The organism is Achromobacter deleyi (assembly GCF_016127315.1).
Taxonomy (GTDB): Bacteria; Pseudomonadota; Gammaproteobacteria; order Burkholderiales; family Burkholderiaceae_B; genus Achromobacter; species Achromobacter insuavis_A.
Window position 1 is genome coordinate 114,051 of the sequence record NZ_CP065997.1, and the last position, 230,686, is coordinate 344,736.

At 67.5% G+C, this 230,686-nt stretch carries 195 protein-coding genes, 7 tRNA genes and 1 riboswitch (1 of these 203 running past the window's edge); of the genes, 89 read left to right on the top strand and 113 right to left on the bottom strand.

Going from position 1 to position 230,686, the window contains the following annotated elements:
* A protein-coding gene (ytfE, locus tag I6I07_RS00460) for an iron-sulfur cluster repair protein YtfE (protein ID WP_198485309.1) crosses the window boundary here: on the bottom strand, positions 1–217 show its 5' portion. Its footprint begins 464 nt before the window's first position; the window shows 217 of its 681 coding nt (coding positions 1–217); it begins with the start codon at positions 215–217; its stop codon lies beyond the left edge, outside the window.
* 150 nt (positions 218–367) lie between these two features.
* On the opposite strand from ytfE, the gene norR reads away from it, so the two are divergent.
* Positions 368–1,888, top strand: a complete 1,521-nt coding sequence (gene norR, locus I6I07_RS00465; protein ID WP_198485311.1) for a nitric oxide reductase transcriptional regulator NorR — start codon at positions 368–370, stop codon at positions 1,886–1,888.
* 13 nt (positions 1,889–1,901) lie between these two features.
* Here norR and I6I07_RS00470 read toward each other — a convergent pair whose 3' ends face one another.
* Positions 1,902–2,255 carry a gamma-glutamylcyclotransferase family protein gene (locus I6I07_RS00470; protein WP_061072224.1) on the bottom strand — a complete coding sequence of 118 codons (354 nt, stop codon included), beginning with the start codon at positions 2,253–2,255 and terminating at the stop codon, positions 1,902–1,904.
* A gap of 172 nt (positions 2,256–2,427) precedes the next feature.
* On the opposite strand from I6I07_RS00470, the gene I6I07_RS00475 reads away from it, so the two are divergent.
* The 4 genes from I6I07_RS00475 to I6I07_RS00490 all read left to right on the top strand — a co-directional run bounded on the left by I6I07_RS00475 (position 2,428) and on the right by I6I07_RS00490 (position 17,244).
* Positions 2,428–3,099, top strand: coding sequence for an STN domain-containing protein (locus tag I6I07_RS00475; RefSeq protein WP_198485313.1), 672 nt, complete (start codon positions 2,428–2,430; stop codon positions 3,097–3,099).
* On the top strand, positions 3,096–3,611 hold the full coding sequence (locus tag I6I07_RS00480; RefSeq protein ID WP_198485315.1) for an RNA polymerase sigma factor: 516 nt from the start codon (positions 3,096–3,098) through the stop codon (positions 3,609–3,611). The genes I6I07_RS00475 and I6I07_RS00480 overlap by 4 nt, the downstream gene beginning before the upstream one ends.
* A gap of 79 nt (positions 3,612–3,690) precedes the next feature.
* Positions 3,691–4,698 (top strand): FecR family protein, encoded by a 1,008-nt coding sequence (locus tag I6I07_RS00485; protein WP_232625843.1) that lies wholly within the window; start codon positions 3,691–3,693, stop codon positions 4,696–4,698.
* 150 nt (positions 4,699–4,848) lie between these two features.
* Positions 4,849–17,244: a filamentous haemagglutinin family protein gene (locus I6I07_RS00490; protein WP_198485317.1), complete on the top strand. Its 12,396-nt coding sequence runs from the start codon at positions 4,849–4,851 to the stop codon at positions 17,242–17,244.
* A 64-nt stretch (positions 17,245–17,308) separates the two neighbouring features.
* Here the strand turns inward: I6I07_RS00490 and I6I07_RS00495 are convergent, their stop codons facing one another.
* Positions 17,309–17,668: a hypothetical protein gene (locus tag I6I07_RS00495; protein WP_232625844.1), complete on the bottom strand. Its 360-nt coding sequence runs from the start codon at positions 17,666–17,668 to the stop codon at positions 17,309–17,311.
* A gap of 221 nt (positions 17,669–17,889) precedes the next feature.
* On the opposite strand from I6I07_RS00495, the gene I6I07_RS00500 reads away from it, so the two are divergent.
* Positions 17,890–18,654 carry an SDR family oxidoreductase gene (locus I6I07_RS00500; RefSeq protein ID WP_198485319.1) on the top strand — a complete coding sequence of 255 codons (765 nt, stop codon included), beginning with the start codon at positions 17,890–17,892 and terminating at the stop codon, positions 18,652–18,654.
* Positions 18,655–18,665: 11 nt separating this feature from the next.
* Here the strand turns inward: I6I07_RS00500 and phbB are convergent, their stop codons facing one another.
* Both phbB and I6I07_RS00510 read right to left on the bottom strand, forming a co-directional pair.
* Positions 18,666–19,406 (bottom strand): acetoacetyl-CoA reductase, encoded by a 741-nt coding sequence (phbB, locus tag I6I07_RS00505; protein WP_198485321.1) that lies wholly within the window; start codon positions 19,404–19,406, stop codon positions 18,666–18,668.
* 39 nt (positions 19,407–19,445) lie between these two features.
* Positions 19,446–20,786: a CitMHS family transporter gene (locus I6I07_RS00510; protein WP_198485323.1), complete on the bottom strand. Its 1,341-nt coding sequence runs from the start codon at positions 20,784–20,786 to the stop codon at positions 19,446–19,448.
* A 540-nt stretch (positions 20,787–21,326) separates the two neighbouring features.
* On the opposite strand from I6I07_RS00510, the gene I6I07_RS00515 reads away from it, so the two are divergent.
* The 3 genes from I6I07_RS00515 to I6I07_RS00525 are packed head-to-tail and all read left to right on the top strand — an operon-like array spanning position 21,327 to position 24,508.
* The gene (locus tag I6I07_RS00515) at positions 21,327–22,025 is read left to right on the top strand and encodes a response regulator transcription factor (RefSeq protein WP_198485325.1); all 699 of its coding nucleotides are present in this window, start codon (positions 21,327–21,329) and stop codon (positions 22,023–22,025) included.
* A 4-nt stretch (positions 22,026–22,029) separates the two neighbouring features.
* On the top strand, positions 22,030–23,436 hold the full coding sequence (locus tag I6I07_RS00520) for a sensor histidine kinase (protein WP_198485326.1): 1,407 nt from the start codon (positions 22,030–22,032) through the stop codon (positions 23,434–23,436).
* Complete coding sequence (locus I6I07_RS00525) at positions 23,426–24,508, top strand: ABC transporter substrate-binding protein (RefSeq protein WP_198485327.1); 1,083 nt, start codon at positions 23,426–23,428, stop codon at positions 24,506–24,508. The genes I6I07_RS00520 and I6I07_RS00525 overlap by 11 nt, the downstream gene beginning before the upstream one ends.
* Positions 24,509–24,639: 131 nt before the next feature.
* On the opposite strand, the gene I6I07_RS00530 is transcribed toward I6I07_RS00525, so the two are convergent.
* The 9 genes from I6I07_RS00530 to I6I07_RS00570 form a co-directional block, all read right to left on the bottom strand.
* The gene (locus I6I07_RS00530) at positions 24,640–25,263 is read right to left on the bottom strand and encodes a response regulator transcription factor (RefSeq protein ID WP_198485328.1); all 624 of its coding nucleotides are present in this window, start codon (positions 25,261–25,263) and stop codon (positions 24,640–24,642) included.
* Positions 25,260–26,339 carry a sensor histidine kinase gene (locus tag I6I07_RS00535; protein WP_198485329.1) on the bottom strand — a complete coding sequence of 360 codons (1,080 nt, stop codon included), beginning with the start codon at positions 26,337–26,339 and terminating at the stop codon, positions 25,260–25,262. Before I6I07_RS00535 ends, I6I07_RS00530 begins: the two co-directional genes overlap by 4 nt.
* A gap of 389 nt (positions 26,340–26,728) precedes the next feature.
* Positions 26,729–26,923 carry a hypothetical protein gene (locus tag I6I07_RS00540; RefSeq protein ID WP_061072232.1) on the bottom strand — a complete coding sequence of 65 codons (195 nt, stop codon included), beginning with the start codon at positions 26,921–26,923 and terminating at the stop codon, positions 26,729–26,731.
* Positions 26,924–26,941: 18 nt separating this feature from the next.
* Positions 26,942–29,713: a magnesium-translocating P-type ATPase gene (gene mgtA / locus I6I07_RS00545; RefSeq protein ID WP_198485330.1), complete on the bottom strand. Its 2,772-nt coding sequence runs from the start codon at positions 29,711–29,713 to the stop codon at positions 26,942–26,944.
* Positions 29,714–29,829: 116 nt separating this feature from the next.
* Positions 29,830–30,171: a hypothetical protein gene (locus tag I6I07_RS00550; RefSeq protein ID WP_198485331.1), complete on the bottom strand. Its 342-nt coding sequence runs from the start codon at positions 30,169–30,171 to the stop codon at positions 29,830–29,832.
* A 314-nt stretch (positions 30,172–30,485) separates the two neighbouring features.
* Entirely contained in the window at positions 30,486–33,419 is a 2,934-nt protein-coding gene (locus I6I07_RS00555) for a TonB-dependent receptor (protein WP_198485332.1), read from the bottom strand.
* A gap of 120 nt (positions 33,420–33,539) precedes the next feature.
* Entirely contained in the window at positions 33,540–34,559 is a 1,020-nt protein-coding gene (locus I6I07_RS00560; protein WP_198485333.1) for a FecR family protein, read from the bottom strand.
* 40 nt (positions 34,560–34,599) lie between these two features.
* Positions 34,600–35,115, bottom strand: a complete 516-nt coding sequence (locus I6I07_RS00565) for a sigma-70 family RNA polymerase sigma factor (protein ID WP_332840425.1) — start codon at positions 35,113–35,115, stop codon at positions 34,600–34,602.
* A gap of 177 nt (positions 35,116–35,292) precedes the next feature.
* Positions 35,293–36,348 (bottom strand): hypothetical protein, encoded by a 1,056-nt coding sequence (locus tag I6I07_RS00570; protein ID WP_198485334.1) that lies wholly within the window; start codon positions 36,346–36,348, stop codon positions 35,293–35,295.
* Between the two features lie 33 nt (positions 36,349–36,381).
* On the opposite strand from I6I07_RS00570, the gene I6I07_RS00575 reads away from it, so the two are divergent.
* Positions 36,382–36,627 carry a DUF4262 domain-containing protein gene (locus tag I6I07_RS00575; RefSeq protein WP_198485335.1) on the top strand — a complete coding sequence of 82 codons (246 nt, stop codon included), beginning with the start codon at positions 36,382–36,384 and terminating at the stop codon, positions 36,625–36,627.
* Here the strand turns inward: I6I07_RS00575 and I6I07_RS00580 are convergent.
* From I6I07_RS00580 to I6I07_RS00630, 11 genes are all read right to left on the bottom strand, one after another.
* The gene (locus I6I07_RS00580) at positions 36,593–39,040 is read right to left on the bottom strand and encodes a TonB-dependent siderophore receptor (protein ID WP_198485336.1); all 2,448 of its coding nucleotides are present in this window, start codon (positions 39,038–39,040) and stop codon (positions 36,593–36,595) included. The two genes, I6I07_RS00575 and I6I07_RS00580, sit on opposite strands and share 35 nt — an antisense overlap.
* 86 nt (positions 39,041–39,126) lie before the next feature.
* Positions 39,127–40,077, bottom strand: coding sequence for a FecR domain-containing protein (locus I6I07_RS00585; RefSeq protein WP_198485337.1), 951 nt, complete (start codon positions 40,075–40,077; stop codon positions 39,127–39,129).
* Between the two features lie 6 nt (positions 40,078–40,083).
* Positions 40,084–40,611 carry a sigma-70 family RNA polymerase sigma factor gene (locus I6I07_RS00590; protein WP_061072238.1) on the bottom strand — a complete coding sequence of 176 codons (528 nt, stop codon included), beginning with the start codon at positions 40,609–40,611 and terminating at the stop codon, positions 40,084–40,086.
* Positions 40,612–40,748: 137 nt separating this feature from the next.
* A complete protein-coding gene (locus I6I07_RS00595; protein WP_198485338.1) occupies positions 40,749–43,178 on the bottom strand; it encodes a TonB-dependent siderophore receptor in 2,430 nt (809 codons plus the stop codon).
* Positions 43,179–43,246: 68 nt separating this feature from the next.
* Positions 43,247–44,236, bottom strand: coding sequence for a FecR domain-containing protein (locus I6I07_RS00600; protein ID WP_198485339.1), 990 nt, complete (start codon positions 44,234–44,236; stop codon positions 43,247–43,249).
* Positions 44,233–44,739, bottom strand: a complete 507-nt coding sequence (locus I6I07_RS00605; RefSeq protein ID WP_198485340.1) for a sigma-70 family RNA polymerase sigma factor — start codon at positions 44,737–44,739, stop codon at positions 44,233–44,235. The genes I6I07_RS00600 and I6I07_RS00605 overlap by 4 nt, the downstream gene beginning before the upstream one ends.
* 138 nt (positions 44,740–44,877) lie before the next feature.
* Positions 44,878–45,321: a CopD family copper resistance protein gene (locus I6I07_RS00610; protein WP_198485341.1), complete on the bottom strand. Its 444-nt coding sequence runs from the start codon at positions 45,319–45,321 to the stop codon at positions 44,878–44,880.
* A gap of 20 nt (positions 45,322–45,341) precedes the next feature.
* Positions 45,342–47,471 (bottom strand): TonB-dependent receptor family protein, encoded by a 2,130-nt coding sequence (locus tag I6I07_RS00615; RefSeq protein WP_198485342.1) that lies wholly within the window; start codon positions 47,469–47,471, stop codon positions 45,342–45,344.
* 89 nt (positions 47,472–47,560) lie between these two features.
* Entirely contained in the window at positions 47,561–48,244 is a 684-nt protein-coding gene (locus I6I07_RS00620; RefSeq protein ID WP_198485343.1) for an ABC transporter ATP-binding protein, read from the bottom strand.
* Complete coding sequence (locus I6I07_RS00625) at positions 48,237–49,031, bottom strand: ABC transporter permease (RefSeq protein ID WP_198485344.1); 795 nt, start codon at positions 49,029–49,031, stop codon at positions 48,237–48,239. Before I6I07_RS00625 ends, I6I07_RS00620 begins: the two co-directional genes overlap by 8 nt.
* Positions 49,028–50,023, bottom strand: a complete 996-nt coding sequence (locus I6I07_RS00630; RefSeq protein ID WP_198485345.1) for an ABC transporter substrate-binding protein — start codon at positions 50,021–50,023, stop codon at positions 49,028–49,030. The genes I6I07_RS00625 and I6I07_RS00630 overlap by 4 nt, the downstream gene beginning before the upstream one ends.
* A 61-nt stretch (positions 50,024–50,084) precedes the next feature.
* Here I6I07_RS00630 and I6I07_RS00635 point away from each other — a divergent pair, with 61 nt between their 5' ends.
* Complete coding sequence (locus tag I6I07_RS00635) at positions 50,085–50,804, top strand: Crp/Fnr family transcriptional regulator (protein WP_198485346.1); 720 nt, start codon at positions 50,085–50,087, stop codon at positions 50,802–50,804.
* Positions 50,805–50,904: 100 nt separating this feature from the next.
* Positions 50,905–51,651: a DUF1971 domain-containing protein gene (locus I6I07_RS00640; RefSeq protein WP_198485347.1), complete on the top strand. Its 747-nt coding sequence runs from the start codon at positions 50,905–50,907 to the stop codon at positions 51,649–51,651.
* 30 nt (positions 51,652–51,681) lie between these two features.
* Here I6I07_RS00640 and I6I07_RS00645 read toward each other — a convergent pair whose 3' ends face one another.
* Both I6I07_RS00645 and I6I07_RS00650 read right to left on the bottom strand, forming a co-directional pair.
* Positions 51,682–52,497: an META and DUF4377 domain-containing protein gene (locus I6I07_RS00645; RefSeq protein WP_198485348.1), complete on the bottom strand. Its 816-nt coding sequence runs from the start codon at positions 52,495–52,497 to the stop codon at positions 51,682–51,684.
* 249 nt (positions 52,498–52,746) lie between these two features.
* Entirely contained in the window at positions 52,747–58,749 is a 6,003-nt protein-coding gene (locus I6I07_RS00650; protein WP_198485349.1) for a DUF3320 domain-containing protein, read from the bottom strand.
* 418 nt (positions 58,750–59,167) lie between these two features.
* On the opposite strand from I6I07_RS00650, the gene I6I07_RS00655 reads away from it, so the two are divergent.
* Both I6I07_RS00655 and I6I07_RS00660 read left to right on the top strand, forming a co-directional pair.
* Positions 59,168–59,953 (top strand): extracellular solute-binding protein, encoded by a 786-nt coding sequence (locus I6I07_RS00655; protein ID WP_198485350.1) that lies wholly within the window; start codon positions 59,168–59,170, stop codon positions 59,951–59,953.
* Positions 59,954–60,032: 79 nt separating this feature from the next.
* On the top strand, positions 60,033–60,965 hold the full coding sequence (locus I6I07_RS00660; RefSeq protein WP_198485351.1) for a hypothetical protein: 933 nt from the start codon (positions 60,033–60,035) through the stop codon (positions 60,963–60,965).
* Positions 60,966–60,970: 5 nt separating this feature from the next.
* On the opposite strand, the gene I6I07_RS00665 is transcribed toward I6I07_RS00660, so the two are convergent.
* Together I6I07_RS00665 and I6I07_RS00670 are read right to left on the bottom strand one after the other, a co-directional pair.
* Complete coding sequence (locus I6I07_RS00665) at positions 60,971–61,585, bottom strand: hypothetical protein (RefSeq protein ID WP_198485352.1); 615 nt, start codon at positions 61,583–61,585, stop codon at positions 60,971–60,973.
* Positions 61,586–61,784: 199 nt separating this feature from the next.
* Positions 61,785–62,384 carry a nitroreductase family protein gene (locus tag I6I07_RS00670; protein WP_198485353.1) on the bottom strand — a complete coding sequence of 200 codons (600 nt, stop codon included), beginning with the start codon at positions 62,382–62,384 and terminating at the stop codon, positions 61,785–61,787.
* 372 nt (positions 62,385–62,756) lie between these two features.
* On the opposite strand from I6I07_RS00670, the gene I6I07_RS00675 reads away from it, so the two are divergent.
* Entirely contained in the window at positions 62,757–63,572 is an 816-nt protein-coding gene (locus I6I07_RS00675; protein ID WP_198485354.1) for an aminotransferase class IV family protein, read from the top strand.
* Positions 63,573–63,622: 50 nt separating this feature from the next.
* Here the strand turns inward: I6I07_RS00675 and I6I07_RS00680 are convergent, their stop codons facing one another.
* Complete coding sequence (locus I6I07_RS00680; protein ID WP_198485355.1) at positions 63,623–65,266, bottom strand: methyl-accepting chemotaxis protein; 1,644 nt, start codon at positions 65,264–65,266, stop codon at positions 63,623–63,625.
* Positions 65,267–65,568: 302 nt separating this feature from the next.
* On the opposite strand from I6I07_RS00680, the gene I6I07_RS00685 reads away from it, so the two are divergent.
* Positions 65,569–65,874: a hypothetical protein gene (locus tag I6I07_RS00685; protein ID WP_198485356.1), complete on the top strand. Its 306-nt coding sequence runs from the start codon at positions 65,569–65,571 to the stop codon at positions 65,872–65,874.
* A gap of 147 nt (positions 65,875–66,021) precedes the next feature.
* Here I6I07_RS00685 and I6I07_RS00690 read toward each other — a convergent pair whose 3' ends face one another.
* From I6I07_RS00690 to I6I07_RS00750, 13 genes are all read right to left on the bottom strand, one after another.
* Complete coding sequence (locus I6I07_RS00690; protein ID WP_198485357.1) at positions 66,022–68,121, bottom strand: PhoX family protein; 2,100 nt, start codon at positions 68,119–68,121, stop codon at positions 66,022–66,024.
* Positions 68,122–68,312: 191 nt separating this feature from the next.
* A complete protein-coding gene (locus I6I07_RS00695) occupies positions 68,313–69,539 on the bottom strand; it encodes a hypothetical protein (RefSeq protein ID WP_198485358.1) in 1,227 nt (408 codons plus the stop codon).
* 48 nt (positions 69,540–69,587) lie between these two features.
* Complete coding sequence (locus I6I07_RS00700) at positions 69,588–70,079, bottom strand: hypothetical protein (protein WP_198485359.1); 492 nt, start codon at positions 70,077–70,079, stop codon at positions 69,588–69,590.
* A gap of 8 nt (positions 70,080–70,087) precedes the next feature.
* Positions 70,088–70,828 carry a hypothetical protein gene (locus tag I6I07_RS00705; RefSeq protein ID WP_198485360.1) on the bottom strand — a complete coding sequence of 247 codons (741 nt, stop codon included), beginning with the start codon at positions 70,826–70,828 and terminating at the stop codon, positions 70,088–70,090.
* A gap of 13 nt (positions 70,829–70,841) precedes the next feature.
* Positions 70,842–72,449: a formylglycine-generating enzyme family protein gene (locus I6I07_RS00710; protein ID WP_198485361.1), complete on the bottom strand. Its 1,608-nt coding sequence runs from the start codon at positions 72,447–72,449 to the stop codon at positions 70,842–70,844.
* Complete coding sequence (locus I6I07_RS00715) at positions 72,439–73,653, bottom strand: ABC transporter permease (RefSeq protein ID WP_198485362.1); 1,215 nt, start codon at positions 73,651–73,653, stop codon at positions 72,439–72,441. The genes I6I07_RS00710 and I6I07_RS00715 overlap by 11 nt, the downstream gene beginning before the upstream one ends.
* Positions 73,650–74,351, bottom strand: coding sequence for an ABC transporter ATP-binding protein (locus I6I07_RS00720; RefSeq protein WP_198485363.1), 702 nt, complete (start codon positions 74,349–74,351; stop codon positions 73,650–73,652). Before I6I07_RS00720 ends, I6I07_RS00715 begins: the two co-directional genes overlap by 4 nt.
* 6 nt (positions 74,352–74,357) lie before the next feature.
* On the bottom strand, positions 74,358–76,322 hold the full coding sequence (locus I6I07_RS00725) for a vWA domain-containing protein (protein ID WP_198485364.1): 1,965 nt from the start codon (positions 76,320–76,322) through the stop codon (positions 74,358–74,360).
* Complete coding sequence (locus I6I07_RS00730) at positions 76,319–77,305, bottom strand: hypothetical protein (protein WP_198485365.1); 987 nt, start codon at positions 77,303–77,305, stop codon at positions 76,319–76,321. Before I6I07_RS00730 ends, I6I07_RS00725 begins: the two co-directional genes overlap by 4 nt.
* Positions 77,306–77,308: 3 nt before the next feature.
* On the bottom strand, positions 77,309–80,005 hold the full coding sequence (locus tag I6I07_RS00735; RefSeq protein ID WP_198485366.1) for a virulence factor SrfC family protein: 2,697 nt from the start codon (positions 80,003–80,005) through the stop codon (positions 77,309–77,311).
* A gap of 18 nt (positions 80,006–80,023) precedes the next feature.
* On the bottom strand, positions 80,024–83,185 hold the full coding sequence (locus I6I07_RS00740; RefSeq protein WP_198485367.1) for a virulence factor SrfB: 3,162 nt from the start codon (positions 83,183–83,185) through the stop codon (positions 80,024–80,026).
* Between the two features lie 19 nt (positions 83,186–83,204).
* A complete protein-coding gene (locus I6I07_RS00745; protein ID WP_198485368.1) occupies positions 83,205–84,587 on the bottom strand; it encodes an SrfA family protein in 1,383 nt (460 codons plus the stop codon).
* A gap of 728 nt (positions 84,588–85,315) precedes the next feature.
* Positions 85,316–85,400 (bottom strand) — tRNA-Leu (locus I6I07_RS00750).
* Positions 85,401–85,743: 343 nt separating this feature from the next.
* On the opposite strand from I6I07_RS00750, the gene I6I07_RS00755 reads away from it, so the two are divergent.
* Positions 85,744–85,923, top strand: coding sequence for a hypothetical protein (locus I6I07_RS00755; RefSeq protein ID WP_006393307.1), 180 nt, complete (start codon positions 85,744–85,746; stop codon positions 85,921–85,923).
* Between the two features lie 91 nt (positions 85,924–86,014).
* Here the strand turns inward: I6I07_RS00755 and secG are convergent, their stop codons facing one another.
* From secG to I6I07_RS00770, 3 genes are all read right to left on the bottom strand, one after another.
* Entirely contained in the window at positions 86,015–86,497 is a 483-nt protein-coding gene (gene secG, locus I6I07_RS00760; protein WP_198485369.1) for a preprotein translocase subunit SecG, read from the bottom strand.
* Positions 86,498–86,518: 21 nt separating this feature from the next.
* Positions 86,519–87,265 carry a triose-phosphate isomerase gene (gene tpiA / locus I6I07_RS00765; protein WP_198485370.1) on the bottom strand — a complete coding sequence of 249 codons (747 nt, stop codon included), beginning with the start codon at positions 87,263–87,265 and terminating at the stop codon, positions 86,519–86,521.
* Positions 87,266–87,393: 128 nt separating this feature from the next.
* A complete protein-coding gene (locus I6I07_RS00770; protein WP_198485371.1) occupies positions 87,394–88,371 on the bottom strand; it encodes an NAD(P)H-quinone oxidoreductase in 978 nt (325 codons plus the stop codon).
* Between the two features lie 121 nt (positions 88,372–88,492).
* On the opposite strand from I6I07_RS00770, the gene I6I07_RS00775 reads away from it, so the two are divergent.
* Positions 88,493–88,582: transfer RNA gene (locus I6I07_RS00775), tRNA-Ser, on the top strand.
* 166 nt (positions 88,583–88,748) lie between these two features.
* On the opposite strand, the gene I6I07_RS00780 is transcribed toward I6I07_RS00775, so the two are convergent.
* The 5 genes from I6I07_RS00780 to I6I07_RS00800 all read right to left on the bottom strand — a co-directional run bounded on the left by I6I07_RS00780 (position 88,749) and on the right by I6I07_RS00800 (position 94,400).
* Positions 88,749–90,011: a hypothetical protein gene (locus I6I07_RS00780; RefSeq protein ID WP_198485372.1), complete on the bottom strand. Its 1,263-nt coding sequence runs from the start codon at positions 90,009–90,011 to the stop codon at positions 88,749–88,751.
* An 80-nt stretch (positions 90,012–90,091) separates the two neighbouring features.
* Positions 90,092–91,018 (bottom strand): hydroxymethylglutaryl-CoA lyase, encoded by a 927-nt coding sequence (locus I6I07_RS00785; RefSeq protein WP_198485373.1) that lies wholly within the window; start codon positions 91,016–91,018, stop codon positions 90,092–90,094.
* Between the two features lie 29 nt (positions 91,019–91,047).
* Complete coding sequence (locus I6I07_RS00790) at positions 91,048–92,007, bottom strand: Bug family tripartite tricarboxylate transporter substrate binding protein (protein ID WP_061072265.1); 960 nt, start codon at positions 92,005–92,007, stop codon at positions 91,048–91,050.
* 73 nt (positions 92,008–92,080) lie between these two features.
* Positions 92,081–93,304 carry a CaiB/BaiF CoA transferase family protein gene (locus I6I07_RS00795; protein WP_198485374.1) on the bottom strand — a complete coding sequence of 408 codons (1,224 nt, stop codon included), beginning with the start codon at positions 93,302–93,304 and terminating at the stop codon, positions 92,081–92,083.
* A gap of 181 nt (positions 93,305–93,485) precedes the next feature.
* Complete coding sequence (locus I6I07_RS00800) at positions 93,486–94,400, bottom strand: LysR family transcriptional regulator (RefSeq protein ID WP_198485375.1); 915 nt, start codon at positions 94,398–94,400, stop codon at positions 93,486–93,488.
* A 159-nt stretch (positions 94,401–94,559) separates the two neighbouring features.
* On the opposite strand from I6I07_RS00800, the gene I6I07_RS00805 reads away from it, so the two are divergent.
* Together I6I07_RS00805 and I6I07_RS00810 are read left to right on the top strand one after the other, a co-directional pair.
* Positions 94,560–95,609, top strand: a complete 1,050-nt coding sequence (locus I6I07_RS00805; protein ID WP_232625845.1) for an RDD family protein — start codon at positions 94,560–94,562, stop codon at positions 95,607–95,609.
* Positions 95,610–95,636: 27 nt separating this feature from the next.
* Positions 95,637–97,172 (top strand): tetratricopeptide repeat protein, encoded by a 1,536-nt coding sequence (locus tag I6I07_RS00810; protein ID WP_198485376.1) that lies wholly within the window; start codon positions 95,637–95,639, stop codon positions 97,170–97,172.
* Between the two features lie 70 nt (positions 97,173–97,242).
* Here the strand turns inward: I6I07_RS00810 and I6I07_RS00815 are convergent, their stop codons facing one another.
* A complete protein-coding gene (locus I6I07_RS00815; protein WP_198485377.1) occupies positions 97,243–98,187 on the bottom strand; it encodes a LysR substrate-binding domain-containing protein in 945 nt (314 codons plus the stop codon).
* 91 nt (positions 98,188–98,278) lie between these two features.
* Here I6I07_RS00815 and I6I07_RS00820 point away from each other — a divergent pair, with 91 nt between their 5' ends.
* From I6I07_RS00820 to I6I07_RS00830, 3 genes are all read left to right on the top strand, one after another.
* Positions 98,279–99,202 (top strand): carbon-nitrogen hydrolase family protein, encoded by a 924-nt coding sequence (locus tag I6I07_RS00820; RefSeq protein WP_198485378.1) that lies wholly within the window; start codon positions 98,279–98,281, stop codon positions 99,200–99,202.
* 472 nt (positions 99,203–99,674) lie between these two features.
* Entirely contained in the window at positions 99,675–100,607 is a 933-nt protein-coding gene (locus tag I6I07_RS00825; RefSeq protein ID WP_232625846.1) for an alpha/beta hydrolase, read from the top strand.
* Positions 100,608–100,670: 63 nt separating this feature from the next.
* On the top strand, positions 100,671–101,231 hold the full coding sequence (locus tag I6I07_RS00830) for a PIN domain-containing protein (protein ID WP_232626152.1): 561 nt from the start codon (positions 100,671–100,673) through the stop codon (positions 101,229–101,231).
* A gap of 1 nt (position 101,232) precedes the next feature.
* Here the strand turns inward: I6I07_RS00830 and I6I07_RS00835 are convergent, their stop codons facing one another.
* The 4 genes from I6I07_RS00835 to rpsO all read right to left on the bottom strand — a co-directional run bounded on the left by I6I07_RS00835 (position 101,233) and on the right by rpsO (position 105,911).
* Positions 101,233–102,450 (bottom strand): threonine ammonia-lyase, encoded by a 1,218-nt coding sequence (locus tag I6I07_RS00835; protein WP_198485380.1) that lies wholly within the window; start codon positions 102,448–102,450, stop codon positions 101,233–101,235.
* Between the two features lie 13 nt (positions 102,451–102,463).
* A complete protein-coding gene (locus I6I07_RS00840; RefSeq protein ID WP_198485381.1) occupies positions 102,464–103,189 on the bottom strand; it encodes a hypothetical protein in 726 nt (241 codons plus the stop codon).
* 205 nt (positions 103,190–103,394) lie between these two features.
* On the bottom strand, positions 103,395–105,551 hold the full coding sequence (pnp, locus tag I6I07_RS00845) for a polyribonucleotide nucleotidyltransferase (protein WP_198485382.1): 2,157 nt from the start codon (positions 105,549–105,551) through the stop codon (positions 103,395–103,397).
* A 90-nt stretch (positions 105,552–105,641) separates the two neighbouring features.
* Entirely contained in the window at positions 105,642–105,911 is a 270-nt protein-coding gene (rpsO, locus tag I6I07_RS00850; RefSeq protein ID WP_006223612.1) for a 30S ribosomal protein S15, read from the bottom strand.
* A 316-nt stretch (positions 105,912–106,227) separates the two neighbouring features.
* On the opposite strand from rpsO, the gene I6I07_RS00855 reads away from it, so the two are divergent.
* A complete protein-coding gene (locus I6I07_RS00855) occupies positions 106,228–106,746 on the top strand; it encodes a hypothetical protein (RefSeq protein ID WP_198485383.1) in 519 nt (172 codons plus the stop codon).
* A 63-nt stretch (positions 106,747–106,809) separates the two neighbouring features.
* On the opposite strand, the gene pssA is transcribed toward I6I07_RS00855, so the two are convergent.
* From pssA to I6I07_RS00875, 4 genes are all read right to left on the bottom strand, one after another.
* Positions 106,810–107,583: a CDP-diacylglycerol--serine O-phosphatidyltransferase gene (gene pssA, locus I6I07_RS00860; RefSeq protein ID WP_006389119.1), complete on the bottom strand. Its 774-nt coding sequence runs from the start codon at positions 107,581–107,583 to the stop codon at positions 106,810–106,812.
* A gap of 233 nt (positions 107,584–107,816) precedes the next feature.
* Positions 107,817–108,833 carry a ketol-acid reductoisomerase gene (gene ilvC, locus I6I07_RS00865; RefSeq protein WP_198485384.1) on the bottom strand — a complete coding sequence of 339 codons (1,017 nt, stop codon included), beginning with the start codon at positions 108,831–108,833 and terminating at the stop codon, positions 107,817–107,819.
* Between the two features lie 68 nt (positions 108,834–108,901).
* Positions 108,902–109,393 carry an acetolactate synthase small subunit gene (gene ilvN / locus I6I07_RS00870; RefSeq protein ID WP_006217868.1) on the bottom strand — a complete coding sequence of 164 codons (492 nt, stop codon included), beginning with the start codon at positions 109,391–109,393 and terminating at the stop codon, positions 108,902–108,904.
* 10 nt (positions 109,394–109,403) lie between these two features.
* Positions 109,404–111,119 (bottom strand): acetolactate synthase 3 catalytic subunit, encoded by a 1,716-nt coding sequence (locus I6I07_RS00875; protein WP_006393280.1) that lies wholly within the window; start codon positions 111,117–111,119, stop codon positions 109,404–109,406.
* A 494-nt stretch (positions 111,120–111,613) separates the two neighbouring features.
* Here I6I07_RS00875 and I6I07_RS00880 point away from each other — a divergent pair, with 494 nt between their 5' ends.
* Positions 111,614–113,836 (top strand): FUSC family protein, encoded by a 2,223-nt coding sequence (locus tag I6I07_RS00880; protein ID WP_198485385.1) that lies wholly within the window; start codon positions 111,614–111,616, stop codon positions 113,834–113,836.
* Positions 113,837–113,915: 79 nt separating this feature from the next.
* On the opposite strand, the gene yaaA is transcribed toward I6I07_RS00880, so the two are convergent.
* From yaaA to I6I07_RS00895, 3 genes are all read right to left on the bottom strand, one after another.
* The gene (gene yaaA, locus I6I07_RS00885; protein WP_198485386.1) at positions 113,916–114,686 is read right to left on the bottom strand and encodes a peroxide stress protein YaaA; all 771 of its coding nucleotides are present in this window, start codon (positions 114,684–114,686) and stop codon (positions 113,916–113,918) included.
* A 16-nt stretch (positions 114,687–114,702) separates the two neighbouring features.
* Positions 114,703–115,485 carry a 3-hydroxybutyrate dehydrogenase gene (locus I6I07_RS00890; RefSeq protein WP_198485387.1) on the bottom strand — a complete coding sequence of 261 codons (783 nt, stop codon included), beginning with the start codon at positions 115,483–115,485 and terminating at the stop codon, positions 114,703–114,705.
* A gap of 154 nt (positions 115,486–115,639) precedes the next feature.
* Positions 115,640–116,890 (bottom strand): cation:proton antiporter, encoded by a 1,251-nt coding sequence (locus tag I6I07_RS00895; protein WP_198485388.1) that lies wholly within the window; start codon positions 116,888–116,890, stop codon positions 115,640–115,642.
* A gap of 257 nt (positions 116,891–117,147) precedes the next feature.
* On the opposite strand from I6I07_RS00895, the gene I6I07_RS00900 reads away from it, so the two are divergent.
* The 4 genes from I6I07_RS00900 (at position 117,148) to I6I07_RS00915 (ending at position 120,058) form a co-directional block, all read left to right on the top strand.
* A tRNA-Ser gene (locus I6I07_RS00900) sits at positions 117,148–117,238 on the top strand.
* 76 nt (positions 117,239–117,314) lie between these two features.
* Positions 117,315–118,571, top strand: a complete 1,257-nt coding sequence (locus tag I6I07_RS00905) for a site-specific integrase (RefSeq protein ID WP_198485389.1) — start codon at positions 117,315–117,317, stop codon at positions 118,569–118,571.
* 259 nt (positions 118,572–118,830) lie between these two features.
* Positions 118,831–119,874, top strand: coding sequence for a MobV family relaxase (gene mobV, locus I6I07_RS00910; RefSeq protein WP_198485390.1), 1,044 nt, complete (start codon positions 118,831–118,833; stop codon positions 119,872–119,874).
* Positions 119,858–120,058: a hypothetical protein gene (locus I6I07_RS00915; RefSeq protein ID WP_198485391.1), complete on the top strand. Its 201-nt coding sequence runs from the start codon at positions 119,858–119,860 to the stop codon at positions 120,056–120,058. Before mobV ends, I6I07_RS00915 begins: the two co-directional genes overlap by 17 nt.
* Before the next feature lie 415 nt (positions 120,059–120,473).
* On the opposite strand, the gene I6I07_RS00920 is transcribed toward I6I07_RS00915, so the two are convergent.
* From I6I07_RS00920 to I6I07_RS00930, 3 genes are all read right to left on the bottom strand, one after another.
* Positions 120,474–121,454 carry a Bug family tripartite tricarboxylate transporter substrate binding protein gene (locus I6I07_RS00920; RefSeq protein WP_198485392.1) on the bottom strand — a complete coding sequence of 327 codons (981 nt, stop codon included), beginning with the start codon at positions 121,452–121,454 and terminating at the stop codon, positions 120,474–120,476.
* A 103-nt stretch (positions 121,455–121,557) separates the two neighbouring features.
* Positions 121,558–122,466 carry a dihydrodipicolinate synthase family protein gene (locus I6I07_RS00925; RefSeq protein ID WP_198485393.1) on the bottom strand — a complete coding sequence of 303 codons (909 nt, stop codon included), beginning with the start codon at positions 122,464–122,466 and terminating at the stop codon, positions 121,558–121,560.
* Positions 122,467–122,479: 13 nt separating this feature from the next.
* On the bottom strand, positions 122,480–123,607 hold the full coding sequence (locus tag I6I07_RS00930; protein ID WP_198485394.1) for a mandelate racemase/muconate lactonizing enzyme family protein: 1,128 nt from the start codon (positions 123,605–123,607) through the stop codon (positions 122,480–122,482).
* Between the two features lie 158 nt (positions 123,608–123,765).
* On the opposite strand from I6I07_RS00930, the gene I6I07_RS00935 reads away from it, so the two are divergent.
* Positions 123,766–124,644: a LysR family transcriptional regulator gene (locus I6I07_RS00935; protein ID WP_198485395.1), complete on the top strand. Its 879-nt coding sequence runs from the start codon at positions 123,766–123,768 to the stop codon at positions 124,642–124,644.
* A 61-nt stretch (positions 124,645–124,705) separates the two neighbouring features.
* Here the strand turns inward: I6I07_RS00935 and I6I07_RS00940 are convergent, their stop codons facing one another.
* Both I6I07_RS00940 and I6I07_RS00945 read right to left on the bottom strand, forming a co-directional pair.
* The gene (locus I6I07_RS00940; protein ID WP_198485396.1) at positions 124,706–125,905 is read right to left on the bottom strand and encodes an amidohydrolase family protein; all 1,200 of its coding nucleotides are present in this window, start codon (positions 125,903–125,905) and stop codon (positions 124,706–124,708) included.
* A 55-nt stretch (positions 125,906–125,960) separates the two neighbouring features.
* Positions 125,961–126,161: a hypothetical protein gene (locus I6I07_RS00945; protein ID WP_006393270.1), complete on the bottom strand. Its 201-nt coding sequence runs from the start codon at positions 126,159–126,161 to the stop codon at positions 125,961–125,963.
* 190 nt (positions 126,162–126,351) lie between these two features.
* Between I6I07_RS00945 and I6I07_RS00950 the strand changes: the two genes are divergently transcribed.
* Both I6I07_RS00950 and I6I07_RS00955 read left to right on the top strand, forming a co-directional pair.
* Entirely contained in the window at positions 126,352–126,855 is a 504-nt protein-coding gene (locus I6I07_RS00950) for an ASCH domain-containing protein (RefSeq protein WP_198485397.1), read from the top strand.
* Between the two features lie 264 nt (positions 126,856–127,119).
* Positions 127,120–127,458 (top strand): virulence factor, encoded by a 339-nt coding sequence (locus I6I07_RS00955; RefSeq protein WP_198485398.1) that lies wholly within the window; start codon positions 127,120–127,122, stop codon positions 127,456–127,458.
* 253 nt (positions 127,459–127,711) lie between these two features.
* On the opposite strand, the gene I6I07_RS00960 is transcribed toward I6I07_RS00955, so the two are convergent.
* The 4 genes from I6I07_RS00960 to I6I07_RS00975 form a co-directional block, all read right to left on the bottom strand.
* Positions 127,712–127,960, bottom strand: a complete 249-nt coding sequence (locus I6I07_RS00960) for a hypothetical protein (protein WP_198487395.1) — start codon at positions 127,958–127,960, stop codon at positions 127,712–127,714.
* A 300-nt stretch (positions 127,961–128,260) separates the two neighbouring features.
* The gene (gene serS, locus I6I07_RS00965; protein WP_198485399.1) at positions 128,261–129,616 is read right to left on the bottom strand and encodes a serine--tRNA ligase; all 1,356 of its coding nucleotides are present in this window, start codon (positions 129,614–129,616) and stop codon (positions 128,261–128,263) included.
* A 42-nt stretch (positions 129,617–129,658) separates the two neighbouring features.
* Positions 129,659–130,999, bottom strand: a complete 1,341-nt coding sequence (locus I6I07_RS00970) for a replication-associated recombination protein A (protein ID WP_061072278.1) — start codon at positions 130,997–130,999, stop codon at positions 129,659–129,661.
* Between the two features lie 135 nt (positions 131,000–131,134).
* Positions 131,135–131,926, bottom strand: a complete 792-nt coding sequence (locus I6I07_RS00975) for a deaminated glutathione amidase (protein WP_081105068.1) — start codon at positions 131,924–131,926, stop codon at positions 131,135–131,137.
* A gap of 230 nt (positions 131,927–132,156) precedes the next feature.
* Here I6I07_RS00975 and I6I07_RS00980 point away from each other — a divergent pair, with 230 nt between their 5' ends.
* The 9 genes from I6I07_RS00980 to I6I07_RS01020 all read left to right on the top strand — a co-directional run bounded on the left by I6I07_RS00980 (position 132,157) and on the right by I6I07_RS01020 (position 141,973).
* Entirely contained in the window at positions 132,157–133,428 is a 1,272-nt protein-coding gene (locus I6I07_RS00980) for an amino acid deaminase (protein WP_198485400.1), read from the top strand.
* Positions 133,429–133,571: 143 nt separating this feature from the next.
* Positions 133,572–135,131: an ABC transporter substrate-binding protein gene (locus I6I07_RS00985; protein WP_198485401.1), complete on the top strand. Its 1,560-nt coding sequence runs from the start codon at positions 133,572–133,574 to the stop codon at positions 135,129–135,131.
* Positions 135,132–135,215: 84 nt separating this feature from the next.
* Positions 135,216–136,157 (top strand): ABC transporter permease, encoded by a 942-nt coding sequence (locus I6I07_RS00990; RefSeq protein ID WP_006393261.1) that lies wholly within the window; start codon positions 135,216–135,218, stop codon positions 136,155–136,157.
* Between the two features lie 120 nt (positions 136,158–136,277).
* A complete protein-coding gene (locus tag I6I07_RS00995; RefSeq protein ID WP_198485402.1) occupies positions 136,278–137,147 on the top strand; it encodes an ABC transporter permease in 870 nt (289 codons plus the stop codon).
* Between the two features lie 2 nt (positions 137,148–137,149).
* Positions 137,150–138,157, top strand: a complete 1,008-nt coding sequence (locus tag I6I07_RS01000) for an ABC transporter ATP-binding protein (RefSeq protein ID WP_006393259.1) — start codon at positions 137,150–137,152, stop codon at positions 138,155–138,157.
* Positions 138,154–139,155 (top strand): ABC transporter ATP-binding protein, encoded by a 1,002-nt coding sequence (locus I6I07_RS01005; RefSeq protein WP_198485403.1) that lies wholly within the window; start codon positions 138,154–138,156, stop codon positions 139,153–139,155. The genes I6I07_RS01000 and I6I07_RS01005 overlap by 4 nt, the downstream gene beginning before the upstream one ends.
* A 31-nt stretch (positions 139,156–139,186) precedes the next feature.
* Positions 139,187–140,059 (top strand): MurR/RpiR family transcriptional regulator, encoded by an 873-nt coding sequence (locus I6I07_RS01010; protein ID WP_006393257.1) that lies wholly within the window; start codon positions 139,187–139,189, stop codon positions 140,057–140,059.
* Positions 140,060–140,073: 14 nt separating this feature from the next.
* Positions 140,074–141,555 carry an N-acyl-D-amino-acid deacylase family protein gene (locus tag I6I07_RS01015; protein WP_198485404.1) on the top strand — a complete coding sequence of 494 codons (1,482 nt, stop codon included), beginning with the start codon at positions 140,074–140,076 and terminating at the stop codon, positions 141,553–141,555.
* Position 141,556: 1 nt separating this feature from the next.
* Entirely contained in the window at positions 141,557–141,973 is a 417-nt protein-coding gene (locus I6I07_RS01020) for a RidA family protein (RefSeq protein WP_198485405.1), read from the top strand.
* A gap of 400 nt (positions 141,974–142,373) precedes the next feature.
* Here the strand turns inward: I6I07_RS01020 and lolA are convergent, their stop codons facing one another.
* The gene (gene lolA / locus I6I07_RS01025; protein ID WP_198487396.1) at positions 142,374–143,009 is read right to left on the bottom strand and encodes an outer membrane lipoprotein chaperone LolA; all 636 of its coding nucleotides are present in this window, start codon (positions 143,007–143,009) and stop codon (positions 142,374–142,376) included.
* Positions 143,009–145,387 carry a DNA translocase FtsK gene (locus I6I07_RS01030; protein ID WP_006393253.1) on the bottom strand — a complete coding sequence of 793 codons (2,379 nt, stop codon included), beginning with the start codon at positions 145,385–145,387 and terminating at the stop codon, positions 143,009–143,011. The genes lolA and I6I07_RS01030 overlap by 1 nt, the downstream gene beginning before the upstream one ends.
* A 42-nt stretch (positions 145,388–145,429) precedes the next feature.
* Between I6I07_RS01030 and trxB the strand changes: the two genes are divergently transcribed.
* From trxB to I6I07_RS01045, 3 genes are read left to right on the top strand one after another with little or no spacing between them, the layout of a single operon-like run.
* Entirely contained in the window at positions 145,430–146,389 is a 960-nt protein-coding gene (gene trxB / locus I6I07_RS01035) for a thioredoxin-disulfide reductase (protein WP_054433026.1), read from the top strand.
* Entirely contained in the window at positions 146,376–147,062 is a 687-nt protein-coding gene (locus tag I6I07_RS01040; protein WP_198485406.1) for a Smr/MutS family protein, read from the top strand. The genes trxB and I6I07_RS01040 overlap by 14 nt, the downstream gene beginning before the upstream one ends.
* Positions 147,059–147,388 carry a DMT family transporter gene (locus tag I6I07_RS01045; protein ID WP_061072288.1) on the top strand — a complete coding sequence of 110 codons (330 nt, stop codon included), beginning with the start codon at positions 147,059–147,061 and terminating at the stop codon, positions 147,386–147,388. The genes I6I07_RS01040 and I6I07_RS01045 overlap by 4 nt, the downstream gene beginning before the upstream one ends.
* Positions 147,389–147,460: 72 nt before the next feature.
* Here I6I07_RS01045 and I6I07_RS01050 read toward each other — a convergent pair whose 3' ends face one another.
* Both I6I07_RS01050 and I6I07_RS01055 read right to left on the bottom strand, forming a co-directional pair.
* Positions 147,461–149,554: a sodium:solute symporter family protein gene (locus I6I07_RS01050; RefSeq protein ID WP_198485407.1), complete on the bottom strand. Its 2,094-nt coding sequence runs from the start codon at positions 149,552–149,554 to the stop codon at positions 147,461–147,463.
* Entirely contained in the window at positions 149,554–149,829 is a 276-nt protein-coding gene (locus I6I07_RS01055) for a DUF4212 domain-containing protein (RefSeq protein WP_035360037.1), read from the bottom strand. Before I6I07_RS01055 ends, I6I07_RS01050 begins: the two co-directional genes overlap by 1 nt.
* 739 nt (positions 149,830–150,568) lie before the next feature.
* On the opposite strand from I6I07_RS01055, the gene kdpF reads away from it, so the two are divergent.
* From kdpF to dapA, 9 genes are all read left to right on the top strand, one after another.
* Positions 150,569–150,658 (top strand): K(+)-transporting ATPase subunit F, encoded by a 90-nt coding sequence (gene kdpF, locus I6I07_RS01060; RefSeq protein WP_035360036.1) that lies wholly within the window; start codon positions 150,569–150,571, stop codon positions 150,656–150,658.
* On the top strand, positions 150,658–152,454 hold the full coding sequence (gene kdpA / locus I6I07_RS01065) for a potassium-transporting ATPase subunit KdpA (RefSeq protein WP_198485408.1): 1,797 nt from the start codon (positions 150,658–150,660) through the stop codon (positions 152,452–152,454). Before kdpF ends, kdpA begins: the two co-directional genes overlap by 1 nt.
* A 22-nt stretch (positions 152,455–152,476) precedes the next feature.
* Positions 152,477–154,636, top strand: a complete 2,160-nt coding sequence (gene kdpB, locus I6I07_RS01070; RefSeq protein WP_198485409.1) for a potassium-transporting ATPase subunit KdpB — start codon at positions 152,477–152,479, stop codon at positions 154,634–154,636.
* A gap of 30 nt (positions 154,637–154,666) precedes the next feature.
* Positions 154,667–155,275 (top strand): potassium-transporting ATPase subunit KdpC, encoded by a 609-nt coding sequence (kdpC, locus tag I6I07_RS01075; RefSeq protein ID WP_232625848.1) that lies wholly within the window; start codon positions 154,667–154,669, stop codon positions 155,273–155,275.
* A gap of 51 nt (positions 155,276–155,326) precedes the next feature.
* Positions 155,327–158,113 carry a sensor histidine kinase gene (locus I6I07_RS01080; RefSeq protein WP_198485410.1) on the top strand — a complete coding sequence of 929 codons (2,787 nt, stop codon included), beginning with the start codon at positions 155,327–155,329 and terminating at the stop codon, positions 158,111–158,113.
* 9 nt (positions 158,114–158,122) lie between these two features.
* Positions 158,123–158,815 (top strand): two-component system response regulator KdpE, encoded by a 693-nt coding sequence (gene kdpE / locus I6I07_RS01085; protein WP_198485411.1) that lies wholly within the window; start codon positions 158,123–158,125, stop codon positions 158,813–158,815.
* Between the two features lie 118 nt (positions 158,816–158,933).
* On the top strand, positions 158,934–159,695 hold the full coding sequence (locus tag I6I07_RS01090) for a TorF family putative porin (protein ID WP_198485412.1): 762 nt from the start codon (positions 158,934–158,936) through the stop codon (positions 159,693–159,695).
* Between the two features lie 142 nt (positions 159,696–159,837).
* Positions 159,838–160,161 (top strand): hypothetical protein, encoded by a 324-nt coding sequence (locus I6I07_RS01095; RefSeq protein ID WP_232625849.1) that lies wholly within the window; start codon positions 159,838–159,840, stop codon positions 160,159–160,161.
* A 3-nt stretch (positions 160,162–160,164) separates the two neighbouring features.
* The gene (gene dapA, locus I6I07_RS01100; RefSeq protein WP_180187445.1) at positions 160,165–161,064 is read left to right on the top strand and encodes a 4-hydroxy-tetrahydrodipicolinate synthase; all 900 of its coding nucleotides are present in this window, start codon (positions 160,165–160,167) and stop codon (positions 161,062–161,064) included.
* Here the strand turns inward: dapA and I6I07_RS01105 are convergent.
* Both I6I07_RS01105 and icd read right to left on the bottom strand, forming a co-directional pair.
* The gene (locus I6I07_RS01105) at positions 161,042–162,586 is read right to left on the bottom strand and encodes a methyl-accepting chemotaxis protein (protein ID WP_198485413.1); all 1,545 of its coding nucleotides are present in this window, start codon (positions 162,584–162,586) and stop codon (positions 161,042–161,044) included. The two genes, dapA and I6I07_RS01105, sit on opposite strands and share 23 nt — an antisense overlap.
* A gap of 239 nt (positions 162,587–162,825) precedes the next feature.
* On the bottom strand, positions 162,826–164,082 hold the full coding sequence (icd, locus tag I6I07_RS01110; protein WP_006393232.1) for an NADP-dependent isocitrate dehydrogenase: 1,257 nt from the start codon (positions 164,080–164,082) through the stop codon (positions 162,826–162,828).
* A gap of 205 nt (positions 164,083–164,287) precedes the next feature.
* Between icd and I6I07_RS01115 the strand changes: the two genes are divergently transcribed.
* Positions 164,288–164,713: a DUF1841 family protein gene (locus I6I07_RS01115; protein WP_198485414.1), complete on the top strand. Its 426-nt coding sequence runs from the start codon at positions 164,288–164,290 to the stop codon at positions 164,711–164,713.
* A gap of 75 nt (positions 164,714–164,788) precedes the next feature.
* Here I6I07_RS01115 and I6I07_RS01120 read toward each other — a convergent pair whose 3' ends face one another.
* Positions 164,789–165,151: a c-type cytochrome gene (locus I6I07_RS01120; RefSeq protein ID WP_198485415.1), complete on the bottom strand. Its 363-nt coding sequence runs from the start codon at positions 165,149–165,151 to the stop codon at positions 164,789–164,791.
* 14 nt (positions 165,152–165,165) lie between these two features.
* On the bottom strand, positions 165,166–165,519 hold the full coding sequence (locus I6I07_RS01125) for a c-type cytochrome (RefSeq protein WP_035360031.1): 354 nt from the start codon (positions 165,517–165,519) through the stop codon (positions 165,166–165,168).
* 178 nt (positions 165,520–165,697) lie between these two features.
* Between I6I07_RS01125 and I6I07_RS01130 the strand changes: the two genes are divergently transcribed.
* Together I6I07_RS01130 and I6I07_RS01135 are read left to right on the top strand one after the other, a co-directional pair.
* Positions 165,698–166,579, top strand: coding sequence for an AAA family ATPase (locus I6I07_RS01130; protein WP_180187442.1), 882 nt, complete (start codon positions 165,698–165,700; stop codon positions 166,577–166,579).
* 22 nt (positions 166,580–166,601) lie between these two features.
* A complete protein-coding gene (locus I6I07_RS01135; RefSeq protein ID WP_198485416.1) occupies positions 166,602–167,774 on the top strand; it encodes a vWA domain-containing protein in 1,173 nt (390 codons plus the stop codon).
* Between the two features lie 47 nt (positions 167,775–167,821).
* On the opposite strand, the gene I6I07_RS01140 is transcribed toward I6I07_RS01135, so the two are convergent.
* From I6I07_RS01140 to I6I07_RS01150, 3 genes are all read right to left on the bottom strand, one after another.
* Positions 167,822–168,379, bottom strand: a complete 558-nt coding sequence (locus I6I07_RS01140; protein WP_198485417.1) for a GNAT family N-acetyltransferase — start codon at positions 168,377–168,379, stop codon at positions 167,822–167,824.
* A gap of 92 nt (positions 168,380–168,471) precedes the next feature.
* On the bottom strand, positions 168,472–168,852 hold the full coding sequence (locus I6I07_RS01145) for a hypothetical protein (RefSeq protein ID WP_198485418.1): 381 nt from the start codon (positions 168,850–168,852) through the stop codon (positions 168,472–168,474).
* Between the two features lie 294 nt (positions 168,853–169,146).
* Positions 169,147–169,746, bottom strand: coding sequence for a GNAT family N-acetyltransferase (locus tag I6I07_RS01150; RefSeq protein ID WP_198485419.1), 600 nt, complete (start codon positions 169,744–169,746; stop codon positions 169,147–169,149).
* 110 nt (positions 169,747–169,856) lie between these two features.
* On the opposite strand from I6I07_RS01150, the gene I6I07_RS01155 reads away from it, so the two are divergent.
* Both I6I07_RS01155 and I6I07_RS01160 read left to right on the top strand, forming a co-directional pair.
* Positions 169,857–172,610, top strand: coding sequence for a M16 family metallopeptidase (locus I6I07_RS01155; protein WP_198485420.1), 2,754 nt, complete (start codon positions 169,857–169,859; stop codon positions 172,608–172,610).
* A gap of 292 nt (positions 172,611–172,902) precedes the next feature.
* A complete protein-coding gene (locus tag I6I07_RS01160) occupies positions 172,903–173,289 on the top strand; it encodes a DUF4148 domain-containing protein (protein WP_061072298.1) in 387 nt (128 codons plus the stop codon).
* Between the two features lie 323 nt (positions 173,290–173,612).
* On the opposite strand, the gene dnaJ is transcribed toward I6I07_RS01160, so the two are convergent.
* From dnaJ to hrcA, 7 genes are all read right to left on the bottom strand, one after another.
* A complete protein-coding gene (gene dnaJ, locus I6I07_RS01165) occupies positions 173,613–174,743 on the bottom strand; it encodes a molecular chaperone DnaJ (protein WP_006393221.1) in 1,131 nt (376 codons plus the stop codon).
* 109 nt (positions 174,744–174,852) lie between these two features.
* Positions 174,853–176,778, bottom strand: a complete 1,926-nt coding sequence (gene dnaK / locus I6I07_RS01170) for a molecular chaperone DnaK (protein WP_006393220.1) — start codon at positions 176,776–176,778, stop codon at positions 174,853–174,855.
* An 81-nt stretch (positions 176,779–176,859) separates the two neighbouring features.
* Positions 176,860–177,264, bottom strand: a complete 405-nt coding sequence (locus I6I07_RS01175; RefSeq protein ID WP_198485421.1) for a thioredoxin family protein — start codon at positions 177,262–177,264, stop codon at positions 176,860–176,862.
* Positions 177,265–177,278: 14 nt separating this feature from the next.
* A complete protein-coding gene (gene grpE, locus I6I07_RS01180; RefSeq protein ID WP_054432973.1) occupies positions 177,279–177,836 on the bottom strand; it encodes a nucleotide exchange factor GrpE in 558 nt (185 codons plus the stop codon).
* Positions 177,837–178,053: 217 nt separating this feature from the next.
* Positions 178,054–178,287, bottom strand: a complete 234-nt coding sequence (locus I6I07_RS01185; RefSeq protein ID WP_198485422.1) for a hypothetical protein — start codon at positions 178,285–178,287, stop codon at positions 178,054–178,056.
* 12 nt (positions 178,288–178,299) lie between these two features.
* On the bottom strand, positions 178,300–179,391 hold the full coding sequence (gene hemH / locus I6I07_RS01190; protein WP_198485423.1) for a ferrochelatase: 1,092 nt from the start codon (positions 179,389–179,391) through the stop codon (positions 178,300–178,302).
* 45 nt (positions 179,392–179,436) lie between these two features.
* Positions 179,437–180,441, bottom strand: coding sequence for a heat-inducible transcriptional repressor HrcA (hrcA, locus tag I6I07_RS01195; RefSeq protein ID WP_006393215.1), 1,005 nt, complete (start codon positions 180,439–180,441; stop codon positions 179,437–179,439).
* A 130-nt stretch (positions 180,442–180,571) separates the two neighbouring features.
* Here hrcA and I6I07_RS01200 point away from each other — a divergent pair, with 130 nt between their 5' ends.
* Positions 180,572–181,471 carry an NAD kinase gene (locus I6I07_RS01200; protein WP_054432966.1) on the top strand — a complete coding sequence of 300 codons (900 nt, stop codon included), beginning with the start codon at positions 180,572–180,574 and terminating at the stop codon, positions 181,469–181,471.
* Between the two features lie 13 nt (positions 181,472–181,484).
* A complete protein-coding gene (recN, locus tag I6I07_RS01205) occupies positions 181,485–183,146 on the top strand; it encodes a DNA repair protein RecN (protein WP_198485424.1) in 1,662 nt (553 codons plus the stop codon).
* 213 nt (positions 183,147–183,359) lie between these two features.
* On the opposite strand, the gene fur is transcribed toward recN, so the two are convergent.
* Positions 183,360–183,779 (bottom strand): ferric iron uptake transcriptional regulator, encoded by a 420-nt coding sequence (gene fur, locus I6I07_RS01210; RefSeq protein WP_006223539.1) that lies wholly within the window; start codon positions 183,777–183,779, stop codon positions 183,360–183,362.
* Between the two features lie 156 nt (positions 183,780–183,935).
* Here fur and I6I07_RS01215 point away from each other — a divergent pair, with 156 nt between their 5' ends.
* Positions 183,936–184,472: an outer membrane protein assembly factor BamE gene (locus I6I07_RS01215; RefSeq protein ID WP_035360029.1), complete on the top strand. Its 537-nt coding sequence runs from the start codon at positions 183,936–183,938 to the stop codon at positions 184,470–184,472.
* Between the two features lie 17 nt (positions 184,473–184,489).
* Positions 184,490–185,281: a 4-hydroxy-tetrahydrodipicolinate reductase gene (gene dapB, locus I6I07_RS01220; RefSeq protein ID WP_006393211.1), complete on the top strand. Its 792-nt coding sequence runs from the start codon at positions 184,490–184,492 to the stop codon at positions 185,279–185,281.
* A gap of 56 nt (positions 185,282–185,337) precedes the next feature.
* Here the strand turns inward: dapB and murB are convergent, their stop codons facing one another.
* Entirely contained in the window at positions 185,338–186,372 is a 1,035-nt protein-coding gene (murB, locus tag I6I07_RS01225; RefSeq protein WP_198485425.1) for a UDP-N-acetylmuramate dehydrogenase, read from the bottom strand.
* Positions 186,373–186,656: 284 nt separating this feature from the next.
* Between murB and I6I07_RS01230 the strand changes: the two genes are divergently transcribed.
* Positions 186,657–186,732: transfer RNA gene (locus tag I6I07_RS01230), tRNA-Gly, on the top strand.
* Between the two features lie 173 nt (positions 186,733–186,905).
* The gene (locus I6I07_RS01235) at positions 186,906–187,184 is read left to right on the top strand and encodes a hypothetical protein (protein ID WP_198485426.1); all 279 of its coding nucleotides are present in this window, start codon (positions 186,906–186,908) and stop codon (positions 187,182–187,184) included.
* A 37-nt stretch (positions 187,185–187,221) separates the two neighbouring features.
* Here the strand turns inward: I6I07_RS01235 and I6I07_RS01240 are convergent, their stop codons facing one another.
* Positions 187,222–187,860 (bottom strand): FMN-dependent NADH-azoreductase, encoded by a 639-nt coding sequence (locus tag I6I07_RS01240; protein ID WP_198485427.1) that lies wholly within the window; start codon positions 187,858–187,860, stop codon positions 187,222–187,224.
* The gene (locus I6I07_RS01245) at positions 187,857–188,303 is read right to left on the bottom strand and encodes a GNAT family N-acetyltransferase (RefSeq protein ID WP_198485428.1); all 447 of its coding nucleotides are present in this window, start codon (positions 188,301–188,303) and stop codon (positions 187,857–187,859) included. The genes I6I07_RS01240 and I6I07_RS01245 overlap by 4 nt, the downstream gene beginning before the upstream one ends.
* A gap of 110 nt (positions 188,304–188,413) precedes the next feature.
* Between I6I07_RS01245 and I6I07_RS01250 the strand changes: the two genes are divergently transcribed.
* Entirely contained in the window at positions 188,414–189,829 is a 1,416-nt protein-coding gene (locus I6I07_RS01250) for a PLP-dependent aminotransferase family protein (protein WP_198485429.1), read from the top strand.
* A 57-nt stretch (positions 189,830–189,886) separates the two neighbouring features.
* On the opposite strand, the gene I6I07_RS01255 is transcribed toward I6I07_RS01250, so the two are convergent.
* Positions 189,887–190,366, bottom strand: a complete 480-nt coding sequence (locus I6I07_RS01255) for a carboxymuconolactone decarboxylase family protein (protein ID WP_198485430.1) — start codon at positions 190,364–190,366, stop codon at positions 189,887–189,889.
* 191 nt (positions 190,367–190,557) lie between these two features.
* Between I6I07_RS01255 and I6I07_RS01260 the strand changes: the two genes are divergently transcribed.
* The 5 genes from I6I07_RS01260 (at position 190,558) to I6I07_RS01280 (ending at position 192,254) form a co-directional block, all read left to right on the top strand.
* A tRNA-Gly gene (locus I6I07_RS01260) sits at positions 190,558–190,633 on the top strand.
* Positions 190,634–191,031: 398 nt separating this feature from the next.
* A tRNA-Gly gene (locus tag I6I07_RS01265) sits at positions 191,032–191,107 on the top strand.
* A gap of 54 nt (positions 191,108–191,161) precedes the next feature.
* Positions 191,162–191,235, top strand: a tRNA-Cys gene (locus I6I07_RS01270).
* Positions 191,236–191,328: 93 nt separating this feature from the next.
* The gene (locus I6I07_RS01275; RefSeq protein ID WP_198485431.1) at positions 191,329–191,661 is read left to right on the top strand and encodes a hypothetical protein; all 333 of its coding nucleotides are present in this window, start codon (positions 191,329–191,331) and stop codon (positions 191,659–191,661) included.
* Between the two features lie 2 nt (positions 191,662–191,663).
* Positions 191,664–192,254 carry a DUF2946 family protein gene (locus I6I07_RS01280; RefSeq protein ID WP_198485432.1) on the top strand — a complete coding sequence of 197 codons (591 nt, stop codon included), beginning with the start codon at positions 191,664–191,666 and terminating at the stop codon, positions 192,252–192,254.
* 47 nt (positions 192,255–192,301) lie between these two features.
* Here I6I07_RS01280 and I6I07_RS01285 read toward each other — a convergent pair whose 3' ends face one another.
* Both I6I07_RS01285 and I6I07_RS01290 read right to left on the bottom strand, forming a co-directional pair.
* Complete coding sequence (locus I6I07_RS01285) at positions 192,302–192,754, bottom strand: nuclear transport factor 2 family protein (RefSeq protein WP_198485433.1); 453 nt, start codon at positions 192,752–192,754, stop codon at positions 192,302–192,304.
* 97 nt (positions 192,755–192,851) lie between these two features.
* The gene (locus I6I07_RS01290) at positions 192,852–193,253 is read right to left on the bottom strand and encodes a DoxX family protein (protein WP_198485434.1); all 402 of its coding nucleotides are present in this window, start codon (positions 193,251–193,253) and stop codon (positions 192,852–192,854) included.
* A 123-nt stretch (positions 193,254–193,376) separates the two neighbouring features.
* On the opposite strand from I6I07_RS01290, the gene I6I07_RS01295 reads away from it, so the two are divergent.
* The 5 genes from I6I07_RS01295 to I6I07_RS01315 all read left to right on the top strand — a co-directional run bounded on the left by I6I07_RS01295 (position 193,377) and on the right by I6I07_RS01315 (position 197,624).
* On the top strand, positions 193,377–194,309 hold the full coding sequence (locus I6I07_RS01295; RefSeq protein WP_198485435.1) for a LysR family transcriptional regulator: 933 nt from the start codon (positions 193,377–193,379) through the stop codon (positions 194,307–194,309).
* A gap of 10 nt (positions 194,310–194,319) precedes the next feature.
* Entirely contained in the window at positions 194,320–194,901 is a 582-nt protein-coding gene (locus tag I6I07_RS01300; RefSeq protein ID WP_006393199.1) for an NUDIX hydrolase, read from the top strand.
* Positions 194,898–195,656 (top strand): leucyl/phenylalanyl-tRNA--protein transferase, encoded by a 759-nt coding sequence (gene aat, locus I6I07_RS01305; RefSeq protein WP_198485436.1) that lies wholly within the window; start codon positions 194,898–194,900, stop codon positions 195,654–195,656. Before I6I07_RS01300 ends, aat begins: the two co-directional genes overlap by 4 nt.
* A gap of 114 nt (positions 195,657–195,770) precedes the next feature.
* Positions 195,771–196,523, top strand: coding sequence for an arginyltransferase (locus I6I07_RS01310; RefSeq protein WP_006393197.1), 753 nt, complete (start codon positions 195,771–195,773; stop codon positions 196,521–196,523).
* 54 nt (positions 196,524–196,577) lie between these two features.
* Positions 196,578–197,624 carry a quinone-dependent dihydroorotate dehydrogenase gene (locus tag I6I07_RS01315; RefSeq protein ID WP_198485437.1) on the top strand — a complete coding sequence of 349 codons (1,047 nt, stop codon included), beginning with the start codon at positions 196,578–196,580 and terminating at the stop codon, positions 197,622–197,624.
* Between the two features lie 206 nt (positions 197,625–197,830).
* Here the strand turns inward: I6I07_RS01315 and phaP are convergent, their stop codons facing one another.
* A complete protein-coding gene (gene phaP, locus I6I07_RS01320) occupies positions 197,831–198,409 on the bottom strand; it encodes a TIGR01841 family phasin (RefSeq protein ID WP_006393195.1) in 579 nt (192 codons plus the stop codon).
* Positions 198,410–198,791: 382 nt separating this feature from the next.
* On the opposite strand from phaP, the gene I6I07_RS01325 reads away from it, so the two are divergent.
* Positions 198,792–199,769, top strand: coding sequence for a tripartite tricarboxylate transporter substrate binding protein BugD (locus I6I07_RS01325; RefSeq protein ID WP_006393194.1), 978 nt, complete (start codon positions 198,792–198,794; stop codon positions 199,767–199,769).
* Between the two features lie 132 nt (positions 199,770–199,901).
* On the opposite strand, the gene I6I07_RS01330 is transcribed toward I6I07_RS01325, so the two are convergent.
* The 3 genes from I6I07_RS01330 to I6I07_RS01340 form a co-directional block, all read right to left on the bottom strand.
* Positions 199,902–200,765 carry an IclR family transcriptional regulator gene (locus I6I07_RS01330; RefSeq protein WP_198485438.1) on the bottom strand — a complete coding sequence of 288 codons (864 nt, stop codon included), beginning with the start codon at positions 200,763–200,765 and terminating at the stop codon, positions 199,902–199,904.
* 158 nt (positions 200,766–200,923) lie between these two features.
* On the bottom strand, positions 200,924–201,736 hold the full coding sequence (locus I6I07_RS01335) for a competence/damage-inducible protein A (RefSeq protein ID WP_198485439.1): 813 nt from the start codon (positions 201,734–201,736) through the stop codon (positions 200,924–200,926).
* A 49-nt stretch (positions 201,737–201,785) separates the two neighbouring features.
* Positions 201,786–202,589 (bottom strand): EI24 domain-containing protein, encoded by an 804-nt coding sequence (locus I6I07_RS01340; RefSeq protein ID WP_198485440.1) that lies wholly within the window; start codon positions 202,587–202,589, stop codon positions 201,786–201,788.
* Between the two features lie 63 nt (positions 202,590–202,652).
* On the opposite strand from I6I07_RS01340, the gene I6I07_RS01345 reads away from it, so the two are divergent.
* Positions 202,653–203,036, top strand: coding sequence for a thioredoxin family protein (locus tag I6I07_RS01345; protein WP_198485441.1), 384 nt, complete (start codon positions 202,653–202,655; stop codon positions 203,034–203,036).
* A gap of 55 nt (positions 203,037–203,091) precedes the next feature.
* Here the strand turns inward: I6I07_RS01345 and I6I07_RS01350 are convergent, their stop codons facing one another.
* Complete coding sequence (locus I6I07_RS01350) at positions 203,092–203,868, bottom strand: IclR family transcriptional regulator (protein WP_198485442.1); 777 nt, start codon at positions 203,866–203,868, stop codon at positions 203,092–203,094.
* 174 nt (positions 203,869–204,042) lie between these two features.
* Between I6I07_RS01350 and I6I07_RS01355 the strand changes: the two genes are divergently transcribed.
* From I6I07_RS01355 to I6I07_RS01365, 3 genes are read left to right on the top strand one after another with little or no spacing between them, the layout of a single operon-like run.
* Positions 204,043–204,948, top strand: coding sequence for a polysaccharide deacetylase family protein (locus I6I07_RS01355; RefSeq protein ID WP_232625850.1), 906 nt, complete (start codon positions 204,043–204,045; stop codon positions 204,946–204,948).
* A gap of 13 nt (positions 204,949–204,961) precedes the next feature.
* Positions 204,962–205,960, top strand: a complete 999-nt coding sequence (locus I6I07_RS01360; protein WP_198485443.1) for an asparaginase — start codon at positions 204,962–204,964, stop codon at positions 205,958–205,960.
* Positions 205,961–205,988: 28 nt separating this feature from the next.
* Complete coding sequence (locus tag I6I07_RS01365) at positions 205,989–207,209, top strand: MFS transporter (RefSeq protein ID WP_232625852.1); 1,221 nt, start codon at positions 205,989–205,991, stop codon at positions 207,207–207,209.
* Positions 207,210–207,308: 99 nt separating this feature from the next.
* Here the strand turns inward: I6I07_RS01365 and I6I07_RS01370 are convergent, their stop codons facing one another.
* The gene (locus tag I6I07_RS01370) at positions 207,309–208,772 is read right to left on the bottom strand and encodes a DEAD/DEAH box helicase (RefSeq protein WP_198485444.1); all 1,464 of its coding nucleotides are present in this window, start codon (positions 208,770–208,772) and stop codon (positions 207,309–207,311) included.
* 243 nt (positions 208,773–209,015) lie between these two features.
* Positions 209,016–209,990: a helix-turn-helix transcriptional regulator gene (locus I6I07_RS01375; RefSeq protein WP_232625854.1), complete on the bottom strand. Its 975-nt coding sequence runs from the start codon at positions 209,988–209,990 to the stop codon at positions 209,016–209,018.
* A gap of 107 nt (positions 209,991–210,097) precedes the next feature.
* On the opposite strand from I6I07_RS01375, the gene I6I07_RS01380 reads away from it, so the two are divergent.
* Genes I6I07_RS01380 through I6I07_RS01390 form a run of 3 tightly spaced genes read left to right on the top strand, consistent with a single transcriptional unit; the run spans position 210,098 to position 214,622 of the window.
* Positions 210,098–212,185, top strand: coding sequence for a TonB-dependent receptor (locus I6I07_RS01380; protein WP_198485445.1), 2,088 nt, complete (start codon positions 210,098–210,100; stop codon positions 212,183–212,185).
* A gap of 17 nt (positions 212,186–212,202) precedes the next feature.
* On the top strand, positions 212,203–213,453 hold the full coding sequence (locus tag I6I07_RS01385; protein ID WP_198485446.1) for an MFS transporter: 1,251 nt from the start codon (positions 212,203–212,205) through the stop codon (positions 213,451–213,453).
* A gap of 2 nt (positions 213,454–213,455) precedes the next feature.
* The gene (locus tag I6I07_RS01390) at positions 213,456–214,622 is read left to right on the top strand and encodes an FAD-dependent oxidoreductase (protein ID WP_232625856.1); all 1,167 of its coding nucleotides are present in this window, start codon (positions 213,456–213,458) and stop codon (positions 214,620–214,622) included.
* Positions 214,623–214,628: 6 nt separating this feature from the next.
* Here I6I07_RS01390 and I6I07_RS01395 read toward each other — a convergent pair whose 3' ends face one another.
* The gene (locus tag I6I07_RS01395) at positions 214,629–214,964 is read right to left on the bottom strand and encodes an AzlD domain-containing protein (RefSeq protein WP_054432916.1); all 336 of its coding nucleotides are present in this window, start codon (positions 214,962–214,964) and stop codon (positions 214,629–214,631) included.
* Entirely contained in the window at positions 214,961–215,710 is a 750-nt protein-coding gene (locus I6I07_RS01400) for an AzlC family ABC transporter permease (RefSeq protein WP_198485448.1), read from the bottom strand. The genes I6I07_RS01395 and I6I07_RS01400 overlap by 4 nt, the downstream gene beginning before the upstream one ends.
* 185 nt (positions 215,711–215,895) lie before the next feature.
* On the opposite strand from I6I07_RS01400, the gene I6I07_RS01405 reads away from it, so the two are divergent.
* From I6I07_RS01405 to I6I07_RS01420, 4 genes are all read left to right on the top strand, one after another.
* Positions 215,896–216,816 (top strand): branched-chain amino acid transaminase, encoded by a 921-nt coding sequence (locus I6I07_RS01405; RefSeq protein WP_198485449.1) that lies wholly within the window; start codon positions 215,896–215,898, stop codon positions 216,814–216,816.
* Between the two features lie 79 nt (positions 216,817–216,895).
* Positions 216,896–217,108, top strand: coding sequence for a zinc-finger domain-containing protein (locus I6I07_RS01410; RefSeq protein WP_054432911.1), 213 nt, complete (start codon positions 216,896–216,898; stop codon positions 217,106–217,108).
* Between the two features lie 34 nt (positions 217,109–217,142).
* A complete protein-coding gene (locus I6I07_RS01415) occupies positions 217,143–217,565 on the top strand; it encodes a YybH family protein (protein ID WP_006393176.1) in 423 nt (140 codons plus the stop codon).
* Positions 217,566–217,577: 12 nt separating this feature from the next.
* Positions 217,578–218,678 (top strand): YheT family hydrolase, encoded by a 1,101-nt coding sequence (locus I6I07_RS01420; RefSeq protein ID WP_006393175.1) that lies wholly within the window; start codon positions 217,578–217,580, stop codon positions 218,676–218,678.
* 22 nt (positions 218,679–218,700) lie between these two features.
* Here the strand turns inward: I6I07_RS01420 and I6I07_RS01425 are convergent, their stop codons facing one another.
* Positions 218,701–220,224 (bottom strand): M48 family metalloprotease, encoded by a 1,524-nt coding sequence (locus tag I6I07_RS01425; RefSeq protein ID WP_198485450.1) that lies wholly within the window; start codon positions 220,222–220,224, stop codon positions 218,701–218,703.
* A gap of 58 nt (positions 220,225–220,282) precedes the next feature.
* Between I6I07_RS01425 and galU the strand changes: the two genes are divergently transcribed.
* Complete coding sequence (gene galU, locus I6I07_RS01430) at positions 220,283–221,134, top strand: UTP--glucose-1-phosphate uridylyltransferase GalU (RefSeq protein ID WP_198485451.1); 852 nt, start codon at positions 220,283–220,285, stop codon at positions 221,132–221,134.
* A 72-nt stretch (positions 221,135–221,206) separates the two neighbouring features.
* Here the strand turns inward: galU and I6I07_RS01435 are convergent, their stop codons facing one another.
* The 5 genes from I6I07_RS01435 to I6I07_RS01455 all read right to left on the bottom strand — a co-directional run bounded on the left by I6I07_RS01435 (position 221,207) and on the right by I6I07_RS01455 (position 228,401).
* Positions 221,207–222,079, bottom strand: a complete 873-nt coding sequence (locus I6I07_RS01435; RefSeq protein ID WP_198485452.1) for a cytochrome c oxidase assembly protein — start codon at positions 222,077–222,079, stop codon at positions 221,207–221,209.
* Positions 222,080–222,180: 101 nt separating this feature from the next.
* On the bottom strand, positions 222,181–223,287 hold the full coding sequence (locus tag I6I07_RS01440; RefSeq protein WP_198485453.1) for a porin: 1,107 nt from the start codon (positions 223,285–223,287) through the stop codon (positions 222,181–222,183).
* 92 nt (positions 223,288–223,379) lie between these two features.
* On the bottom strand, positions 223,380–226,187 hold the full coding sequence (gene mgtA, locus I6I07_RS01445) for a magnesium-translocating P-type ATPase (protein ID WP_198485454.1): 2,808 nt from the start codon (positions 226,185–226,187) through the stop codon (positions 223,380–223,382).
* Between the two features lie 421 nt (positions 226,188–226,608).
* Positions 226,609–226,941 carry a hypothetical protein gene (locus tag I6I07_RS01450; protein ID WP_006393168.1) on the bottom strand — a complete coding sequence of 111 codons (333 nt, stop codon included), beginning with the start codon at positions 226,939–226,941 and terminating at the stop codon, positions 226,609–226,611.
* Positions 226,942–227,396: 455 nt separating this feature from the next.
* Positions 227,397–228,401: a sodium:calcium antiporter gene (locus I6I07_RS01455; RefSeq protein ID WP_198485455.1), complete on the bottom strand. Its 1,005-nt coding sequence runs from the start codon at positions 228,399–228,401 to the stop codon at positions 227,397–227,399.
* A 79-nt stretch (positions 228,402–228,480) separates the two neighbouring features.
* Positions 228,481–228,635: riboswitch (yybP-ykoY riboswitch) on the bottom strand.
* A 142-nt stretch (positions 228,636–228,777) separates the two neighbouring features.
* Here I6I07_RS01455 and I6I07_RS01460 point away from each other — a divergent pair.
* Positions 228,778–230,121: an aminopeptidase P N-terminal domain-containing protein gene (locus I6I07_RS01460; RefSeq protein ID WP_198485456.1), complete on the top strand. Its 1,344-nt coding sequence runs from the start codon at positions 228,778–228,780 to the stop codon at positions 230,119–230,121.
* A gap of 58 nt (positions 230,122–230,179) precedes the next feature.
* Here the strand turns inward: I6I07_RS01460 and I6I07_RS01465 are convergent, their stop codons facing one another.
* Positions 230,180–230,644 carry a TM2 domain-containing protein gene (locus I6I07_RS01465; RefSeq protein ID WP_006393165.1) on the bottom strand — a complete coding sequence of 155 codons (465 nt, stop codon included), beginning with the start codon at positions 230,642–230,644 and terminating at the stop codon, positions 230,180–230,182.
* Between the last annotated feature and the right edge of the window lie 42 nt (positions 230,645–230,686).

Below are 230,686 nucleotides of genomic sequence, written 5' to 3' on the forward strand. Positions count from 1 at the left end.
GGCTGGCCTGGCCCCAGTCGCGCTCGTCCGGCGCCGCGCCCGCCAGGGCCTGCAGGCGCGCCTCGATCTGGGCCGCGTCCAGCGAGCGCTGCGCCGCCGCCTCGGCCAGGCTTTTCTTGCCGCCACAGCAGAAGTCCAGCTGGTACTCGTGGAACACCTGGGTGGCGCCGGGAATGCTGCGGGCCAACTGGCCCAGGGATTGCTCAACCATGCTCATTGCGTTTCTCCATGCTTCATGAGGGTGCTATGGCAGTAGCGAGATCCGTGCCAGGAAAAGCTTGCGCCAAATCAAGGGTTTGCAAATTAAAGGGTAAAAACCACCCGGCGCCGGTACGGTATTAATGACCCGCAAGGGTACGATCAACCCATGCAAAACCTGTTGCTTACCGACCTCGTCGTGGACCTGCCCGCCGCCGTGCGATTGCAACGGCTGGCGGCCGGGCTGCGCGCCCATTTCCGCTGCGGCGCCGTCGCCCTGCTGCAGCTGGAGGCCGACCACCTGCGTCCGATCGCCGTGGATGGCCTGACCCAGGACGCGCTCGGCCGCCGTTTCGCGGTCCAGCAGCACCCGCGGCTGGCGGCCATCCTGGCGCGCCGTGGCGTCACCTGTTTCCACCATGACAGCACCCTGCCCGATCCGTACGACGGCCTGATCAACGGCATGGCGGGCGAGCCGCTGCCGGTGCACGACTGCATGGGCACCAGCCTGCACATCGAGGGCCAGCCCTGGGGCGTGCTGACGCTGGACGCGCTGGAGGTCGGCACCTTCGATGCCGAGGCGCAGTCGGACCTGCGCGAGATGATCGTGCTGGTCGAAGCCGCCTTGCGCGTGACGCGCCTGGAGGCCGAAACGCGCGCCCTGCGGCTGGCGCGCGGCGCGGCGCCGACGGACAGCGCGGTGGCCGACGACAGCGACATCCTCGGCCAGAGCGAGGCCATCGGCCGGCTGCTGCACGAGATCGAGGTGGTGGCGGATTCCGAGCTGCCGATCCTGCTGCTGGGCGAGACCGGCGTCGGCAAGGAATTGTTCGCGCATCGCGTGCATCGCCAATCGCGCCGCCGCGGCAAGCCGCTGGTGCACGTGAACTGCGCGGCGCTGCCGGAATCGCTGGCGGAAAGCGAACTGTTCGGCCATGCCAAGGGCGCGTTCTCGGGCGCGATAACCGAGCGGCCCGGGCGTTTCGAGGCCGCCAACGGCGGCACGCTGTTCCTGGACGAGGTGGGCGAGTTGCCGCTGGCGGTGCAGGCCAAGCTGCTGCGCACGCTGCAGAACGGCGAAATCCAGCGGCTCGGCGACGACCGCCCGCGCACCGTGGACGTGCGCATCGTCGCCGCCAGCAATCGCGACCTGCGTGCTCTGGTGCGCCAGGGCGACTTCCGCGCCGACCTGTATCACCGGCTGTCGGTCTATCCGGTGCCGATCCCGCCGCTGCGCGAACGCGGCCGCGACGTGCTGCTGCTGGCCGGCCGCTACCTGGAACTGAACCGCGCCCGCCTGGGGCTGCGCAGCCTGCGGCTGTCGCCCGAGGCCGAGGACATGCTGAGCCGCTACCGCTGGCCCGGCAACGTGCGCGAGCTGGAACACGTCATCAGCCGCGCCGCCATCAAGGCCGTCAGCCACGGCGCCCCGCGCAACGAGATCGTCACCCTGGGCGCCGGCCTGCTGGACCTGGAGGACGGCGCCCTGCCCGCCGCCCCGCCCGAGGAGCCGGCGCTGCCAGCGGGCGCCACGCAGACGCTGCGCGGCGCGGTCGACGCCTGCCAGCGCCAGGCGATCCGCCGCGCGCTGGACGCGCACCAGGGCAGCTGGGCCGGCGCCGCGCGCGCGCTCGAGATCGACGCCAGCAACCTGCACAAGCTGGCCCGACGGCTGGGTTTGAAGGGCTGAGGCGCGGGCCCGTTCAGGCCTTGACGTACACCCAGGCCTGCGCGCCGGACTTGAGCCGCACCGAGACCCGTTTGTAGTCGGACACTTCGTAGCGGTCGGCGGCCTCGAGTTCCTGCGCCGTGATCTCGAACACCATGCCCGGCACCTCGTCTTGCGGGTCGTCGCTGGCGCTGACGATGGGATGGCGCGCCAGGCCGCTGGTCTTGATGACCTCGGGATCGGTGATCTCGACCCAGCGCTGCACGTAGCCGGTCATGGCATCCGCCCTGCCGTTGAGTTCGCGGCCGAAATTGGCGCGCTGCACGGCCTTGTCCTGCAGGGTTCCGTAGGAGAAAAGCAGAACCCCGGTTTCGTTCGAGTCAGGCACCTTTGTGTCCTTTAGGAAAATTTGTACACCTGACTGTACACCGGCGCGGTCATGGCAGTGCAACCAAAAGGTCACAATCAGGCCATACGATGTCGGCTTCCGGCCGCCTCGCGGCGGTAAGCGTTCGACTCCCCGCGCGTATGCCCTCCTTCGCCGCTCCCCTCAACCCGCCTTGCCAGCCGCCGATGTGCGCCCTGGCCTGAAGCGCTTGCAGGCGATGCTGACCTCGATGGCCGCCGGCGCCACCCTGGCCGCATCGGCCGCCGCGGCCGATGGCGCGGCGGCCGAATACCGTTTCGACTGGCCGCGCCAGCCACTGCACAACGCGCTGCAGCAGTACAGCCAGTTGACGGGCGACTCGCTGCTGTACGACAGCACGCAGACCGCCAACCGCAGCGCCCCGGCCATCGCCGGCCGCTATTCCGCGCGCGATGCGCTGGCGCGGCTGCTGGCCGAGACCGATCTGCAAGCGCACTACACCGCGCCGCACGCGTTGATGCTGATGCCGCGCGTGCGCACGCCGCCGGCGCCGGTGCCGCGGGCCTCGCAGGCCGAACGCCAGCAGTATTACGGCCGCCTGCAGACCCGTGTGCTGGACGCCCTGTGCGCCCGCCCCGAACTGCACATCGGCGACTACCGCGTCGCCTTGCGCCTGCCGCTGGACGCGGCCCACGCCATCCACGACGCGCAGGTCCACGCCACCGGCCGCCCCGACTTGGCGCCGCGCCTGCGGGAGGCCCTGGAGGGCCTGCCCATCGGCGCGCCGCCGGCCGGCTTCGGCCTGCCGGCCACGCTGCTGATCACGCCCGAGGCGGCGCAACGCTATGGCGGTTGCCGGCGATGAGCGGCCAGGGACTGGCCACCCTGCGCCGCCTGGTGGCCGAGCGCTACGACGCGCTGCGGCGGCAGGTCGCGCGGCGCCTGGGCGGCGCCTCGGACCTGGCCGGCGACGCGCTGCACGACGCCTACCTGCGCCTGTCGGCGCGCGACGACCTGGACGCCGTGCGCCATCCGCAGACCTATCTGGTCAACACCGCCGTGCACGTGGCCATCGACCGCATCCGCCAGGACGTGCGCCTGCTGAGCGAGAGCGAGGTCGGCGAGTTCTTCGACATCGAGGACAGCGTGCCCGGACCGGAAAACGTGGCCGAATCGCGCTCGGACATGGACCACATGCTCAAGGCCCTGGACACGCTGACGCCGCGTCAGCGCGACATCCTGATCGCGGCGCGGGTCGAGGGCCTGTCGCGGCCCGACCTGGCCAAGCGCTGGGGTATTTCGGTGCGGCTGGTCGGCCGCGAATTGCAGACGGCGCACGAGCATTGCGTCCAGGCGATGCGGCGCGGGCGGGATTGAAAGTGAAAGAAAGTGTATTTTTTGCGCGATTCCGGTTCCGTTTTGGCCGTCCTGAATCGTCTAAGTGTGAGAGCGGCGAATGACTACCGCCCAGCCAGCGATTCCCATGAGCCCGCAACCGTCCTCCGGCCCCCCTTCCGACTCCGCCATCGAGCGCGAGGCGCATGCCTGGGCGCGCGCCCTGGCGACGGGGGCTCCCACCACCGAGGACGGCGCCGCCTTCAAGGCCTGGCGCGCGCAAAGCCCGGCGCATGAGCGCGCCTGGGTCGACGCGGTACGGGCCTGGCGCGAACTCGGGCGGGCCGCCCAGGCCTATGCCAGCACCCGCCCCGCCGCCGCGCGGCGCGGGGCCGCCGAACCCGACCGCCGGCGCCGCTGGCTGCTGGCGGGCGGCGCCGGCGCCTTCGCCAGCCTGGCGGTCGCCGGCATGCTGCGGCCGCCGCTGGGCCTGTGGCCCTCGTGGTCGGAATTCAATTCCGACTACCGCACCGCCACCGGCGAACAGCGCCGCGTCGCGCTGGACGGCCAGCAGCTGACGCTGGCCCTGAACACGCAGACCAGCATCAACGTCTCGACCCGGGACGGCGCGCCCGAGATCGAACTGGTGTCGGGCGAAGCCGCCATCCTCGCCACCCGCAGCCAGCCCTGCGCGATCCTGGCGGGCGCGGCCCGCATTGCGCTGGCCAACGGCGACATCGAACTGCGCCGGCTCGACCGCGGCGAGGTGCGCCTGCGCTGCAACGCCGGCCAGGTCGAGCTGCAACACCCCGGCGGCAAGCTGGCGCTGCGGACCGGCCAGCAGGTGCGCTACACGGCCGACACCCTGCAGGCGCCGTCCGCCCTGGCGCAGGACGCGTCGGACTGGCGCGCCGGCATCGTCAGCTTCCACGACCTGCCGCTGGCCCAGGCAATCGAGGAAATCAACCGCTACCGCCCGGGACGGGTGGTGCTGATGAACGACGCGCTGGCCCGCCACCGGCTGAGCGCGCGCTACGAGGTCAAGGACCTGGACCAGGCGATCGTCCAGATCCAGCAGTTGTACGGCGCCAGCGTGCGCCGCGTGGGCGACGTGGTCTTCCTGAGCTGACCCCGCCCGCCGGCGCCGCCGTGGCGCGTTTGTCATAAAAAATTCATGCGGTTCGCTATGCCGACTGGACGAGCGTCATTCGACTAGATGAGTAAGCGGGCACGGTGGCCATGCCACTGGCGCCCTTCATCGACATTCCTGAATCACGCCATGTCCTCGTCCACGTCCGTCCCGCCTGCCGTCCGCGCCACGTCCTCGCTCGTCCCGCCGTCCTCCCGTCCGTTACGCGCCGCCAGGCGCCGCGCCCTCGGCGCGCGCAGCGGCTGGCGCCTGCGGCCGCTGTCGCAGGCGCTGGCCGTGCTGGCCCTGGCTGGCGGCTGGAGCGGCGCGGCGCACGCCCAGGCGCGCGCCTTCAGCTCAAGCTGGTTCGCTGACAAGAACGCAGTGCAGTCCACCGCGCAACGCACCGGCCGCATGCCCGACGGCAGCCTCGCCGGCATCGGCACCAGCGCGCGCCAGCAGGCCGAAGCGCGCCAGCAATTGCGGCATTCGCTCGACAACCTGAACCGCACCGCGGCCGCGGTGGCCGCGCAGCAGGCGGCGCAGGCCGCCGCCCGCGCCGCCGCGGCCAATGGCGGCGGCGTGCCCGACGGCCTGGTCGAAGGCGGGCTGTGGGAGGCCCGCGGCGCCCTGGCCAAATGGGAAGGCGCCAAGGCCGCCAAGCCCGGCACCGAGGACGGACGCCAGATCGTCACCATCGAGCAGACGCAATCGCGCGCGATTCTGAACTGGGACACCTTCAACGTCGGCCGCAACACCACCCTGCGGTTCCAGCAGAACAGCGGCGACGCCGTGCTCAACCGCGTGGTCGGCGCGTCCGCCCGGCCCAGCGAGATCCATGGCGCCATCAAGGCCGACGGCACCGTGCTGGTAGTGAACCAGAACGGCGTGATCTTCACCGGCACCAGCCAGGTGAACGTGCGCAACCTGGTGGCGGCCGCCGCCACCATCACCGACACGCAGTTCCGCGACAAGGGCCTGTACGCCGACGCCGACGGCACCCAGCCGACCTTCAAGGACGCGCTGGGCCAGGTGCGGGTGCTGGCCGGCGCCCGCATCGAGACCGCCGCGCCCGCCTCGGCCACGCAGGGCGGCGGCTACGTGCTGCTGCTGGGCAGCGAGGTGCACAACGCCGGCGCGATCCACACGCCGCGCGGCCAGGCCGCGCTGGCCGCCGGCGACGACTTCTATATCCGCAAGGGCTACGGCACCGACGTCAACCTGCGCTCGACCACCCAGGGCAACGAAATCTCCACCGCGATCAAGGCCGGCAGCAGCGCCGGCCTGGTCAGCAACACCGGCCTGATCACCGCGCCGACCGGCGACATCACCCTCACCGGCCGCACCGTGCGCCAGGACGGCGTGCTGCTGACCACCACCGACATCGGCGCGCGCGGCGCCATCCACCTGCTGAACCGCGCCGGCGACGCCAATGGCAGCATCACGCTGGGCGCGAGCGGCGTGACCGCCGTGCTGCTGGAGGCATCCGCCGTCACCGGCCTGGACGGCCAGCGCGACGCGGCCATCAAGGCGCTGGACGGCGGCATCGTCAACAAGACCGGCGGCGTGTTCGACAACCTCAGCACCGTGCGCGACCGCAGCGACCTGTCGCGCATCGAGATCGTGACGGGCAACCTGGCCACCTTCGCGGGCGGCTCCACCACGGTCGCCACCGGCGGCCAGATCGCCGTGTCGGCCAAGACCCGCAGCGTGCTGGAAAGCGGCGCGGAGCTGGACGTGGCCGGCGCCATCGGCGTGCGCGTGGCGATGGAAGCCAACAACCTGGCCATCAACATCCAGGGCAACGAACAGCGCGACGCCCCGGCCAACCGCGACAGCAAGCTGCTCAACAGCAACGACGTCTGGGTCGACCGCCGCACCCTGGTGCGCGTGGCCGCGGGCAACGGCTACACCTCCGACCGCTGGTACACCGCCGGCGGCCTGCTGGAGGTGAGCGGCTACCTGGCCACCAGCGGCCGCAGCGCCGCGGAATGGCTGGCGCAGGGCGGCACCGCCACTTTCACCGGCGGCGAACTGACGACGCTGGCCGGCTCCAACATCAACCTGTCGGGCGGCACGCTCGACGTGCAGGACGGCTTCATCCGCCAGATCTGGCTGCGCGGCGCCGACGGCCGACTTTACGACGTCTCGCGCGCGCCCGGCGACCTGCTCTACACCGGCCTGTACAAGGGCTTCGAGCAAACGCATGCGCGCTGGGGCGAGAAGGCCACGCGCACGTTCTACAACCCGTTGATCGCGCCGCGCGAGCGGTTTGAAAACGGCTATACCGTGGGCCGCGACGCCGGCCAGCTGATCGTCTCGACCAACCGCGCCAACCTGGCCGGCGCGCTGACAGGCGAGGTCTACCAGGGCTCGCGCCAGACCGAGGCGCCGCAGGCCGACATGGACGGCTACTACCAGTCGCAGGCCGCCGTGGCGCGCCGGGGCCGGCTGGTGGTGGGTTCCTACCTGCCGCAGTTCGACACCGCGTCGAACATGCTGGCCTGGCGCCTGACCGGGCAGGCCGCGCGGGTCACGGTCGGCACGGGCGCGGCGGGCGCCGACGAGATCCGGCTGGACGACGCCTGGCTCAACGCCGCCGACCTGGGCGGCCTCAGGCTGGCCGGCAAGGAGGCGGTGACGATCGACGCGGCGCTGCAGTTCGCCATGGGCGGCAACGTGCAGTTCTACGCGCCGCAAGTGGCCATCAATGCCGGCATCACGGCGGCCGGCGGCCGCATCGAGGCGGGCAACATCACCCGACAGATCAGCGGCAACAACCGCGTCGAGGACGACGCCGTCAATCCGCCCGCCGGCCAGCGCGCCGGCGTGTCGCTGGCGCCAGGCGCGGTGCTGGATGTGTCGGGCCGGTGGACCAACCTGTCGATCGACCCGTCCGACTCGGCCGCCCTGGCCTACCGCAACGGCGGCACGGTGGTGCTGCGCAGCACCGGCGACGTCGCGCTGGCCGCCGGCAGCCGCATCGACGTGTCCGGCGGCGCCGGGCTGCTGGCCAATGGCAAGACCCGCAATGGCCGCGGCGGCGATCTCACGCTGGTGGCGTCGGCCGCCTCCAGCGGCGGCCGGCTGCTGCTCGACGGCGAGCTCGCCGGCTACGGCGTGGAGGGCGGCGGCAAGCTGACGCTGCAGGCCGAGCGCGTGCGCATCGTCACGCGCAAGCAGCCCGGCAACGCCGGCGCGGCCACCGAGACGGTCCTGGCTGGCGCCGATTTTTCGCAGGGTTTCTCGCAATACGAAGTCATCGGCGCGCTCGGCGTGGAAGTGGAACCGGGCGCGGAACTGGCCGTGTCAATGCCGGTGCTGCGCTACGACGGCAATGCCCGCGCCACCCTCGACAAGGCGGTGGCCCTGCCGGTCTGGACGCCGGCGCTGTACCAGGAAGACCCCGTCAAGAGCGTGTTGACCCAGCGCAAGGGCGCCAGCCTGACGCTGCAGGCCGGCACCCCGCAGATCGCGCTGGCCGACGTGCCGCGCGCCGCGCTGCGGATCGGCGAAGGCGCGCGGGTCCAGGTCGACCCGGGCCAGAAGATCGACCTGCTGGGCGCGGGCCAGATCACGGTGAACGGCGTGCTGTCCGCCTGGGGCGGCCGCATCAGCGCCAACCAGCTCACCTTCGGCGTCTCGGAGCCGCTGGCCGGCGGTGGCCACGATCTGTCGATCTGGATCGGTGAACAGGGCGTGCTCGATGTGGCGGCGCGCGCCGCCACCGCCATCAACCGGCGCGGCGAAACCTACGGCAGGCTGCAGGACGGCGGCGCCATCGTGCTGGGCGGCCCGGTGGACCTGGCCAAGGGCCTGGTGACCGCGCCCGACCTGTTCGTGGTGTTGCGCCCCGGCAGCCGCCTCGACGCCTCGGGCGCCGCCGCCAATCTGCTGGTCAACGGCACGCCCACCGAACTGGCCAGCGCCGGCGGCGCCATCTCCATCTCGTCGGGCAACGGCTTGTACCTGGACGGCCAGCTCAGCGCCCGCGCCGGCGGCGCGGGCGCCGCGGCGGGCGCGTTGACGATCGGCCTGGATTCCCCCAACTACCTGAACCGCGTCACCCGGCCGCGCGTGCTGGCGCCGCGCGACTTCGTCCTGTCGGCGCAACAGGCGGCCGATGCCCTCGACGGCGCCACCGATCCGGCGACGCTGGCGAACAAGCTCGCCTATGGCCGCGGCGCGTTCAGCGTGGCGCAGCTCCAGCAGGGCGGCTTCGGAGACCTGACCCTGCTCAGCAACGGCCTGCTGACGTTCGACGGCGACGTGAACCTGCGCATGAACCAGAGCCTGCGCCTCATCGGCACCGAAATGGCGCTGTCGGAGCGCAGCGCGGCGCAGGCCAGGGTCAGCCTCGCCGCCCCCTACGTATTGCTGGCGGGCAGCGGCGTGCGCGGCGCGCCGGACGGTTACGTGCGCGCCCCGCTCAGCGCCTTGCCGAGCACCCGCGCCAGCGCCTCGGTGTTCCGCGTGGACGCCGGCTTCATCGATCTGCGCGACGGCGTCGTGCTCGGCGGCCTGCGCTCGCAACGCGCCAGCCCCGGCGCCGCGGCCACGTTCACCGGGCGCGGCTTCAGCCGCGCCGAACTGGTCAGCCAGGGCGACATCCGCCTGCTGGCCGGGGCCGGCAGCGTGCTGGTCGATCCGCGCAGCCCCTATACGACGCAGCTCTCCGTGCCGGGCGATCTGTTCCTGAGCGCCGCGCAGATCTACCCCGCCACCGGCGCCGCCGCCCAGATCGTCGCCGGCCAGGCGAGCGACGGCAGCGGCCGCAGCCTGTTCGACCCCGGCAGCCGCATCACCATCGCGCGCAGCACCGCCGTCGCGCCGGATGCCCCCTACAGCGTTTTTGGCCGCCTGCGCCTGGGCGCCGACATCATCGAGCAGGGCGGCGTGCTGCGCGCCCCGCTGGGCCTGATCGAACTGGGCATCGACGGCAACGAGAAAGGCGCCACGTCGCTGCTCAAGCTGCTGCCCGGCAGCATCACCTCGTCCAGCGCGCGCGGCCTCGTCATGCCCTACGGCGGCACCATCGACGGCATCAACTACAAGTACGTGGGCAACGACGTCACGCTGGTCGGCGTCGGCGCCAGCCGGGACAGCGGTGAACTGGGCATGGGCGTCGCGCTGGCGGGCAAGTCGGTATCGGTGCAGGCATCCGCGCTCATCGACCTGTCCGGTGGCGGCGACTTGCGGGGCGCGGGCTTCGTATCCGGCCGCGGCGGCTCCACCGACGCGCGCTTCAACCCGCTGGTGCAGATCAACGCGCAGGGCGGCGGCTTCACGCTGCCGGGCCTGGCCACCAACCCGGTCTACGCGCTGGTGCCCGGCAACCAGGCCGCCGTGGCGCCCTATGCGCCCGACGCCGGCGCCAGCCAGCCGCTGGCCGGCCAGCGCGTCACCATCGGCGCGGGCGTGCCGGGCCTGCCGGCCGGCACCTATACGCTGATGCCGTCCACCTATGCCCTGCTGCCCGGCGCCTTCCGGGTGGAAATCAACGGCGCGGCGGCCGGCAATCCCGCCGCCGGCGCCCAGGCGCTGCGCAACGGCTCCTGGGCCATCGCAGGCAGCCTCGGCATCAATGGCACCGACGTGGCCAGCGCCATTGCCAGGCAGCTCATCGTCACGTCGGGCCAGACCCTGCGGCAGTATTCGCAGTACAACGAGATGGACTACGCCGCTTTCGTGCGCGCCGACGCCGCGCGCCGCGGCCTGCCGCGCGCGCTGTTGCCGGCCGACGCGTCCACCCTGAAGCTGCTGCTGGCGAGGGACGCGCCCGGGCAGCCCTTCAGTTTCAATGGCCGGGCCGACTTCAGCCCCGCCACCGGCGGCTATGGCGGTACCTTCGCGGTGGTGCCCAGCACCTCCAGCAACGCCCCGCTCGAGATCACCGCGCCGGGCGCCGGCCGCACGCCGGGCTTCACCGGCCTGTCGATCGACGGCGCGCAGCTGAACGCCGTGAACGCGCCGCGCCTGTCGGTGGGCGCGACGCCGTTCGTGGACTACAAGAGTTCAGGCACCAGCGTCGGCTTCGGTTATGCCTACACCCGCTTCGGCAGCATCACGGTGCGCAGCGGCGCCGCCCTGTCGGCGGCGGAAATCTTCCTGACCACGAACACCCTCACCGGCGGGATCGACATCGAGCGCGGCGCCACGCTGAACACCATCGGCCGCGGCCGCGCGCCCTACGACTCCCGCGATGGCTATAGCTACGGCGCCGGCACGGCCAGCCTGCTGGCCGTCTCGAACGGCTGGCTCGACGTGCTGCCGCCCGCGGCCGACCAGGGCGCCAACGCCGGCGCGGGCCCGATCCGCATCGGCACCTGCGGCCCCGCTGCCTGCGCCGGGGAGGCCCTGATCTATACGGAAGGCACCCTGGCCGCGGCCACCAACAAGGCGTTCGACCTGGGCGTCGACGTCGGCTACGGCGCCCGCTACCTGACGCTGGCGGTGGGCGCCATCAACGCCGGCACGCAGGCCTCGCTGGCCGCCGCGGCCGCGCGCGGCGTCCTGGGCAGCGGCCTGAGCCTGGACCAGTCGCTGCTGAACCGCCTGCTGGCCGGCGATGCCCGCTTCGGCGCGCCCGCCCTGGAAATGCTGACGCTGTCGGTGGCCGACGCCTTCAATTTCTATGGCACCGTGACCCTGGACGCGCTCGATCCGGCCACCGGCAAGCCGCGCCTGAAGACGCTGGCGCTGACCGCCCCCGCCCTTTACGGCGACGGCCAGGCGGGCGACGTCGCCACCCTGCGCGCCGGCGAACTGGTGTGGAACGGCTCGACCCGGGCCGCGCCCGGCCTGAGCGCCAACGGTGCGGGCACCGGCCGCGGCACGCTGAACCTGGAGGCCTCCCGCATCGAGTTCGGCTACGGCGCCTACACCCAGCCGCAGAACGCGCTCGACAACGCGCGCCTGGCGCTGGGCTTCGGCACCGTCAACCTGGTCGCCAGCGACCGCATCAGCGCCAACAACCAGGGCAGCCTGGGCGTCTACGAATCCCGCGGCGCCTATGACGCCAAGACCGGCTGGCAGTACCTGGGCGGCAACCTCAACCTGGTGACGCCGCTGCTGACCGGCGAGTCGGGCTCGGTCAACCGCCTGCGCGCCGGCGGCCGCCTCACGCTGAGCCAGCCCGCGGCCATGCCCACGGCCGCGCCAACGACGCGCGGCCTGGGCGCGGAGCTGTCGCTGGAAGCCGGCGACCTGCGCATCGACGGCCGCATCGCCCTGCCGACCGGCAAGCTGACGCTGCGCGCCGACGGCAACGTCGCGCTCGGCGCCAACGCGGTGCTGGACCTGGCCGGCCGTCCGGTGCCGTTCGACGACGTCACCAAGTACAGCTGGGGCGGCGACGCCATCATCGAAAGCCGCCACGGCAACGTCACGCAGGCCGCCGGCGGCGTCATCGACCTGTCGGCGCGCTACAACCGCGCCGGCCGGCTGACGGTCACCGCGCTCGACGCCAACGCCGGCGTGGTGGACCTGCAGGGCCGCATCCTGGGCTCGGCCTCGGGCGACTATGACGCCGGCGGCACCTATGTGCCCTACGCCTATGGCGCGGCCGACATCCGCGCCCGCGTGATGGACTTCGCCGGACTGAACCGGCGCCTGAATGAAGGCGAAGTGTTCGGCGGCCGCAGTTTCCGCCTGGCCCAGGGCGACCTGGTGATCGGCGACGAACTGCGCGCCCGCGAGATCAACGTCTCGGTCGACAACGGCAGCCTCACGGTCACCGGCCGCATCGACGCCAGCGGCGCCGCGGCCGGCAGCATTCGCCTGGCGGCCGCCAATGGCCTGCGGCTGGCCTCCAACGCCGTGCTCGACACGCATGGCACGCTGCTGCGCGTGGACAGCTACGGCAAGATCATCGACGCGCCCAACCGCGCCGTCATCGAGCTCAATGCCGGCAACGGCACGCTGCGGCTGGACGCCGGCGCGCGCATGGACCTGCGCGCCGGCACGGACTCGGCCGCCAACGACGGCCGGCCGCGCGGCACGGTGGAACTGAACGCGCCGCGCCTGGGCGGCGCCACCGGCGGCGACATCGACATCGACGCGCGCGGCCCGCTCGACATCCACGGCGCGCGCAGCATCGCGGTCAACGGCGTCTGGGTCTACAAGGACGCCCCCGCCGGCACCGAAGTGAATGCCGGCGACAAACCCTACCAGGTCATCGACCAGGCCTATCTGGAACGCCTGCACGGCGACAGCCGCGACTTCATCACCCACGCGCTGGCCAACGGCAACCTGCTGGACGTCAAGCTGGCCGGCCTGCGCGCCTACGCCGACGCGCTGCATCTGCGGCCCGGCGTGGAAATCCGCAGCACCACGGCGGACGGCGACCTGGTGGTGCAGGGCGATATCGACCTGTCCCGCTACCGCTATGCCAGCATCAACCCGCACACCCCGTTCACTGCCGTGTACGGCTCGGGCGAAGTGGCCAACCTGGTGATCCGCGCTGGTGGCGATCTGCAGATCCACGGCAGCATCAACGATGGCTTCGCGCCACCACCGTCGGTGGTGGCGGACGCCAATGGCTGGCGCCTGCTACCGGGCGTCGATTTCACCGGCGGCAACCTGATCACGCCGCATGCCGGCGTCAAGCTGGAGGCCGGCACCAAGCTGCCAGGCGGCGTCACCCTGAACTACGATGTGCCGCTGGCCGGCCTGTTCATCGGCCAGGGCACCGTGGTGCCGGTGGAAGTCGCGCTGGCGCAACCCCTGACGATTCCCGCGGGCACGGTGCTGTCGGCGGCGATCCTCAACCCGGACGGCAGTGTCGCCCATGCCGCCGGCACCATCCTGCGGCAGGACCTGACGCTGGCCGCCAACATGAAACTCGCGCCTGGTGCGCTGTTGCCGGTCGCCATCAGAACCGCGGCCCTGATCTGGCCGGCGGGTGTCCCCCTGCCCGGCTCGCTCGACCCGGCGACCAGCGCGCTGGCCAACATGGTGACGTTGAGCGGCGCCGTCACGCTGCCGCGCGGCGCGCTGATTCCGTCGGGCTCCAACGTGGTGTTGGCCGCCGGCGTGGAATACGTGGATCTGCGGCCGCGGGACAACGGCATGCAGGGCCTGCCCTGGGCGCTGGCGCCGATGCTGGCGGAAGGATCGCAGTCGTGGTCGCTGCGCCTGGTCGGTGGCGCCGACCTGGGCGCCGCCGACACGCGCACGACCCAGCTGGGCGAGGCGCGCGGCAACCTGGTGCTGGCCGACAGCCACTACGGCATGTTCGGCTACGACAAGCCGGGCAACTATCGCTGGACGCAGCAGGCGGCGGACGATTTCGGCATGCCCGAACTGGTCGACACCGTCATCGACGAGGATTTCGTGCGCGATATGGTCGGCTATCCGGATTCCGGCAGCCTGTGCCTGGAAATCCCTTCCTACTGCCAGCCCAACGACGTCAGGACCTACGACTACCGCCCCGCCACCGCCCGCTTCAGCGTGCTGCGCACCGGCACCGGCGACCTCGATCTGCTGGCCGGCGGCAACCTCGACATGCGTTCGCTCTACGGCGTCTACACGGCTGGCGCGTCCTCCGTCGCCACCCAGGCCGGCGATCCCTACAACCGGCCGCGCGTGGTCGGCGTGAAGGGCAAGGTCACGCTGGACGGCTCCGAGTCCTTCGAACCCTACGTCGACGGCGGTTCGCAAAGCGTGTACCGCGCCTGGTATCCGGACGGGGGTGGCAACCTGACCCTGCGGGTCGGCGGCAACCTGACCGGCGATGTGATGCGCACCTCCGAGGCGACCTACGGCCGCCCGCTACAGCTCTCGCAAGGCTACAACAGCGAAGAGGCCGCCAACTGGCTGTGGCGCCAGGGCACCGGCGCCGCCCCGGTCGGCGAGGCCGTGCCCACCGCCTGGTGGATCAACTTCGGCACCTATGCGACGCGCGGCAGCGGTGGCGCCGACGAGTTGCTGGGCTTCACCGGCTTCGGCACGCTCGGCGGCGGCAACCTGAGCGTCGGCGTCGATGGCGACGCGGGCATCCTGCAATCCCAGACCATGGCGTTCAGCCTGCGTCATCTCAACGCGCGCAGCCAGGCGCTTACGCTGGCCATCGGCAGCACCGGCCGCGTGCTCGCCGACGGCACCCTGGCGCTGACCGGCGGCGGCGACCTGGACTTGCGGGTGGGAGGGCGCCTCAATCCCATCGAAGCCCGCTATGGGGTCGAATCCGGCGGCGCGATCACCAACCTGCGCGGCCAGACCCAATTGCAGGCGCTGTCCATCGGCCATCTGGAGATGCTCTACAACCTGAACGCCGAGCGCGATACCCGCGCCGTGGACCGCTACAAACCCGCCCTCGCCGTCGGTTCGGGCGGCCTGACGCTGGCGCCGGGCGACAGCGCCATGCAGATCCTGTCACTGGGCGACCTGTCGATCGAGCGGATCTCGGATCCGGGCCGCGGGGAGGCCGTGAGATCGGCCTTTCGCCAGGCCGACGGCACGCTCAGTCCGTTCGGCGGCTCGTCCTGGTTCTCGCTGTGGACGGCGGCCAGCGCGATCGACCTGTTCAGCGCGGGCGGCAATCTGCTTCCGTTCAGGAACCAGCGCGTCGATAACGACGGCCTGATGGTGTTGCCGTCGCAACTGGGCGCGGTGGCCGCCGGCGGCAACATCTACTACCAGGGCGACGCAGTCCTGGCGCCGGGCGCGCGTGGCAGGCTGGACCTGCTGGCCGTCGACTCGATCTACGGCGGCGGCAAGCAGATCAGCCGCAGCGGCGCCGCGCCCTCCGCGATCGCGTCCCTCTACCAGCCGGGCTTCCTGGGCTGGATTCCGAACGAATACGACCTGCCGAAGGAAGGCCCCACCTCGCTGTCGCCGGACGGCTCGCAGGGTGAAGGCGTGCTGTTCGCGTTCGGCCCCGGCAGCACCGCGATTGCGGGCACGACCTCGCCGTCACGCTTCTACGCCATGGAAGGCGACCTGGTCGGCCTGAGCAGCGGCCGGCAGATCCGTTTCGGCACCGACATTTCCCCCACCGGCCGCCAATGGCAGATCGGCCATGGCCCGGTGCGCATGCTGGCCGGGCGCGACATCGTCGGCAGCGGCAGCCTGCTCGGCTCCGTCAACAGCTTCAGCGGCGCGGTCCCTTACACCTACACCGATAACCTGTTCCTGCACGGCGATGCGCACGACGTCTCCACCGTCAGGGCCGGGCGCGACATCCTCTACGGCAATTTCACCGTCGGCGGCCCCGGCACGCTGGAGATCTCCGCCGGCCGCAACATCCTGATGGAAGGCCAGGCCGCCGTCATCAGCCTGGGACCCATCCTGGCCGGCGACGCCCGGCCCGGCGCCAGCATCGTCATGCAGGCGGGCCTGGGCGCGGCCGGCGCGGACTACGCCGGCTTCCTCAAGCGCTACCTGGACGGCAGCCGCGTCGCCGATCCGGCCCGCCCGCTGACCGACCAGGGCATGCCGTTCAAGACCTATGAAGCCGAATTGCTGTTGTGGCTGACGCAGGCCTACGGCTTCGCCGGCAGCACCGCCGACGCGCGCGCCTATTTCGACGCCCTGCCGCCGGAGCAGCAGCGCATCTTCGCGCGCCAGGTCTATTTCGCCGAGCTGCGCGCCGGCGGCCGCGAGTATGGCGACAAGGCCAGCCCGCGCGTCGGCAGCTACCTGCGCGGCCGCCAGGCCATCGCCGCGCTGTTCCCGGGACAGGACGCGCCGTACCAGGGCGCCATCACTCTCTACGGCGCCGGCGGCATCCAGAGCCGCAATGGCGGCGACATCCAGGTGCTGACGCCGGGCGGCGCGCAGGTCTACGGCGTCGAAGGCGTGGCGCCCCCGGCCTCGGCCGGCGTCGTCACCCAGGGCAGCGGCAACATCCAGCTGTACGCGCAGGACAGCATCCTGCTGGGCCAGAGCCGCATCATGACGACCTTTGGCGGCGACATCCTGGCCTGGTCGGCGCAGGGCGACATCAACGCCGGCCGCGGCGCCAAGACCACCGTGGTCTACACACCGCCGCGGCGCGTGTACGACGCGGTCGGCAACATCAGCCTGTCGCCCGCCGCCCCCGGCACCGGCGCCGGCATCGCCACCCTGGCGACCCTGGCCGAAGTGCCGGCCGGCGACGTCGACCTGTACGCGCCGCTGGGCACCATCGACGCGGGCGAAGCCGGTATCCGCGTCTCCGGCAACGTCAACATCGCCGCCCAGAACGTGCTCAACGCCGCCAACATCAAGGCCAAGGGCGACAGCGTCGGCATCCCGGTCACCGCCACCGTCAACACCGGCGCGCTGACCTCGGCCAGCGCCGCCGCCAGCTCGGCCGTCAGCGCGGCGCAGGACTCGGCGCAGCGCAGCCAGAACCAGGCGCGGCAGAACCAGCCGTCCATCATCAACGTGCAGATCCTCGGGTACGGCGCGGAACCGGTGGCGGGCGCGACCGCGCCCGCCACGCCGCAGGAGGTGTCGTCCTACCGCCCCAACAACATGGTGCAGGTGGTGGGCGACGGCGCGCTGACGCCAGCGCAGCTGGCGCGGCTCAGCCAGGAGGAAAAGCAGGCGTTCGGCCTGTAGGCGGCCTACCGGCACGCACAGACGGCGAAACCGCCCCGGACCCCAGGGTCCGGAGCGGCGGCATTCAGAAGCCCGGGATCTTCTTCAGGCAGACATCGACCACGGCCATCACCTGCGCGCCCAGCCGTTCGCGCTCGGCGTTGTTGGCATTGGTCGCCAGCAGTTCGTCGTAGCGCAGGAAGTCCTTCACCGGCACCTTGGACTGCAGGCCGTCCATCACGCACTGGCAATAGCCCTTGGCCTTGGCGTCCACGTCGCTGGCGGCGATGGCGGGCGGCGCCTTGGCCTTGAAGCCTTCCAGGCAGGAACCGTAGGTGGCGCGTTGCACCTCGGGCGGATATTCCGTCTTCTTGCCGCAAGCGGCCAACAGCAGCAAAGCCATTGCGCCCGCGCCCAGGGCGGCGCGGCGGGACCGGACTGTCATGGCGTTCCTCGGTATTCGATCGACCAGCGCTGATTGTGGCATGGCCGTGGCGGCGCCGCATCCCGGCTCGGGAGCCGGACCCGGCCAGCCTGGCGTGGTCCTTACGGGCGCGCGCCCCGCCGGACCGTCCCGCCCAGGGAAAGGGGCGCAAGAAGCGGATAGACCGGCCGGCCCGGCATGCCTATCGTCGGGGATCACTCCCCCAACGGAAAGAAACGATCATGCAGCAACTGACCGGCAAAGTCGCGATCATCACCGGCGCCAGCTCGGGCATCGGCTACGAGGCGGCAAGACTGTTCGCCCGCGAAGGCGCCCGCCTCGTGGTGGTGGCGCGGCGCCAGGCCGAACTGGAACACCTGGTCGCGGCCATCGAGGCCGATGGCGGCCAGGCCGTGCCACTGGCCGGCGACGTGCGCGACGAGGCCGTGGCCGAGGCCGCCGTCACCCTCGCCGAACGCCGCTTCGGTGGACTGGACATCGCCTTCAACAACGCCGGCATGACCGGCGACGCCCTGCCCCTGCACCAGATTCCACCCGACGCGTGGCGCCAGATCCTGGACACCAACCTGAGCAGCGCCTTCCTCGGCGCGCGCCACCAGATCCCGGCGATGCTGCGGCGCGGCGGCGGTTCGCTGGTCTTCACGTCCACCTTCGTCGGCCACACGGCGGGCTTTCCCGGCATGGGCGCCTATGCCGCCAGCAAGGCCGGCCTGATCGGCCTGACCCAGGCGATCGCCGCCGAATATGGCGCCCAGGGCATCCGCGCCAACGCCCTGCTGCCGGGCGGCACCGACACGCCGATGGGCCGCGCCTCGATGGACTCGCCCGAGGCGCGCCGCTACGTCGAGAGCCTGCATGCGCTCAAGCGCCTGGCCAGCCCCGCCGAGATCGCGCGCTCGGCCCTGTACCTGGCGTCGGACGCGTCCAGCTTCACCACCGGCACGGCATTGCTGGTGGATGGCGGGGTGTCGATCAATCGGGGGTAATGGCGCCCCGCTCAACTCATATACACGCCGCCATTGATCGCATAGTTCGCGCCGGTCACGAACGCCGCCTCGTCAGAAGCCAGCCAGGCGCACAGCCCGGCCAGGTCCTTGGCGGTGCCCAGGCGGCCCACCGGCACGCTTTCGATGATGCGGTCCAGCAGCGCCGGCGGGAACGCCTTGACAGTGTCGTCGGCGATGAAGCCCGGCGACACCAGGTTGACGGTGACGCCGCGCGCGGCCACTTCCTGCGCCAGCGAGCGCGTGAAGCCGATGACCGCGCCCTTGGCGGTGGCGTAGTTGATCTGGCCGATCTGGCCTTTCTCGGCGGCGACCGAGCCGATGTTGATGATGCGGCCCCAGCCGCGCTCGGCCATGCCCTCGACCACCTGCTTGGTGCTGTTGAACAGCGTGTCCAGGTTGCTGCGCAGCACCGCCGACCAGTCGGCGTGGCTCATCTGGCGAAAGCGCATGTCGAGCATGGCGCCGGCGTTGTTGACCAGCACGTCGATCTCGCCGACCTCGCGCCGCACCTTGGCGAAGGCGGCCTCGGTCGAGGCCCAGTCGGTGGCGTCGCCTTCCGAGGCGCTGAAGTCGTAGCCCAGCGACTTCTGTTCCTTCAGCCAGTGGTCCTTGCGCGACGAGCGCGGCCCGCAGCCGGCGATGACGCGGTGGCCCGCGTGGTGCAGCGCCTGGCAGATCGCGGTGCCCGTGTGGCCCATCCCGCTGGTGACGTAAGCAATGCGCAAAGCCATGAACGTTGTCCTTTCAAGAAACGTGGGAAGGCGCCGCCGTCAGGCGACGGAACCGACCAGGGGGAACAGGCCGAACGCCAGCGCGGCCGCCAGCATCACCAGGCACACCATCGTGGCCCACTTGAGCGAATAGCGCTGGTGGTCGCCGAACTCGACGCCCGCCAGGCCCACCAGCAGGTAGGTCGACGGCACCAGCGGACTGAGCAGGTGCACCGGCTGGCCGATCAGCGAGGCGCGCGCCATTTCCACCGGCGAGATGCCGTAGCCCTGCGCGGCCTCGCTCAGGATCGGCAGCACGCCGAAGTAGAAGGCGTCGTTCGACATGAAGAAGGTGAACGGCAGGCTGACCAGCGCGGTGATGCCGGCCAGGTACGGCCCGAGCGCGTCGGGGATCACTGCCAGCAGGCTGCGCGACATGGCTTCCACCATGCCGGTGCCCGACAGGATGCCGGTGAAGATGCCCGCCGCGAAGATCAGCGACACCACCGACAGCACGTTGCCGGCGTGTTGCGCCACGCGGCGGCGCTGCTCGGCCAGGTTCGGGTAGTTGATGATCAGCGCGATCGCGAAGGCGATCATGAACAGCACCGGCAGCGGCAGCACGCCCATCACCAGGCTCACCATCAGCGCCAGCGTCAGGCCGGCGTTGACCCACAGCAGCCTGGGGCGGCGCAGGTCGTGGTCGACCTCGATCTCGGGCAGGTTCTTGGGGCCGTCCTCGTCATAGCCGGCGTGCAGCGAGGCGCCGTCGGGCAGCGACAGCACGCCCAGGCGGCGGCGTTCGCGCAGGCCCAGGAAGAAGGCCAGCATCAGGATCGCGACGATGGCCACGCCCATCACGGGAACCAGCGGCACGAAGATGTCGCCGGCGTCCACGTGCAGGGCGCTGGCGGCGCGCGCGGTCGGCCCGCCCCACGGCGTCAGGTTCATGACGCCGCTGGCCAGCATTGCCAGACAGGTCATGGACAGCGCGTTCATCTTCAGGCGGCGGTACAGCGGCAGCATCGACGCGACCACGATCATGTAGGTGGTGGAGCCATCGCCGTCCAGCGAGATCACCAGTGCCAGCACGGTGGTGCCGACCACGATCTTGAGCGGGTCGCCCTTCACGGCGCGCAGGATGCGGCCGACGATGGGGTCGAACAGGCCGGCGTCGATCATGACGCCGAAATAGAGGATGGCGAACATCAGCATGACGCCGGTGGGCGCGATCTTGCGGATGCCGTCGAGCATCATCTTGTCGATGCCGGCGCCGAAGCCGCCGAGCAGGGCGAAGATGATGGGGACGAGGATCAGCGCCACCAGGGGCGACAGGCGCTTGGTCATGATCAGCGTCATGAACGTGATCACCATGCCGAAGCCAAGCAGGGTCAAAAGCATGAGGGGTATCTCCGGACTCGTTGTTATTTGCACGCCGGGGGGGCGCTGGGGGGGAAGACTAGGAAGAAAAGCTGTCTGGAACCTGTCGTTTTTTTTGAGGGGCGGGGTCGGGTGGGGAGTCAGCGACAAGAGAGATGTAGGCCGTCCGGGGTGGGGCGGGTGTCGCGGAGCGCGCCTGCGATTGCGGTCCGGAGCGTCCGCTCCGGACTGCCCCTTCCTCATCCTCGTCCTCGCCTGCGGCGACTCCTTCGGATTCCGTCGGGCGCATCTGACGGCGCGCTCCGCGACACCCGCCCCACCCCGGACTACCGGTGTCTTGGTTTGGTGCGTTGCTGGACCTCGGCGGCATGGGAGCGGTTTGTGGGGCCCGCCTTTTTGGGCCGCGCGGGCGGCCCAAACGGCTTACGCGGTGGGGGATGGCGTGAGGGTGTTCGCTGCGCGTTGATGGGGAATCTGGGAGCTATGACAGGGCGTTACAGGGGGACGGATGTCGTCGCTGGGTGCGCGGGTGGCGTGGGGTGCTATGCGACAATCTCGCGCATGCGGATTCTGGTGATTGAAGATGATGAGGACCTGGCCGACGCGCTCGTACGGCGACTGCGTCGTCTTGGGCATGCCGTCGATTGCCAGAGGGATGGGTTGAACGCGGACGGGGTGTTGCAGTACGAGACCTTTGACCTGGTGATATTGGATATCGGGCTGCCACGCATGTCGGGGTTCGAGATCCTGCATCGGTTGCGGGATCGGGGCAGCAAGACGCCGGTGCTGGCGTTGACGGCGCGGATCGATATCGAGGATCGGGTGCATGCGCTGGATACGGGGGCCGATGATTACCTGGCCAAGCCGTTCGACTTTCGCGAGCTGGAGGCGCGTTGCCGGGCGTTGTTGCGCAGGCCCAGCGTGCAGGCGGCGGGGGTGTTGCGGTTTGGCGAGCTGGTGATCGACAGCGCGGCGCGGCAGGTCAGCCTGGCGGGGCAGCGCATCGACCTGCCCAAGCGCGAGTACAGCCTGCTCGAGATCCTGCTGGCCGGCATGAACCGCGCGGTCAGCAAGGCCGAGATCGCCAACAAGCTGTTCGCGTTCGACGACGACGCCGCGCCCAACGCCATCGAGGTCTACATCGCGCGGTTGCGCAAGAAACTGGAAGGCTCGCCGCTGCGCATCGAGACGCAGCGCGGCACGGGTTATCTGCTGAGCGTCGTCGATGACGCCGGCGCCGACCCGGCGCCGCGGGACTGACGCGGTGGCGCCCCGCCGCATTTCCGTGCGCCGGCGCCTGCTGGCGATGCTGCTGGCGCTGTTCGTGGCGGGGCTGGGCGCGCTGTACCTGCTGGTGCGCGGCTATGCGCAGCAGACCGCCGACACCACCTATGATCAACTGCTGCGCGCCTCGGTGCTGTCGATGGCCGACAGCCTGCAGCTGGTGCAGGGCGAATGGCAGATGGACATGCCCTACGCCGCCCTGGCGCTGCTGGAACAGGCGCCGCGCGACCGCGTGTTCTACCGCGTGGCGGCCGCCGACGGCGCGCTGATCTCCGGCTACGCCGACCTGGCCGCCCCGCCCGGCCACGGCGCCGACGCCGGCGCCGCGCCGCAACTGTTCACCACCGACTACCAGGGCCAGCCCGTGCGCGTGGCCTGGATGGAACGCAAGATCGCCGGCCCGCGCGCCACCGAGACCGCGCGGATCCAGGTGGCGCAGACGCGCGAGGCGCGCAACGCGCTGGCCGAGAGCATCCTGTGGCAGGGCACGCTGACGCTGATCGGCTTCACCGCCGCGGCGCTGGCGCTGGCCTACTGGGGCCTGCAGCGCTCGCTCTCGCCGATCCAGCGCATCGAGCGCGAACTGGCCGCGCGCAGCGCCGCCGACCTGCATCCGATCGCCGCGCCCGTGCCCGAGGAACTGGACACGCTGGTGCATTCGCTCGACGGCTTCATGGCGCGGCTGTCCGAGAACCTCGATACCCTGCGCCTGTTCATCGCCGAGGCCGCGCACCAGCTGCGCACGCCGCTGGCCGCGCTGCACGCGCAGATGGAAGTGGCGCTGGACGAGGAAGACCCGGCCGAACAGCGCCGCAGCCTGCTGGCGGTGCTGCGCAATGCCGAGAAGCTGTCGCGGCTGGTGAACCAGCTGCTCAGCGACGCCAGCGTCATCCACCGCAGCAACGTGCGCAAGTTCGGCCCGGTGGACCTGGCCGAACTGCTGTCGCAGGCCGTCTACGACACCGTGCCGCAGGCCGACCCGCAGCCCGACGTGCGGCTGCGCCTGCCCGACGCGGAAGATGGCGCGCCGCCCCGCATCGCGGGCGACAGCCTGATGCTGCGCGAGGCCTTCAAGAACCTGATCGACAACGCCCTGCGCCATGGCGCCTCGGCCGATGGCCACATCGACGTCCGGCTCGAGCGCCAGGACGCCGGCTGGCGCATCACCGTGGCCGACCAGGGGCCGGGCATCCCGCCCGCGCTGGCGCAAAGCGCCTTCGAGCGCTTCTCGCGCGGCCCCAATCCGCGCACGCCCGGCGCCGGTCTTGGGCTGTCCATCATCAAGCGCGTGGTCGACATCCACCAGGGCCGCCTCAGTCTCCGCAACCGCCCCGGCGGCGGCCTCGAAGCCTCCGTCCTCCTGCCCGCCAACGCCCATGACGCCTAGACTTGCGCTGCTCTCACGCCTGGCCGCGGCCGGCGCCGCCCTGCTGCTCGCCAGCGCCGACCTCGCCGCCGAGACCAGCGCCGACGGCCTGTCGCTGGGTCCGGCGGACAGCAGGAACGTGCTGGTGCTGCACGCGTCCAACAGCGTGCAGGTGTTTCGCGGCGTGCTCGAAGACTTCAGCCAGCTCAATCCCGGCGTGCGCCTCGAATACACCGAGCTGTCGACCCAGGCGCTATATGCCGAAGTGGCGGCCCGCGCCGCGCAGGCGCCGGGCGAGAAGGCCGGGCCCGACCTGGTCATCAGTAGCGCCATGGACCTGCAGACCAAGCTGGTCAACGACGGCCACGCGCAACCGCATGTGTCGCCGGACACCCGCGCCCTGCCCGCCTGGGCCAATTGGCGCGACGAGGTCTTCAGCATCGGCACCGACCCCATCGTGATGGTCTACGACACCCGCAAGCTCGACGCCGCGCGCGCGCCGCGCACCCGCCGCGAGCTGCTGGCGTTGCTGCAGGCGCCCGACCAGCCGCTGGCCGGCCGGATCTCGACCTACGACGTCGAAGGCAGCGGCATCGGCTACCTGGCCGCCACCCAGGACGCGCGCCTGGACAGCCTGGCCGGCGCGCTGCTGGCCGCCTTCGGCCGCAACGGCGTCAGCGTGCACGAATCGACCGAGCACGCGCTCGACAAGCTGCAGCGCGGCGACACCACGCTGGCCTACAACCTGCTGGAATCCTATACCCGCCACCGCATCGACCAGGGCGCGCCGCTGGCCATTATCTACCCGCAGGACTACACCCTGATGCTGTCGCGCTCGGCCATCATTCCACGGCAGGCGCCGCGCGCCGACCTGGGCGCGCGCTTTCTCGACTACCTGCTGTCGCCGCGCGGCCAGGACATGCTCGCGCGCCAATCCGGCATGCGGCCGGTCGGCGCCTCGGTGGTGCCGGCGGCGGGGGTGCGGCCGGTGGCGCTGGGCGTGGGCTTGCTGGTGTACCTGGATCCGCTGAAGAAGCGCCACTTCCTCGACCTGTGGCGCGCGGCGGCGCAACCGCCCGGCAAGGCGGACTGACAAGGTCGACTGACAAGACGGGCCCGCGCCGCGACGTCAGCGGTCCGTCAAGGCGGATTGAGGCCGCCTGTACACGGCGGCGACGGCCTGCCAGCCGCGACCGGAGGCTGGCCGTTCCATGGCCAGGGACGCTAGCCGCCCAACTGCCCGCCCGCGCGCACCAGGTCCGCCAGCGTGCGCACCTGCATCTTGCGCATGACGCGCCCGCGCCGCACCTTGACCGTGATCTCGCTGACATTGAGCTCGGCCGCGATCTGCTTGTTCAGCATGCCGCGCACCACCCGCTCCATCACCGCCTTCTCGCCGTCGGTCAAGGTGTCCCAGCGGGCCTGGACCTCGTCCGAGCCCGACGCGTTGACCAGTTGCGCTCGATCCTTTTCCACCGCGGCATGGATCGTGTCCAGCAGGTCCTGGTCGCGAAACGGCTTGGTCAGGAAATCCACCGCGCCCAGCTTCATCGCCGCGACCGACATGGGGATGTCGCCGTGGCCGGTGATCATCACCACCGGCATGCGCCGCCGCGCCTGCTGCAGGCGGCGCAGCAGGTCCATGCCGCTCTGCCCCGGCAGGCGCACATCCAGCACCAGGCAGGCGGGGCCGGCGCCCGGGTCGGCGTCCAGGAATTCCTGCGCCGAGCCGTAGCCGCGCACCGGCAGGCCGACCGAATGCATCAGGTCTTCCAGCGACTCGCGCAGCGAGGCGTCGTCATCGACGATGTGGATGGTGGCCGGCTCGGGCCGCGTGCTTGCGATCATGAAGACTCATCCTCGGCCGCCGCCGGCAGCATGAAACAGAACACCGCGCCCTCGCGCGCGGCGGGCTCGGCCCACAACCTGCCGCCGTGGCTCTCGATGATGCCGCGGCTGATGGTCAGGCCCAGGCCGGTGCCCTCCGGCTTGGTGCTCCAGAAAGTATCGAACAGGCGTTCGCGCGCCTGCGGCGTCAGGCCCGGACCGGTGTCGGTCAACGAACACTGCACCTGCCCCGGCTCCTGGCACGACAGGCGCAGCGTCAGCTGGCGCGCGCCGGCCGGCGTCTGCTGCATCGCCTCGATGGCGTTGAGCACCAGGTTGACGAGCACCTGCCCCAGCTGCACGCGGTCGCCCAGCACCGCCGGCACGCGCTCCTGGATGCGGGTCGACACCACCACTTCGTTGCTCGCCAGCTCGCCGCCGGCCAGTTCCAGCACCTCGCCGATGACCTCGGCCAGGTCCAGCCGCTCGCGTTGCGGCGCGGCATTGCGCGCATCGCGGCGGATGCGCGCCACCACCTCGCTGGCGCGGTGCACGTCGCCGGTCATGCGCTGCAGGGCGCGCAAGGCCCGTTCGATGTTGGGCGGATCGTGCTCCAGCCAGCGCTGGCAGGCGCTGCCGCTGGTGGCGATGGCCGCCAGCGGCTGGTTGATCTCGTGGGCGATCGAGGCGGTCAGCTCGCCCAGGCTGTGGATGCGCGCCATGCGCGCCAGCTGCGTGCGCGCCTCGAACGCCGCGTCCTCGGCCGCCGCCCGCTTGAGCGCCAGGTAGGTGGTCACGCCGATGGCGGCGATGCTGATGAGCGCATTGATCAGCCCCAGCTCGCGCAGCACGCCGCCGTTGGGCGTGAGGTACAGGCTGAGCAGCGTCAATGCCGCGCACGCCACCGCGACGATAGTGACGCCGCGTCGCGGCAGGAAGCTCAACGCCGCCAGGATCACGGCCACGTAGAACACCGCCACGGCGATTTCCAGGCGGGTGAAGGTATCCGCCAGGAATATCACGGCCATCAGCGCCACCAGCAGCGCGACGCCCGCGCCGGGACGCTGCTTCAGATACCTGGCCGGCTTTAGGAACATGGCGCTGCGACCCCGCTGAATGGACACCGGCGCCGGGCCCCGATGGCCGCGCGCCGCGAGATGCCATTGTAGAGACAGGCGCGGGCCGCGGCGCACCTTGGGAGAGCCGGCATATACCAAGGTATATGCCCGCCATCCCAACGGCGTCTCGCCCGCGCGGGGGCCGATTCCTATAATTTTCGGGTCCCCCCAAGGCGCGTCCCCAGGCCGCGCCGCCCCGCCAACGCCTACCGGCAACCTCCCCATGAAACCGTCCATCAAGACCCTCTGGATCGTCCGCGGCGCCGTGCTCGTCGGCATCTGGATCGCGCTCGGCGTGATCCAGGCGCTGCACGGCATCGCCTGACGCAATCGGGCGGCGCCCGGCCGCCCGATTCTCCGTTGCGTCGTCAGGGCAGGAAACACAGGATCCCGCCCACGCCCAGCGTCCACGCCAACAGCATCGGCAGCAGCAGCCGCAGCGGGATCAGCGGGCCATCCGGCAGGTCCGGCGCCTGCCCCGACTGGCGGAAGGCGGCCCGTTCGATCTCGTAGGCGTGCATGTCACGCGAGAACTTGCGCATTTCCTCGAAAGCCTTTTCCATGTCGTCTCTCCCGGCATGTCAGTACCACCGGCCGTAGCGGCGGATGTAGAGGGTCTTGACCTGCTGCGTCAGCGCGATATAGGCCAGGATGGTCAGCGCCAGCCAGCCGAAGTAGATGGGCGGCAAGGCCACGAACCCGATGGACTCGGCGATCGGCGAGAACGGCAGCCAGCACGCCAGCGCGATCGCGGCGGTGGTCGACAACAGCACCGGCAGCGACGCCGTGCTCTGCAGGAACGGGATCTTGCGGGTACGCAGCATGTGCACCACGAACGTCTGCGACACCAGCCCCTCGATGAACCAGCCCGAATTCATGATGGTCTGGCCGCCGTCGCCGCCATGCAGGGCATAGGCCGCGCCCGCGCCGAACACCGTCCACATCAGGAAATACGTGGTGATGTCGAACACCGACGAGGTTGGCCCCAGCCACAGCATGAAGCGCTGGATGTTGCCCGCTTCCCACTTGCGCGGCTTCTTCAGGAACTCGTCGTCCATGCGGTCCCACGGCAGCGTCAGCTGGGAGATGTCGTACACCAGGTTCTGGATCAGCAATTGCAGCGACAGCATCGGCTCCCACGGCAGCCAGGCCGACGCCACCAGCACCGAGAACACGTTGCCGAAGTTCGAGCTGGCGGTCATGTTCAGGTACTTGAGGATGTTGCCGAAGGTCTCGCGGCCCTTGATGACGCCCTGCTCCAGCACCATCAGGTCCTTTTCCAGCAGCACGATGTCGGCGGTTTCCTTGGCGATGTCGGCGCCGCTGTCCACCGAGATGCCGACGTCGGCGTCGCGCAGCGCGGGGGCATCGTTGATGCCGTCGCCCAGGAAGCCCACGGTGTGGCCGTTGGCCTGCAGCGCCTTGACCACCCGCGACTTCTGCAGCGGCGTCAACTTGGCGAACAGCACCGCGGTCTCGGCGCGGCGGCACAGCGTCACGTCGTCCATCTGCTCGATGTCGGCGCCCAGCAGCACCCGCGCATCGTCGTCGCCCAAATCCAGGCCCACCTCGCGGCAGACCTTGGCCGCCACGATGGGGTTGTCGCCGGTCAGCACCTTCACCGCCACGCCGTAGTCATTGAGCGCGCGGATCGCGGCCCGCGCCGAATCCTTGGGCGGATCCAGGAACGTCAGGAAGCCGCGCACCACCAGCCCGCTTTCATCGCTGGCCTGGAACTGCGTGCGGCCGGTGTCCTCGAGGCGACGCGACGCCACTACCAGCACCCGGAAGCCGTCGCGGTTGTAGGCCTCGGCGCTGCGCAGCAGGCGCTTGCGCATGGCGGCGTCCAGCGGGCGCTCCTGCCCGTCGATCATCACGCCCGAGCTCACCGCCAGCATTTCCTCGACCGCGCCCTTGGTGATCATCCCCAGGCCGCCGTCGACGCTGCGCACCACCACCGACAGACGCCGGCGCACGAAGTCGAACGGGATCTCGTCGACCTTCTCGTGATGCGCGCTGCGGTCCCAGCCGCGCAGCTCGCGCGCCCGGGCCAGGATGGCGCGGTCCATCAGGTTGCGCTGGCCGCTCTGGTTGGCGCTGTTCAGCCAACCCAGGCGCAGCACCTGGTCGTCGATGTCGCCGTCGACGTTGAAGTGGTGCTCCAGGATGATGCGGTCCTGCGTCAGCGTGCCGGTCTTGTCGGTGCACAGCACATCCATCGCGCCGAAGTTCTGCACCGAGTTGAGCCGCTTGACCACCACCTTGCGCCGCGCCATCGCCACCGCGCCCTTGGCCAGGTTGGCCGAGACGATCATCGGCAGCATCTCCGGCGTCAGCCCCACCGCCACCGCCAGCGCGAAGGTCAGCGCGGTGACCCAGTCGCCCTTGGTGACGCCGTTGATGACGAACACGATCGGCACCATCACCAGCATGAACTTGATGAGCAGCCACGACACGCTGTTGACGCCGCGGTCGAAGCTGGTCTCGACCCGCTTGGTCGACACCACGTTCTTGGCCAGCGAGCCAAAGTACGTATTCGGCCCGATGCCCACCACCACCGCGGTGGCGGTGCCGCTGACCACGTTGGTGCCCATGAAGCAGATATTGGCCAGGTCCAGCAGGTCGGCATTCTCGCCCGCCAGCGCCTCGGCGCGCTTGGCGCTGACGCTGCCGAGCGTGTCGTACTTCTCGACCGGCAGCGCTTCGCCCGTCAGGATGGCCTGGCTGATGAACAGGTCGCGCGATTGCAGCAGGCGGATGTCGGCCGGGATCATGTCGCCGGCCTGCAGTTCGACGATGTCGCCCGGCACCAGTTCGTTCATCGGCAGTTCGCGCCGCACCGGCTCGCTGGAGTGGCTGTCGCGGCGGACCACCGTGGCGGTGCTGCGCACCATCGACTTGAGTTTCTCGGCGGCGCGGCCCGAGCGGTATTCCTGGATGAAGCGCAGCAGGCCGCTGATCGTCACCATCGTCAGCATGATGGTGATGCCGGTCCAGTCGCGGTCGGCGGGCGCGGCGAACTGGATGTCGGTGAAGTACGACACCGCGGCCAGGCCCAGCAGCACCAGGATGAAGGGATTGCGGAAGGCGCGCAGCAACTGCAGCCAGGCCGGCGCGGGCTTGTCGTGCGCGACCTCGTTAAAACCGTCGACGGCGCGGCGCGCGGCGACCTCGGCGTCGCTCAGGCCGGCGCGCTGCGTCTGCAGCGTCTGCAGGCTTTCGTGCACCGACAGGCCGGCATGGCGCGCCACCGGCATCGCGCGGTTCTTGCCCGGCGCGGCGCCGGCCGCGGCGGTCTTCTCGCTGCGTGGCCCGCGCGGGGCCGGCAACGAGGCTTCTTGGACTTGCTTCATGTTCGCTGCTCCCACCCGCGCACCGCCGGCGGAAGCCCGCCGTTTTCAAGGCGCGAGCGTCCCCCGTCCACGGCCCGCGCGGGCTTGGTGGATATTGAGAATCGGGTAAGGCGGGATCAATGCGGGACGGGAACGGCCGGCGCCTGCGCGCGCGGCGCCGGCGCCACGCCGACACGCAGCGTATGCACACCGAGCTCGCGGCAAAGGTCGCTGAGCCAGGTGATCACGGGCCAGGGGTTGCCGGTGTCGCTGCGCAGGCTGATGGCGGTGCAGGCCTGTTCGCCGTCGGTCGAATAACGCACGTCGGCCACGGTTTCCGACCGCTGCCGCAGTTCCTCGTAGAGGCGCTTGCGGATCAGGGCCAGCACCGCGGGGCTGCCGTAGAACGTCAGGTTGATGAAGGCCGGCGCGGGGGCCGCGCGGCGCACGGGGTTGGGGGACAGGATATGGGACAGCATGCGCGTCTCCTGGAAACAGGCGATTTCGCCCGCTAGGGGTTCAGGTGGCGCATGCAAGCCGTCGCGGCTCCGGGTCGATCCCGGTGGGCGTAGCGGCTGGCAGAAAAAAGACGTGCAGACCCGCTATGCCCGGCATGCGCCGTAGGTTCTGGTACTTCCGTCGTCTTCCACGGCGGGCTCCTTAGGGTTGCAACAGGCGGCAGTGTAGGTCCGGGGCGGCGTTCCGAACAGGTCATCGGGCGTATACCTTGGTATAGATGTCGGCCCGGGCAGGCATCGCATGCCAGCTGCCCGCCCACGGACGCCGCGCAAGCTCAGAAGCGCGTCTGCATGCCGATCCGCACCGTCCGGGCCGGCGCCGGCATGAAACTCTGCGCCAGCGGATCCAGGTAGTAACGGTTCGTCAGGTTCTGCACCGAGATGCTCACCACCATCTGTTCGCGCAGCCGGTAGGTCATGAACAGGTCAAACAGCGTCACGGGGTGGTACACGAGCTGCTTCGTCGTGGGCGTTTCCTGCCACGGCAGGTCGGTCTTGACCGTGGGGCCCGAGGTGTAGGTCATACGGCCACCCAGCGTCAGCGTTTCGTTGAAGAAGCGCAGGCCGGCGGTCAGGCTCAAGGCCAGCCTGGGCGGATTCTGGGTGTTGGTATACGAACCCATGAAACTGCCCGGCGTGCACGTCGGCGTGTTTTCCGTATGCCGGGAAGCGCTGGGGTTGTCACGCAAGTGCTGCGCGAAGGCCGCGTCGCAAGTCTCGGTCTTCAGGTAATACGTGGCCGCCAGATCCGCGAACACCCTCCCGGCGTCATAGTGCGACTGGAATTCCAATCCGCTGGTCTTGTAGCGATCGGTGTTCCTCATCTGCAACGCCTTTTCGGTCAGCGCCTCCACGCCGTCATAGTCGTAGTAGCGCACGATGTAATTCTCGATGTTGTTGTTGAAATAGACCACCTTGGCGGCGACCGTGTCGCCATCGGTCAACAGGTTGCCACGCACCGTGCTGGCGCCGAATTCCCAACTGTTGGAGCGTTCGGGCTTGAGGCCCCTGCCCGGTGAGAGGCTCATCGTGCCAAGGCTGGTCTCGAACAGCGATGGCAACCGCAGCCCCTGGGTGTACGAGGCATAGACGAAGGTGTCCGGCACCAGTTCCAGGTTCAGGCCCAACGACGGGGCAAAGCCGCCGCCGCGGCTGCGCAGCCTGGGGGCATGCGCATAGCCGGCGACGACCTCTTTCACATCTTCGTCATAGACGCGGGTCGAGCCCGCGCCGAAGTCGTCGTACGGCACGCCGACCTCGGGGCGGTTACTGTCCTGGAACACGATGCCGTTATGCAGGCGCGGATCGGTGGCGTCGGTGTACTGGCCTTTCTCGTCCGGCCACCACGTCTGGTAGCCGAAGTTGCCCGGCCACCACCACTCGCCCGGCTTTTTCACCATGATGGCGCGATAGGGGCGCAGTTCGCGGATGGCGGTGGAATACACGCCGCGGTCCCTGACGTCGTAATGGCTGTAGCGGCCACCTCCCCACAGCGTCAGCGACGCCACCGGCCGGTATTCCAGCTTGCCGTTCAAGCTGAATTCCCGGCGCGAGGCATCGCGCAGCACGCGGTTGCCGTCGATGTCCTGCTGCGTCGTCACCACGCCGCGCTGCGGCCGGATATCCTCGACCTGGAATGAGCCGCCCAGGTTGAGGCTGACATCGCCGTGCGCCGTGCGCCACCGCGAGGTGTTGGCCAGATCGCCGCCGATGCGGCGGTCGGCCTGCCGAGTCCATCTGCGGTCCGTCACGTAGGCCTGCGACGCGGGCGCCCACACCGAGGTCAACTGGCTGGTCCTGGCATCCGTCATCCACAGGTTCGCCCCCAGGTCCACCAGCGGATTGTCCGCCGGCTGGAACTGGTAGCGCGCCGTGTAGGTGTCGATGCCGGTTTCGCCCAGCGGATACTGCGTGATGCCCGCCGTGCCGGAACGGATGATGTCCGACGGCAGGATTTCGCCGATTTTCCCGTCGTAGCGGCGGTAGCCAAGTTCCAGCGTATGGCCTGCGGCGGGTCGCAGCGTCAGTTTCAACAGCGTCGACTCGGTTTCGGCCGACGAATTCAACACTTCTTCGCCTGGGTTGTAGGCCTTGGCCACGCTGTTCATCTCGTAGCGACCACCCGGGTAATACATGCGATAGCGCTCCCGCCCCTTCTTGCCCGAGAAGTAGTTGCCCTGGTTGCGGTGCGCGTAGGCCGCCACGAAGTCGAGGCGGTCGTTGGTATAGGCAAACGCCAGGCTGCCCGACTTGGCGCGCGAGCCGAACAGGCTGCCATGGCTATCATGCGGAACGGCTCTCAGATCATTCGCCGAGGGCTCTCCTGTGGACGACGACGGCGGATTGACGCCGCGATGCGGCGGCGCCATGCCGTTGTTCCATATGTCCCCCTTCAGGCGCAGGCCGATCTGCCTGCCTTCCGTCAGGATGTCCCGCACGCCCAGCGTGCGCATTTCCACCGAACCACCGATGGCGCCGGACGTCACGGAGGGACCTTTGTTGACGGTCACGTCGCTGATCAGGTCCGGGTCGATGTAGCTGCGCTGGGCCGTGCCCGCGTAGCCCCGGTACACGTCCAGCGCCTGCTCGGAGCCATCGACCCGCACCGCCACCCGGCTCTGCCCCTGGATGCCACGGATGTTGACGTCCAGCGCGCCGCCATTGCGGCTGTCGCCGACCTGCACGCCCGGTATGCCGGCCAGCAGGTCGCCGACCGACACCCGGCCGAACCGGTCGAGATCCTGGCTGGACAGATGCACGGATGAACGTGGCGCGGCATAGACTTCTTTCCCGGCAACCGCGTCACCCTCGATCTCGACCGGCGCCAGGGTCACGGCTCCCGGCGACGCCACCAGCACATAGCCCGACGCGCCGCGCCGGGCCTGCAGGCCGGTACCGCGCAACAGCGCCGCGAAGCCTTCTTCCACGGCGTAGCGGCCATGCAGCCCGGGACTCTGGCGACCGGCCACCTGCCCGGCGAGCAGGGACAACGCGATGTCGGACTGCTGCGCATAACGGCTCAAGACATCCGCCAGCGAGCCAGCGGGAATGTCGTACTGCCTGTCGACGCGCTGCGCCTGGGCAACCAGCGCGACCGAGGCGCCCAACCCGGCCAGCACCAGGCGGACAGCGGGGGACAGGCCGCGGGGCGCCCGCAGCGGCGAGAATCGGAAACGGCGGCGTGGGCCTGCCGGGTGGAGCTTGTGCATGATCGTGGTCCTCAGCTCGGGCGCCGGGACCTATCGATACGCCCCGGATCATCGCCATTCAGAAGACATGACGCGCCAAGCTCCAAGACACGAACCCGCCATCGCAGGGATTTTTCCGGACTAGCGGGCCGCGTCGCCTCCGGTCCGGCCCACCCACACGAAATAGGGCGAGGCGAACCGCAACGTCAGGCCGGGTACGCTTTCGGCCAGCAATCGCAACGCCCGGCCGGTATCGTCCAGTGGCAACACCACCGTCATGCGAATCCCCGCCAATGCGGCCTCGTCATAGAAGATCCGGCCGGACCGATGCCGATTCAGCTCGTCCAGCACGTCGGCCAGCGGCTGGTCCCGCACCGCCAACTGGTGGAATTTCCAGGCATCCTCCACCTGGCCGGGATCGACCGCCGCAATCGGCCCGACGCCCCGTGCAGAAACCGCCACGCGCTGCCCGGCCCGCACCACCAGCGCTTGCGTCGGTGCCGGGCCGGCTGCCTCTACCCGCACGCGCGATTCGATCATTGCCAGCTTCGTCACGCCGTCATGCCGTTCCACCGCGAAGCGGGTACCCAGCGCGGTCAGCCGCGCCTCGCGCGTACGCAGCACGAAGGGACGCAGCGCGTCCTTCGCCACCTCGATCAGCACCTGTCCCTGCACCAATTCCAATTCCCGACGCTGGCGGTCGAATCGCAGGTTTACGGCACTGCCGCCGGCCAGCGTGACGCGCGAGCCGTCCTCCAGCAACTGGACGCGCCACTCGCCGGTCAGACTGCGCACATCCGCCATCAGATAGGCCGCGGGATAGACCTGCAATGTCATCCAGCCCGCCGCGGCCACGAGCAACGCCGCGCCGATCGCGAACAGCATCCGGCTCGCGCGCCGCTTGCCCACATGGGCAAACGCCGCTTCGAATCCTGCCCGCGCCGGTGCCGCCGCTTGCGCCGCTGAGCCACGCAGATCTTGCATCCGGTCCACCACCCGTCGCATGCCCCACACCGCAGCCTCGTGCGCGGGACTCTGCCGCATCCAGGCCTCCAGTTCGCGCTGCACGACCTCGCGCTCGGCCGCGTCGTCAGAACTCAGACGAACGACCCAACGGGCGGCCTGTTCGGCAATGGCTTCGGGGATCGGCATGCGCTTCATGTAGCGGCTTCCGGCTGGCAACCGGATTGCCCGGCGATCATCAGGTCAGCACCTGGTGACAACGCAGGAGCCCCTGCGCCAGATACTTCTGTACCATCCGCACGGAGATTCCGAGACGTTCAGCCACCACCGGCTGGCTGTGGTCTTCCAGGTAATGCAACAGGAACGCCTCGCGCCCTTTCGGCGCGAGCGCCGCCAGCGCGGCTGCCAGTTGCTCCACCATCTGTACCGCGCTCATCAGCGCCTCGGGCGATGGCGCCCCTTGTGGCAATACATCCGCCGCCAGCGCCATGGCTTCGAGATAGGCCTTTTCGACGCGCTGGCGCCGCAGGCGGTCGAGCATCAGCCGACGCGCTGCCGTGGTCAGCCAGGCCCGCGGCTCGGCCAGCTCGGCGGGCGGAACCTTGGCCGTCAGCAGCCGCAGGAAAGTGTCATGGGCCAGATCCGCCGCCTGCTCCGGACATCCCAACCGGCGGCGCAGCCAGGAAGTGAGCCAACCGTGATGGTCGACGTAGAGCGCCTTGACGGCCGATACCAGGGGATGGGCTGCAGTCACGATCCATTTCAGTCAGACGCGTCTTGCGGAACAGCGTCTTGATGAACCCAGATAAAAAATGAGTCCCGATACTAGGTCGGCTGAAATGGCCAGGCAATACAAGAGAAACATTCGAGGCTCATCTGTTGCATCGCATGCCCGGCTCACCGCCGTTCGCGCGGTTCGGCCTCGCTGGCGTCACGCCAGGAACGCCGCCACCTCGTCCGCCGTCAGGTAGCGCGTGAACGTCATCGACGGCTGCTGCGCATCATGGATCGCGCCGTTGAAGCCCGACCAGTTGCGCTTCATGCCCTCGTCGCCTTCCAGCGCGATCAGCACCCGCTTGCCGCCCTTGGCGTGGTTGTCGCGCAGCGCCGCCTCGCCCCACGACAGGCGCATGCCGTTCAGCAGCTTGCCGCCAGCGTACGCGTCGGCCTGCAGCCACTGGAAATCCGCGCTGTCGCGCTCGGCGTCGGGTTCGCGCGCGGCGATCTCGCGCCGCACGCCCAGGGCCTGCGCGTGCTCGCGCATCAGGTTCTGCAGCAGCGTGAAGGCATGGAAGTTGTTGTTGATGCCATGCGCCCGCGCCACGAACCCCGTGCCCGACGTCGGCAGCACCACCACCAGCTCGTCCTCGTAGCTGATGCGCGACGCCAGCCACAGGTAGTGCAGTTGCTCGAACGGCACGCTGTCATTGAGCGTCGTCATGGCGTAGAGCAGGTCCATCAGTTCGGCATCGGCGACGAACGCCTGATGATTGCGCGGGTCGCGCATCAGCATCGCCATCATCGGCAGCACCAGCGTGTCGATGGCCGCGACCTGCGCATCGAACGCCCAGCGCTGGTCCGCGGGAATGGCTTCGAGCCGCGCCACCGCATCGTTCCAGGCCTGGCGGTCGGCCTGCTCCACCTCGGCGTCGTCTTCCTCGACCTCCAGCGCGCAGCAGGGCCGCAGCGCTTGCAGCCAGGGGCGCAGCAGCGCCTGCAGCGTGGGGAAAAGGATGACGGGATCGGCGCCGTCTTCCACCAGCGAACCGCACATCAGCGCCAGCGCCGATGCGCGGCTGGGATGCAGGGACGGCAACAGCTCGGCGCAAAACCGCAGGCTGGCTTCGGTATGCGCCGGGTCCTCGGCATCCTGGTAGAACGCGCGCACCTCGGGGCGCTGGAAGAACGCCTCGAGGGTTTCCACGTCCTCGGCGGAGGTGACCGGGGAGCGGAGCGCGGCGGCAAGCGTGGCGTGGGAGGTCGGCATCGGCAGGCAGAAAAGGAGTCCGGGGTTGACACTATGGCACAGGCGAAGCCTGCTCCGAAATTACATTACCCCGAGCACCTGGGCTGGAACCGCTGGTTCCACGGCGGCGATGACTTCCCTTGCGTGCAGCTGTTCTGGCCGGACAAGTCCGGCCGCTTTCCGGGCCAGGCCGGCGCGCAGGCGGCGTTCCAGGCGCTGCAACCGGATCTGTCGGCCAGCGACTGGAACTGGCCGGCCGCCTCACTCAATAGCGGTAATTCACCCCCAGCATCGCACTGAACGGCGCCCCGTAGTAGTTGCTGTAGACGTTGGTGCTGGCGTAGTACTTCTTGTCCAGCACGTTGTTCAGGTTCAGCGTGGCCGACCACTGGCGGTTGAACTGGTAGCGCGCCATCAGGTCCAGCAGGGCATAGCTGCCCTGCGACGACTCGAACTGCTGGCCGCCCGGGCCGCGGCTGGTGAAGCCGCTGGCGCTTTCCCAGCGCACCCCGCCGCCCACCGTCAGGGCGCTCCAGTCGCCGGGCAGGCGATAGGTGGTGTAGAGCTTGGCGATGTGGCGCGGCAAGCCGACCTGGGTCGTGAAGCCCGTCGGCAGGCGGCGATCCACGTACACATACGACAGCTGCATCTGCCAGCCGGGCATGAGTTCGCCGCTGAGCTCGGCTTCCACCCCGCGCAGCACCGCGCCGTTGGCGGCGACGTAGGCGCTGTCGCCATTGGGCGCGAGATTGTCGCCGTCCAGCATGGCGTAGTTGTCCTGGCGGGTGCGGAACAGCGCCAGCGCGCCGTTCAGGCGCCCATCCAGCCAGGCGGATTTCAGGCCGATCTCGTAGGTATTGCCCTTGATCGGCGCGATGCCGCTGCCCGACACGGTCTGCGCCTGCTGCGGCAGGAAGATGCTGGTGTAGCTGGCGTAGGCGGACAGCGTCGGCGTCAGGTCATAGACCACGCCGGCATACGGGGTGTACACGCCCTGCTCGCGCATGTTGTCCGGATAGGCCGAACCGTCGGTGTAGGTATAGGACGCCTGCTGGTCCCACCAGGTGACGCGCGAGCCCAGCACCACCGACAGCGCATCGGTCGGGCGCAGGCGCAGCGCGCCATAGATCGCGCTCTGCTTCTCGGTGTAGTAGCGCTTGCCGTTGACCTGCCACTGCGGTTCCGGCATGTCGCCATCCCAGGCGCGGATGTCCGGAATGACCGGGTCGTAGCCCGGCGCGGTCCACAGCCGGTAGGTGTCGTAGTCGGCCTTGGTGCGGGAAAGGCTCACGCCCAGCACCACGTCATGGCGGCGGCCCAGCGCGTCGAAGGCGCCGCTCAGGCTGGCGTCGAGCGCATTCTGGGTCTTCGGGATCGGCCACTTGGCGACCCACACGGACGCCCCCTGCCCGGTCTGCGGATTGGCCCAGCCGTTGCTGCTGAACCAGCCATAGGTGCGGTCGTTGTCGTCGCCGGTGCGTGATAGCGTCAGCGACCCTTTCCATGATGACGAGAATTCATGGTCGAGCGTGGCGAAGACGTTGTAGCGCGTGCGCTCCTGGCGGCTCCAGTTGGTGGCGGAATTGAAGCGCTGGCGGAAATCGGTCTGGGAGCCGTCGGCGTAGTAGGCGGGAAAACCGAAGTACGAGCACGCCGTGCATTTCTTGCGCTGGTATTCCGCGCCCAGCGTCAGCAGGGTGCGTTCGGTCAGGTCCGCCTCGACGACGCCATAGAGCAATTGCGAATCCTGCTTGACGCGGTCGATGAAGGATCCGCCCTCCTGCCAGGCGCCCACCAGCCGCCCGCGCAGTTTGCCCGCTTCGTCCAGCGGACTGCCCAGGTCGAACTCGGTGCGCCGGTAGTCCCACGATCCCACGCTGGCGCCGACGCCGGCTTCGAATTCGCGGGTCGGCCGCTTGCGCACCAGGTTGATGGAGGCGGCGGGATTGCCCGCCCCGCTGAGCAGGCCGGTGGAGCCGCGCACCACCTCGATGCGGTCATACAGCGCGGTATCCAGCCCCAGGGCGTTGAAATCCTTGTGGGTCGGCACGCCGTCGACCTGCATGTTGGTGATTTCCATGCCGCGGGCATACAGGCCCTTTTCGTTGTCGTCGGCCGAGCCCTTCTTCTTGAAGATCAGGCCCGGTGTATTGACGATGGCATCCTCCAGGGTGTTCAGGCCCTGGTCGGTGAGGCGCTGGCGCGTCATCACCGAGACCGACTGCGGCGTCTCGCGCAGCGTCATCGGCAACCGCGTGGCGCTGGTCGAAACGCCCACCGTGTAGGAATCCGTGCCCTCGCTGGGCGCCGGTTCGCGCGCGCCCAGCACCTCCACCGGCGCCAGTGTCTGGGTATTGGCGCTGCGCAGGCCGTAGCGGTTGCCGCCCTGGCTGACGGCCTCCAAGCCGGTGCCGGCCAGCATCGCCGCCAGGCCCGGCGCCACGCCGTAATCGCCTTGCAGGCCGGCGCTCTGCCTGCCCTGGGTAAGCTTGGCGTCGAACGACAACACCACCCCCGCCTGGGCGGCGAAGCGGCCCAGGGCCAGTCCCAGCGGGCCGGGCGGCACATCGTAGCGGCGAGTGGATTGGGTGGCCGCGGCGTCCTGGGCCAGTGCGGGCGGGACGGCGCTGATGGCCGTCAATGCGATGAAGACGGCGCGCGCCAGGGGCGCGACCAGGGGAAGATGGCGGTGAGGCAAAGAAGAAGAAGGCATGGACTCAGGTTTCCGTGAAGCAGATCCGACGTAATCCCTGCTAAGTCGGATGAGCGCGGAAAAAGGACAATGCCGGGAAAAAAAAATCAGTCGCGGGCGACGACTCGGACGTAATAACGGGTAAAGCGCGAGACACGCACCGGCAAGGCGCGTGCCACCGCGGCCAGGGCTTCGTCGGTCTCGTCGAGGGGAAACGCGCCCGACAGACGCAATGCGGCCACGGCGTCATCACATCGCAACAGCCCGGGCCGGTAGCGGTCGAGCCGGGCAATGAAATCGTCCAGCCGCCAGTTGTCCACCACCAGCAGTCCGCGGGTCCAGGCGTCCGGCTCGCCGGTAAAGGCGCCCGCCACATGCGCCCCCGAAGGCGCCAGCGTGCCCTCCTCGCCCGCGTTCAGGATTACCGTGGGGCCGCCCGCTGCCGGCTCCAGCGCCACGGCATGGCGCAGCACCACCACGCGCGTCAGGTCGTCCTGGCGGGTCACGGTGAAGCGCGTGCCCAGCGGCCGCACCGTGCCATGCGAGGTGACTACGCGCAGCGGCGGCAAGCCAGGCCTGGCGCCCGCGGTGTCGACCAGGATTTCACCGGTGTGCACGAAGATGCGCCGTTCCCCCGCGCTGACGTTGACGTCCACCGCGCTGGCGCTGTCGAGCCAGAGCAGCGTGCCATCCGCCAGCCGCAGTTCGCGGCGGTCGCCCGCGCCGGTGCGATAGTCCGCCAGCATCCGGTCCAGCGGCATGCCGCGCCAGGCGACCAACCCGCCGGCGCCCAGCAGCGCCACCGCGCCCAGCCCGTTGCGCAGCGCGGCGCGGCGGCGCGCGAAATGCTGGTCGGCGCGGCTGAGGGTGTCGGCGGCCAGGCGCGCCGGCGCCGCTCCCAACGTGCCGCGCAGATTCTCGACCTGGCGCCAGATGCGCGCGTGTTCCGGATCGGCCGCCAGCCAGCGGCCATGCGCCGCCACGTCGGCCGCGCTGACGTCGTCCGCACAGAGCCGCGCGTACCACTGCGCCGCCGCGGAGATGGTCTTGTCCGCCATGGCCGCCTACTGCCTGGCCAGCGCGTACACCAGGCAATGCTCGGTGGCGCGCGCCATGTACTTCTTGACGGAACTGACCGTCACGCCCAGGCGGGCGGCGATCTCGGCGTAGCTGGCCCCTTCCAGCTGGGACATCAGGAAAGCGCGCCGCACCTTGTCGCCCAGGCCATGCAGCATGGCGTCGATCTCGCGGATGGTCTCGAGCAGGATGGCCTGCGTCTCGGGCGAAATGGCGCTGGCCTCGGGCTGCTGCGCCAGGGTCTCGAGCCAGGCGCGTTCCAGCACCTGGCGGCGGATGTGGTCGACCAGCGTGCGCTGCGCCACCGTCGCCAGGAAGCTGCGCGGCTGCCGCACGCCCTGAAGTTGCGCCATGGAAGCGGGCGACGCCAGCAGCCGCAGGAACGTGTCCTGGGCCAGGTCGGCCGCCTCGGCCGGCACGTTCAGGCGCCGCAGCAGCCAGCCTCGCAGCCAGCCGTGGTGGTCGCGATACAGCCTGCCGAGCTCGCGGTGCTCCAGGGATTCCGTGGACGACATGGCCGTGACGAATGCGTTTTGAGGATTTCGGGAATGGGAATTGTAATCATTATTGATGGAGGCGTTAAATCCCCTCTTTCCCGTCCTCACTGCGCGGGGCCGGCCACACCCTTGCGGCCGGCCCCTGGCCGAGCCACCTAGAACTTGTAGCTGACCTTCATCCAGACGTTGCGCGGCGTCCCATAGTTGTAGCCGTTGTAGCCCCCCAGCCCGCTGTAGTAGCGTTTGTCGGTCAGGTTGTCGATATTGATCGACGCCGTCACCTGCTTGCTGAACTCATACCGCGCCATCAAGCCCAGCAGCGTCACGCCGCCTTGCGACGCACGGCCCAGGCCGCTGGACTCGTCGTAGTAGATGCCGCTCTGGTAATTGACGCTGCCGCCGACCGTCAGCTTGTTCCACGCCCCCGGCAGCCGATAGCTGGCCGCCAGCCGGAACAGGCGCTCCGGATAATTGGGCAACAGCAAGGCGCCCTCGTTGTCGCGCTTGGCGAAGTAGGTATAGCCGCCCATCACCTGCAGGCCGCGCGCCACCTCGCCCGCCACCGTCACCTCGAAGCCCTTGCTGCGCGCGCCGGCCACCGACCGGTACGGCGTGCTGCCATCGGGCAGCGGCGGCGCGCTGGGGTCCTCGACCGGCACGTTCGCTTCCTGCGTGCGAAAGAGGGCGAAGCTGGTGTTGAGCTTGCCGTCCAGGTGTTCGCCCTTCAGGCCCAGCTCGTAGTTCTTGCCGGTCTGCGGCGCCAACAGCGCGTTCGACGAATCGCGTTCCGATCGCGGAATGAAGATGCGGGTGTAGCTCGCATAGGCCGAGAAATTGTCGTTCAGGTCCACCACCGTGCCGGCATACGGCGTGAATTCGCCGTTGACCTTGGCGGTGGGGTTGGTGGTCCAGAGATTGGCGGGGCCGTTGTAGGACGAGGACTTTTCCTCGTACCAGGTGGCGCGCCCGCCCAGCACCAGCGACACCGGCTCGGCCAGTTTCAGGCGGGTGGAACCGTAGACGGCGGTTTCCTTGGCGTCCAGGAAAGTATTGAAGTACGTGTAGTAGCGGCTTGGCTTCGGGAAATTCTGCAGCTGGTAGAAATTCAGCGGACGCCGGTCCCAGCCGTTCGGATTGGCCGAATTCAGGTTCAGCTCGCTGGTGTAGTCATTGACGCTGACGCCCAGCGCCGCCTGGTGCTCCATGCCAAAGGCCTGGAACGGGCCGGTGGCGTACAGGTCGAACGACTTGTTGGTGGAGGTGGCCGGGTTCTGGCGGATCTCGATGGTCGAATCGCCATTCTGCTCGACCGGGAAATACTCGAACAGGTAGCCCCAGAGGGCCTTGCGTTCGTTCTTGAGCCGGCTGGCATCCATCTTGACGCGCCAGCCGTTGGCGAAACGGTGGTCCAGCGTGACGAAGATCTTGTCGCTGTACATGTCCCACTGGCTCCACGGCGTGCCAGGGTTGAACGAGCGCGAGAAATGGGTGCGGCTGCCGTCGCTGTAGAACAGCGGCGCCTGGCCGAAGTTGGCGCCGTCGATGGCGGTCTTCTGGTGTTCGAAGCCCAGGCTCAGCGTGGTGTTGGACGTGATATCCGCTTCCAGGATGCCGTAGAAGACATCGTCGGAACGCTTCTTGTCGTCGATGAAACTGTCGCCCGCGGTGCGCGAGCCGATGACGCGCCCGCGCAGGCTGCCGCTGGTGTTCAACGGACCGCCGACGTCCAGTTCCAGGTTGTAGTTGTTCCAGCGCCCCACGCCCGCGGTGGCATGGCCGGCGAAGTCGGCGGTGGGCCGCTTGCGCACCAGGTTGACCGAGCCGCCCGGCTCGCCCACGCCGTTGAGCAGCCCGGCCGCGCCGCGCACCACCTCGATGCGATCGTAGATCACGGTGTTGATCATGCCGATCTCGGCCGCCGGGGTCTTGAACGCGAACGTCGGCACGCCGTCGATCATCGTGCTCAACGCAAAGCCACGCGAAGTGAAGGTGACGCGCTCGTCGAGCTTGTCGGCGACCACGCCGGGCGTCTGCCGCAGCACGTCGTCAAGCGTCACGAGATTCTGGTCGTCCATCTGCTGGCGCGTGACGACGCTGACCGATTGCGGGGTTTCGCGCAGGGACAGGTCCATGCGCGTGGCGGAGGTGGCCACGCGGGTGGTGTACGAGCCCGTGCCTTCGCTCGGCGCGTCGCCATCGCGGCTGCCGGTCACTGTGACGGCCGGCAGCGCGGTCACGTCCGCCGCCGGCATGCGCCGCAGCGTGTAGCCGCCATCCGCGCGCCGCACGGGTTCCAGGCCGCTGCCCTGGAGCAGCTGGCGCAAGCCCTCTTCAAACCCGTAGCTGCCGCTCAGGCCCTGGGTGGTCAGGTCCCGCGTCAGCGCCGGATCGAACGACAGCAACACGCCGGCGCGCGCGGCATAGGCCGACAACGCGGCGCTGAGCGGGCCGGGCGCGATGGCCACGGCGGAGGTCTGCGCCTGCAGGGGCGCGGCCAGGGCGGCCACCGGCAACGCGAACAGGCGGGCGCCGCGCAGGACGCGGCGGGATGCGCTTGCGCGCAGGCGGGGGAAACGCGGGGGCATGACGGGGTAACTCCTCACGGTGGGTCTTACCCTCGTAGCCAGTCGAGACGCGAAAAGTGCTAATCGCGTTACAAATTCGTTCCACTGGCGCCGCGCGGCAGCACCGATACCCAGTAGCGCGTGCGGTAACGCAGGCGCAGCGGCAGCGTGTCGGCCACCGTGGCCAGGACACGGTCGGGGTCGTCCAGCGGAAAGGCGCCGGAGATCGGCAGGTGCGCCACTTCCGGCGCGCAGTCGATCCAGCCGCTACGATAGCGCTGCAATTCCGCCAGGAAAGTCCGCAGCGGCATGCCGTCCACCTGCAGCATGCCGCGCTGCCAGGCCGACGGGTCGCCGGACACCGGTTCGAGGCCGGCGCCGATGCCGGCGCCGAAACTCAGGCGCATCCCGGCCGGCACCTGACGCGCGCCATCGGCCGCCGCCCCGCTCGGCAGCACCCGGACCGCGCCTTCCAGCACCTGCACGGTCGACACGCCATCGTCGCGCCGCACCACGAAACGCGTGCCCAGCGCAGTGATGCTGCCTTCGCGGGTGCGCACGATGAAGGGCCGCACGATCCGCTCGGGATCGGGCGCGGTCTCGACCAGGATCTCGCCGGCATGCAGCGCGATCAGGCGCTGATGGGCGTCGAACAACACGTCCATCGCGGTGGCGGCATTGAGCACCACGCGGCTGTGATCGGCCAGCACCACTTCGCGGCGCGCGCCGGACGGCGTGCGGTATTGCGCCACCCAGCCGCGCCAGGCCTCGTCGCGGCAGGCCAGCCAGCCCGCGCCCCCGGCGCTGGCCAGCAGCGCCAGCTTGCCCAGCGCGCGCCGGCGGCTCGCCGAGCGCGGCCGCTCCAGCACCGGCAACACCCCCTTGGGCAGCGCCTCGAAGCGTCGGGTCAGGGCTTCAGTGCGCAGCCAGGCGCGTTCGTGTTCGGGATCGGCCCGCCGCCAGGCCTGCCAGGCCTCGTGGTCGGCCGCGCTGGCGGTGCCCGAGGTCAGCCGCAGGAACCACTCCACCGCGCCGTCCAGCGCGCGCGGATCGATGCCCCCCGCCCCGCCGGCGCTCACGGCGCCAGTTCCAGGCACTGGCGCAACGCGCGCGCGATATACAGCCGCACCGACCCCACGGAGACCCGCAGCGTGCTGGCGATCTCGGCATGCGTCATGCCCTCGAGCTGGCACAGCAGGAACGCGCGCCGCGCCGCCACCGGCAAGCCATCGAGCATGGTGTCGATCTCGACCAGGGCCTCCAGCGCCAGCGCGCGCGCCTCGGGAGACGGCGCCAAGGGTTCAGGCAATTGCGCCAGCGTTTCCAGGTAGGCGCGCTCCAGGTCCTTGCGCCGCAGGTGATTCACCATCAGCCCATGGGCGATGGTGGCCAGATAGGGACGGGGCTCGCGGATCTCGCCGGGCTCGCGCTGGCTCAGTACCCGCAGGTAGGTGTCGTGCACCAGATCGGCGGCATCCAGCGCGCACCCCAGTTTCTTGCGCAGCCAGCCTTGCAGCCACCCCTGGTGATCCTGGTAAAGCGCATGCAAGGGATGCTGCGGAGAGGGGTCGGAGGCAGCCATGGGGGTCGCGCGGGCAGAGATGAGAATGACTACAATTTACAATACTGCGCCCTTGCGTGGGGAAATCCGGCCACCACCGTGGTATCCGCGCCGCACCCGCCAGGCCTCTTCCTGGGCGTCGACGGCGTCGCCCTCCCCTCACCACGTCACATAGAACATCGCCTTGGCCAGCACCACGATGCCGACCATGTGACAGAAGACACTGATATGTATGCGCCGCTGCAACGCCGGCGCCAGCCGCCGCTTGCGGGCCAGCACCAGCGCCGAGACGACATGGAGCGCCACGCTCACGGCCAGCGCGATCTTGACCGACAGCAGGATGCCCAGCGGCGAGCCGGCCGGATGCGCCAGCACGCCGCGGTATTGCCACGCCAGGCCCAGGCCGGCCAGATACAGCACCAGCACCGCCCACGGCACCGTCCCGCGCACGCGCGGGCCGAGCTGCGCGCCAAGCGCCTTGCGCACCTCGGGCGGCAGGCGCCGGTGCACCGGCTCCAGGAACAGCACCTCGAAGGTCACCGTGCCGACGAAGACGAAGGCGGCCAGCAGGTGCAGGATCAACAGCAGGGGATAGGTGTTCATGGCGGTGCCCGGATAAGTCATCAGAACCGGTAGGTCACGCCCGCGCTGAACGCCCGGCCGTTGCCCGGCAGGAAAATCGGCATGGCCGCCGTCGCGCTGTTGCGGATGGCGTAGCTGCTGGCGTAGGTCTTGTCGGTCAGGTTGTCGGCCTGTGCGTAGGCGCTCCAATGCGCATCGTGTTCGTAGGCGATCTTGAAACCCAGCAGCGCGTAGGCATTTTGCTGCGTGCCCGGCGCGTTGGCGTGGTTGGTCTCAGTGTCGCTCATCAGCCAGCGCAGGTTGGGCCCCACTCGCCAACCGCCTTTGCGGTACATCAACTCGGCGCTCAGCAGATGGCGCGGCACGCCGGCGATGCGATTGCCCTGGAACTCGCCCTCGCGGAAGCGGAAATCGCTGAAGGTGTAGGCAACGCGGTAGTCCAGCAGGCCGTCGCCCGGCGCCGGCAGGCTGCCTGACAAGCCGGCCTCGATGCCCTGGTGGCGGGTGCGGCCGCGGTAGTTGTAGGTGCCGGCCGGCGTGCCGTTGGCATTGGTGACGGACATGAGTTCATCCTCCACCCGGCTGCGATAGATCGACACGGCCCAGCGCAGGTCGCGGCCGGCCACATCGAAAGTGCCGTCGCCGCCGATCTCATAGGTCAATGCGCGTTGCAGGTCGAGCTTGCTCATCGAGGTTACGGCGGTGGCCGGGTTCATGGGCGCGGGCACCTCGCCGTTGACAATCTCCCAGAAGGTCGGCGCCTCGTTGCTGCGGCTGACGTTGGCGTACCAGCGCTGCGTCTGCGCCGGCTGCCAGACGATGCCCAGGCGCGGGGTGGCGTAGTTCCAGTCCTGGTCCAGGGTCTTGCCGCTGCCGCGCTCGCGCGCATCGCGCACGGCCTGGGTGTACTTCAGGTCGCCGACCAGGCTGAGCTGCCCGGTGAGATGCCAATCCAGGCCGACCAGCGCGCTGCGGTTCTCGGCCGTCAAGGCATAGTTGCCGAAGCGTTGCAGGCGGCGGCCATCGGCTGGACGGATGGCGTAGAGGTCGCGGTCCATGTTGCTGCGTTGCCAGTCCAGCGCCACGCGGTAGTCGACGCTGCCGGCCTTGCCGGCCAGTTGCCACGCCAGGCCGTAGGTATCGCCGTCGGTGACATTGGCGACCTGCGGGTTGGTGAAGTCGTCGTTGGTGCGCTGCCAATAGAGGCCGGCGGTCTGGTTCAGGTCATCGCTGCCCCAATAACTGCGGTTGGCGATGCGGAACTGGCTGGTGTCGCGGTGCGGATCACGGTTGTAGACGTTGTTGGCCAGGTCCTGCGGCGAATTGCCGTCGCCCAGCACGCCGCGCGGATCCGCGTACATGCGGGCCTTGGGCACCGGCTGGGGAATGTCGAACTTGAGGTCGGTGTATGACAGATAGGTGCGGTTCTCGAAGGTCCCGCGACGAAAGCCCAGGTTGCCCTGGAAGCTGGAGCGCTCGGACGCCGAGTGATGGCGGTAGCCATCCGACTTGTCGTAGCCAAAGCTGAAGCGGCCATCCAGGCGCTCGTCCTCGAAGCCCTTGGACAGCGTGACCGAACGCGTGCCGAAGCTGCCCGTGCCGAGCCGGACCAGGTCGCTCTGGGTGCCCGTGAGCGACTGGAAGTCGACCTCGCCGCCCAGCGTCGTGGCCCCGGGAGACAGCGCGTTGGCGCCGCGCCGCACGGCGACCAGGCCTGCATTGCGGGGTTCGAGCAGGCTGATGACGAAGGAGCCGTCGGCATCGTTCAGCGGCAGGCCGTCCTGCATCAACAGGATGCCGCGGCTGAGCGGATTGCTCTGGATGCCGGAACCGCGGATATTCAGCCGCGGCTGGTCCAGTCCGCCAAAGAATTCCTGCACCACCACGCCCGGCTGGTAGTCGAGCGCGTCGCGCAGCGTGACCAGGCGCACCTCCTGTTGCGGCAGGATCAGGTTGGTGCCGCCCGGCACGGCCTGCTGTTCGGCCTGGACCCGCTGGGGACCGGGATCGAGCCCGCGCGTGGCGGACTCGCCGGACACGACCACCGGCGACAGCGAGGGCACGGCCCGGTCGGCCGTGGCGGGAGGCAGCGATTGGGCATGGGCCGCGGACAGGCCGAGCACACCCAGGGTAAGGCTGGACGCCAACTGGCGCAGGAGGGGGGACGTCATGCGAATACTTCCACGTGGCAAGGAAAGAAAACGTTCATGGCAAGGCCGGCGAACGGGGGAAAAGGCGGGAAACCTTGGGAACATCCGTGTCAGGGTGCGGCGCCGGCCTCCAGCAGCAGCGCGCGCAGGCGAGCGGCGGACAAGGCGCCGCTGGCATCCGGTTCGATCGGGATGACCTGTCCCTGCCGCACCAGCACGCAGCGGTCGACCAGGCCCAGCAGTTCCTCGGGATCGTGGCTGATGCACAGCAGCGCCGCACCGCTGCGCGCCAATTCCTCGCGGCAGCAAGCGGCCAGTTGCCGGCGCAGCGCCGGATCGAGCGCGCTGAAGGGTTCGTCCAGCATCAACAGGTCGGGTCCCGGCGCCAGGGCGCGGGCCAGGGCCACGCGCTGCGCCATGCCGCCCGACAGCTCGCCGGGCCACGACTGCATCGCCGCATCCAGGCCCACCCGGCCCAGCCATTGCGCCGCCCGCGCCCGCGCCCTGGCAGGCGCGTGGCCGGCCGCGCGCAGCGGCAACGCCACGTTGTCCAGCGCATGGCGCCAAGGCAGCAGCCGCGGCTCCTGGAACATCAGCACGGCGTGACGGAAATCGTTGCGCAAGAGGCCGGCGCTGGGCCGCGCCAGGCCGGCGGCCAGGCGCAACAGGCTGCTCTTGCCGGCGCCGCTGGGGCCGATCAGCCCCAGCCGCTCGCCCGGCCGCAGGCGCAGGTCGACATCGCGCAGCACGGATTGCGCGCCGTAGCGCAGGGACAGGCCGCGCAACTCAAGCATGGCTCGGCTCCATCCAGCGCCCCAGGCGCCGCTGCAGGGGTTGCAGGAACACGAATTCCAGCAAGGCCACCAGGCCCAGGATCAACAGCACCCAGGCGTACAGCTCGGCCGTGTCGAAGGTGCTGCGGGCATTGGCCAGCGCATAGCCCACGCCGTTCTCGGCGCCCAGCACTTCGGCCATGACCACCAGCCGCACGCCGCCGCAGGCGGCGATCAGCAGGGCCGCCAGCAACGGCGCGCTGAGCGCGGGCAGGTACAGGTGCCGCAGGCGCAGCCACGGGCCATAGCGGTAGACCTGCGTCATCTCGATCAGCTTGCGGTCCACGTGCAGCATGCCCTTGACGGTGTTGACGTACATGCCGGGCGCCATCATCAGCGTGGTGATGAAGATCACCATCGACGAGCCCAGGCCGAACCACAGCATCGCCAGCACCACCACGACCACCGGCGGCATCGCCATCAGCAGCCAGCGCAACGGCTCGATCAGGCCACGCAAGCGGGCGCTGTGGCCGGCCAGCATGCCCAGCGCGAAGCCCAGCGACGCGCCGGCCAGCACGCCCACGCCGATGCGCATCAGGCTGACGCCGGCATTGGCGAAGAACTGCGGACTGCTCACCAGCGGACCGATGGCGCGCAGCGCGTCCCAAGGCGTCGCCATGAGCAGCGGCCCAAGCTGGCGGGCGGCCAGGTGCCAAGCCAGCAACAGCAGCAGCACGCCGGCCACGCTCCAGGCGCGCGAGGTGCGCAGGACAGGCGCGCCCAGGCGCGCAGAGGATGGGCCGCTCATGGTCCGTAGAAGCCGGCGGGCGGCAGGCCGCCGCCGATGGCTTGGGGATAGCGGTTGGCCAGCAACTGGTACAGGGCTTCGAGGTCGGGCCGCGCTTCACGCGCGCTGCGGCTCTGCAGGCGCGTCTGGCGGATGGCGGCTTCGAGCGCGGCCTGCGGCATGTGCGGCAGATGCTCCCGCACCAGCGCCGCGCATTCGGCGGGGTGATCCATGCACCAGCGCGCCGAGGCGGCGTAGGCGCTGTCCACCGCCTGGCACAGCGCCGCGTCGTCGGCCACGCCGACAGCGGCCATGATGCCCGCCTGCGGCAGGGAGGGCTGGGCGGGAAACGCGGCGCGCCAGGCCTGCTCCAGGCTGGGGCCGCGATGCAGCGCGGGCGCGCCGGCCTGCTGCCGTGCCCGCCACAGCAGCAGCGACGCCATGGGTTCCACCAGCAGCGCGTGTTCCGCCTGGCCGTCGAGCATCAGCGCGATCGCGTCCTGGCCGTCGCGTGTGCGGCGCAGCTTGACGGGCGCCAGGCCGCGCGCGGCCTGGGCCTCGAGCAGCGTGTCCAGCAGCACCGCCGGCAGGTCGCGCTGGAACGGCACCGCCAGCTCGCGGCCGGCCAGGTCCTCGAACGACTGGATGGCCGGATCGCGGCTGACCAGCCAGAGGATGCCCCAGACCGAGATATTCAACAGCCGCACCGGCAAGCCGCGGTTGCGCAGCAACGCCGGCAGCGTGCTGGGCGTGGCGCTGAAGTCGACATCGCCGTTCACCAGCAGCGCGCGCAACTGGTCGGCGCTTTGCCACAGGCGGAAGCGCACGCTGTCCGCCTGCCCGGCCAGGGCGCCGGTCGCGGCCATGTGCATCAATGGGTAGCTGACCACGGCGCCAGGCCCGGCCAGTGTCAGCGTGGCGCGAGGGCGGGCACGGGCCACGCCCCAGCCTGGCAGCAGCGCCGCCGCGGTCATCGCGGCGCAGAATCGGCGGCGCGTCGGGGGATTCTTCATGGAATTTCAAATGGGAATTGTTATCGTTTAAAATTTTCCCATTCACGCGGAAAGACCCAGAATGACAAATATCAATCTGCCCGATCCGGTCGCGGCGGACCTGCTCGCCCGCCATGCGCTGCTACGCGGCCTGCCGCCGCTGGCCGCCGCCGAAGTCGCGGCGTACCTGGTGGGCGACGCCGTGCCGCTGCGCGCCGAGGCCGGGCAGACCCTGTTCGGCGAAGGCGACGTCGCGCGCCACTACCTGCTGGTCGGCCAGGGCCAGGCCGAGGTCATGCGCTATGGCTTCAACGGCGACGAACGTGTCTTTCGCGTGTTCGAGCCGGGCACGCTGATCGCCCATGCCGCCATGTTCATGCCGCACGGCCGTTATCCGATGCAGGCGCGGGCGCGCACCGCCTTCCAGGGGTGGCGGCTGTGCCGGCGCCGGCTGCATGAGGCCTGCCGCCAATGGCCCGACCTGGCGCTGGCGTTGCTGGCGGGACTGAGCAAGAACCTGTATGACCAGGTCAACAAGGTCGACTGGATGACGTCCAGCTCGGCGCCGGAACGACTGGCCAACTACCTGATGGGGCTGCGCGAACGCCAGGGCGACGTGGTGACGCTGCCGCTGAACCAGCGCCAGCTGGCCGCGCATCTGGGCATCCGCGCCGAAACCCTGAGCCGGTTGTTGAACGATTGGCAGACGCAGGGCCACGTCAGCGGCAAGCGCCGCGAATGGGTACTGCACACGCCGGCCTACCTGGAAAAACTGGCGACGACGGCAAAACGGCCGTTCTGACGGGCCGGCCCATCACGCCCATAACGGCGCTCGGGCCACGATGCGGCGGCCGCCAATGACATTCGTCATCGGCGCGGCCCTCCGTCGCGGGGACAATGGGATGGATCCTTTTCCTCCCCTCCGTCATGCCCCCCACCCCCCCGACCTGCCCGACGCCCCGATCAGCGAGCACGACATCCATCGCCTGGTGCACCGGTTCTACGCCCGCGTGCGCCAGGACGCCACGCTCGGCCCGATCTTCGAGGCGCGCGTGACCGACTGGGATGCCCACCTGGCCATGCTGTGCGACTTCTGGTCCGCGCTGCTGCTTGGCACGCGCCGCTTCAAGGGCGCGCCGATTCCGGCGCACGCGCGTATCCCTGATCTGTCATGGCCGTTGTTCCAGCACTGGCTGGCGCTGTTCCATCAGGTCACCGCGGAACTCGGGCCGCCGGCATTGCAGGCGCAGGCCGACGCCATGGCCGAACGCATCGCCGCCAAGCTGTGGCATGTCTGGCAGCACCGGCAGACCGCGCCCAGCCTGCCGGACACCCTGCCCGCGGGCGTGCGGCCCTACCGGGACAGCCCGATGTTCACGCCCGACAACCTGCCGGCCGCGCTGCGCGCCGCACATACGACCAAGGCGGGAACCTGGGGATTGTTGACCGTGCACAGCGGCGTGCTGCGCTACGCACTGGACGATCCACCGCACACCGAGGTGGTGCTGGCCGCCGGACAGCGCGTGTTGATCGCGCCGCAAGTGCGGCACCACGTCGCCTTCGAACTGCCGGGGAGTTTCCAGATCACGTTCTGCCGGGCGGAGCCGGGGGACGGGAACGGCCCGGCGGAGAACCCGCCGGCCGCATGACGCGTCGCGCCCGCCCGGGGCGCGACCGCCCTACTTCTTCTTGCCCGAGGCGTCCTGCTCGACCACCAGGTCCAGCACGTACACCTTCGACGGCGCATCGGCGGGCGGGTTCTTCCAGTCGTAGCGCTTCACACGCAGCACGGTACGCACGCCGTCGCGATGATCGTAGCCTTCGATCGACTGGTACAGCGGATGCCAATCCTCCTGCGGCGGCAATTGCACGCCGGCGTCGTTGTAGCGGCGCTCGCGCACCATCAGGCACTGGTAGCGCGGAATCATGGGGTGGCTGCAATCGGCGCGCTTGGGCGCCACTTCCAGGAACATGGTTTCGCCGGCGCTGCCATACAGGGTTTCCGGCGTCGGCTCGCCAACGAACTTCAGCACGCTGCCATCCTGCGCCACCAGTTCCAGGGCCGGTTCGGTGGACTCGCCGCTGAGCGTGGCGCGCAGGTCGCCCTTCAGGCGCTGGCCGATCTCGGCGTCCAGTTTCATCAAGCCGGGCTCGCACGCCTTCATCGTCGAGGCGAGGTTGGCGACGCGCAGCACGCCGTCCTTGTAGGTGTAGCCGCCGAACTGCGTGTTGCAGCCGCCACGGATATTCATGCCGTCAGCCGAGAACGACAGGCGCAGCGGTTGCTCGATGCCCCTCTGCAGCGCGGGAATGGCCTTGCCCGAGGCATCGGTGGCCGCCGCCAGGCGCCAGTAATAGGCCGGCAGGCTCAGGGCGGACCGGGACGACGACGCGGTGGTGGACATGGTGGATGATCCTTCGCCAGGAGAGGAAACCGGCGCGCAAGCCTGCAGCAGCGCGGCGCAGACGGACGCCAGGAGAATTGTTTTTTTCATGGTGGGTTCCTATCAGCCGTGTGGCACTGATGAAAACCCGGATTTTACGTCCGCGCCATGGACGAAAAAGGCGGATCGCGCCCTGGGACGTATCCAAATCTTGCCACGCGGCTGAACGCAGGCTGACATCGGCAATGGCGCCCAGGCCCCTCATGCCGCAGGGACGCCGCCCGAATCGCGGCACGCGCCACGCGCGGATCACGGCCGCAGCCCGATTACAGTCTGACACTCACGCGCGCCGGGCCGGCCTCACGCCGCGCGCAACAGGCCCGCGTCTTCTTGCACCCGGCCTTGCGCCAGCAGAGCCGCCACCGCCAATCCCAGCCGCGCCTCGGCATCCGCCAGCGTGCGCGACAGCCCGAGCATGCGGCATACCGACTTGATCACGTCCGCCCGGGGCGCGCTACCGGTCATGGCCAGCACCTGCAGGATGCCATTGGCCAGTTCTTCCAGGCAGACATCGTCCAGCCGGCGGCGGGTGGCCTCGTCTTCGGCCGCGCCGCGGAACCCGGTCCAGGCCGCCGGGCGCACGCCAGCCGGCCAATAGAACGTGACCTCGTCTTCCTGCGTGCGGCCCGAGCCGGCGGGCGCCAGCATGCGCAATCGTTCGACAATGCGCACGCCGGTACGCTCCAACCCCCAGGCGCGCGCCACGCGGCGGTGCAATACCGTCTCGGGCAGCGGGCCTTCGGTCTCGATCACCTGCCGCAGCGCCTCGGCCAGCGGCGCATTGCTGGCGCGGTCGTGGAACGCCGCGGCATCGCCGCGCGGCAGGTCGGCGACCCGGTACGTGGAGAAACCATCCGCCAGGCCCGCCGCGACGCCGGCGGCCGCGTCAGTCGCCGGCTCCCCCTCTTGCGTGACGATCGTGAAGGTGACCTCATCCTCGGCGTGCGCGGAGGCGTCCTCGGCAGCCGGCTGCGCCGCCGGGGTGTCCTCCTCCCGCGCCAGTTCCGCCTCCAGGCGGACCAGCAGCTTTTCGACTTCGCGCTCGGGGTTGATCCACCAATCGGTCGACCAGATCCGGTGCAGGCGCCATCCCAGGCCTTCCAGCACCACCTGGCGCAGGCGGTCGCGGTCGCGCGCCGTCGCGCCGGAGTGATAGGCGCGGCCGTCGCATTCGATGCCCAGCAGGTATCGGCCCGGCGCGCGCGGATCGACCACGCCCATGTCGATGCGGTAGCCCGAGCAGCCGACCTGCGGATGCACCACCCAGCCCCTTTCGCGCAGCACCTTGATGACCTGCGTCTCGAACGGACTGTCGGGCTCACGCCCGGTCGGCAGCGACTGCTCGACCAGCGCGCGCGGCCCCTTCAGGGCGAATTCCAGGTAATGCTTCAGATCGCGGACGCCGGCGGCGCGCACGCGCGACAGGTCGATCTGCTCCGGCGCCAGGGTGCTGTAGATCACCACGCCCTCGCGGGCCCGCGAGATCGCCACGTTGAGCCGGCGGTGCCCGCCTTCGCCGTTGAGCGGACCGAAGTTCATCGTCATCTTGCCGGCGGCGTCCGGCCCGTAGGTAATCGAGAAATAGATCACGTCGCGCTCGTCGCCCTGCACGTTCTCCAGGTTCTTGATGAACAGCGGCTCGCGCGACTGCGCCGAAATGGCCTTGTCCAGATCGGCGTTGGCCCGGCGCCGCGCATCCAGCAGCGTCTCGATGAGCGACTGCTGCGGCTGATTGAACGTCACCACGCCCAGGCTCTGGCGGCGGCGCGCAGGATCCAGGTAATGCTGCTCGATGCCCCTGACGATGGCGTCGGCCTCGGCGCGATTGCTGCGGCTGCCGCCGCGGTCGTAGACGCCCGCCACGCGCTCCAGCCGCACCGCGACGTCATCGGTGACCGGCGACGGGAAGGTGATGAGCTGCGAATCGTAGTAGGTCACGTTGCTGAACGTGATCAGGCTTTCATGCCGGCTGCGGTAGTGCCATTGCAGGCGCAGGCGGTTCATGTCGGCGCCCAGGCATTCGTCCAGGATGCTCTCCAGGTCTTCGACCTGGCCGTCGTCGCCGGCGCCGTCATCGTCGTTGGCGGACTTGCTGAAAAAGCTGGTGGGCGGCAACTGCCTGGTGTCGCCCACCACCACCAGTTGCTGCCCACGGGCGATGGCGCCGACCGAATCCCATACCGGAATCTGCGAGGCTTCGTCGAACACCACCACGTCGAACTGCGAATGGCCCGCGTCCAGGTATTGCGCGACCGACAACGGCGACATCAGCAGGCATGGCTTGAGCTTGGGCAGCAGCGAGGGCAGGCGCTGCATCAGCTGGCGCACCGGCACGTGGCGGGTCTTCTTCTGCAATTCACGGCGCAGCAGGCCCAGTTCGCTGTCGGGGCTGACCAGGATGGCGTTGCTGGCCGGCACCTTGCCCGCCAACAACGCGCCGATATAGGCCGAAGTCAGTTGCTGGAAGCGGTCATCGGCCTGGCGGAACTCGCGGATCTTGCGCTCATGGTCGGCGCTGGAGAATGATCGCAGCAACGGCGAACGGTCGATGACCTTCTTGACCCACCAGTTGCGATAACTGAAATCGAAATGGGCCTCGACCTGGGCCAGCGGCACACGGCCTTGTTCCAGCGAGGCCACCAGCCCCTGTAACTGCATGCCAATGGCCTGCTCGCGCGCCTGGCGCCAGACGCACCACGGCATCAGGCTCTGCTTGTGGCCGCGCCACTCGGCCAGCACCCCCTGGATGCGCGCCAGCGCGCCGGCCTCGTCGTCCTGGCCATGCAACGGCGCGGTGGGCCGGGCCTGCGCGTCGACGGCGGCAAGCCGGTCGCGCAGCGCTCGCCAGGCATCGCGCGTCTCCAGCAAGCGCTTGCCCAACGTGGCGCCAGGCGACAGGAAGGCGCGATTCTCGGCCACCAGCGGTTGCAAGTGCGTGCGCAGCGCGATCGCCGCGGCGGGGTCGCCGGCCATCAGCGTGACTGCCTCGGCGAAACGCCCGGCCCATTCTTCATGGCGCCCGACCTGATCCCAGTCGGTATCCAGGCCGGCATAATCGTTCAACAGCAAACGCTGGGCGTCGGCCTTCAAGGCAGCCAGCTCGCGGTCCTCGGCGTTGACCCGCGCCAGCGGCGCCAGCATGGCGGCAACGGCCGCCTCGCCTGGACGCGCGCCATCGACGCGGAATGCGGCCAGCCGCTTGCGCAGGCCGCGCTTGGCGAAGACGGCCTTGGGCCACCAGGTGGCGCAGGCGGCCTGCCACTCGACCGTCAACGCCGTCGCGTCCAGGTCCGCCAGCCGCGCCTGCCAGGACGGGCCGACATCGGCCCAGTGCGCGTTGCGCGCCAGGCCATGGCGCGCCATGGCCTGCACCTGTTGCCGCGCGGCCGGATCGTGCGCCTGCGCGGCCAGACCCGCCGGCACCTGCGGCGCCGCCAGCAACACGTCGAGCAGCGCGTCCAGCCGGGCATACGCCGGCAGGCTCAGCCCGTCGACCGGCAGGCCCAGCCCCTCGCCCGCCGCGCCGGCGCATTGCTTGAAGACGTCCACCGCCTGGTCCAGCGCCTGCGCCGCCGCCAGCAGCGCGTCCTGCCAGCTCGGGCTCCATTCGGTCATGCCGATGTGCGCCAGCGGGTGGCCGTGCAACCTGCCAAGTTCGGCGGACAGCGTCGACATGCGCCGCGCCGTCTCGCGCAGTTGCGCCAGTGCCTTTTCGCCATGGGCCTGGGCATCGGGCCAGAACATGGGCGACGGCTCCTGGCCGGCATGCTGGATGCTGGTGCCGATGGCGTCATAGACCGTCAGGCCATTGTCATGCCGCTGGTGCAGGGCTTCGACCAGTCCGTTCAATTCCTGGCGCAGCACGCCCAGCCGCTCGGCCTCGCGGTTCCATTCCTCGCCGGTGCGCTGGCTGCCGAGCTCCAGCGCCTTGCCCAGCTGTTGCAACACCTCGGATTTACGCGCCTTGGAGGAATGCAGTTCCAGGCAGAACGGCCCCAGGCCGATGCTGGCCAGGCGGCGATGCACCACCTCCAGCGCGGCCATTTTCTCCGAGACGAACAGCACCGTCTTGCCGCGCGCCAGCAGATGCGCGATCAGGTTGGTGATGGTCTGGCTCTTGCCGGTGCCCGGCGGCCCTTCCAGCACCAGGTCGCGGCCCGCATCGACGGCGCAGATCGCCTTCAATTGCGACGAATCGGACAACAGCGGCGTCAGCAGGTCCTCCGGCCGGTAGTGCTCGTCCAACCGATCGAAGCGGGGATCCCAGGGCGCTTGCGCGAAGGCCTGGCCCGGATGGTCGATCAGGTGCTGCACGACGCGGTTGGCCTTGAGCTGGCCGGTGCGGTCCTGCAGGTCCTTCCACATCAGGTATTTGGTGAACGAGAAGATGCCCAGGTGCACCTGCTCCAGCACTTCCCAACCGGGGATCTCGCGCACCGCCAGGCGGAACGCCTGCAACACCCGCGCCACGTCCACGCCCTTGTCGTCGGTGGGCAGCACGTCCAGGCCGGGAATGCGCAACTCGTAGTTGTTGCGCAGCATCTGCAGCAAGGTCGGATTGATGATGGTTTCGTCGTCGTGACGCACCAGCCGGAAGCCGCTGCGCACGGATTGGCGCTGCAGCGATACGGGCATCAGGATCAGCGGCGCCAGGTGCGCGCTTTCGGCGGTGGGGTGCTCGGTCCAGCGCAGCATGCCCATGGCCAGGTACAGCGTGTTGGCGCCGCCCTCCTCCAGGCCGGTGCGCGCGGCGCCGAAGATCGCCAGCAGGTTCGCGTCCAGCGCCTCCTGCGGCACGCGGGCGATCAGTTCCTGGTTGGCCAGCGCTTCCAGCGCCATGTCGTCCAACGGCGCGCGGCCGCCCCGGTCGACATGCACCTGCGCCACGCGCGGGTCGCTGCCTTCCATCAGCGCCGCCGGCAAGGGGCGGACGCGGAACTCGCTGCCGTCGGCAATCGCGTCTTCCAGCCGGCCCAGGTCCGGCACCACCAGCGGCAACGTCGATTTGGTGTTCTTGAAATTCAGCAGGCGGTTGCGCAGCGTCAGGTCCAGCAGGCGCGACTTCCATTTGGCCAGCCGGCCTTCGGGGGTATCGTCGGCCGGTTCCAGGCTGATGACGAACTCGGGATCCAGCGGCGGCAGCGCGGGCGTCGGCTCGATCGCGGCCGGCGCTTCGGTGGCGTCGGCCTCTGCGGGCGCCATGCCGACGGCGCGCGAGGGCAAGGGCTTGATCTGCAATTCGCGCGCGCGGTGCACGTCGATGGCATAACGGAACGATCCCTCTTCGCGCAGGTGCGCCGCGCCCTGCTCCAGTGCCAGCCGCAGCGACGGACGGAAATTCGGATGCTGGGCAATGCCGGTGGTTTCAAACGCCAGGAACTCGCCACTGTCCACGCGCTTGCGCACGGCCTGCACGTCATCGGTCAGCGGATCCGCGAAACAGGCCGAATGCAGCCATACCCCGACCCATGCATGGCCCTCCTTCATCAGGATCACGGGGCGCAACCCGGCCTGCTCCAGGCACGAAGAGAACAGCATGGCGAGATCGAGGCAGGTCGCCACGCGGGCGTCCAGGATGCGATCGGGCGTGCGGATCTTCTGGCCGTCCACGCCGAACGAGGCGGGCGGCTCGGCGTAGTGCAGCGTTTCGGCCGCCAGCGTGCTGTAAATGGCCGATACCTGCTTCCAGACCGCGTCGCGGCTCTTGGACTGGTAGCCGTTCATCGTCAGGTCGCTGTGCTGGCCGCGCAGCAGCCGGGCCGCCTTGCCGATCAGCGCGTCCACGGCGGGATTGTTGGGCATCGAGAAAGCGGCCAGCAATTCCGGCAGCGCGCGCGTGCCGGCCCACTGGTCGTAGGCCAGCACCGACACGGGCCGCGAGGCGCGTCCCGCTTCCTGGCCGGCGGCCAGCGCCGTCACGTCGATCGTGGCGCGCTGCGATTCCTGCAGCTCGGCCAGATAGGCATGGTCGGGGGTCAGGTCCAGCGGCGCGATCCGGCGGATCTCGCCCGGCACCAACGCGTCGAACCGCAACCGGACGCCCTGCGCGAAGGCCGGATTGCAGCGGATGTGGACCTCGACGTTCTCGAACGTGCGCGACGAGCGGTTGGTCAGCCGCAACGACCGCACGATCGGCACCGCGTTCTGGATGGAGGCGTAGCCCAGGGTCGGGTCGGCTTCGATGTCGATGGCGATGGCGATGGCGATGGCGTCGGGCGCCTCCGGCGCCGGACCGGCGGTCGCGCCGGCATGCGCCGCGCCCTCCTGGATGGCCGGGGGTTCCAGGTCTTGTCGCTTATCCATCGCTCTCTCTCCGTTCGGTTCATCGCCCGCCGGCCCCGGCGGCGCACGATGGGCGGCCATGCAGGCCGCGCAGGCGCCGGGCCCGGGGAGCCGTCGGGCGGGCAGTCTACGCGTTGCGCGGGCGTTGTGGAACAAGCCGCGGCGGCAACGGGTTTCGCCCAGCGACTATAGACTGAAATATCGCCTTCTCCGGGCGGGCGGCGGCTTTTTTCAGGGCCCGGACGGCCGCGCGCCAGCGAATCATGTCGCACTTGCGCCCGGCGTCCGGAGCCGGCATCCCCCGCGATGGAATATTCGCGCCGGCCGCGGTGTCTACAGCCAGGAGGACTCGCGCCCCCCAAGGCGCCGGGTCCCGCTCGCCCCATCGCCTGTCGGTGCGCCGTCCGCGCGCCGACAGGCCTTACCGGAGAACCCCGATATGCAGTCGCATCCGCTGAAGTTGATCCCGCGTGTCGCCAGCGCCCTGCTGGCGCTTGCGTGCCTGGCCTCGCCCGCCGCCTGGTCCGCGCAGGACCTGAACGTCTACGGTCCGGGCGGCCCCGCCCCCGCCATGAAGGAAGCCGCCGAAGCGTTCGGCAAGCAGCACGGCATCCAGGTCAAGGTCACCGCCGGCCCCACGCCGGCCTGGGCCGAACAGGCCAAACAGAACGCCGACGTGCTGTTCAGCGGCGCCGAGAACATGATGAGCGGCTTCGCCACCACCCTGCCCGGCGTGTTCGACCTGCGCGATGCGCGCACCCTCTACCTGCGACCGTCGGCGATCCTGGTGCGGCCGGGCAACCCCAAGGGCATCCAGGGCTTCAAGGATCTGCTCAAGCCCGGCATCAAGGTGATGGCGGTATCCGGCGCCGGCCAGACCGGCCTGTGGGAAGACGTGGCCGGCCGCCTTGGCGACATCGAGACCGTGCGCGCCTTCCGCGCCAACCTGGTGCTGCCCGAGGCCGGCAACAGCGCGCAGGCGCGCAGCCAGTGGACTGAGGACAAGGGCATCGACGCGTGGCTGATCTGGAACATCTGGCAGGTGTCCAACCCGACGCTGGCCGACGTGGTGCCGGTGGAAGAGCCCTACCGCATCTACCGCGACGCGGGCGCGGTCGTGACCCGGCATGGCAAATCCAATCCGCAGGCGCAGGCCTTTGTCGATTTCCTGGCCTCGGCCGACGGCCGCGCGATCTTCAAGAAGTGGGGCTGGAAGACGGACTGACCCGACGGGAACGCGTCAGCGGCGTTCAGCGATAATCAGGCAACTCCACTACCGCCTGGTTCATCGCCAGGCCACGCCGATGCGTATCCGCGCCGCTTTGCTGCTTTGCCCGCTGGTCCTCGCCCTGCACGCGCCGGCCGCCCTGGCCGACACCCGGGTGCAATCGCTGGACCAGGTTCCCGGCGCCATCAAGACGCAGGACGCCCGCAAGATGTACGACAGCCAGATGAGCGGCGCGCCCCGGCCCGACGGCCTGGGCACGCAGTTGCCGGCCGGCTTCAGCAGCGACTTCCTGCTCCAGCAACTGGCTCCCGGCCAGAACCCCAAGCGCCTGCTGGTGGCCGGCGCCAAGGCCTGGCCGCAGCGCCCCGGCGCCTACGTGGCGCTGGTGTGCCTGGCGGCCAGCGCCGAGCGCGCCGAACGGCTCAAGAAGTTCGGCGACGGCGACTGCAGCAGCCTGTCGCACGACGAGGACCGGACCGACGTCTGGGTCGGCGTCTTCGACTCGGCGCCCGGCGCCGCGCCCAGGCTGGTGGCGCGCACCGAATCTCCCGTGACCACGCCGACCGATTGGAGCGACACCGACATCGACCCGCCGATCGACCTGGCGATGCAGGATGCCGGCGCCCCGATGCTGTCCACCCCGGCCAGCTGGAAACGCTTCGACCTGGCGTCCTACAGGATTGCGCCCGACAACACCGCGTTCGGCCTGCGCGCCGGCTGGAGCGAGGGCTACTCGGGCGGCGGCGCCGACTTCGAGGCCCTGTATCTGTTCCGCATCGAGGGCGCGACGCTGGAAGTGGTGTTCGCCCGGCCCATGTCGTTCGTCAAATCCATCGCCGGCGACTGGAACCCCGATGGCACGCGCGAGCATGACGAATCCGACGCCAGCAATTCGCTGGTGATCCTGCCGGGCAAGACCGGCGGCTATTTCGACATCCAGCTGCGCCAGCAGGGTGGCAAGTGGAAGCGCACGTTCAAGTGGTCGGCGCAGAAGCAGGCCTACGAATAGGCGTCTCAGGCCGCATCCACATAATTCGGTTTGCCGCCCAGGAACTTCAGCAATTCCTCGGGCTGGCTGACCTGCGCCAGCGGAATGAAATACACCTCGTCCGGCACATCCTGGCGTTGCACCGGAATGATCTGCAGATAATCCGGCGTCAGCGCCATCAGTTCGATCTTGTCGTTTTCATATTCGGACTCGAAATGGCTGCCATTCTGGTCCAGCACGAAACGGTCCGGATAGAAGCGCGCCGATCCCTTCAGGCTCGCGGCGCCCTTGAAAATGGTCTTGCGGATCATGCGCTTGAGCACCCACTTCGGCGTCGGCTGGCCATTGCCCAGGCCCTTGACGATGCGGCGGGTCTTGGCGGCGGCGATGAAGCTCAGCGCCATCAGCAGCATCACGCTGGCGAAGACCGCCGTGTGCGCGCCGACCTTGCCGGTGGTCAGCTTCTCGATGCCGACGATGACGATGGACGCCAGGAACGACCCGTGGCGTATCCAGGTCCAGGTGCGCGTGGCCGCGTTGACCACGTCGGCGGCGCGCTGGCGCTGCGCCAGCAGATGGGCTTCCAGCGTCTCGAGGGGCAGGTCGTAGTCGGCTTGGCTGATGGGTACGGCGTCGGTCACGGCAGGGCCTTTCTTGGATACGGACAAAACCCCGGATTATGCCTGCCCGCCGTGCGCCCGGCCCCTGGCCCTGCCCGCGCACCCACGGCCCACGGGTTTTCCCGCCCCGTGCCAGGGGGATACTAGCCATGAAAAAACCCGCAGGTCCCATGACGGGGACGTGCGGGTTTTTCGATCCGGGCGCCAGGCGCCCGCCGGATCAACCGATCACGCGGAAGCGTTCGGCGTCGTCCATGAAGCCCTTGTCGCCGAAGCCGTTTTCGTTCGAGCCGAACGGCATCTGCGCGCGCAGCTTCCAGCTGGCGGGGATGTTCCACTCACGCGCCACGGCGGCGTCGATCAGCGGGTTGTAGTGCTGCAGGCTGGCGCCCACGCCGGCGTTGGCCAGCGCGGTCCAGACCGACAGCTGGGCCATGCCGCCCGCCTGCTCCGACCACACGGGGAAGTTGTCGGCGTACAGCGCGAATTTCTCTTGCAGGCTGCGCACCACGTCCTGGTCTTCGAAGAACAGCACGGTGCCGACGCCGGCGGCAAAGCTCTTGAGCTTGGCTTCGGTCTTGTCGAAACCTTCGGCCGGGGCGACCTTGCGCACTTCCTCGATGGCCAGGTTCCACAGCTTGTCGCTTTCGGCGCCAAACAGGACCACGGCACGCGAGCTCTGCGAATTGAACGACGAGGGGCTGTGCTTGATCGCTTCCTGGATCAGGGACGCCAGTTCCTCTTTCGAGGCGGACAGGTTGCGGCCCAGCGAATATTGCGTACGGCGCTTCTTCAGTGCGTCGAGGTATGCGTTGCTCATGAGGATATGCCTTTCGACTGGTAGATAGAGGGTAAGGAGTGAGCAAATTCTACTGGCCGATGCCGCGAGCGGCCACCTTTCCGGGCCATAAAACGGCGCTTTTTCCCGGAACAAACTGTTCCAGTTTTGTAGCGAATGGCACTCGACGCAGAGGATGGCGCACCGATTCGCCTGGCGTGCCCCGCGCCCTCGGCCCCCTCCCCGATCGCGTCGATCTTCAAGTCCTGCTTGAAGATCGGTTGAAAATCATTCGTTTCCCAGGCCCGCCGCGAACGGGGATAGTGCCCGCACCGGACAGGCCTTGCGCCTCGATCCCGATCCTTCGCCCCCGCCGGCAATCCGCGGCGCGGCGGCCTTTCCTGGAGACTTCCCATGCCGGCAGACGCCGATTCCTTTGTCGTTCAACTCGACGGCCAGGCCGCCACCCAGGCGGACCTGGCGCCGCTGGCGTTCGCCGGCTACGCGCACTTCACGGCGCTGCAGGTGCGCGATCGCCGCGTGCGTGGCCTGGACCTGCACCTGCGGCGGTTGCGGACCGCCTCGCAAGCCCTCTTCGGCCAGGCCTTGCCGGACGAGGAGATCCGCGCCCGCCTGCGCGCGGCGATCCAGGCAGGACCGGCCGACCAGTCGCTGACCGCCACGCTCTATTCGCCCGCGGGCGAATTCACCGTGGCCGGCCCGGACGCGCGGCCGCGGGTATTGGTGCGCACCGGTCCGCCCGCTGGCGGGCCGGCCGGTCCGCTGGCGCTGGCCACGGTCGCGCACGAACGCCTGGTGCCGGCGGTCAAGCACGTCGGCGAAGCCGCCAAGACCTATTACCTGCGGCAGGCCGCCGGGGCCGGCTACGACGATGTCGCGTTCGTCGACCGCCAGGGCCGCCTGAGCGAGGCGTCGATCTGGAACCTGGCGTTCTGGGATGGCGAAGCGGTGGTGTGGCCCGAGGCCGACATGCTCATCGGCACCACCATGGGCATGGTGCAACGGCAGTTGGCGCGGATGGGCGTGCCACAGCGAACCCGCCCGATCGCTCCCGCCGACGTCGCCGGGCTGCAAGGCGCGGCGGTCATGAACTCGTGGACGCCGGGCATCGCGGTCAGCCGGGTGGCCGACATCGCCCTGCCTCCGGCGCACGCCTTCATCGAACGGTTGCACCGCGCCTACCAGGCCGAGCCGCTGGCAGACGTGTAGCGCGCCCGGCCATGCATCGTTGCCGCCACGCGCCGGCGGCGGCGATGCAATCAGGCCGGCAACAGCCGTCCGTTGCCCGCGGGCGCGATACGCCCAACCGCCATGACGCCCGCGCCACCGACGCGGAACGCCGAGACCGCCTGCCGCAGGTCCGCGGCCTGCTCGCGCAGCGCTTCGGCGCCGGCCGAGGCTTCCTCGACGCGTTGCGCGTTCTTCTGCGTGTCCTCGTCCAGTTGCGCGATGACCCGCGCCACGTGCTCGATGCGCCCGGTCTGCTCGACCGAGGCCTGCACGATGCCGTGCATGGTCGCCGTGGTCTGGGTGATCGAGTCCAGGATCAGGTCCATGGTCTGCCCCGCGGCGCCGACGCGCTCGACGCCCTGGCGCACGGTGTCGGCCGACTGGCTGATCAGCGTGTTGATCTCCTTGGCCGCGGTGGCCGAGCGCTGCGCCAGCGAGCGCACTTCGCTGGCGACCACGGCGAAGCCCTTGCCCTGCTCGCCCGCCCGCGCCGCCTCGACCGCGGCGTTCAACGCCAGGATGTTGGTCTGGAACGCGATGCCTTCGATCACCGACGTGATCTCGGAAATCTGCGCCGATGCCTTCGACAGGTGCTCCATGGTGTCGACCACGGCATGCATGGTCTGGCTGCCCTGGCGCGCGGCGTCCATGGCCTGGCCCGCCATCACGCCGGCCTCTTGCGCCTCGTGTGCGTTGCGCTTGACCGCGCCAGTCAGTTCTTCCATCGAGTCGGCCGTCTGGCGCAGGGCGCGGGCCTCGTCGCTGGTGCGGGCCGACAGGTCGGCATTGCCTTCGGCCAGCTGCACGCTCACCACCGACACCGCGTCGGCATGCTGGCGCACCCCGCCGACCACCGAGGCCAGGTTGCGCTGCATCCCCGCCAGCGTTGCCAGGATGCTGCTGTCGTCACCCGGCTTGACCGCGATCGGGCTGGCCAGGTCGCCGGCGCTGACCGATTGCGCGATGCGCTTGAGCGCCGCCGGTTCCGCACCCAGCGCGCGGGTGATGCGGCGGGCGATCAGCCAGGCCAGGCCCGCGCCCAACAGGATGGCCACGCCGGTCAAGGCCAGCATCAGTTGCTGGAAGTCGATCCCCACGCGCCGCGCCATGTCGCTCTGGTCCTTCATCAGGCGCTCTTCCAGGTCGATCATGCGGTTGATGGCCGCCAGCCACTGCACGAACAACGGCCGGGCCTGATCCAGCAAGGGCCGCGCCTGCGCCGCGTCGCCCCGTTCCAGCGCCGCCAGCAGACGCTGCACCACGGGCAACGTGCGCGTCTCGACGTCCTTGATGCCGGCCAGCGTCTCGCGTTCCTGGTCCGACACCTCGGCGCCCTGGACGAACAGGGCATCCATCGGCACGGCCGCCTCGTCGTACTGGCGCTTCAGGCGCTCGATGTCGGCCGCCAGCGCGCGCAGCTCGGCGGGATTGGCCAGCACGGCGTCGCGCAGCGCGATGGAACGGTCATGGACGCTGCCGCGGAAGGTGATGGCGTAGCGCTGCTTGACGCCATGGACGTCGTTGATCGCGCTGAGCGCGCCATTCATGCGGTTCACCTGGGTAATGCCAACCACGGTCAACAGCACCATCAGGCAGAGAACCACGGTGAATCCGAGCATGATCAGGCCGCCCGTGCTGCGCAGGGTGCGTGAGGGGGAATGGGAGTCCTGCATGAAACCTCCTGCGGCAGCCGGCCGGGCCGGGCAATGCCTATTTGATTAATTAAATATAACTATTAAATACGTATAGTTAATTATATATAACTATTGTTGCAAGAAAAAGCCTCGTCCATGGCGTGAACGCCCTTGCTGGCCGGCGGTGTACGTGCAGGGTGGACGAAGCAGATGGGGCGGATATTCCCGCCGGCGCGCTCGGCGAGCCCGCGAAGGCCAACACCTTCGGTGCGGGACAGGCAGGTTCCGGACCCGGCGCATCGATGTCAGACTAGACGCGTGCCCACCCGGAGACTCCCCCGATGCTGAAAGACCGACGATTCCAGATATGGCTTGCCGTGTTCATCGTGATCACGGGCTGGCACGTCGCCCTGCTCTGGCCCAGGAGCGCCGAGTATCCGTCCATCGGCGGCGGCGGCTACGATCTCTCGAACTTCGTCTACACCCTGACCTTGCTGGCGTTCACGGGGCTATGGTCGCTGATCGCGGTGCTGATCGGCATGGCGCGGCGCGATGCCCTGGCGGCCAGGCGCGCGAACGGGCTGGCGGCGGTGGGCGCGATCACCTTCGTCGTGGCCGCCATCGCCTTCGGCGGCCATCTGCGATAGCGGCCGCCCGCGCTCGCGCGCCGTCCCCGCCCAATGGCGGGCATGATGCGCGCGCAAGAAAAAGCCGGCGCACAAGGCGCCGGCCGAAACTTCACCAGGCATGCCGGCGGCCACGGGACAGGCCCGGGTCCGCCGACTCATGCGGCATCAGGTGCCGACCGCGGTCCCGTCCTGCTTCCAGATCACCACCGTGGCCGGACGCGGCCGGCTGGCGGTGGCATCGTCGGGCCACTTCGAGGCCATCAGCGGATTGTTCTGCGCATCCGTCACGCTCGGGCCTTCGCCCGGGTGCTGGATGTTGATGAACAGGAACTTCTGGTCGGGCGTCCAGGTCAGGCCGGTCACTTCGCAACCGACCGGGCCGGTCATGAAGCGGCGGATCTCCTTGGTGGCCGGGTTGGCCACCAGCATCTGGTTGTTGCCCTGGCCGGCGTAGACGCCGGTGTTGGAGTAGTTGCCGTCCGTCTCGATCCACAGCAGGCCGCGCTTGTCGAAGGCCAGGCCGTCCGGGCTGTTGAAGGTGTTGTCGGCGGTGACGTTGGCCGAGCCGCTGCGCAGGTCGGTGCGCGGATACAGCGTGGGGTTGCCGGCCAGCACGAAGATGTCCCACTCGAAGGTCAGCGACGCCGGGTCGCCGTTCTTCTCGCGCCAGCGCACGATCTGGCCGTACTGGTTGCCGGTGCGGGGGTTGGCGTCGTTGGCGCCCGGGTGATTGGGGCCGCCCGGATAGCGGGCGCTGCCGCTGCCGCGCGAGCTGTTGTTGGTCAGCGTGACGTAGGCTTCGCGGGTGGTCGGGTGGGTGGTGATCCACTCGGGCCGGTCCATCGGCGTCGCGCCCACCGCGTCGGCGGCCTGGCGCGTCTTGACCAGCAGTTCGCCCATGTCCTGGTTGAACAGCGCGCCCAGCGTGCCGCCGGCCTGCGCCGGCGTGTCGAGCTTGAGCGGGATCCATTCGCCCACGCCCATGGCGTCGCCCTGCGCGGCGCCGTCCAGGAAGCGCGCGACGTACAGCGTGCCACGGTCCAGCAGCAGGCGGTTCAGCGCCGGGCGAGCCGGATCGTACTTGCCGTCGGACACGAACTTGTAGATGTACTCGCTGACCTGGTCATCGCCCATGTAGACCACCACGCGCTTGTCGTCGGCCAGCGTCATCGCGGCGTTCTCGTGCTTGAAGCGGCCCAGCGCGGTCAGCTTCTTGGGCGTGGAATTCGGATCGAACGGATCGATCTCGACCACCCAGCCGCAGCGGTTGTATTCATTGGGCTCCTGCGCCCAGTTGAAGCGGTTGTCGTAGTGGTCCCAGCGGTACGAGCTGCTGGAGGTCTTGCCCGAGCCCTTGTAGCGCTCCATGTGCGCCTGGTATTCGGCATCGGGGTAGTTCACCGTGGCCGGGTCGGCCGTGCCGACGCCGAAGTAGTCGGTGAAGTTCTCTTCGCACGTCAGGTACGTGCTCCACAGCGTGTAGCCGTTGCCGCAGTTGCCGAAGGTGCCGAAGCAGCGCGTGCCCGACGGGTCGGCGTTGGTGCGCACCAGGCGGTTGCCCGCGGCCGGGCCGACCAGCTGCATGGCGACGTTGGCGTTGACGCTGCGGTTGAACGGCGAATCCAGCACCGCTTCCCACTTGCCGTTGGCCAGGCGCAGGTGGCGCACCGACACGCCGTGCGCGTGCTGCGACTTGCGCACCCAGTCCAGGTTCCACTGCGCGTTGCCGGGCTGCACGCCGACGGGGTAGAAGTATTCCGGCGTGGTGTATTCGTGGTTGGTGACCATCAGGCCTTCCACGCTGCTGCCGTTGACGCTGTCGCTGCCGTCGATCGGGAAGAAGTGCATGCCATCGTGGTTGTAGCCTAGCTGGCGAGCCTGGTCGTCGCCGCCGTTGCTGGCGTCGGCCTTGAACGCCGGTGCGCCGGTGAAGAGCGGATCGCCCCAGCGGCTGATCACGGCGAACTGGTAGCCCTCGGGGACCACCACGGTGTCGGCGGTGCTGATGGGCACGGCCTTGAAATTGAGCTCGACCGGCTTGGCGGGCGTCTCGCCGCCCGGGTTGGTGCCCGGATTGCCATTGGACGAATCATCATCGTCATCGCCGCCACAGGCCGTCAGGCCCGCGCCCATGAATCCGACTGCGCCGGCGCCCAGGCCAGCCTTGAGGAAGCCGCGGCGCGACACGGCGCGTCGCACCACTTCGTTGAAATGCGGTGCCGTGGAGGGGTTGGACGGGATGTCGTCCTGGTCCGAAGAACTCATCAGTTTTCCTGTCATTGTCACTGTTGTTGACTGGCTCACCCTCGACCCAGCCTGCCGGCATGATCGCTGTCGAAGATGACGGTCTAATAACAGCTAAATGAAAGGTTTGATGCAAACGTCGGCCCCAAGGCCCAGGGCGCCGACGCCACCCTCGGGACGATGGCGCACGCGCGGCGCCTGAAGCCGGCCGGCTATTTCGCCGCGCCCCCTCCGCCCAGCATCTTCGATGCCTCCTTTGACAGATCGACTTCCTTCAAATTGGGATCCCTGTTGCCCCAGACATAGGCTCCCACACGGCGCTGCCCGACCAGGCAGTCCGCCACCGACTCTGAAGTGCTGTAGTCCACGATATTGATCCGCAAGCGGGGTTTGGCCTGCAGCAGCTGTTTCACGACCGAGCAGATATTCGCCCCGCAGGTATCCTCGCCGCCGATGAATGCGAACAGCAGGGCGTCACGCTTGACCCCGTCCACGGAAGCCGCCGCCATCTTCAGGCTCTCGGCCACACTCGATCTGCCTTGGGGCTGCGCGCCCTGCACAATCCGCACCAGATCGGTGCGCCTGGCCACCGGAAAGGCGCCATGCGCCAGCGGTGGACGGCACTCGCCCTCGGGAAATGTGATGAGTTGAGTCACGGTGTCCTTGGGCAGAACGGCGACAATCCGCTGGATCTCATTGCGAATGATGGTTATCTGCGAACGCCCGCTACGGCCATTCGCCAGGTTTTTCATGCGCTCCCCGGTTTCCATGACAAGCACCAATTCCGTAGGCCAGGTGGAATCACGAGCCGGCTCCGGCTTGGGTTTAGGCGGCGGTTCCGGCTTCGGTTCGGGTTTCGGTTCGGGCTTGGGTTCAGGCGCTGGCTCCGGCGCCACGACGGGCGGCGGTACGACGGGCGGCGGCACCGGCTGGCGGTGCCACCACCACAGGGCGGCCAGGATCGCCGCCAGCAAGAGCAAGCCCGCGAGCGCGATCCAGCGCCAACGGGTCGGAGGCGGCGCCACGACGGGAGGTGGCGGCGGCGGCGCGTCGCGCATCCGGACCAGCAGGCGCCCGTCGACGTCATACAGGTGCTCCAGCACCGGCGCGGTCCGCAACGCCTGGATCTGCCCGGCCTGGTCCGCCAAGCCGCGCGCGCGCATGGCTTCGATCAGGCCGTCGAGCGTGGCCAGGTGCGCATCATAGGCCCGCAGCAACGCCTGCTGGGCGTCGCCGCTCAAGGCGGCATAGGGCTTCACCATCCCCTGCTGCGACGTCCACCATTCGAGCACGCCGTCGTCCCCCAGGCGAGGGATGGCGTACACCGCCGCGACGCCCGGAGCGAAATGTTTGCGGATCAGCGCGATCCGCTCACCGTAGGCGCCGGACAGCGACGCCTCCGACATGCTCACCTGGGGATCTCGAAGAAAGCGTTGCATGGCGATATCTCGAATATTGGACGCGACAGTACGTGGCGGTGCTTCTGGTTACTTCACGAGATCCAGGCTCTTTTGCAGTTTGTAGACCTCGGCCTGCTTGGCCTTGATCTGCGCCGCCAGCGCGGCATCCGAGGCCTTGACGTTGATCGGCGTCTTCAACGTTTTTTCGGATTGCGCCAATTGCCGCTTGAGCTCCTCGTTGTCCCGCGACTTGGCCCGGGCCTGCGCCAGCAACTGCTCCACCGAAGCCGTCAAGGCGTCACGCGCCCGCGTCTTTTCCGCCAGGGACTTGCCGATGGCCGCCTGCTGCGCCTCGAGGTCGGCCAGCACCTGCCGGGCTTGCGCGTTCTCGGCCTGCGCGGCGCGGACCTCGTCCTCGCGTTGCGCCACGTGCTTGCCGTAGCCGCCGCCGATGTCGCAGTTCATCTTGGTGATGAAGCCGGCATCGCGATTCGAGGGATCGCAATCCGCCGCGGTCGTCGCGCAGCCGGACAACACCGCCAGCGCAATCGCCGGCGCGACCAATCGGATTCGCATCATCACGTCTTTCATGCCCTCTGGTCCCCGAGATCGATGGCGCCGCGCAAGGCGAAGTAGCTGTCGGCTTCCTGGTTCAGCTTCGCGATCTTGTCGTCCAGTTCCGCGAGCTGCTTCTGCATTTCCTCGGTGTCGCGGGTACTGCCGCCGGTCTTGGCGCCGACCTCGCGATACTGCTTCACCAGGTTGTTCATATTGTTCAGATCACTCTTGATGACCTTGATGTTGGCGTCGATCCGCGCCAGATCGGTCCGGGCGGTGGCCTGGACCAGGGTCTTGGCCTTGATGGCGGACTGGATCTGCTCCAACCGGAACTTGTCATCGGTCATCACGGCGGTGATCGAATAGCCGCGGTTCTGCACCTTCTGCGTATCGGCCTTGATGTCGTTGCTCATGGCCAGGAGCTGGTCGGACGTGTTCTTGTACTGATCACGACGCACGTCCAGATAATAGTTGGCGCCCATCGCCACGCCGCAGGCCGCAATGGCGCCACCGATCGCGGACTCCGCCTTCTTGTCCTTGCTTCCCGCCAGCAGGCCCAGCGCCAGGCCGGCGGCCATGCCGAGCATGCAGGCCTGCAAGCCCGACTGGCTGAAGAACTTCGCATCGCTGCCCTGCGTCAGGCGGGGATCCGGCTGGGCGCCTTTATTGAGGAAAGAGCTGCCCGTGCTGGCGCACCCGCTGATCGCCAGCGTACTGGCCATCAAGAAGACAACGGGGATACGTTTCCATCTATGCGTGAAAAAAGACATGGGATCTCCTTGATTATTTATTGACGGCAATGCACGAATCCAGCCACGCCGAGCGATCGATCTTCTTGTCGCCCAGATACGCTTTCTGATGGGTCCAATAGGCGACCAGATAGGGCCGCAGGCCATTGAGCTGTTTGTTCTGCTCGAACATCTTGTCCAGCACGGGAACCTGGCGGGCCAGGTTTTCCTGGCCATACAGCGTCGCGGCGTCGACCAGGCTGCTGGCGTAATACTGCGTCACCCCGTCCACCCGACGCTCATGGCTCGAGAGCAACTGCTTGCGGCGTTCGCAGGTCGCGTCGAATTTGCCGTCTTCGCACGTGGATTTGTAGACCTCGCGCAGGAAATTCCGGTGCTCGCCGTCGTCCTTGAGCTTGGTGCAGAGGAAGGCGCCCAGATTCAGGCTGGCGCGGATCGCCTGGTCGCGCGCCTCCTCCTGCTGTTGGTTGCTGGCGCGCAGCTTGCCCTCCAATCCGGCCAGCTGCTCCTTCAGCTTCTTGTCCGTGACCGTGCCGGCCAGCGTGTTCAGCTCGTTCACGGCGGAGGTCCCCTTCTTCGAAGGGTCCGAGGACACGTGGCCATCGCCCAATTTCTTGTAGCTTTCCTCCAGCGCCTTGACGTGCTTGGCGGAAGTCATCTCGCGCGAGGTGATCACCCAGCGAAAGCCCACCGTCTTTTCCTTGATCTCGCCGCTCTCGTCGTAGAGATTGCCCTCGCGCCGCAACGCCGCGCGCAGATCCGATTCCGGCTGCATGTAATCCGACCCGCGGATCACATAACTGCCAGCGGCCCCGTACTGGCGGTCGAACTTGTTGAGCCGGAACGCATCCAGCGTCATTTCGGCGACGTTGCCCAGCATGTCGTGCAGGCCCAGCGGATTGGGCAGCAACACGCCGATCCGGTTGACCTTGCCGTTGGACGATTGCGTCCCGCCGAACCATTCGTACTGATTGACCTTGCCTTCCGGCATGGGATAGCGCGGTTCGGCGAACTGGGCGGCGTCCACCTTGATGCCGCCGCGCGCCGCGAATTCCCATTCGACCTCGGTCGGCAGGCGCACGAAGCCGGTCACGCCGTCTTCCTTGGGCAGGATGTCCCTGGCGTGCTGGCGCAGCCAGACGTTGTACAAGTGCGCCGTCCGCAATGCATCGAACCAGTTGGCATCGGTGGCCGGAAAGCGGCCGTCGGCGTCTTCCGGATTCGGGCACTTCGCCGCCTCGCCGCCGCCCAGGGTGGACAGGGCCAGGTACTGAGTCGTCGTCAACTCGTACTTGGCCATCAGGTAATAGCTGGACTTGGACTTCTTGTCCGCGCCGGCCTCGGTGAACCCGCCGGCGATGAACGCCGGGCGGCTCTTTTCGACGAAGGAGTACGCCCCGCCCTCCTGCCCTACCTGGATGGGGAGATCGACCAGCGGCCCTCCCACCGGCACCACCACTTTCCTGAAGACGATCGCGCCGTCGCAAGGCAGCGGCAGCACGATGTCGCCGTCCGCGGGCTTGGGGTTGTAGAAGCGCGCATCCCATTTCGGCGCGGGCGCGGGCGCGGCCACCGCCGCTTGGCACGCCGGCAACGCCAGCAGGGCCAGAACAGTCCAACGGACCAGCAGTTCAGATTTCACGCAGACTCTCCGCGGGTTGAATACGTTTGGCATTGATCGCGCCGGCCAACGACGCCAGCAGGGCCACGCCGAGGGCCAGCATGAACGCCAGCACGCCGTGCAAGGGCGTGATCTGGCTCGCGAACTGTCCCGACGCGCTCACGCCATGGAGCAGGTTGTTGAACGCCGCGCTGCCCAGGGCATAGACCAGCAGCCCCACGCCCATGGCCACCACGGTCAACGCGATCGCCTGCATCGCCAGCAAGGCGGCGATCGCTCCGCTTCCCAGGCCCAGCAGGCGCAAGGTCGCGATGTCGCGCCGCTTGCGCCGGACATTGGCCAGGAACGCGCCCGCCAACGCCGCCACGCAACCCAGGATCGCGGTGATGGAAATGACACTGAACACCGTCGTCAGCAACTGGTTGACGGCCTTGACGTTGCGGATCTCGGCCAGCCGGCTGCTGGTCTCGATGCGCTGGTCGACCAGGCTTTTCTCCAGGCTTTCGACGGCGTCCAGGTCGCGGGCATACACCCGCGCACGCGCAAAGCGCACCCCTGCCTCGGCCATGGGCCGGCCATCGACCGCCCCCATCGACGCGACCGCGTATCCGTCCCGGTACCACTCCATGTCCCGCAGCAGGCCGGGCGAGACGAAGGCGCCCGCGCGCTCATAGGCGCGCCCCGGCAACACCGCGACGACGGAAAGCGCCACCACCGCCTGCTGATTCACGCCGTTCAGGCGACGGGCGATCCGCATGCGCAGCGTGCTGCCGGGCTGGACCTCCAGGCGCTGCGCGGCCTGCGCGCTGAATACCACGCCTGCGCCGCCAAGCGTCGACACGTCCACGCCCTCCAGCAGGGGGTCGCCGACGGCGGTGGGCAGCACTTCCACGTTTTCCAGGAACCGGTTGGCGCTGTGGATGAAGTCCGCCTGGGTATTCAGCGAACGAGTCATGCCCACCACGAAACCCGCATCCGGCCGCTGCGCCACTTCGTCGATCCAGGCCTGGTCGTAGCTGCCGCTGCTGAGCATGCGGATCTCCAGGTTGCGCGGATCCCGCATCAGCTCGTCCTGCATGGCGCTGACCACACCGTGCTTCAGGCCGAAAAGCAGCAGCAGCGGCGCGATCACCGCCACCAGCGTGGCAACCATGCAGAGGGTCACGAGACGGTCGTGCCAAAGATCCCGGCCAGCCAGCCGGGCGATCTGCCATGCGCGTGTCATGGCGCGTCCTGTTTGCCGAAAGTGCTCAGGCCAGGTTGCAGCGCCGGCGCCAGGCAAGGCAGGCCGAACTTGCGCACCAGATCCCAGTCGTGCGAAACGATCAGGGTGGCCATGCGCGCGTCACGCGCCAGGTCGATGAACAGCTGGAACAGCCGTTGCGCATTGTCCGGATCCAGTGCCGAGGTCGGCTCGTCGGCCAGCAGGACATCCGGATCATGCGACAGCGCGCGCACGACCGCGGCGCGTTGTCGCTCGCCGATCGACAATTGGGCGGGTTTCTTTTCCAGCAATCCCCGCAGGGACAGGACATCGATCGCGTGTTCCACCCGGCCTCCATCGGCCCGCAGGCCGAGCAGGCGGCGCGGCAACAGGATGTTCTCGCGCACCGACAGGTACGGCAACAGCCCGCCGGTCTGCAGCACAAAACCGATCTTCGCGGCGCGCAGGGCAGCCAGGGCGGAGTCGTCCTTGCGGGCCCACAACGCCGCGACATCGGTCGTGCCGTTCAGCGTGTAGGCCTGGACCCGCGATGGCGTCAGGAGCAGGCCGATACCCTCCAGCAGGGTGCTCTTGCCGCAGCCGCTGCTTCCCACGACCGCAAGCACGTCGCCGCGCGCCAGGCGCAGCGCGGGCAGACGGACCTCGTAAGCGGCCTCGCCTTGCCCCCGTCGCAAACGCAGATCATCGATAGCCAGCATATCCGCTCAGGGCATCATTTCCAGCGGCACGGGATAGACGTAGTCGCGCGGATCGCTGTTTGGCGCCAGGGACACCCAGCGGTCGACATCGGCGTTGTACACCTGATAGTGCCGCAGCTTGGTCGCCAGGTTGCGGATGAATTTTTCCTGTGCCAGGCCGTCCCAGCTCTTCCAGGTCTCTTCATCCAGGTTCAGCACCTCGCTCTGGTAGGGCAGCCCTTCCAGATACTCTTTCATGAAGCCCATTTCCGACAGCTTCTTGCCGGACTTCTTCAGCTGGTTCGGGTCCGCCCCCATGGTGGCCGCCACATTGCGCAACTGATTGAACATCTCGGTCGGCGAAATCAGCCCCTGGTTGGCGGCATCGACGATCTTCTTCATGACGTCGTTGAGATCGCTGAGCTGCCCCTTGGTCAGCAGCACGCGCACATCGGTCGTGGGCAGGGTCTGCTTGATGAGGTCGCGGTCGCTGATCCAGGCCTGGAACACGGGCGGCGCCTTGGCCCCGATGCGCTCGCCCAGGTAGGCCAGCTTCATCGCGTTGCCGACCAGCGCGGCGTCCTGCGCCAATTTCTCGTCGGCGGTCTGGGGCCGCTTGCCGGGGTCCGTCGCGTTGGCGGCGCTACCCACCGCATCCTCGCCCTGGTAGGCCGACTTCACCTGCTGCGTGATCGCTTCGGACAGCGCATCGACCTTCTTGCCGAACTCGTTCACGTCGCCCGCATTGACCGGGTAGTACAGCGACAGATTGGTGCCGCCATACGTGGACAGGTTCCGGTACTGGGCTTCGGCGTGCGCGTGGTTCTTGACGCCCGCGGGCGTCTTCAGGTGCAGCGTGTAGATGGCCACGCCCGGCTTGGCCGCCTCCAGCCGGACCTGGCTGGCGCTCATGCCGGTCGAGGACAGCTTATCGGTGCCCTCGATCGCGCCGGCATCGGTGATCAGCACCACGTAGCGCGCGCCATAGGGCCGCCAATCGATGCTGTTGATGGCATCCATCACGCCGGCATAGGCATCTTCATCGAACAGGCTGCTGGACACCTTGGCCTGCTTGAGGTCGGCCACCTTGGACATGAAGTCCGCGCCGTCCTTGATCTTGTTCGGATCCGCATAGATCTTGCTGACGTATTCCAGTCCAGGAACCGCCTTGGTGCTGGAGCGGAAGGCCACCAGGCCGAACTTGACCTTGTCGCCCAGGTTCTCGGCCTCGACCTTGGCGTAGATCTTCTTGACGGCCTCCCGGGTACGTTCGATATAGGGATCCATCGACACGGTGGAATCGATGACGAACACCACCGCCGAACTGAACTCCTTGATCTGCTTGGTCCGCTCCTGCTCCGTGGACTGGTCCTGGGCCGCCTTGGCGGGGTCCGCGGTACTGCCCGCGCTGACCGACGCCACATTCAACACGCGCACCCGCACGTTCTGTTCGGTCATGACCTCTTCGCCGCTGAGAATGGGCAGCAGGTAGAAGTTCTTGGCCATGTCGACGAACAGCTCGGGTTCCTGGGCCACGATACCCGGCGCCTGTCCCTTGGTCTTGAGCTGCAGGCGCGTCGGCGCGATTTTCTCGACCGGATCGATCGCGTTGAGGACCGCGTCCAACGCCGGCCTGTCCTTGAAGAACAGCGTGCGATCGCGTCCCGCCGGATTGGTGAACGCCAGGGACATCTGCATTTTCCAGTCGACCGCGCAGGACCGGTCGAGCCAGCCGAGCGTCTTGCCGAAGGAATCAGGTCCGATCTGTACCCAGTCCTTGCCGCCGGCGTTTCGGCTGGCATAGACATAGAACCGGCTGAAGGTGGGCTGCACGGCGCCCGCCTTGCCTTCCGGGGCGTCATACAGCGCGCAGCCCGGCGTGGTCAACACCCGCTGGTACAGCGTTTTCTTGCCTTCCTGCAGCAGGGGCGGCGCGGCGTGCGCCATGCTGGCCAGGCCGACCAGACTCAGAGCCAGGGCAATCTTCCTCATTTCGGCAAATCCTTCAGGCGCGCCTGCGCCTGCGCGTTGTCCTTGTCCTTTTCCAGCACCGCCTGGTACCAGTACGCGGCCGTGGCGCCATCGGCCTTGAAGCAGGCGTTTTCCTTGTAGGTCGCGGGGTCGTATTCCTGGGCATAGGCCATCGCGATGCGCACATCGCCGCCCTGCGCCCGATTGGCATACAGGCGTTGCGCGATCGAGCACTTGCCCGCTTCACGCGCGGCCTGGATGATGGCCAGCATCGCCGCCGAATCCTTCACGTCACGCACGCAATCCTGCACGAAGGTCATTTCCGGCGCCAAGGCCATGCTCTCCTTGGAGCAGGCCACGGCGGCCGGCTCGGCCGCGGGCGCCGGGGCCTGCGTGATCGGCTTGGCCGGGGGCTCGGCGGCCTCGCCCCGCATCAGGAAGAACCAGGCGGCCACACCCGCCGCCACGAGCAGGGCCAGCAGGCCGCCAATGATGGCCCCCGTGGGCCTGGCGCGCGGCGGCGGCGTGGCCTGCCCGGCGTCGGCTTGCGCCTCGACCGGCGCCGGAATCGGGTCCGGCGTGGCAAGCGGCGCGGGGGCCTTCGGCGCGACATCGACGATGCTCGCTTGCGCGGGCGCCTCGCCGGCCGCCGAGGACGGCGTCACTTCATGGGGAATCTGGCGCACGGGATAGCGCATCGGCACACCGCCGGGCCGGCGCACCTCGATCAGGAAGGACGCGTTGCGCTTGGCTTCGAGTACGGCGTCAACGATGGCGGGACCGACCTCGATGACCAGCCGGTCCTCGCGCGCCACGCCATTGCCGAACCGCAGCCACTGTTGTTCACCACCCCATTTGCCCTGGGCATCCAGGTGCGCCGGGGAAGCATTGCGCCGGATGCTGATTTCGACATCCGACGCGTCGCCGCTCCAACCCTCGACCTGAAGCTCGGCATGGCCAGGCCGCCGGCTCGGCAGCGGATTAAATGAAACAAATACAGCCATGTGTCATCCCTTCCTGATGTCGGCAATAATCGCGCCCAGCGCCTCGTTCTGTTCGTCGCTGATTTCCTGCCCGGCCGTGTAGCCGGCGTTCTTGACGATCATGTCGACCAGGCACGACACCCAGTCCTTCAGGAATTCGCGCCCCTTGCCCATGTCGTTCTTCTCGGGCAGGTCGGGCAGGCCGGAGGCGGCATCAAGCACTGCCGTCTTCGCGAACACCTTGCCGCCCGCCACGGACGCGCTGGCGGGCTTGTCACCCTCGTTCATGTCCAGATAGCCCAGCCACGCGATGAAATCGCGCAGCACCATCTGCACCCGCAACACCTGGCTCATGACCATCTGGTCGCGCTTGGATGCACTGTCCGTGCGCGCCAGCAGGCTGCGCAGCATCTTTTTCGGCAGGGATTGGCCGCTGGCGTCCTCCCGATAGGCGGCATTGCGCAGCTCGTCGACGACGATCTCCAGGATGTCGCGGGGAATGTTCTTCAATATCGCGTGCTGGCGCGTGCGGGCCGGAATCTCGCTCAAGTGATTCAGCCACAGCTTGAACGCGGCATCGGCGAACCAATGTTCGTACGTATCCACGGCCTGCGCCGCAACGGCCGGATCGGCCGGCGCGGTTTCCGCCGTTCCGGGGTCCAGCAGGCTGGCGAACAGATCGTCGGCCTCGCCGCCGGACACGCTTTCCACCGCGGGCTGCGCCGCTTGTGCCTGAGGCACGTCGGCGCCGCTCAGATAGAGGCTGCGCAGCGCTTCGCCCGGCAGTTCCAGAGCGGACATCAGTTCCGACAGCAGGAAATACGCCTTGGGGTTGTCGGCGATCGCCCGCAGCGCGGGGCCGACCTTGTCGGCCAGTTCCCGCTTCTTTCTCCTGGCGCCTTCGGCATCGCTGCCTTCGCGATGGAACAGGCCGACGCCCACGTCCACGATTTCGTGATGCGCATCGCCAATCTGCCTGCGCAGGCGAGCGAGCTTGAATTCAATATCGCCGATGTCCGCGATGGACGCGGCCAGGCGGCCCATGCCGCCATCGTCCAGCCGCATCATGTCGTCCCAGGCCTGGCCGGCGTGGGGAAAGCGGCTACGCAACACATCCGCCCCGACAAAGCTGTCGCGCATCTGCTCCAGGATGCCTCGCTTGTCGGACAACACCTCGATTTCTTTGTTGCCCTGCTTGACCGTGAAATCCGTGTAGGAAGGCGTACGCACCAGGAAGGTATTGCTGAAGGGCTTGCCGCCCTTCCAGTCGCGCATGAAGTCCAGGCTTTCATAGATCTTGAAAGCGATGTCGTTCAGGCCCTTCCACTCCTGATGCCACTTGTCCTGCTTCTGCAGCATGTCGGTGATGCGCGCATTGAACATGGTCACGGCCCACAGCAAGCCGGAGCGCTCGGTGCGGTCCCGGGCGCTTTCTCCCTGCGTGCGCCGGACCCAGAGGTCGAGCACCGGCACCACGGCGCTGGTCTCGGGCTGCTTGTGCGCGGGCGTGCACAGCACCAGGCCATTCATTTCCTGGTTCTCGGTGTACAGCTCGAACAGGTACGCCACCTTCCCGCGGCGCAACAGTTCGCCCACGGGATTGTTCGGAATTTCGCTCAGCCTGGCCTTGTCGTAACGGCCCCGATAGCCCGGAAAGTCCAGCAGGTCCACGGTTTCGAGGCTGGTTTCCCGCGGCGGATTCGCCAGCGGAAACACCAGCTCCGTCGTCAGCACGGCCAGGTGCGAACGCCGGATCGAAACCGGTTCGCCCAGCGCGCCGCCTTTCAGCCCGCGCACCTTGATCGTGGTGCCGTCGCCGCCGCCGATCTGGTCCAGCATCGTGACGTTCATGATGCTGGGCGGCCCCTCGCGGCTGTCCCGCACGGCGTCGAGCGGGATATGCGCGGCGCCCACATGGCCAAGGGTGTTCAAGCTTTCGGCGATCTGCGCATAGACCTCCGTCAGCGTCCGTTCCTCGCCCCAGAGGATGGAGAAGAATTCCGCGCGCTCTCCGGAGGACAGGCGCGGCGCCAGCGCGGCGGCCTGCGCCCAGTAACCGCTCTTCAGGTCGCCTTCCAGGGCGCGGACGTGATTGCCGAACGACTCCGAAACATAGTCCCACAGGGAAACGACATCATCGGCGTCCACGCCCGGATGGATGTTCTCCAAACCGCGCCCGGCGAAACGCTCCAGCATCGACTTGACGCGGTTGCCGTCGATCTTGTATTCGACCTTGCCCTGATCGAAATCCTTGAACCAGGCATTGGCCAGAATCTTCGCCAGATCGATTTCCCGGAACAGGCGGACCTCGATGGGATAGGCCTTGTCCTGGATAACGGGCTTGACGCGCGTGAACCTCGTCACCAGGCCGGTGGCCTCGCTGCCGCCTCCCGAAGGATTGACCGACTCCAGGAAGTCGACATGCTGGCCGTCGTAATCGGCCTCCAGCCGGCCGTTCTCGCTCGCGGCCAGCGTGGAAATCAGATAGGACTTGCCCGCCTGCGACAAACCGAAAAAGCCGATGGCCATCGGGTGCCTGGCGGCCCGCTCGAGATTGCGCGCCTTGTTGCCTGTGCGGCGCAGGCCGCGGATCAGGCCATCGGCCTTATCGTCGAGTTTCCTGGAATTCGCCCGGACCGCGTCGATCCATGCAATCGCACGGCCCGCACCCTCGTGGATCGCGCGCCATTGGTGGGCCAGTTTTTCCTGAGATTCGCTCATTTCGACATCAATCCTGAATCAACCTTTCACGCTGCCGCTATCCAGCCAGTAGAAATTCGCCTTCCCGATCCTGAGCTGGGTATTGAGCTGCAGGCGGACTTCGGGCCGGGTGCCTCCGTCATCGGTGATGGGCGCGGTCTTGGCGATCAACAGCCGGTCGCTGATCAGGCCGGCCTTGCGTTCGTGCTCGGTGGGCTTGGCCACCTTGAAATACACCCGGCCCGACGCATGCGACTTGTTGGGGTTGGACTCCTGCGAACGCTTGTAGTCCTGCTCCCACTGCCGGTCGAATCCCAGCACGTACATCGGCGTGGCGGGCCAGCGCTCGGCCTTGAGTTGCCGATAACCCAGGCGGGCGGTGTTTTCCATCTTGAAGGGAATGACGACGCCCTCTTCGTCCACCGGCAATTCGATGCTCTGGTCCATCGACGTCTTGCCATCCTCCGACTGCCGCGTCCGGATATCGGAAAACAGCACGTTACCCAGCTTGAGCATGTTGTCGTTGCCGATCTCGCCGAAATAGCGGACCAGCGGCTTGGGTCGAAGCGTGCTCGTATTGATCTTGAACGTCGGGATGCGGTTGTTCTCGCACAACCAGATCACCATGGCGCCGACCGAGGCGGTGGTCTTGGGGTCGTCGATGCACCCGGCCTTGCGGAACGGGAACCAGTCTCCGGTGCGGTAGTTGTGCATGGGCACGAGGCGCCCGGGCGGCAACGGCACCGCCTTGCGGATGACGGCCTGCACCCCGGGCAGAACGGATGGCCTGCCGGTCAGCAACAGCACGTCGCAGTCGAAATAGTTGACGATTTCGCACAGATTTCGCAGCGTGTTGCAGATATCCAGATTGTCCGTCAGGAAATCGAAGTGCATCTTGGGCGGATCGCAGACCAGCGGCACGCCCGCCAGATCGAAATCGACCGGCCGTCCCGCGGCTTCGTTCAACGCCTTGCCCACGAAACCACGCACGGCGGCGCTGAGCGGCGGCTTGTCGTGCAGCCATTCGCCGAAGGTCAGTTCCTTGCGCTCGGCCGGCTGCTCGGGATCGTAGTTTTCATATTCCTTGAGCAGCACCAGCGCCAGGGGATAGAAGCACTGCAAGGTGAGCTGCTGGCGCAGCAGGCGTTGCCTTTCGTCATCGCCCGTGCTGCCGCACAGCACATCCATCAACGCGGCGCCGTCCTTGGCGCCCGCGGCCTTCAATGCGGCTTCCAGATAAGGCAGCACGTACTTGCGGATGACTTCCAGCACGATGTCGTCGCCCGCCACCTTGAAGCCGTCGCGGAAGCGCTGCGTGGGGGTGATCGGAACGAAGCTGTTGGCGGATTGGCGCGAACTTCTGTCCAGCTTGTAGTCCGTGATGACCAGGTCGGTCGTGCCGCCGCCGATATCGAGCGAAGCCACCGTGATGCACTCGCGATCGCGCTTCTCGCGTCGCGCCAGCGTATCGAAGAACTCCTCGGCGTAGCCGCTGAAATTCGTCACGACTTCGGTATACAGGTAGACCAGCTGCCCGCACGTGGCCTCGTCCCATTTGATGACGATCTTGGGCAGCGTGACCACGAACAGGTCATGTTTCTCGTCTTCGGCGTCCTCGACGGGATCGCCATCGCCGGTATGCCAGCCCATGCTCTTCCAGAGCAAGCTGAGCGCGCGCTGCGCATGTTGCTTGAAAATGCCGCGCTCGACCTGCGGCATGCTCGGCGGCACGGTCAGGATGATGGCGCGCAGATAGCGCGGCAGCGTCCGGTCCTTCTTGCGTGAACGGTACAGCCAGCTGTTGATCTGCGAGACCGCCTGGGCGAACACCTCATTGAGCATGAACCCCATCAGCGAACTGCGTGTGTAGTGCGCTTCGAACGCCGGGAAACCGGAAGTTTCCTCGTCCTGGTAGAGCGGGCACGGACCGTACAGCGGGATGCCTCTCTCGTCGATCAGGTTCTTCAACGGACCGAGCGTCGCCCATTCCGGCGATCCGCCCTTGATCGTCGACGCATTGGGCCGCCAGCCCGACTCGTACGCGTCCTCGGCGTCCCACAGATAGCGCTTGGGGCTCGACAGCCCCGTGGAACCTTCGGTGCCTTCCTTGCGCGCGGCGAGATTGTTGGCCTCGGTGCCGACGCGCGCCATCGAGACCCACACGAACGCGTCATCCCGTCCGCCTTGCAACGACAGGTCGTCCTTGCCGAAGCTGACCGGCGCGAACTCCACCCGCGACTCGAACGGATGGTGGTAGACGCGCTCCGGTCGCGTCATGTCGCGCAGGGTCAGGAAGCTGTAGTCGTTCAGGCCGTTGTCGTTCTGCTTGTGCTCTTCGATCAGGATGCCGCAGGTGCGCGAATTGCCCACGTCCAGCACCAGGTCCACCGGCACGCTGCCGCCCTTGAGCACCTTGCAGCCATCGCCGTTGGGCGCCAGCATGTTCAGCACCTTGATGCGCGGCAGCTTGATCCTGACCTTGTCCTTCTGCTCCTTGTTCGAGCGCGTGGTCGGCGCGGACTCGCGCATCAGGCTCAGCAGGTTCAGGTAGTGGGCGATATGTTCCTTCTTGGCCAGCGCCCGTTCGATGTCACGGTTTTCCAGGTCATCGCGACGCTCGCGGAAGATGCTTTCGAGCCATTTGATGACCCATTCCTGCTCGTCCAGGAACCACTGCATTTCGTGCAGGTTGAAGGCCAGGCGAAACAGCGCGCCCGTCTCCATGTCTTCATCGTAGGGCTCGATGTAGTCGCGGGCGTCGTCGCGGGCGCGGGTACGCGTGTCGAACGCCAACGTCACGCGATGCGTGTTGCCATTGGCATCCGCCTCGTCCAGCTTGACGAGGCGCAGGCGCGCCCAGTTCTTGGGACCGCGGTCGAACTGGCTGTCCGACTTGTAGCGAAAAAAGGGCACCGGCAACCAGAAACCGTCGAAGAGCGCCAGGCTCTCCTGCATCGGCAGAGAAAACGCCGCCTTGGTCTCGAAGAAATTGCCCGGCCGGTCTTCGTAGCCGGGCTTGCCATCCTCGGGCACGTAGAGCCGGATGGGCATCCTGCCGGAAGGATGCATGCAGAATTCGCCTTCGGGCTCGCGCTTGAGATCGGGCAGCGCGCATGCCAGATCCAGGAACTGGACGCCCGTATTGCCGAAAAGCTCGACGTTGTCCTTGTCGGCATCGTAGGTATCAACAGGGGGCAGCATTGGCAAATACTCTCGACGATTAGGGTTGGGCGCGGCTCATTGCCATGGGGAAGCTCTCGTTCCCATAGTTGCCGTCGCACGCAGCGATATTGTTTGCGGCAGGTTTGCACTGGACCAGGGGCATATTGAACGTGCCGCCATCGCTGCACTTGGCCTCGCCACTATTGCTGATCGACAGCGAGCCCTTGTTCATGGCCGCGGAAACAGGCGCGACGCACTGCACGCCGTTATGGCGATTGAGCGTGACCTGCCCTTCGCCATTCTTGAACTGGTATTGCAGGCGCAACGGCTCGCCGGTATCCCGGTCCTGGATGCCCGCGCCGGCGCGCCAGTTGCCATTCAGGAAGTCCGCATTGCCGTCTGCCGCATTGGCCGGAATCTGCAAGGCATCCTTGGCTTCAGGTTGGGCAGGAGCGGCCGGCTTGCCTTGCTCCGCGCCACCTTCCGTGGCAGGCGGCCCCGGCTGGGGCTTCGCGGTGGCATCGCCCGCCCCTGGCGCATGCGCGTCGGGCACGGCCGTCGGTTGTGGCGCCGGCGCATTCGCCGCGGCGGGACTGGCAGGCGGCGAAGCGCTCTCGGGCGCCTTGCCGCCAACCGGAGCGGCCCCGTTCGAGGCGCCAACGCCCGACGTGCCCACGTTCGGCAGTCCCGGCGTGGACAACCTGGCGTCCGGCAATGCCGCATCGCGGGGCAGGTCGGCACGCGGGAGGCCAGGCAGGGAAAGACCGGGCATCAGGGTCGGCATGCAGGCGCGCAAGCCGAACAGCAATGCCAGCAGGGCCAGCAACAATGCCAGCCACATCCACCACCGCTTCCACCACGGAGTGACCGCCACGGCCGGGCGCGTTGCCGCGGGCATCGTATGGAGCCCGGGGGCCGTCGCGGCATCAACGACCGGCACGCGCGGTGACGATACGGAAGACTCGGGATGCAGGGTATGCAATGGGTCCGCGGAACGATCCGCTCCGCTGTGCACGAACCCCCAGAAGGTGATGACCGGCTGTCCGGCGACCAGGAACACGTAGCTGGGATCCGGGTGGTGCATCACCCACTTCAGCAGGCGCCCCAGCAACGCCGCGTCGTTGCCGCCGCCCTTGGCCAGGACGGCATCGCGCAGTTGGGCCACGCCCGCGCGCACCGACTCCAGCCGCGTCAACGCAGCGGCCTGTTCGCTGGCGGTCGCGGCACTCCAGGGGATCACGGAGCCGGGCCCGGGCGCGTACCAGTCTATGCGGCTGCCGTTCTCGCTCGACTGCGGCACCGCGAAATTCGCGAGCAGGTCGGGCCGCTTGCTTTTCAGGACGGTGAGGATCTGGCTCGCAACGAGATGAAGGGCCTGACCTCGCTCACCCAAGACATCGAATTGATCGACTTTCTCGCTACGCAGTTTTACGCCCAACATATTTTGTTACTTTTAGGTATGAGATCGTCAGAAGCAGAACAAACCACAACGCTAGTCCTGCCCTCTCATGCAGGCGCGCGTCCCATGATTTAATTTGGGACAGTGTCACATACTATCAGGAAAATATTAACAATGCGTCACAAAAACCTGCATCTGTATTTTCTGATTTTCTCGCGCCGTTGATATTGACGGCCTGCTCGCGCGACCGCAGTGTGACGGCGGCTTCAAGAAAGAATTGCGAAACAAGCAGTATTGGAAATACGGGTTATGGCGCTTGCGCCGCCCCTGATGGCGTGAAGCGAAATACCGCACGCCGTACGTTGCCGATGTTTTTACCGAAAGCAGGAAAGACTGCCCCCCGGACATTCTCGGCGCCTGCGCGCCCAGATGATCGGCGTTGGCCGCGTTTGAAGATTCCTGTAAAGGACGTCAACGGCGACAGGCCGCCGATCTGTTTGCGTCCTGTTCCGCGTTTTGCTCCACGTTTTGCCTCAGTATGGGCCGTGTCTCGTTCCAGTATGGGCCGCGCCCATTTTGATTTGAGGGATGGAATCTGTCCGACATGCGCGCGGCATGGCCGCATCCGTCTCCGCCCACGCGACCAGGGCCGCAGGGCATCAAGGAAACGGCGCGCAATAAAAAAACCCGCATCGTTGAAGATGCGGGTTTTTCAGCGATCCAGGCATTACCTGGAAAAAATTACCTGGAAAATTACCTGGAAAAATTCTTGGTGCCGACGGCGAGACTCGAACTCGCACAGCTTTCGCCACTACCCCCTCAAGATAGCGTGTCTACCAATTTCACCACGTCGGCTAACTTTTGCCAGAAAAGCCATGCTTTCCTGGAAAGTCGAACATTCTATCACGCAATTGGCGCTTCGCGTCAATTCGTCACGCCACGTCGGTCAGCTCCCGCCGCTGCCGGCCCACCACCCCTGCCAGCGCAACAAGCCCTTACAAGCCGCGCCGCGCCTGGCATCAATCTGTCATGTCGGCCGGCAATACTGGCGTCGCCGTGCGCACACCCGGGACCATCCCCCGGGGAATTCCCCCCCCCGGATATTCATATGAAAGGGAATTCGTTGGCGCGCATGCCCGGCCGGCTTACGATGCCAGCCATACACAACAGGGCCTCAGGCCCGTAGAAAGGCTCCACCATGCAACGTCTGATATCCCCGATCCTGACCCGCCGTCCCACGCTGCTCGCCGGCCCGCGCAGCTCACGCCGCTACGATGCCGTCGTGTCCCTGCGGGCCTACCGCGAAGCGCGCCTGCTGCGCGAATCCGCCGAGCGCATCCTCGCCGTCTCGGCGCGCCACATGCTGCCAGGCGCCTGAGCGCGCTGCAGGCAAGACCCTCGGCGTTCCCAGGCGGAACGCCATAGAAAAAGGCCGGCGATAGCCGGCCTTTTTCATGGGGTCGGGACGCTTACTTGGCGGGCGTCTCGGCCGGCTTGTCGCCAGCGGCGGGGGCCGGAGCCGACGGCACCGAGGCGTCCGGCGCCGAACCGGCGCCAGGAACCGACGAGGCCGCGCCCGGCACGGACGACGCGCCCGGCACCGACGATGCGCCAGCGCCTTGCGGAGCGGGCGCAGCGCCCGGCACCTGCGGCACGGAACGGTCGGCCGGGAAGTTCTGCATCACGCCGGACTCGACGGCCGGGCCGCTGGTGCCCTTGTGGCTGACATAGGCCAGGCCGGCCGTGGAAGCGAAGAAGACCACCGCGGCCCACTTGGTGGCGCGCGACAGGAAGTTGGCCGCGCCGGTGGCGCCGAACAGGCTGCCCGACGAGCCGCTGCCGAAAGCGGACCCCATGTCGGCGCCTTTGCCCTGTTGCAGCAGGACCAGCACGATGATAGCCAGCGCCGAGATCACTTGGACGGCCAGCAGAAGTTTGAGCATCAAGGGCATTACAGACTCCGGAACGGAAACTTAGATGGCGGCGATTCGCAAAAATTCTTCGGCCACGAGCGACGCGCCGCCGACCAGGGCTCCGTCGATATCAGTCATGGCGAACAAACTGGCGGCATTGGCAGCTTTGACGCTGCCGCCGTACAAAACCTGCACCTGGGCCACGCCCAGCGCGGCCAGGGCGGCGCGGATGGCGCCGTGGACTTCCTGCGCCTGCTCGGGGCTGGCGGTGCGGCCGGTGCCGATGGCCCAGACGGGCTCATAGGCCAGCACCATGCGCGACACGGCCTCGGCGCCCAACGCCAGCACCGGCTTGAGCTGCCGCTCGATCACGGCCAGCGTGTTGCCGCCTTCGCGGTCGGCCAGGGACTCGCCCACGCAGACCACCGGGGTCAGGCCGGCGGCCAGGGCCGCGCGGGCCTTGTCGGCGACCATCTGGTCGGTTTCACCGTGCAGCACGCGGCGCTCGGAGTGGCCGGCCAGCGCATAGCGGCAGCCGAATTCCTTGAGCATGGCGCCCGAGACTTCGCCCGTGTAGGCGCCCTTGTCGTGGGCGCTGACGTCCTGCGCGCCCCAGGACACGGCGCTGCCGGTCAGGGCCGAGGCGGCCTGCGCCAGGTACGGAAACGGAACGCAGACGCCGATTTCGCAATGGCTGGCGGCATCCGCGGCGCGCAGTTCGGTCAGCAACGCGGCGTTCTCGGCCAGGTTGCCGTGCATCTTCCAGTTGCCCAGCACGAGGCGGGAGCGGTGTTCGACTGAAGTCATGGCGCAAATGTCAGAATGGGTGAACCCGGGGGAAAAGCACCCGCCCACGGGCTGGCCTGGAAATAATTCCAGGCGAAACCCGTGATTGTATCCTGTTGCGCGGCGCCGCGCCGAACACCGCGCGTTTCTTACACGGTCAGGATGATTTTGCCGATGTTCTCGCCGCTTTCCATCATGGCGTGGGCCTGGGCGGCCTGGGCCAGCGGGAAGGTGGCGTGCACGATCGGCTTGATGGCGCCTTGCTCCAGCAACGGCCAGGCGTGCTCGCGCAGCGCCCGGGCGATGGCGCCCTTGAAGTCGACCGGACGCGGCCGCAGGGTCGAGCCGGTGATGGTCAGGCGGCGGCGCATGACCTGGCTGGTATCGACATTGGCCTGCGCCCCGCCCAGCTGGGCGATGATGACGATGCGGCCGTCGTCGGCCAGGCACTGCATGTCTCGGGCGATGTAGTCGCCGGCCACCATGTCCAGGATCACGTCGACGCCGCGGCCGCCGGTGGCGTCCTTCACTTCCTTGACGAAGTCCTGCGTCTTGTAATTGATGCCGCGCGCGGCGCCCAGGGCCTCGACCGCGCGGGCGCGGTCATCGCTGCCGACGGTGGCGTAGACGGTGTGGCCCATGGCGCGGGCCAGCTGGATGGCCGTGGTGCCGATGCCGCTGGCGCCGCCATGGACCAGCAGGATCTCGCCATCGGCCAGGCGGCCGCGGTCGAACACGTTGCTCCAGACGGTGAAGTAGGTTTCCGGCAGGCCGGCCGCCTCGATGTCGGACAGGCCCTTGGGGATCGGCAGGCACTGGGCCGTCGGCGCGACGCAGTATTCTGCATAGCCGCCGCCCGCGACCAGGGCGCAGACCTTGTCGCCCACCGCGAAGCCGCTGCCGGCCAGGTCGCCGCCGACGATCTCGCCGGCCACTTCCAGGCCCGGCAGGTCGGACGCGCCGGGAGGCGGCGCATAGTTGCCCTTGCGCTGGAATACGTCGGGGCGGTTGACGCCCGCGGCGCTGACCTTGATCAGGACTTCGCCCTTGCCAGCCTCGGGCGTGGGGCGTTCGGCGGGAACCAGGACCTCGGGGCCGCCCGGGCGGGAGATTTCTACAGCGTGCATCGCGTGCCTCCTTCGCAGCAAATGGATTATTATTGCGCCCTTTACGGCAAGTCGCGTTTTCGCCGGGTAGAGTGTTTGCCTGGCGGCCGGATTGCCGCTTCCGCAGTACATTGCGGCATCAGGAAGCGTGGCAGAGTGGTCGATTGCACCGGTCTTGAAAACCGGCAAGGGGTTAAACCCTTCGTGGGTTCGAATCCCACCGCTTCCGCCAGAAGACCGCCCACAGCCCCCCATCCCCCTTGGTTCGCCAACGTCGCCCGCCCGTGCCACGGCGGATCGGCGCGCTCGGCCTGTTCGCGCCCTTCGTGCCGCCGCTCGCCGACGGGAACGCGACGCCGTCGCGGCCTGAGCGCCAGCCAGACGAACGGCGACAAGTCCTATTTGTTGATGACGGCGCCGTCGCCGCGATGCTCGCGGCTGCCCGCCCTGGCCGGCGCCTCGGGCTGGGCCGTCGGCACGGCCTCCGGCCGCTGGCGCTGGATCTGCTCCAGCCGCTGCGCCGCCTCGTCGCCCTTCATCTCCGCCACCCGGCCACGCACCACCGCGTCCATGTACTGGCGCGTGAAGGGTTCGCCCACGCGCCAGGCGTCGCCCTCCTGCAAGAACTCGAAATCGCCTTCGAACACCTGCCAGTCGGCGCGACCGATGGCCGACATCAGCCGGTCGCGGTATTCGGCCTGCAGGCGGCATGACCACCTGCCGCCGCCAAGATCCTTGCAGTCGCCCAGCGGCTGCACATTGCGCACCGTGCGCGTATCGGTTTCCGGCGGCAGGCCCCTGCGCTCGCGCTGCCGGTCGTACGCCGCCCTGCGCGCCGCGCCCCGGGTCAGTTCGTCGAACGCCGCCGCGCCCTGCTCGAAGGCGGCGGCCAGCCGCGCCGCGCCGGCCGGCTGGCCGACGGCGCGCGGCTTGCCATCGGCGTCGAGCTGGCCGTAGCGGGCCCGCACCACGCGCGGATCCGCGCCGGCGATCATCATCTCGCCCTCGTCGTTCGGGCCGATGGTGTAGGCCAGGGAGGACGTGGCCTCGCCGGCCTTGAGCGTGGCGATGCAGCCACGCGACCGTTCGGGTTTGATGTAGCCGACTTCCTTCACATCCGAAAACGTCGCCAGGTACAGGTCGGCGGGCGCCGCGCCCCCGGCCAGCGGGTTGCGGGACATCTGCTGGATGCGCGAGGTGAACATGCTGGCGCGCAGGGTCTTCTGCACGTCGGCGTCATCGCACTGCGGCGGCGTGGCCGGCGCGAACAGATACCAGGCCACCGCGGCCACGGCGATCACGCCGCCGCCCAGCCAGGCCCGGCGCGGGCCGGGAAAGGCGCTCTTGAGCGCGACCTGGCGTATCTGCCGTTCGTATTCCTCGAGCTTGCGCTGCATCAGCGCGTCCATCTCGGCCAGCGCCTGGCGGCGCGTGGCATTGCCGGCGAAGGCGGCCTCGGTCACGGACAGCTCGCCGATGGCGGCCAGGTCCTCGTCGGACACGATGTGCTCGTCCACCAGCCAGAACAGCGCCTCGCCCAGCGAGGCCCAGGGTTCCGTGGTGGCCTCGCCCAGCCGCTGACGAGCGGCGTCGTGATGGTCCTGGCGGATGACGCCGTCGGTCAGCAGGCGGTCGAGCAACGGAGTGGAGACGATGGCCATGGGCGCGCGGCGGCGGACCGCCTGAATGAGGACGGCACATGATACCGCCGCCGTATTGCCGTCCGCCGCGCGGCGCCGGCTCAGGCGGCCAGGGCCACCGGGTACGTCCTGGGAATGCCCGCGGCGGCCACGCCGCTGCGCAAGGTCTCCTGCGGCAGCGATGCCGCCAGCAGGGCCCGCGCGGCCAGCAGCCGCGGCAGGTCCACGCCGGTGCGATAGCCCATGCTCTCCAGCATGAACACCAGGTCCTCGGTAACGATGTTGCCCGACGCCCCCGGCGCGAACGGGCAGCCGCCCAGCCCGCCAAGGCAGGCGTCGAAAGCGCGGATGCCTTCATCCAGGCCAGCCAGCGCGTTGGCCAGCCCCAGCCCCATGGTGTCGTGCAGGTGCAGCTTCACCAGCCGCGCGCCCACCGCGTCCTGCGCCGCCCGCACCGCTTCGCGCACGCCCGCCGGATGGGCGTAGCCGACGGTATCGGCCAGCGCGATCTCGTCGGCGCCGGCGCGCACCACCGCCGCGGCCACCTGAGCCACGCGGCGCACCGGCACCGCGCCTTCCATCGAGCAGCCGAAGGCCGTGGCGACCGCCACGTCCAGCCGCACCGGCCGCGCCTGCGCCCGCAGCCAGTCGGCGATGGCGGCCACGGCCTCGACCTGCGCGTCGGTGCCCTTGCCGACGTTGGCATGGCTATGCGTATCGCTGACGGACACGGGGATGGCGATCACGTGCGCGCCCGCCTCGTAGGCGGCGATGGCGCCCTTCAGGTTGCAGGCCAGCGCGCACACCGTCACGCCGTCGATGGCCAGCGCTTGCGGCAGTACCAGCCCGGTATCGGCCATCTGCGGCACCAGCCGCGGCGACACGAAGCTGCCCACCTCGATCTCGCGCAGCCCGGCCGCCGCCAGCTGCCGGATCCAGCGCAGCTTGTCGTCGGCGGCCATCATGCCGCGCGCCATCTGCAGGCCGTCACGCGGCCCGACCTCACACAACCTCACTTGCTGTTCCATGGCGTTTCCCTGGTCGAATGCCCCGGCCGCTATTGCTGCACCACGATGCCGGCGGTGGCGATGGTCTGGCGCGCCTTGCCGATGTCCGAACGGATCAGCGCGGCGAACTGCTCCGACGACACCGGATCGGCTTCCAGCCCCTGCGCGGCGAGCGCATCGCGCACGTCCTGGCGCGCCAGCAGCTTGTTGAAGTCGGCGTTCAGCCGCGCCACCACGGCGGCGGGCGTCTTGGCCGGCGCCAGCACGCCGTAGTAGGTCACCACGCTGAAATCCTTGTAGCCCAGCTCGGCCACGGTCGGCACATCGGGCAGCGCGGGATTGCGCTTGGGCGAGGTCACCGCCAGCGCGCGCACCTTGCCGGCCTTGATCAGCGAGGCCGCCGACGAGATCGACGAACCGGCGAACTGCAGGTGGCCGCCCATCAGGTCGGCCAGCGCCGGCGCCGAGCCCTTGTACGGCACATGCTGCATCTTGAAACCGGCCTCGTGCTGCAGCATCTCCATGGCGATGTGCACGCCGCCCCCCGTGCCCGAAGTGCCGTAGGACAGCGTGTTGGGCGCCTTGCGGGCCGCCTCGATCACCTCCGGCAAGGTCTTGTAGGGCGAGCTGTCGGACACCAGCAGCACCATTGGCGTGGTCGCCACCAGCGCCACCGGCACCAGGTCCTTGACCGGGTCGTAGGCCACCTTCATCAGCAGCGGAATCAGCGTGACGTTGTCGGACTGGCCGATCACCAGGTCATAGCCCTGCGCCGGCGCGCGCGCCGCCTCGGCCAGCCCCAGCGCCGTGCCGGCGCCCGGCTTGTTTTCGGGCACCACGGACCAGCCATTCAGTTCATGCAGCTTGTTGCCCATGAGGCGCCCGATGTAATCGGTGCCGCCGCCCGGCGTGGACGGAATGATGATGCGGATGGGCTTGCTGGGATAGTCCTGCGCGTGCGCCACGCATGCGACGGCCATCGCGGCCACCGCCAAGAGTCTGCGGATCATCGGATTGTCTCCTCTTTGATGGATGTCTTGGCGGTCTGGCGCCGCCTCGACGGGGACCGGCTCTACGGCCGGTTCATGTCTTGTCCTCGCAATGCACCACGCCCGCCGAGCGCAGGGCGTCGATGCGCGCGGCATCCAGCCCCAACCCTCGCAGGATGGCTTCGGTATCGCGGCCCTGGGCTGGCGGATCGAACCGCTTGCCGGCCTTCAGGCCATCGAATTCGATCGGCAACGCCGCCGCCGCGATTTCGCCGCCATCGGGCAGCGCGGTGGCCAGCAGCGCGCCGCCGGCGTTCAGGTGCTCGTCGTGCAGCAGGTCGTGCGGCTGGCGGATCGGACCGTACGAAAGATTGGCGGCTTCCAGCGCCGCGCACAATGCGTCGGTGTTCCAGGTCTTGAGGATCGCGCCCACGCCCGGCACCAGCCACGAACGCGCCGCCTCGCGGTCCACCGCGGTGGCCAGGCGCGGATCGGCGGCCCATTCCGGCGGCAGGAACTTCTGCGCGAAATTGCGCCATTGGGCATCGCCCACCACCGCCACGAACACCCGTCCGTCGGCGGTCTCGAAAACGTCGTACACGCCCCATGGCGGCTTGCGCTCCGCGCCGAAGGGCTTGGGCGCGGTGCCGGTCAATTGGTATTGCGCGATGAACTGGGCTACCAGCAGCAGGTTGTTCTCGAACAGGCCCGAGCGCACATGGCGGCCGCGACCGGTGAGGTGGCGGTCGTGCAGCGCGGCCAGCGCGCCCACCACGCCGAAGGTGCCGCCCAGGATGTCGTTGACCGACGCCGCCACCCGCTGCGGCGCGTCGGCGCCGCCGTTGATGTAGGCCAGTCCGCCCATCATCTGCACCACTTCATCCAGTGCGGTGCGGTGCTTGTAGGGGCCCGACAGGAAGCCCTTGAGCGACACGTAGATCAGCCGCGGGTTCTCGGCCGACAGCGAGGCGTAGTCCAGCCCGTACTGCGCCAGGCCGCCGTCGCGGAAGTTCTCCACCACCATGTCGGCCTGCAGCGCCAGTTGCCGCGCCAGCGCCTGCCCCTCGGTCGATTTCAGGTCGATTGACAGGCTCTGCTTGTTGCGGTTGAAGACGGGGAAGTAGCCGCTGCCCGAGCCCTTCAGGCGCCGCGTGCGGTCTCCGTCGATCGGCTCCAGCTTGATCACCTCGGCGCCCAGGTCGGCCAGCGCCAGGCCGGCGGCCGGCCCCATGATCATGTGGGACAGCTCCAGCACCTTGATGCCGCGCAAGGGCAATTCGCTGTGGTCCATGAAGGGTGAAGCCGGTGCTGCGTTCATCGACGTTTCCTCTGCCTGCGGCGTGAGGGCCCGGGCGCATGCCCCAGGGCCGGTACGCAGCCATCATCGCGGGCGCGGCGGCATCGTGAAAGCGGTCTTTCATGACCGGGGCATTCTCGTTTCGGAACGTCCGGGTAAGCCCTAGGCCCGTCCGCACGGCAAGGAACTTCGCACAGCGCCCCTAGGGCACGGCGCCCAGGTGCGCCAGCAGCGCGCGCGCCGCGGGCGTCAGCGCGTCGAGTTCGCGCACGGCGATGCACAGCGGCGTGCCCGACCAGGGGCCGGACAGGGCGATGAAGCGGATGTCCTGGCTGGCATGGCGCGGCTTCAGGTACATCGGCACCACCGCCACGCCCATGCCGCGCGCCACCAGGTTGCAGATAGTCTCGTGCGAGCTGACGCGGGCGCTGATGCGGCGCGTCACGCCGGCTTCGCGCGCGGCCTGTTCGAACACCGCGCTGATGCCGTTGTCGCGGTTCAGCTCGATCTGCTCATAGGGCAGCAGCTGCGCGTAATCCAGGATCTCGCTGTCGGCCAGCAGATGCTGGCCCGGCACCACCGCCGCCAGCTCGCAATAGCCGCAGGGAAACACCTGCAGGCCATCGTGACCGAAGTCCGAGCCCACGGCGACATCGGCGCGGCCCTGCAACACTTCCTGGAAGACCTGCTGCGTGGTGCTCTCCTCCAGCGCGATCTCGATCTGCGGATGGGCGCCGCGAAACGACTGGATCTGCGCCGGCAGCTCGCCCGACAGCGCCGCCACGCTGACGGCCAGCCGGATGCGGCCGCGCACGCCGGTGGCGAAACCCGCCATCTCGCGCCGCATGCGCTCCATCTGCTGCAGCACCCGCCGGGCGTGATCCGCCAGCGCCTGTCCGGCCGGCGTGGCCTGCACGCCCTTGACGTCGCGCGCCAGCAACGGCACGCCCAGGGCCTCCTCCATCTCGATCATGCGCTTGCTGACCGCGGACGGCACGATGTTCTCGCGCGCCGCGGCGCGGGCCAGGCTGCCCTCTTCCAGCGCCGCCAGGAACAGGCGCAGGGAAACCGGGTCGATATCGCGGGGATGGGCGGGGGTGGGCAACGGACGCTTCATGGCGGCAAGTGTCCCGCGTTGGCGGCTCGGGCCGGGATCGGGGTTTTCCCGAGCCGGCCATCCGGCGGGTCCGATACACTGCGCCTGGCCATTGCGCGGCGCCCCCGCGCGACGCAGGACACTCTCCGTTCGATCGGCAACCAGAATAAGACTCGCATCATGCAGTGCCCCAAATGCAATTGGCAGAACCCGGCCTCCCACACCCAGTGCTTCAGCTGCCACGCGCCTTTGCCCGCGCCGGCGGCCCCGCGCGCGCCCGCCGCCAACGTGCCGGCCCTCCCCGGCATCTGGCCGCGGCTGGCCGCGAGCGTGATCGACGCGGCCAGCATGATCGCCGCCATGTTCGCGTTCTCCGCCGCCGCGTCCCTCAGCTATGAAGCGTTGCTGGAGCGGCCCCGCCCCCTGACGCTCGTGCTGGCCGCCGGCCTGCTCGGCCTGCTGTTGCCCGCCTTGATGGACGCCTGGGGCTCCGGTTCGCCCGGCAAGCAGCTGCTCAAGCAACGCGTGGTCACGCGCGACGGGCGGAGTCCCGGCCTGCTGCGGTCCCTCTGGCGGCACCTGATGAAGTTCCCCCTGAACCTGGCCCTGCCCGGCGTGTTCCATCATATCCAGCAGGCCATGTTCGGCGAACGCGCCATGCACAACTGGGCCGCGGGCACGTACGTCGTCTCCAGCCGGGCCGATCCGCGGGCAATCCAGGCGGCCCTGGGCCAGACGCGCTCGATCACCGGCGCCGGCAAGTTCCTGTTGTTCGCCGCGGGCGCGGTGGTGCTGGTCCTGGCCGGCTTCGTGCTGGCCGCGTTGACGCTCGGTCCGCGCGACGCCGACAACCCCGTGGTGGCCGACGTGCGGCGCCTGGACCTGGTGTCGCAGCCGGTCCGGATGCTGGCGGAAAACCACTACCGCGGCACCGGCAAGTTCGCCGCGACCGCGCAGGACCTGGGCGTAACGCGCGAGTCGCTGGCCTCCAGCGGCTTTTCCAACCTCGAGCTGAATCCGGTCAATGGCGTGTTGCGCTTCACCATTGCCGGCCCCGCCGATGCCGATGACGCCTCGCCCCTGGCGGGCAAGCACCTGGTCTACCTGCCCGAGTTGCGCGCCGAACGCAAAGGCGGCGGCATCCGCCGCTGGCAATGCGGCAGCGACGACATCGCCGTGAGCGACCGCCATTACGGCTGCCGCCACGCCGCCGGCGCCGCCGCCCCCTGATGCCCGCTCGCCGCCCGAGAAATCCCCATGTCCAATCTGATCGAATCCATCCTGCGCGCCGATGACGGCAACGACACACCGCGCATGCTCGCGCTGTGCGAACAAGGGCTGCGGGAACAGCCGAATGCTGCCGTCATGTGGGCGTTGCGCGCCCGCTGCCATGCCAGGCGTGGGGCCACGGCCGCGCGCGACGCCGACCTGGCGCGGGCGTTGGCGCTCGATCCCCATTGCCCCGATGCCATCGCCGTGCAGGTAACGGCACGCTATGACGAGGGCGACCCGCAAGCGGCCTGGCGCCTGCTGCGCGACGCCAGCGAGCGCGCGTCGGGGCATTTCGGCTTGCTGCTGGCCGAAGCCTACCTGCTGATCAACGACCGCCGCCTGCAGGACGCCATCGACTGCTGGACCCGCGCGATCCAGCGGCGCCCGCAGGCCGGCGCGCCGCATTGCTACATCGCTTCCAACCTGGCCAATGCCGGACGCCACGATGAAGCCGTGCCCTACTTCGAACGCGCGGTCGCGCTTGCGCCCGGCAACGGCCGCTTCATGTACGACGCCGGCAACACCTATCGCCGCCTCGGCGACCTGCACAAGGCCATCGCCATGTTCGACCGGGCCCGCGCGATCCTGGGCGAGGAAAACGCCATCCAGCACAACCGCGCCTCATGCCTGCAGGCGCTGGGCCGCGATGCCGACGCGGTAGAAGAGTGGACCAGCCTGCTGCGCCGCGAACCCGACTGGGACTGGCCGCTGGAAGGCAAGGCCCGCTCGCTGCACCGCCTGGGCCGGGCCAGCGAGGCCGCCCCGCTGTGGCGCAAGCTGGACGCGCTGTCGGACAACGGCTGGGAAGGCCGCAAGGAACAGGCCCGCGAATATGTGCGCAGCGGCCACCCCGAGCTGGCGCAAGAGGCCCTGCGCGACCTGGATCCGCTAACCAGCGACGATGCCCAATTACTGTTCGTGGCCGGCAACGCGCAGCGCGACCAGCGCGAGTGGGAGCAGGCCCTGGCGTACTACCTGCGCGGCTACGAGCTGGCGCCGGACAGCGACTTCCTGCCCGGCAACGCCGCCGACATGCTCGGCCGCCTGGACCGCTACGAAGAAGCCCTGCCCCTGTCGGAAGTGGCGATCTCGCTGGACCCCGACTGGCTCAAATGGCGTCGCGTGCGCATCGACGCCTTGACCCATCTGGGTCGCGGCGCGGAGGCGGTGGCCGATGCCGAACGCGCGCTGCAACGCTGGCCCGACAACAGCATGCTGCAGGCCGACGCCGTCAACGCCCTGGCTGCCGCGGGCCGCCACGACGATGCGCTGGCGGCCTGCGACCGCCTGATCGCGATGGACCCGGATTTCCGCAGCTGGGCCCTGTTCTCGCGCGGCGAGATCTACGGCGCCATGAAGCGCCACGCGGAATCCGCCTCGGCATTCCGCCAGGCGGCCGCGGCCTACCAACAGAACGGCAAACCCCAATACCAGGAACTGTCGCTGGACAACGCCCTGGCGGCCGAACGGGCGGCCAGCGCGCCACGCGGCCTGCTGGGGCGGTTGTTCGGCCGCAAGTAGCCATCGCGGACGGCATGCCGCGCCGGATTCGGCGCCGGCGGGAATACCCAGGCCGACGCCATGGCGGCACTCACTCGGGCAGCGCCGGCGCGGTCACCCAGCCAAACCCCTGCAACAAGCCCAACAGGCAACGGCGCGCCACCGCCACCACCTCATCGCGCAGCGCATCGGCGCGCCAGCCCATTTCGATGGCGTAGCCCGGCATGGCGATCGGGCACGGCAGCAGCCGCAGGCCCGCGACCTCGGCCAGCCCGCGCGCCGCATGCGCCGGCAGGGTGGCCAGCGCCTCCCCGCCGCGCAGCAGGAACGCCAGCGCCGAGAAATGCGTGGTCGCCGCCAGCACCCGCCGGTTCAGGCCCAGGTCGTGCAGCACTTCATCGACCACGCCGATAAAGCCGCCCGACGACACCAGCACGTGCGCACGCCGGGTGAAATCCTCCACTGACAACGCGTCCTGGCCCGGCGCCAGGCTGGCCGGGTCAACCAGGCAGGCATAGCCGCCCTGCCCCACGGTCACGCGCTGCAACGCCGGCGCGGTCAGGCCGCCAGAGGCGATCACCAGATCGACCTCGCGCGCCATCAGCATGTCGGCCACCAGGCGGCTGTGGGTCTGGCGGAAGATCAGCCGCAGCCCAGGCGCCGCCACGGCCAGCGCCGCGATCGCCTCGCGCCCCAGCGCGATCTCGAAATCGTCCGACAGCCCCAGCGTGACGGACCGCCCGCCGAATCCCGCCGCGCCCGGCCGCGCCAGCGACAGGCTCTGCCGGCACTTGTCCAGCGCCTCGCCGATGATCGGCCGCAGTTCGCGCGCCCGCAGGCTGGGCGACAGGCCGCGTCCGGTGCGCACGAACAGCGGGTCGGCGTACAGCACGCGCAGCCGCGCCAGCGCCGCGCTGACCGCCGACTGGGTCACGCCCAGGCGCAGCGCGGCGCGGCCCGCGCCGCCCTCGTCGTAGATCGCCTCGAACACCTTGAGCAGGTTCAGGTCGGTCGACTCGATATCGATTTGGTTCATATCATTTATCGCCAGGCAGGATTGATTGATTTTAGGCCGCCCCCGACACTAGGACGCATCGACTCCCCTCCCCCGTGAAAAAGGAACCCCCATGACCGCCACCACCGTCGCCGCGCTGCAGATCGGCGCCTCGCCCGAAGGCAAGGAAGCCACCCTGGAACGGATCCTGGCCTTCGAGGGCGAGATCGCCGCCTCGGGCGCCACGCTGGCGGTCATGCCCGAGGCCCTGCTGGGCGGCTACCCCAAGGGCGAGATCTTCGGCACCCGCCTGGGCTACCGCCTGCCCGAAGGCCGCGAAGCCTACGCCCGCTATTACCAGAACGCCATCGACGTGCCCGGCCCCGAGACCGACGCGCTGGCCGCGCTGTCGCAACGCACCGGCGCCAGCCTGGTGATCGGCGTGATCGAACGCGCCGGCAGCACCCTCTACTGCACCGCGCTGTACTTCGATCCCGCCACCGGCCTGGCGGCCAAGCACCGCAAGCTGATGCCCACCGGCACCGAACGGCTGATCTGGGGGCAGGGCGACGGCTCCACCCTGCCCGTGCTGGAGACCGCAGCGGGCCGCATCGGCGGCGCCATCTGCTGGGAAAACCACATGCCGCTGCTGCGCACCGCCATGTACGCCAAGGGCGTGCAGATCTGGTGCGCGCCCACCGTCGACGAACGCGACATCTGGCAATGCTCGATGCGCCACATCGCCCACGAGGGCCGCTGCTTCGTCATCAGCGCCTGCCAGGTGCAGCCTGCGCCCGCCGAGCTGGGCCTGGACGTGCCCGGCTGGGATCCGCAACGCCCACTCATCAACGGCGGCTCGCTCATCGTCGGCCCGCTGGGCGACGTCCTGGCCGGCCCGCTGCATGGCCAGACCGGCCTGCTGGCGGCAACCATCGATATCGACGAACTGGTGCGCGCGCGCTATGACTTCGACGTGGTCGGCCACTATGCGCGCCCCGATGTCTTCACCCTGGAAGTGGACGAACGCGCCCGGCAGACCGTGCGTTTCATCGGCTGAGTTTTCCACAGCGGCGGCCTCGCATGACGGGCCGCCCGCCTGCTGATGGTATAGTCACGCCCGCCGGATACCGCAGCGCGCTCGCGCCGCACACCAGGTATCCCATTGCGGCTTCCTGTCGGAATCCCAATGCCCGAGTGGTGAAATTGGTAGACACAAGGGACTTGAATCCATTTGAGCCCTCCGGAGGAAACTCCAGAGGTGTAGCCCGTCAAACTCGGCGAATGCCCTGGACCTGTTCCGAGCCAACGCCGAGCCAAGCCCGGTTCGAAAGAACCGGGAAGGTGTAGAGAGCAGACGGCGGGCACCTAAGGCCGCAAGGCTATGGTGAAGGCGTGCTCCAGACCACGAACGGCGCTTGACGCGCCGGCGGCGAAAGCCGAAGTGGTACGAAAATCCCTCGGCCGCAAGGCCGTACCGGTTCGATTCCGGTCTCGGGCACCATTGCCGTCCCCTTGATCCGGAGACCTGCGTGAAAGCTGCCGCATTGTTCACCCTGATGTTGCTGTCCGCGGCCTGCTGGCCGGGCGGCGCGTCCGCGAAAGACACGCCGGCCGCCAAGCCCGCCTTCTGGCAACGCGGCGCGGGCCAGCCCTACGAGGTGGCCGACAGCACGGTATGGGACGTGCCCGATCCCGTCTCCGGGCGCGCCTACCAGGTGTTCGTCGCGCTGCCGCCCTCCTACGCCGATCAACCGCAGCGCCGCTATCCGGTGCTGTACGTCACCGACGCCGACTATGCCTTCCCGATCGTGCGGCAGATCGCGCGGCGCCTGAATGGCGAAGGGCCCGCGGTGGAGGAATTCATCCTGGTCGGTCTTTCCTACGCGAAGGGCGACGGCGGCATGCACAGCCGGCGGCGCGACTACACGCCCACGCCGGCCGGCACGAAGGACGCCCCGGCCGCCGACATTCACGGCGAATCCGCGGCCTATATCGCCTATCTGCGCGATGGCGTCGTGCCGTTCATCGCCAGCCGCTACCGCACCGACGAGCAACGGCGCCTGTTCCTCGGGCATTCCTACGGCGGCCTGCTCGGCGCCGAGATCCTGCTGAGCGATCCGCGCCTGTTCACGGGCTACATCCTGGGCAGCCCGTCCCTGTGGTACGACAAGCGCTACATGCTCGGCCGGGAGGTCGCCTATGCCACCGGCCACAAGGATCTGCCGGCGCGGGTCTACATGTATATCGGCGAATACGAGGAAGTCCGCAAGGGCGATCCCCGCTATGCCAGGACCTACAACATGGTGTCGGACACGAAGACATTGGAAGCGGCGCTGAAGTCCCGCCGCTATCCGTCGCTCAAGCTGCGCGTCGACATCCTGAACAACGAAAACCACCTGACCGTCGCGCCTCGCGGCTTCACGCAGGGCCTGCTATACCTGCTGCCCGATTCTCGGCGCTGACCCCCGATCTTGACCACCCTGCCCGCCACCCCGCCCTTCATCGTCCTGGACGCCTGCGTCCTCATGTCCGGCATCCTGCGCCGCCTGTTGCTGCGCCTGGCCGAGGCCGGCGTGTTCCAACCCGTCTGGACCGAACGCATCGGCGAGGAATGGCGCCGCAACGCCTGCCGCATCTGGGACATCCCGCCCGAGGTGATGGCCGAGTTCTGGGCCGAGATGAACGCCCGCTTCCCGCAGGCCATCGAACACGACACCCAGGTCTACGAAGCCGCGCTGCGCTACAGCGATCCCAAGGACTTCCACGTCATCGCCGCCGGCCTGGCGCGCCGCGCCCGCTGCGGCCTGGCGCAGACGCCCGTGGTGCAGGTGCTGACCTGGAACCTGAAGGATTTCAACCGCTCGGAACTGCGCCGCCAGGGCCTGGACGTCTACAACCCGGACCGCATGCTGGCGCAGTGGTGGCAGGACGGCGCCGAGCGCATGCGCGACGCCATCGCGCGGATCCCGGCGGATTACATCGCGCTGGGGCGCGAGCCCGAACCGCTGGCCGCGACCTTGCATCGCGAGCGGCTGTACCGGCTCAAGAACCAGGTGGGACGCGATCCGCGGCTAAGCGGCGCCTGACTCAATGATCGTGGTTGCTGGCCGCGAAGCCGGCCGCGTTCAGGATGTCGATCACTTCCTGGATGTGCTCCGGCCCGCGCGTCTGCAGCACGAAATCGACTTCCACGTTGCGCACCGGCAGTGAGGTGAACGCGCGCTGGTGATGCACTTCGGTGATGTTGGCCTGCGCGTCGGCGATCAGCTTGGTGGCGTGCGCCAGCGCGCCCGGCAGGTCGCGCAGGTCGACGCGGATGCGGGCCAGGCGGCCGGCGCGCACCATGCCGCGCTCGATCAGTTCGCCCAGCATCAGCGGGTCGATATTGCCGCCCGTCAGCACCAGGCCGATGCGCTTGCCCTTGAACCGCTCGCTGCCCGCTTCCTGCGCGCGCAGCAGGGCCGCCAGGCCGGCCGCGCCGGCGCCTTCGACCACGGTCTTCTCGATTTCCAGCAGCACCACGATGGCGTGCTCGATGTCGGCCTCGCTGACCAGTTCGATGTCGTCGACCAGCCGGCTGACGATGGGCTGCGTCAGCCCGCCCGGCGATTTCACCGCGATGCCTTCGGCGATGGTGTACTGGCCCTGCGGCATCGACACGCCCTTGACCGCGGCGTACATGGCAGGAAAACGCTCGGTTTGCACCCCGATGATCTCGATGCCGGGCTTGAGCGCCTTGGCCGCGGTGGAGATGCCCGAGATCAGGCCGCCGCCGCCGATGGCGATCACCAGCATGTCCAGCTGCGGCTGGTCTTCCAGCATTTCCAGCGCCACCGTGCCCTGCCCCGCGATCACGGCTTCGTCGTCGTAGGGATGGATCATGATCAGCCCGCGCTGCTGGGCCAGCTCGTAGCCATGGGCCTTGGCGTCGTCGAAGGTATCGCCGGCCAGCACCACCTCGGCGCCAAAGCGGCGTGTGTTGGCGACCTTCACCGTGGGCGTGAAGCGCGGCATCACGATCACGGCCGGCACGCCCATGCGCTGCGCATGGTAGGCCACGCCCTGCGCGTGGTTGCCGGCCGACACGGCGATCACGCCCGCGCGGCGCTCTTCTTCCGACAGCGTCAGCATGCGGTTGAGCGCGCCGCGCTCCTTGAAGCTGGCGGTGAACTGCAGGTTCTCGAATTTCAGCCAGATCTCGGCGCCGAAGATGTCGGACAGCGTGCGCGACAGCGTGAACGGGGTCTTGAGCACCTGGCCGCGCAGGTTTTCGCGGGCGGTCTGGATGGAAGCGATATCGATCACGATGGAAATCCCGTTAGCGCACCGGCAGGAAATTGAAGAGTAAAAGGCCTTGCGCGTAGTTGATGCCGATACGGCGTGAATTCTCGCCGAGCAGGTTGGCGATCAGGTCGAGCCGGCCGATGATGGCGCCGAATTCGCGCTCGAAACTGAGGTTGGTGGCCTGCGGCGACATTTCATTGGCCAGCAGCAGCGGCTCGCCCTGATTGTTGCGGCGCGACGCCAGCAACCAGGCCGCCGCCTCGACGTTCCGTGCGGCATTGTAGACCCGCTGCCCGTCGAGCGCGTCGGTGGCGTACAGGCGGGTCTTGCCGTTGTGGGCGGCGATGATGGTGTCGGCCAGCCCGTAGATGAAGGCGCCGACCCGGTCGCCGCTGTAGTTGGGGTCGAGCGAGACCGCCAGGATCTGGATGTCGTGCAGGCCGCTCAGGTCGGCTGGCGGGATGCGCACCTCGATCGCGTGCCGTACCCGCGCCACCGCGGTCGCGTGGTCAGGCGCGCCGGTCTTGCGCCATTCGCGCGGATTGCGGCGGTAGAGCTTGTCCAGCAGGCTGTAGAGGCTGGCCAGGTTGTCGCGCACCTCGAGCGTGACGGTGCGGTTGAAATCGGTCTGGACCAGCTGGTCGGCCGACATGCCCTCGCCCTTGGGCGAGCCTTGGCCCGGCCCCGGCGGCGACATGCAGCCCGCCAGCAGCGGCCCGAGCAGCAGCATCGCGGCCGCCGGCGCTCGCCATCGCGTCATGCTCGATCCATCCGTATCCCCCTGTCTGGCGCCTGGCCGGCTCATGCCGCGCCGGCGCTCGTGTCACGCGCAAGACTTTACCGTAAGGGACGCGAAGATGGGAGATGCGAGGGATTCGAAGACGAAAGAAGATGAATCACCGCGGGGCCGCGCCAAAGAAAAACGGCGCCTCGCGGCGCCGTTCTTCAGCAGGGAAAGGCAGGCCTTATTCGGCTTGCGGTTCCGCTTGCGGGGCCGCTTCGGCAGCGGGTTGCTGCTGCTCGATGCCACCGATTGCCTTGATGGACAGGCGCAGGCGGCCCTTGTCGTCGGCCTCGATGACCTTGACGCGGACTTGCTGGCCGACCTTCAGCACATCGTTGATGTTGGCGATGCGGTAGTTGGCGATTTCCGAGATGTGCAGCAGGCCGTCGCGGCCCGGCAGCACTTGCACGATGGCGCCGAAGTCCAGCAGGCGCAGGACCGAGCCGTCGTAGACCTGGCCCACTTCGACGTCGGCGGTCAGCTCGACGATGCGGCGCTGGGCTTCCTTGGCCTGCGCTTCGTCGACGCTGGCGATCACGATCGTGCCGTCGTCGGAGATGTCGATCTGGGTGCCGGTTTCTTCGGTCAGCGCGCGGATGGTGGCGCCGCCCTTGCCGATCACGTCGCGGATCTTCTCGGGGTTGATCTTGATGGTCAGCATGCGCGGGGCGAAAGCCGACAGCTCGCCGCGCGAACCGTCCAGCGCTTCCTTCATCTTGCCCAGGATGTGCAGGCGGCCTTCGCGGGCTTGCGCCAGCGCCACTTGCATGATTTCCTTGGTGATGCCCTGGATCTTGATGTCCATCTGCAGCGCGGTGACGCCGTTTTCGGTGCCCGCGACCTTGAAGTCCATGTCGCCCAGGTGATCTTCGTCACCCAGGATGTCGGTCAGCACGGCGAACTTGCCGCCGTCCAGGATCAGGCCCATGGCCACGCCGGCCACGTGATCCTTGACCGGCACGCCGGCGTCCATCATGGCCAGCGAGCCGCCGCAGACCGAAGCCATCGACGACGAGCCGTTGGACTCGGTGATTTCCGACACGATGCGGATGGTGTACTGGAAGTCTTCCGGAGCCGGCAGCAGCGGAATCAGCGAGCGCTTGGCCAGGCGGCCGTGGCCGATTTCGCGGCGCTTGGGCACACCGATGCGACCGGTTTCGCCGGTGGCGAACGGAGGCATGTTGTAGTGCATCATGAAGCGGTCACGGTACTCGCCCATGAGCGCGTCGATGATCTGCTCGTCCTGCTTGGTGCCCAGCGTGGCCACGACCAGCGCCTGGGTTTCACCGCGGGTGAACAGGGCGCTGCCGTGCGCGCGGGGCAGCACGCCCAGGCGCACGCTGATGGGACGCACGGTGCGGGTGTCGCGACCGTCGATACGCGGTTCGCCGTTCAGGATCTGGCCGCGGACGATGGCCGATTCCAGCGAGAACATGATGTTGTCGACGGTCACGGCGTCCGGCAGCGCCTCGCCCTTTTCGGCGGCGGCGGCGGCCAGCTTGGCCGACACATCAGCCGACACTTCGCGCAGCTTGGCGGTGCGGGCCTGCTTTTCGCGGATCTGGTAGGCGGCGTTCAGGCCTTCCTGGGCGGCCGCGGTCACGGCGGCGATCAGGGCCTCGTCCTTGGCGGGCGCTTGCCAGTCCCAATCGGGCTTGCCGGCGTCCTTGACCAGTTCGTGGATGGCGTTGATGACGGCCTGCATCTGCTCGTGGCCGTAGACCACGCCGCCCAGCATGATTTCTTCGGACAGCTGGTCGGCTTCCGATTCCACCATCAGCACGGCGTTTTCGGTACCGGCGACCACCAGGTCCAGCTTCGACGACTTCAGCTGCGACGCGGTCGGGTTGATGGCGTACTGGCCATCGATGTAACCCACGCGGGCGGCGCCGATCGGGCCGTTGAAGGGGATGCCGGAGATGGCCAGGGCGGCCGACGCGCCGATCATGGCGGCGATGTCCGGATCGATTTCGGGGTTGACCGACAGCGTGTGGATGACCACCTGGACTTCGTTGTAGAAGTCTTCGGGGAACAGCGGACGCAGGGGACGGTCGATCAGGCGCGAGGTCAGCGTTTCCTTCTCGGACGGCTTGCCTTCACGCTTGAAGAAGCCACCGGGGATGCGGCCCGCGGCGTAGGTCTTCTCGATGTAGTCGACGGTCAGGGGGAAGAACGTCTGGCCGGGCTTGGCCTTCTTGGACGCCACGACAGTGGCCAGGACGACGGTGTCCTCGATCGACACCACAACGGCGCCGGAGGCCTGGCGAGCGATTTCGCCAGTTTCCAGGACGACCGTGTGCTGGCCGTACTGGAACGATTTTGTCACTTTATTGAACATGACGATTATTCCTTACAAATGAAAAACCGTGGCCGTCGCGACATGCGTCGCACCGACCACGGTTGCGTCATGGGGAGCCAGCCCCGTCGATCACTTGCGCAGACCGAGTTTTTCGATCAGTGCGCGGTACGAATCGGGATTGCGGCCCTTGAGATAGTCGAGCAGCTTGCGGCGACGGCTGACCATACGCAGCAGACCGCGGCGCGAGTGATGGTCCTTCATGTGTTCTTTGAAGTGACCGGTCAGCTCGTTGATACGGGCGGTGAGCAGAGCCACCTGAACTTCGGGGGAGCCGGTATCGCCTTGAGCGCGTTGGAACTGCGCAACGATATCGGATTTCTTGATGTCAGCTACGGACATTGATGACCTCTTCGGACATGCGACAGGGCCGAGGCGCCCTGACGTGGTTTGGAAAAAATCGCTGCCGGCGGTAAGCGTTGTTGCGTTCTCACTGCTGCTTCGAGACTGCCCTGGCAATGCCGGAAAACAAGGCCAGGGCCCCATTTCGATCCGATCCAGTCCAGCCCCGTTGCCGGCGCAAAGCATCGTGCAAAATCAATACACTTGATAAAGCCCGCTGATTATAGCCGATTCGCTAGAATTACCCCAGTGGCACCGCCGACTCGCCGCCGGATGTCGCGCCGCCATCCCGGCGGGAGGCCCCAGGAGCAACAATATGTCAAACTATTACAAACTTGCCCGCACTACCCTGGCCGCCGCGGCCCTCGCCAGCCTGGCCGCCTGTGCCAACCTGGCCCAGGTCGCCCCCGGCACGCCCCTGGCCGACGTCCAGGCCCAGTTCGGCCAGCCCAACTTCGAATGCCCGCAGGCCAACGGCGGCCGCCGCGTGATCTGGACGCAACAGCCCATGGGCCAGTACGCCTGGGGCGCCAACGTCGGCGCCGACGGCCGTGTCGACCGCGTCATGCCGCTGCTGACCGACGCCCACTTCAAGGTGCTGGAGCAAGGCCAATGGAGCCCCGATCGCGTGCGCTGCGAATTCGGACCGCCCGCCCGCATCGAGGAAGCCGGCCTGGGCGAAAAGCGCGAAATCGTGTGGTCTTACCGCTACAAGGAAAACGGCGTCTGGAATTCGCTGATGTACGTCTACATGGGGCGCGACGGCAACTCGCTGACCCACTTCCACCCGGGCCCGGACCCGATGTACGACGATGACCGCTTCATGTGGCGCTGAGCCGCCCCGGTCCGCCAATGAAAAACCCGCCTTCCGGCGGGTTTTTCATTGCCAGGGCCCAGCTCAGGAAGACTGGCCGCGGCGCTCCTGCTGCAGCCGGCGGGCGCGGTTCCAGCGCCAGGCCCAGATGACCCAGCCCGAAAAGCCGTACAGCACGAACAGGCCGAACAGCACCACCGGGGGATCGCTGGAGACGAACACGAACACCGCCACCACCAGCAGGATGCCCCAGAACGGCACGCTGCGGCCCAGGGCGAAGCTCTTGCCGCTGAAGAACGGGGCGTTGGACACCATGGTGATGCCGGCGTACATGGTCAGCGTGAACGCGACCCAGGCCATCACGCTGTCGTGGATCGGCAGCTTGTTGTCGACCGCCAGCCACACGAAGCCGGCCACCAGCGCCGCCGCCGCCGGGCTCGGCAGGCCCTGGAAGTAGCGTTTGTCGACCACCGCGATATTGGTGTTGAAGCGCGCCAGGCGCAGCGCGGCCCCGGCCACGTAGACGAACGCCGCCAGCCAGCCCCAGCGGCCCAGGTCGTTCAGGATCCATTCGTACATCACCAGCGCCGGCGCCACGCCGAACGAGGTCATGTCGGACAGCGAGTCATATTGCTCGCCGAAGGCCGACTGGGTATTGGTCAGGCGGGCCACCCGGCCGTCCATGCCGTCCAGCACCATGGCCACGAAAATGGCGATGGCGGCGACCTCGAAGCGGTTGTTCATGGCCTGCACCACGGCATAGAACCCCGCGAACAACGCCGCGGTGGTGAATGCGTTGGGCAGCAGGTAGATGCTTCGGTGGCGGTTCTCGGAATCGCGCATGGAAAAATTGGGCATGGTCTCAATTACTTACGACAGACATTGAAAGGTTAACTCATCTGGCCCCGCAACGGGCCGCAGCAAGGGCCATGCCCGCCACGATCCGGCCCGCCGGCGCGAAAAACCCGCCCGCGCCCCGCTGGCGCGCCCGCCTCGGGCACTTTCCGCGCAAATAAAAACGGCATGCCCTCGCGAGGCATGCCGCTTTCGGCCGGCGCGCGCGGGGCGCAAACCCCGCGCGCAAACCGGAATCAGTTCTTGGACTTGTCCACCAGCTTGTTGGCGGCGATCCAGGGCATCATGGCGCGCAGCTTGCCGCCCACCACTTCGATCTGCGATTCCGCGTTGATGCGGCGGCGCGAGGTCAGCGTCGGGGCGCCGGCGGTGTTTTCCAGGATGAACTTCTTGGCGTATTCGCCGGTCTGGATGTCCGTCAGGCACTGGCGCATGGCCTTGCGGGTGTCGTCGGTGACGATCTTCGGGCCGGTTTCGTACTCGCCGAACTCGGCGTTGTTCGAGATCGAGTAGTTCATGTTGGCGATGCCGCCTTCATAGATCAGGTCGACGATCAGCTTCAGTTCGTGCAGGCACTCGAAGTACGCCATTTCGGGCGCGTAGCCGGCTTCCACCAGCGTGTCGAAACCGGCCTTGATCAGTTCGACGGTGCCGCCGCACAGCACGGCCTGTTCGCCGAACAGGTCGGTTTCGGTTTCTTCGCGGAAGTTGGTTTCGATGATGCCGGCACGGCCGCCGCCGTTGGCGCTGGCGTACGACAGGGCCACGTCACGCGCGGCGCCCGACTTGTCCTGGTAGACCGCGACCAGGTGGGGCACGCCGCCACCCTGCTTGTAGGTGTTGCGCACCGTGTGGCCGGGGGCCTTCGGGGCGATCATGATGACGTCGATGTCTTCACGCGGCACGACCTGGCCGTAGTGGACGTTGAAGCCGTGGGCGAAGGCCAGGGCGGCGCCCGCCTTGATGTTGGCGTGCACTTCCTTGTTGTAGACCGAGGCGATGTTCTCGTCGGGCAGCAGCATCATGACGATGTCGGCCGACTTGACGGCTTCCGCCACTTCCTTGACGTCCAGGCCGGCGTTGGCGGCCTTGTTCCACGAGGCGCCGCCCTTGCGCAGGCCGACGATGACCTTCACGCCCGACTCATGCAGGTTCTGCGCGTGCGCGTGGCCTTGCGAGCCATAGCCGATGATGGCAACGGTCTTGCCTTTGATGAGGGAGAGATCGCAGTCTTTGTCGTAGAAAACTTTCATGGGGTGCTCCAGATATCTTGGATATTCGTTGGTTCGTATGTAGGGTGCGGCTTGGCCTGGAAGGCCGGTCAAATCTTCAGAATCCGTTCACCGCGGCCGATGCCGGACACGCCGGTGCGTACGGTTTCAAGGATGGCACTGCGGTCCAGGGCCTCCAGGAAGGCCTGTACTTTTTCCTGCACCCCGGTCAATTCGATGGTGTAGGACTTGTCGGTCACATCGATGATGCGCCCGCGGAAGATGTCCGCCATGCGCTTCATTTCCTCGCGTTCCTTGCCGACCGCGCGCACCTTCACGAGCATCAGCTCGCGCTCGATGTGCGCGCCTTCGGTCAGGTCCACGACCTTGACCACGTCCACCAGGCGGTTCAGGTGCTTGGTGATCTGCTCGATGACTTCATCCGAGCCGGTCGTGACGATGGTCATGCGCGACAGCGTGGCATCCTCGGTCGGCGCCACGGTCAGGGTCTCGATGTTGTAGCCCCGCGCCGAGAACAGGCCGACCACGCGCGACAGCGCGCCGGGCTCGTTTTCGAGGAGGACGGAAATCACGTGCTTCATGGTGGCCTCCTTACAGGTCTTCAGAGCCGAGCAGCATTTCGGTCAGCCCGCGGCCGGCCTTGACCATCGGCCACACGTTTTCGGTGCGGTCGGTGATGAAGTCCAGGAAGACCAGGCGCTCCTTGTGCTTCTTGAACGCTTCGCGCAGCGCCGGCTCGACGTCGGCCGGGCGCTCGATGCGCAGGCCCACGTGGCCGTAGGCCTCGGCCACCTTGACGAAGTCGGGCAGCGAATCCATGTACGACTCGGAGTAGCGCGAGCCGTAGTCGATCTGCTGCCACTGCCGGACCATGCCCAGGAAGCGGTTGTTCAGGCAGACGATCTTGGGCGTCAGGCGGTACTGCGCGCAGGTCGACAGTTCCTGGATGTTCATCTGGATCGAGGCCTCGCCGGTGATCACGGCGATGTCATGACCCGGATTGGCCATCTGCACGCCCATGGCGTACGGCAGGCCCACCCCCATGGTGCCCAGGCCGCCGGAGTTGATCCAGCGGCGCGGCTTGTCGAACTTGTAGTACTGCGCCGCCCACATCTGGTGCTGGCCCACGTCGGAGGTGACGAAGGCGTCGCCGCCGGTCACTTCCCAGAGCTTTTCCACCACGTACTGCGGCTTGATGACTTCGTCCGAATTGGCGAACTTGAGGCATTCCTTGCCACGCCAGGTCTCGACCTGCTCCCACCACTTGGCGATGGAAGCCGGCTTGTGCTCGGCGGCGGCGGCCTCGTACTGCGCGCTCAGGTCGGCCAGCACATCCTTGACGTTGCCGACGATCGGGACGTCCACGCGCACGCGCTTGGAAATCGACGACGGGTCGATATCGATATGGATGATCTTGCGGGCGTTCTGGGCGAAGTGCTTGGGGTTGCCGATCACGCGGTCGTCGAAACGGGCGCCGATGGCCAGCAGCACGTCGCAGTGCTGCATCGCCATGTTGGCCTCGTAGGTGCCGTGCATACCGGGCATGCCCACGAACTGGCCGCTGCTGGCGGGGAAGCCGCCCAGGCCCATCAGGGTGCTGGTGCAGGGCGCGCCCAGTTGCGACACGAGCTTGTTCAGCTCGGGCGCGGCGTTCGACAGGATGACCCCGCCGCCGGTGTAGATCATCGGCCGCTCGGCGGCCAGCAGCATCTGCACGGCTTTCTTGATCTGCCCCTGGTGGCCCTTGTTGACGGGCGCGTAGGAACGCATCGAGATCTCGCCCTTGGGCGGGGTGTACTTGCACTGCGCGACGGTGATGTCCTTGGGGATATCCACCAGCACCGGGCCGGGACGGCCGGTGCGCGCGATGTAGAACGCGCGGCGCATGGTTTCGGCCAGGTCCTTGACGTCACGCACCAGGAAGTTGTGCTTGACGCAGGGACGGGTGATGCCGACGGTGTCGCATTCCTGGAAGGCGTCCTCGCCAATGGCCGCAGTGGGCACCTGCCCGCTGATGATGACCATCGGGATGGAGTCCATGTAGGCGGTGGCGATGCCGGTGACGGCATTGGTCACGCCCGGACCGCTGGTCACGATGCAGACGCCGACCTTCTGCGACGAGCGCGAGTAGGCATCGGCCGCGTGCACGGCGGCTTGCTCGTGACGAACCAGGATATGCTGGAATTTGTCTTGCTTGAAGATCGCGTCGTAGATGTAGAGCACCGCGCCGCCAGGGTAGCCGAAAACGTGTTCCACGCCTTCATCGGCCAGGCAGCGCACGACGATATCGGCGCCATTCATTTCCATGTTTGTCATTCCTTTCAAAACCGGCCCTGCAACCCTGACTGCTGCGCGCCCGGATACGGCGGCAACTGAACCCATACCGGCTACGGCAACATGATCCGGCGCTTAGCGGCTCACGGAGCCACGCCACCCGGACACCCTGCCGACCCGGCACACGCTCGACAGAACGCAGTGCTAACGCCCCTTGGGGACGCTGGAGGTCGAAATGGAAGCCTTGGCAACACACGCTTGTGGCGCGGCCAACGGCAAATGTATCTGCTGCGGGATGGCTGGGAGGTGACCCTGGCCATCCGCCTCATCGCACCGGTTTCGGATAGGCAGACCGGCGCAAGTGGAGCAATTTACCGCGTTGCGTCAAAGCTAGCAAATCGAGGTTTCGCGGACGTTGCACGGAAGTCGCGCCCGACCTGCGGGAAAGTCTGGTAACCATCCGACCCCTAAAACGCCGCCAGCCTCTCTATACTTGACGCGTCACCTGGAACCGAGTCCCGCCGCCCATGGATCTGCGCATTGCCAGCATTCGCCGCTTCCTCTACAGCCACTACTTCTTCGGAGGGGTGCGCCAGGGGGTGGGCATGCTGTTGCCGGTGCTGGTGCTGGGCGGGCTGTTCGGCCACTACGCGACCGGCCTGGTCGCCACCTTCGGCGCGCAATGCCTGGCCATCATCGACCAGCCCGGCGGCCCGCAGCGGCACCGCACCAACGAGATGCTGGGCGGCGCGGCGCTGGGCACGCTGACCGTCATCATCACCGGCCTGGCCTCGACCCACCCCGTGCTGATCTGGCTGGTGGTCATCGCGCAGTGCTTCGTCTATTCGATGCTCACCGTGTTCGGCAAGCGCGGCGGCCTGATCGGCTTTGCCGGCCTGCTGCTGATGACGCTGACCATGCATTCGCCGCTGGAGCCGCACGAGGTGCTGGCGCACGCCGCCGCGACGCTGGGCGGGGCGCTGTTCTACGTGGCGTTCAGTCTGGGATTTTCACGGCTGTTCTGGCTGCGCGAGGAACAGCAGGCGATGTCGGTGGCGCTGTTCGCCACCGCCGACTACGTCGCCGCGCGCGCCGCCTTCTACGACGAGACCGCCGACCTGGACGAGGCCTACCGCAACGTCATCCAGCGCCAGTCCATCATGACCGAAAAGCACCAGGCCGCGCGCGACATGGTGCTGCGCGCCCTGCCCCGTGGCAAGGGCCTGGGCGACCGCCGGCGCGTGATGATCTGGAACATGTTCGTCGACATGCTGCAGCTGCTGGATACGCTGGTGGCCACCCACACCGACTACGCCGCGCTGCGGCGCGCGCTGGCCGGCAACGACTGCCTGATGTTCATGCGCGACGCGCTGGTGAAGATGTCGCTGGAACTGAACCGCATCGCGCTGGACGTGTCGCGCGGCCGCAAGGTGCAGTACCGCAGCAGCGCCAAGGCCGAGCTGCGCGCCATCGAATACGAGATCGAACAGCTCAAGCAGCAGGGCCTGGGCGAGCGCGAGCCCGAGATGCTGGCGCTGATCGTGCAGGTGCTGCGGCGGCTGCGCAACTCGGCCCGCATCGTCGACCGGCTGGCCGACCACACCGCCGCTTCGCCGCACGCCAAGCCCACCGACGTGTTGCGCATCAACAAGTCGCTGACGCGCTTCATCTCGCGCCAGGAATTCCGCGTCGGCCTGCTGACCAGCAACCTGCGGCTGGATTCGCCGCACTTTCGCTACGCGCTGCGCGTGACGGCCGCCGCCGCCATCGCCATGACGCTGGCCAGCCGCTGGCTATCGCCGGCGTTCTCGGCGCACAACTACTGGATCATGCTGACCATCGTCATCATCATGAAGCCGGGCTTCGCGCTGACCCGCCAGCGCAACGGCTGGCGCCTGATGGGCACGCTGATCGGCTGCATCTGCGCGCTGCTGCTGTTCAACGTCACCGACAAGCCCGCCATCCTGTTCGCGGTGCTGCTGGGCGCCTGCATCATGGGCAACAGCATGGTGCAGCTGAACTACATGGCCAGCGCCATCTTCAACACGCTGTTCGTGGTGCTGGTGTTCCACTTCGTCTCGCCCGGCACGGTGTCGATGTCGGTGATCGGCGAACGCGCCATCGACACCCTGATCGGCTGCGCGCTGGCGCTGGTGTGCAGCTACATCCTGCCGTGGTGGGAGGCGCGCTACCTCAAGCCGCTGGCGGCGGCCGCCACCCGCGCCAACCGCGAATACCTGGTGGCCGGCATGCGCTACGTGGAAGCGATGCAGGCGCACGGCGCGCCGGTGGGCGCGGCCGCCGACGCGACGCCCGCGGTCACCGACGCCGACCTGGCCTGGCGCCTGGCGCGCAAGAACGTGCACATCGCCTTCAGCAATTTCGCCGAGGCCTTCTACCGCATGATGAGCGAGCCCAAGTCGCACCAGGTCAGCGTGCCCGAGCTGAACAACCTGCTGATCCAGAACCACGTGCTGGCCTCGCAGATCACCGCGGCCATTCCCATCCTGGCCGCCTTGCCCGCCACGCCCGAAGCGGTGCAGCGGGCGCTGGCCGGCATGGTCGACCTGCTGGACGAGAACCGCGCGCAGGCGCCCGCCGACCTGCCCACCCAGTTCGACACCGAAGGCGAACAGGCGGCGCTGGTCTATCCGGTCAAGCAGATGCTCAAGGCCACCCACATGATCCGCCAGGAATTGCACGCCCTGGCCGATCCGCAACATGCGCCGCCGGTGGCGGCGCCGGCCTGACGCGTTCCCCCCGCCGCGTGAAACGAAAAAAAGCCGGCCCTTCGCGGAGCCGGCTTTTTCAAGGGCGCGTCCGGGCCGCTCAGAGCTTGCGGCGGAACACCAGCTTGTTTTCGGTGGAGGCCGAGGCGTCGTACTGGTAGCCTTCCAGGTCGAAGCCGTGCAAGCCTTCGGGCTTGGACACCTTGTGCAGGATGGCGTAGCGCGCCATCAGGCCGCGCGCGCGCTTGGCGTGGAAGCTGATGATCTTCCAGGCGCCGTTCTTCCAGTCCTGGAACACGCACTGCACCACGCGCGCCTTGAGCGCCTTCAGGTCGACCGACTTGAAATACTCTTCCGACGCCAGGTTGACGATGACCGGCGCCTTCTGGCCGGCCTGGCGCTCGTTGAGGTAGTCGGCGATGCCGCTGCCCCAGTATTCGTACAGGTTCTTGCCCTTGGGCGTTTCCAGGCGCGTGCCCATTTCCAGGCGGTACGGCTGCATCAGGTCCAGCGGCCGCAGCACGCCGTACAGGCCGCTGAGGATGGCCACGTGTTCCTGGGCCCAGTCCAGCTGCCTGGCCGACAGCGTGGAGGCCTCCAGGCCTTCGTACACATCGCCGTTGAAGGCCAGCACGGCCTGGCGCGAATTGGCCTGGGTGAAAGTGCGCTTCCAGTGGCCGTAGCGCTGCACGTTGAGCTCGGACAGCGCCGGGCTCAGGCTCATCAGTTCGGAAATGTCGTCCACGGTCTTGGTCTTCAGGACCTTGATCAGACCGGCGGCCTGGTCCACGAACAACGGCTGGGTGTGCGTCTCGACGTGCACCGGCGAGTCGTAGTCCAGCTTCTTGGCGGGGGAAAGCAGAAACAGCATTCGGAGATTCCTTTGATCAGCGCGCCGTCCAGCCGCCATCGACGGAGACGGTCGTGCCGGTGATTTGCGCGGCGGCATCGGAGGCCAGGAAGACGGCCGTGCCGCCCAGTTGTTCGGGCGTGACGAACTGCAGCGACGGCTGCTTTTCGCCGAGCAGTTCGCGCGCGGCGGTTTCCTGGTCGACGCCGTTCTTTTCGGCCAGCGCCGAGATCTGCTTTTCAACCAGCGGCGTGCGCACCCAGCCCGGGCAGATGGCGTTGGCGGTAATGCCCTGGCCGGCGGCTTCCAGCGCGGTCACCTTGGTGAAGCCCACCACGCCGTGCTTGGCGGCGACGTAGGCCGACTTGTTGGCCGAGGCCACCAGGCCGTGCGCCGAGGCGATGTTGATGATGCGGCCGAAGCCCTGCTTCTTCATGTACGGCAGCGCGGCGGCGGTGCCATGGAACACGGCCGACAGGTTCAGCGCCAGGATCGCGTCCCATTTTTCGGTGGGAAAGTCCTCGATCAGCGCGGTGTGCTGGATGCCGGCGTTATTGACCAGGATGTCGATGCGACCCATCTGGCGCACCGCGTTGTCGACCAGGCCGCGCACGGCGTCGCCCTTGGACAGGTCGGCGCCGTCGTAAAGCACCTTGACGCCATGCTGGGCGGCCAGGCCGGCGCGCACCTTTTCGATCTCGGCGGCGTCGCCAAAGCCGTTCAGGACGATATCGGCGCCCTGCGCGGCCAGCGCGGTGGCGATACCCAGGCCGATCCCGCTGGTGGAACCGGTGACGACTGCGACTTTTCCTTTGAGCATAGATGTTCTCCTGTGGCGGGGCGCGGAAGACGGGCGACGGCGGCGGCCAGGACACACCGGCCGGCGCCGTGGGCGAAACACGGGCTGAAAAACAGCGTCAAGTGTAGCTGCCCGGCAAGGCGCCCATCATGCCATGCCCCCACGCGCCGCGGGGTCAAGGGCGCGGCGGCGGATCGGGCTGCGCCGCCGAGGGCGCCGGCGGCGCGGCATCCTCCCATTCCGGCGCCGAGCCAGCGGCCGCTGGCGGCGCCGGCTCGGGCAGGTCGGCCATGCCACCAAACCGTTCGGGAACGCGCTCGAGCAGCTTGATCAGGATCGGCACCACGCCCATCGACACCGCCACCACCACCGCCAGCACATCGCGCTGGTCCAGGTCCATCAGGTGGTTGTCCCAGGCCTCGTTGAAGATCGCGAAGCTGAACTCGCCGCCCTGCGCCAGCACCATGGCGAACAGCAGGCGGTGATAGCGCGGCAGGCCCAGGACGCGCGCGAAGCCGTACAGCACCACCGCCTTGACCAGCAGCAGCGCCGTCACTCCGCCCAGGATGAAGCCCCAGCGCTCCGCCACCACATGCAGGTTCACGGACATGCCGATGGCCACGAAGAACAGGCCCAGCAGCAGGCCCTTGAACGGCTCGATGGCGTTTTCCAGTTCATCGCGATAGCGCGACTCGGCCATCAGCACCCCCACCAGGAAGCCGCCCAGGCCGGCCGACAGGCCCGCGTAGTTGAACAGCTGGGCCGTGCCGATCACCATCAGCAGCGCCGCTGCGGTGAACAGTTCCTTCAACTGCGCCTTGGCCGCCCAGCCCAGCAGCCGCAGCCGGTAGGCCACGGCCACCACCGTGACCGCGATCAGCGCCTCTTTGAAAGACGGCTCGGCGGCGCCGCCCGATCCCAGCAGGCCGGCCGCCACCAGCATCGGGATCGCCGCCATGTCCTGGAACAGCAGCACGCCCAGCGCCGAGCGTCCCATCGGCGCGCGCGTCAGGCCGCGCTCTTCCAGCAGCCGCATGGCCACCGCGGTCGATGACAAGGCCAGCGACAGCCCGCACAGCACCGCGGCCTGCCAGCCCATGCCGGCCAGATGGCGCAGGGCCGCGCCGAACACCAGCCCCAGCAGCAGTCCGCAGGCCAGCATCTGCATCGCGCCCAGCGCGAAGACCTCGCGGCGCATCGCCCACAGGCGCCGGGGCGCCAGTTCCAGGCCGATGATGAACAGCATCATCACCACGCCCCACTGCGACACATTGACCATGTCGCCCACGTCGGTCACCAGCTTCAGGCACGACGGCCCCACCAGCACGCCGGCCAGCAGGTAGCCCGGGATCGCGCCCAGCCCCAGCCGCTGGGTCAGCGGCACGCACAGGACGGCGGCAAGCAACAGGATGAGGATCAGATTCATCGGCGCGATTCGTGCGGATCGAGACAGTCCGATTCTGCGCAAAGAATGCCCAATGGGGAAGTCGGGGAAACCGTCTGAAGCGCCCGGCATCGAAAGGCTTTACACAAAAGTTTTTTTTGCTGTAGAATTGCGGGCTTCGCTGCTCCGACAACGCAGATTCTTCCGACCAGGAATCTGATCGTGGGAAACCAGGAACCGCTGATGGACTAACCCCCAGCGCCGGCCACTGGAATTTCACCGTTGCGGAACCCAGCCACGGAGAGGTGGCAGAGTGGTCGAATGTACCTGACTCGAAATCAGGCGTACGGTATCCCCGTACCGTGGGTTCGAATCCCACCCTCTCCGCCAATTTAAAAAAAGCCTTATAAGTCAATGACTTATGAGGCTTTTTGCTTTTGGGGTGGTAGCAAATCTGGTAGCAGATATGCTGAACTTACCCGTGTACCTTAGGGGTACTACCTACTACCTCCACACCCGTGTAGGTAAATTACAGGTAAAAAAATCACTCCATACGAGTGACAAGTCCATTGCTATGCTTAGGGCAGTTGAACTGCTCAAAGCCATCATGAAAATTGACTTGTCAAACATTCGTAGGTATGAGATCGACCTTGAGCGAGGTATCCTCAAGGCAGATGGTGAAGATGACCACAGAAGAGCTTTAGAAGCTTTACAGGCAATTAAATCAGCCCCCCGACCCCCAAACATGGGGGAGTCTTTGGAAATGGCACCTACGGTGTCTGCTACGCAGTCTGGGCTTCGCCTACTACAACTGCTAGATAAGTTTTTCCTACTGAAGTCGCACTTAACACCTGCAACCGTTACATCGTATAAAAATACAATTAACGAGTTCGCCAAGTTCCTGAAAAACCCAATCATCACAAATATCGGCATTAGCGATGTAACCCGATATCAGGAAAGCATTTCTAGCAAAAACTCGGTTAGGACAGTTGATAATAAAATAGGAACTATCCGAGTTTTATTCAACTTCGCAATCAAGCAGGGATATTATTTTGAAAAAAATCCTGCGGCTGATCGATCAATATTAACAAAAAAGCAAAAATTAAAGGAAGGCTGGTCTATATTTGAAGAACCAGAAATTCAGAAAATCTACAGGTCTGAATTTTTTTCTAATGCTAAAACCAGTGACCCAGACTACTACTATGTGCTTGTGCTGGCACTAGTCACAGGTTGCCGAATTAATGAAATCACTTCATTAACTCGATCACAGTTCCAACAAAATCACAATGGAACTAATTTTGTTGTAATCCGTGAAAGTAAAACTGAAGCAGGAAAAAGGGAGATACCTTTACCTGATATTTTCTTTTCCGAACATTTTAAAGAGTTTGCAAAAGGAAAAGAGGGAGCCATATTTAAATATGTGGATCGTGAAGGAAAAGGATCAGGAAATGCAGTTGGAAAAAAATTTTCCAGACATTTAACTGAATTAAATATCACCAGACCCAAGTTAGTTTTTCACTCAATAAGAAAATTTACAAACGACTATTTTATGAAAAACGGAGTTGGTTTTGAACCCAGGTGTCAGATGTTCGGACACGAAATTGATTCCGTTAATGTAGCAACCTACTCCAAAAAGTACAGTCCCGATGAGTTGGCAACGATGGCAAATCCGTTGCAACTTCGACTGCTAATGATGACACAAGTCATCAAAACTCAATTCTAAAAGGTGGAGGAGTAACACCGAATTAGAACCGAGCTAAATACAAAAATGCCACCTCGTGTGGCATTTTTTATTTGGTTCGGAATGGGGGCAAGGGGCTAAGCCCCATCAGTTAGGGTCGAGGGATTTATCCCTTGCGAGCGGAACACCCCAAAGGGGTTTCCATAGTGAGTGATGGCAACCCTAAAGTTGCCATCATTGACATGCGCCAAAAACCTGCTAATTTTAATATATGCGATATAACAATAATAAGGAGGCACGCATGTACAACTATAATATCTTAAGAACAGAAAAAGTCAAATCCCGATCCGACATAACAGCAGCAGCAGAACACAACTTTAGAATACGAGGGCAACATAATATAGATGAAAGTCGAACTGCGATGAACAAGATTTTAGTAAACACCCTTGAGGTGGATGCTAAAAAATCGAGTTCATTGCAAGAGAAACTTTCAGCATACTATGCAGACCTTGGAATTAAAGAGCGAAAAAATAATGTGCTAATGATGGAGTTTGTCGTATCAGCTTCGCCTGATTTTTTTTCTGGAAAATCAAAAGAAGATATTGACAAATGGGCAAAGCATCAAGTAGATTTTTTTAAAAAGGAATTTGGCGAACAGTTAAAAATTGCTGTCCTGCATCTTGATGAAAAAACACCACATTTGCATTTTATGATTGGAACTGAAACTAAATCAGTTAAACGATATAAAAATCAAAAAGGTGAATTTCATAAAGAAACCTGGTCACTCAATGCTGATAGATACAACCCCGAATTTCTTAGAGGTCTACATGATAGGCATGCAGATCACAATAAAAATTTTGGACTAAGAAGAGGGGTTAAAGGATCAATGAGGGAACACAAAACACTAAAAGAGTTCTACAGCATGGTAGATAAAGCATTGAGTGCCGACTACGGAAGAACCATCGAAAAAACCATAGAGACAATGGAAACTGGGCTACTTACTGGTAAAGTTTCCATAGAGGAAGTTCGAGAAAAATTCAAGCCAATGATTAACAAAGTGCTCAAACAGAACAAAGCACTTCGTGATAAATATGCCCTTGAATTGAAAGAGTGGGCTGAACAAGTCAGCAAAGCAAAGGAAGAATTGGAATTAGAGCGACAGGAATTAAAAGATCGCCGTGAATTATATGCTGATGCCATTAATGAAAAGAAACATCACATTAATATAATAAAAGAACAACAAGATGAGATTAATGAGTTAAGGGCAGAAGTCTATAAACTCAAACCAAAAAATTCAAATACAACAATTAAATCTAAAGGGGAAAAAAATGGACTTCATATATAATAGTGATCTTGCATCAACCCAAGACGAGATAAAAATTACAATAGCGGATCTTAGGGATTTGATTCAAGCCAGTGGACTCATGAAGGAAAATGAAGAGCAGGGAATTAATGAATACCGTCTCTTAATAGAGACAATATTAAGAAAAAATCGATTGCCACATGGCGTTATTCTAATTGGCGATTGATTTATTGGTATTTTAATGTTATAAAAAAACCACCTGCGATAACAGGTGGTTTGGTTATTAATATGCAGATGTGCAAACAAGCATAAGAATAACTAACAACAACAATTGTGCTAGAGAGGTCATAGCCGTCTCCTATAGTTATGTGGTGTGTTGTAGTCCAACAGATGCCCTATGCCCTGTTGCGACACCTCAAGCCTCACCCACTATCGGTAGACGGATGTTACAGCATTGAACCTATGTGGTAACATGGTTGGTAGCAAGTTTTCGGTCTAACTCGCTACCAACCAATTGATTTTTAGAGGTTTTTTATTGGATTGGGGTTGTCCCACCCTCTCCGCCAGCATTCAAAAAAGGCCAATCCCCCGGGATTGGCCTTTTTCTTTGTGCTTTTTCCTATCTCCCTTGACCCCGCCCCCTACCCTTCGGCCACGATCTTCGCGTCCTGGATGGTCTTGGCGTACTTGCGCTGCTCGTCACGCATGAAGTCGGCGAAGCGCTGCACGCTGCCGCCGCCGTCTTCGGCGCCAACCTGCGCCAGCTTTTCCTGCACGTCGGCCATGGCCAGGACGCGGTCGATGTCCTGGTTCATGCGCGCGACCATGTCGGCGGGCATTTTGGCCGGACCCACCATGCCGAACCAGATGCTGGCCTCGAACCCGGGATAGCCCTGTTCGGCCACCGTCGGCACGTCGGGCTGGCTCTTGGAGCGCTGCTGCAGCGTCTGCGCCAGGGCCAGCACCTTGCCGGACTGGATCAGCGGCGTGGCCGTGGTCATGCCCTCGAAGCAGTACTGCACGTGGCCGCCCAGCAGGTCGTTCATCAGCGGCGCCGATCCCTTGTAGGGCACGTGCAGCACGTCGATACCGGCGCGGGCCTTGAAGATCTCCAGCGCCAGGTGCTGGGCCGAGCCGCTGCCGGCCGAGCCGAAGATGATCTTGCCAGGCTGCGCGCGGCACAGCGCCACCAGGTCGGGCAGGGTCTTGGCTGGCTGCGCCGCGCCGCCGATCAGCAGCGTCGGCGTCTTGCCCACCAGCGCGATGGGCGAGAAGTCGCGTTCGGCCGAATAGGCCAGCTTGGGTTGCAGGCCGGGCGCGATGCCGTGGCTATTGACGTGCGCCATCAGCAGGGTGTTGCCGTCGGGCGGCTGGCGCGCCACCTGCTCGGCGGCGATGATGCCGGCCGCGCCGGCGCGGTTCTCGACGATCACCGGGATGCCCCACATCACGCCCAGCTTCTGGCCCAGCAGGCGCGCCAGCACATCGGTGCCGCCGCCCGCCGGAAAGCCCACCACGATCTTGACCGGGCCAGGCGGCAGCGGTTGCTGCGCCCAGGCCGATGGCAGGACGAGCGCCGCCCCCAGCGCCGCGGCGCCGGTAATGAATTCCCTACGTTGCATGGTTGTCTCCTCGCGCGCCGGGTTCATGCCCGGCGACTGTTGGTAAGCCTTGCCCGCCGCGGCCGGCTGCGGCCGCGGCGTCCTGCGGGTGGTGCAATCGCGGTCAGGCCGCGGGCGCCGCCAGCCGCTGCGCCAGTTGCGCCGATTGCGCGGCGTCCAGTTCCACCAGGGGCGGCCTGACCGTGGCCCAGACTGGATCGTTGCGCCGCTGCGCGATCGCGGCCTTCATCGCCGGGATCATCGGGTACGACTGGAAGATGGCGCGGGTCTCGTTCAGGGCGCGCTGGCGGTCCTCGGCGCCCGCCTCGCGCCACGAGCGGTACAGCGCGACGATCGGGGCGGCATTGACGTTGCCGGTGGCGGTGATGCAGCCCGCGCCGCCCGCCCGCATCGTGTCGAGCAACACCGTTTCGGTGCCGGCGAACACGTCGAAGCCGCGCGGCTGGAAGTCGCGCAGCATGGCCTGGGTGTTGGCCCAGTCGCCGGAACTGTCCTTGATGCCGGCGATGATGCCGGGGAACTCGCCCAGCAGCCGGTCGATCAGGCCCAGGCTGATCGGCACGCCAGACACCGGCGGGATGTGATACAGGTAGATGCGCAGGCGCTCGTCGGCGACCCGCTCGATCACGTGGGCGAAGGCGCGGAACAGGCCCTCGTCGCTAACGCCCTTGTAGTAGAACGGCGGCAGCATGAGCACGCCGCCGCAACCGGCGCCGACCGCGTGGCGCGTCAGCTCCACCGCGTCGGGCAGCGCGCAGGCGCCGGTGCCGGGCATCATGCGCGCGGCCGGCAGGCCGGCATCCAACAAAGCATCCAGCAGATGGCGCTTTTCCGCCACGCTGAGCGAATTGGCCTCGGAGTTGGTGCCGAAGATCGCCAGCCCCGCGCCCTGTTCCAGCAGCGCGCGGCAATGCCCGACGAAGCGCGGCGCGCTCGGCGACAGATCCGCGTTGAAGGGCGTGAGGACCGGGGAATAGACGCCTTGCGGCCGGTCCGCGGCTCGTGTGCTCATGAAGACTCTCCTGTCAGCGGCCGATACGGGTCCACTTGCCGTAGCGTTCGACCATGCGTTCATCGAAACCGAATCCCAGCCCCGGCTCCTGGTGCAGCACCACGCGGCCCTGTTTGTGGGTCAGTTGGCGGTCCACCAGCTTGCGGAAATTCAGGACCTGGTCGTCCCAGAAAAACTCAACATAGCGCGCATTGGGCGTGGCGGCCACCAGCGGCGCGTGCACGTCGTGGAACCAGTGCGGGCACACCATGACGCCGTAGCTGGCGGCGGTGGCGGCGATGCGCTTCCATTCTGTGATGCCGCCGCACACCGCGGCGTCGGTTTGCAGGATGCCGGCCGCGCCCTTGTCCAGCAATTCCTTGTGGTACCAGCGGCCGTAGCCGATCTCGGCGGTGGCGATGGGCAGGTGCGTCAGGCGCGCCAGCTTGGCGTGGCTGTCGATGTCATCGGGACCGAAGGGCTCTTCGATGAAGTACGGCTCGTACTGCTCGAAGCGGCGGATGTACTGCATGGCCTGGGTCACGTCCTGCCAGGCGTTATTGCAGTCCATCATCAGCTCGACGTCCGGCCCCACGGCCTCGCGCGCCGCCTTCAGCCGCGCCTCTTCCTCGCGCGGCGACAGGCGGCCGGTCTTCATCTTGACGGCGGCAAAGCCCTTGGCGACGTAGCTCGCCATTTCCTCGCCCAGGTGCTGCGGCGTCTTGCCATCCAGGTAGTAGCCGCCGCTGGCGTAGGCCGGCACCGACTCCAGTTCGACCGCGCCCAGGAACTTGTGCAGCGGCAGCCCCGCCGTCTTGGCGTTGAGGTCCCACAGCGCGATGTCGAGCGCGCTGAGCGCGCGCATCACCGTGCCCTGGCGCCCCTGCAGCAGGGCTTCCTGGTACATCGACTGCCACAGGCCCTCGACCGCGTGCGAGTCCTTGCCCAGCAGCACCGGCGCCAGCAGGCTCTGCACCGCGGCCTCGAAGATCGCGCCGCCGGCGCTGCCGACATAGCAGAAGCCGATGCCTTCGACGCCATCGGCGCTGCGGACCTTGACCAGTCCGTAGTGGCGAGTGGAGACGGTGCGGTTCGAAAACGAGGTGACCTTGTCCAAGGGCACCGCGGCGGCGCAAACGTCGATGGATTCAATGATGGGCACGGCTGGCTCCTGATAACGGGAATAGTGCGGGTTGCGCTGCCGGCGCGCCTTGCGCCGGCGCAACGCTCAAGCGCATTCTTGCCGCCGCCAAAGAAACAAACAATTATCTTGATCCATATTTAGAATATGGAAAAAACATCTTCCCAGGACGCCAGACGATGGATTCGAGATTCCTGCAGACCTATGTGCACGTGGTGGAACTGGGCTCCATCGCGCAGGCCGCGCGCCATCAGGGGCTGACGCCGGCCACCGTGCAGCAGCGCCTGCGCGCGCTGGAGGCCGACATGGGCAGCGCGCTGATCGCGCGCTCCGGCCGCACGGTCAAGCCGACCGCGGCCGGCACCCGCATCCTGGAACGCGCCCGCAACGTGCTGCGCGATCTGCGCGACCTGCGTTCGGCGGCCACCGAGTCCGACCTGCCGGCCGGCCCCTTGCGCCTGGGCGCCACGCCCACGGCGCTGACCGGCATCATGCCGCCGGTGCTGCGCACCTGGGCGGCGCGCCATCCCCATATCGAGATCTATATCGAACCGGCGCCCACCACCCTGCTCTACAGCAAGGTGCTGGCCGGCGAACTGGACGGCGCGCTGCTGGTGCATCCGCTGTTCGCGCTGCCCAAGTCCTGCGTCTGGCGCGACCTGCGGCGCGAGCCGCTGGTGCTGGTGACGCCGGCCGACATGGCGGTGCCCGACCCGCTGGCGGTGATCGCGCGCGAGCCCTACATCCGCTATGACCGCAGCGTGGTGGGTGGCCGCATGGCCGACGACTACCTGCGCGCGCGCGATCTGCGGCCGCACGTGCGCTTCGAGCTGGATGGCATCGACTCGATCGCCAAGCTGGTGTCGGAAGGGTTGGGGGTGGCGCTGCTGCCCGACTGGGCCACCACGGGCGCGTCCGCGCCGGTCAGGCGCTGGCCGCTGCCGGCTCCCTGTCCGGCGCGCAGCGTCGGCGCGATCTGGCCACGCTCGGGCGTGCGATCGGAATTGATGCGGGTGTTCGTGGAAATGGCGGAACGCCAGGCGGCGGCGGAGCGCTGAACCGCCGCGCTCGGTGGCCGCCTGACGGCCCGCGGACGAGGCTCCTGCCGCGCGCCGCGGCTTAGGCCGCCACGCCGGCCAGCAATTGGCCGTTGCGCGCCACCACTTTGCCGCCGGCAATCACCAGGCGACGCGGCGCGCGCTGCGCCACCGCCTCGGCCACGCCGCTGGCGGCCACCAGCACCAGGTCGGCGCGCGCGCCGGGCGCCAGGCCGTAGTCCGCGAAGCCACAGGCGCGGGCCGCGGCGGCGCTGACGCAGTCGAAGGCCCAGCCGATCTCGTCATCGCGGCGCAGGTCGTTGCGCAGGCCGATCATCATCGCGCGCGCCAGCATGTCGGGGCTGCCGTAGGGCGTCCAGGTATCGCGGATGCCGTCGTTGCCGCCGAACAGCGTCACGCCGGCCTCGCGACAGGCGCGCAGCGCCGGCACCGGGCGCGATGGCGGCGCCGTGGTCAGCAGCGCCACATCCAGCGCGGCCAGGCGCCTGAACAGGCCGTCCAGGCGCTTGGCGTCCACGCCGCCCAGGCAGAACGCGTGGCTGATGACCACGCGGCCGCGCATGTCCAGCGCCTGCACGCGGTCCAGGATCAGGTCGAGCGAAAAGGCGCCCAGGTCGCCCGGCTCGTGCAGATGGATATCGATGGGCTTGCCGTGCTTTTCCGCCAGATCGAACAGCACGTCCAGCGATTGCGCCGGATCGCGGTCGATGGCACAGGGGTCCAGTCCGCCCAGCACGTCGGCGCCCGCGGCCAGGCCCGCATCCAGCAATGCGGCGGTGCCGGGCCGGATCAGCAGGCCCGATTGCGGAAACGCCACGGTCTGGATCTCGACCAGGCCGGCCAGCGCCTCGCGGGTGGCGTGCACGCCGTCAAGATGGCGCAGCCCGGCATCGGTGTCGACATCGACGTGGCTGCGGATGCGGGTGGCGCCTTCGCGCAGGAAAGCCAGCGCCAGCGCGCGCGCATGGCTGGCCGCGTCATGGCCGCTGGCGGCGCGCCAGGCGCGCTCGTTGTCGATGCGGTCGGTCAGCGCCGGCCCCACCTGGTTCACGTACCAGGGGGAGTCCCAGGTGGTCTTGTCCAGATGGGTGTGGCCTTCCACCAGGCCGGGCAGCAGCAACGCGCCGCCGCCCTGCTCGCGCGCCACGTCGGGCGGCGCCTGCAGGTCGGGGCCGATGCGCGCGATGCGGCCATGGCTCATCAGTACGTCGGCCGCCGCGCCATCGGGCAGGCGGACGTCTTGCAGCAGCATGTCGGTCATTGCGGCGTCCAAGGGGCGGGACGCGGCCGCCGGGCGGCCGCGCGGCGACGCCGGGTCAAGCCTGTTGCGGCGGTTCGATCCAGAAGAAACGCTGGCCCTGGCGCAGCATGTCGGCCACGCCTTCGGCGCCCAGCCGATAGTCGGTGCCCATCAACGTGGCGCCACCGTCGTCGTGGATATGGATGACGGCCAGCGGGTCATTGGCCATGGTGTACCAGTAGTAACCGGGCTTGAGATCGTGCAGGTCTGTATTCATGCGTCGAGTATACAAACAACCTTGTGACGTATTCAAAAAGACACACAAGTAACCCTTTGCCTGACATGGCGCCTGCGACGCGTCATACTGTTCCAGGCGAGGCTCCGGGAGCCCGCCATGTTGGCACGCGTCGACTCGGCCGCAGCATTTCTGGTGTAAATGCGTCGATCGTGAGGGGAACAACACAGGTATGAAAAGGCAAGCACTCCAATTCAGCGAGCCGCTCAAGCAAGCCATCCTGAATGGCTCCAAAGTGCAGACCCGGCGCATCGTCAAGCCTCAGCCCTCCAAGCCGACGACTGCCTGGTACGCCGACGCGGCGGACTCCGGCAAATGGGTCGCCATGGGGCCGGCGCGCGACGGCGCGAGCGAACTGCGCAAGACCTCGCCCTGGGTCAGCTGCCCCTATGGCAAGTCGGGCGAAAGCATCACGCTCGAAGACGAGACCGGCAAGCCGTTCGCCACCGCGGTCGTGGTGGGCGTGCGCATCCAGCGCCTGCAAAAACTGTCTGAAGCCGACGCGCGCGCCGAAGGCACGCAGGCGCTCTATCACGCGTCCGCGCTGCTGCCGGGCGTACCACTGCAAACAGCGTTTGCCCTGACCTGGTGCGAACGCTATGGCGCGCACGCCTGGGCCGCCAATCCGTGGGTCTGGGTGGTCGAATTCCGCTGCCAGCAGCCGGGCGAGGAATAGGGTGCGGCGCCGTGATGGTGACGACCTGTAACCCCCCTGCCTTACTTCACCGCATTCCACCTTATTTCAGTCGATTTCAGCCGAGGGTTTACCAGAGCGGGATTCGCCTGCCGCGCCGCAGCATGCGAGTCTGCAACGCGCCCGCAACCGTTGCGGATTGTCGCTATTGAGGGGCGGTCATTTACCCACGCCGATCCGAAAAGATCGAAAATAGCCTCAACGGAATACTCAACTTTGCTGCATAACGCAGTAGGCAGGTGCAACATGAAAAATTGGCTAATCGCTGGGGCCGGTATCGCCGGCCTGCTGATCTCCAGCGTCGCGTTGGCCCGCGTCGACGTCGGCATCTCGATCGGCGTCCCCGGGGTCGTGTACCCGGCGCCGGTCTATGTGGCACCCGCGCCCGTCTACGTGGCGCCGGCACCCGTCTATGCCCCGCCGCCCCCGGTTTACTACCGCCCGGCGCCCGTCTACGTCGCGCCCCCGGTGGTGTACCCGGCGCCGGTCTACATCCGCGGCGGCGGCTACTGGGGCCACCGTGGCGGCTACTATCGCGGCCCCGGCCCGGGTTATTACCACGGCCGCGGCGGCTGGCACCGCTGATCGATCCGCGCCGGCCCGTGACGCCGGCGCCCTGAAAGACAAAGGCCACTCCTGGGAGTGGCCTTTTTTCTGCGGCGTAATTTCCGGTACGCCGCGGAAAGCAGGTCAGGCCGCGGGGGCCTGAACGGGTTTGCCAGCCGTATCGGCCGGCGCTTGTTGCGACGCCGGGGTGGGCTTGCCTGCGGCCCAACGCGACGATTCCTGAACGAGGTCAATCCAGCGGCGCGGGGCGCTGGAGGCCCGCCACCAGCCATTATGCGGACGCATGCGCAAACTCCGGTTCACCGTTAAAACGAACACCATTGATTTCTTCAAACAACTGCCGACTTTCCTGCTCGGCTTCGTGCAAGTTTGCGAACGGCGCCTGTCCTGGCACGGTCCAGCATTTTTCCGGTGCGGTTCCGCCTACGCGACGGGTCCATATCTGCACGCGAAAGCCCTGCTCGTCTTCCTGAGCCACAGAGCATCTCACACGAAAATCTCCAATCATTCTTGAAGTCATGGACAACTCCTTGTTATATAAGTGAATGATGCGTGTCGAACGCAGGTGTATTGTGCCGCAACTATCCGGCCCTTTTATTGAAAATACACAATTGCTCACATCAAAATCAAGCACTCGTGTCGTCAAGATAATCTCCCGAGACGACAGAATTATGTCTCGATCATAAATAAGGCGGGTTTTCCCGCCATCCGCCGTGTGGCCGACTTGCGCTGACAGCAAGCGGCGTGCCGGACCCGATGACGAAAATAAAAAACGGAGCTCGAGGGCTCCGTTTTTTTTATTACGTGCGCGGTTTCGGCGTCAGGGCTTCAATACCGTCAGGCCTCCCATGTAGGGTTGCAGCGCCTCGGGCACCAGGATGCTGCCGTCGGCCTGCTGGTGGTTTTCCAGCACGGCCACCAGCGCGCGGCCCACGGCCAGGCCGGAGCCGTTCAGCGTGTGCACGTATTCCGGCTTGCCCTGCGCATTGCGGAAACGCGCCTGCATGCGGCGGGCCTGGAAGGTTTCGCAGTTGGACACCGACGAGATCTCGCGCCAGGTGTTCTGCGCCGGCAGCCAGACTTCCAGGTCGTAGGTCTTGGCCGAGCCGAAGCCCATGTCGCCGGTGCACAGCAGCACCACGCGGTACGGCAGCCCCAGCAGTTGCAGGACGCGTTCGGCGTGGCCGACCATGTCTTCCAGCGCCTCGTAGGACTGGTCGGGCTGCGTGATCTGCACCATTTCGACCTTGTCGAACTGGTGCTGGCGGATCATGCCGCGCGTGTCGCGGCCGCCGCTGCCGGCTTCGGAACGGAAGCACGGCGTGTGGGCGGTGAGCTTGAGCGGCAGGTCGGCGGCGGCCTGGATGGTGTCGCGGGCGACGCTGGTGAGCGTGATTTCCGAGGTGGAGATCAGATACTGGTCTTCACGCACGAACGGCTTGCCGTGCTCGTCGACCTTGGGATCGTCGTCGCCGCCACCCTTGGACACGGCGAACATGTCGTCCTTGAACTTGGGCAGCTGGCCAGTGCCATAGAGCGTCGAGGCGTTGACGATGTACGGGGTGTAGCACTCGGTGTAGCCGTGCGTGCCGGTCTGCAGGTCGAGCATGAACTGCGACAGCGCGCGGTGCAGGCGGGCGATCGGACCGCGCATGAACGAGAAGCGCGCGCCCGACAGCTTGGCGGCCATGTCGAAGTCCAGGCCCAGCGGTTCGCCCAGGGCGACGTGGTCGCGCGCCTCGAACGGCAGCGCCGGCGGATTGCCGTCGGCGCCGGCCGCGGCGGGCAGCCAGCGGCGCACTTCGACGTTGTCGTCGGCGGATTCGCCCAGCGGCACGCTGGCGTGCGGCAGGTTCGGCACCGACATGAGCAGCTCGTTGAGCGGCTGCTGCAGGGCGGCCAGCGCTTCTTCCAGCTGCTTCAGGCGCTCGGGCACGGCCTTCGATTCGGCCATGACGGCCATCAAGGCTTCCGAGTCCTCGCCCTTGGCCTTGAGCTGACCGATCTGCTTGGCCAGCGCGTTGCGGCGGGCTTGCAGGGATTCGGTTTCGGTCTGGACCGCCTTGCGGCGAGACTCCAGCTCGTTGAACCGTTCCGTGTCGAAGGACACGCCACGGCTCTTGAGGCGGTCTACGACGGTTTGCAGGTCTTTGCGCAGCAGTATCGGGTCTAGCATGGTGATGTCGGTGAGATTGCGGGAAGCAACGGGCGGCGCCCGTTACCGTTTCTTGGCACGTTCTTGCGCGTCCAGCTCGCGCAGAAATGCCAACTTCTGCTGGATTTTAGCCTCCAGGCCGCGATCGGTCGGCCGATAGAAGGAAGGCTTGAGCCCATCGGGGAAATATTGCTCGCCCGCGGCATAGCCATGCGGCTCGTCGTGGGCATAGCGGTAGGCCTTGCCATGGCCCAATTGTTTCATCAACTTGGTGGGCGCGTTGCGCAGGTGGATCGGCACCGGCGCGCTGCCGTGTTCGGCGGCGAATTTGCGCGCCTGGTTGTAGGCGTTGTAGACGGCGTTGGACTTGGCCGCGCAGGCCATGTAGACCACCGCCTGGGCCAGCGCCAGCTCGCCCTCGGGCGAGCCCAGCCGCTCGTAGATGTCGGCGCCGTTCACGGCCAGGTCGGTGGCGCGCGGGTCGGCCAGGCCGATGTCCTCGACCGCCATGCGCACCAGCCGGCGCGACAGGTACTTGGGATCGGCGCCGCCGTCGATCATGCGGCAGAACCAGTACAGCGCGGCGTCGGGGTTGGAGCCGCGCACCGACTTGTGCAGCGCGCTGATCTGGTCGTAGAAGGCGTCGCCGCCCTTGTCGAAGCGCCGCAGGTTCTGCGACAGCGAGATCTCGAGCCAGGCCGCGTCGACCGTGTCGCGGCCGGCCGCCTGCGCCGATTCGGCCACCACCTCGACCGCGCTGATCAGGCGGCGCGCGTCGCCGTCGGCCCACGCCGCCAGTTGTTCGCGCGCGTCGGCGTCAATCAGGATGCGGGCGCCCTCGTCGTGGCCTTCGTTGAACGCGGTGATGGCGCGGTCGACCAGCTGCTGCAGTTCCTCGGGCGTGAGCGACTGCAGCACGTAGACGCGGGCGCGCGACAGCAGCGCCGAGTTGACCTCGAACGAGGGATTCTCGGTGGTGGCGCCGATGAAGGTGAACAGCCCGCTTTCGACGTAGGGCAGGAACGCGTCCTGCTGCGCCTTGTTGAAGCGGTGCACCTCGTCGACGAACAGGATGGTGCGGCGGCCCTGCCCCTGCGCCACTTGCGCCACGGTGACGGCGTCGCGGATGTCCTTGACGCCGCCCAGGACGGCGGAGATGGCGATGAACTGGGCGTCGAAACCGTCGGCCATGAGCCGCGCCAGCGTGGTCTTGCCCACGCCCGGCGGGCCCCAGAAGATCATGGAGTGCGGACGGCCCGACTCGAACGCCACGCGCAGCGGCTTGTCCGGCCCCAGCAGGTGCGACTGGCCGACCACGTCGGCCAGCGTGCGCGGACGCAGGCGCTCGGCCAGGGGCACGTAGGGCCGATGGGCGGGATCGGCCGCGAAGAGATCGTTGCTCATTGGCAGCAGATGAGGGAATACGGCAAGGAAATCAAGCCAGTATTACAACATGTCCGGCCGCCCTTCGCCCCTGGCGGCCGGGCCGGCGAGCGGCGTGCGGCGCCCCAGCCGGCGGGCCCGCGCGAAACCGCCGCTTCAGGCCAGTTCCGGCGTGGAAAACCGGCGGTTGGCCAACACCGGCAGCACCTTGCGGGCATGCGCCAGGCGCTCGGGATCGATGTCGGCGAACACCAGCGCCGGCGCCTCGCCGGCCTGCGCCGTGACCACGCCCAGCGGATCCACCACCATGCTGCAGCCGATGTTGCGTTCGCCGCACTCGCCGGTGGCGGCGACGTAGCAGGTGTTTTCCAGCGCGCGCGCCGTGACCAGCACTTCCCAGTGCCTTTCCTTCAACGGACCGCGCACCCAGGCCGCCGGCAGCGCCAGCAGGTCGGCGCCGTCCAGCGCCAGGCGGCGCGCCAGTTCGGGGAAACGCACGTCGTAGCAGGTCATCAGGCCGACCTTCAGGCCGCCGATCTCCAGCAGCGGCGGAATGTCGTTGCCGGGCGTGACGTTGGTGGATTCCTTCATGGTGAAGGCGTCGTACAGGTGCAGCTTGCGGTACTGCGACACGATGCGGCCGTCCTGCAGCGTGACCAGCGTGTTCCAGACCCGGCCGTCGCCCGTCGGCACGTGCACGCACATCATGGTGGCCAGCGACGAGCCGCGGCTGGCCTCGAGCAGGCGCGTGATGAAGGGGCCGTCCAGCGGCTGGGCGGCCTTCAGCACGATCTGCGGGTCGGTGATGTCGCGCGCCAGGATGCCCTCGGGCAGCACCAGCAGGCCGGCGCCGCCCTCGCGGGCGCGCGCCATGAGATCGACGCAGACCTGGGCGTTCTCTTCCCAGACGCGGCTGACGGCGAACTGGCCCAAAGCGACTTTCAGCATGACTCTTCCTTGTGTGGGGCGGCAAACAGGCATCGCCGCGGATTTCCTATTGTCGCGCCAATGGCCGCGAGCGGGCAGCGGCCCGTCGGGTCGGCCGGCTGGCGACGGCCGGCGGCCGCCAGGGCAGGCGCCGACTACGGGTAACTCCCAACTGCCGCTTGTAAATTTCTTTCACGATAATGAAAAAAAACTGATTTGCCGTAAATATTTTCCAGACACGAGCGCCCACCATGCCCCAATCCTCGATCACCGCAGCCCCCCTGGACGTCAACGGCAAGGGCCTGGGCGCGTTCCCGGCGTCCTGTACCAACGCCGACGTGGCGGCGCTGAACTGGAACCTGCTGGCCGAGGACGTCAGCCTGCCGGTGGCGGTGCTGTACGAGACCCGCGTGCGCCACAACCTGCAGTGGATGCAGCGCTTCATGGAAGCGTACCGCGTCAAGCTGGCGCCGCACGGCAAGACCACCATGAGCCCGGCGCTGTTCCAGCGCCAGATCGACAACGGCGCCTGGGGCATCACCCTGGCGACCGCGCCGCAGGTGGTGGCGGCCTACCACCACGGCATCCGCCGGGTGCTGATGGCCAACCAGTTGGTCGGCCGCGCCAACATGGCGCTGATCGCCAACCTGCTGCGCGACCCGGCGTTCACCTATTTCTGCATCGTCGATTCGGCCGCCAACGCCGCCCAGCTGGGCCGCTACTTCGGCGAGCAGGGCCTGGTGCTGCCGGTGCTGATCGAACTGGGCCCGACCGGCGGCCGCACCGGCGTGCGCGACGACGCGCAATTGCAGGCCGTGGTCGAGGAAATCGGCCGCTGGCCCGGCCTGGCGCTGGCCGGCATCGAAGTCTACGAAGGCGTGCTGCAGGAGGAAAGCGCCATCCGCGCCTTCCTGCGCCGCGCCACCGACGCGCTGCGCGGCCTGGCGACCGCCGGCCGCCTGCGCAAGAACGGCCCCGCCCTGATCTCCGGCGCCGGTTCGGCCTGGTTCGACGTGGTGGCAGAGGAATTCTCGCAACTGGACATCGGCGCGCCGCTGGAAGTCGTGCTGCGCCCGGGCTGCTACCTGTCGCACGACGTCGGCGTCTACCGCTCGGCCGCCGAGCGCATCAACGCCCACAACCCGGTGGCCCACAAGATGGAGCCGGGCCTGCAGCCCGCGCTGCAGGTCTGGGCCTACGTGCAGTCGCTGCCGGAACCGGGCCGCGCCATCGTCGCCCTGGGCAAGCGCGACGCCGCCTTCGACGCCGGCCTGCCGACGCCGTCGCTGCGCCATCGCCCCGGCCAGGATGCCGCCCCCGGGACCGCGCCGGCGCACTGGAAGCTCACCGCGATGATGGACCAGCATGCCTTCATGCAGATCGACGACGCGGACGACATCCAGGTCGGCGACATGATCGCTTTCGACATCTCCCACCCCTGCCTGACGTTCGACAAGTGGCGCCAGGTGCTGCTGGTGGACGACCAGTACCGCGTCATCGACGTGGCCGACACCTTCTTCTGACCGCCGCACCCGCGCGCCCCGCGCGCGGCTCCCTTGCGATACGAACAAGCCCCACGTCCCGGGGGGGCAAGACAGCACTCGGGCACCCGGCGCCTTTTCCGAATTACGCGACAACCTGTTTTTGACCCTCTGGAGAGAGAATCATGAACTTCCGTACCTCCCGGCGAGGCGGTGGGCTGAAGAGCCTGCTCGCGGCCGGCGCAATTGGCTTGACCGCATTGTCGACCCCCGCCCTCTGTGCCACGCCGGTCAAGGGAGGCACGATTTCCGTCGCCACCATCGGCGAGCCGCCGACGCTCGACCCGATGACCAGCACCGCCGACCTGGTCGGCATCCTGACGCAGCACTTCTTCGAGACGCTGTACACCTTCGACGCCAAGTGGAACCTGACGCCGCTGCTGGCCGACAAGATGCCGGACGTGACGCCGGACGGCCTGGTCTACACCATCGCGCTGCGCCAGGGCATCACCTTCCATGACGGCTCCAAGATGGATTCGTCGGACGTGCTGGCCTCGCTCAAGCGCTGGACCGAGACCGCCACGCGCGGCAAGATGGCCGCCAAGGTCATCGCCAACATCGAAGCGCCCGACGCCAACACCATCCGCATCACGCTCAAGCAGCCCTATGCGCCGCTGACCGCGCTGCTGGCCATGAACAACGCCGCCGCCGTGATCATGCCCAAGGGCAAGATCGCCCCGGTGCTGACCGAGATCGTCGGCACCGGCCCCTACCAGCTCAAGGCGCGCGTGCCGGACCAGTACATCCAGCTGACCCGCTTCGACGGCTACAAGCAGCGCGAAGGCGAGCCCGACGGCTACGGCGGCGCGCGCAAGCAATACCTGGACGAGATCCGCTTCGTGCCGGTCGGCAACGCCAACACCCGCTCCGAAGCCGCCGCCGCGGGCCAGTTCGACTACGTCGACTCGCTGCCGGTGGAAGCGCTGGACAAGCTCAAGGGCGGCCGCTCCGACCCGGTGATGCTCAAGCCCTTCGGCTGGCCGCGCCTGGTGCTCAACACCAAGCAGGGCATCATGTCCAACCTGGCGGTGCGCCAGGCCGTGCAGCTGGCGCTGAACGAAGAGGACATGCTGTACGCCGCCTTCGGCAACAAGGACTTCTACAAGCTCAACGGCGACCTCTATCCGGAAGGCTATCCGTGGGCCACGTCGCTGGGCGGCAAGGTCTACAACAAGGGCGATGCCGCCGCGGCCAAGAAGCTGCTGGACAGCGCCAACGTGGCCGACAAGAAGATCCGCATCCTGACCAGCCAGCAATACGAGTTCCACTACAAGATGGCGCTGGTGGCCGCGGAATACCTGAAGGCCGCCGGTTTCACGGTGGACATGCAGGTGGTGGACTGGGCCACGCTGACACAGCGTCGCCAGGACCCGGCCGTGTGGGACATCTTCATCACCCACAGCGTGTTCCTGCCCGAGCCCGCGCTGATCGACTTCCCGTCCAAGGACGCGCCGGGCTGGTGGGACACGCCGCGCCGCGCGCAGGTGATGGATGCCTTCAACCAGGCCCGCACCCAGGAAGAACGCGTCAAGCGCTGGGCCGACGTGCAGCAGGCCGTGTATGACGAAGTGCCGTTCGTGAAGGTCGGCGACTTCAACGCCCAGGCGGCCCGCTCGCCGTCGCTGCAAGGCGTCAAGCCGGCGCCGTGGCCGTTCTTCTGGAACGCCTGGAAGGCGCCGAAGTAAGCCGCGCCGCGGGGCGGGCCGAACCGGCCTGCCCCGCGGCAACCCCAGCGCCCGAGTCGGCGCGCCGATCTTTAGGATGCCACTGTGTTGCGTTATCTCTTGAACCGGCTGGTCGGGCTGGTGGCCGTGATGTTCATCGTCGCGACCATCGTGTTCGTCATCATCCGCGTCACGCCCGGCAACCCCGCCGCCGTGATGCTCGGCCCCCAGGCCAGCCAGGCCGACATCGCCGCGCTGGAACACCAGCTGGGGCTGGACCGTCCCCTGCCCGTGCAATACGTGTCGTGGCTGGGCAAGCTGGTGCAGGGCGACCTGGGCCAATCCATCTTCATGAACAAGCCGGTGCTGGCGGCGCTGGCCGACCGCGCCGAGCCGACCCTGCTGCTGACGCTGATGTCGCTGTTCATCGCCACGCTCATCGCGCTGCCGGTGGGCATTCTGTCGGCGGTCAAGCGCGGCACCACGCTGGACCAGTCGGTGCTGTCGTTCTCGATGTTCACCTCCAGCGTGCCGAGCTTCTGGCTGGGCCTGCTGCTGATGCAACTGTTCTCGGTCAAGCTGGGCTGGCTGCCGGTGTCGGGCTATGGCGGCCCCGACGCCTCGTTCGCCACGCGCCTGTCGCACCTGGTGCTGCCGGCGGTGGTGCTGGGGCTGGTGAACTCGGCGCTGATCACCCGCTTCATCCGCGCCAGCATGCTGGACGTGCTGCGCGACGACTATGTGCGCACCGCGCGCGCCAAGGGCCTGACGGAAACCCGCGTGATCCTGAAGCACGCCGTGCGCAACGCGCTGATCCCGATCCTGACGGTGCTGGGCCTGACCACCGCCCTGCTGATCAGCGGCGCCGTGGTGACCGAGACCGTTTTCGGCCTGCCTGGCGTGGGCAGCCTGGTGGTGTCGGCCGTGCTGCGCCGCGACTATCCCGTCATCCAGGGTGCGCTGCTCATCATCGCGGCCATCTACGTGCTGATCAATCTGTTCATCGACCTGCTGTACCTGCTGGTCGATCCGCGCGTCCGATATTGATGATGAACCCACCCCCGACGCGCCTTCGGCGCCTCCCCCTCAAGGGGGCGCCACGGGCGGCCCGGCAAAGCCGGCTCCGCGGTGGCCCCGCCTGGAAGTGTTGCGAACGAAAAGACCGAAATGACAAATCAGACTACAGTTAACGCCGGCACCGACCGCTGGCAGGTGTTGCGCCTGCTGGTGGCCCGCAAGACCGTGCTGATCAGCCTGATCGTGCTGGTCGTGCTGGTGGCCGCGGCGCTGCTGGCGCCGTGGGTCAGCCCCTACGACCCGTTCAAGCTCTCCATCATGAATCGGCTCAAGGCGCCCGGCGCCGTGCACTGGTTCGGCACCGACGACTTCGGCCGCGACGTGTTCAGCCGCGTCATCTACGGCGGCCGGCTGTCGCTGATGGTGGGCTTCTCGGTGGTGATCCTGTCCAGCGTGCTGGGCATCGCGCTGGGGCTGATCGCCGGGTTCTTCCGCTCGGCCGACAAGTTCGTGTCGCGCCTGATCGACGCCATGATGGCCTTTCCCGACATCCTGCTGGCGATCTCGCTGGTGGCCGCGCTGGGCCCGTCGCTGGTGAACGTGGTGATCGCGCTGGGCATCGTCTACACGCCGCGCCTGGCCCGCATCGTGCGCGCCTCGACCCTGGTGATCCGCGAACTGCCGTTCGTCGAGGCCGCCCGCGCGCTGGGCGTGTCGACCTGGCGCATCGTCACCGTGCACGTGCTGCGCAACCTGCTGTCGCCGATCCTGGTGCAAGGCACGTTCATCTTCGCCTACGCGATCCTGGCCGAAGCCGGCCTGTCGTTCCTGGGCGTGGGCGTCTCGCCCGACATTCCCACCTGGGGCACCATGATCAACGCCGGCCAGCAGTACATGGGCTCGGCCGACTGGATCATGATCTTCCCCGGCATCGCCATCGTCCTGTCGGTGCTGTCGCTGCAACTGGTCGGCGACGGCCTGCGCGACGTGCTCGATCCGCGCCTGCGCAAGGAGCTGTAATCATGACCGCAAGCACCCGAGACATCGTGCTGTCGGTGGAAGGCCTGAAGACCTGGTTCCACAGCCGCGACGGCATCGCCAAATCGGTGGACGGCGTCACCTTCGACCTGGCCCGCGGCGAGACGCTGGCCATCGTCGGCGAATCCGGCTCCGGCAAATCGGTCACCAGCCTGTCCATCATGGGCCTGCTGCCCAAGCCGGCCGGCCGCATCGAGGCGGGCAAGATCCGCTTCCGCGACCGCCGCGGGCAGGAACACGACCTGGCCCACGCCTCGCCCGCCACGCTGCGCCGCATCCGCGGCGCCGAGATCGCCATGATCTTCCAGGAGCCGATGACCAGCCTGAACCCGCTGTACACGGTGGGCGACCAGATCGCCGAAGCCGTGCTGCAGCATGAAGGCGGCTCGCACGCGGCGGCCATGAAGCGCGCCCGCGACATGCTCGACCGCGTCGAGATCCCCGCGGCCGACCGGCGCGTCAACGAATACCCGCACCAGATGTCCGGCGGCATGCGCCAGCGCGTCATGATCGCCCTGGCGCTGGCCTGCAACCCGGCGGTGCTGATCGCCGACGAACCCACCACCGCACTGGACGTGACGGTGCAGGCCCAGATCCTGGACCTGCTGCGCCGGCTGCAGGCCGAGATGAACATGAGCATCCTGTTCATCACCCACAACCTGGGCGTGGTGGCCGAGATCGCGCATCGCGTCGCCGTGATGTACGCCGGCCGCGTGGTCGAGGACGCCGGCGTCTACGACCTGTTCGAGAAACCCACCCATCCGTACACCCGCGGCCTGCTGTCCTGTCTGCCGACCGCCGCGCTGCTGGCCTCGGGCGAGCGCCTGCGCGCCATCCCGGGCAACGTGCCGAGCGTGCTGTCGCTGCCCGCCGGCTGCACCTTCGCGCCGCGCTGCGCGCTGGCCGACGACGCGTGCCGCCGCGACGTGCCCGAACTGGTGGCGGTGCAGGACCAGCACCGCGCCCGCTGCATCAAGGTGACCCCGCTATGACCGCAAGCCCCCAACCCGCGCGCGCCGCCGAACCGCTGGTGCGCATCGAGGACCTGAAGGTCCACTTCCCCACCTCGCAGGCGCGCAACGCGCCGGTGGTGCGGGCGGTCGACGGCGTCAGCTTCGACGTGCCGCGCAACACCATCGTCGGCCTGGTGGGCGAGTCCGGCTCGGGCAAGACCACCACCGGCCGCGCCCTGCTGCGCCTGTTCGCGCCCACCGCCGGCCGCCTGCTGTTCGACGGCCAGGACCTGACCAAGCTCAACGAACAGCAGATGCTGCCGTGGCGCCGCCGCATGCAGATCGTGTTCCAGGATCCCTACGCCAGCCTCAACCCGCGCATGACGGTGGCCGAGATCCTGGGCGAGGCGCTCGACACCCATAAACTCGCGCAGCACCGCCGCGAGGCCCGCATCGGCGAACTGCTCGAGCGCGTCGGCCTGAACGCCGACCACAGCCGCCGCTATCCGCACGAATTCTCCGGCGGCCAGCGCCAGCGCATCGGCATCGCCCGCGCCCTGGCGGTGGAGCCGGACTTCATCGTGGCCGACGAACCGGTGTCGGCGCTGGACGTGTCGGTGCAGGCGCAGGTGCTGAACCTGCTGCAGGACCTGCAGCGCGACCTGGGCCTGACCATGCTGTTCGTGGCGCACGACCTGGCCGTGGTCGACTACCTGTGCGACGAAGTGGTGGTGATGTACCTGGGCCGCGTCATGGAACGCGGCCCGACCAGCGAGGTCTACGCGCGGCCGCGCCATCCGTACACCCGCGCGCTGCTGTCGGCCGCGCCGGTGCCGGATCCGCGCGCGCCGCGTTCGCGTATCCTGCTCAAGGGCGACATCCCCAGCCCGGTCAACCCGCCGTCGGGCTGCGTCTTCCGCACCCGCTGCCCGCACGCCATCGAGGCCTGCGCCTCGACCGAGGCGCGCGACGTCAACGTCGGGCCGGGCCACTTCGCCGCCTGTTCGCGCCTCGGCGATCCCGAACTGGCCGCGTAGCGCCTCGCCCGCATTGACCCAGGAACACCACATGAACATCATCCGCGACATCGTCTTCCAGATACGCAGCCGCCGGGACGACCTGAGCGTGACCGAGCGCAAGGTCGCCGACGCCATCCTGGACAACATCATCTGGAGCGCCAGCGCCACCGTGGACCAGCTGGCGGCCAAGGCCGGCGTCAGCATCGCCACCATCTCGCGCTTTGCCCGCACCGTGGGCTGCGACGACACCCGCGACCTGAAGATGAAGCTGGCCCAGGCCAGCACGGTGGGCAGCCGCTTCCTGGACCAGAGCACGCCGGCCGAGGAAAGCACGTTCTACGCGCGCATCTACGCCGACATCGAAAGCACCCTGCGCGCCCACCTGCCGACCTTCACCGAGCCGCTTTTTGAAGCGGCCGCCGGCATCGTCGACGGCGCCCGCATGGTCTACGTGTTCGGCATGGGCGGCGCGTCCGCCGTGCTGGCGCAGGAAGTGCAGTCGCGCCTGGTGCGCCTGGGCTACCCGATCGCGGTCTACAGCGACGCCGTGCTGCTGCGCATGGTGGCCGCCACGCTCGACGAGCGCGACGCGGTGGTGATCCTGTCGGCCTCCGGCCTGACGCCGGAAATCGTCGGCGCGGCCCGCATCGTCAAGCAGTACCGCGCCCGCATCGTCGCGGTCACCGACGCGACCTCGGAACTGGCCAAGCTGGCCGACGTGGTGCTGCCGATCCGCACCGACGAGACCGACTTCATCTACAAGCCCTCGGCCTCGCGCTACGCCATGATGCTGGCGATCGACCTGCTGTCGACCGAGCTGGCGATGCTGAACCAAGAAGAGAACCGCGAACGCCTGCGCCGCATCAAGCTGGCGCTGGACGAACACCGCGGCGGCCCCAACCGGCTGCCGCTGGGCGACTGAACCTGGAAACCAAGATGTACGACACCCTCATCGGCAATGTCCGCGTGCTCGACGGCTCCGGCGGCGCCGAATACACCGCCGACGTCGCGCTGTCCGGCGGCCGCATCGCGGCCATCGGCGACCTGTCCGGCCAGCCGGCGGGACAGATCATCAATGGCGCCGGCCTGGCGCTCGCGCCCGGCTTCATCGACGTCCACACCCACGACGACACCAACGTCATCCGCACGCCCGGCATGCTGCCCAAGCTGTCGCAGGGCGTGACCACGGTGGTGGTGGGCAACTGCGGCATCAGCGCCTCGCCGGTCTCGCTGCGCGGCGAACCGCCCGACCCGATGAACCTGCTGGGCCGGCGCGACGACTTCGCCTACCCGACCTTCGCCGATTACACCCGCGCCATCGAGGCCGCGCACCCCGCCGTCAACGTCGCCGCGCTGGTCGGCCACACCGCCCTGCGCAACAACCACATGGACCGCCTCGACCGCAGCGCCACGCGCGACGAAGTGATGGCCATGCGCGAGCAACTGCGCGAAGCCCTGGCCCACGGCGCCATCGGCCTGAGCACCGGCCTGGCCTACGGCTCGGCGATCGAGGCCGACACCGCCGAGGTCAAGCTGCTGGCCGAAGTCCTGGACGAATTCGGCGCGCTCTACACCACCCACCTGCGCTCGGAATTCGCCGCCATCCTGGAAGCCATGCAGGAAGCCTTCGACATCGCCCTGCACGCCCGCGTGCCGGTGGTGGTGTCGCACCTGAAGTGCGCCGGCGCCGGCAACTGGGGCCGCACCAAGGAAGTGCTGTTCAAGCTGGAGAACGCCGGCCGCATGCAGCACGTGGGCTGCGACTGCTACCCGTACTCGGCCAGCTCGTCCACCCTCGACCTCAAGCAGGTCACCGACGAATTCGACATCGACATCACCTGGTCGGTGCCGCACCCCGAACAGGCCCGCCGCAAACTGTCCGCCATCGCCGCCGACTGGAACGTGACGCTGCTCGACGCCGCCAGGCGCCTGCAACCGGCCGGCGCGGTCTATCACAACATGCACGAGGACGACGTGCGCCGCGTGCTGTCGAACCGGCTCACCATGGTCGGCTCCGACGGCCTGCCCAACGACCCCATGCCGCATCCGCGCCTGTGGGGCGCCTTCCCGCGCGTGCTCGGCCACTACAGCCGCGACGTCGGCCTGTTCCCGCTGCCCGAAGCCGTCCACAAGATGACCGGCCTGTCCGCCGCCCGCTTCGGCCTGGCCGAACGCGGCCTGGTGCGCGAAGGCTTCCACGCCGACCTGGTGCTGTTCGACCCCGCCACCATCATCGACCGCGCCACCTTCGCCGCCCCCGTCCAGACCGCCGCCGGCATCGAGGCCGTCTGGGTCAACGGCGTCCTGTCCTACCGCCACGGCCAACCCACCGGCGACCGCGCCGGCCGCTGGCTGCCCCGCAACGGCGACCTGCGCGCCAGCTTCGCCGCCTCAACCCCCGCCCCCCAGGAGCCCTGACATGAGCAGCACCACCCCCACCGCCGACAACAACGGCATCACCCGCTACGGCGTCGCCGGCGGCACCGGCCAAGGCGGCTCCCACATGCCCTTCGCCCGCGCCGTCGCCGCCGACGGCTGGCTCTACGTCTCGGGCCAGGTCCCCATGGAAAACGGCGAAGTCATCGAAGGCGGCACCGTCGCCCAATCCCACAAGGCCATCCAGCAGGTCCTCGCCATCCTCAAGGAAGCCGGCTACGGCCCCGAACACGTCGTCCGCTGCGGCGTCTGGCTCGACGACGCCCGCGACTTCCCCTCGTTCAACAAGGTCTTCAAGGAATACTTCGGCGCAAATCCCCCCGCCCGCGCCTGCGTGCAGTCGCCGCTGATGGTGGATGCAAAGGTAGAAATCGACTGTGTAGCGTATAAGCGCCCGTAATTCGCAACGGGCCCCCACGCACCATCAAATCGTCAGGCGAAAAAAAAGCGGTTCCAGCGAACCGCTTCATCAGCGCGCAGCGCCCCCCCGCCCCGACGCAAGACACCACGTATGCAAAAAACGGCCGCCCGCGCGGCCTTTTTTTGCGGGCAACGCAAACCTCTCACATGCCCCCTAGGCCTAGCAGCGCCGCACATCTCGAAACCGGTAGCCCGGCGCGGGGCGCGCAGGCGGTGAGCGCGCCGTCGATGCGCCCGACGGAATCCGAAGGCAGCCGCCGCAGGCGGCAACGAGGATGAGGATGGGGGAGTCCGGAGCGAACGCTCCGGACCGCAATCGTTGGCGCGCTCACCGCCTGCGCGCCCCGTGCCGGGCGGCCTACGAAGCAAGCCCCGCCCAACTACATCTTGACAACATCCACGCCCTTGGGCGCCACAAACCGAAACTCCCCCTCCCCCAGCTTGGGATTGGGAACGATCCCCGAAAGATCCACCCGCGTCGTCTGCCCAAAAGAATCGAGCAACTCCACCCGCACCGGCAGATTGTCCTTCATCCCGATATCCACCCGGGAGAACCCCGCATCCGCCGTCCGCGGCTTCGCCCGCAGCCAGTCGATGCCATCCTTGGAAGGCAACGCCGACACATCGAACGACTGCTCCAGCGACCCCGACCCGAACAGGATCGCCGCTGGCGACGTCCCGATGGCGGCATCCACCTTGCGCTCGGTCACCTGCGCCAGGTCCGGATCGAACTGGAACACCTGCCGCCCATCGGAGATCACCAGCTGTTCATAAGGCTTCTGCACCGCCCACTTGAACTTGCCCGGCCGCTGGAACGAAAACACGCCCGTCTGCGCCGGCTGCGTGCGCCCCTGCGGATTCACGGTGTACTGCGAAAACGACCCCGTCGCCGCCGTCACAGTGTTCACGAACGCGCGCAACTGCTCCTGCGCCGTGGCGGCCATGGCCGAAGCCGGCGCCAACGCGGGGGCCACGCAAAATGCCAGGGCGGCGGCCAGGCCGCGAAACGTCTTCATCATGCTTCCTCTCGAGCGGCGGCGGGCACCAGGATCTCCCGGTTGCCATTGGACTGCATCGCCGAAACGATACCCGATTGCTCCATCTGTTCCAGTAACCGCGCCGCACGGTTGTAACCAATGCGCAGGTGGCGCTGCACCAGCGAGATCGAGGCGCGGCGATGCTTGAGCACCACCTCGCAGGCCTGGTCGTACATCGGGTCCGACTCGGCGTCGCCGCCGATGCCGGTGACGCTGCTGGCGCCTTCGCCGCTGTCGCCATCCAGGCCGCCTTCCAGCAGGCCTTCGATGTAGTTCGGCTCGCCCTGCGCCTTCAGGCTTTCGACCACGCGGTGGACCTCATCGTCGCCCACGAAGGCGCCGTGCACGCGCACCGGCAAGCCGGTGCCCGGCGGCATGTAGAGCATGTCGCCCTGGCCCAGCAGGGTCTCCGCGCCCATCTGGTCGAGGATGGTGCGCGAGTCGATCTTGGACGACACCTGGAACGCGATGCGGGTCGGGATGTTGGCCTTGATCAGGCCGGTGATGACGTCGACGCTGGGACGCTGCGTCGCCAGGATCAGGTGGATGCCGGCCGCGCGCGCCTTCTGCGCCAGGCGGGCAATCAGCTCTTCGATCTTCTTGCCCACCACCATCATCAGGTCGGCCAGCTCGTCGATCACCACCACGATGGTCGGCAGCGGCGCCAGGGGCTCGGGCTGGTCGGGCGTCAGCGAGAACGGATTCGGGATCGGTTCCTCGCGCTTGATGGCGTCGCGGATCTTGGTGTTGTAGCCGGCCAGGTTGCGCACGCCCATCTTGCTCATCAAGCGGTAGCGCTTCTCCATTTCGCCCACGCACCAGTTCAGCGCGTTGGCGGCATGGCGCATGTCCGTGACCACCGGCGCCAGCAGGTGCGGAATGCCTTCGTAGACGCTCATTTCGAGCATCTTCGGGTCGATCAGGATCAGGCGGGTGTGCGAGGCGTCGGCCTTGTACAGCAGCGACAGGATCATGGCGTTGATCCCGACCGACTTGCCCGACCCGGTGGTGCCCGCCACCAGCAGGTGCGGCATCTTGGCCAGGTCGGCCACCACCGGGTTGCCGGCGATGTCCTTGCCCAGCGCCATGGTCACCACCGAATGGCTGGCGTGATAGGTCTGCGACCCCAGGATCTCGGACAGCTTGACCATCTGGCGGCGCGGGTTGGGCAGTTCCAGGCCCATCAGGTTCTTGCCCGGAATGGTTTCCACCACCCGGATGCTGACCAGGCTGAGCGCGCGCGCCAGGTCCTTGGCCAGGTTGACGATCTGGCTGCCCTTGACGCCGGTGGCCGGCTCGATTTCGTAACGCGTGATGACCGGGCCGGCCTGCGCCGCCACCACGGTGACGGACACGCCGAAGTCGGCCAGCTTCTTTTCGATCAGGCGCGAGGTGAATTCGATGGTCTCGGCCGACACGGTTTCCTGGTTGGCCACCGGCGGATCCAGCAGGCTGATGGCCGGCAGGTCGCCCTCGCCGCCCGGCGGCGGCGCGAAGAACAGCGATTGCTGCTTTTCCTTTTCGACGCGTTCGGACTTGGGCACCACGGTGATCGCCGGCTCGATGCGCACCGGCTGTTCGTGCACCAGCTTTTCCTGCTTGGCCACCACCTGCTCGGTGCGCACGGCCTTGGCCACTTCGCCGACCTTGCGGTCTTCGCGCGCGGCGTAGGAATTGCGCATGCGGCGCACCAGGCCTTCGAGCCAGGAGCCAACGCGCTCGGCCACGGTCAGCCACGAAAACGAGAAAAACAGGCTCAGGCCGATCGCCAGCATCACCAGGAAGGCCAGCGTGCTGCCGGTGAAACCGATGCTGCGGCCCATCAGGTCGGCCAGGGTGTGGCCGATGACGCCGCCGGCGCCGCTGGCGCTTTCCGAGGCGCCCGGCAGGTGGGTGCCGCGGCTGGCCAGGCGCAGGGCTTCCATGCCCAGCGAGCCGATCAGCAGCAGGAAGAAGCCGATGCCCTCTTCCCAGTGGACGCGCGGCAGCACCTCCGGTTGCTTACCATTGGTAACGCGAAGATGGCTGGCAAGGCGGCGGTAACCCGCCCGCACCCGGTGCAGCAGCAGGATGACCCACCACCAGGCGGAAAAACCGAACAGGTACAGCAGGATGTCCGCCAGATAGGCGCCGAGGGTTCCGCCCCTATTATGGATGGTCCCGGCGGGGACGGAATGGGACCAGCCCGGGTCGGCGGCGCTCCAGGTGGCCAGCACCAGGGTGAGCCAGGCGGCCAGGGCGGCGAAGAGGATCCAGCGGGCCTCGCGCAGCAACGCGGAAATACGCGTCTGCAGCGGCGAGGGCCCGTTGCGGGTGTTGCGCGAAGCGCGCGGAGAAGCAGTCGAGATACGCGGCATGCGGCTCATTATAATTGGGCGTTAACCTAAAGATACCCGCCCATGTCCACGCCTACGCACGCTAAAGTTTTGATACTCGGATCCGGCCCTGCCGGTTACACGGCGGCCGTCTATGCGGCACGCGCCAATCTGAGCCCCGTCCTTGTTACAGGTTTGGCCCAAGGTGGCCAGCTGATGACCACCACGGACGTCGACAACTGGCCGGCCGACGCCGACGGCGTGCAGGGTCCGGACCTGATGCAGCGCTTCCAGAAGCACGCCGAGCGCTTCAACACCGAAATGCTGTTCGACCACATCGCCAAGGTCGACCTGTCCAAGCGTCCGTTCACCCTGACCGGCGACACCGGCAAGGTCTACACCTGCGACGCCCTGATCATCGCCACCGGCGCCTCGGCCAAGTACCTGGGCCTGCCGTCCGAAGAGGCCTTCATGGGCCGCGGCGTGTCCGGCTGCGCCACCTGCGACGGTTTCTTCTACCGCAACCAGGACGTGGTCGTGGTCGGCGGCGGCAACACCGCCGTCGAGGAAGCCCTGTACCTGTCCAACATCTGCCGCAAGGTCACCCTGATCCACCGCCGCGACAAGTTCCGCGCCGAGCCGATCCTGGTCGACAAGCTGATGAGCAAGGTCGAGAACGGCAACATGGAACTGAAGGTGTTCCATACGCTGGAAGAAGTGCTGGGCGACGACAGCGGCGTCACCGGCGTGCGCGTGCGCCACGTCGACACCGGCGCCACCGAAGACCTGAAGGTCACCGGCGCCTTCATCGCCATCGGCCACCAGCCCAACACCGAGATCTTCCAGGGCCAGCTCGAAATGAAGGACGGCTACATCGTCACCAAGAGCGGCCTGTCCGGCATGGCCACCATGACCTCGGTCCCGGGCGTGTTCGCCGCCGGCGACGTGCAGGACCACGTCTACCGCCAGGCCATCACCAGCGCCGGCACGGGCTGCATGGCCGCCCTGGACGCACAACGGTGGCTGGAGAATGCGGGGCAATAAGGTCGGCGCGGCCGACCTGAAACGCCTCAAGAAAGACCTGCAGGCCGAGCAAGAGCGCGCCGCCCTCGCCCAGCGGGTGGCGGCGCTCCGGAAAACCGCGCCGGCGCCCGGCGTGGACACCGATCCGGCCGACGACATGGCCGCGTTCCGGCGCACCATGCAGTCGGTCAAGCCGATCAGGCAGGCCGCGCGCGTCGAGCACAAGCCGGCGCCGCAGCCGGCCCCTGCCCTGCGCCGCGCCAACGCGCTGGGCGAAACGTCCACGCGCGCGGACGTTGGCGTCTCGGACGGCGGCGAAATCACCCACCTGCTGTCCGAAGGCGGCACCGCCTTCGTACGCAGCGATGCCGCGCCCGACACCGCGCGCAACCTGCGCCGCGGCCAGTGGCGCGCCGGCGCCGAACTCGACCTGCACGGCCTGCGCGTGGAACAGGCGCGCCACGCCATGCTGTCGTTCCTGGACGAGTGCCAGGAACACGGCATCCGCTGCGTGCGCATCGTGCACGGCAAGGGCTATGGCTCCGAAGGGCTGGAACCGGTGCTCAAGGACAAGGCCCGCACCTGGCTGGTGCAGAAGACCGAAGTGCTGGCGTTTTCCGAGGCGCCCGAACGCGAAGGCGGCGCCGGCGCCCTGCTGGTGCTGCTGCGCCAATCCGAAGGACCGCGCAAATGAAGTGGCTCTACCTGGGCATCGCCATCATCGCCGAGATCTTCGCCACCAGCGCCCTGAAAAGCTCCGACGGCTTTTCGCGCCTGCTGCCGTCGGTGGTGACGGTGTTCGGCTACATGATCTCGTTCTACTTCCTGTCGCTGACGCTGCGCGAGGTGCCGGTCGGCATCGCCTACGCCATCTGGTCGGGCGTGGGCATCGTGCTGATCTCCATCGTCGGCGCGCTGGTCTTCAAGCAGCACCTGGACACCCCCGCGCTGATCGGCATCGGCCTGATCATCGCCGGCGTGGTGGTCATGAACGTCTTCTCGAAGTCCGTGTCGCACTGAGCCGTCCCGGGCGCGAGCCCGGGTCCGGCCGCCGCCGGCGCGTGTCCGGACCGCCCGGCGCCCGCGCCACGCTCAGGCCGTGCCGTTTTCCGCGGGCGGCTTCGGCGCGCCCGGATGGCGCAGGTAGTCCACCAGCGCCAGCGTGGCGCGGTCGGGCGGCGGCGTCAGTAGCGACACCACGATGATCGTCAGGAACGCCACCGGCGCGCCGAACACGCCGGCCGCGATCGGCTGGATGCCCCACCACAGGTCCACCGGCTGGGTTCGCGAAATCCCCAGCACCCATTCCCGCAACCACGGATGCGTGTGCGTCATGTAGGCGAAGGTCACCAGCAGCCCCGCCGCCATGCCGAGCGTGGCGCCCCATTTGTTGGCGCGGCGCCAGAACACGCCCATCACCAGAGCCGGGAAGAACGACGAGGCCGCGAACGAGAACGCCGCCGACACCATGAACAGGATATCGGCCGGCTTGCGCGCCGCCACCCAGGCCGCGCCGAACGCCACCACCAGCAGCAGGATCTTGGACACCATCACCCGCCGCGCCGCCGACATGCGCGGCGATACCATGCGATACCACATGTCGTGCGACAGCGAATTGGACAACGTCAGCAGCAGGCCGTCGGCGGTGGACAGCGCGGCCGCCAGCCCGCCCGCCGCCACCAGCCCGGAAATCACGTAGGGCAGCCCGCCGATCTCGGGCATGGCCAGCACCACCACGTCGGCGCCGATGCTGATCTCGCTGAGCTGCACCACGCCGTCGCGATTGATGTCGGTGACATCCAGCAGGTTGCTGTCGACCGCGCTCCAGGCATGCACCCAGTTCGGCAGGCTGAGGAAATTCGACCCCACCACCTGCGTATAGACCTCGTACTTCACCAGCAGCGCCAGCGCCGGCGCCATGAAATACAGCAGCAGGATGAACAGCAGCGACCAGCACACCGAGCGGCGCGCCTCGATCACCGACGAGGTCGTGTATGACCGCATCAGGATGTGCGGCATGCCCGCCGTGCCCAGCATCAGGCACAGCACCAGCGCCAGGAAATTGATGCGCATGTTGCGCCGTTCCTCCGGGTCTTCCGAAGGAAATGGCTCGGCATGCGGGGTCAGCGGCGCGGCGCGCGCCTCGAAGGTGGCCTTGGCCTGCGACCAGGCGATCCTGGCCTCCTCCACGTTGGGCGGAAAGGCCGCCAGTTCGCGCTCGACCGAGCGGATCTCGACCATCGGCGCATCGCCGGCGTTGAGTTGGGCCAGGCGGCTGCGCAGCTTGTCTTTTTCCAGCGCCCAGGACTCGGGCAGGTCGCGCACCCGCTGCGCCATCTCGTCGGCGTGTTCCTGCCACAGGCGGCGCACCTCGATCTCGGCCGGATCGTTCCGCAGGTAGACCTCTTTTTCCGTCACCTGCTGCAGCACCGCACCGGCCGACAGCTGCGGCACCGGCATGTCGGTGTGCTTGATCGATAGCCACACCACCGGCACCAGATAGGCGATGACCAGGATGATGTACTGCCCCACCTGGGTCCAGGTGACGGCGCGCATGCCGCCCAGGAACGAACAGACCAGCATGCCGCCCAGCGCCACGAAGATGCCCAGCTCGAACGAAATGCCGGTCATGCGCGTGGTGATGATGCCCACGCCGTAGATCTGCGCCACCAGGTAGGTGAACGAACAGAGGATGGCGCAGGCCACGCCCGCCAGCCGCGGCAGGTTGCCGCCATAGCGCGCGCCCATGAAATCGGGAATGGTGTACTGGCCGAAGCGGCGCAGGTATGGCGCCAGCAGCATCGCCACCAGCACGTAGCCGCCGGTCCAGCCCATGATGTAGGCCAGCCCGCCGTAGCCCGTCAGGTACAGCGTGCCCGCGACCCCGATGAAGGAAGCCACCGACATCCAGTCGGCGGCGGTGGCCATGCCGTTGTAGAAGGCCGGCACCCGCCGGCCGGCCACGTAGTATTCAACCTGGTCCGAGGTGCGGCAGACGATGCCGATGCCCGCGTACAGGCTGACCGTGACCAGCAGGAACACATAGCCGATCCAGTTGCGCGGCAGGCCCAGGATCTCGGCCAGCGCCATCAGCAGGATCATCAGCGCGAAGCCGGCCGTGTACAGCACGTAGATGCGGCGCAGCCGGATGCTGAATTGCTGCGGGGTATCTCCGCCGAAAGGCATCAGGAGTCCCCCTTGGCCTCTTCCGAGCGCTGGTCGGCGCGGTTCATGATCCGCGCATAGATGCCGATGAGGATGAGATAGGCCAGCGGCGCGCCGTAGGCCGCCATCCAGAACGAGAACGGCCAGCCGATGAAGTCGAACGACAGGCTGCGGGCGAAATAGGAAGGAATGAACGTCAGCGCGGCCCAGACGACCAGCAACAACACGATCAGCCGCACATTGCGGCGCCAGTAGCGTGTGGGGACGGGCTTGGAAGAAACGCGGGATTCCGGCATAGCTAGCGTGAGCGAAACCTGGGGAATATCGCGAAACGCGGCGCTGGAAAAAACCCTGGCGTGCGGAATACGGGCTTTTTATGCGACAACGGCCGGCACTGCCTGGTGCCAGCCGTTGTGCGTTTTGCTTTTTTTGAGTACTGCTACTTTTTTATGTACCGGTGCCGCCGGTAATTGCCCATGCAGGGCTTTGTCTCCTCACCTGCATGGGAAGAGATTCTGCACCAGATGCGGGAATGCCACACTAGGGGAATGCCCTAATTCGGCGCATTCATTTACATATTCCATGCACCACAGTAGTGCATTTTGGTGGTCGTGTTCTAAATATTGGGATTTTTCCGGTCCAAACCCGCTTTCCGGAGGTTGCCGACCGCCCCGATTTTGAGCCAGCCTCAACTACCGTCCGCCCCGCCGCCCGGTTCCGGGCATCCGCGCCGCGCCAGGGCGGCGCATCCGCTGGCCGGAATGATAGCGGCGCGTCTTTACGTTCCGTTTACACCCCCCCGCCAAAGCTATACCCCGTTTTTACCCCCTGCTCCGTAACCTGCCGGTGTCCTGATTGGTCACTTCGCCCGCGCGGTCCGCATCCCCTTTTGCCGCCCGGGCCCGTCGTTCGAAGGGAGCCCGCTCCCGGGAGGAAAAACGTGGATGCCATCTATATCGCGATCTTCGCCGTCATGGCCGGGCTGACCTACGCCCTGGTCTCGTTCTGCGAAGCCTTGTCCTCGGGAGAGCAACCATGAGCTGGCTCTACTGGCTGAGCGGCATCACGTCCGCGCTGCTGTTCGTGTACCTGCTGGTCGCCTTGTTCAAACCGGAGAAGTTCTGATGACTGCCGAATTCGTCGGACTGCTGGTCGTGTACCTGGTGGTCCTGCTCGCGATCGCGCCCTTTCTCGGGCGCTATATCCGCATCGCCATGGAAAACGGGCAATCCCGGCTGACCGCCTGGGGCCGCCCGCTGGAACGTGGCATCTACCGGCTGGCGGGCATCGACCCGCAAGCCGAAATGGGCTGGAAGCGCTATGCGCTGGCCGTGCTCGCCTTCAACATCCTGGGCATCGTGGCGGTCTACGCGCTGCAACGCCTGCAGGGCCTGCTGCCGCTGAACCCGGCCGGCATGGGCGCCGTCTCGCCCGATTCCTCGCTCAACACCGCCATCAGCTTCGTGGCCAACACCAACTGGCAGGGCTACGGCGGCGAATCGACGATGAGCTACCTGACGCAGATGCTGGCGCTGACGGTGCAGAACTTCGTCTCGGCCGCCACCGGCATCGCGGTGCTGTTCGCGCTGATCCGCGGACTGGCGCGCCATTGCTCGGCCACGGTGGGCAACTTCTGGGCCGACATGGTGCGCAGCACGCTGTATGTGCTGCTGCCCCTGTCGCTGGTGCTGGCGCTGGCGCTGGTCAGCCAGGGCGTGATCCAGAACTTCAGCCCCTACCAGGAGGTGCAGACGGTCGAAGCCCTGCACTACGACCAGCCGCGCGTGGACGCCCAGGGGCAACCGGTGCTGGACGCCAAGGGCCAGCCCGTGACCGATCCCGCCGTCACCCAGACGCAGACGCTGGCGATGGGCCCGGTCGCCTCGCAGGAAGCGATCAAGATGCTGGGCACCAACGGCGGCGGCTTCTTCAACGCCAACTCGGCCCATCCCTATGAAAACCCGACCGCCGTGTCGAATTTCCTGGAGATGCTGGCAATCCTGGTGATCCCGGCGGCGCTGTGCTTCACCTTCGGCGAGATGGTCGGCAACCGGCGCCAGGGCATCGCCATCCTGGCGGCCATGACCCTGCTGTTCGTCGTGTTCGCCTTGAGCACCGCCTATTTCGAGCAGCAGCCCAATCCGATGACCGCCCAGACCGGCGTCGACAGCGCCATGAGCGCGCTCTCGCCGGGCGGCAACATGGAAGGCAAGGAGACCCGCTTCGGCATCGCCGCCACCTCGCTGTTCGCCACCATCACCACGGCGGCCTCGTGCGGCGCGGTCAATGGCATGCACGATTCGCTGAGCGCCATGGGCGGACTGTCGCCGATGCTGCTGATGCAGCTGGGCGAAGTGGTCTACGGCGGGGTCGGCTCCGGCCTCTACGGCATGCTGGCGTTCGCCATCCTGGGCGTCTTCATCGCCGGGCTGATGATCGGCCGCACGCCCGAGTACCTGGGCAAGAAGATCGAAGCCTACGACATGAAGATGGTCTCGATCGTAATCCTGGCGACGCCGCTGCTGGTGCTCGGCGGCACCGCGCTGGCGGTGTCGGTGACGGCCGGCCAGGCCGGGGTGCTGAACCCGGGCATCCACGGCTTCTCCGAAATCCTGTACGGACTGTCCTCGGCCGCCAACAACAACGGCAGCGCCTTCGCCGGCCTGTCCGCCAACACGCCCTTCTACAACGTGCTGCTGGGCATCGCCATGTGGTTCGGCCGCTTCGCCATCATCGTCGCGGTGCTGGCGATGGCCGGCTCGCTGGCGGCCAAGCGCCGCCTGCCCGCCGGCCCCGGCAGCATGCCCACCACCGGCCCGCTCTTCGTGGTGCTGCTGATCGGCGCGGTGCTGCTGGTGGGCGCCCTGACTTATGTGCCCGCGCTGGCCCTGGGCCCGGTCGCGGAACACCTGCAACCCTGAATGCAACAGGCTAGGAAAGAAAATGGCCAAGATTGATATGCCAACCCAAGGCGCCGGCGGCGGCGCCGCCCGCGCGCCGTCGGCCGCGCCGCTCGAACGCAAGTTCGGCATGTGGTCGGGCGCGCTGGTCGGCCCCGCGCTGGTCGACAGCCTGCGCAAGCTCTCGCCCGCCGCGCAGCTCAAGAACCCCGTGATGTTCGTGGTCTACGTGGGCAGCATCCTGACCACGATCCTGTGGATCATGGCGCTGCGCGGCCAGGCCGAGGCGCCCGCGGGCTTCATCCTCGCGATCTCCGTGTGGCTCTGGTTCACCGTGCTGTTCGCCAACTTCGCCGAAGCGCTGGCCGAAGGCCGCGGCAAGCAACAGGCCGCCACCCTGCGCGGCCTGCGCACCACCATCGACGCGCGCCTGCTCAAGGGCTTTCGCGACGAGGATGCCGCCCGCGCCGAACCGGCGCTGTGGCGCGACCAGGCCGTCAAGCAGGCGTCCGGCCTGCTGCGCCGCAATGACGTGGTGCTGGTGGAAGCCGGCGAAACCATCCCGGGCGACGGCCAGGTCATCGCCGGCGTGGCCTCGGTGGACGAAAGCGCCATCACCGGCGAATCGGCCCCGGTCATCCGCGAATCCGGCGGCGACTTCTCGTCCGTCACCGGCGGCACGCGGGTGCTGTCCGACTGGATCTTCGTGCGCATCGCCGCCGATCCGGGCGAAAGCTTCCTGGACCGCATGATCGCCATGGTCGAAGGCGCCAAGCGCCAGAAGACGCCCAACGAACTGGCGCTGACCATCCTGCTGGTCGGCCTGACGGTGGTGTTCCTGCTGGTGGTCGCGACGCTGATGCCGTTCTCGATCTACTCGGTCAGCGCGGCCGGCGGCGGCAGCGCCGTCACCGTCACGGTGCTGGTGGCGCTGCTGGTTTGCCTGATCCCCACCACCATCGGCGGCCTGCTGTCGGCCATCGGCGTGGCGGGCATGAGCCGCATGATGGGCGCCAACGTCATCGCCACCTCGGGCCGCGCGGTGGAAGCCGCCGGCGACGTCGACGTGCTGCTGCTGGACAAGACCGGCACCATCACCTTCGGCAACCGCCAGGCCTCGACCTTCCTGCCCGCGCCCGGCGTGTCGCCGCGCGAACTGGCGGACGCCGCGCGCCTGGCCTCGCTGGCCGACGAAACGCCGGAAGGCCGCAGTATCGTGACGCTGGCCGACAAGGCCATCCACGGCCCGGCCGTGCGCGCCCCGGACGCCGAGTACGTGCCGTTCACCGCGCAGACCCGCATGAGCGGCGTCAACCTGAAGGACCGCATCATCCGCAAGGGCGCGGTCGATGCGGTGCGCGCCTGGCTGGCCGAACAGGACGCCGTGGTGCCCGAGCAGGTGCTGCGCCTGGCCGAGGATGTCGCGCGCCGCGGCAGCACGCCGCTGATGGTCAGCGACGGCAACCGCGCGCTGGGCGTGGTCGAGCTCAAGGACATCGTCAAGCCCGACATCCAGTCGCGCTTCGCCGAACTGCGCCGCATGGGCATCAAGACCGTGATGATCACCGGCGACAACAAGCTCACCGCCGCCTCCATCGCCGCCGAAGCCGGGGTCGACGACTTCCTGGCCGAAGCCACGCCGGAAGCCAAGCTCAAGCTGATCCGCGCCTACCAGGGCGAAGGCCGCCTGGTGGCGATGACCGGCGACGGCACCAACGACGCGCCGGCGCTGGCCCAGGCCGACGTCGCGGTGGCGATGAACTCGGGCACCCAGGCCGCCAAGGAGGCGGGCAACATGGTGGACCTGGATTCCAACCCCACCAAGCTCATCGAGATCGTCGAGATCGGCAAGCAGATGCTGATGACGCGCGGCGCGCTGACCACCTTCAGCATCGCCAACGACGTGGCCAAGTACTTCGCCATCATCCCGGCGGCGTTCGCCACGGTGTATCCGCAACTGAACGTGCTGAACATCATGGGCCTGACCACGCCGGCCTCGGCCATCCTGTCGGCCGTGATCTTCAACGCGCTCATCATCATCGTGCTGATCCCGCTGGCGCTCAAGGGAGTGCGCTACCGCCCGCTGGGCGCCTCGGTCCTGCTGCGCCGCAATCTGCTGATCTATGGACTGGGCGGCCTGCTGGTGCCGTTCGCCGGCATCAAGCTGGTCGACATGGTGCTGGCCGCCCTGGGCTGGGTCTGACCCGCGCCCGTCACTGGAAAGGAACTCATCATGAAACAAGCTCTTCCCCTGCCGCGCCAAGGCGGCATCCTGCGCCCCGCGCTGGTCGTGTTCGCCGCCCTGTCGCTGGTGACCGGCCTGGCCTACCCCTTCCTGACCACCGGCATCGCCGCCGCCGTGTTCCCGCACGAAGCGTCGGGTTCGCTCATCCGCCAGGACGACAAGGTGGTCGGCTCGGAATGGATCGGCCAGTCGTTCAGCGCGCCGCAGTACTTCTGGGGCCGGCCGTCGGCCACCTCGCCGATGCCGTACAACGGCGCCAACTCCGGCGGCTCCAACCTCGGGCCGCGCAACCCGGCGCTGGCCGAGGCCGTGCAGGCGCGCATCGCCGCCCTCAAGGCCGCCGATCCGGACAATCCCACGCCGGTGCCGGTGGACCTGGTCACCGCCTCGGGCAGCGGCCTGGATCCGCACATCAGCCCCGCCGCCGCGGCCTATCAGGCCGCGCGCGTGGCCCGCGCCCGCCATCTGCCGCGCGACAAGGTCGACGCCCTGATCGAAGCCAACACCTCCAAGCCCTGGCTGGGCGTGCTGGGCGACCCGGTCGTCAACGTGCTCAAGCTCAATCTGGCGCTGGACCAACTGGCGCCGGTGAAATGACACGCCGGCGTATAGTATTGCCAGCCGTTCCCCCATTTCACTTGCGCGTTCATGGCTGACAATGCTGACGAGCGTCCCGATCCGGACGCGCTCTTGAAAGACCTCGACGACGCCGCGCGCCAGGCGGTGCGCGGCAAGTTGCGGGTCTACTTCGGGTCGTCCGCCGGCGTCGGCAAGACCTACGCCATGCTGGTGGCCGCCCGCGCCCATGCCGCGCAGGGCGCCCGCGTGCTGGCCGGCATCGTCGAAACGCACGGCCGGCGCGAGACCGCCGCGCTGCTCGAGGGCGTGGCCGTCCTGCCGCTCAAGGATGTCGCCTACCGCGGCCACGCGCTCAAGGAATTCGACCTCGACGGCGCGCTGGCGGCCCACCCCGACCTGGTGCTGGTCGACGAACTGGCCCACTCCAACGCGCCCGGCTCGCGCCACGCCAAGCGCTGGCAGGACATCCAGGAACTGCTGGCGGCCGGCATCGACGTCTGGACCACGCTCAACGTGCAGCACCTGGACAGCCTGAACGAGGCCGTCGGCAGCATCACCGGCGTGCGGGTCTGGGAAACCGTGCCCGACGAGGTCTTCGACGCCGCCGACGAAGTCATCCTGGTGGACCTGTCGGCCGACGAACTGCTGCGCCGCCTGAAGGAAGGCAAGGTCTACCTGCCCGAGCAGGCGCGCCATGCCACCCGCAATTTTTTCCGCAAGGGCAACCTGATCGCGCTGCGCGAACTGGCGCTGCGACGCACCGCCGACCATGTCGACGACGACGTGCAGGCCTATCGCCGCGACCGCGCCATCGAACCGGTCTGGCGCACGCGCGAGGCGGTGGTGGCCTGCATCGGCCCCGACGCCGACGCCGAATACGTCATCCGCAGCGCCCACCGCCTCAGCCAGCAGCTCGAATGCGACCTGCACGTCGTCACCATCGACGTGCCGCGCGTCGCGCCGCCGCCGCAGGCCGAGCAGGAACGGCTGCAACGCAGCCTGGCGCTGGCCGACTCCCTGGGCGCGCGCTGCGAAACCCTGGCCGGCGGCGACATGGTCGACGCGGTGGTGCGCTACGTGCGCCGCCACAACATCACCAAGGCCATCGTCGGCCGCACCCGCGCCAGCGGCCTGCAGCGCCTGAGGCTGTCGCTGTCGGCGCTGCTGACCGCGGCCATCAGCCCCGGCTGGCTGTGGCGCCGCCACAGCTTCGCCGACATGCTGGCCGCCGGCTGCCCCGAGATCGACATCATCCGCCTGGGCGCGCCGCCCCTGCCCGCCGCCAGTGTGCCGGGCCGCGACCCGCTGACGCTCGGCCGCCGCGGCCGCCTGCCCGGCGACGAACGCAGCCCGCTGGCGCTGGCCGGCTATGCCTGGGCGCTGTGCTATTGCGCGGTGGCCACCGCGCTGTCGGCGCTGGCGTTCCCGGCGCTGCACCAGACCAACATCGTCATGCTGTTCCTGCTGGCGGTGGTGGTGGTGGCGCTGCGCCATGGCCGCGGCCCCGCCGCGCTGGCCTCGATCGTCAGCGTGGGGCTGTTCGACTTTTTCTTCGTGCAGCCGCTGGCTTCGTTCGCGGTGTCCGACGTGCAGTACCTGCTGACCTTCGGCGTGCTGCTGGCCGTGGGCCTGCTGATCGGCCAGCTCACCGCCGGCCTGCGCTTGCAGGCGCAGGCCTCGGTCAAGCGCGAGGCCGATGCGCGCAGTCTGTATGAGTTCGCGCGCGAGCTGTCGTCGGCGCTGCTGCCCGAGCAGATCGTCGCATCCGCCGGCGCCTTCGTGCACGCCACCTTCGGCTCGCGCTGCGCGCTCTACATCCTGGGCCTGGACGACCGCCTCAAGCTGGCCTCCCCCGCCGCCGACGACATGCCGCCGCTGGAATCGGCGCTGGCCCAATGGGTCTACGATCACGGCCAGCCGGCCGGCGCGGGCACCGCCACGCTGTCCAACAGCGACCTGCTGTACCTGCCGCTGAAGGCGCCGATGCGCACCCGCGGCGTGCTGGCGCTGGCGGCGCCGCGCCGCAGCCTGTTCTCGCAGCCCGACTCGCGCCGCCAGATCGAAGCCTACGCCACGCTCATCGCCATCGCCCTGGAACGCCTGCACTACGTCGAAGTGGCGCAGCAGGCGCTGGTCAGCATGGAATCCGAGAAGCTGCGCAACTCGCTGCTGGCCGCGGTCTCGCACGACCTGCGCACGCCGCTCACCAGCCTGGTCGGCATGACCGACACGCTGATGCGGCGCCAGGACGCGCTGCCGGCCGACATCCAGGACACCATCCGCGCCATGCGCGACCAGGCGCAGCGCATGCACGCGCTGGTCGCCAACCTGCTCGACATGGCGCGGCTGCAGAGCCGCGACACGCCGCTGCGGCTGGAGTGGCAGTCGATCGAAGAACTGGTCGGCGCGTCGCTGGCCGCCATGCGCGAGCCGCTGGCGGCGCACCAGGTCGCGGTCGACAGCCTGTCCGGCCTGCCGCTGGTCGAATGCGACGGCGTGCTGATCGAGCGGGTACTGTGCAACCTGCTGGAGAATGCCGCCAAGTACACGCCGGCCGGCAGCGTCATCCGCCTGCATGCCGCGGCGCAGGACGGCGAGCTGCGCGTCGCGGTGTGCGACAACGGCCCCGGCGTCGCGCCCGGCGCCGAGCGCCGCATCTTCGAGAAATTCACCCGTGGCGAACGCGAGTCCGCCACGCCCGGCGTCGGCCTCGGCCTGGCCGTGTGCGAAGCCATCGTCAGCGCGCACCACGGCCGCATCTGGGTCGAGCACGCGCCGGGCCAGCCCAGCGGCGCGCAATTCGTCTTCACCCTGCCCCTGGGCACGCCGCCTCCGATCCACCCCGAAATCGCCTGAGTCCATCGCATGTTCGACTTTCAGCCCACCGTCCTCATCATCGAGGACGACGCCAATATCCGCCGCTTCGTGCGCCAGGCCCTGGAAGACGAAGGCTGCGCCGTGTTCGAGGCCGACACCGTCAAGCGCGGCCTGATCGAGGCCGGCACCCGCCAGCCCGACGCCGTGGTGCTCGACCTGGGCCTGCCGGACGAGGACGGCATGACCCTGATCCGCGAACTGCGCGGCTGGACCGAAGTGCCGGTGCTGGTGTTGTCCGCGCGCACCGCCGAGGCCGACAAGGTGGCGGCGCTGGACGCCGGCGCAGACGACTACCTGACCAAGCCGTTCGGCGTCAGCGAACTGCTGGCGCGGCTGCGCGTGCTGCTGCGGCGCCATGCCCGCGGCGGCGCCGGCAGCGCCGCCGAGATCAGCTTCGGCGACGTGCGCGTGGACTTCGCCAAGCGCGTGGTCGAGCGCGGCGGCCAGCACGTGCACCTGACCGCCATGGAATACCGCCTGCTGGCCGCGCTGCTGGCCCATCGCGGCAAGGTCATGACCCACCGCGAACTGCTGCGCGAGGTCTGGGGCCCGTCGCACGTGGAAAGCAACCACTACCTGCGGATCTACATGGGCCACCTGCGGCAGAAGCTCGAGGCCGATCCGGCGCAACCGATCTACCTGCTGACCGAGATCGGCGTGGGCTATCGCTTCGCGGGCTGAACGCGAGCGCGGGGCGCAGCCGCATTGATGCGCCTTTTACGCGGGCCGCGCGAGTCTTGTCTCGCCGTTTATGCCGCTTCTCCTATCGTGGCGATCCCGTCCAACACAGGAGAATTCCATGTCCCGCAATACCCTGGCCGCGCTCGCGCTGCTGGCCCTGGCCGCTCCCGCGCACGCCGCCGATGCGCCCGCCGCCGGCGAACCGGCCCCCGAGTACGCGCTGACCGCCAACGTCACCCTGGCCAGCCAGTACCGCTACCGCGGCCTGATGCAGACCAACAACCAGCCCGCCATCCAGGGCGGCTTCGATTTCACGCATGCCAGCGGCCTGTACCTGGGCAACTGGAACTCCAGCATCAGCTGGCTCAACGACGGCAACAGCAAGGTCTCGGCGCCGGTGGAAATGGACTTCTACGGCGGCTACAAGGGCAACCTGGCGCCGAACGTGCCGTTCGACCTGGGCGTGCTGCAGTACTACTACCCCGGCGACTACCCGTCGGGCTACACCAGCCCCGACACCACCGAGCTGTACGCCGGCCTGGGCTACGGCCCGGTGCTGTTCAAGTACTCGATCGCCATGACCAACCTGTTCGGCTTCGCCGACAGCAAGTACAGCCAGTATTTCGACCTGAGCGGCAACTTCGACACCGGCTTCTGGGACCTGACGGTCAACGCCCACGTCGGCCGCCAGACGGTCCGCAACGTCACCGACGGGGCCTACACCGACTGGAAACTGGGATTGACCAAGGACTTCGGCCAGGGCCTGGCGGTCTCGATCGCCTACATCGACACCAACGCCGACCGCGCCGTCTACACCAACAGCCGCGGCCGCTACATGGGCCGCGCCACCGGCCTGCTGTCGCTGACCAAGACTTTCTGAAGCGCCCGGGCGTTGACGCGCTTTTTACGCGTCGCGCCCGCATTTATCGGCAGGTTTTACGGCCCGCTTTCTATAGTGGAATCGTCATCAACCAACCGGATACGCGCAAGCCCGCCCTCACGGCTGCGCCCCCCCGACCGCCATGATTCCCCGCCAAGAACGCAGCACGTACGCCTCGTTTGACCGTCCCGCCCAGGCCCTCGCGCCGCAACCCGCGGAGATGGTTTCCCTGACCGTCAGGATCGACACGCTGGACGCCTTGAAAGTCCGGCTGGCCCTGCACCGCGAACTGGGCGAACGCATCGGCGTCTATGTGCTGTCGGTGGATCACGCCCATGGCCAGAGCATCCTGCAGCTGCATTGCGACCGCGACCAGGTCGACGCCCTGATGCACGCGGTGATGTGCGGCCTGCCCCAGGCCGAATTCGGCCCGCTGCGCCCCGCTGCCGCCATTACGGTGCAGTGAGCCATGGATACCCCGCTCACCCCCGCTTTCGACGGTCTCTGGCTGCCGATGGTCACGCCGATGCGCGGCGGCTACGTCGATTGCGAGGCCGCCCAGGCTTTGGCGCGCTACTACCGCAACGCCGGCGTGGCCGGCCTGGTGCTGTTCGGCTCCACCGGCGAAGGCAACCTGCTCTCCATCCCCGAGAAGATCGAGATGATCGAGGCTATCCGCCGCGATCCGCACGCCCTGCCGCTGGTGTTCGGCGCGGGCGGCGTCGACACGCGTGGCGTGGCCGCCGCCATCCGCCGCCTGGACAAGTACGCGCCCGCCGGCTACCTGGTGCCGCCGCCCTATTACCTGGGCCCGTCGCAGCAGGGCATCCTGTGGCACTACCGGCAGATCGCCTGGGCCACCGAGCGCCCCATCATCCTCTACAACATCCCCAAGCGCGCCGGCGTCACGATGACGGTCGAAACCATGGAATCGCTGGCGCTGCTGCCCAACTTCCGCGCGGTCAAGGAATGCAATCCGCCGGTACTGATGGCGTTGAACGCGCGCGGGCACCTGGCGGCCCTGTGCGGCGAGGACATGGCGCTGCTCGATCATTTCCTGGCGGGCGGGCGCGGCGCCATTCCGGCGGCCGCGCACCTGTTCCCCGAGCGCTTCGTCGAAGTGATGCAGCTGGCGCGCGACGGCCACGCCGAAGCGGCGCGCGAATTGTTCGAGCCGCTGCGCGGCCTGATCCGCGTGTTGTTCGCCGAACCCAACCCGGCGCCGATCAAGCGCGCGCTGGCCCTGCAAGGCCTGATCGCCGACGAACTGCGCCTGCCCATGACCAGCGCCAGCCGCGAGCTGACCCCGCGCCTGCAGCGGGCCATGAGCGTGGTGCAGGGCTCGCCTAGTAGGCTGCAGACAGCTTGAACACCGCCACCGCGCGCGCCAGGTCGTCGGCCTGGTCGTGCAAGGTGGCGGCCGACGCCGCGAACTCCTCGACCAGCGCCGCGTTCTGCTGCGTCACGCTGTCCAGGTGCGTCACCGCCTGATTGATCTGTTCGATGCCGACGCTCTGCTCGGACGACGCGGTGGCGATCTCGCCCATCAACGGCGCGCTGCTCGCCGCCGACTGCAGCACGCTGCTCATGGTGGCGCTGGCCTGCTCCACCCGCTGGCTGCCGCGTTCGACCGAATCCGACGACGCCTCGATCAGCGTCTTGATTTCCTTGGCGGCGGTGGCCGAGCGCTGCGCCAGCGCCCGCACCTCGCCCGCCACCACGGCGAACCCGCGTCCCTGTTCGCCGGCGCGCGCGGCTTCCACCGCGGCATTGAGCGCCAGGATATTGGTCTGGAACGCGATTTCGTCGATCAGCCGGATGATCTCGTCGATGCGCTGCGAGCTCTGCGAGATCTCGCGCATCGCGTCGATCGCATGCTGCGTTTCCTCGCTGCCCTGCCGCGCCAACTGCGCCGACTGGCCCGCCAGCGAACTGACCTCGCGCACGTGGTCGGCGCTCTGCTTGGCGGTGGCCGTGATCTGCTCGACGCTGGCCGCGGTCTGTTCCAGCGCGGCCGCCTGTTTCTCGGTGCGGTCGTGCAGGTCCATGCTGCCCGCGGCGATCTGGCGCGAGGCCGCCGCGATCGAACCGGTGGAGTGCACGATGGTGCGCACCGCCACGTCCAGCCGCTCCTGCATCAAGGCCATGGCGTCGAACAGCCGGCCGATCTCGCCGCGATGGTGGCGCGAAATGATGCTGGACAGGTCACCCTGCGCCACCCGCTCACAGACCGCCACCGCCTCGTCCAGCGGCCGGATGATATGGGAACGGAAGAACCGCAGCGCTGCCGCCAGCAGCACCACCAGCAGCGCCAGCGTCACGCCGCCCTGACGCCACAGCGTCGCGCGAAAGGCGGCGTCGACGTCATCCACGTACAGGCCGGTGAACATCAGCCAGCCCCATTCCGGGTCGTAGACGGCGTAGCTGGCCTTGGGCAGCGCCTCTTCGGCCCCCGGCCGCGGAAAGTGGTATTGGACGAAACCGCCGCCCGCCTTGCCCTGCGCGTAGAGATTCTCGAAGATCGGCAGGCCGTCGCTGTCCTTGACCGCGCGCACGTTGGTGCCGGTCATCCTGGCATCGGGATGCACCAGCAGCGTGTAGCTGTCGTCGAACACGCCGACATAGCCATCCGCGCCGTAGCGTAGTTGCGCCAGCCGCTGCGCCACGTTGCGCTTGGCCTGCTCGGGCGACAGGTGCTCGTCGATGGCGCGCTGCTTGCCATTGCGCACGATGCCGGCGGCCAGGTCCAGCACGTTGCGCAGTTCCGTCTTGCGCTCGGCCAGCATCTCGGCGCGCCGCTCCCAGGCATCCCATCCCCCCAAGGCCAGCACCGCGACCCCGATCGCGAGCACGAACCACAGCAACTCCCTGCGCAAGCTTGAATTCTTCATAGACCCTTTTTCTCCATGCCCACCGCCGCCGGAAACCAAAGGCAGCGAAATGTGACGATTTATCTGTTGCGTCTGATCAGAATAAAGGGGAGCGACAGGGTTTTCACCGACGAGAGGGAGCCGGCTTGATCTACGTCAAGCCCGGCGGGCATTTGGATGCGCCACGCGCGCGCGAAAAAAAAGCAAGGCCGCCAGGGCCTTGCTTTTCAGGATGCGCGATTATGCGCCGATATCCCAGGTCACATGTTTTCGATCATGACCTGACCAAAACCGGAGCACGACACCTGCGTCGCGCCCTCCAGCAGCCGGGCGAAGTCATACGTGACCTTCTTCGACAGGATCGACTTCTCCATGCTCGAGATGATCAGGTCGGCCGCCTCGGTCCAGCCCATGTGGCGCAGCATCATTTCCGCCGACAGGATCTCCGAACCCGGGTTGACGTAGTCCTTGCCCGCGTACTTCGGCGCCGTGCCGTGGGTGGCCTCGAACATGGCGACCGAATCGGACAGGTTGGCGCCCGGGGCGATGCCGATGCCGCCCACTTGCGCGGCCAGCGCGTCGGAAATGTAGTCGCCGTTCAGGTTCAGGGTGGCGATGACGTCGTATTCGGCCGGGCGCAGCAGGATCTGCTGCAGGAACGCGTCGGCGATGACGTCCTTGACGATGATCTCGCGGCCGGTCTTGGGGTTCTTGAACTTGCACCACGGGCCGCCGTCGATCAGCTGCGCGCCGAATTCCTTCTGCAGCAGCGCATAGCCCCAGTCGCGGAAGCCGCCTTCCGTGAACTTCATGATGTTGCCCTTGTGCACCAGGGTCAGCGACGTGCGGTCATTGTCGATGACGTACTGCGCCGCCTTGCGCACCAGGCGCTCGGTGCCCTCGCGCGACACCGGCTTGATGCCGATCGACGAGGTGTTCGGGAAACGGATCTTCTTGACGCCGAGCTTGGTCTGCAGGAACTGGATCAGTTCCTTGGCCTGCTCGCTGTCGGCCATGTATTCGATACCGGCGTAGATGTCTTCCGAGTTCTCGCGGAAGATCACCATGTTGGTCTTTTCGGGTTCACGCACCGGCGAGGGCACGCCCTTGAAATACGCCACCGGGCGCAGGCAGACGTACAGGTCCAGCTGCTGGCGCAACGCCACGTTCAGCGAACGGATGCCGCCGCCCACGGGCGTGGTCAGCGGACCCTTGATCGAGACCACGTAGTCCTTGACCACGTCCAGGGTCTCGTCGGGTAGCCAGACGTCCGGGCCGTAGACCTTGGTGGCCTTTTCGCCGGCGTAGACCTCCATCCAGTGGATCTTGCGCTTGCCGCCATAGGCCTTCTGCACGGCGGCGTCCACCACCTTGATCATGACGGGCGTGATGTCGGCGCCGGTGCCGTCACCCTCGATGTAGGGCACGATGGGCTGATCCGGCACATTCAGCGAGAAATCAGCGTTGACCGTGATCTTCTGGCCCCCAGCGGGCACCTTGATATGTTGATAGGACATGAATGCTCCATTTGCTCCGAGTGGTTTTTCTGCACGCGCGCCGCATCGGCTGGCATGTGGTCCGCAGGCCGCGCGGCCCTGGCGAAACGCACACTGGATAGCGGATAGCAACCAATTCTATATCGCATTGCGGCCGGCGGGCGGGCGGCGCCCCGGCGGGCGGTAAAATAAAGCCCTCTCTGGCCAGCATGGCATCCGTCTGACAATGTTCAACCCTTCCCGCGACCAAGTCCGCGAATTCTTCATCGAAACCTGGCGCAAGCACCGCGCCAACGAGGTCCTGACCCCGCTGGAGGCCATGGCCCTGGACTGGATCATCGAGCATCCGGAATACCACGCCGATCTCGAAAGCCCCGAGGCCATGACCGCCGAATACGCGGTGGAAAAGGGCCGCACCAACCCGTTCCTGCACCTGTCGATGCACCTGGCCATCGCCGAGCAGCTGTCGATCGACCATCCGCCCGGCATCCGCAACGCCTACCAGCGCCTGGTGGCGCGCACCGACGCGCACCAGGCCGCGCACGAGATCATGGAATGCCTGGGCCGGGTCGTCTGGGAAGCGCAACGCCTGGGCACCCCGCTGGACAGCGATACCTACATCGACCTGATCCGCCAGCGCGCCGAGCGCTAGCCCCGCGCCGCGCGAACGCCCAAGAAAAAACCCTCGGTCTCCCGAGGGTTTTTTGCATGCGGCCGGACCGTCGCGCTATTTGCGCACGCCCAGGTCGCTGGGCTGGGCCGACAGCCAGGCCGCCACGTTGCCGATGTCCTGGTCGGACAGCTGGGTGGCGAAGGCGCCCATGATGGGGTTCTTGCGCACGTTGGCGGTGGCCGCGCTGCCCGAGGCGCCGCGGCGGTAGGCCTTGAGCGCATGCACCAGGTAATCGGCGTGCTGGCCGGCCAGCGTCGGATAGGCCGGGTCCACCGCCGTCTTGGCGTCGGCGCCGTGGCACGAGGCGCAATTGAATTTGTCGAAGACGGCCTTGCCGGCCGCCAGGTCCTGGGCCTGGGCAGTCGCGCCCGAAATGGCCAGCGTCGCGCCCGCGAGGGCAAGCATGATGCGGTTCATGTGATTGCCCCCGGTTATTTCAGGTTCGAGTAGTAAGCGGCCAGGTCGGCGATATCCTGGTCGGACAGGCTGCCGGCAATGGCATCCATCGTGGGATGGCTGCGCGCGCCTTTCTTGTACTCATTGAGGGCGGTCTCGATGTACTTGGCGTTCTGGCCAGCGATCATCGGTACGTGATAAAGCTCGGGAAACGTCGCCTTGTAGCCTTCGATGCCATGGCAACCAATGCACATGGAAACCTTGTCACGGGCGTTCTGGACATTACCGACCGGCGCTGCATCCGCAGCAACTGCCTGGCCGGCGATCGCACAGGATGCCAATGCGGCCAGCAGGGAAACCGAGTACTTCAGAGAGAATCGCAACTTCATTGGGATGGCTCTTCTTGGTATGGCTTGAGGACTAGGGCCTGCTCACACTGAAAGGCCCCCGGCAAACACGTTGCGGGTCGAACCCAACTGCAAAACCGCCTGATTGTACGATAATTGTCTAGGATTAATACCCGAAAATGGCCTTGATCCCCATCAACCCTGAGAAGTCCGCTGATCCATGTCCGCTGCCCAGACCGCTCCTTCCGCACCGCACGCACGCTTCGATGGCACCGACCGATACGTCGCCACCGATGACCTCAAGCTCGCCGTCAACGCCGCGCTGACACTGCAGCGCCCGCTGCTGATCAAGGGCGAACCCGGCACCGGCAAGACCATGCTGGCCGAGGAAGTGGCGCGCGCGCTGGACCGTCCTTTGCTGCAGTGGCACATCAAATCCACCACCAAGGCGCATCAGGGTCTTTACGAATACGACGCGGTGTCGCGCCTGCGCGACTCGCAGCTCGGCGACGAGAAAGTCCGCGACATCCGCAACTACATCGTGCAGGGCACGCTGTGGCAGGCCTTCGACGCCGAACAGCCGGTGGTGGTGCTGATCGACGAGATCGACAAGGCCGACATCGAATTCCCCAACGACCTGCTGCGCGAACTCGACCGCATGGAATTCCATGTGTACGAAACGCGCCAGACCATCGCCGCACGCCACCGGCCGCTGGTCATCATCACCTCCAACAACGAGAAGGACCTGCCAGACGCCTTCCTGCGCCGCTGCTTCTTCCACTACATCCGCTTCCCCGACCGCGACACCATGCGCGACATCGTCGCGGTGCACTTCCCCGAGCTCAAGCAGGACGTGCTGCGCGCGGCGCTCGACACGTTCTTCAGCCTGCGCGACGCGCCCGGCCTGAAGAAAAAACCGTCGACCTCCGAACTGCTGGACTGGCTGCGCCTGCTGCTGGCCGAGGACGTCAGCGCGGCGCAGATCGACGCGCACACCGCCACCGCGGTGCCGCTGATGGCCGGCGCGCTGCTCAAGAACGAACAGGACGTGCACCTGCTGGAACGGCTCGCCGCCATGACCCGCGGCGCGCCGCGCCGCTGACGCTTCCTTCACGGCGCCTGCCATGCTGATCGACTTCTTCTACCACCTGCGGGCCCACAAGCTGCCGGTCTCGGTGCAGGAATACCTGACGCTGGTGGACGCGCTGCGCCAGGACGTGATGACGCCCACGCTGGACGACTTCTACTTCCTGGCGCGCACCGCGCTGGTCAAGGACGAATCGCTCTACGACCGCTACGACAAGGCCTTCGGCGCCTACTACAAGGGCATCGAGGCCGCGCTGCCGGCGGGCAAGGACATCCCGCTGGACTGGCTCATCAAGCAGTTCGAGAAGAGCCTGACGCCGGAGGAAAAGGCCGCCATCGAGAAGCACGGCTGGGACAAGCTGATGGAGCTCTTCAAGGAGCGCATGGAAGAGCAGAAGGAACGCCATGCCGGCGGCAGCAAGTGGATCGGCACCGGCGGCACCTCGCCCTTCGGCAACGGCGGCTATCACCCCGAAGGCATCCGCGTCGGCGGCCAGTCGGCCGGCAACCGCAGCGCGGTCAAGGTCTGGGACATGCGCCAGTTCAAGGACTACGACGACCAGGTCGAGCTGGGCACGCGCAACTTCAAGGTCGCGCTGCGCCGCCTGCGGCGCTTCGCGCGCGAAGGCGCCGAACTCGAACTGGACCTGGACGACACCATCGCCAGCACCGCGCGCAACGCCGGCCACCTGGACCTGCGCATGGTCCCGGAGCGCCACAACACGGTCAAGGTGCTGATGCTGCTGGACGTCGGCGGCAGCATGGATGACCACATCGGCCGCGTCGAGGAACTGTTCTCCGCGGCCCGCAGCGAATTCCGCAATCTCGAGGTCTACTACTTCCACAACTGCCCCTACGAGAGCCTGTGGCAGAGCAACCGCCGGCGCCAGAACGAACGCTCCGACACCTGGGACGTGCTGCGCAAATACAACCCGGACTGGCGCCTGATCATCGTCGGCGACGCCACCATGAGCCCCTACGAGATCCTGCAACCGGGCGGCTCGGTCGAGCACTACAACAAGGAACCCGGCGCGCAATGGATGCGCCGGCTGCTGGACGCCTGGCCCAAGTCGGTGTGGCTCAATCCCGAGCCCACCGCGTCGTGGCAGTACCGCCAGTCGATCGCGCTGATGCGCGACATCATGCAGGACCGCATGTACCCCGTGACGGTCGCGGGGCTGGAACAGGCGATGCGGGTGCTGTCGAAGTGAGGCAACGGCCACGGCCGCGCGCCGCGGCGCCCCCGCGGCAGCGCGCGTCAGCCATCCACCGGCTGCGCCGGCGTGTCCAGCGTCAACTGGTAGAACGCCAGGTCGAGCCAGCGGCCGAACTTGAAACCCGCCTCGCGGATGGTGCCGGCATGCGTGAAGCCCAGCTTCTCATGCAGCTTGATGCTGCCCTGGTTGGCCGCGTCGATGCCGCCGATCATCAGGTGCACCTGGTTGGCGCGGGCGCGCGCGATCAGCACGCGCATCAGCGCCTCGCCCAGCCCCTGCCCGCGGAAACGGCCGTCGACATACACGGAATGCTCGACCGAATACTTGTAGGCCGGCCAGGCGCGGAACGTGCCGTAGCTGGCAAACGCCATCAGCTCGCCCGCCGCGTTCTCGTACCCCACCACCGGAAAACCGCCGCCGCGCTTGGCCTGGAACCAGCCCTGCATGGCCTCGCGCGGGCGCGGCTTGTAGTCGTACAGCGCGGTCGAGGTGGCGATGGCCTCGTTGAAGATGGCCAGGATCTGGTCCGCATGGCGTTCATGCGTGCAATCGACCAGGATGGCGCCTTCCGGGGCGCCGTTGTCAGCGTGCGTAGTCATGGCGCGGATTGTAGCGGGCCACCCTGACCACCAGACAAAAAAAACCGGCGATGTCGCCGGTTCAGTGAGGGGACTGCCGCTTCTGGCCACTCTCAGGCGGCGCGGCTCTCCACAGATCGGTTGGCGCTGCCGGCCGTGCCGCGCATCCCCGGGCACTGGCGCCAGGACAGTTCGTCCGCATCCATGTCCAGGTCGAACAGGTCATTGGCCGCGGGCCACGGATGCTGGCGCGCCTCGGCGCCCTCCATCTCGAGCACATGCCCGGCAAAGCCGCGCGGCGATCCTCCGCACTCGGCGAAATAGCGCTGGGCGCGCAGGTCCACCACATAGGTGGTCATGTCATGGGTCAGTATGGCCACGAATTGGCCGTCATCACTGGCATAAGCGTACTGAAACTGTCCTTTGATGCGGTCGCCACTCATGGGGCTGCCGGTCAGTTGGGACAAGGCACGCGTGACGATCTCGGTCAGCATGGGTCGTTCCTCCGAAAGATGCGCCGGCAGGATGCCGGCGGCGAAGGCGCGAACAACAAGCACCGTCGCCGCCCGTGGGGCGCGAGGCGCAATCCGGCATACGGCCGGTCTGCGACCCGGCGGGGCGGCGGCTGGCGTTGGACGGGAAACCTGTAGACGGCTGTCGCGCATCCCGTCGACAACAGCAACTACGTTCTGCAAAGCTTACACCCACGCCCGCCCCGATCTCAAATCGGCCGCGCCACGCCAGGGTGTTGCGGCGCAACATCCCGGCCTGACCGGGCCTGCCGACGCTTATGCCGCCGCGAACGGCTCCATGCCTGCGCCGGCGTCACCATTTTTCTGCGCATGCCAGGCCTCGCGCGCCAGCCGGTACAGCACGTGCGTCTTCAAGGGATGGCCGTCCGGCACGGCCGGATGCTCGAAGCGCTGCGTATCTTCACGCATGCCCAGGCGCCGCATCACGGCGCGTGACGGCTCGTTTTCCGGCACCGTGAACGCCACGATCTCGGGCACGCCGATCTGCTCGAACCCCACCCGCAGCGCGGCCTGCGCGGCCTCGCTGGCATAGCCCCTGCCCCAGTAGGGCGCCGCCAGGCGCCAGCCGATTTCCACGCCCGGCGCGAACGGCAGCGTCGGCCCCAGCGCCTTGATGCCGACGAAACCGATGAACGGCGCGACGCCCGGCACCTCGACCGCCCAGAAACCCCAGCCGTACTCGTCGATGCCCGCGGCCAGCCGGTCGGCCAGCGCATCGCTTTCCGGCGCGGTCATCGGCAACAGGTAGCGGGTCACGCGCGCATCGGTGTTCATGTCCGCGAACGGCTTGCGGTCGGCCGCCAGCCATTGCCGCAGCACCAGGCGGGGAGTCTCGATTTCAAGGGATAGCGACATGCGCGGTTTTCCAGACAGAACGACGGGCCGGCGCGCCAGGGGCGGGCCCCTGAACCATTCACACCGTATACACTCCAACGGATTCTGCCATGCCAAAGGAATAGTCCGCCATGCGCCTGTCCATATCGAAGCTGCCGCGTCCGCTGGGCGCGCTGCTGTTCTCATCCTTCCTGGCCTTCCAGGCCGGAGCCGCCAGCCTGCCGGCTGGCGTCACGGAGGCCGCCTCGATCGAGGGCATCACCGAATACCGCCTCAGCAACGGCCTGCGCGTCCTGCTGGTTCCCGACGAATCCAAGCCCTCGACCACGGTCAACATGACCTACCTGGTCGGCTCGCGCAACGAGAACTACGGCCAGACCGGCATGGCCCACCTGCTCGAACACATGCTGTTCAAGGGCACCTCCACCACGCGCAACGCCATGGGCGAGTTCTCGCGCCGCGGCCTGCAGGCCAACGGCTCGACCTCCAGCGACCGCACCAACTATTTCGCCAGCTTCGCCGCCAACCCCGACACCCTCAAGTGGTACCTGGGCTGGCAGGCCGACGCCATGGTCAATTCCCTGATCGCCAAGGAAGACCTCGATTCCGAAATGACCGTCGTGCGCAACGAGATGGAAAGCGGCGAGAACAGCCCCTTCCGCATCCTCATGCAGAAGATGCAGGCGGCCGCGTTCCAATGGCACAGCTACGGCAAGAACACCATCGGCGCCCGCTCCGACGTCGAGAACGTCGACATCGGCCAGCTGCGCGCCTTCTATCACGAGTACTACCAGCCCGACAACGCGGTGCTGATCGTGGCCGGCAAGTTCGATCCGCAGGCCACGCTGGCCGACATCGAGGCCACGCTGGGCAAGCTGCCCAAGCCCGACCGCAAGCTGCCGCCGGAATACACCGTCGAACCGGCCCAGGACGGCGAGCGCGCCGTCACGCTGCGCCGCGCCGGCGGCACGCCGCTGGTCGCCGCGATGTACCACATCCCGGCCGCCGGCAGCACCGACTTCGTGCCGTTCGACCTGGCCACCACCATCCTGGCCGACACGCCTTCGGGCCGCCTCTACCACGCGCTGGTGCCGACCAAGCTGGCCTCGGGCGTGTTCGGCTTCACCATGGAAAACCTGGATCCGGGCCTGGCGATGTTCGCCGCCCAGCTGACCCCGGGCAAGAGCCAGGACGCCGCCATGAAGGCGCTGACCGGCACGCTCGAAGCGCTCGGCAAGAAGCCCTTCACCCAGCAGGAACTGGACCGCGCGCGCAGCAAGTGGCTGACCTCGTGGGAACAGACCTACAGCGATCCCGAGCAGGTCGGCGTGGCGCTGTCCGAAGCCATCGCCGCCGGCGACTGGCGCCTGTTCTTCCTGCAACGCGACCGCGCCCGCAAGGCCACGCTGGCCGAAGTGCAGCAGGCCGCCACCACCTACCTGGTGCAGAGCAACCGCATCGAGGGCCGCTACATCCCGACCGAAAAGCCGGTGCGCGCGCCGCAGACGCAACGCGTCGACCTGACCGCGGTGTTCAAGGACTACAAGGGCGACCCCGACTTCAAGGCCGCGTCCGCCTTCGATCCCACGCCGCAGAACATCGACCGCCTGACCCAGCGCAAGACGCTCGACCTGCCCAACGGCCCGGTGCAACTGGCGCTGCTGCCCAAGGCCACGCGCGGCAACCGCGTGCAGGCGCAGATGCTGATCCAGTTCGGCAACGAGAAAGACCTGCTGGGCCAGCGCGTGAATTCCAGCGCCGTGGCCGACCTGCTGACGCGCGGCACCGCCAAGCTGTCGCGCCAGGACATCCAGGACCGCCTCGACAAGCTGCAGGCCGAGCTCGGTTTCAGCGGCGGCGGCACCACGCTCAAGATCGCCATGTCGACCAAGCGTGAAAACCTGCCCGAGCTGACCCGCCTGGCGCTGGACATCGTGCGCAACGCCAACTTCCCCAAGGAACAGCTCGAGGAATACCAGCGCCAGCTCGAGACCTCGATCCAGAACGCCATGACCGAGCCGCAGGCCCTGGCCGGACGCGCCCTGGCGCGCCAGGACAATCCGTGGCCCGCCGATGACCTGCGCTACGTGCCCACGTTCGACGAATCGCTGGCCAGCATCCGCGCGCTGAACCGCGACGCGCTGGTCAAGTTCCACGCCAAGTTCTACGGCGCCGGCAAGATCGAGTACTCGGCGGTCGGCGATTTCGAGCCCGAGGCCGTCGAAAAGGCCGTCAAGGATGGCCTGGCCGGCTGGAAGCGCGCCCCCGCCTACACGCGTGTCGGCAATCCGTACCGCGACATCCCCGCCAAGCAGTTCGACATCGCGACCCCGGACAAGGCCAACGCGTTCTACATCTCGCGCATGCCCCTGAAGCTGCAGGACAGCGATGCCGACTACGCGGCGCTGTACCTGGCCAACTACCTGTTCGGCGCCTCGGAAACCTCGCGCCTGTGGAACCGCGTGCGTGAAACCGAGGGCCTGTCCTACAACGTGCGCAGCTCGCTGTCGGTCTCGTCGTTCGAACCCAGCGCCAGCTGGACCATGTACGCCATCTACGCGCCGCAGAACCGCGAGCGCCTGGAAAAGGCCATCGGCGAGGAACTGGCACGCGTGCTCAAGGACGGTTTCAGCGACAAGGAGGTCTCCGACGGCATCACCGCCCTGCTGAACTACCGCAACCTGGCCCGCGCCCAGGACGACGTGCTGGCCGGCACCTGGCTCGACTACCTGCAGCGCGGCCGCACCTTCGAATGGTCGGCCGAGATGGACAAGAAGATCAGCGCCCTCACGCCCGACACGGTCAACGCGGCATTGCGCAAGTACCTGCGCCCCGACGGCTTCAGCACTGCCGTCGCCGGCGACTTCAAGAAAAAGGCGCCCTGAGCGCCACGCCCTCCCGGCGTCTCGAGCCCCTGCCCCGGCAGGGGCTTTTTTTTTGCCCACACGTTCCGGCCTTGCCCGTCGGTTCCCTACCTAGAATTGAAAAAACCATGCCACAAGTGGGTAGATAGCCCTATACGGCATTTATTACACGGTTATTTGGAAAGATGTTTTCAAGATATCAGGGTTTATCCCAAGTGGGATGACGCGCACAATTCAGTCATCGGGAACAAACAACGAACCACGACGGAGGGCCGCCGGATTCGGCCCCGTTTAAAACGAATTGGAGGTCATTATGAAAACCCTGACAACTACCCTGCTGATTTCCCTAGCCCTGGTGGGCGCTGGCGCCCAAGCCGCCGGAGTCGAGCAGGCCAAGTCGAGCGCCCAGGTGGCGACCGAATTGCAACAGGCCAAGATCAGCGGCCAATACACCTTCGGCGAGCTGGACTATCCGCCCGCCCTGCCCCAGGCCGCCAGCCTGAGCGCGCAGGAAGTGCAAGCCCAGCTGCAACAAGCCAAGACCAGCGGCGAATACACCTTCGGCGAACTGCAATACCCGCCCGTCAAGGCGGCGGCCAGCGTCAAGACGCGCGCCGATGTCCAGCAGGAACTCGCCCAGGCCAAGGCCAGCGGCCAGTACACGTTCGGCGAACTCGAATACCCGCCGATCACCCGGTGAGCTGCTTGCTGTAGCCCGGCCGGCCCCGGGCGGCATCATGGTTCGGGGTCGGTTTTTTCAGGCCACAGCGGCGGATCTAGCAGTGGAAGTAGCAGTACCTGTAGTTAGGCAGTACGCAGTCTGTTTTGGAAGTAGCAGTGCCTGTAGTCAGCAGTACGCAGTCTGAAGCAAGAAGTTGCAGTACCTGCAGTGAAACCGCGGCGCAAGCCGCGGTTTTTTTTCGCCCCGGCGATTGCCCCGCCCAATGAAATCGGCCCAGGATCCGGATGCCTCCAGACCCTGGGCCGCGCTCCGCCAATACGGCGGGATTCAGCTCAGCCGATTCAGCTGAAGAACTCCTTGACGCGATCGGTCCAGGACTTGCTTTGCGGCGAGTGGCGGTCGCCCCCGTCGTTCAGCGAGGCCTCGAACTGGCGCAGGATGTTCTTCTGGTCGTCGCTCAGGCGCACCGGCGTCTCGACCACCACGTGGCAGTACAGGTCGCCCGGATAGCTGCCGCGCACGCCGCGGATGCCCTTGCCGCGCAGACGGAAGGTCTTGCCGGACTGCGTGCCTTCGGGAATCGAGATCTCGGCCTTGCCGCCCAGCGTCGGCACCTGCAGTTCGCCGCCCAGCGCCGCCGTGGTGAACGGGATGGTCAGCTCGCAGTGCAGGTCGTCGCCGTCGCGCTGGAAGATCTTGTGCTGCTTGATGTGGATTTCCACATACAGGTCGCCCGGAGGGCCGCCATTGATGCCGGGCTCGCCATTGCCGCTGGAGCGGATGCGCATGCCGTCGTCGATGCCGGCCGGAATCTTGACCTGCAGGGTCTTGTTGCGGCGGATGCGGCCGACGCCATCGCAGGCCGCGCACGGATCGGTGATTTCCTTGCCATTGCCATGGCAGGTCGGGCAGGTCTGCTGGACGCTGAAGAAACCCTGCTGCATGCGCACCGCGCCGGAGCCGCCGCAGGTGCGGCAGGTCTTGGGCGAGGTGCCGGGCTTGGCGCCGGAACCGTGGCAGGTGTCGCAGTTTTCCCAGCTGGGCACGCGGATCTCGGTGTCGAAGCCGGCCGCGGCCTGCTCCAGCGTGATCTCCAGCGCGTACTTCAGGTCGGCGCCGCGATAGACCTGCGGACCGCCGCCGCGCCGGCCACCGCCGCCGCCGCCGAAGATCTCGCCGAAGATATCGCCAAAGGCGTCGGCGAATCCGCCGCCCATGCCGCCAGCGCCCATGCCCGCGGCGTTGGGGTCGACGCCCGCATGGCCGTAGCGGTCGTACGCGGCGCGCTTCTGTTCATCGCCCAGGACCTCGTAGGCCTCCTTGGCTTCCTTGAACTTCTCTTCGGCTTCCTTGCTGTCCGGATTGCGGTCCGGATGGTACTTCATGGCCAGCTTTCGATAGGCCTTCTTGAGTTCGTCGTCCGAGGCGTTTTTCGCCACGCCCAGGACTTCGTAATAGTCGCGTTTTGCCATGATCGATGGGCTCGGGGGAGAGCCTTCTTTTCAGTGCTACAGAATGAGTTCGCCCGGTAGGCGGATTTCTCCGGCTACCGGGCGGCAGAGGCAGGTCAGCGCCCGGCCATTATTGGTCGCGCTTGACTTCCTTGAAGTCGGCGTCGACGACATTGTCGTCCACCGGCTTCGCGTTGTCGGCGGCCTGCTGCTGGCCGGCGGCTTGCTGCGCCTGCATGTCGGCGTACATCTTTTCGCCGAGCTTCTGCGAGGCGGTCGAGAGGGCTTCGACCTTGGCGTCGATGGCGGCCTTGTCGCCGTCCTTCAACGTTTCTTCCAGCGCCTTGATGGCCGCCTCGATGCCTTCCTTCTCGGACGCCTCGAGCTTGTCGCCGTATTCGGTCAGCGACTTGCGGGTGGCGTGCACCAGGGCATCGGCCTGGTTGCGCGACTGGGCCAGTTCGGCGACGCGGTGATCTTCCTCGGCGTTGGCCTCGGCATCCTTGACCATGCGCTGGATCTCGTCTTCCGACAAACCCGAGTTGGCCTTGATGGTGATCTTGTTTTCCTTGCCGGTGCCCTTGTCCTTGGCCGACACGTGCAGGATGCCGTTGGCGTCGATGTCGAACGTGACTTCGATCTGCGGCATGCCACGCGGCGACGGCGGGATTCCTTCGAGGTTGAACTCGCCCAGGGCCTTGTTGCCCGCGGCGATTTCACGCTCGCCCTGGAACACCTTGATCGTCACGGCCGGCTGGTTGTCGTCGGCGGTCGAGAAGGTCTGCGAGAAGCGGGTCGGGATGGTCGTGTTCTTCTGGATCATCTTGGTCATCACGCCGCCCAGGGTTTCAATACCCAGGGACAGGGGGGTGACGTCCAGCAGCAGCACGTCCTTGCGATCGCCCGACAGCACGGAACCCTGGATGGCGGCGCCAGCGGCGACGGCTTCGTCGGGGTTCACGTCCTTGCGCGGATCCTTGCCGAAGAATTCCTTCACCTTTTCCTGGACCTTGGGCATGCGGGTCATGCCGCCGACCAGGATCACGTCGTCGATGTCGGAAACCTTCACGCCGGCGTCCTTGATGGCCACGCGGCAGGGTTCGATGGTGCGTTCGATCAGTTCCTCGACCAGCGCTTCCAGCTTGGCGCGCGTGATCTTCAGGTTCAGGTGCTTCGGACCCGAGGCGTCGGCCGTGATGTACGGCAGGTTGATCTCGGTCTGCTGCGCCGACGACAGTTCGATCTTGGCCTTTTCAGCGGCTTCCTTCAGGCGCTGCAGGGCCAGCACGTCCTTGGACAGATCAACGCCTTGTTCCTTCTTGAACTCGGAGATGATGTAGTCGATGATGCGCTGGTCGAAGTCTTCGCCGCCCAGGAAGGTGTCGCCGTTGGTCGACAGCACTTCGAACTGCTTTTCGCCATCGACGTCGGCGATTTCGATGATCGAGACGTCGAACGTGCCGCCGCCCAGGTCATACACGGCGATCTTGCGGTCGCCCTTTTCGGTCTTGTCCAGGCCGAAGGCCAGCGCGGCCGCGGTCGGCTCGTTGATGATGCGCTTGACTTCCAGGCCGGCAATGCGGCCGGCGTCCTTGGTGGCCTGGCGCTGGCTGTCGTTGAAGTACGCCGGCACCGTGATGACGGCCTCGGTCACTTCCTCGCCCAGGTAGTCCTCGGCGGTCTTCTTCATCTTGCGCAGCACGTCGGCCGACACTTGGGGAGGCGCCATCTTCTTGCCGCGCACTTCCACCCAGGCGTCGCCGTTGTCGGCCTTGACGATGGCATAGGGCATCAGGTTGATGTCCTTCTGCACCGCCTTTTCCTCGAACTTGCGGCCGATCAGGCGCTTCACCGCGTACAGCGTGTTGCGCGGGTTGGTCACGGCCTGGCGCTTGGCGGGCGCGCCAACCAGCGTTTCGCCGTCGTCCATGTAGGCGACGATCGACGGGGTGGTGCGGGCGCCTTCGGCGTTTTCGATGATCTTGACCTGACCGCCGTCCATGACAGCCACGCAGCTGTTGGTCGTGCCCAGGTCGATGCCAATAATTTTGCTCATGGTCGGGTTACCTTGGATAAATCTGTGAAATTGGAGAGAAATTTCCTGTCCCCACATAACTGGGGCTGCCCGCAGGGTTTTTCAAGACGCCTGGCTGGAATTTTCCGCCGGCGTTTCCTGCAGGCGCCGGATCGCCGCCGTGAACTGGGGCAATCCGGGCCAACCGGTGATGCGGCCGAGCCGTTTTCCGGCCCGGTAAAGCACAAAAGTGGGGACGCCATGCAGGGAAAAGCGGCGGCCCAGCGGCTCGTCGGCGTACACATCCGCCTCGAACCAGCTCAGCCCCAGGCCCAGCAGGGTGTCCTGGTGCAGCAGCGCCGCCTGCTTGAAGAGATTGCAGTTATAGCAATCCTGGCCCCACAGGAACACGCAGCGCAGGTCCGATCCCGGCGCCTGGACCACGGCGGCGTCGAATCCCGCGGTATCGACATGACGCATGCCGAACACCGCGAAGACCTGGGCCGGGTCGAACCTGGGATCGGTCATGGCGCGTCGTCCGCTCAGCCTTGGCCGGCGGACACCACCACCAGGGCCGGACGCAGCGTGCGGTCGGCGATGGCGTAACCTTTCTGCAGCACCTGCACCACCGTGTTGGCGGGCTGGTCGGTCGGGATCGACGAAATCGCCTGGTGCTGGTGCGGATCGAACTTGTCGCCCTGGACCGGCGCGATTTCCTTGAGCATGTTGCGCTCGAAGGCGGCGGCCAGCTGCTTGAGCGTGACTTCGACGCCTTCACGCAGCGTGTCCACGGTCTGGTCGGCCTGGGCCAGCGCGGCCTCGAGGCTGTCCTTGACCGGCACCAGGCTTTCCGCGAACGACTCGATGCCGAACTTGCGTGCCTTGGACACTTCTTCCTGGGCACGGCGGCGCACGTTCTCGGCCTCGGCGCGGATGCGCAGAAGCTGGTCATGCTGCTCATTGACGGTAGCCTGGGCCGCGTCCAGCTGGGCGCGCAACTCGTTCAGCTCGGCCTGCGCGGCGTCCTGGGCGGCGGGGGCCGCGTCGGCATCGTTGCCGAATCCGGGCGTCTGATCTACAGGCTCGTTGGGTGCCGTCATGGGGAATCCTCCAAAAAGAATGGCTTTCGCAGACATGAATGGGGGCCAATACCCCTATTTCAAGCCCGGGAAAGCAAATATTCCCCGTCGCGCAGCGCCACCGCGGCAACCGGCAGCCACCCAGGAAAATCCGGAAAAATCCGCCAAAACCCCAGCTTCACCCGCGAACCGCACGGAAAACCGGCATTTCAGCAGATCCGCCGATGCCAGGGACAGGTCATTTCTTGTGCGGCTGCGCCGGCGCGACGGCGTCACTGGCGGGAAAGCTCTCTTTCAGGGCGCGGTCGACGCGCGGATCGTCGTCCGGCTCCGGATTGATCGCGATGGGATCGCTGGCGGGAAAGGTCTCGGCCAGCGCCTCGTCCAGCTCGTGCTCGACCTGATCCTCCTCCACCGGGGTACTGACGTTCCCCTTTTTCACAATCTTGCCCGTCTTGGGATCATGGTGCATGCGCCCTCTCCTTCAAGTCCGTGAATGTGTGGGCCATCCCTGCAAGTGTCGTGCCGTCAGGGTGGCCAACCCCGCGATCCAGGCCGGATCGTCATTGAGCGCCGGGATGTAACGGAACTGCTTGCCGCCCGCGCCGACAAAGGCGTCGCGGCACTCCAGGCTGATCTCTTCCAGGGTTTCCAGACAGTCTGCCACAAATCCCGGACACACCACATCCACCTCGGTGATGCCCGAGGCGGCCAGCGCCTTGAGGGTCGGTTCGGTGTAGGGCTCGAGCCAGCGGGCGGTGCCGAAGCGGCTCTGGAAGGTCACCTCGATCTGCTCGCGCGGCAGCGATAGCCGCTGCGACAGCAGCCGCGCGGTTTCCATGCAGTCGCGGTAGTACGGATCGCCCAGTTCGATGGAATAGCGCGGCAGGCCATGGAAGCTCATGACCAGCTTCTGCGGCTTGCCATGCTCGCGCCAGTACGCCTCGATACGGGCGGCCAGCGGGTCGAGATAGATGGGATCCTCGTGGAACCGCTTGATGAAGCGCATTTCCGGCTGGTCGCGCAGCCGGCCGGCGTGGCGCGTCACGGCATCGACCACGGTGGCCGACGTGCTGGCGGCGTATTGCGGATACAGCGGCACGGTCAGGATGCGTTCGCAGCCCTGCGCCCGCAGCCGCGAGATGGCGTCGGGAATCGACGGGTTGCCGTAGCGCATGCCCAGTTCCACCACCGCCTCGACCCCGGCCGCGGTCAACGCGGCCTGCACGCCTTCGGCCTGGCGGCGGCTGTAGACCATCAGCGGCGAGCCTTCCTTGAGCCAGACGCCGGCGTAGCGGGGTTCCAGTTTCTTCGGGCGCATCGTCAGCACCAGGCCGTGCAGGATCGGCTTCCACAGATAGCGCGGAATCTCGATCACGCGCGGGTCCGACAGGAATTCGCCCAGGTACTTGCGGATGTCCTTCTTGCCCGGGGTGTCGGGCGTGCCCAGGTTCACCAGCAGCACGCCGACCTTGCCCGGCGCGCGCGGCGGCGGGTCTTCATTGAAGGGGTCGTCCTGCTCGATTTCAGGCAGGTAGCGTTCAGGCCAGAGATACTTGAACAGGCGAAGAAACACAAAAACTCCCCTTCCTCCGCAAGGAGGATGTCGGTTCGAATGGAACTACTGGTTGTGGCTGAGGGCGTTGGACAGCAGGCGCGCCGTGATGTCCACGATGGGAATCACGCGTTCGTAGGCCATGCGGGTCGGACCGATCACGCCGAGCGTGCCGACCACCTTGCCGTCCACGCCGTAGGGCGCGGTGATCACCGAGACTTCTTCCATCGGCACCAGCTGCGAATCGCCGCCGATGTAGATCTGCACGCCTTGCGCGCGGCTCGACACATCGAGCAGCTGCAGCAGGTCGGTCTTCTTTTCGAATAGCGAGAACATCTTGCGCAGGCGGTCCATGTCGGAGGCGATGTCGGTGACGTCGAGCAGCTTGCGCTCGCCCGAAATGACCACGGCGTCGCCGTCCTCGGCCGCTTCGGCGCTGGCCTCGACCGCCGCCTGCATCAGCCGCGAGATGTCTTCGCGCAGCTGGGCCAGCTCGGTGGACAGGGTGCGCCGCACCGCGTCGAAGGACTTGCCGGCGAAATGGATGTTGAAGAAGTTGCCGGCCTCCAGCAGCTCGGCCTCGGCGTAGTCGCGCTGCACGAACAGGATGCGGTTCTGCACGTCGCCATCCGGGGTGACGATGATCAGCAGGACACGCTTGTCGGACAGGCGGATGAATTCGATCTGGCGGAACACCTGGGCGCGCTTGGGCGTCAGCACCACGCCGGCGAACTGCGTCAGGTTCGACAGCAGCGCCGCCGCGGCATTGACCGCGCGGGTGGGTTCGGCCGCCGCCAGCATGTCGCCCATGTTGTGCGGTTCGAGCTGGTAGGACTGCACCGCCAGCAGCGAATCGACGAACATGCGGTAGCCGCGCGGCGTCGGAATGCGCCCCGCGGAAGTGTGCGGACTGTGGATCAGGCCCAGCTCTTCCAGGTCCGCCATGACGTTGCGGATGGTGGCGGGCGACAGGTCGAAGACCTTCGATAGCGTCCGCGAGCCGACTGGTTGCCCATCGGCGATGTAGCGTTCGATCAACGCTTTCAGTAATGCGCGTGCGCGGTCATCCATAGCGCGTATTTTAGGGAATCTTTTCCAATTAAGGCGATTTTTGTCCCGCAAGCCGATATGCGGCCCCATATAATCGGCTAACGGGCCCGATTCCGGACCAATTTCGCTTTTTCTGATTCGCCTCGCCACCATGCACTTTCCTACCGTCGCGCTGATCGGCAGATACCAGGACGCCGGCCTGGCCACTCCGCTAAGGGCGCTCGCGCACGCGCTCACGCAGGCCGGGCGGCAGGTGCTCGTCGACGCCGACACGGCCCGCAACACCGGGCTCACGGAATACCCGGTCGCCACCTACGAGCAGATCGGCCAGGACGCCTCGCTGGCCGTGGTCATGGGCGGCGACGGCACGGTGCTGGGCGCGGCCCGCCACCTGGCGCCCTTCGGCGTGCCGCTGGTCGGCATCAACCACGGCCACCTCGGCTTCATCACCGACATCCCGGTGCAGGACGCGCACGACGCGCTGGCGCGCGTGCTGGAAGGCAACTTCCAGATCGAGGAACGCATGCTGCTCGAAGGCAGCGTGTGGCGCGGCGACCAGCAGATGTACGCGGCCTCGGCGCTCAACGACGTGGTGCTGAACCGCGCCGGACGCGGCGGCATGATCGAAGTGCGCGTCGAACTCGACGGCGCCTTCATGTACACGCAGCGCGCCGACGGCCTGATCATCGCCACGCCCACCGGCTCGACCGCCTACGCGCTGTCGGCCAACGGTCCGATCCTGCACCCCGGCATGAACGCCATGGTGCTGGTGCCGGTGGCGCCGCAAACGCTGTCGAACCGCCCCATCGTGATCCCCGACAGCGGCGTGCTCAACATGACGCTCACCGCCATGGGCCGGGTCGAGGTCGGCGCCAGCGTGCACTTCGACATGCAGACCTGGTCCGACCTGCAACCCGGCGACCGCATCGTCGTGCAGCGCGCACCCTACACCATCCGCTTCGTGCATCCGGAAGGCTACAGCTTCTTTTCCACCCTGCGCCGCAAGCTGCACTGGAACCTGATGCCGCAAGCCACCGACAACGTAGAGTAGTAAGCGCCCCGACATGCTGCGCACCCTGCACATCCGCGACTTCGTCATCGTCGAGCAGACCGAGATCCATTTCGGTCCCGGCTTCACCGTCTTCTCCGGCGAGACCGGCGCCGGCAAATCCATTCTCATCGACGCGCTGGCGCTGGCGCTGGGCGAACGTGGCGACGTCAGCGTGCTGCGTGAAGGCGCCGCGCGCGCCGACATCACCGCCGTCTTCGACACGCCGCCGGCGCTGAACGCCTGGCTGGCCGAACGCGAGATCGACGCCGACGAGGAACTGTCGCTGCGCCGCGTGATCGACGCGCAGGGCCGCAGCCGCGCCTACATCAATGGCACGCCGGCCACGGTCGCGCAACTGCGCGAACTGGGCGACAGCCTGGTCGACATCCACGGCCAGCACGCGCACCAGAGCCTGATGCGCCCCGAGGCCCAGCGCGACCTGCTGGACGCGCACGGCGGCCATGGCGACCTGCGCCAGGCCGTCGGCCAGGCCTGGAAGCAATGGCGCGCGCTGGCGCGCCAGCTCGAATCCGCCGAAAAGGATGCCGCCGGCCTGGCGACCGAACGCGAACGGCTGCAATGGCAGGTCGACGAACTCGACCGCCTGGGCCTGGCGCCGGACGAATGGGAATCGCTGCAGTCCGAGCACACGCGCCTGTCGCATTCGCAATCGCTGCTGGACGGCGCCACGCAGATCCTCGACGCGCTCGACGGCGAAGGCGACTCGGCCCACCATCGGCTGACCGCGGCCAATCACCGCATCCAGCAGATGCTGCGGCACGACACCGGCCTGCAGGGCATCTACGACGAACTCGAATCGGCCCGCATTGCCATCAGCGAAGCCGTGTCCGACCTGAACAACTACGTCAGCCGCGTCGATCTCGATCCGCGCAGACTGGCCGACCTCGAGGCGCGCCTGAGCGCGGTGTTCGAGACTGCGCGCAAGTTCCGCACCGAACCCGAAGGGCTGTGCGCGCTGCGCGACAGCCTGCACGCCGAGCTCTCGGCCCTGCAGGCCGCCGCCGACATCGACGCGCTGCGGGCCCAGGCGCAGGCGGCGCAGGCGCAGTACGACGCCGCCGCCGCCAAGCTCACCACGGCGCGCCGCAAGGTCGCCAAGGACCTCGGCAAGCAGGTCACCCAGGCGATGCAGACGCTGGCCATGCAAGGCGGCAAGTTCGAACCCACGCTGGCCGCGGCCGCCCCGTCGGCGCATGGCAACGAGCAGGTCGAATTCCTGGTGGCCGGCCACGCCGGCACCACGCCGCGGCCGCTGGCCAAGATCGCTTCCGGCGGCGAACTGTCGCGCATCTCGCTGGCGCTGTCGGTCATCGCCAGCCGCGCCGCGCGCGTGCCCACGCTGATCTTCGACGAAGTCGACAGCGGCGTCGGCGGCGCGGTGGCCGAAGCCGTCGGCAAGCTGCTGCGCGAACTGGGCGAGCGTCACCAGGTGCTGTGCGTCACCCACCTGCCGCAGGTCGCGGCCTGCGGCAACAACCAGTTCCTGGTCAGCAAGACCGAATCGCGCGGCACCACCCGCTCGCGCATCGAGGAACTCGACGACAGCGCCCGGGTCGAGGAAATCGCCCGCATGCTGGGCGGCATCAAGCTCACCGCCACCACCCGCGAACACGCCCGCGAAATGCTGGCCGGCATCGGCCGCGCACCGGCCTGAGCCGGCTGCCGTCCAGGCCCCAGCCTCGCCGCCCGCAGGCCGGTTGTCGGCCGTCCGAATCCAGGGGCTGCCCTTGCGCCGGCAACCCGTATCGCGCCAGCCCGTCGCCCGATTCAGTCCGGGAATAAAAAAAGCCCCTTCTTTGAGAAGGGGCTTTTGCTTTCACTGAACCACGGCGAGCGCGGCCGTGGTCAGGGTCGAACGCAGAAAAGCTCAGCGGCCTTTCAGGCAGCTGCCGCAGATGCCGTACAGCACCATGGCGTGGCTTTCCAGCGCGAAGCCGTTGTCCTTGGCGATCTTCTGCTGGCGCTTTTCGATGTCCGGGTCCGAGAATTCGACCACTTTGCCGCAGTTCGTGCAGATCAGGTGATCGTGGTGATCGCCGTCATTGAGCTCGAACACGGCCTTGCCGCTGTCGAACTGGCTGCGGGCAAGGATGCCGGCCTGTTCGAACTGGGTCAGCACACGATAGACGGTGGCCAGGCCGATCTCGACGTTTTCGCCGATCAGGGCACGGTAGACGTCTTCGGCGCTGAGGTGGCGCTGGTCAGACTTACGGAAGATATCAAGAATTTTCAGGCGCGGGAAAGTCGCCTTCAAACCCATGTTTTTCAGTTCGCTTTGGTCGCTCATGGTGTAATCGCTCTCCGTCCGCGTTGGCATGGGCAAGGATACCGGGTAACCGCGAGCCGGCTTCCCAGAATTCCTGCCGCCCCGCAGAACTATCCTTATGAAACCTTTATGATAACGGTTTTGTCTGCTTCCAAATAATAGGGGCGCGTAGTGTCCATGATTGCACGAATTCCTTCCCGCTCGCTCAAGACCGGATTGGCCATCGCCGCCCTGGCCGTCGCCCTTGCCGGCTGCACGGGGGACAAGTGGGGCTTCCCCTATAAAGCCGGCGTCCAGCAAGGCAACTGGATCACCCAGGAACAGGTCGCGCTGCTGCAACCGGGCATGACGCGCGAGCAGGTGCGCTTCGCCCTGGGCAGCCCCACCCTGACCAGCGTGCTGCACGCCAACCGCTGGGACTACCCCTACTACTACAAGCCCGGCTACGGCGATGCCCAGGAACGCAAGTTCACGGTCTGGTTCGAGAACGACCGGCTGACCCGCTGGGAAGGCGACAAGCAGCCAGACCTGCAACCCTACCAGCTGAACACCCCCAGCGCCACGGCCGACGAAAAGGCCGACAAGCGCCTGAGCGAGGACGAGGCCCGCCTCAAGCAGGAAGAAGAGCAGAAAAAGCGCGACGCCGCCGCCCCCACCAGCCCGATGAACCAGTACCCCGGCCAGCCTGGCAACGCCCCCGAGCCGCTGCGCTAACCCCAAGGATTTTCTTCATGCGTATTGCTATCGCCGGCGCCAGCGGCCGTATGGGCCAGATGCTGATCGACGCCGTCCTGAAGGCCGACGGCCTGCAACTCGCGGTCGCGCTCGACCGCCAGGGCTCGCCCTCGCTGGGCCAGGACGCGGGCGCGCCGCTGGGCCAGCAGACCGGCGTCGCCATCACCGACGACCTGGCCGCGCTGGCCAACGCCGACTGCCTGATCGACTTCACCCGCCCCGAAGGCACGCTGGAACACCTGCAGGCCTGCGCCAAACTGGGCGTGAAGGCCGTCATCGGCACCACCGGCTTCGACGACAACGGCCGCGCCGCCATCGAAGTGGCCGCGCAGAAAACCGCCATCGTGTTCGCGCCCAACATGAGCGTGGGCGTCAATGCCACGCTCAAGCTGCTGGACATGGCCGCCCGCATCCTGAATTCGGGCTATGACGTCGAAGTGTTCGAAGCGCATCATCGCAACAAGGTCGACGCGCCCTCGGGCACCGCGCTCAAGATGGGCGAGACCATCGCCTCGGCCTGGGATGTCGCCCTGCCCGACGTGGCCACCTGGAGCCGCCACGGCGACACCGGCGTGCGCAAGCCCGGCACCATCGGCTTCTCGGTGCTGCGCGGCGGCGATATCGTCGGCGATCACACCGTGTCGTTCTGCGGCATCGGCGAACGCATCGAGATCACGCACCGCTCGGCCAGCCGCGCCACCTACGCCGAAGGCGCCTTGCGCGCTGCCCGCTTCCTGGAAGGCAAGCACAACGGCCTGTACGACATGCAGGCGGTGCTGGGACTCTGATCCCGCCGCGCCCACAAAAAAGGATCCGCGAGGGTCCTTTTTCATGGGGCATCCGTTCACACCACCACGGGCTCCGGCTCCAGCGCCACGCCGTAGCGCTCGGCGACCGCGTCCTGAATGGCGCGCGCCAGCGCCAGGATGTCGGCGGCGGTGGCGCCCCCCCGGTTCACCAGCACCAGCGCCTGCCGGTCGTGCACGCCGGCCGCACCCAGGCCGCGGCCCTTCCAGCCGCACTGGTCGATCAGCCAGCCGGCCGCCAGCTTGTAGCCGCCGTCCGGCTGCGGGTACGACACCAGCCCGGGATAGCGGGCGACAAGCGCCTCGCGCTGCGCCGCGGACACAATGGGATTCTTGAAAAAGCTGCCGGCGTTGCCGGTGACCGACGGATCCGGCAGCTTGGCGCGCCGGATCTCGCAGACCGCCTCGAAAATGGCGCGCGCCGACGGCTCGCCCGCCAACCCGGGATGGCGCTGCAGGTCCGGATACGACAGCACCGGCCGCCACGGCCGCGGCAGGCGCAAGCGCACCGCCACGATCACCCAGCGTCCGGGCGGCTGATGCTTGAAGACGCTGTCGCGATAGGCGAAGCGGCAATCGGCCGCGCTCATCTCGACATACCTGCCGGCCTGCACGTCCCAGGCGGTCAGGCTGTCGAAGCGGTCGGCCAGCTCGACGCCGTAGGCGCCGATGTTCTGCACCGGCGCCGCGCCGACCGTGCCCGGGATCAACGCCAGGTTTTCCAGGCCGTCCCACCCCTGCTTCACGCATTCGGCGACAAAGCCATGCCAGGTCTCGCCGGCGGCCGCCTCCACCCGCCACGCATCGGCCTCGGCCCGCAAGAGACGCACGCCGCGCAGCGCCACGTGCGCCACCAGGCCCGGCACGGTCTCGGGCAGCACCACATTGCTGCCGCCGCCCAGCACCAGCAGCCGGTCGTGCCGCGCGGCCAGGGCCGACAGCGCCGGCAATTGCGCCACATCGTCGAGCGTCACGCAGGCCTGCGCCGTGGACGCCAGGCCCAGGGTGTTCAGGGCGGAAAGATCGCGCGTCGCGGGGGTCAAGGCAGGCGTGGTGGCAGAGGAATTTGACATGGATACTACCGAGTGTGCTATATTTTCTGTCTTCGCTCATATTACTTGATTGAGCTTGGCAGCCAGGTTCCACGTAGTGCAACATTGGTCACGCGAAGTTCAGCGCGATCCGCCTGCCCCGGCAACCAGCCTGCGGCAAGCACGATCGAAAAAAATCATGTAGAATGCGCGCCTTCTGATCGATAACCAAGTTGGTCAGGCAACCGCGAAAGTGGTTGGCAATAAGAAATGGTTTGCACTGGCACTGCGTAGAATTTTCACCAAGCCAGGGATTGCGGACCCATGCGGGAGTAGCTCAGTTGGTAGAGCGCAACCTTGCCAAGGTTGAGGTCGCGAGTTCGAGACTCGTCTCCCGCTCCAGATTTTATGGGCAGTGCCTTCACACTGCGCATGTTGCAAGAAAGGGCCTGCGGGCCCTTTTTTCATTTCCGCGGCGACAATAACGCACACGACAACCGGAAATGGCCTGCATGACGACACCTCCGCGAACGGCTGCACGGGACGATATCTGCGAAATCTGCGCCAGATACGGCATGCAAGGCATGGCGCCGGAAGAGATGGTCGCGGTCGCCCTGCATACGCTGGGCACCATGCCGATTCACGGCACGCGCATCGCATTGCCGCGCGATGGCACCGTCAGCTGGTTCATCCACGGCGGCGAACACTCGGACGCCGACGACTTCTATCAAGCCGTCCACACCGCGCACCTGGCGACACTGCTGCCCCGGGTCGTCGACTACCTGCGCCTGCCGCCAGGCGCGAAGTTCATCATCGACGACCAGGGCTACGAAGACGTGTGGATGGACGCCTGAGAGGCCTGCCCGCCTTGGCAGGCGCCTCGCGCAGCGTCTAGACGACGACCTCGACCAGCGCGTCAGCCGCGTCCGCGAAATACGCCGCGATCTCCGCCTGGGTCCGCAAGCGGGCCGCCTCCAGCGCCTGCCCGCCCATCGCGGTGCCTTCCACCGAAAAGAACGTCAGCCGCTTCAGGCCGATGGTGGCCAGCGCCACCTTCAGGTAGGGCGTCAGGAAATCCGGCTGGCGCGCCTCGCTCCCGGAGAACAGGCCGCCCGACGACACCGCCACGAAAACAGGCTTGTCGGCCAGCACGCCGATCTTGCCTTCGCGCGTCACGGTAAACGTGCTGCGTACCCGCACCACGTGATCGATCCACACCTTCAAGGCCGACGGCACGGTGTAGTTGTGCATCGGCGTGGCGATGACGACGTAGTCGGCATCGGCCAGGGATTGGATCAAGCGGTCGGACTGGCGCAACGATCCGGCGGGATCGCCATCCGGATCAGAGGGCGATCCCAGCGCCCAGGCGTATTCGGCGTCCACATGCGGCAGCCGGTTGGCGTCGATCTCGACGAGGTCGCGGCCACGCGCGACATCGGCCCGCGCCAGGCCATCGACGATGAACTGCGACAGCCGATGGCTTTCCGATTCCGCGCCGCGCGGGCTGCAAGTCAAACGCAGGACGCTCATGCCGCTTGCTCCCCCAGCACCTTGCTGAAGCGCATCGCGCCCGTCAGCAGGCCCTGCCGGAAGTAGAAGCGCTGCGCCAGCGCGTTGGCCAGCCCGGTGTCCAGCACCAGCTTGGCGCAGCCGGCCTCGCGCGCCATGCGTTCGAGCGCCTGCAACAGGGCGGCGCCATGGCGCCCGCCGCGGCTGCGCTCGGTGACGACCAGGTCGTCGACATAGAGGAAGCGGCCGTAGATCAGGTTTTCCTGGAAGCGGTAGCCGGCCAGCGCGACGGGCGCGTCGCCCTCCCACACCGCCAGCAAGGCGTAATTGTCGGCGCGCATGCGCGCCACGCGCTCGACGAAGTCGTGCTCGTCGGCCAGGTGCGGGCGCAATTCCCGCATGACCGGAAAGCAGGCGCGCAGCGCTTCGGCGGACTCGATAGGGCGGATGTCCTGTTGACTCATGAGGATCCTGTCTTGAAAGAAACCACCCGCCGCCAGGGCGGGCACAACCATGATGCTAAGGAAGCCATGCCATAATTTGAAGGACCATAAATTGACCTTTCGACTAGGCCATGACATTCCCTTCCCTTGCCAGCCTGCCACCCGTCGCCTCCGCCGACGAACCGCTGTACCGGCAGGTCTACGAGCGCTTTCGCGGCGCGATTGCCCAGGGCACACTCAAGCCGGGCGACCGCATTCCGTCCGCGCGCGCGCTGGCCAAGGACCTGGGCGTGGCGCGCGGCACCATCGAGATGGCCTACTCGCTGCTGCACGCCGAAGGCTATGTGCAACCGCGCGGCCAGGCCGGCACCGTGGTCACCCCCGGCCTGCATGCGCAGGCCGCGCCCCGGCCGCTGCCGCCGCCCGCCAAGCCGGACCCCGACACCTGGCGCCAGCCGCCGACGCTGCTGCCGTTCCAGATGGGCCTGCCGGCGCTGGACGCCTTTCCGCGCAAGATCTGGGCACGGCTCGGCGCCCGCCACCTGCGCGCCACGCAGGCGGCAGACCTGTCCTACCCGCCCGCCGACGGCCTGCCCGCGCTGCGCACCGCGATCGCCGCGCACCTGCAGGTCGCGCGCGGCATCCACTGTACGCCGGCGCAAGTGTTCATCACGTCCGGCTATCGCGAGAGCCTGAACCTGGTGATCCAGGCGCTGCTGCAGCCCGGCGACGAAGTCTGGGTGGAAGACCCCGGCTATCCGCCGACGCGCGAGCTGTTGAAGCACTCGGGCCTGGCGCTGGCGCCGGTGGAAGTCGATGCCGAAGGCATCAGGGTGTCGCAGGGTATCGCGCAGGCGCCACAGGCGAGCGCCGCGATCGTCACGCCCGCGCACCAGAGTCCGCTGAGCGTGACGCTGTCATTGACGCGCCGCCAGGCGCTGCTGGAATGGGCCGAGCGCAACCAGCGCTGGATCGTGGAAGACGACTACGACGGCGAATACCGCTACGTCAGCCGGCCCCTGCCGGCACTCAAGAGCCTGGACCGCCATGGCCGCGTGCTGTACGCCGGCACGTTCAGCAAGGTCATGTTTCCCGGCATCCGCCTGGCCTACCTGGTGGTGCCCGAGGCCCAGGTGCGGCGCTTCGAGGACGTGAACCGGGTGCTCGGCAACGGCATTCCGGGCCTGACCCAGGCACTGGTCAGCACCTTCATGCTGGAAGGCCATTTCGCGCGGCACATCCAGCGCATGCGGCGGCTCTATTCCGAGCGCCGCGACGCCACCGCCGCGGGGCTGGCCAAGGTGTTCGGTCCCGCCATGCCGATCGATCCGCAACCCGGCGGCATGCATCTGCTGGTGCGGATGCCGGGCCACCAGACGGATCGCCCGCTGGCGCAGCGCATGGTCGAGCATGGCATCTATGCGCACGCCCTGTCGCGCTGGACGACCGCCGCGCCCTGCGGCGCAGGCCTCCTGATGAGCTTCACCAACATCGAATCGCAGGAGCGCGCCGAGCAGCTCGGCCGCCGCATCCTGGAGCTGATGTAGCGACGGCACGCGCGGCGCCATCCGGGCGCGACGCGCCGCCGCCTGCCTGGACCCCGCTTACTTCAATCCGGCCTTGTCCAGGCCGAACGCCTCGTCGGCCGAACCCGGCTCGGTGCGGAAGGCCACGTTCAGGCGGTTCCAGCCGTTGATGCCCACCACCAGGAAGGTGAGGTCCGAGATTTCCGCTTCGGACAACTGGCCGCGGACCTGCTCGTACACTGCGTCGGACACGCCGTGCGGGTGCAGCGTGGTCAACGCCTCGGTCCATTCCAGCGCGGCGCGCTCGCGCGGGCTGAACAGGGTGGACTCACGCCAGATGGCGATGTGGTGCAGGCGCAGTTCGCGCTCGCCGCCGATCTTGGCCTGCTTGATGTGCATGTCCAGGCAGAAGCCGCAACCGTTGATCTGCGAGGCGCGGATCGTCACGAGATCGTTGAATTCGCGGATGACGGCCTTCTTCTTCAGAGCGGTGCTGAAGTCGAGGTAATGCTTGGACAGTTCGGCGGAAACCTGGAAGTAATTCAGACGCTGGGTCATGTCACGGACACCTTTGTGGGAGGGGTTGCGGACGACATCGCCGCATACCCACATGGTGCCGCCAGCGGCCGCGGCGACAAAGCGCCAAGAATCGCCATTTGGCCTGGGCCATGCGGTCTGGCGCCGCGCCCGCTTGCCTCTACTTCAAATTACGGTATACTCTCGCCTCTTCGCAGTACAGCAGTATCCGCGCGGGAGTAGCTCAGTTGGTAGAGCGCAACCTTGCCAAGGTTGAGGTCGCGAGTTCGAGACTCGTCTCCCGCTCCAGCAGATGCGCCGTTTCATGAACGTCGCCGCATCGTTGGAATCATCAGCCGGATTGCTCATTGAAGCGGATCGCCAGGCATCATCGGCGCCGTTCTCTTTCACGACAGATTCTTGTCGCCCCCTCCCTCCCGTGTTGCCTTGCCGCTTTGCGTCGGGATGCCTGCACCGCCTCATGCCATGCGCCTTGCCGGCTTACGCGCACAATCTCGCGACAGACCCCGCGATGCGCCCGCGGCGCGGCGCATGGTTGCGGCCACTTTTTTACCAAGCGCCCCGGCAGACCCGCACAAGTCCTAAAAACTGTGTATAATCGCTGTCTTTGGTGGACACGGCCTCTTTCAAAAGAGACCGATGATTGAAACCAGGTTGCAATCCGGTTCATCAAACGCAGTGCCCCCGCGGGAGTAGCTCAGTTGGTAGAGCGCAACCTTGCCAAGGTTGAGGTCGCGAGTTCGAGACTCGTCTCCCGCTCCAAATACAAAAAGGAAGCACCGGCCTATACCGAGCTTCCTTTTTTCTTGCAGTACTGGCGCAATGGCAGAGTGGTTATGCAGCGGATTGCAAATCCGTGTACGTCGGTTCGATTCCGGCTTGCGCCTCCAGTATTTCTCCCCCCTGCATCTCGTTACCCATCCCTACGCCCAGTCAATCGTTTGATTGCTAAGGTGACGCCGTTTTCATTCGACGACGATCCCATGCACAGCAATCAAAAATCGCGACGCGCCCGCCCCACCCTTTTGGCATTGTCCGCCGCCACGCTGATGACGTTGGCGCCGCTGGCCGCCGAGGCCGATTCCGACCGCCATCACCGCCATGGCCACGGCCATGGCCGCGGCGAGTATAAAGAGAAGTACTGGGACGGCGCCTGTGAGGTCGAGCGCAAATGGAAGCGCAACGGCGACTATCGCGAAAAGCGCAGGTGCCGCGACGACTACCGCTACGGCTACGCGCCCCAGCCCGTGCTGGTGCCGGCCATGCCCGCGCCCGCCATCATCATCAACCCGCCCCCCATCATCATCCGCCCCTGACCATGGATCCCTCGGTGAAAGACGCCATCGCCCGCTGGCCCGACGTGCCCGCGGTGTTCGGCTGGCTGTCGCTGGATCCGCGCGGCCGCTGGCGCCTGCATCCGCAAGGACTGGCCGCCGCGGGCGGGCCGGGCGAGTCCATCACCAATACGCAGATCCAGGGTTTCATCGACCGCAATTACGAACGCGACGACGCCGGCCGCTGGTTCTTCCAGAACGGCCCGCAGCGCGTCTTCCTGCGGCTCGATGCCGCGCCGTACGTGCTGCGTCTCGATGACGCCGGCCACGCCCTGCTCACGCACACCGGCCAGGCGGTAAGCGCGATCAGCGGCTGGTGGCTGGATGACGCCGGCCAGTTGTACGCCATGGCATCGCAGGGACCCGGCGTGGTGCTGGACCGCGACCTGCCGCCCCTGATGGAACGGCTCGTCACGGAAGACGGCGCCGCCCTGCTGGACGCCATCGATCGCCTGGCGCCTGCGCAATCGCTGCGCATCGCGCTGCCGGGCGTCTACGACGCGGCGCCGCTGTGCCTGATCGATCGCGCTCTGGTGCCGGGCACCCTGGGTTTCCAGGCCAATCCCACCGCCTGATCCGGCGCGTTCGCGCAACGCGGCGCGCCGGCGGCAAGCCGGACGCGTCAGAACATGCCGTTGCTGTTGGCGGACTGCTCGGGAATCGGCTGCACCGCGTCCCAGTGCTCGACGATCTTGCCTTGTTCAAGCCGGAAGATGTCGACGATGGCGTTGCCGCGCGAGCCCGGTTCGCGCACCGCGTGCACATGCAGGATCACATAGTCGCCATCGGTGAAGACGCGCTTGATCTCGCTTTTCGATTGCGGATACTTGTCGCGCAGGAACGCGACGAATTTGCGGAATCCCTCCGGTCCGTCAGCGGCATTGGGGTTGTGCTGGATGTAGTGGTCGCCCAGGTATTTCACGGCGGCGTCCGCGTCCTTCTGGTTCAGGCCCTTCTCGTAGAAAGCCAGCACGGCCGCCTTGTTGGCGGCCTCCTGTTCGGGCGAGGCCTGGACCGCGGGCGACAGGGCCGCGGCAAGCAGGGCAACGCCGAGAATGCGCGTGATGAACGACATGGGATCTCCAGAAAAGCCGAGGCGGCCGGCCCATTCTAGGTGCCGGCCGCCTCGGGGACGACGTCCAATTCAGTAGACAGTTTGATGCGCCAGGCGATCAGCCGCGACGGCTCTTGATCAGCGCGAACTTGCCGTCGCCCAGCAGCGCCAGCACCGCGGCCGCCACGGCCAGGAACACCGGGTATTCCCAGCCGCCGCCCGGGTTGCTGAAGCCCCAGCCGTTGCCGAAGTGCACGGTGGACGCGACGAACAGCTGCACCGCGGCGACCGCGGCGATCCAGCGCGGGAACACGCCCAGGATCAGCAGCGCGCCGGCGCCGATCTCGAAGAAGGTCACCGGATACGCCAGCCAGCTCGCGAAGCCGATCTTGGCGAAGAACTGCGCGGTGCCCGGCAGGGTGAACACCAGCAGCTTGGTCAGGCCGTGGGCCAGGAACATCACGCCCAGCGCGATGCGGAGCAGGAGCGCGGCATAAGGCGCGGTACGGGTATCGGTCATTGCATTCTCCGTGAGCGAATCGCCCAGGACGGGAAGATTCTTCATGGCCGCTATTCTTGCGATTCCAAAAACAAAGATAAACATGCAAAATCGCAACTTATTGTTCCCCGTTAGGTAACAATCATGGACACCCACACCGCCATGCAGACCTTTGCCCGGGTCGTGGAACTGGGCTCGTTCGCGGCCGCCGCGGACAAGATGGGCCAGGCGCGTTCCGTGGTCACGCGCCAGATCGCGTACCTGGAAGAAAAGTACGGCGTGCGGCTGCTGAACCGCACCACCCGCAAGCTCAGCATGACCGACGCCGGCCGCGCCTTCTACGAGCGGGTGCGGCCGATCCTGGCCGAAGTGGCCGACCTGGAGCTGTCGCTGCAGGCCGAGGGCCAGGCGCCCAGCGGACGCCTGCGCGTCAGCGCGCCCGTGTCGTTCGGCATCCTGCACCTGGGGCCGGCCATCGCCGAATACCTGCTGCGCTATCCCGACGTCATCATCGACCTGGACCTGAATGACCGCGTGGTCGACCTGGTCGAGGACGGCTACGACGTCGCGGTGCGCATCGGCCCGCTGCAGGATTCGTCGCTGGTGGCGCGGCCGCTGGCGCCGCAGCAGTTACTGGTGTGCGCCGCGCCCGCCTACCTGGCACGCCATGGCGTGCCACAGACGCCGGACGACCTGAAACAGCACCGCTGCCTGCATTACGCCTACGCCAGCACCGGCAATGAATGGCATTTCGAGAAGGACGGGGTCACCCATCTGGTGCGGGTCAACGCCGCCCTGCGCGCCAACAATGGCGATGTCCTGCGCACCGCCGCGCTGGCCGGGCATGGCGTGATCCTGCAGCCGGAATTCCTGGTGGGCGAGGACGTGCGCGCCGGCCGCCTGACCGCCCTGTTGCAGGACTACGCCCACACGCCGATTTCCATGTACGCCGCCTATCCGCACCGGCGCTTCCTCTCGCCCAAGGTGCGTTCCTTCGTCGAACACCTGGAAGAACGCTTCGGCAGCCGCGCGCCGATGGCGCCGGCGCGGCGCGCCAGCCGTCGCCGCAGCCGTTAGAATCGTAGCCATGACCGCCAAATCGCCCCTCGAATACTTCCCCGCGCCGCGCCGTGCGAACTTCTGCAGCCAATGCGGCTCGCCCGTGAACCGCCGGGTGCCCGAGGGCGACAACCGCGAACGCGACATCTGCGACCACTGCGGCGCGATCCACTACCAGAACCCGCGCCTGGTGGTGGGCACGGTGCCGGTGCTGGACAACCGCGTGCTGCTGTGCCGGCGCGCGATCGAACCGCGCTACAACACCTGGACGCTGCCGGCCGGCTTCATGGAGCTGGGCGAGAGCACCGCGCAGGGCGCCGGCCGCGAGACGCTGGAGGAATCCGGCGCGCGCATCCGGCTGGGCGAGATCTACACCATCATCGACGTGCCGCAGATCGAGCAGGTGCACGTGTTCTACCTGGCCGAGGTGCTGGGCCCCGAGCTGGATCCCGGCCCGGAAAGCCTGGAAGCCCGCTTCTACGACGAGGCCGACATTCCCTGGGACGACCTGGCGTTCCGCACCGTGGCGACCACGCTGCAACGCTATTTCGAGGACCGCAAGCGCGGCACATTCGGCCCTCACCACTACACCCTAGAATCGCACCGTTGAAGCTGCCCTGGCTTGCCGCCGACACGCCGTTTCCGCCGGCGGAATTCGCCCTGACGGATCCGGACGGCCTGCTGGCGGCCGGCGCCGACCTGTCCACGCCGCGCCTGATCCAGGCTTACTCGAACGGCATCTTTCCCTGGTATTCCGAGGGCGAGCCGATCCTGTGGTGGAGCCCGGATCCGCGCATGGTGCTGGCCTGTCGCGACTTCGCGCCCTCGCACTCGCTGCGCAAGCTGCTGCGCCAGATCGCCAGCCACGAACACGAGGCCGCGCCGCGCATCGAGGTGCGGGTCGACACCGCCTTCGCCACGGTGATGGCGCACTGCGCCGCGCCGCGCGACGGCCAGCCGGGCACCTGGATCACCGCCGCCATGCGGCAGGCCTACCTCGCCTGGCACCAGGCCGGCTACGTCCACAGCATCGAAACCTGGATCGACGGCGAACTGGCCGGCGGCCTGTATGGCATCAACCTGGGCCGCATGTTCTTCGGTGAATCGATGTTCACGCTCGTGCCCAACGCCTCCAAGATCGCGCTGGCCTACCTGGTGCGCTACGTCAGCGCACAGGGCGTGCAGTGGATCGACTGCCAGCAGCAGACCCGCCATCTCGCCAGCCTGGGCGCGCGGCCGGTGCCGCGCTCGCGCTTCCTGGAACACGTGCGCGCGGCCGCCGTGCAGCCGCCGCTGGCCTGGGCGTCCGGACGACTGGACAGCACGGGTCGGCTGCTGCCCCTGCCGCCTGCCGACCCGGCCTGACGGCCGCCCCGTCCCCTGGCGCCGCGTTCCGTCCCCGCCCACATCACAAGCCGGGTTAAGCGTTAATATGTACTCGTCCCCGTCACGGACTTGGCGCCGGACACCGGGATCCACATGAGCCAGCTCAAAGAATTACCTTTCTCCACGCTGCAGTTCTACGCGACCGCTCCCTACCCTTGCAGCTATCTGCCGGGACGCCAGGCACGGTCGCAGGTCGCCGCGCCCGGCCATCTGATCAACGCCGGCACCTACTCGCAACTGGTCGAGCAGGGTTTCCGCCGCAGCGGCCTGTTCACCTACCGCCCGCACTGCGACAGCTGCCATGCCTGTGTGCCGGTGCGGGTTGACACCGCCAGCTTCGCGCCCAACCGCAGCCAGCGCCGCGCCTGGCGCGACCATCGCAACCTGCAGTCGTTCGTGGCCGAGCTGGCCTGGTCGCCCGAGCACTACCGGCTCTATACCCGCTACCAGCAGGGCCGCCATCCCGGCGGCGGCATGGACGAGGACAGCCGCACGCAATACGCGCAGTTCCTGCTGACCAGCCGCGTCAACACCCGCCTGGTCGAATTCCGCGACCCCGCGGGCGTGCTGATGATGGTCTCGATCATCGACGTGCTGGACGACGGCCTGTCGTCCGTCTACACCTTCTACGATCCCGACGTGCCGGGCAGCCTGGGCACCTACAGCATCCTCTGGCAGATCGAGCAGTGCCGCACGCTCAACCTGCCTTGGCTCTACCTGGGCTACTGGATCGCCGACAGCCAGAAAATGTCGTACAAGGCCAGCTTCCATCCGGCCCAGTACCTGATCGACGGCGCCTGGGGCGAACCGCCCGCGCCCGCCACGCCGCCCGGCCCGGCCGCCTGATCCGCGCGACCGCAGCCCGCAAGGCCGGCCAAAGACGCTTTACAATCCCGCTCCATGTCGATCCTCTTCCACGCCTATCCCCTGGCCCGCCCGGCGCTGTTCGCCATGGACGCGGAAACCGCCCACGAAGTCACCCTGTCGGGACTGCAGCGGGCCTACGAATGCGGCGCCACGCGCAAGCTGCTGCACGCGCAGCCCAAGGCGCCCTGCACCCTGATGGGCATGCAGCTGGCCAACCCCATCGGGCTGGCGGCGGGACTGGACAAGAACGGCGCCTACATCGACGCGCTCGGCAATCTGGGGTTCGGTTTCGTCGAGGTCGGCACGGTGACGCCGCGGGCGCAGCCGGGCAACCCCAAGCCGCGCATGTTCCGCCTGCCGCGCGCCAACGCACTGATCAACCGCCTGGGCTTCAACAACCAGGGGCTGGACGCGTTCCTGGCCAACGTGCAGCGCAGCCAGTGGCGCAAGCAGGGCGGCATCCTCGGCCTGAACATCGGCAAGAACGCCGACACCCCGATCGAGCGCGCGGCGGACGACTACCTGATCGGCCTGGCCGGCGTGTACCCGCACGCCGACTACGTCACGGTGAACATCTCGTCGCCCAACACCAAGAATCTGCGGGCCCTGCAAGGCGGCGACGAACTGTCGGCGCTGCTGGCGCAACTGGCGGACAAGCGCCGCGCGCTGGAAGACCAGCACCAGCGCCGCGTGCCGATGGCCGTCAAGATCGCTCCCGACCTGACCACGGAACAGATCGACGCCATCGCCGACGCGCTGCCGCGCCATGGCATCGATGGCGTCATCGCCACCAATACCACGCTGTCGCGCGACGCGGTCACCGGCCTGGCGCACGCCGAGGAAGCCGGCGGCCTGTCCGGCGCGCCGGTGCATGAATTGTCGCTGGCGGTGATCCGCAGGCTGAAGGAACGCCTGGGCGACAGCCTGGCGATCATCGGCGTGGGCGGTGTGCTGTCGGGCCGCCAGGCCCAGGAAAAGATGCAGGCCGGCGCCGACGCGGTGCAGTTGTACACAGGCCTGATCTACCGCGGCCCCGCCCTGGTGGGCGAGTGCGTGCGGGCGGTGGCCCTCCGGGCCTGATCCCGCGCCCCGGCCACGCCGGGGCTTGCCAGGACGAACCTCGCGGGCGGCCATGCTGCCCGGGCGGCGCCCGCGCGCGCCCGTCATCCCGCGGAAAAAACGGGCAAAAAAAGAGGCCACCCGAAGGGTGGCCCTAATTCCAGCTCTGCTCTGTCACTCAACAGTACTACATAACTGCTATTTGCGCAGCATCGCGCGCCAAATACTTAGGCGCTGCGACGGCTGCGGCTGGCGACCTTGGTGGCGGCGTCGGCGGCATCCGTCGCTGCCTTGAAGGTCGCGTTGGCGGCGGCATTCAGGTTCGACTCGGCGACTTCGGCGGCCTGCTTGGCGGCCTTGGTCAGCGAATCGTAGGCGCTGTTGGCGGTGGCCAGCGAGGACTTGATCAGGGCGACCGCGCTTTCCGAACCCGTGGGGGCGTTCTTGGAGAACTGCTCGACGGCGTCGGTCAGTTGCTGTTGGCCTTCGGCGATTTGCTCTTCGGTCAGCTTGACCAGGTTGCCCTGCACGCCGGCGACGATGTCATACACGTGCTTGGTGTAGGCCAGGGCCTTTTCGGCGCCCGGTTGCAGCAGGCCGGAGGCGAACGCCGCGGCTTCCTGCGGGTCCTTCACTTCGGCGGCTTGCTGCGACTTCTGGGCGACTTCGTCCAGAGTGGCGCGCACGACCTTCAGGTTCAGCTCGACCAGCTTTTCGAAGCCGGCGAACACGGCCGACTGGGCGGCCACGAAAGTGTTGATGCTGGCTTTTTGACGGTCCAGGACTTGTTGCGGGATAGCGCTCATAGAATTGCTCCTTTAGGGGTAACCGGAGGCTCTCCGGCGAATAAGGATGGTGTCTGCGACGAAATAAGGAACGTGCGCGGAAACTGGTACTACAAGCTACCGCCGGCCCGTTTGATGCACTGCACAATTGACATTCTACGGGCCTAAAAAACCTTGTCAAGCAATATTGGTGCAACGCAACAACTATTTGCACATTAACAGTGCAGGCGCCGGTGCGGGGTTGATCCAGCACAAGGATTTCCCATGATTCGGGAAATACCGGACATGACGGCGTATCAATTCTTTTCTACACTGCTTGCACGCTGATGACAGACAAACACAAACGATAAGTCAGCGGTCAAAAACACATCGCAGCAAGCAAAACCCTGCAATTGGAGACTTCATGACCCTCATCCCCCGCACGCTTTCGGCCCTGCTCGCGGCCAGCGCCATGCTCGCGGCCGGCGCCGCCCACGCGGAATTCCCGGAACGCCCCATCAACATGGTGGTGCCTTTCGCCGCCGGCGGTCCGACGGACAACGTCGCGCGTTCGCTGGCTGAAGCCATGCGGCATTCGCTGGGCCAGACCGTCGTGGTCGAAAACAAGGGTGGTGCGGGCGGCACCATCGGCACCACGCAGGTGGCCCGCGCGCAACCGGACGGCTATTCCGTGCTGCTGATGCACGCCGGCTTCTCGACCGCGCCGTCGCTCTACAAGAATCCGGGGTACGACCCCTACAAGAGCTTCGAGCCGATCGGCCTGGTGGTCGACGTGCCGATGACCATCATCGCGCGCTCGGACTTCCCGCCCAACAACATCCAGGAACTGGCCGACTACGTCAAAAAGAACAAGGACAAGGTCTCGCTGGCCAACGCCGGCATCGGCGCCGCCAGCCACCTGTGCGGCACCATGCTGGTCGAGGCCCTGGGCGTGCAATTGCTGACGATCCCCTACAAGGGCACCGCGCCGGCCATGAACGACCTGCTGGGCAAGCAGGTCGACCTGCTGTGCGACCAGACCACCAACACCACGCAGCAGATCGACAGCGGCAAGGTCAAGGCCTACGCCGTCACCAGCCTGCAGCGCGTGCCCACCCTGCCCAAGCTGCCGACCATGGACGAGTCCGGCTTCAAGGGCTTCGAAGTGGGTATCTGGCACGGTATGTGGGTGCCGAAGGGCACGCCCAAGCCGGTGGTCGACAAGCTGGTCAAGAGCCTGCAGGCCGGCCTGGCGGATCCGAAGTTCCAGGAACGCATGAAGCAGCTGGGCGCCACGGTGCTGACCGCCGACGCTAACCCGCAAGCCCTGGACGCCAAGGTCAAGCAGCAGGTGCCGCAGTGGGCCGAGCTGTTCAAGAAGGCCGGCGTCGAACAGCAGTAATTCAGGGCGGGCCCCGCCAACCGGGGCCTGCGCTGCGCATCGCGGCGGGTGGACATCCTGTCCCCGGTCATGAAAAAGCCCCTCGGTTGCTGAAACCGCGGGGCTTTTTCATGGCCGGGGCGAACAGGCGTGTCAGGTGCGCATCGCCTCGGCCGCCATGCCCAGGCCGCTGAAGCCGCTGGACACCGAGGGCTCGTAACCGAGCGCCTCGGAAATGCTGGCGGCCGTGTCCACCAGGGCCTTGATCCAGTCGTCCTGCAGGCGTTCGGCCGGCGCCGAGATCGACAGGCCGGCGACCAGCTTGCCGGTGTCATCGAAAATGCCCGCGGCGATGCAGCGCACGCCCAGTTCCAGTTCCTCGTTGTCGCGCGCATAGCCGTGGCGCCGCACCAGCGCCAGCTCGCGTTCAAGGCGGTCGAGGTCGGTCAGGCTGTTGCGGGTGTGGCCGGCCAGGCCGGTGCGCAAGGCGTAGGCGCGCACCTGGCGGGCGTCGCCGGTGGACAGGAACAGCTTGCCGGTGGAGGTCAGGTGCAGGGGCGCGCGGCCGCCGATGGCCCGCACCACCTGCATGCCCGAGCGCTCGCTCCAGGCGCGGTCGATGTAGACGATTTCGTCGCCCTGCTGCACCGACAGGTTGATGGTCTGGCCCGTGAGCTTGTGCAGCGAGCGCATCGCCGAAATGGCCGCCTCGCGCACGTTCAGGCGCCCCTTGACCAGCGAGCCCAGCTCCAGCAGGCGCATGCCCAGCTGGTACAGGCCGTTGTCGACCCGTTCGACATAGCGGCCCACGACCAGGTCGTTCAGGATGCGGTGCGCGGTGGAGGCATGCAGGCCGGTGGTCGCGGACAATTCCTTGAGCGTGACGGGCTCGGGCTGCGCGGCCAGCGCATCGAGCAGGCGCATGGCGCGTTCGATGACCTGGATGGCGATGGGACTGCCCGAAGCGCCATCGGCCTCGGCGTCCAGGGCATTGCGGGTGGAAGAAGGACGGGACATAGGAAGGAAGGGCTAGCGCGGCGCCACCGAAAGAGACCAGACTTGCGGCAACGCAGCAAACAGTTCTTTCCCGTATTGTGAAATTTACCGGGCTATTTGGCAACCGTTTTTTGGTCTTCCAATCGGGGACGCTCCCCGTTTCCCTTGTACGCTTCGCCTCAGGCCGACGGCGGCGCCAGCTTGCCCCCCAGGCGCAGCACCTCGGCCCGCAGGAAGGCCAACGCCTCGGCTGCTGCCTCGGGTTCGCCCTTCACGCCCAGGTCGATATGCGGCGTGCCGCCGGCTTCGCCGACGCTCGGCAGGCTGAAGGCGCGCACGCCCGGCCAGCGGCTTTCGACGGTCTGCATGGCCGGGGTGATGCGCGATTCCGGCATGCTGAACACCAGGAAGGAATGCTCCGCGTGGCGGCGCGTATGCTGCAACGCACGATAGCGCGTATCCAGGGTCCACTCGAGCATCGGCCACGCCATGACGGGAAAGCCCGGCACGAAGGTATGGTCGCGGATGAAGAAGCCCGGAATACGGTTGTACGGATTGGGCACGATCTCGCAGCCCTCGGGGAACACGCCCATCTGCAGCCGCTGCTGGTTCTCCGGCGCGCTCATGTCGGCCGTGCCCTGCCCCTTGGCCGCCATTTCGGCGGTGCGCAGCGCGATCGCCTGCTCGGCTTCGGGATGCAGGACCAGCGGCAGGTCCAGGGCCGCCGCGGCGGCCTGGCGGGTGTGGTCGTCCGGCGTGCCGCCGATACCGCCGCAGGAAAACACCACGTCGCCGGTGGCGAAGCTGCGCCGGTAGGCGGCCACCAGCACGTCGCGGTCATCCGGCAGGAACTCCGCCCAGGCCAGTTGCATGCCGCGCGCGCCCAGCAGCTCGACGACCTTGGAAAAATGCTTGTCCTGGCGGCGGCCCGACAGGATTTCGTCGCCGACGATGATGAGGCCGATGCGGCGGGAGGCGGATTCTGCAGCCATGTCCGGTTCCAGAGTGGCGGGTTGAACGGTCGAGGGGGAAAACGCCGCCTCAGGCGACGTCGATGGTGCGTTCCTGGCGCAGGCGCTGGACGGCATCCAGGCCGTAGTGCGCGTAGACCAGCGCCGAGAACACCGGCAGGATAATCCAGGCGGGCGGCAGCAGGTTCAGCAGCGAACAGATCAGGCCGATGATCCAGAAGCCGCCATTGTGGCGCTCCAGGATGATCTTGCGCTCGACCGGGCTGGCGTGCTCGACGATGGCGTCGACCCGCATCATGCGCGAGAAGGCGAAGGTCCACCAGAAGATCGGCAGCACCAGGGCCATCGGCGGCACCAGCCACAACGGCATGGTGAACAGCCAGCCAAGCACGAACGCGCCCGACACCCAGATCGCGTTCCAGACGCTGACGGAGGTGGCCAGCTTGCCCTGCCGGCCGAGGCCGGCGTATTCGCGTTGGCCGACGTGGCGCAGCACCAGCGGCATGACGAACACGGCCGCGATCGCCAGGCCCAGCACGCCCGACAGCGGCAGCAGGATCGACACCGCGATCACCGGCACCAGGTAGATCTTGAGCGAGAACAGCCCCATCGCCAGCAGCCATTCCTCGGTGCGGTTGATGAAGTCCCAGTGCGAGGCCTGGGCGGCGAGCCAGTCGGTCAGGGGCGTCCAGAACAGCCAGAACAGCAATATCACGCCGACCAGCGCGATCAGGAACGGCAGCAGCACGGCGAACAGCATCGTCGGGTGGCACTGCGACACCAGCGCGCGCTTGAACGCCAGCCCGACGCCACTCGCGGCGCGGGCGAAACGGCCGGTTTCGGGCGGAGGGGAATCAGTGCGCAAGGCGGTCATCGCAGGACGAAAGGAAGGTGAGCATCCCGGGTATGATAGTCAAACACGCCCCCCTGCGCTCGTATGACACTACTTGTACCCGGCTCCGACCTCACCGCCTTGCGCGCCCAATTGGCGGCCTCGCCCGATGCCTGGCTGGTCGCCTGTTTCTGCGCCGCCTGGTGCGACACCTGCGAGGAATACAAACCCAAGCTGCGCACGCTGTCCGGCGCCCTGCCGCAGCATGTCTTCGCCTGGATCGACATCGAGGACCACGCCGAATTGCTGGGCGAGGTCGACGTCGAGAATTTCCCCACCCTGCTGATCCAGATCGGCGGCCGCGTGGTGTTCTACGGCCCCATGCTGCCCCACATCGGCCATCTCGAGCGCCTGCTCGAAAGCCTGGACGCGCAGAGCGCCGCGGTGACCGCGGCCTTGCCCGACCTGCCCCGGCTGCTCGCCGCCTGACAGCCACGCCGGGCCGGATATCCACGCCTCGGGGGATGCTCGGCGCAATTGGTCGTTATTGCTGCAACAAGGCGCCGATGGCTTGCGCCGCCCCGCGCAGCAGCGGCACGATCTCACGCACCCGGGCGTCCGTCATGCGGTTGTGGGTCGCGGCGACCGTGACAGCAGCCAGCAACAGACCACTCTCGCCATACACGGGGACACCCAGCGCGCTGATGCCGGGCACCGCGCGATTGGCGATATGCGCGTAGCCGACCTTTGCCACCAGGGCGCAATGCGTCCGGACATCGTCAGCGTCCAATTCTCCATATGCTCCGAGCCGCGGCGCAACGGCCTCGATGATGCGTTTCTGTTCCGCTGCCGGTAACGCCGCCAGCAGCGCCAGGCCGCCCGCGCTCACGCCCAGGGGTTGGCGGCTGCCCAGCGGCAGCGCCGGCGTCTGCACGGGATAGGTCCCCTGGATGCGATTGATGCAGACGGCGTCGTCGCCGCTGCGCACAAACAGGAACGTCGTATCGCCCGTCACGCGGGCAAGGTCCGCCAGGGTGGCCGTGCTCAGGTCGCGCAGATTGAAACGATGCGCCGCCGCCAGGCCCAGCTCGAACACCAGGGGACCCAGCCGGTAACGACGGGTCGCGGCATCCTGCACCGCCATGCCTTGCGCGACGAGCGCCTTCAGCAGCCGATGCATGGTGGGCCGCGTCAATTGCGCGGCCTGCGCCAGATCGACCAGCCGCAGGCCGACATCGGCCTGGCGCGCCAACAGTTTGAGCACCAGCACCGCCCGGGTAATGCCTTGGGCGCCATCGACCCGCGCGAGGGAATCATTCATGCCATTCCAATTAGTGGAATTATTTTTGGTTGTGTTGCGAGTGAATTTATCGCAACGCTAGCATTTATCGCCAGTAGCAGGAGTATTTCACTGAATCATGGGTCTCCATTCAATTCCAAATAATGGAATAAACCATGAACTGCTCCCGCGCATTTCCTCACATGGAGCCTGCCGATGAATCACCCCCCGCCCGTCTGGTCCGCTCGCGATCGCGTCGCCTACGAGCCGATTACCCAACGTCGCCCATTCGTCCTGCCCGACGGCGCGCGCGTTGCCGTCTGGACCATCGTCAACGTGGAAAACTGGCTGCCGCAACACGCGATGCCGCGCGCCGTCCTGCCTCCGCCGATGGGACAGCCGTTGCTGCCGGACATTCCGAATTGGTGCTGGCACGAGTACGGCATGCGCGTCGGCTTCTGGCGCTTCCTCGAGACCTTGGGCGCGCGCGGGCTGAAGGCCACGCTGGCGGTCAATGGCACCGCCTGCCGCGAATACGCCCAGGCTTGCCAGGCGGCGCTGGAGGCCGGCTGGGAATTCATGGGTCACGGCCATGTGCAACAACCGATGCACCGGGTGGCCGACCAGGCCGCGGCGATCCGCGACACGATCGCGGCCATCCGCGATGTCACCGGCCGGGCGCCGCGAGGCTGGGAAAGCCCCGGGCTGACCGAAACGGATGACACGATCGATCTGCTGGCCGCCGCCGGCATCGAATACGTGGCCGACTGGGTGCTGGACGACCAGCCGGTGCCCATCAGGACACGCACGGGAAGCATGCTGTCGGTGCCCTACACCGTCGAACTCAACGATGTCGTCATCTCCGCCGTGCAGCAGCACCGGTCCGAGGAATTGTTGATCCGCGGCCGTGACCAGTTCGACCAGCTCTACCGGGAAGGGGCGAGCATCCCGCGGGTCATGGCGATCTCGATCCACCCTTATCTGACGGGCGCGCCGCATCGCATCCGCTACCTGGCCGAGCTGTACGACCACATCCTGTCGCACCCGGATGTGTGCCTGTGCACCGGCGGCGACATTCTCGATATCTATCGGAATCAAGCCGACCAACCCGAGCAGGCCTAGCCCGGAGCCGAACATGGACCTTCCCCGCGTTCTCCTGCTGGCCACCGGCGGCACCATCGCCATGACGCCCGGCGCCGATGGCGGCATCACGCCCGCATTGGACGCCCATGCCCTGGTCGCCGCGGTTCCGGGCCTGGCCGCTTTGGCCAGCCTGGAGGTCATCGCTTTCTCCAACAAACCCGGGGCGTCCCTGACGCAGCAAGATCTCGCGCAGCTCGCGGCGTTGATCGAGGAGGGATTCGCCCGCGGCTGCCAGGGCGCGGTGGTGGTCCAGGGCACCGACACCATCGACGAGACTGCCTTCGCCCTGGAATTGCTGGCGCGCCGCCCGCTGCCCATCGTCGTCACCGGAGCGATGCGCGGCGCGGCGGCGCCGGGCGCCGACGGCCCCGCCAATCTGCTGGCGGCGGTCACCGTGGCCGCCGCCCCCGCGGCGGCCGGCATGGGCGCGCTGGTGGTGCTTGGCGACCAGGTGCACGCCGCCCGCCATGTGCAGAAAGCGCATACCACGCTGCCGTCGGCCTTCCATTCGCCTAGCCGGGGACCGCTGGGCACGCTGTGCGAGGGACGCCTGCATCTGCACGCCCGACTGACGCCGCTACCCGCGCTGCGGTCTCCGCGCCCATTGCAGGAAGCGCCCGTCGCGTTGCTGCGTATCGGCCTGGACGACGACGGCAGGTTGCTACCCGCGCTAGCTGCCCTGGGCTTTCGCGGCGCGGTCATCGAGGCGATGGGGGCCGGCCATGTGCCAGGCCACCTGGCCCCGCTGCTGGGCGACCTGGCGGCGCGGATGCCCGTCGTGCTCAGCACCCGGGTGGCCGCCGGTCCGGTGCTGCGCGCCGCCTATGCCTTCCCCGGATCGGAAAGGGATCTGCTGTCCCGCGGGCTGATCCATGGCGGCGCGCTGGGAGGCTTGAAGGCGCGCCTGCTGTTGCGCCTGCTGCTCGCCACAGGCGCTTCGCCGGCGGAACTGCCCGCCGAATTCGCCCGACGCTGCGAAGCGCTCGCCTAGGGCCCATCGAGATTCAAAGGAGACTGCCATGCAAACGCGCCGCTACGCGCTCGGGATGTTCGCCGTACTGCTTTTCTCATATGTCATCAACGCCGTCGACCGGCAGCTGTTTTCAGTCCTTGCCACGGATGTACGCAACGCCCTGGGCCTGACCTTGCCACAGGTTGGCCTGGCGTCGACGGTCTTCACGCTGGGCATGGGCCTGGCGGGCATACCGACCGGCTATCTGCTGGGCAAGGTGTCGCGCAAGTCCGTCACGCTGATCGGGCTGGTCATCTTTTCCGTGGCCACTTTCCTCACCGCCTATGCGAAAGGACTGCCGGACCTGCTGGCCTACCGGTTCATTTCCGGCCTGGGCGAAGCCATGCAGCTGACGGCGCTGCTCGCCATTGGCACCAGCTACTTCCTCCAGCACCGGGCGGTCGCCGCGAGCTCGCTGAATTTCACATTCGGCATCGGCGCCATCATCGGCCCCAATCTCGGCGCGGCGATCCTGGCCGCAAGCCACTGGCAGATGCCCTTCATCGTTTTTGGCCTGTCGGGCATCATCGCCATCATCCTGATCGTGCCCCTGGTCAAACCCTGGTTCAGCGAAGCGCAGGCGCTGCCGACGCAGGCCGAAGACACCGCCAGCCCGGCGGCCGGGACCAGCCTGTGGGCGCGCACGCCGGTCATGCTGGCCATCGCGACCGCTTTCGCCGGTCTGTCGATCTATGGCTATCTGGGCTTGTATCCCACCTACCTGCGCGAAGCCCTCGGTTTCAGCCCCAAACAGGCTGCGGGCGCAGTCAGCTTCTACGGCCTGGGCGCCCTGCTATCGCTGCTGGGAGGCTGGCTCGGAGACCGCTACGACTATCGCAAACTGTTGTTCGGGTCGCTGCTGTTGTCGGCGTTGGCCGGAGGGCTGCTGTTCACCGACCTGGAGAAATCGCTCAGCGCGCACGCCGCCATGTCGTTCATCTTCGGCGCCGCCATCAGCGGCATGGTGTATGCCAACCTGTCGGCAGGCATCATCAAATCCGTCAGTCGGGCCAAGGCGGCGCAGGCCTCGGGCCTGTTCGTGGCCTGCCTGTATGTGCCCGCGGCCTTCGCCGGGTATTTGCTGGGTCAATTGAAATTGACGCTGGGTTGGACTCAGGCCGGCATTCTCCAGGTAACGGGCTGCGCGATCCTTGCGGCATTGTTCTCGATCGCGGCCGGCGTGCGACGTCCGGATCCGCTCCCCACAACGACAACAAGCACCCCATGAACGCTGCATCACCGTTGCCTTGAAACAAAAAAGCGTCCATCAAGGACGCTTTTCTTTTGGCGCGGGCTGCATCGGCGATGCAGGCGCGCAACGCTGCGACTACTTGCGGCTGCCACCCAGCAGGACGGCGATCTGGCGCTTGGGCGTGGACGAATTGCCGCCCTGGCGCGGCGCGTCCGGCTCTTCGGCCGGGGCCGACGGAGTCGACGGCTCGTAGGGCTTGAGGAAGAAGTCGTCCACCGGCTGGCGCGACGGGCTACCGCCCGAACGGCGTTCCGACGAACGGCTACCGCGCTCGCGGCCGCCTTCGCGCGGCGACGCGGCGCGCTCTTCGCGGCGGCCATGGCCATGGTGGCTGCGCGCGACCAGGTCGGCGGGCAGTTCCAGCGTGCCGCGCGGCACTTCGCGCTTGATCAGCTTTTCGATGTCGAGCAGGAAACGCTCTTCGTCGCCGGTGAACAGGGCGATGGCTTCGCCCGTGGCGCCGGCGCGGCCGGTACGGCCGATGCGGTGCACGTAGTCTTCGGCGTTGTACGGCAGGTCGTAGTTGATGACGCAAGGCACGCCGGCCACGTCCAGGCCACGCGCGGCCACGTCGGTGGCGACCAGCACTTCGAGTTCGCCCGCCTTGAAGGCCTCGAGCGCCTTCATGCGGTCGGCCTGGGTCTTGTCGCCGTGGATCGATTCGGCCTTGACGCCGTCGCGCTCGAGTTCGCGCGCCAGGCGCGCGGTGCCGATCTTGGTGTTCGAGAACACGATGACCTGCTTCAGGCCACGCGACTTCACCAGGTGCACCACCGCCGCGCGCTTCTGGTCGCCCGACATCTTGTAGGCGATCTGCGTGATGGTGTTGGCCGTGGCGTTGCGCGCCGCGACTTCGATTTCCACCGGCTGGTTCAGGTACGAACGGCCGAGCTTGCGGATTTCGTTGCTGAACGTGGCCGAGAACAGCAGGCCCTGGCGCTGCGCGGGCAGCAACCGGATGATGCGTTCGAGATCCGGCAGGAAGCCCATGTCGAGCATGCGGTCGGCTTCGTCCAGCACCAGGATGCCAACCTGGCTCAGGTTCACGTTCTTCTGCTCGACGTGGTCGAGCAGGCGGCCGGGCGTGGCCACCAGCACTTCGCAACCACGGCGCAGCGCTTCTTTCTGCGGACCGATATCGACGCCGCCGAACACCACCGCGGAACGCAGCGGCGTCTGCTTGCTGTAGCGCTTGACGCTTTCGTAGACCTGGTCCGCCAGCTCGCGCGTGGGCGTCAGGATCAGCGCGCGCACCGGGTGCCGCGCGGGCGAGGCGCTGGTGTTGGCCAGCGGCATCAGGCGATGCAGGATGGGCAGCGTGAAGGCCGCCGTCTTGCCGGTGCCGGTCTGGGCCGCGCCCATGACGTCGCGCCCCTCGACCACGACGGGAATGGCTTGCGCCTGGATCGGGGTGGGCGTGGTGTAACCGGTTTCGGCGATCGACTGCAACAGCAGGGGATGCAGCCCGAAGTCGGAGAACGTGGGCGTAGGCGCGGGCGCTTCGGCGGTGGGTGCTGCGGATTGAGTGGATTCAGTCATTAGGGTTTGGCAGATACCGGGACCAGTGGAAAAGAACAAAACGAGAGTGCTGCGAGCACTGCACGACATATGCATCGGGACAACCGGAACGCGCGCCACGCTCGCGCGGCCACGTGCGAACCACCCCGATGCGCAAGCGCGTCGCGGGCAATCGGCACCCTGCCTTGCAGGCCAGGTGGCGCATTCTGGTTTCGATACTTATGAGGGCAGTACCAGGCCCGGATTGCTGTGGATAACTTAATTTTAGCGCAGCCGGGCCCCGGGGCGGTCAAGCCAGTGCCTGGGGGCGACTCCTTTGGCCTGGCGGAAGCTCTTGCTGAAATGGCTCAGGTTGGTGAATCCGGTCGCCAGCGCGGCCTCCGTGACGCAGTATCCGGCCTCCAGCATGGACGCGGCGGCCTCCAGCCGGACCGACTTCAGGTAGGCGTGGACCGAGCGCCCGGCCACCTGGCGAAAGCCCGCCTTGAGCTTTTTCTCGCTCAGGCCGACCTCGCGCGCCAGGCGCAGCACCGTCCATTCCTCGCCATAGCGGGCCTCGATCAGGCGCCGGGCCTGCGCCAGCTGGCGCCGCTCGCGAGCCGCCACCGGCGCCTCGCCGGCCGCGCCGCTCATGGTTTCCAGCACGATGGCCAGGGCCTCGAGCGCCTTGGCGCGCATATACAGCCGGCGCGCGGTGGCGTCTTCGTGGCGGCAGTCCAGGACGTCGGCGGCCAACCGCAGCAGGCCGGGCGGCGCCGGAAAGCCGGCCATCAACGAGCCGGCCGCCGGCACGCTGTGATCCAGCACGAAGGCGCCGCGCAGGGCCGCCAGCGGCCGCCCCCCGGCGCGTAACAGCCCGGCCGGCGAATAACGGATGTCCACCAGACGGACGGTCTGGCCGCCCGGCATCTGGAAACGGCCCCGTGCCCCGCGTTCGCCCGTCTGTACCACGGCCATGCCGGGGCCGACGTTCAACGGCGCCCCACCGTCGATCGACATGCAGGCCCGGCCTTCCAGGAAGACGGCGATGCACAACATGGGCGGGCCCTCGGCGGCAACATCCAGGCCGACCTCCGGCGCGCCGTTCCAGACCGACAGGGTCAGGTCTTCGTCGAACGCCTCCACCCGTGACAGCGCCGCCCACGCAGCGGGAATCGGCGCGGCGGGCAGCAAGGGGTGGCCGGAACGATGTCCCGGCCAGTCGGTCGCGGGCGCCAGCGCGCCAGTGGCGAAATCCAAATTTAGACCCCGAATTGAACAGTGCGGGTACGGAAACCGTTAGTGCGCCCCGATCCCAATAACAATAATTCTCATTAATAATTCTACTGAAATCCTGCTTCGACGACATGACTCTTTCGCTCCCCTTCCGCCACACCGCGCTGACGGCCGCCCTGTGCGCCCTGGCCGTTCCCGCCGCCGCGCAGTCCCAGTCCGTCAGCGAGCTGGCCCCCATCACCGTCACCGCGAGCAAGCAGGAACAGGCGCTGCGCGATTTCAACGGCGCCGCCGTGGTGGTGCCGGCCGACACCCTGCACGCCGCCCAGGTCGACAGCACCCTGCAGCTGTCGCGCGTGCTGCCGGGCGTGCAGATGTCCAGCAGCGGGTCATTCCTGTTCCCGGTCATCTCGGTGCGCGGCATCACCTCGGCCCAGGACTTCTACAACCCCGCGCTCACCGTCTACGTGGACGGCGTGCCGCAATTGCCCACCTTCGCCTCGCAGCTGCTGACCGACGTCGAACGCGTGGAACTGCTGAAAGGCCCGCAAGGCACGCTGTATGGCAAGAGCGCGATGGGCGGCGTGTTGAACATCGTGTCGCGGCAACCGGACAACGATCCCTACTTCCGCGCCACCGCCGGCGTCGCCAGCCGCGACGGTTACCTGTTCAAGGCCAGCGGCGGCGGGCCGCTGGTCGACAACCTGCTGTACGGCTCGGTGGCCGCCGCGGTCAACGACGCCCCCGGCCGGCTCGACAACCCAGTCACCGGCGCCAGCCATGTCGGCGGCACTTCGGCCAACGCGGGCGCGGCGCGCCTGCGGCTGGCGCCGGCCGGCAGCCCCTGGGAAATGGGCCTGGCGGTCAGCGGCGAATGCACCCGCGGCAGCCAGGACGTCTACGTGCCCTTCGACGATCCCGGCAGCCGGCGGGCGGCGATTTCCCCGGACATGCCCGCCTCGCTGGCCGATCCCTACCAGAAGCGCTGCAGCGGCAGCCAGGCGTTGACCGGCCGCTACGATTTCGACGGCTGGCGCCTGGATGCCGTGGCCGCCTGGCAGCAGTTGCACTACGACCGCCACTTCACCCTCGGGCCGACCTACACCAGCCAGCCCGAGCGCTGGCGCCAGCAGATGCAGGAACTGCGCCTGTCGACCACCGGCACGCACGCGGTCGACGGCGTCGTGGGCCTGTATCGCCAGCGGGTCACGCAGTCGCGTTCCGCGCTCAGCCAGATGCAGATGCCCGGGATGCAAATCGACGCATTCACGGCCGGCTCCCGCAACACCAGCGAGTCGACCGCCCTCTACGGCGACGCCACCTGGCACGCCACCCGCGCGCTCGACCTGTCGGCCGGCCTGCGCTATTCCCGCGACAAGGCATCCACCCGCTACGACGGTTCGACGCTCAATAGCGTGACCTACGGCCAGGACCCCTTTGGCGGCGCGGGCTCGACGTCGGGCAGCACGGTGCTCGGCAAGCTGTCCGCCGGCTATCGCCTGTCGCCCGAATGGCGCGTGTACGCCAATGCGGCGCAAGGCTACAAGCCCGGCGGCTACAACCTGGCGCCGTCCAACCCGGCCGATGCGCGTCCCTTCGGCAAGGAACGCGGCGTCAGCTACGAGGCGGGCACACGCTTTGACGGCGATACGTTGCGCGGCGGGGCCGCGCTGTACCGCACCGACATTCGCGATGCGCAGCTCTATGTCAGCGACCAGATCGGCTATCAGCACATCGAGAACGTCGGCAATACGCGCTCGACCGGCGTCGAGTTCGACCTGAGCTGGGACGTGACGTCGCAATGGACGCTGGGGCTGGACGGCTTTCTCAACCACACCACGTTCCGCAGTTTCAACAGCGACGCGGTCTGCCCCGGCTGCGACGGCAACCGCGTGCCGTTCTCGCCGGGCTACGGCCTGAACGCCAGCGCCCGCGGCCACTTCGACGCGGGCATCGGCCGCCTCTCGCCGACCCTGACCGTACGCCGGATCGGCGCGCAGTTCTTCGACATCGGCAACAGCCTGCGCCAGGACGCCTACACGCTGGTCGACCTGAGCCTGGCATGGCGCATCCGGCCGCAGGTCGAGGCCACGCTGTACGTCAACAACCTGACCGACCGGCGCTACCGCACCTACGCCTTTGGCGGCGGCGCGCGCGGCAGCTACGCGCAGGTCGATCCCGGCCGCACCGTAGGCCTGAACGTCGCCTTCGAATACTGACGCCGGGCCCCGACGCGATGCCGAACGCCTCCCTCGCGCGCCTGCCGACCGCGCGGGTCATTGCCGCCATCGGCGGCATCTGCATGGTCCAAAGCCTGGTCAGCGGCATCGCCTTCCAGGGCGTGCCGGCGCTGCTGCGCGACAGCGGCGCGCCGCTGGACCAGGTGGGCCTGGCCTATCTGGCCTTCCTGCCGTGGGCCCTGAAATTCCTGTGGGCGCCGTGGATCGAGCGCTATCGCCTGCCGCAGGGCCAGGCACGGCGGCGCACCCGGCGCATCGTGCTGCCGGGCCAATGGCTGCTGGCCGCGCTGCTGTTCCTGCTGGCGATCCTGGGCCAGCCGGCCCTCCCCGTGCTGCTGGCCGTGCTTGGCCTGATCTCTCTCACCGCGGCCACCGTCGACATTGCCGGCGACGCCTTCGCGGTCGAGCAACTGGCGGCGCGCCGGCGCGGCTGGGGCAATGCGACCCAGGTCGGCTCCAGCTATCTGGGCATGTTCCTGGGGGCCGGGCTGTTCGTGGTGCTGGCGGGCAGCCATGGCTGGCGCGTGGCGGCCGCCGTGATGGGCCTGCTGGTGCTGCTGCTGACCCTGCCGTTCGCCAGGCTGCGCGAGCCGGCCCGCGCGGCCGATGCGCCACCGCACCGTCCCAGCCTGGCCCACGCGGTGGGACGGCCCGGCGTGCGGCTGGGCCTGCTCATCACCGTGGTGTTCCAGGCCGGCTCGCGGCTCGCCGCCGGCATGACCTCGCCGCTGTTGCTGGACCGTGGCGTGCCGCTGGCCTCGGTGGGCTGGATCAACGGCGCCGGCGCGGTCGTCGCCGGCCTGGCGGGCACGTTGCTGGGGGCGCTGGCGCTGCAACGCTGGCGCGCGCCGCGCGCGGTGGTCGCGGCCATGGCCCTGCAGGCGGCCGCGCTGATCCTGTTCGTGGCCGGCGTCGCCGCGCCCGGCCTGGGGTTGCCGGCCGCCGGCCCCGGCTGGCTGGTGGCGCTGGCGCTGCTCAAGGCAGCCACGGCCGCCACCGGTTTCGTCGCGCTGTACGCCTTTCTCATGGGCCAGGCCTCGCCGGCCCAGGCGGGCGTCGACTTCACGCTGTTCCAGTGCGCCGACGCGCTGGTCGCCATGGTCGGCGGCCTGGCCGCCGGCTGGCTGGCGCAGCACCTGGGCTATGGCGCCTGCTTCGGCCTCGCCGCCGTCCTGGGCGCGGCCGGCCTGCCCGCCCTTTTCGTCCTGATGCGGCGCGCCGCGCCGCCCTCGTCTTCTGGAGAATGAACATGTCTGAACGCACCGTCGTCATTGCGGGCGCCGGCGTCGCCGGGCTGGCCTGCGCCTGGTGGCTGGCCCGCCAGGGCTGGCGCGCCGTGGTGGCCGAACGCGCGCCTCATCTGCGCGATGGCGGCTACATGATGGGCCTGTCCGGCCCCGGCCTGCTGACCGCCCGCCGCATGGAACTGGTGCCCGCCCTGCGCGCCGTGGAACGCGAAATCGGCGAGAACGTCTATCGGGACCGCCGCGGCCGCGAAGTGATGCGGATCCGCTATCGCGAGCTGCTGCGGGAACTGGACTGGATCACCCTGCGCCGCACCGATCTCGTGCAGGTGCTGCACGCCGCGGTGCGCGACCACGCCGAGATCCGGCTGGCCACCACGGTGGCGGACTGTAGCCAGGATGCCCATGGCGTGGACGTGACATTGTCGGATGGGTCCCAATTGCGCGCCGATCTGCTGATCGGCGCCGATGGCGTGCGCTCGCCCCTGCGCGCGCAGGTCTTCGGCGCCGAAGCGGCGACGCCATCGCCGCTGGGCTACCGCTACGCGGCCTATGACGTCGACGACGACACCGGCATGGCGCGCGACTTCGTGTCCTACGCCGCGCCGGGCCATCAGGTCGAATATCACGGGCTGGGCGGCGGCCGCAAGGCGGCCCTGCACGTCTGGCGCAGCCACGAGAGCGGCTGGGTCGAGACGCCGCGGCGGCTGGGCCTGCTGCGGGAACTGGCGCGCGCCACCCACGCGGAAGTGGGCCGGCAGCTGGACACGCTGTCCGCCGACACGCCAATCGTCATGGATGACCTGGCGCTGGTCGAGCTGCCGCGCTGGCATCAGGGCCGCATGCTGCTGGCCGGCGACGCCGCCCATAGCCTGTCCCTGATTTCTGGCCAGGGCGCGGGGATGGCATTGGCAGGCGCCTACGTGCTGGCGCAGGAACTGGGCCGGTTGCCGATCGAACAGGCCCTGGCGGCCCATGAACGGCGGCTGCGGCCCGTGATCGACAGCCTGCAACTGCGCAGCCGCAAGCTGGCGCCCGTCTACGTGCCAGCCTCGGCATTCGCCTTCGGCCTGCGCAATACGGCCTTGCGCCTGTTGCCCAGGCTGATCCTGAAACGCTATTTCCTCAGCGGGCTGAAATCCGAAATGGAAGCCGCCGCGGCGCTGGGCTGACCGGCCTCAACCCGCCAGCCAGCGCAGCCCCCACAGCATCAGCATGCCGACCACGATGACCAGCACCGCGCTGCGGGTGCGCAGGAAGACCAGGATCGCGACGATGCCGGCCACCAGCTTGTAGTCGAAGATGGGGCCCAGCCCCGCCTTCCAGGGCAGCAGGTCGGGCACCACGATGGCGGTGAGGGCGGCGGCCGGCGCATAGCGCAGGGCGCGCCGCACGCCGTCGGGCAGCGGAATGTAGTCGCCGAACAGCATGAAGCCGGCGCGCGTCAGCACGCTGCACAGCGCCAGCAGCAGGATGGCGGAATAGACGTAGATCTCGGAGGGCCAGAGGGTCATGCGCGCGCCTTGAAGAAGCGTTCGGCCCACATGCCGGCCACCACGCCGGCGATGACCGCGGCCGCCAGGCCCAGCCGCAACGGCAGCACCTGGCCGGTCCAGGCGACCACGCCCGCGGCCAGCATCGAGACCAGCATGGGCTTGGAATTGGCCAGCGGCACCGTGATGGCCAGCAACGCCAGCACCGCCGCGAAATCCAGCGACCAGCCGGCCGGCACCATGGTGCCCAGGTAGATCCCGACAATCGACGAGGTCTGCCAGACGAGCCAGCCCGGGGCGATGGTGCCGATGAAGTACCAGAGCTGTTCGCGGGTGCCACGCTCGGCGGCGTCGCCGAACCGCGGCATGAACAGCACGAAGCCCATGTCGGTGGTGAAATAGCCCAGCCCCAGGCGCTTGGGCCAGGACAGGTGGCGAAAATAGGGTTGCAACGCCGCGCCGAAGATCAGGAAGCGCAGGTTGACCACGCAGCCGGCGGCGAAGATCAGCCACAACGGCGCGCCGGTGGCGATGAGCGGCAGGGAGGTGAGCTGGGCCGATCCGGCGTACAACAGCAGGGTCATGGCCAGCGCCATGGATTCGGTCAGGCCGGACTTGACCATGGCCACGCCGGTCACCAGGCCCCAGGTCGCCGTGGCGATGAGGGCCGGCACGATGGCATGCACGCCGGCGCGGAAGGCGGCGACGCGCGCCTGGCGGACCTCCCGGGGGTCTTCGGTTTCGGGAAACGCTGACTCAGAGGACAACGGCGAGCCCCTGGGGATTCGAACAGAACGACATGGATACTCTGTGGGGAAGGAACCGCACGACAACCTGCTCGCCCGCCGGGCCCGCGGCGCCCGCAGGCACCGCGCCGGTGCACGAATGGAGCGCTATTGTAACCTCGCCGCTTGATACAATACGGCCCTCAGGTTTAGTGAGGGAGCAAACCATGTCGATGGCTGACCGCGATGGCTTCATCTGGTATGACGGCAAGCTCGTGCCCTGGCGCGACGCGACCACGCACGTGCTGACGCACTCCCTGCACTATGGCCTGTCGGTGTTCGAGGGCGTGCGCGCCTATCGCTCCGAGATCGGCACCGCCATCTTCCGCCTCGAAGACCACACCAACCGCCTGTTCAACTCGGCGCACATCTACCAGATCCCGATGCCGTTCGATCGCGACACGATCAACGAGGCCCAGCGGATGGTGGTGCGCGAGAACCAGCTCGAATCCGGCTACCTGCGCCCGCTGGTGTTCTACGGTCCCGAAAAGATGGGCGTGTCGCCCAAGGGCGCCAAGGTGCACGTGGCGATCGCCGCCTGGCCCTGGGGCGCCTATCTGGGCGAGGAAGCCCTGTCGCAGGGCATCCGGGTCAAGGTGTCGTCGTTCGCCCGCCAGCACGTCAACGTGACGATGCCGCGCGCCAAGGTCGCCACCACCTACGCCAACTCGATCCTGGCCAACACCGAGGCCCTGCAGGACGGCTACGACGAGGCCCTGCTGCTGGACACCGAGGGCTTCGTGGCCGAAGGCTCCGGCGAAAACCTGTTCCTGGTCAAGGACGGCGTGCTGTGCGAACCCGAGATCGCCTCCGCCCTGACCGGCATCACCCGCTCCACCATCCACGCCCTGGCGGCCGACTTCGGCCTGCGCGTGGTGACCAAGCGGCTGACCCGCGACGACGTCTACATCGCCGACGAAGCCTTCTTCACCGGCACCGCCGCCGAAGTCACGCCGATCCGCGAGGTCGACAACCGCCAGATCGGCTCGGGCCGGCGCGGCCCGGTCACCGAGAAGCTGCAGAAAGCGTTTTTTGACATGGTGAATGGCCGCAACCCGAAGTACCATCACTGGCTGAGCAAAGTCTGATCCACGCCGCCCTGCCCGGCAGGGCGGCATTACTGCCCCAACCTACCGATTTACCGGTATTTTTTATTCAGGAAACTCCATGACCGCCGCTGCCCCGGCCGCCGCCCCCCACGAAGTCATCGAAGTCGGCGCCGAAGACCTGCCCGTGTTCTGTCCGGGTCCCAAGGCCCCGCTGTGGAGCATGCACCCGCGCGTCTTCCTGGACGTCGCCCGCAACGGCTCGGCGCGCTGCGCCTACTGCGGCGCCGAGTACAAGCTCAAGCCCGGCACCGTGCTGCACGGCCACCACTGAGAACCGCCGCTTAACAGCCATCTGTCCCGCCATCATGTTCGCCACGCCCGAAGAAGCAGAACACGCGTTCTACGAAGCCCTTGAGCAGGGGGACACCGTCCGCCTGATGCAAGTGTGGGCGGACGACGAGGAAGTCGTCTGCATCCACCCGGGAGGCCTGCGCATCGTCGGCCACTCGGCCGTGCACGAGTCCTGGCAGCACGTGCTGGCGAACGGACCGCTGCACATCCGGCCGCTGCGCCCGCTGGTCATGCTGAGCATGATGTGCGCGGTGCACGTGTTGGTCGAGCAGGTCGCGGTGCGCACGCGGGAAGGCACGCAGTTCGCCAACTGCTACGCCACCAACATCTATCACAAGGGTCCCACGGGCTGGCGCATGGTCATGCACCACGCCTCGTCGGCGCCCACCGAAGCCGGGGTGCTCGACTTGCACGACGTGCCCGACATGCTGCACTGATCCGGGTCGACTTTGGCTGCTGCACGTTTCGACACAACGCCCTGCCCTGTTCCCTCCTGGCTGCCCGGAGGCGATGCCCAGACGGTGTACGCCGCGCTGTTCGCGCAGTACCACCGCATCGCCTTCGTGCGCGACCGGGTCGAGACGCCCGACACCGATTTCGTCGATTTCGACTGGACCGGTCCGGGGCTGTTCCCGCACAAGGCCGCCGACGGCGCGCCCGTGAGCGGCCAGCAGCCCGTGGCCAACGGCAAGACCGCCGCCGCGCGCTGGATGACCGACGCCGACTGGAAGTCGCTGCCGCAGACCGCCGACACGCCGGCGCTGCTGCTGTTCCACGGCCTGGAGGGCGGCAGCAACAGCCGCTACGCGCAGTCGATCGCGCATCACTTCCGGGCGCGCGGCTGGATCGTGGTCATCGCGCACTTTCGCGGCTGCTCCGGCGTGCCCAACCGCCTGGCGCGGGCCTACTACTCGGGCGATTCGGCCGAGGTCGGCTTCCTGCTCAACACGGTGCGCAACCGCATCCCGCATGCGCGCTGGCATGCCGTGGGCGTGTCGCTGGGCGGCAATGCGCTGCTGAAATACCTGGGCGAACACCAGGAAGACACCGGCTGGCTGACGGCCTGCGCGGGGGTCTCGGTGCCGCTGGACCTGGTGGCCTGCGGCAAGACGCTGTCCACGGGGTTCTTCAACCGCAAGGTGTACACGGGCCACTTCCTCAAGACCCTCAAGCACAAGGTGCTGGAGAAGGCCCACCGCTACCCCGGCGCCATCGACGTGATGCGCATCGCCCACGCCCGCGACCTGCGCGACTTCGACGACGCCTACACCGCGCCGATGCATGGTTTCCGCAATGCGCTCGACTACTGGACGCGCGCGTCCAGCAAGCCGTGGCTGCCGCGCATCTCGGTGCCGACGCTGGTGCTGAACGCGCTGAACGATCCGTTCATCCCGGCCAGCGCGCTGCCCAAGCCGGACGAGTGTTCGCCCACCATCCTGCTGCACCAGCCCACCGATGGCGGCCACGCCGGCTTTCCGACCGGCGCCTTTCCGGCCCACCTGGGCTGGCTGCCGCAACGGCTGGGCCGCTTCTTCGAGACCGGGCTGTAGGCGCCGGGCGGCGCCCGCGGCGTCAGCCCGACTTGAAGCGTTCCAGCAGCTGGCGCTCTTCGGCCAGCTTGTCCTTGACTTCCTTGATCTGCACGTCGATCTGCGATTGCTCGTAGAAATCGCTCGACATGCCGCGCGCCTGCTGCAACTGCGATTCCGCCGCCGCGAAGGCGCCGGTCAGGACGTAGTAGCGCGCCAGGTCGCGGCGCGCCTGCACCGGCTTGCCGGTCCGCTCTTCGCTGTTCGCCAGCATCTGGTAGAGGCTGGGCTCGTCGCTGCCCCACTGCTTGATCTTGGCCCGCAGGTAGTCCTGGGCCTCGGCATGGCGGCCGTTGCTCTGCAACGCCGCGGCGTAGGCGATGCCCAGCGCCCGCTGCTCCGGCCAGCGCTTGGTGGCGGCCTGCGCCAGGTCCAGCGCGCGCCGGTTGTCCTTGCGCGCCAGGGCGATGTCGACGGACAGCTTGGCCATTTGCGCCGACTCGCGCCCGTCGGCCGCGGCCAGGCCCAGCTGGCGCTCGGCGTCGTCCAGGTTGTTGCGCTGGAACGCCTGCAACGCCAGCCCGTAGTAGGCGGCGGAGCGGCGCACGCCGGACAGGGCCTGGGCCTCGTCCTGCAGCTGCTGCGTGGCCGAACGCAGGCTGACCGCGTCCCGGCCCTGCACCACGCGCATCTTGGCGCGCACGTACCAGAAGTCGTCGCTGTCGACGTGGCGCGACGGCGGCAGCGAGCGCACGCGGTTCTGCACGTCGGACATCCGTTCGATCGACAGCGGGTGGGTGCTGGCCCAGGAACCGCCGCCCGCCCCTTCATTCAGGCGCGAGGCGTTCATCAGGCGCGAGAACATCTGCGCCATGCCCTGGGCGTCGTAGCCGGCCTTGGTCAGCATGGTGAAGCCGGCCCGGTCGGCCTCGCGTTCGGCATCGCGCGAGAAACCCAGCTGGCGGTTGATGGCGGCGGCCTGGCCGAACGCGGCCACGCCCATCGCCAGGTTGCCGCCGCCGCCGGCCAGCGCCGCCAGCAGCGCGCCCGCCAGGCTCGCCAGCATGACCATGCTGTTCTGGCTCTGCTGCGTCATGCCGCGCGCGATGTGGCGCTGGACCACGTGGCCGATTTCGTGCGCCAGCACCGCCGCGAGTTCCGATTCGCTGCCGGAGGACACGATCAGCCCGGTGTTGACGCCGATGAAGCCGCCCGGCATGGCGAAGGCGTTGATCTCGGGATCGCGCACGCCGAACATCTCGACCTCGGGCACCGCGCCGGGCGCGAAGGCCGCCAGCTTGCGCCCCATGGTGGTGAGGTACTGGCTGAGTTCGGGGTCATCGACATAGGTCGGATCACGGCGCCCCTGCGACATGATCGCCTCGCCCAGGCTGCGTTCCAGCATCGGCGAAAGCTCCGCGGAGGAAGCGGCGCCCATCGAGGGCAACCCCACGGGCTGGGCCCAGGCAGTGACCGGCAAGGCCGGCGCCGCCAGCGCGACACAGAGTCCGACGATCGCGCCTCGCTGCGCAATCGAGCAAATGGATGGCATTTTTCTGCGATTCATGAACCTATGATAGCGATGCGCTTAAAATGTTTCACCGATTGCCCCTTATGAGGTTTCAATGCGCCCCGTCCGTAAAGCCGTTTTTCCCGTCGCGGGCATGGGTACGCGCTTCCTGCCCGCCACCAAGGCGATGCCCAAGGAAATGCTCCCCGTCGTCGACAAACCGCTGATCCAGTACGCTGTTGAAGAAGCCGTCGCCGCCGGCATCACCGACCTGATCTTCGTTACCGGGCGCAACAAGCGCGCCATCGAAGACCATTTCGACTCCGCTCCCGAGCTCGAATCCGATCTCGAAAGCAAGGGCAAGCATGAGCTTCTGGCAATGGTGCGGGGCATTCTACCTGCCCACGTCAATTGCCTCTATATCCGCCAATCGGCGCCGCTGGGCCTGGGCCATGCCGTGCTGTCGGCCGCCCCCGCCGTGGGCGACGAACCTTTCGCCGTGCTGCTGGCCGATGACCTGATCGACGCCGATACGCCGTCCATCAAGCAGCTGGTGGACGTGGCCGTGGCCCGCGGCGCCAGCGTGCTGGGCGTGCAGGACGTGCCGCGCGAAGACACGCGCAAGTACGGCATCGTCGCCGCCCAGGCAGACGACAGCCGCGCCGACGGCCGCACCGAACGCGTGACCCACATCGTGGAAAAACCCGATCCCGCCGACGCGCCCTCGACGCTGGCGGTGGTGGGACGCTACGTGCTGGAAGCCGCGATCTTCGACCACCTGCGCTCGACCAAGCGCGGCGCCGGCAACGAGATCCAGCTGACAGACGGCATCGCCTCGCTGATGCGCGAGCGCGCGGTGTACGCGCACCGCTACGAAGGCACGCGCTACGACTGTGGCAACAAGGCCGGCATGTTCGAGGCCACGGTGGCGCTGGGCCGCAAGTACCACGGCCTGCTGCCGCGATAAGGCGGCCGACGCCCCCCCTCAGGACCCGACGCGAGCGCCCCTGTGGCGCTCGCGACGCTTTTGGGCGGGCGTTCAGGCGGAGGCCGCGCGGCGGCCCCGGGCCCGCGCCATGGCATCGCGGTCGGCCTTGCGCAGGCGCCCCTTGGCCGACAGCCGCATCAGGGTGCCCAGGGCCACCATCAGGCCGATCACCTCGACCAGCGCGGCCGGGATCCACATGGTCAGCCCGCCGATGGTCTGGTCGGTCTGCGCCGACATGGCGATGGCGCGGCCGCACAATTCGAACAGGGGATAGATATCGCTTTCGGTGAAGGCGATGACCGCGCCCGCCACCATCTGCGGCAGCATGGTCAGGATCGGCGAGATCACCCGGCCGCCCGGCGTCATCGCGGCCGGCGGGGCGGGACGGCGGTCCAGGATGAGGTTCCAGTACATGAAGCCGCTGATGACCACGGACCAGTTCATCACGCGATACAGCCGCCAGTCGAGCATGGAATAGAACTGCACCGACGGAATCAGCCAGACCAGCACCAGGAACACGAACAGGGTCGGCACGAAGATCTTGTTGGTCAGCACCGCCACGGTGGCGCGGCCGGCACCGGTGCGCAGGAAATCACGCAGGCGGATGCGCCACGACATCGGCAGCCCGGCGCGCATGACCTGTCCGGGGAAGGCCGCCATCACCAGCAGCGGACCGAGGTGATGCAGCACCAGGTGCTGGATGCGGTGGATGAAGAACATGCGCTCGGCGTAGTAGTCCACCCGCGTATGCAGGGACAGGTACAGCAGCACCATGCCCAGCCAGAACAGCGCGCGGCGCGCGCCCGTCACGTGATGCACGCGCTGGCCGCGCACGAACAGCACGATGGCCACCAGGAAGGAGGCCACCAGCGTGGGAGAGAACTCCCAGGGTATGAGCCATTCGAGACTGTCCATGCGGGTCATCCGGAAAATGCCGGCAGGGGCGAAACGCCCGGGCCTAGACGGGCCGCGCCATCAGGCGCGATCGCGTCGATTGTAGTGGACCCGGGCGCCCCCCGTACGGCTCAGAACCGGTGCGAAATACCCGTACCGAAACGCGACGTGTGGGAATGGCCCGGGTCGAACTGGTTGTCCAGGGTGTAATTGGACGCGTAGCCGGCGAACGCATAGAGCGTGGTGCGCGGCGACAGGTCATACGTATACCCCAATGTCACCAATTGCGCATTGCGCGCCGTCGAACCATCCTCCCATTTCCAGTCGGGCCGCGCCAGCGACCACTGCACCACCACGGCGCCGTGGCCGACCGGCACGCTGGCGCCCAGCAGCCAGGCATTGACGGTGCCGCCGCGCGCGAACGCCGCCGGCCCCAGGTTGCGGCCCAGGTTGTCCGGATCGCCGCCGTCCAGGCCGACGTAGCCGTTGCGCTGGCGCGACCAGGCCGCCGACACCTTGACCACCTCGAAGTCGTAGGAGGCGCCCAGCTGCACCGCCTGCGGCCGGCCGGTGCTGCCCTCGACCGGCTCGGCCAGGCGCAGCTGGTCCCAGGTGGCGACCGCCAGCAAGGGGCCGTCCTCGTACTTCAGGCCCAGGCTGAGGGCGCGGTTGTTGGCCGCGGTCTTGAAGCGGTTGCCGTCGTCGGCGTCGAAGGAATAGCCGACGCCCGCCTGGAAGCCCTGCCAGGTCGGCGTGTAGTAGTTGACCAGGTTGCTGAACTGGTAGTTGTCCGATGCCTTGAAGGTGGCGCCCATGCCCATGTCCTTCCAGGAGGCCAGCTCCAGCGCATTGCCGTAGGTCTTGCCGACGGTGTACTGGCGTCCCAGGCGCAGGTCGCCGTAGCGGTCGTGGGCCAGCCCGACCCAGGCGCCGTAGTTGAACATGCGGTCGTCGTCGGCGCGCTTGCCGGTGGACGGGTCGAAACCGCTTTCGAGTTGGAAGCGGGTGCTCCAGCCATCGCCCAGGTCCTCGGCGCCGCGCAGGCCCCACAGGGAATCGGTCAGGCCGCCATTGAGGATGCCGTTGTGGGTGCCCTGCCCGGAAGTGTGGGTGGTGGCGATGCCCGCATCCACCACGCCATAGAGCTGAACGCCCGGGCCATCGCCGGCCGCACAGACCGTCAGGGGAAGGCTGGCCGCGCCCGCCACGAGCGTCGTGGCAACAGTCGAGATTTTCATGCTGATCTCCAGAATCCGGGGTGGCGCCGCCACCGCCGGAGGTATTGAATCCACGGCGGGCGCCTGCCCACCGCCAGGTGTATCAATAGTGACTATTGCCAGCCGTAGCGGCGCACCCAGATGCCCTTGAGCAATTGGGTCAGCACGCAGTAACTCAGCAAGATGCCGACCAGCCAGGGGAAATAGCTCCACGGCAGCGCCTGCAGCTGGAAGTACTCGGCCAGCGGCGAGAACGGCAGGAACAACCCCAGTCCGACCACCATGGCCGTCATCAGCATCAACGGCCATGCGGCGCGGCTCTGCAGGAACGGGATCTTGCGAGTGCGGATCATATGCACGATGAGCGTCTGCGACAACAAGCCTTCGACGAACCAGCCGGACTGGAACAGCGTCTGGTGTTCGGGCGCGTTGGCCTGGAATACGTACCACATGAGCGCGTAGGTGGCGATGTCGAAGATGGAGCTGATCGGGCCGAAGAACACCATGAAGCGGCCCAGTCCGGCGGGGTCCCATTGCTGCGGCTTTTTCAGGAGTTCCTCGTCGACATTGTCGAACGGGATTGCGGTCTGCGAAATGTCGTACATCAAGTTCTGCAGCAGCAGGTGGATCGGCAGCATCGGCAGGAACGGCAGGAATGCGCTGGCCACCAGCACCGAGAAGACGTTGCCGAAATTCGAGCTGGCCGTCATCTTCAGGTACTTGAGCATGTTGCAGAAGGTCTTGCGTCCCTCGATCACACCGTCCTCCAGCACCATCAGGCTCTTTTCCAGCAGGATGATGTCGGCGGCTTCCTTCGAGATATCCACCGCCGAGTCCACCGAAATGCCCACGTCGGCCGCGCGCAGGGCCGGTGCGTCGTTGATGCCGTCGCCCATGAAGCCCACGGTGTTGCCCTGCGCCCGCAGCATGCGGACGATGCGCTCCTTGTGCGCTGGCGTCAGGCGCGCGAACACGTTGGCTTCGCGCACCGCCACGGCCAGCCGGCCGTCGTCCATGGCCTCGATGTCGGCGCCCAGGTAGACCTTGCGGACCTCGAAGCCGACTTCACGGCAGACCTTCTGCGTCACCAGTTCGACATCGCCCGTCAGCACCTTGACCTCGATGCCGGAACCGCGCAGCGCGGCCAGCGCCGGGCCGGTGGATTCCTTGGGGGGGTCGAGGAAGGCGATGTAACCCACCAGCACCAGCTCGGCCTCGTCGGCCACGCCATAGGCCTGCTGGGTGGGCGGCAGCTCGCGCACGCCCACGGCGATCACGCGCAGTCCGTCACGGTTCAGGTCGGCGGTCACGCGGCGGATGTCGGCGCGGCGCGCGTCCGTCAGGGGATGCACGTCCTTGCCGACCCGCAGGCGGGTGCAGACCGAGAGCATTTCCTCCAGCGCGCCCTTGCAGATCAGTTCATGATGCTCGCGGCCGTTCTCGGTTTCGCTGACCACCACCGACATGCGGCGGCGCGAGAAATCGAACGGGATCTCGTCGATCTTGCGGTAGCGGGCGGCCAGGTCCAGCTTGCGTTCCACCTCGGCATGGCGCAGCACGGCCACGTCGAGCAGGTTCTTCAAACCGGTCTGGTAGTAGCTGTTGAGATAGGCATAGGCCAGCACGTCGTCGCTGGTGGCGCCATACACGTCGGTATGGCGCTCGAGCACGATGCGGTCCTGCGTCAACGTGCCGGTCTTGTCGGTGCACAGCACGTTCATGGCGCCCAGGTTCTGGATCGCGTCCAGCCGCTTGACCACCACCTTGCGGCGCGACATCCGCACCGCGCCCTTGGCCAGCGTGGCGGTGACGATCATCGGCAGCATTTCCGGCGTCAGGCCCACGGCGATCGCCAGCGCGAACAGCAGCGCCTCGAGCCAGTCGCCCTTGGTGAAGCCGTTGATCAGCAGCACGATGGGCGCCATCACCAGCATGAAGCGGATCAGCACCCAACTGACGCGGTTGATGCCCTGCTGGAACTGCGTCGGCATGCGCGAGGTCTGGGTCACCCGCCCGGCCAGCTGGCCGAAGTAGGTGCCGGAGCCGGTCGCCACCACCAGGGCGGTGCCGGAGCCGCTGACCACGTTGGTGCCCATGAAGGCCATGTTCTCGAGTTCCAGCGCATTGGCGGTCGCGACGCGCTGCATGGCGTATTTCTCGACCGGCAGCGATTCGCCGGTCAGGGCCGCCTGGGCCACGAACAGGTCCTTGGCGCCCAGGATGCGGCAGTCGGCGGGGATCATGTCGCCCGCGGACAGCAGCACCACGTCGCCCGGCACCAGTTCGGCCAGCGGCACCTCGATCTGGCGCGAGCCCGAGGCGTGCAGCGTGGCGCCGAAGAAGCGGCGCGTATCACCCTCGGCCATGCCGGCGGCGTCGCTGCGCAGCACCGTGGCGGTGTTCTGCACCATGGCCTTCAGGGCCTCGGCGGCGCGGTTGGAGCGGCGCTCCTGCACGAAGCGCAGCAGCGTCGAGATCACCACCATCGAGCCGATGATGATGACGCCCTTCCATGACTGGTCGTCGGGCTCGGCCATGTACACGTCGGTGACCCACGACAGCGAGGCCAGGCCGGTCAGCAGCAGGTTGAAGGGGTTGCGGAACGATTGCCACAGGTGGGCGTACCAGGTCAGCGGCTTTTCGTGGTCGACCTCGTTGGCGCCGTAGCGGGCGCGGGCCTCATCGGCCTGGGCTTCGGACAGGCCGCCGCGGCCGCTGCGGAACATCGAGAACAGCGCGTCGAAATCCATGCGCGCCACATCCAGCATGCGGCGGTTGGCGCGGCGCGCGGCGTCGGAGGAGTCGGCCGTGGCGACGGCCGGGCCGCCGCCCTGCTCGAGCATGGGGGAACGCCGGAAGTGGCGCCCCGATCGCCGCAGCCCGGCCGCGGAGGAAAAGAAGGTCTTCAGGAATTTGAACATCGGAGTGTTCCAGTTATTGGTGTTGTTCTGGAAGACACGGGCTGGCCGCCGCCATGCCTTTGCGCGGGCAGCACGGGGCCGCGGCCTGCGCAAAGCAGGCCGTTTCCGCCACGTACAGGCGTGCGCAGGCACCGGGGCGATGTTGCCGGTGTCCGGATCGCGTCGAGGCGCGCCGGGTGCGGAAGGCGGAACGGGAAACTAGCGGAAGAACCGGGGCCGGCGGAACCGGCGCGCGTCGAGCGGGCCTGGCCGGGGGTTCAGGGCTGCGGATTCCGTACTAGACCGGGTGACTCTCCGGCCAGTCGGCTCGCAAGGGAGAGAACAGGTCAGACAGGCAGGCCGGCGCCGCGCACAAGGCGCAATCGAGGCTCGGGGTCTAAGGCACTGGGCATGGTCTCTCCTGGGGTGGCGGGCGGCGGCGTCAGGCCGCCAGCGGTTGCGCGCCGAAATGCACGTGGCGCACAGCGGGATTGGCGCTCAGCCGGCGGGCTTGCGACATCAGTTCGGCGCGCAGCTCGGGCGGGCAGTTCACGGTGATGCAGGCCGAAGCCATGCCGGGGTCGCGGCCCTGGTCGATCTGCACTTGCGACACGTCGAGTCCGGCCGCGCTGAAGTCCAGGCAGATCTGCTTGCGCAGAGCGCCCAGTTCATCGCGCGGGCAGATGACCGTCAGGCGCGAGGTGCCGCGGCGGCGGCCCATGGCGGTGGCACGGTCCACGCCGGCGCGGCGCAGGAACAAGTCGAAGAAACGCATAGCGGCCTCCATTGCGTAATGGGGAGCGGCTTTCGCGCATACGCGCGCACGCAGGCACACGGCGCATGGCGGGCGGGCACGAAAAAGACGTGCGCGAACGCAGGCGCTGCGACTAGCGGCGGTTCTGGCGGTTTACGTTGGGGAGAATCCCGGCAGGCCGTGGGCCTGCGCTGCTGCCCGGCAAGAAGCCCGGGGCTTGGGATACAACCGCAACCTGTTCAACAGGCTGCGGCAGATGGAGTTCTGCGTGGTCCTGTCAAACAGCGACGTCGATGCAAGATCGACTACTTTCGCCGGAATCGGTATTCACGAAGACTGCTCCTGGGATGGATAACGGGCCAAATTTTACGCGGGTTTCCACTGATGGACAAGGTTTATGGGCAGAAAAGGCCGCTTTTGTGCAAAAAAGGCGCGGGGCTTCTGCGCCGCGCGCCTTCAGGCCCACGCCGCCCTTGTCAGGCGTAGAAATGCCAGCCCAGGTAGGCCGCGAACAAGGCGTAGAAACCGCCCACCGCGGACAGCGCCGGTACGCTCATGCCGGCGCGGCGGAAGCGCAGCCACAGCAGGCCGATCGACAGCATGGTGAACAGGCCGGCGGCCAGCAGCGGGCCATCGAGCAGCCACGGCGTCAGGAAGATACCGAGCGCGCTGGGAATGGTGGCCTGGATCATCATGGCGCCGGAGATGTTGGCCAGCGCCAGCCGTTCCTTGCCCTGACGCACCCAGATCAGCGCGTTCATGATCTCCGGCAATTCAGTGGCGACGGGCGCCAGCAGCAGCGCGGCCACGTGCGGCGAGGCGCCCATGGCGATGCCGAGCATTTCGATCTGGTTGACGAACACGTGCGAGGCGCCGGCGATCACGACCAGGGCCAGCAGCGTCTGGGTCGCGGCCCAGAACATCGACGGATTGTCGTCGCGCGGACGCAGCTTGAGCGGCTCGAGGTCTTCGCAGTCGATGCATTCCTCGTCGTTGCTCAGTTCGCGCTTGATGTACAGGCCATAGGTGGCCAGGAACAGGATGCCCAGCCAGGGCTTCCAGGCGAAGGCCAGCAGGCCCAGTCCGACCTTGAAGACGAAGATGCCCATGAACCAGGCCTGGTCGCGGGCCAGCCGGCGCTGGTCCGCGTTGATACAGTTGGCCTGCGCGGGCTGGCCGCGGCGCGCGCGCCACAGGGCCAGGCCGACCACGGCGTAGGCCAGCGTCGCCAGCACCAGCGGGCCGCCCATGGCCGCGCCGACGCCGATGTCCTTCTGTTCGGGGGTTTCGCCGAACACCACGGCCATGAAGGTCACGGCGCTCTCGGGCAAGGCGGTGCCGAACGCGGCCAGCACGGTGCCGGTCGCGGTGGCGCCAAGCTGGAAGCGGTGTCCGACCCATTCGACGCCATTGACGAAGAATTCGCAGGCGAGATAGATCACTGCCGCGGACAGGAAAAACAGGAACAGGGTGAGCAACATATAGACGAGCCGGACGAGCAGAAACCAATTGGCGCGACGTCGCGGCTCGCCCGGCCAGGGTGAACGCAACGCGGCCAAAGGTCTCGCCTGGCTGATCCATGCGCGGGCGGGCCGCGACATGGAGACCGTTAGCGCCATGGAGTTCTGGCGACCGCTACGCGGTACCGAACCACCAAGTCTGTTGACGCTAACTCCTTTGGGGACAAAGGATGGCTACTCCCCAATGACAGTGCGGCGATTGTAGCAGCGCGCCCATGACAGTCCAATGAATCCCTGCCCGCGGCGTGGAAATGGACGCGGACTGTCGCATCCGCGGCACGGCGAGTAAAGTAAACGGCATCTCAGCTTCCCGCCGGGCCGCGCGCCCCTGCCCCTCATGAGCCTGCCTCCCGCCGATATCGCCCCCTTCGCCGCCCGGCGCCAGCGCCTGATGGAGCGGATGCGCGCCGACGGGGGCGGCATCGCCATCCTGGCCACCGCGCCCGAGGCCATCCGCAACCGCGACGCCGAATACCCCTACCGGCACGACAGCGACTTCTTCTACCTGACCGGCTTCACCGAGCCCGGCGCCTGGCTGGTGCTGATCGCCGGCGCCACCGACCGCGCGCTGCTGTTCTGCCGGCCGCGCCATGTCGAGCACGAGATCTGGGAAGGCCGGCGTTTCGGCCCGGAGGCCGCGGCCGAGCATTTCGGCTTCGACGACGCGCATGCGCTGGACGCGCTCGACGAACTGATGCCCAAGCTGCTGCTGGACCTGCCGACCCTGTACGCGCCGCTGGCCGGCGACAAGCGCACCGACGGTCGCCTGCACCGCTGGCTGGCGGCGGCGCGCGAGGCCAGCCGCGGCGGCCACCAGCCTCCCATGCGGCAACAGGACATCCGGCCGATCCTGGCCGAGATGCGGCTGGTCAAGGACGCCAGCGAGATCGCCGCGATGCGGCGCGCGGCCAAGATCTCGGCAGGCGCCCACGCGCGCGCCATGCGGGCGGCGCGCGCCGGCATGCGCGAATACGAACTGGAAGCGGAACTGCTGTATGAATTCCGCCGCCATGGCGCACAGGCGGTGGCCTACAACAGCATCGTCGCGGCCGGCGCCAATGCCTGCGTGCTGCACTACCCCGCAGGCAAGGCGCTGCTGCGCGACGGCGACCTGGTGCTGATCGACGCGGGCTGCGAAGTCGACAGCTACGCCAGCGACATCACCCGCACCTTCCCGGTCAATGGCCGCTACAGCGGCCCGCAGCGCGCGCTGTACGACCTGACGGTGGCGGCGCAGGAAGCCGCGGCCCAGGCGACCGCGCCCGGACGCGGCTGGAACGACGGCCATGAAGCCGCGGTGCGGGTCCTGGCGCAAGGCATGCTGGACCTGAAGCTGCTGAAGGGCTCGCTGGACGGCGTGATCGAGTCAGGCGACTACAGCCGCTTCTACATGCACCGCACCGGCCACTGGCTGGGCCTGGACGTGCACGACGTGGGCGACTACCGCCAGCCGGGCGGCGGCCCCGGCGCCGAGCGCCCCTGGCGCAAGCTGGAAAGCGGCATGATGCTGACGATCGAGCCAGGCATCTACGTGCGCCCGGCCGACGACGTGCCCGAGGCCTACTGGAACATCGGCATCCGCACCGAGGACGACGCGCTGGTGACGGATGAGGGCTGCGAACTGATCAGCCGCGGCGTGCCGGTGCAGGCCGGCGAGATCGAGGCGCTGATGCGCGAATGAGAGAGCGGTCGCGCGGGCCCGGTATGGCACGGGCCCCGGCCTGGATGGCGGCCCCGGCCTACAGCGTCAGGCCTTCGAGCCAGCCCATCGCCACCCACACGTAGACCACCACCATCGCGATCGCGAACATCGACACGGTGGCGCCCACCAGGCACGCCAGGATGGCGACCAGCACCGGCCCCCAGCCAGTCTTGGGAGACGGCGGCAGCCCGGGGTTGTAGAGGCGGTCGAACTTCTCATCCGGCATCAGCGAGAACACCGCGCTCTCGATGAAGCCGTCGATCATCGGGATGAACAGCAGGAAGAAGGCCGGGTTGTCGTACCAGACCGGGTAGTAGCGGAACGCGCAGAACAGGCTGAGCAGCGCCAACGCCGTCACCAGCCAGGCATGGCGCCGGCCCAGGTACCACCAGTGCGCGCCGAGCCAGCCGAACAGACAGGCCAGCAAGCCGACGGCGACCTTGCCGCGAGGGCGGCGCGGGATTGCGGCGGACAGCGAAGAAGAAGCCTCGAGCTGCGTCATATCAATCAACCGGTAAAGGGTCCCGGGCGCCAAGCCGCGCCG

Coding starts and splice junctions, on each gene's coding strand:
- I6I07_RS00925 (WP_198485393.1), bottom strand. CDS start 122,466: ATGAGCACACGAGCCGCGGACCGGCCGCAAGGCGTCTATTCCCCGGTC.
- I6I07_RS00735 (WP_198485366.1), bottom strand. CDS start 80,005: ATGAGCGAATCTCAGGAAAAACTGGCCCACCAATGGCGCGCGATCCAC.
- I6I07_RS01395 (WP_054432916.1), bottom strand. CDS start 214,964: ATGACCCTCTGGCCCTCCGAGATCTACGTCTATTCCGCCATCCTGCTG.
- I6I07_RS00610 (WP_198485341.1), bottom strand. CDS start 45,321: ATGAACACCTATCCCCTGCTGTTGATCCTGCACCTGCTGGCCGCCTTC.
- I6I07_RS01045 (WP_061072288.1), top strand. CDS start 147,059: ATGAAGTGGCTCTACCTGGGCATCGCCATCATCGCCGAGATCTTCGCC.
- I6I07_RS01355 (WP_232625850.1), top strand. CDS start 204,043: ATGAATCACCCCCCGCCCGTCTGGTCCGCTCGCGATCGCGTCGCCTAC.
- I6I07_RS00680 (WP_198485355.1), bottom strand. CDS start 65,266: ATGCAGGACTCCCATTCCCCCTCACGCACCCTGCGCAGCACGGGCGGC.
- I6I07_RS01255 (WP_198485430.1), bottom strand. CDS start 190,366: ATGACCCAGCGTCTGAATTACTTCCAGGTTTCCGCCGAACTGTCCAAG.
- I6I07_RS01005 (WP_198485403.1), top strand. CDS start 138,154: ATGACCGCAAGCCCCCAACCCGCGCGCGCCGCCGAACCGCTGGTGCGC.
- I6I07_RS01015 (WP_198485404.1), top strand. CDS start 140,074: ATGTACGACACCCTCATCGGCAATGTCCGCGTGCTCGACGGCTCCGGC.
- galU (WP_198485451.1), top strand. CDS start 220,283: ATGCGCCCCGTCCGTAAAGCCGTTTTTCCCGTCGCGGGCATGGGTACG.
- I6I07_RS00725 (WP_198485364.1), bottom strand. CDS start 76,322: ATGAGGAAGATTGCCCTGGCTCTGAGTCTGGTCGGCCTGGCCAGCATG.
- I6I07_RS00915 (WP_198485391.1), top strand. CDS start 119,858: ATGGACTTCATATATAATAGTGATCTTGCATCAACCCAAGACGAGATA.
- I6I07_RS01370 (WP_198485444.1), bottom strand. CDS start 208,772: ATGACTGAATCCACTCAATCCGCAGCACCCACCGCCGAAGCGCCCGCG.
- ilvN (WP_006217868.1), bottom strand. CDS start 109,393: ATGAAGCACGTGATTTCCGTCCTCCTCGAAAACGAGCCCGGCGCGCTG.
- I6I07_RS00980 (WP_198485400.1), top strand. CDS start 132,157: ATGCCCCAATCCTCGATCACCGCAGCCCCCCTGGACGTCAACGGCAAG.
- I6I07_RS00920 (WP_198485392.1), bottom strand. CDS start 121,454: ATGCAACGTAGGGAATTCATTACCGGCGCCGCGGCGCTGGGGGCGGCG.
- dnaJ (WP_006393221.1), bottom strand. CDS start 174,743: ATGGCAAAACGCGACTATTACGAAGTCCTGGGCGTGGCGAAAAACGCC.
- I6I07_RS01425 (WP_198485450.1), bottom strand. CDS start 220,224: ATGAATCGCAGAAAAATGCCATCCATTTGCTCGATTGCGCAGCGAGGC.
- I6I07_RS00880 (WP_198485385.1), top strand. CDS start 111,614: ATGGATCTGCGCATTGCCAGCATTCGCCGCTTCCTCTACAGCCACTAC.
- I6I07_RS01250 (WP_198485429.1), top strand. CDS start 188,414: ATGACATTCCCTTCCCTTGCCAGCCTGCCACCCGTCGCCTCCGCCGAC.
- I6I07_RS00950 (WP_198485397.1), top strand. CDS start 126,352: ATGAAAAGGCAAGCACTCCAATTCAGCGAGCCGCTCAAGCAAGCCATC.
- I6I07_RS00810 (WP_198485376.1), top strand. CDS start 95,637: ATGTCCAATCTGATCGAATCCATCCTGCGCGCCGATGACGGCAACGAC.
- pnp (WP_198485382.1), bottom strand. CDS start 105,551: ATGTTCAATAAAGTGACAAAATCGTTCCAGTACGGCCAGCACACGGTC.
- I6I07_RS00940 (WP_198485396.1), bottom strand. CDS start 125,905: ATGACCGACATGCTGCTGCAAGACGTCCGCCTGCCCGATGGCGCGGCG.
- I6I07_RS01440 (WP_198485453.1), bottom strand. CDS start 223,287: ATGAAAATCTCGACTGTTGCCACGACGCTCGTGGCGGGCGCGGCCAGC.
- I6I07_RS00690 (WP_198485357.1), bottom strand. CDS start 68,121: ATGAGTTCTTCGGACCAGGACGACATCCCGTCCAACCCCTCCACGGCA.
- I6I07_RS01235 (WP_198485426.1), top strand. CDS start 186,906: ATGCAAGGCATGGCGCCGGAAGAGATGGTCGCGGTCGCCCTGCATACG.
- I6I07_RS00745 (WP_198485368.1), bottom strand. CDS start 84,587: ATGTTGGGCGTAAAACTGCGTAGCGAGAAAGTCGATCAATTCGATGTC.
- I6I07_RS00970 (WP_061072278.1), bottom strand. CDS start 130,999: ATGAGCAACGATCTCTTCGCGGCCGATCCCGCCCATCGGCCCTACGTG.
- I6I07_RS00525 (WP_198485327.1), top strand. CDS start 23,426: ATGACGCCTAGACTTGCGCTGCTCTCACGCCTGGCCGCGGCCGGCGCC.
- I6I07_RS01105 (WP_198485413.1), bottom strand. CDS start 162,586: ATGAAGAATTCAAGCTTGCGCAGGGAGTTGCTGTGGTTCGTGCTCGCG.
- kdpA (WP_198485408.1), top strand. CDS start 150,658: ATGACTGCCGAATTCGTCGGACTGCTGGTCGTGTACCTGGTGGTCCTG.
- I6I07_RS01335 (WP_198485439.1), bottom strand. CDS start 201,736: ATGGCTGCAGAATCCGCCTCCCGCCGCATCGGCCTCATCATCGTCGGC.
- I6I07_RS00595 (WP_198485338.1), bottom strand. CDS start 43,178: ATGCCCCCGCGTTTCCCCCGCCTGCGCGCAAGCGCATCCCGCCGCGTC.
- I6I07_RS00935 (WP_198485395.1), top strand. CDS start 123,766: ATGGATTCGAGATTCCTGCAGACCTATGTGCACGTGGTGGAACTGGGC.
- I6I07_RS01215 (WP_035360029.1), top strand. CDS start 183,936: ATGATTGCACGAATTCCTTCCCGCTCGCTCAAGACCGGATTGGCCATC.
- I6I07_RS01310 (WP_006393197.1), top strand. CDS start 195,771: ATGAGCCAGCTCAAAGAATTACCTTTCTCCACGCTGCAGTTCTACGCG.
- I6I07_RS01415 (WP_006393176.1), top strand. CDS start 217,143: ATGTTCGCCACGCCCGAAGAAGCAGAACACGCGTTCTACGAAGCCCTT.
- I6I07_RS00485 (WP_232625843.1), top strand. CDS start 3,691: ATGACTACCGCCCAGCCAGCGATTCCCATGAGCCCGCAACCGTCCTCC.
- I6I07_RS01050 (WP_198485407.1), bottom strand. CDS start 149,554: ATGCCTTTCGGCGGAGATACCCCGCAGCAATTCAGCATCCGGCTGCGC.
- icd (WP_006393232.1), bottom strand. CDS start 164,082: ATGTCCTATCAACATATCAAGGTGCCCGCTGGGGGCCAGAAGATCACG.
- I6I07_RS00640 (WP_198485347.1), top strand. CDS start 50,905: ATGGATCCTTTTCCTCCCCTCCGTCATGCCCCCCACCCCCCCGACCTG.
- I6I07_RS00575 (WP_198485335.1), top strand. CDS start 36,382: ATGGCACAGGCGAAGCCTGCTCCGAAATTACATTACCCCGAGCACCTG.
- I6I07_RS01145 (WP_198485418.1), bottom strand. CDS start 168,852: ATGCTGACCGAGATCGTCACGCGTGCCTTGTCCCAACTGACCGGCAGC.
- I6I07_RS01095 (WP_232625849.1), top strand. CDS start 159,838: ATGATTCCCCGCCAAGAACGCAGCACGTACGCCTCGTTTGACCGTCCC.
- I6I07_RS01380 (WP_198485445.1), top strand. CDS start 210,098: ATGACTCTTTCGCTCCCCTTCCGCCACACCGCGCTGACGGCCGCCCTG.
- I6I07_RS00840 (WP_198485381.1), bottom strand. CDS start 103,189: ATGACGCGATGGCGAGCGCCGGCGGCCGCGATGCTGCTGCTCGGGCCG.
- I6I07_RS00630 (WP_198485345.1), bottom strand. CDS start 50,023: ATGAAGAATCCCCCGACGCGCCGCCGATTCTGCGCCGCGATGACCGCG.
- mgtA (WP_198485454.1), bottom strand. CDS start 226,187: ATGTTCAAATTCCTGAAGACCTTCTTTTCCTCCGCGGCCGGGCTGCGG.
- ilvC (WP_198485384.1), bottom strand. CDS start 108,833: ATGAAAGTTTTCTACGACAAAGACTGCGATCTCTCCCTCATCAAAGGC.
- tpiA (WP_198485370.1), bottom strand. CDS start 87,265: ATGACTTCAGTCGAACACCGCTCCCGCCTCGTGCTGGGCAACTGGAAG.
- I6I07_RS01365 (WP_232625852.1), top strand. CDS start 205,989: ATGCAAACGCGCCGCTACGCGCTCGGGATGTTCGCCGTACTGCTTTTC.
- I6I07_RS01435 (WP_198485452.1), bottom strand. CDS start 222,079: ATGACCCGCATGGACAGTCTCGAATGGCTCATACCCTGGGAGTTCTCT.
- I6I07_RS00780 (WP_198485372.1), bottom strand. CDS start 90,011: ATGGCCATCGTCTCCACTCCGTTGCTCGACCGCCTGCTGACCGACGGC.
- I6I07_RS00495 (WP_232625844.1), bottom strand. CDS start 17,668: ATGACAGTCCGGTCCCGCCGCGCCGCCCTGGGCGCGGGCGCAATGGCT.
- pssA (WP_006389119.1), bottom strand. CDS start 107,583: ATGCCCAATTTTTCCATGCGCGATTCCGAGAACCGCCACCGAAGCATC.
- I6I07_RS01185 (WP_198485422.1), bottom strand. CDS start 178,287: ATGCACCATGATCCCAAGACGGGCAAGATTGTGAAAAAGGGGAACGTC.
- I6I07_RS00675 (WP_198485354.1), top strand. CDS start 62,757: ATGCCGGCAGACGCCGATTCCTTTGTCGTTCAACTCGACGGCCAGGCC.
- I6I07_RS00625 (WP_198485344.1), bottom strand. CDS start 49,031: ATGAGCGGCCCATCCTCTGCGCGCCTGGGCGCGCCTGTCCTGCGCACC.
- I6I07_RS00905 (WP_198485389.1), top strand. CDS start 117,315: ATGCTGAACTTACCCGTGTACCTTAGGGGTACTACCTACTACCTCCAC.
- I6I07_RS00515 (WP_198485325.1), top strand. CDS start 21,327: ATGCGGATTCTGGTGATTGAAGATGATGAGGACCTGGCCGACGCGCTC.
- I6I07_RS01135 (WP_198485416.1), top strand. CDS start 166,602: ATGCTGATCGACTTCTTCTACCACCTGCGGGCCCACAAGCTGCCGGTC.
- I6I07_RS01000 (WP_006393259.1), top strand. CDS start 137,150: ATGACCGCAAGCACCCGAGACATCGTGCTGTCGGTGGAAGGCCTGAAG.
- I6I07_RS01280 (WP_198485432.1), top strand. CDS start 191,664: ATGGATCCCTCGGTGAAAGACGCCATCGCCCGCTGGCCCGACGTGCCC.
- I6I07_RS01155 (WP_198485420.1), top strand. CDS start 169,857: ATGCGCCTGTCCATATCGAAGCTGCCGCGTCCGCTGGGCGCGCTGCTG.
- dnaK (WP_006393220.1), bottom strand. CDS start 176,778: ATGAGCAAAATTATTGGCATCGACCTGGGCACGACCAACAGCTGCGTG.
- I6I07_RS00500 (WP_198485319.1), top strand. CDS start 17,890: ATGCAGCAACTGACCGGCAAAGTCGCGATCATCACCGGCGCCAGCTCG.
- I6I07_RS01245 (WP_198485428.1), bottom strand. CDS start 188,303: ATGAGTCAACAGGACATCCGCCCTATCGAGTCCGCCGAAGCGCTGCGC.
- I6I07_RS01340 (WP_198485440.1), bottom strand. CDS start 202,589: ATGACCGCCTTGCGCACTGATTCCCCTCCGCCCGAAACCGGCCGTTTC.
- I6I07_RS01390 (WP_232625856.1), top strand. CDS start 213,456: ATGTCTGAACGCACCGTCGTCATTGCGGGCGCCGGCGTCGCCGGGCTG.
- I6I07_RS00770 (WP_198485371.1), bottom strand. CDS start 88,371: ATGCACGCTGTAGAAATCTCCCGCCCGGGCGGCCCCGAGGTCCTGGTT.
- I6I07_RS01460 (WP_198485456.1), top strand. CDS start 228,778: ATGAGCCTGCCTCCCGCCGATATCGCCCCCTTCGCCGCCCGGCGCCAG.
- I6I07_RS00530 (WP_198485328.1), bottom strand. CDS start 25,263: ATGATCGCAAGCACGCGGCCCGAGCCGGCCACCATCCACATCGTCGAT.
- I6I07_RS00480 (WP_198485315.1), top strand. CDS start 3,096: ATGAGCGGCCAGGGACTGGCCACCCTGCGCCGCCTGGTGGCCGAGCGC.
- I6I07_RS00730 (WP_198485365.1), bottom strand. CDS start 77,305: ATGGCTGTATTTGTTTCATTTAATCCGCTGCCGAGCCGGCGGCCTGGC.
- I6I07_RS01030 (WP_006393253.1), bottom strand. CDS start 145,387: ATGCCGCGTATCTCGACTGCTTCTCCGCGCGCTTCGCGCAACACCCGC.
- I6I07_RS00700 (WP_198485359.1), bottom strand. CDS start 70,079: ATGATGCGAATCCGATTGGTCGCGCCGGCGATTGCGCTGGCGGTGTTG.
- I6I07_RS01325 (WP_006393194.1), top strand. CDS start 198,792: ATGACCCTCATCCCCCGCACGCTTTCGGCCCTGCTCGCGGCCAGCGCC.
- I6I07_RS00535 (WP_198485329.1), bottom strand. CDS start 26,339: ATGTTCCTAAAGCCGGCCAGGTATCTGAAGCAGCGTCCCGGCGCGGGC.
- I6I07_RS01405 (WP_198485449.1), top strand. CDS start 215,896: ATGTCGATGGCTGACCGCGATGGCTTCATCTGGTATGACGGCAAGCTC.
- I6I07_RS01115 (WP_198485414.1), top strand. CDS start 164,288: ATGTTCAACCCTTCCCGCGACCAAGTCCGCGAATTCTTCATCGAAACC.
- I6I07_RS00645 (WP_198485348.1), bottom strand. CDS start 52,497: ATGAAAAAAACAATTCTCCTGGCGTCCGTCTGCGCCGCGCTGCTGCAG.
- I6I07_RS01010 (WP_006393257.1), top strand. CDS start 139,187: ATGAACATCATCCGCGACATCGTCTTCCAGATACGCAGCCGCCGGGAC.
- hrcA (WP_006393215.1), bottom strand. CDS start 180,441: ATGGATGACCGCGCACGCGCATTACTGAAAGCGTTGATCGAACGCTAC.
- I6I07_RS00705 (WP_198485360.1), bottom strand. CDS start 70,828: ATGTCTTTTTTCACGCATAGATGGAAACGTATCCCCGTTGTCTTCTTG.
- kdpF (WP_035360036.1), top strand. CDS start 150,569: ATGAGCTGGCTCTACTGGCTGAGCGGCATCACGTCCGCGCTGCTGTTC.
- I6I07_RS00550 (WP_198485331.1), bottom strand. CDS start 30,171: ATGCTGTCCCATATCCTGTCCCCCAACCCCGTGCGCCGCGCGGCCCCC.
- I6I07_RS01200 (WP_054432966.1), top strand. CDS start 180,572: ATGCACTTTCCTACCGTCGCGCTGATCGGCAGATACCAGGACGCCGGC.
- kdpB (WP_198485409.1), top strand. CDS start 152,477: ATGGCCAAGATTGATATGCCAACCCAAGGCGCCGGCGGCGGCGCCGCC.
- I6I07_RS01410 (WP_054432911.1), top strand. CDS start 216,896: ATGACCGCCGCTGCCCCGGCCGCCGCCCCCCACGAAGTCATCGAAGTC.
- I6I07_RS01090 (WP_198485412.1), top strand. CDS start 158,934: ATGTCCCGCAATACCCTGGCCGCGCTCGCGCTGCTGGCCCTGGCCGCT.
- I6I07_RS00960 (WP_198487395.1), bottom strand. CDS start 127,960: ATGACTTCAAGAATGATTGGAGATTTTCGTGTGAGATGCTCTGTGGCT.
- kdpC (WP_232625848.1), top strand. CDS start 154,667: ATGAAACAAGCTCTTCCCCTGCCGCGCCAAGGCGGCATCCTGCGCCCC.
- grpE (WP_054432973.1), bottom strand. CDS start 177,836: ATGACGGCACCCAACGAGCCTGTAGATCAGACGCCCGGATTCGGCAAC.
- phbB (WP_198485321.1), bottom strand. CDS start 19,406: ATGGCTTTGCGCATTGCTTACGTCACCAGCGGGATGGGCCACACGGGC.
- I6I07_RS00755 (WP_006393307.1), top strand. CDS start 85,744: ATGCAACGTCTGATATCCCCGATCCTGACCCGCCGTCCCACGCTGCTC.
- I6I07_RS00890 (WP_198485387.1), bottom strand. CDS start 115,485: ATGCTCAAAGGAAAAGTCGCAGTCGTCACCGGTTCCACCAGCGGGATC.
- I6I07_RS01130 (WP_180187442.1), top strand. CDS start 165,698: ATGTCCGCTGCCCAGACCGCTCCTTCCGCACCGCACGCACGCTTCGAT.
- I6I07_RS00695 (WP_198485358.1), bottom strand. CDS start 69,539: ATGCAACGCTTTCTTCGAGATCCCCAGGTGAGCATGTCGGAGGCGTCG.
- I6I07_RS01055 (WP_035360037.1), bottom strand. CDS start 149,829: ATGCCGGAATCCCGCGTTTCTTCCAAGCCCGTCCCCACACGCTACTGG.
- I6I07_RS00660 (WP_198485351.1), top strand. CDS start 60,033: ATGCGTATCCGCGCCGCTTTGCTGCTTTGCCCGCTGGTCCTCGCCCTG.
- I6I07_RS00945 (WP_006393270.1), bottom strand. CDS start 126,161: ATGAATACAGACCTGCACGATCTCAAGCCCGGTTACTACTGGTACACC.
- I6I07_RS00570 (WP_198485334.1), bottom strand. CDS start 36,348: ATGCCGACCTCCCACGCCACGCTTGCCGCCGCGCTCCGCTCCCCGGTC.
- rpsO (WP_006223612.1), bottom strand. CDS start 105,911: ATGTCCGTAGCTGACATCAAGAAATCCGATATCGTTGCGCAGTTCCAA.
- secG (WP_198485369.1), bottom strand. CDS start 86,497: ATGCCCTTGATGCTCAAACTTCTGCTGGCCGTCCAAGTGATCTCGGCG.
- I6I07_RS01385 (WP_198485446.1), top strand. CDS start 212,203: ATGCCGAACGCCTCCCTCGCGCGCCTGCCGACCGCGCGGGTCATTGCC.
- I6I07_RS00580 (WP_198485336.1), bottom strand. CDS start 39,040: ATGCCTTCTTCTTCTTTGCCTCACCGCCATCTTCCCCTGGTCGCGCCC.
- mobV (WP_198485390.1), top strand. CDS start 118,831: ATGTACAACTATAATATCTTAAGAACAGAAAAAGTCAAATCCCGATCC.
- fur (WP_006223539.1), bottom strand. CDS start 183,779: ATGAGCGACCAAAGCGAACTGAAAAACATGGGTTTGAAGGCGACTTTC.
- I6I07_RS00560 (WP_198485333.1), bottom strand. CDS start 34,559: ATGAAGCGCATGCCGATCCCCGAAGCCATTGCCGAACAGGCCGCCCGT.
- I6I07_RS00655 (WP_198485350.1), top strand. CDS start 59,168: ATGCAGTCGCATCCGCTGAAGTTGATCCCGCGTGTCGCCAGCGCCCTG.
- I6I07_RS01290 (WP_198485434.1), bottom strand. CDS start 193,253: ATGACCGATACCCGTACCGCGCCTTATGCCGCGCTCCTGCTCCGCATC.
- dapA (WP_180187445.1), top strand. CDS start 160,165: ATGGATACCCCGCTCACCCCCGCTTTCGACGGTCTCTGGCTGCCGATG.
- I6I07_RS01330 (WP_198485438.1), bottom strand. CDS start 200,765: ATGTCCCGTCCTTCTTCCACCCGCAATGCCCTGGACGCCGAGGCCGAT.
- mgtA (WP_198485330.1), bottom strand. CDS start 29,713: ATGAAGCAAGTCCAAGAAGCCTCGTTGCCGGCCCCGCGCGGGCCACGC.
- I6I07_RS01240 (WP_198485427.1), bottom strand. CDS start 187,860: ATGAGCGTCCTGCGTTTGACTTGCAGCCCGCGCGGCGCGGAATCGGAA.
- I6I07_RS00895 (WP_198485388.1), bottom strand. CDS start 116,890: ATGAATCTGATCCTCATCCTGTTGCTTGCCGCCGTCCTGTGCGTGCCG.
- I6I07_RS01040 (WP_198485406.1), top strand. CDS start 146,376: ATGCGGGGCAATAAGGTCGGCGCGGCCGACCTGAAACGCCTCAAGAAA.
- I6I07_RS01360 (WP_198485443.1), top strand. CDS start 204,962: ATGGACCTTCCCCGCGTTCTCCTGCTGGCCACCGGCGGCACCATCGCC.
- I6I07_RS01315 (WP_198485437.1), top strand. CDS start 196,578: ATGTCGATCCTCTTCCACGCCTATCCCCTGGCCCGCCCGGCGCTGTTC.
- I6I07_RS00585 (WP_198485337.1), bottom strand. CDS start 40,077: ATGGCGGACAAGACCATCTCCGCGGCGGCGCAGTGGTACGCGCGGCTC.
- dapB (WP_006393211.1), top strand. CDS start 184,490: ATGCGTATTGCTATCGCCGGCGCCAGCGGCCGTATGGGCCAGATGCTG.
- I6I07_RS01295 (WP_198485435.1), top strand. CDS start 193,377: ATGGACACCCACACCGCCATGCAGACCTTTGCCCGGGTCGTGGAACTG.
- serS (WP_198485399.1), bottom strand. CDS start 129,616: ATGCTAGACCCGATACTGCTGCGCAAAGACCTGCAAACCGTCGTAGAC.
- I6I07_RS00805 (WP_232625845.1), top strand. CDS start 94,560: ATGCAGTGCCCCAAATGCAATTGGCAGAACCCGGCCTCCCACACCCAG.
- I6I07_RS01450 (WP_006393168.1), bottom strand. CDS start 226,941: ATGCGTTTCTTCGACTTGTTCCTGCGCCGCGCCGGCGTGGACCGTGCC.
- I6I07_RS00490 (WP_198485317.1), top strand. CDS start 4,849: ATGTCCTCGTCCACGTCCGTCCCGCCTGCCGTCCGCGCCACGTCCTCG.
- I6I07_RS00785 (WP_198485373.1), bottom strand. CDS start 91,018: ATGGAACAGCAAGTGAGGTTGTGTGAGGTCGGGCCGCGTGACGGCCTG.
- I6I07_RS01350 (WP_198485442.1), bottom strand. CDS start 203,868: ATGAATGATTCCCTCGCGCGGGTCGATGGCGCCCAAGGCATTACCCGG.
- I6I07_RS01175 (WP_198485421.1), bottom strand. CDS start 177,264: ATGACCGATCCCAGGTTCGACCCGGCCCAGGTCTTCGCGGTGTTCGGC.
- I6I07_RS00875 (WP_006393280.1), bottom strand. CDS start 111,119: ATGGAAATGAATGGCGCCGATATCGTCGTGCGCTGCCTGGCCGATGAA.
- I6I07_RS00720 (WP_198485363.1), bottom strand. CDS start 74,351: ATGCTGGCTATCGATGATCTGCGTTTGCGACGGGGGCAAGGCGAGGCC.
- I6I07_RS01275 (WP_198485431.1), top strand. CDS start 191,329: ATGCACAGCAATCAAAAATCGCGACGCGCCCGCCCCACCCTTTTGGCA.
- I6I07_RS01455 (WP_198485455.1), bottom strand. CDS start 228,401: ATGTTGCTCACCCTGTTCCTGTTTTTCCTGTCCGCGGCAGTGATCTAT.
- I6I07_RS00650 (WP_198485349.1), bottom strand. CDS start 58,749: ATGGATAAGCGACAAGACCTGGAACCCCCGGCCATCCAGGAGGGCGCG.
- I6I07_RS00830 (WP_232626152.1), top strand. CDS start 100,671: ATGTCCGGCATCCTGCGCCGCCTGTTGCTGCGCCTGGCCGAGGCCGGC.
- murB (WP_198485425.1), bottom strand. CDS start 186,372: ATGTCAAATTCCTCTGCCACCACGCCTGCCTTGACCCCCGCGACGCGC.
- I6I07_RS01300 (WP_006393199.1), top strand. CDS start 194,320: ATGACCGCCAAATCGCCCCTCGAATACTTCCCCGCGCCGCGCCGTGCG.
- I6I07_RS01465 (WP_006393165.1), bottom strand. CDS start 230,644: ATGACGCAGCTCGAGGCTTCTTCTTCGCTGTCCGCCGCAATCCCGCGC.
- I6I07_RS00985 (WP_198485401.1), top strand. CDS start 133,572: ATGAACTTCCGTACCTCCCGGCGAGGCGGTGGGCTGAAGAGCCTGCTC.
- I6I07_RS00615 (WP_198485342.1), bottom strand. CDS start 47,471: ATGACGTCCCCCCTCCTGCGCCAGTTGGCGTCCAGCCTTACCCTGGGT.
- I6I07_RS01285 (WP_198485433.1), bottom strand. CDS start 192,754: ATGTCGTTCATCACGCGCATTCTCGGCGTTGCCCTGCTTGCCGCGGCC.
- I6I07_RS00795 (WP_198485374.1), bottom strand. CDS start 93,304: ATGAACGCAGCACCGGCTTCACCCTTCATGGACCACAGCGAATTGCCC.
- lolA (WP_198487396.1), bottom strand. CDS start 143,009: ATGAAGACGTTTCGCGGCCTGGCCGCCGCCCTGGCATTTTGCGTGGCC.
- yaaA (WP_198485386.1), bottom strand. CDS start 114,686: ATGCTGTTTCTGCTTTCCCCCGCCAAGAAGCTGGACTACGACTCGCCG.
- trxB (WP_054433026.1), top strand. CDS start 145,430: ATGTCCACGCCTACGCACGCTAAAGTTTTGATACTCGGATCCGGCCCT.
- I6I07_RS00635 (WP_198485346.1), top strand. CDS start 50,085: ATGACAAATATCAATCTGCCCGATCCGGTCGCGGCGGACCTGCTCGCC.
- I6I07_RS00590 (WP_061072238.1), bottom strand. CDS start 40,611: ATGTCGTCCACGGAATCCCTGGAGCACCGCGAGCTCGGCAGGCTGTAT.
- I6I07_RS01120 (WP_198485415.1), bottom strand. CDS start 165,151: ATGAACCGCATCATGCTTGCCCTCGCGGGCGCGACGCTGGCCATTTCG.
- I6I07_RS00800 (WP_198485375.1), bottom strand. CDS start 94,400: ATGAAGCGTCCGTTGCCCACCCCCGCCCATCCCCGCGATATCGACCCG.
- I6I07_RS00975 (WP_081105068.1), bottom strand. CDS start 131,926: ATGCTGAAAGTCGCTTTGGGCCAGTTCGCCGTCAGCCGCGTCTGGGAA.
- phaP (WP_006393195.1), bottom strand. CDS start 198,409: ATGAGCGCTATCCCGCAACAAGTCCTGGACCGTCAAAAAGCCAGCATC.
- I6I07_RS00555 (WP_198485332.1), bottom strand. CDS start 33,419: ATGCACAAGCTCCACCCGGCAGGCCCACGCCGCCGTTTCCGATTCTCG.
- I6I07_RS00855 (WP_198485383.1), top strand. CDS start 106,228: ATGTCAAACTATTACAAACTTGCCCGCACTACCCTGGCCGCCGCGGCC.
- I6I07_RS00605 (WP_198485340.1), bottom strand. CDS start 44,739: ATGGCTGCCTCCGACCCCTCTCCGCAGCATCCCTTGCATGCGCTTTAC.
- I6I07_RS00740 (WP_198485367.1), bottom strand. CDS start 83,185: ATGCTGCCCCCTGTTGATACCTACGATGCCGACAAGGACAACGTCGAG.
- I6I07_RS01150 (WP_198485419.1), bottom strand. CDS start 169,746: ATGTCGCTATCCCTTGAAATCGAGACTCCCCGCCTGGTGCTGCGGCAA.
- I6I07_RS01080 (WP_198485410.1), top strand. CDS start 155,327: ATGGCTGACAATGCTGACGAGCGTCCCGATCCGGACGCGCTCTTGAAA.
- I6I07_RS00815 (WP_198485377.1), bottom strand. CDS start 98,187: ATGAACCAAATCGATATCGAGTCGACCGACCTGAACCTGCTCAAGGTG.
- I6I07_RS00955 (WP_198485398.1), top strand. CDS start 127,120: ATGAAAAATTGGCTAATCGCTGGGGCCGGTATCGCCGGCCTGCTGATC.
- I6I07_RS01140 (WP_198485417.1), bottom strand. CDS start 168,379: ATGACTACGCACGCTGACAACGGCGCCCCGGAAGGCGCCATCCTGGTC.
- I6I07_RS00620 (WP_198485343.1), bottom strand. CDS start 48,244: ATGCTTGAGTTGCGCGGCCTGTCCCTGCGCTACGGCGCGCAATCCGTG.
- I6I07_RS00995 (WP_198485402.1), top strand. CDS start 136,278: ATGACAAATCAGACTACAGTTAACGCCGGCACCGACCGCTGGCAGGTG.
- norR (WP_198485311.1), top strand. CDS start 368: ATGCAAAACCTGTTGCTTACCGACCTCGTCGTGGACCTGCCCGCCGCC.
- I6I07_RS00820 (WP_198485378.1), top strand. CDS start 98,279: ATGACCGCCACCACCGTCGCCGCGCTGCAGATCGGCGCCTCGCCCGAA.
- I6I07_RS00540 (WP_061072232.1), bottom strand. CDS start 26,923: ATGGAAAAGGCTTTCGAGGAAATGCGCAAGTTCTCGCGTGACATGCAC.
- I6I07_RS00715 (WP_198485362.1), bottom strand. CDS start 73,653: ATGACACGCGCATGGCAGATCGCCCGGCTGGCTGGCCGGGATCTTTGG.
- I6I07_RS00685 (WP_198485356.1), top strand. CDS start 65,569: ATGCTGAAAGACCGACGATTCCAGATATGGCTTGCCGTGTTCATCGTG.
- I6I07_RS01160 (WP_061072298.1), top strand. CDS start 172,903: ATGAAAACCCTGACAACTACCCTGCTGATTTCCCTAGCCCTGGTGGGC.
- I6I07_RS00510 (WP_198485323.1), bottom strand. CDS start 20,786: ATGCTTTTGACCCTGCTTGGCTTCGGCATGGTGATCACGTTCATGACG.
- I6I07_RS00790 (WP_061072265.1), bottom strand. CDS start 92,007: ATGATCCGCAGACTCTTGGCGGTGGCCGCGATGGCCGTCGCATGCGTG.
- kdpE (WP_198485411.1), top strand. CDS start 158,123: ATGTTCGACTTTCAGCCCACCGTCCTCATCATCGAGGACGACGCCAAT.
- I6I07_RS01125 (WP_035360031.1), bottom strand. CDS start 165,519: ATGAAGTTGCGATTCTCTCTGAAGTACTCGGTTTCCCTGCTGGCCGCA.
- I6I07_RS00670 (WP_198485353.1), bottom strand. CDS start 62,384: ATGAGCAACGCATACCTCGACGCACTGAAGAAGCGCCGTACGCAATAT.
- I6I07_RS01020 (WP_198485405.1), top strand. CDS start 141,557: ATGAGCAGCACCACCCCCACCGCCGACAACAACGGCATCACCCGCTAC.
- I6I07_RS01345 (WP_198485441.1), top strand. CDS start 202,653: ATGACACTACTTGTACCCGGCTCCGACCTCACCGCCTTGCGCGCCCAA.
- recN (WP_198485424.1), top strand. CDS start 181,485: ATGCTGCGCACCCTGCACATCCGCGACTTCGTCATCGTCGAGCAGACC.